The 189696-nt window shown below is 66.8% G+C and carries 184 protein-coding genes, 1 tRNA gene, 1 pseudogene and 1 riboswitch; of the genes and pseudogenes, 95 read left to right on the top strand and 91 right to left on the bottom strand.

Annotated features, from left to right (window positions below):
• On the top strand, positions 1-253 hold a 253-nt coding region (locus F622_RS0107355), incomplete at its 5' end, for a transposase (protein ID WP_026331550.1).
• A 13-nt stretch (positions 254-266) separates the two neighbouring features.
• Here the strand turns inward: F622_RS0107355 and F622_RS0107350 are convergent.
• From F622_RS0107350 to F622_RS0107340, 3 genes are read right to left on the bottom strand one after another with little or no spacing between them, the layout of a single operon-like run.
• Positions 267-1385: a PilT/PilU family type 4a pilus ATPase gene (locus tag F622_RS0107350; protein WP_019571599.1), complete on the bottom strand. Its 1119-nt coding sequence runs from the start codon at positions 1383-1385 to the stop codon at positions 267-269.
• A gap of 20 nt (positions 1386-1405) precedes the next feature.
• The gene (locus F622_RS0107345; protein WP_018145115.1) at positions 1406-2578 is read right to left on the bottom strand and encodes a PilT/PilU family type 4a pilus ATPase; all 1173 of its coding nucleotides are present in this window, start codon (positions 2576-2578) and stop codon (positions 1406-1408) included.
• 54 nt (positions 2579-2632) lie between these two features.
• A complete protein-coding gene (locus tag F622_RS0107340) occupies positions 2633-3667 on the bottom strand; it encodes a type IV pilus twitching motility protein PilT (protein ID WP_018145114.1) in 1035 nt (344 codons plus the stop codon).
• Positions 3668-3807: 140 nt separating this feature from the next.
• Here F622_RS0107340 and F622_RS0107335 point away from each other — a divergent pair, with 140 nt between their 5' ends.
• Positions 3808-4524, top strand: coding sequence for a YggS family pyridoxal phosphate-dependent enzyme (locus F622_RS0107335; protein ID WP_019571598.1), 717 nt, complete (start codon positions 3808-3810; stop codon positions 4522-4524).
• Complete coding sequence (gene proC, locus F622_RS0107330) at positions 4521-5339, top strand: pyrroline-5-carboxylate reductase (RefSeq protein WP_019571597.1); 819 nt, start codon at positions 4521-4523, stop codon at positions 5337-5339. Before F622_RS0107335 ends, proC begins: the two co-directional genes overlap by 4 nt.
• A gap of 64 nt (positions 5340-5403) precedes the next feature.
• Here the strand turns inward: proC and F622_RS0107325 are convergent, their stop codons facing one another.
• Positions 5404-6312 carry a fructosamine kinase family protein gene (locus F622_RS0107325; protein ID WP_019571596.1) on the bottom strand — a complete coding sequence of 303 codons (909 nt, stop codon included), beginning with the start codon at positions 6310-6312 and terminating at the stop codon, positions 5404-5406.
• A 68-nt stretch (positions 6313-6380) separates the two neighbouring features.
• Here F622_RS0107325 and F622_RS0107320 point away from each other — a divergent pair, with 68 nt between their 5' ends.
• Positions 6381-6764: a group III truncated hemoglobin gene (locus F622_RS0107320; RefSeq protein WP_019571595.1), complete on the top strand. Its 384-nt coding sequence runs from the start codon at positions 6381-6383 to the stop codon at positions 6762-6764.
• 322 nt (positions 6765-7086) lie between these two features.
• On the opposite strand, the gene F622_RS0107315 is transcribed toward F622_RS0107320, so the two are convergent.
• The 14 genes from F622_RS0107315 to F622_RS0107250 all read right to left on the bottom strand — a co-directional run bounded on the left by F622_RS0107315 (position 7087) and on the right by F622_RS0107250 (position 22034).
• The gene (locus tag F622_RS0107315; RefSeq protein WP_019571594.1) at positions 7087-9144 is read right to left on the bottom strand and encodes a transglycosylase SLT domain-containing protein; all 2058 of its coding nucleotides are present in this window, start codon (positions 9142-9144) and stop codon (positions 7087-7089) included.
• Between the two features lie 121 nt (positions 9145-9265).
• The gene (locus tag F622_RS0107310) at positions 9266-9808 is read right to left on the bottom strand and encodes a pseudouridine synthase (RefSeq protein ID WP_019563081.1); all 543 of its coding nucleotides are present in this window, start codon (positions 9806-9808) and stop codon (positions 9266-9268) included.
• 10 nt (positions 9809-9818) lie between these two features.
• On the bottom strand, positions 9819-10478 hold the full coding sequence (locus F622_RS0107305) for a DUF1007 family protein (protein ID WP_019571593.1): 660 nt from the start codon (positions 10476-10478) through the stop codon (positions 9819-9821).
• On the bottom strand, positions 10475-11431 hold the full coding sequence (locus F622_RS0107300) for a 5'-3' exonuclease H3TH domain-containing protein (protein ID WP_196799429.1): 957 nt from the start codon (positions 11429-11431) through the stop codon (positions 10475-10477). Before F622_RS0107300 ends, F622_RS0107305 begins: the two co-directional genes overlap by 4 nt.
• On the bottom strand, positions 11415-12338 hold the full coding sequence (gene mdh, locus F622_RS0107295; RefSeq protein WP_018950985.1) for a malate dehydrogenase: 924 nt from the start codon (positions 12336-12338) through the stop codon (positions 11415-11417). The genes F622_RS0107300 and mdh overlap by 17 nt, the downstream gene beginning before the upstream one ends.
• A gap of 26 nt (positions 12339-12364) precedes the next feature.
• On the bottom strand, positions 12365-13585 hold the full coding sequence (locus tag F622_RS0107290; RefSeq protein WP_018168921.1) for a malic enzyme-like NAD(P)-binding protein: 1221 nt from the start codon (positions 13583-13585) through the stop codon (positions 12365-12367).
• 81 nt (positions 13586-13666) lie between these two features.
• Entirely contained in the window at positions 13667-14533 is an 867-nt protein-coding gene (locus F622_RS0107285) for a M48 family metallopeptidase (RefSeq protein WP_018168920.1), read from the bottom strand.
• A complete protein-coding gene (locus tag F622_RS0107280; RefSeq protein ID WP_019571591.1) occupies positions 14533-15396 on the bottom strand; it encodes a hypothetical protein in 864 nt (287 codons plus the stop codon). The genes F622_RS0107285 and F622_RS0107280 overlap by 1 nt, the downstream gene beginning before the upstream one ends.
• Positions 15397-15412: 16 nt before the next feature.
• On the bottom strand, positions 15413-15616 hold the full coding sequence (gene rpmE / locus F622_RS0107275) for a 50S ribosomal protein L31 (RefSeq protein WP_018145101.1): 204 nt from the start codon (positions 15614-15616) through the stop codon (positions 15413-15415).
• 370 nt (positions 15617-15986) lie between these two features.
• Positions 15987-16868 (bottom strand): NAD(P)-dependent oxidoreductase, encoded by an 882-nt coding sequence (locus tag F622_RS0107270; RefSeq protein ID WP_081620976.1) that lies wholly within the window; start codon positions 16866-16868, stop codon positions 15987-15989.
• 9 nt (positions 16869-16877) lie between these two features.
• On the bottom strand, positions 16878-18500 hold the full coding sequence (locus F622_RS0107265) for a BCCT family transporter (protein WP_019571589.1): 1623 nt from the start codon (positions 18498-18500) through the stop codon (positions 16878-16880).
• Positions 18501-18704: 204 nt separating this feature from the next.
• Positions 18705-19316, bottom strand: coding sequence for a 16S rRNA (guanine(966)-N(2))-methyltransferase RsmD (gene rsmD, locus F622_RS0107260; protein ID WP_019571588.1), 612 nt, complete (start codon positions 19314-19316; stop codon positions 18705-18707).
• The gene (locus tag F622_RS0107255) at positions 19303-20607 is read right to left on the bottom strand and encodes a pitrilysin family protein (protein ID WP_019571587.1); all 1305 of its coding nucleotides are present in this window, start codon (positions 20605-20607) and stop codon (positions 19303-19305) included. Before F622_RS0107255 ends, rsmD begins: the two co-directional genes overlap by 14 nt.
• A gap of 14 nt (positions 20608-20621) precedes the next feature.
• On the bottom strand, positions 20622-22034 hold the full coding sequence (locus F622_RS0107250; protein WP_018937412.1) for a pitrilysin family protein: 1413 nt from the start codon (positions 22032-22034) through the stop codon (positions 20622-20624).
• Between the two features lie 55 nt (positions 22035-22089).
• Here F622_RS0107250 and ftsY point away from each other — a divergent pair, with 55 nt between their 5' ends.
• The 4 genes from ftsY to rpoH all read left to right on the top strand — a co-directional run bounded on the left by ftsY (position 22090) and on the right by rpoH (position 25682).
• The gene (ftsY, locus tag F622_RS0107245; RefSeq protein WP_019571586.1) at positions 22090-23097 is read left to right on the top strand and encodes a signal recognition particle-docking protein FtsY; all 1008 of its coding nucleotides are present in this window, start codon (positions 22090-22092) and stop codon (positions 23095-23097) included.
• 12 nt (positions 23098-23109) lie between these two features.
• Positions 23110-23787, top strand: a complete 678-nt coding sequence (gene ftsE / locus F622_RS0107240; protein ID WP_018145094.1) for a cell division ATP-binding protein FtsE — start codon at positions 23110-23112, stop codon at positions 23785-23787.
• Entirely contained in the window at positions 23784-24713 is a 930-nt protein-coding gene (locus tag F622_RS0107235; protein ID WP_019563093.1) for an ABC transporter permease, read from the top strand. The genes ftsE and F622_RS0107235 overlap by 4 nt, the downstream gene beginning before the upstream one ends.
• Before the next feature lie 102 nt (positions 24714-24815).
• The gene (gene rpoH, locus F622_RS0107230; protein WP_018145092.1) at positions 24816-25682 is read left to right on the top strand and encodes an RNA polymerase sigma factor RpoH; all 867 of its coding nucleotides are present in this window, start codon (positions 24816-24818) and stop codon (positions 25680-25682) included.
• Between the two features lie 301 nt (positions 25683-25983).
• Here rpoH and ccoS read toward each other — a convergent pair whose 3' ends face one another.
• The 10 genes from ccoS to F622_RS0107175 all read right to left on the bottom strand — a co-directional run bounded on the left by ccoS (position 25984) and on the right by F622_RS0107175 (position 36629).
• Positions 25984-26202 carry a cbb3-type cytochrome oxidase assembly protein CcoS gene (gene ccoS, locus F622_RS0107220; protein ID WP_018937415.1) on the bottom strand — a complete coding sequence of 73 codons (219 nt, stop codon included), beginning with the start codon at positions 26200-26202 and terminating at the stop codon, positions 25984-25986.
• A 30-nt stretch (positions 26203-26232) separates the two neighbouring features.
• Positions 26233-28788 carry a heavy metal translocating P-type ATPase gene (locus F622_RS0107215; protein ID WP_019567464.1) on the bottom strand — a complete coding sequence of 852 codons (2556 nt, stop codon included), beginning with the start codon at positions 28786-28788 and terminating at the stop codon, positions 26233-26235.
• Positions 28789-28805: 17 nt separating this feature from the next.
• A complete protein-coding gene (locus F622_RS0107210) occupies positions 28806-29639 on the bottom strand; it encodes a FixH family protein (RefSeq protein ID WP_018168910.1) in 834 nt (277 codons plus the stop codon).
• A gap of 110 nt (positions 29640-29749) precedes the next feature.
• Entirely contained in the window at positions 29750-31150 is a 1401-nt protein-coding gene (gene ccoG, locus F622_RS0107205) for a cytochrome c oxidase accessory protein CcoG (protein WP_018937417.1), read from the bottom strand.
• Positions 31151-31329: 179 nt separating this feature from the next.
• Positions 31330-32259: a cytochrome-c oxidase, cbb3-type subunit III gene (gene ccoP / locus F622_RS0107200; RefSeq protein ID WP_018937418.1), complete on the bottom strand. Its 930-nt coding sequence runs from the start codon at positions 32257-32259 to the stop codon at positions 31330-31332.
• Positions 32256-32474, bottom strand: coding sequence for a cbb3-type cytochrome c oxidase subunit 3 (locus tag F622_RS0107195; protein WP_018145085.1), 219 nt, complete (start codon positions 32472-32474; stop codon positions 32256-32258). The genes ccoP and F622_RS0107195 overlap by 4 nt, the downstream gene beginning before the upstream one ends.
• Positions 32475-32492: 18 nt before the next feature.
• On the bottom strand, positions 32493-33227 hold the full coding sequence (ccoO, locus tag F622_RS0107190) for a cytochrome-c oxidase, cbb3-type subunit II (protein WP_018937419.1): 735 nt from the start codon (positions 33225-33227) through the stop codon (positions 32493-32495).
• A gap of 19 nt (positions 33228-33246) precedes the next feature.
• A complete protein-coding gene (ccoN, locus tag F622_RS0107185; RefSeq protein WP_018168906.1) occupies positions 33247-34731 on the bottom strand; it encodes a cytochrome-c oxidase, cbb3-type subunit I in 1485 nt (494 codons plus the stop codon).
• A gap of 204 nt (positions 34732-34935) precedes the next feature.
• On the bottom strand, positions 34936-35808 hold the full coding sequence (gene bioC / locus F622_RS0107180) for a malonyl-ACP O-methyltransferase BioC (protein WP_018168905.1): 873 nt from the start codon (positions 35806-35808) through the stop codon (positions 34936-34938).
• Positions 35805-36629, bottom strand: a complete 825-nt coding sequence (locus F622_RS0107175) for an alpha/beta fold hydrolase (RefSeq protein ID WP_019571585.1) — start codon at positions 36627-36629, stop codon at positions 35805-35807. The genes bioC and F622_RS0107175 overlap by 4 nt, the downstream gene beginning before the upstream one ends.
• A gap of 47 nt (positions 36630-36676) precedes the next feature.
• Here F622_RS0107175 and plsY point away from each other — a divergent pair, with 47 nt between their 5' ends.
• Positions 36677-37294, top strand: coding sequence for a glycerol-3-phosphate 1-O-acyltransferase PlsY (plsY, locus tag F622_RS0107170; protein WP_018168903.1), 618 nt, complete (start codon positions 36677-36679; stop codon positions 37292-37294).
• A gap of 53 nt (positions 37295-37347) precedes the next feature.
• On the opposite strand, the gene tsaD is transcribed toward plsY, so the two are convergent.
• Positions 37348-38370: a tRNA (adenosine(37)-N6)-threonylcarbamoyltransferase complex transferase subunit TsaD gene (gene tsaD, locus F622_RS0107165; RefSeq protein WP_019571584.1), complete on the bottom strand. Its 1023-nt coding sequence runs from the start codon at positions 38368-38370 to the stop codon at positions 37348-37350.
• Positions 38371-38446: 76 nt separating this feature from the next.
• Positions 38447-39646, bottom strand: a complete 1200-nt coding sequence (locus F622_RS0107160) for a class I SAM-dependent methyltransferase (RefSeq protein WP_038039532.1) — start codon at positions 39644-39646, stop codon at positions 38447-38449.
• Positions 39647-39728: 82 nt separating this feature from the next.
• On the opposite strand from F622_RS0107160, the gene F622_RS0107155 reads away from it, so the two are divergent.
• The 3 genes from F622_RS0107155 to F622_RS0107145 all read left to right on the top strand — a co-directional run bounded on the left by F622_RS0107155 (position 39729) and on the right by F622_RS0107145 (position 42341).
• Positions 39729-40451: a pteridine reductase gene (locus F622_RS0107155; RefSeq protein ID WP_026331549.1), complete on the top strand. Its 723-nt coding sequence runs from the start codon at positions 39729-39731 to the stop codon at positions 40449-40451.
• A gap of 64 nt (positions 40452-40515) precedes the next feature.
• On the top strand, positions 40516-40776 hold the full coding sequence (locus tag F622_RS0107150; protein WP_018145076.1) for an accessory factor UbiK family protein: 261 nt from the start codon (positions 40516-40518) through the stop codon (positions 40774-40776).
• Positions 40777-40835: 59 nt separating this feature from the next.
• The gene (locus F622_RS0107145) at positions 40836-42341 is read left to right on the top strand and encodes a YifB family Mg chelatase-like AAA ATPase (RefSeq protein WP_019567466.1); all 1506 of its coding nucleotides are present in this window, start codon (positions 40836-40838) and stop codon (positions 42339-42341) included.
• Positions 42342-42414: 73 nt separating this feature from the next.
• Here F622_RS0107145 and F622_RS0107140 read toward each other — a convergent pair whose 3' ends face one another.
• Entirely contained in the window at positions 42415-43287 is an 873-nt protein-coding gene (locus F622_RS0107140) for a c-type cytochrome (RefSeq protein WP_019571582.1), read from the bottom strand.
• Positions 43288-43470: 183 nt separating this feature from the next.
• On the opposite strand from F622_RS0107140, the gene F622_RS0107135 reads away from it, so the two are divergent.
• Positions 43471-43547: transfer RNA gene (locus F622_RS0107135), tRNA-Arg, on the top strand.
• 178 nt (positions 43548-43725) lie between these two features.
• On the opposite strand, the gene rfaH is transcribed toward F622_RS0107135, so the two are convergent.
• Positions 43726-44277 (bottom strand): transcription/translation regulatory transformer protein RfaH, encoded by a 552-nt coding sequence (gene rfaH, locus F622_RS0107130; protein WP_019571581.1) that lies wholly within the window; start codon positions 44275-44277, stop codon positions 43726-43728.
• Positions 44278-44451: 174 nt separating this feature from the next.
• Between rfaH and F622_RS14255 the strand changes: the two genes are divergently transcribed.
• On the top strand, positions 44452-44586 hold the full coding sequence (locus tag F622_RS14255; RefSeq protein WP_018937428.1) for a hypothetical protein: 135 nt from the start codon (positions 44452-44454) through the stop codon (positions 44584-44586).
• Between the two features lie 94 nt (positions 44587-44680).
• Here the strand turns inward: F622_RS14255 and F622_RS0107120 are convergent, their stop codons facing one another.
• The 3 genes from F622_RS0107120 to F622_RS0107110 all read right to left on the bottom strand — a co-directional run bounded on the left by F622_RS0107120 (position 44681) and on the right by F622_RS0107110 (position 49326).
• Positions 44681-45619, bottom strand: coding sequence for a DmsC/YnfH family molybdoenzyme membrane anchor subunit (locus tag F622_RS0107120; protein ID WP_018937429.1), 939 nt, complete (start codon positions 45617-45619; stop codon positions 44681-44683).
• A gap of 26 nt (positions 45620-45645) precedes the next feature.
• A complete protein-coding gene (locus F622_RS0107115) occupies positions 45646-46341 on the bottom strand; it encodes a 4Fe-4S dicluster domain-containing protein (RefSeq protein WP_038032074.1) in 696 nt (231 codons plus the stop codon).
• A 75-nt stretch (positions 46342-46416) separates the two neighbouring features.
• The gene (locus F622_RS0107110; protein ID WP_018168893.1) at positions 46417-49326 is read right to left on the bottom strand and encodes a molybdopterin oxidoreductase family protein; all 2910 of its coding nucleotides are present in this window, start codon (positions 49324-49326) and stop codon (positions 46417-46419) included.
• A 235-nt stretch (positions 49327-49561) separates the two neighbouring features.
• Between F622_RS0107110 and moaA the strand changes: the two genes are divergently transcribed.
• On the top strand, positions 49562-50572 hold the full coding sequence (gene moaA / locus F622_RS0107105) for a GTP 3',8-cyclase MoaA (protein ID WP_018168892.1): 1011 nt from the start codon (positions 49562-49564) through the stop codon (positions 50570-50572).
• Between the two features lie 95 nt (positions 50573-50667).
• On the opposite strand, the gene F622_RS0107100 is transcribed toward moaA, so the two are convergent.
• On the bottom strand, positions 50668-51156 hold the full coding sequence (locus F622_RS0107100) for a universal stress protein (RefSeq protein WP_018145067.1): 489 nt from the start codon (positions 51154-51156) through the stop codon (positions 50668-50670).
• Positions 51157-51465: 309 nt separating this feature from the next.
• On the opposite strand from F622_RS0107100, the gene F622_RS0107095 reads away from it, so the two are divergent.
• A complete protein-coding gene (locus F622_RS0107095; protein ID WP_018950938.1) occupies positions 51466-52971 on the top strand; it encodes a SulP family inorganic anion transporter in 1506 nt (501 codons plus the stop codon).
• 265 nt (positions 52972-53236) lie between these two features.
• Entirely contained in the window at positions 53237-53965 is a 729-nt protein-coding gene (locus F622_RS0107090) for a rhomboid family intramembrane serine protease (protein ID WP_012981436.1), read from the top strand.
• Positions 53966-54081: 116 nt separating this feature from the next.
• Here the strand turns inward: F622_RS0107090 and F622_RS0107085 are convergent, their stop codons facing one another.
• Positions 54082-56145: a TonB-dependent receptor family protein gene (locus F622_RS0107085; protein WP_369773123.1), complete on the bottom strand. Its 2064-nt coding sequence runs from the start codon at positions 56143-56145 to the stop codon at positions 54082-54084.
• A 73-nt stretch (positions 56146-56218) separates the two neighbouring features.
• A complete protein-coding gene (locus F622_RS0107080) occupies positions 56219-57664 on the bottom strand; it encodes a hypothetical protein (protein ID WP_018950936.1) in 1446 nt (481 codons plus the stop codon).
• 210 nt (positions 57665-57874) lie between these two features.
• On the opposite strand from F622_RS0107080, the gene F622_RS0107075 reads away from it, so the two are divergent.
• A complete protein-coding gene (locus F622_RS0107075) occupies positions 57875-58900 on the top strand; it encodes a porin (protein ID WP_019571579.1) in 1026 nt (341 codons plus the stop codon).
• Positions 58901-59021: 121 nt separating this feature from the next.
• Here F622_RS0107075 and F622_RS0107070 read toward each other — a convergent pair whose 3' ends face one another.
• Together F622_RS0107070 and F622_RS0107065 are read right to left on the bottom strand one after the other, a co-directional pair.
• Positions 59022-59894, bottom strand: coding sequence for a dienelactone hydrolase family protein (locus F622_RS0107070; protein ID WP_018937434.1), 873 nt, complete (start codon positions 59892-59894; stop codon positions 59022-59024).
• Positions 59895-60012: 118 nt separating this feature from the next.
• Positions 60013-60477 carry a tRNA (cytidine(34)-2'-O)-methyltransferase gene (locus tag F622_RS0107065; protein ID WP_018937435.1) on the bottom strand — a complete coding sequence of 155 codons (465 nt, stop codon included), beginning with the start codon at positions 60475-60477 and terminating at the stop codon, positions 60013-60015.
• On the opposite strand from F622_RS0107065, the gene F622_RS0107060 reads away from it, so the two are divergent.
• Positions 60476-61468: a dihydroorotate dehydrogenase gene (locus F622_RS0107060; protein ID WP_018937436.1), complete on the top strand. Its 993-nt coding sequence runs from the start codon at positions 60476-60478 to the stop codon at positions 61466-61468. The two genes, F622_RS0107065 and F622_RS0107060, sit on opposite strands and share 2 nt — an antisense overlap.
• Before the next feature lie 198 nt (positions 61469-61666).
• On the opposite strand, the gene ntrC is transcribed toward F622_RS0107060, so the two are convergent.
• From ntrC to F622_RS0107030, 6 genes are all read right to left on the bottom strand, one after another.
• Positions 61667-63103 carry a nitrogen regulation protein NR(I) gene (gene ntrC, locus F622_RS0107055; protein WP_018145059.1) on the bottom strand — a complete coding sequence of 479 codons (1437 nt, stop codon included), beginning with the start codon at positions 63101-63103 and terminating at the stop codon, positions 61667-61669.
• Positions 63103-64200, bottom strand: coding sequence for a nitrogen regulation protein NR(II) (glnL, locus tag F622_RS0107050; RefSeq protein ID WP_018937437.1), 1098 nt, complete (start codon positions 64198-64200; stop codon positions 63103-63105). The genes ntrC and glnL overlap by 1 nt, the downstream gene beginning before the upstream one ends.
• Positions 64201-64388: 188 nt before the next feature.
• Positions 64389-65036, bottom strand: a complete 648-nt coding sequence (locus F622_RS0107045) for a DUF4124 domain-containing protein (protein ID WP_019571578.1) — start codon at positions 65034-65036, stop codon at positions 64389-64391.
• Between the two features lie 102 nt (positions 65037-65138).
• Entirely contained in the window at positions 65139-65993 is an 855-nt protein-coding gene (locus F622_RS0107040; RefSeq protein ID WP_019571577.1) for a hypothetical protein, read from the bottom strand.
• A complete protein-coding gene (locus F622_RS0107035; RefSeq protein WP_018168881.1) occupies positions 65993-66388 on the bottom strand; it encodes a DUF2782 domain-containing protein in 396 nt (131 codons plus the stop codon). The genes F622_RS0107040 and F622_RS0107035 overlap by 1 nt, the downstream gene beginning before the upstream one ends.
• The gene (locus F622_RS0107030) at positions 66388-67113 is read right to left on the bottom strand and encodes a TIGR00730 family Rossman fold protein (protein ID WP_018168880.1); all 726 of its coding nucleotides are present in this window, start codon (positions 67111-67113) and stop codon (positions 66388-66390) included. Before F622_RS0107030 ends, F622_RS0107035 begins: the two co-directional genes overlap by 1 nt.
• A 144-nt stretch (positions 67114-67257) precedes the next feature.
• Here F622_RS0107030 and polA point away from each other — a divergent pair, with 144 nt between their 5' ends.
• Genes polA through F622_RS0107015 form a run of 3 tightly spaced genes read left to right on the top strand, consistent with a single transcriptional unit; the run spans position 67258 to position 71138 of the window.
• A complete protein-coding gene (gene polA, locus F622_RS0107025) occupies positions 67258-69960 on the top strand; it encodes a DNA polymerase I (RefSeq protein ID WP_019571576.1) in 2703 nt (900 codons plus the stop codon).
• On the top strand, positions 69961-70479 hold the full coding sequence (locus F622_RS0107020) for a hypothetical protein (protein ID WP_018168878.1): 519 nt from the start codon (positions 69961-69963) through the stop codon (positions 70477-70479).
• An 11-nt stretch (positions 70480-70490) separates the two neighbouring features.
• A complete protein-coding gene (locus F622_RS0107015) occupies positions 70491-71138 on the top strand; it encodes an SCO family protein (protein ID WP_018950927.1) in 648 nt (215 codons plus the stop codon).
• 282 nt (positions 71139-71420) lie between these two features.
• On the opposite strand, the gene yihA is transcribed toward F622_RS0107015, so the two are convergent.
• The gene (gene yihA, locus F622_RS0107010; protein WP_018950926.1) at positions 71421-72035 is read right to left on the bottom strand and encodes a ribosome biogenesis GTP-binding protein YihA/YsxC; all 615 of its coding nucleotides are present in this window, start codon (positions 72033-72035) and stop codon (positions 71421-71423) included.
• Positions 72036-72195: 160 nt separating this feature from the next.
• On the opposite strand from yihA, the gene F622_RS0107005 reads away from it, so the two are divergent.
• The 12 genes from F622_RS0107005 to ubiB all read left to right on the top strand — a co-directional run bounded on the left by F622_RS0107005 (position 72196) and on the right by ubiB (position 85901).
• Positions 72196-72819, top strand: a complete 624-nt coding sequence (locus tag F622_RS0107005) for a cytochrome c (RefSeq protein WP_019571575.1) — start codon at positions 72196-72198, stop codon at positions 72817-72819.
• 266 nt (positions 72820-73085) lie between these two features.
• Positions 73086-75158 (top strand): cytochrome c biogenesis protein ResB, encoded by a 2073-nt coding sequence (locus F622_RS0107000; RefSeq protein ID WP_018950924.1) that lies wholly within the window; start codon positions 73086-73088, stop codon positions 75156-75158.
• A 26-nt stretch (positions 75159-75184) separates the two neighbouring features.
• Positions 75185-76357 carry a c-type cytochrome biogenesis protein CcsB gene (gene ccsB, locus F622_RS0106995; protein WP_018948216.1) on the top strand — a complete coding sequence of 391 codons (1173 nt, stop codon included), beginning with the start codon at positions 75185-75187 and terminating at the stop codon, positions 76355-76357.
• Positions 76358-76990, top strand: coding sequence for a thiol:disulfide interchange protein DsbA/DsbL (locus tag F622_RS0106990; RefSeq protein ID WP_018145046.1), 633 nt, complete (start codon positions 76358-76360; stop codon positions 76988-76990).
• A gap of 27 nt (positions 76991-77017) precedes the next feature.
• A complete protein-coding gene (locus F622_RS0106985) occupies positions 77018-78658 on the top strand; it encodes an acetolactate synthase large subunit (RefSeq protein ID WP_018168871.1) in 1641 nt (546 codons plus the stop codon).
• A gap of 37 nt (positions 78659-78695) precedes the next feature.
• A complete protein-coding gene (locus tag F622_RS0106980; RefSeq protein ID WP_019571574.1) occupies positions 78696-79577 on the top strand; it encodes an endonuclease/exonuclease/phosphatase family protein in 882 nt (293 codons plus the stop codon).
• A 117-nt stretch (positions 79578-79694) separates the two neighbouring features.
• Positions 79695-80981: a GGDEF domain-containing protein gene (locus F622_RS0106975; RefSeq protein ID WP_019571573.1), complete on the top strand. Its 1287-nt coding sequence runs from the start codon at positions 79695-79697 to the stop codon at positions 80979-80981.
• A 19-nt stretch (positions 80982-81000) separates the two neighbouring features.
• Positions 81001-81891 (top strand): PfkB family carbohydrate kinase, encoded by an 891-nt coding sequence (locus F622_RS0106970; RefSeq protein WP_019571572.1) that lies wholly within the window; start codon positions 81001-81003, stop codon positions 81889-81891.
• 568 nt (positions 81892-82459) lie between these two features.
• Entirely contained in the window at positions 82460-82825 is a 366-nt protein-coding gene (locus tag F622_RS0106965) for a gamma-butyrobetaine hydroxylase-like domain-containing protein (RefSeq protein ID WP_019567495.1), read from the top strand.
• 13 nt (positions 82826-82838) lie between these two features.
• Positions 82839-83588 carry a bifunctional demethylmenaquinone methyltransferase/2-methoxy-6-polyprenyl-1,4-benzoquinol methylase UbiE gene (gene ubiE, locus F622_RS0106960; protein WP_018950920.1) on the top strand — a complete coding sequence of 250 codons (750 nt, stop codon included), beginning with the start codon at positions 82839-82841 and terminating at the stop codon, positions 83586-83588.
• Positions 83589-83595: 7 nt separating this feature from the next.
• Entirely contained in the window at positions 83596-84216 is a 621-nt protein-coding gene (locus F622_RS0106955) for an SCP2 domain-containing protein (RefSeq protein ID WP_019571571.1), read from the top strand.
• Entirely contained in the window at positions 84216-85901 is a 1686-nt protein-coding gene (gene ubiB / locus F622_RS0106950; RefSeq protein ID WP_019571570.1) for a ubiquinone biosynthesis regulatory protein kinase UbiB, read from the top strand. The genes F622_RS0106955 and ubiB overlap by 1 nt, the downstream gene beginning before the upstream one ends.
• Positions 85902-85956: 55 nt before the next feature.
• Here the strand turns inward: ubiB and odhB are convergent, their stop codons facing one another.
• Positions 85957-87297, bottom strand: a complete 1341-nt coding sequence (odhB, locus tag F622_RS0106945) for a 2-oxoglutarate dehydrogenase complex dihydrolipoyllysine-residue succinyltransferase (RefSeq protein WP_019571569.1) — start codon at positions 87295-87297, stop codon at positions 85957-85959.
• A gap of 35 nt (positions 87298-87332) precedes the next feature.
• Positions 87333-90143 (bottom strand): 2-oxoglutarate dehydrogenase E1 component, encoded by a 2811-nt coding sequence (locus F622_RS0106940; RefSeq protein ID WP_019571568.1) that lies wholly within the window; start codon positions 90141-90143, stop codon positions 87333-87335.
• A gap of 189 nt (positions 90144-90332) precedes the next feature.
• Here F622_RS0106940 and uvrD point away from each other — a divergent pair, with 189 nt between their 5' ends.
• On the top strand, positions 90333-92537 hold the full coding sequence (gene uvrD, locus F622_RS0106935) for a DNA helicase II (RefSeq protein WP_038096196.1): 2205 nt from the start codon (positions 90333-90335) through the stop codon (positions 92535-92537).
• 207 nt (positions 92538-92744) lie between these two features.
• Here the strand turns inward: uvrD and F622_RS0106930 are convergent, their stop codons facing one another.
• Positions 92745-93275: a DsrE family protein gene (locus F622_RS0106930; RefSeq protein ID WP_018168859.1), complete on the bottom strand. Its 531-nt coding sequence runs from the start codon at positions 93273-93275 to the stop codon at positions 92745-92747.
• A 158-nt stretch (positions 93276-93433) separates the two neighbouring features.
• Here F622_RS0106930 and rpsT point away from each other — a divergent pair, with 158 nt between their 5' ends.
• The gene (rpsT, locus tag F622_RS0106925; RefSeq protein ID WP_019612252.1) at positions 93434-93703 is read left to right on the top strand and encodes a 30S ribosomal protein S20; all 270 of its coding nucleotides are present in this window, start codon (positions 93434-93436) and stop codon (positions 93701-93703) included.
• Between the two features lie 171 nt (positions 93704-93874).
• Here rpsT and ggt read toward each other — a convergent pair whose 3' ends face one another.
• The 3 genes from ggt to coaD are packed head-to-tail and all read right to left on the bottom strand — an operon-like array spanning position 93875 to position 96366.
• Positions 93875-95584 carry a gamma-glutamyltransferase gene (gene ggt, locus F622_RS0106920; protein ID WP_019571566.1) on the bottom strand — a complete coding sequence of 570 codons (1710 nt, stop codon included), beginning with the start codon at positions 95582-95584 and terminating at the stop codon, positions 93875-93877.
• 8 nt (positions 95585-95592) lie between these two features.
• On the bottom strand, positions 95593-95844 hold the full coding sequence (locus F622_RS0106915) for a YfhL family 4Fe-4S dicluster ferredoxin (protein WP_018168857.1): 252 nt from the start codon (positions 95842-95844) through the stop codon (positions 95593-95595).
• A gap of 33 nt (positions 95845-95877) precedes the next feature.
• Positions 95878-96366 carry a pantetheine-phosphate adenylyltransferase gene (gene coaD, locus F622_RS0106910; protein WP_018145020.1) on the bottom strand — a complete coding sequence of 163 codons (489 nt, stop codon included), beginning with the start codon at positions 96364-96366 and terminating at the stop codon, positions 95878-95880.
• Positions 96367-96470: 104 nt separating this feature from the next.
• Between coaD and F622_RS0106905 the strand changes: the two genes are divergently transcribed.
• On the top strand, positions 96471-96698 hold the full coding sequence (locus F622_RS0106905; RefSeq protein ID WP_018168855.1) for a hypothetical protein: 228 nt from the start codon (positions 96471-96473) through the stop codon (positions 96696-96698).
• Between the two features lie 96 nt (positions 96699-96794).
• Here the strand turns inward: F622_RS0106905 and F622_RS0106900 are convergent, their stop codons facing one another.
• From F622_RS0106900 to F622_RS0106890, 3 genes are all read right to left on the bottom strand, one after another.
• Entirely contained in the window at positions 96795-97805 is a 1011-nt protein-coding gene (locus F622_RS0106900; protein ID WP_018175957.1) for a PA2778 family cysteine peptidase, read from the bottom strand.
• A gap of 12 nt (positions 97806-97817) precedes the next feature.
• Positions 97818-98231 (bottom strand): PA2779 family protein, encoded by a 414-nt coding sequence (locus F622_RS0106895; RefSeq protein ID WP_018145017.1) that lies wholly within the window; start codon positions 98229-98231, stop codon positions 97818-97820.
• A gap of 104 nt (positions 98232-98335) precedes the next feature.
• The gene (locus F622_RS0106890; RefSeq protein ID WP_018145016.1) at positions 98336-98773 is read right to left on the bottom strand and encodes a hypothetical protein; all 438 of its coding nucleotides are present in this window, start codon (positions 98771-98773) and stop codon (positions 98336-98338) included.
• Positions 98774-98925: 152 nt separating this feature from the next.
• Here F622_RS0106890 and F622_RS0106885 point away from each other — a divergent pair, with 152 nt between their 5' ends.
• Positions 98926-99150, top strand: a complete 225-nt coding sequence (locus tag F622_RS0106885; RefSeq protein ID WP_018175956.1) for a GDCCVxC domain-containing (seleno)protein — start codon at positions 98926-98928, stop codon at positions 99148-99150.
• Positions 99147-99782 (top strand): organomercurial lyase, encoded by a 636-nt coding sequence (gene merB, locus F622_RS0106880; protein ID WP_018175955.1) that lies wholly within the window; start codon positions 99147-99149, stop codon positions 99780-99782. Before F622_RS0106885 ends, merB begins: the two co-directional genes overlap by 4 nt.
• On the opposite strand, the gene F622_RS0106875 is transcribed toward merB, so the two are convergent.
• Positions 99779-101044, bottom strand: a complete 1266-nt coding sequence (locus tag F622_RS0106875) for a 6-phosphofructokinase (RefSeq protein WP_018175954.1) — start codon at positions 101042-101044, stop codon at positions 99779-99781. The two genes, merB and F622_RS0106875, sit on opposite strands and share 4 nt — an antisense overlap.
• Positions 101045-101261: 217 nt before the next feature.
• Here F622_RS0106875 and F622_RS0106870 point away from each other — a divergent pair, with 217 nt between their 5' ends.
• The 4 genes from F622_RS0106870 to F622_RS0106855 all read left to right on the top strand — a co-directional run bounded on the left by F622_RS0106870 (position 101262) and on the right by F622_RS0106855 (position 105692).
• Positions 101262-102275 (top strand): class 1 fructose-bisphosphatase, encoded by a 1014-nt coding sequence (locus F622_RS0106870; RefSeq protein ID WP_018168849.1) that lies wholly within the window; start codon positions 101262-101264, stop codon positions 102273-102275.
• A gap of 125 nt (positions 102276-102400) precedes the next feature.
• Positions 102401-103372, top strand: a complete 972-nt coding sequence (locus tag F622_RS0106865; protein WP_018168848.1) for a chromate resistance protein ChrB domain-containing protein — start codon at positions 102401-102403, stop codon at positions 103370-103372.
• The gene (chrA, locus tag F622_RS0106860) at positions 103369-104721 is read left to right on the top strand and encodes a chromate efflux transporter (protein ID WP_018168847.1); all 1353 of its coding nucleotides are present in this window, start codon (positions 103369-103371) and stop codon (positions 104719-104721) included. Before F622_RS0106865 ends, chrA begins: the two co-directional genes overlap by 4 nt.
• Before the next feature lie 11 nt (positions 104722-104732).
• A complete protein-coding gene (locus F622_RS0106855) occupies positions 104733-105692 on the top strand; it encodes an MBL fold metallo-hydrolase (protein ID WP_018168846.1) in 960 nt (319 codons plus the stop codon).
• Positions 105693-105754: 62 nt separating this feature from the next.
• Here F622_RS0106855 and F622_RS0106850 read toward each other — a convergent pair whose 3' ends face one another.
• The 3 genes from F622_RS0106850 to F622_RS0106840 all read right to left on the bottom strand — a co-directional run bounded on the left by F622_RS0106850 (position 105755) and on the right by F622_RS0106840 (position 110336).
• The gene (locus tag F622_RS0106850; protein WP_019571565.1) at positions 105755-106750 is read right to left on the bottom strand and encodes a 2-hydroxyacid dehydrogenase; all 996 of its coding nucleotides are present in this window, start codon (positions 106748-106750) and stop codon (positions 105755-105757) included.
• Positions 106751-106989: 239 nt separating this feature from the next.
• Positions 106990-109017, bottom strand: a complete 2028-nt coding sequence (locus tag F622_RS0106845) for a CocE/NonD family hydrolase (RefSeq protein ID WP_018950909.1) — start codon at positions 109015-109017, stop codon at positions 106990-106992.
• A complete protein-coding gene (locus tag F622_RS0106840) occupies positions 109014-110336 on the bottom strand; it encodes an acetyl-CoA carboxylase biotin carboxylase subunit family protein (RefSeq protein ID WP_019571564.1) in 1323 nt (440 codons plus the stop codon). The genes F622_RS0106845 and F622_RS0106840 overlap by 4 nt, the downstream gene beginning before the upstream one ends.
• Before the next feature lie 186 nt (positions 110337-110522).
• On the opposite strand from F622_RS0106840, the gene F622_RS0106835 reads away from it, so the two are divergent.
• The 7 genes from F622_RS0106835 to F622_RS0106805 all read left to right on the top strand — a co-directional run bounded on the left by F622_RS0106835 (position 110523) and on the right by F622_RS0106805 (position 116990).
• Positions 110523-111635 carry a sulfite reductase subunit A gene (locus F622_RS0106835; RefSeq protein ID WP_019571563.1) on the top strand — a complete coding sequence of 371 codons (1113 nt, stop codon included), beginning with the start codon at positions 110523-110525 and terminating at the stop codon, positions 111633-111635.
• The gene (locus tag F622_RS0106830) at positions 111632-112105 is read left to right on the top strand and encodes a cyclic nucleotide-binding domain-containing protein (protein WP_018175948.1); all 474 of its coding nucleotides are present in this window, start codon (positions 111632-111634) and stop codon (positions 112103-112105) included. Before F622_RS0106835 ends, F622_RS0106830 begins: the two co-directional genes overlap by 4 nt.
• The gene (locus F622_RS0106825) at positions 112095-112955 is read left to right on the top strand and encodes an FAD/NAD(P)-binding protein (protein WP_019571562.1); all 861 of its coding nucleotides are present in this window, start codon (positions 112095-112097) and stop codon (positions 112953-112955) included. The genes F622_RS0106830 and F622_RS0106825 overlap by 11 nt, the downstream gene beginning before the upstream one ends.
• Positions 112952-113764 carry an oxidoreductase gene (locus F622_RS0106820; protein ID WP_019571561.1) on the top strand — a complete coding sequence of 271 codons (813 nt, stop codon included), beginning with the start codon at positions 112952-112954 and terminating at the stop codon, positions 113762-113764. Before F622_RS0106825 ends, F622_RS0106820 begins: the two co-directional genes overlap by 4 nt.
• The gene (locus F622_RS0106815; protein WP_019571560.1) at positions 113761-115059 is read left to right on the top strand and encodes a Ni/Fe hydrogenase subunit alpha; all 1299 of its coding nucleotides are present in this window, start codon (positions 113761-113763) and stop codon (positions 115057-115059) included. Before F622_RS0106820 ends, F622_RS0106815 begins: the two co-directional genes overlap by 4 nt.
• 40 nt (positions 115060-115099) lie before the next feature.
• Positions 115100-115750, top strand: a complete 651-nt coding sequence (locus F622_RS0106810) for a hydrogenase maturation protease (protein WP_019571559.1) — start codon at positions 115100-115102, stop codon at positions 115748-115750.
• Positions 115751-115982: 232 nt separating this feature from the next.
• Complete coding sequence (locus F622_RS0106805) at positions 115983-116990, top strand: chemotaxis protein CheB (protein ID WP_019571558.1); 1008 nt, start codon at positions 115983-115985, stop codon at positions 116988-116990.
• A 110-nt stretch (positions 116991-117100) separates the two neighbouring features.
• Here the strand turns inward: F622_RS0106805 and gdhA are convergent, their stop codons facing one another.
• Together gdhA and F622_RS14115 are read right to left on the bottom strand one after the other, a co-directional pair.
• Positions 117101-118450 (bottom strand): NADP-specific glutamate dehydrogenase, encoded by a 1350-nt coding sequence (gene gdhA / locus F622_RS0106800; protein WP_018175942.1) that lies wholly within the window; start codon positions 118448-118450, stop codon positions 117101-117103.
• A 235-nt stretch (positions 118451-118685) separates the two neighbouring features.
• Positions 118686-119007 (bottom strand): annotated as a pseudogene (locus F622_RS14115) (EamA family transporter); the annotation flags it as partial.
• A gap of 157 nt (positions 119008-119164) precedes the next feature.
• Between F622_RS14115 and F622_RS0106785 the strand changes: the two are divergent.
• A complete protein-coding gene (locus F622_RS0106785) occupies positions 119165-120298 on the top strand; it encodes an acyl-CoA desaturase (RefSeq protein ID WP_018168834.1) in 1134 nt (377 codons plus the stop codon).
• A 33-nt stretch (positions 120299-120331) separates the two neighbouring features.
• Here F622_RS0106785 and F622_RS0106780 read toward each other — a convergent pair whose 3' ends face one another.
• A complete protein-coding gene (locus tag F622_RS0106780; protein ID WP_018144999.1) occupies positions 120332-120649 on the bottom strand; it encodes a response regulator transcription factor in 318 nt (105 codons plus the stop codon).
• A 210-nt stretch (positions 120650-120859) separates the two neighbouring features.
• Between F622_RS0106780 and F622_RS0106775 the strand changes: the two genes are divergently transcribed.
• The 7 genes from F622_RS0106775 to F622_RS0106745 are packed head-to-tail and all read left to right on the top strand — an operon-like array spanning position 120860 to position 126387.
• Entirely contained in the window at positions 120860-121207 is a 348-nt protein-coding gene (locus F622_RS0106775; protein ID WP_018175939.1) for a DUF3024 domain-containing protein, read from the top strand.
• Positions 121208-121216: 9 nt separating this feature from the next.
• A complete protein-coding gene (locus tag F622_RS0106770) occupies positions 121217-121477 on the top strand; it encodes a hydrogenase maturation nickel metallochaperone HypA (RefSeq protein WP_018168831.1) in 261 nt (86 codons plus the stop codon).
• A complete protein-coding gene (gene hypF, locus F622_RS0106765) occupies positions 121474-123783 on the top strand; it encodes a carbamoyltransferase HypF (RefSeq protein ID WP_019571557.1) in 2310 nt (769 codons plus the stop codon). Before F622_RS0106770 ends, hypF begins: the two co-directional genes overlap by 4 nt.
• A 4-nt stretch (positions 123784-123787) precedes the next feature.
• Complete coding sequence (locus F622_RS0106760; protein WP_018649597.1) at positions 123788-124042, top strand: HypC/HybG/HupF family hydrogenase formation chaperone; 255 nt, start codon at positions 123788-123790, stop codon at positions 124040-124042.
• Positions 124039-125127 carry a hydrogenase formation protein HypD gene (hypD, locus tag F622_RS0106755; RefSeq protein ID WP_019571556.1) on the top strand — a complete coding sequence of 363 codons (1089 nt, stop codon included), beginning with the start codon at positions 124039-124041 and terminating at the stop codon, positions 125125-125127. The genes F622_RS0106760 and hypD overlap by 4 nt, the downstream gene beginning before the upstream one ends.
• On the top strand, positions 125124-126128 hold the full coding sequence (gene hypE, locus F622_RS0106750; protein ID WP_019571555.1) for a hydrogenase expression/formation protein HypE: 1005 nt from the start codon (positions 125124-125126) through the stop codon (positions 126126-126128). Before hypD ends, hypE begins: the two co-directional genes overlap by 4 nt.
• 52 nt (positions 126129-126180) lie before the next feature.
• A complete protein-coding gene (locus tag F622_RS0106745; protein WP_018168826.1) occupies positions 126181-126387 on the top strand; it encodes a hypothetical protein in 207 nt (68 codons plus the stop codon).
• Between the two features lie 2 nt (positions 126388-126389).
• On the opposite strand, the gene F622_RS0106740 is transcribed toward F622_RS0106745, so the two are convergent.
• Positions 126390-126893 (bottom strand): GNAT family N-acetyltransferase, encoded by a 504-nt coding sequence (locus F622_RS0106740; RefSeq protein WP_143592439.1) that lies wholly within the window; start codon positions 126891-126893, stop codon positions 126390-126392.
• Between the two features lie 170 nt (positions 126894-127063).
• Between F622_RS0106740 and F622_RS0106735 the strand changes: the two genes are divergently transcribed.
• The 3 genes from F622_RS0106735 (at position 127064) to F622_RS0106725 (ending at position 130048) form a co-directional block, all read left to right on the top strand.
• On the top strand, positions 127064-128014 hold the full coding sequence (locus tag F622_RS0106735) for a PDC sensor domain-containing protein (protein WP_018168824.1): 951 nt from the start codon (positions 127064-127066) through the stop codon (positions 128012-128014).
• Between the two features lie 94 nt (positions 128015-128108).
• Entirely contained in the window at positions 128109-128945 is an 837-nt protein-coding gene (locus F622_RS0106730) for a PP2C family serine/threonine-protein phosphatase (protein WP_026331548.1), read from the top strand.
• A 47-nt stretch (positions 128946-128992) separates the two neighbouring features.
• The gene (locus F622_RS0106725) at positions 128993-130048 is read left to right on the top strand and encodes a LysM domain-containing protein (protein WP_019571553.1); all 1056 of its coding nucleotides are present in this window, start codon (positions 128993-128995) and stop codon (positions 130046-130048) included.
• On the opposite strand, the gene F622_RS0106720 is transcribed toward F622_RS0106725, so the two are convergent.
• The gene (locus tag F622_RS0106720; RefSeq protein ID WP_019571552.1) at positions 130045-131766 is read right to left on the bottom strand and encodes a serine/threonine-protein kinase; all 1722 of its coding nucleotides are present in this window, start codon (positions 131764-131766) and stop codon (positions 130045-130047) included. The two genes, F622_RS0106725 and F622_RS0106720, sit on opposite strands and share 4 nt — an antisense overlap.
• A 19-nt stretch (positions 131767-131785) precedes the next feature.
• Positions 131786-132268, bottom strand: a complete 483-nt coding sequence (locus tag F622_RS0106715) for an FHA domain-containing protein (RefSeq protein WP_018937493.1) — start codon at positions 132266-132268, stop codon at positions 131786-131788.
• A 212-nt stretch (positions 132269-132480) separates the two neighbouring features.
• Here F622_RS0106715 and F622_RS0106710 point away from each other — a divergent pair, with 212 nt between their 5' ends.
• Positions 132481-132852, top strand: a complete 372-nt coding sequence (locus tag F622_RS0106710) for a DUF5362 family protein (protein WP_018937494.1) — start codon at positions 132481-132483, stop codon at positions 132850-132852.
• Positions 132853-133036: 184 nt separating this feature from the next.
• Here F622_RS0106710 and thiC read toward each other — a convergent pair whose 3' ends face one another.
• Positions 133037-134926, bottom strand: a complete 1890-nt coding sequence (thiC, locus tag F622_RS0106705; RefSeq protein WP_019563839.1) for a phosphomethylpyrimidine synthase ThiC — start codon at positions 134924-134926, stop codon at positions 133037-133039.
• An 81-nt stretch (positions 134927-135007) separates the two neighbouring features.
• Positions 135008-135105: riboswitch (TPP riboswitch) on the bottom strand.
• Positions 135106-135206: 101 nt separating this feature from the next.
• Here thiC and F622_RS0106700 point away from each other — a divergent pair.
• Complete coding sequence (locus F622_RS0106700) at positions 135207-135887, top strand: TIGR00153 family protein (protein ID WP_018144982.1); 681 nt, start codon at positions 135207-135209, stop codon at positions 135885-135887.
• Between the two features lie 34 nt (positions 135888-135921).
• A complete protein-coding gene (locus tag F622_RS0106695) occupies positions 135922-137181 on the top strand; it encodes an inorganic phosphate transporter (protein ID WP_018168816.1) in 1260 nt (419 codons plus the stop codon).
• A 52-nt stretch (positions 137182-137233) separates the two neighbouring features.
• Here F622_RS0106695 and F622_RS0106690 read toward each other — a convergent pair whose 3' ends face one another.
• The gene (locus F622_RS0106690) at positions 137234-138742 is read right to left on the bottom strand and encodes a YdiU family protein (protein WP_019571551.1); all 1509 of its coding nucleotides are present in this window, start codon (positions 138740-138742) and stop codon (positions 137234-137236) included.
• 144 nt (positions 138743-138886) lie between these two features.
• Between F622_RS0106690 and F622_RS0106685 the strand changes: the two genes are divergently transcribed.
• Entirely contained in the window at positions 138887-139390 is a 504-nt protein-coding gene (locus F622_RS0106685; protein ID WP_018649594.1) for a hypothetical protein, read from the top strand.
• Between the two features lie 64 nt (positions 139391-139454).
• Here the strand turns inward: F622_RS0106685 and argH are convergent, their stop codons facing one another.
• Positions 139455-140903: an argininosuccinate lyase gene (argH, locus tag F622_RS0106680; RefSeq protein WP_018937497.1), complete on the bottom strand. Its 1449-nt coding sequence runs from the start codon at positions 140901-140903 to the stop codon at positions 139455-139457.
• Positions 140904-141017: 114 nt separating this feature from the next.
• Between argH and F622_RS0106675 the strand changes: the two genes are divergently transcribed.
• The 4 genes from F622_RS0106675 (at position 141018) to F622_RS0106660 (ending at position 144651) form a co-directional block, all read left to right on the top strand.
• On the top strand, positions 141018-142049 hold the full coding sequence (locus tag F622_RS0106675) for a sensor histidine kinase (RefSeq protein WP_019571550.1): 1032 nt from the start codon (positions 141018-141020) through the stop codon (positions 142047-142049).
• Entirely contained in the window at positions 142046-142768 is a 723-nt protein-coding gene (locus F622_RS0106670) for a LytTR family DNA-binding domain-containing protein (RefSeq protein WP_019571549.1), read from the top strand. The genes F622_RS0106675 and F622_RS0106670 overlap by 4 nt, the downstream gene beginning before the upstream one ends.
• A 103-nt stretch (positions 142769-142871) precedes the next feature.
• Positions 142872-143816: a hydroxymethylbilane synthase gene (gene hemC / locus F622_RS0106665; protein ID WP_077276955.1), complete on the top strand. Its 945-nt coding sequence runs from the start codon at positions 142872-142874 to the stop codon at positions 143814-143816.
• Positions 143817-143820: 4 nt separating this feature from the next.
• Positions 143821-144651, top strand: a complete 831-nt coding sequence (locus F622_RS0106660; protein ID WP_018168809.1) for a uroporphyrinogen-III synthase — start codon at positions 143821-143823, stop codon at positions 144649-144651.
• A 260-nt stretch (positions 144652-144911) separates the two neighbouring features.
• Here the strand turns inward: F622_RS0106660 and F622_RS0106655 are convergent, their stop codons facing one another.
• The 10 genes from F622_RS0106655 to dnaA all read right to left on the bottom strand — a co-directional run bounded on the left by F622_RS0106655 (position 144912) and on the right by dnaA (position 158357).
• Positions 144912-145940, bottom strand: coding sequence for a CDP-6-deoxy-delta-3,4-glucoseen reductase (locus tag F622_RS0106655; protein ID WP_018168808.1), 1029 nt, complete (start codon positions 145938-145940; stop codon positions 144912-144914).
• Positions 145941-146030: 90 nt separating this feature from the next.
• On the bottom strand, positions 146031-147017 hold the full coding sequence (locus F622_RS0106650; RefSeq protein ID WP_018168807.1) for an alpha/beta fold hydrolase: 987 nt from the start codon (positions 147015-147017) through the stop codon (positions 146031-146033).
• Positions 147018-147020: 3 nt separating this feature from the next.
• The gene (ubiD, locus tag F622_RS0106645; protein ID WP_018168806.1) at positions 147021-148484 is read right to left on the bottom strand and encodes a 4-hydroxy-3-polyprenylbenzoate decarboxylase; all 1464 of its coding nucleotides are present in this window, start codon (positions 148482-148484) and stop codon (positions 147021-147023) included.
• Positions 148485-148529: 45 nt separating this feature from the next.
• A complete protein-coding gene (gene xth / locus F622_RS0106640) occupies positions 148530-149297 on the bottom strand; it encodes an exodeoxyribonuclease III (RefSeq protein WP_018168805.1) in 768 nt (255 codons plus the stop codon).
• Entirely contained in the window at positions 149294-151345 is a 2052-nt protein-coding gene (locus F622_RS0106635; protein ID WP_018168804.1) for a M3 family metallopeptidase, read from the bottom strand. Before F622_RS0106635 ends, xth begins: the two co-directional genes overlap by 4 nt.
• A 93-nt stretch (positions 151346-151438) precedes the next feature.
• Positions 151439-151957: a hypothetical protein gene (locus F622_RS0106630; protein WP_018168803.1), complete on the bottom strand. Its 519-nt coding sequence runs from the start codon at positions 151955-151957 to the stop codon at positions 151439-151441.
• 39 nt (positions 151958-151996) lie between these two features.
• Entirely contained in the window at positions 151997-154426 is a 2430-nt protein-coding gene (gene gyrB / locus F622_RS0106625; protein ID WP_018168802.1) for a DNA topoisomerase (ATP-hydrolyzing) subunit B, read from the bottom strand.
• A 115-nt stretch (positions 154427-154541) separates the two neighbouring features.
• Positions 154542-155624: a DNA replication/repair protein RecF gene (locus tag F622_RS0106620; protein WP_081620975.1), complete on the bottom strand. Its 1083-nt coding sequence runs from the start codon at positions 155622-155624 to the stop codon at positions 154542-154544.
• A 13-nt stretch (positions 155625-155637) separates the two neighbouring features.
• Positions 155638-156741, bottom strand: a complete 1104-nt coding sequence (dnaN, locus tag F622_RS0106615) for a DNA polymerase III subunit beta (RefSeq protein WP_018175925.1) — start codon at positions 156739-156741, stop codon at positions 155638-155640.
• A 242-nt stretch (positions 156742-156983) separates the two neighbouring features.
• Positions 156984-158357 (bottom strand): chromosomal replication initiator protein DnaA, encoded by a 1374-nt coding sequence (gene dnaA / locus F622_RS0106610; RefSeq protein ID WP_018168799.1) that lies wholly within the window; start codon positions 158355-158357, stop codon positions 156984-156986.
• Between the two features lie 155 nt (positions 158358-158512).
• Here dnaA and rpmH point away from each other — a divergent pair, with 155 nt between their 5' ends.
• From rpmH to F622_RS0106510, 21 genes are all read left to right on the top strand, one after another.
• Positions 158513-158647 carry a 50S ribosomal protein L34 gene (rpmH, locus tag F622_RS13790; RefSeq protein WP_018141118.1) on the top strand — a complete coding sequence of 45 codons (135 nt, stop codon included), beginning with the start codon at positions 158513-158515 and terminating at the stop codon, positions 158645-158647.
• Between the two features lie 22 nt (positions 158648-158669).
• Positions 158670-159023 carry a ribonuclease P protein component gene (rnpA, locus tag F622_RS0106600; protein WP_038084435.1) on the top strand — a complete coding sequence of 118 codons (354 nt, stop codon included), beginning with the start codon at positions 158670-158672 and terminating at the stop codon, positions 159021-159023.
• On the top strand, positions 159020-159277 hold the full coding sequence (yidD, locus tag F622_RS13785; protein ID WP_047251849.1) for a membrane protein insertion efficiency factor YidD: 258 nt from the start codon (positions 159020-159022) through the stop codon (positions 159275-159277). The genes rnpA and yidD overlap by 4 nt, the downstream gene beginning before the upstream one ends.
• 8 nt (positions 159278-159285) lie before the next feature.
• Entirely contained in the window at positions 159286-160986 is a 1701-nt protein-coding gene (gene yidC, locus F622_RS0106595) for a membrane protein insertase YidC (protein WP_038084433.1), read from the top strand.
• Between the two features lie 6 nt (positions 160987-160992).
• A complete protein-coding gene (mnmE, locus tag F622_RS0106590; protein ID WP_019571547.1) occupies positions 160993-162309 on the top strand; it encodes a tRNA uridine-5-carboxymethylaminomethyl(34) synthesis GTPase MnmE in 1317 nt (438 codons plus the stop codon).
• A gap of 338 nt (positions 162310-162647) precedes the next feature.
• On the top strand, positions 162648-164522 hold the full coding sequence (gene mnmG, locus F622_RS0106585; protein ID WP_018168795.1) for a tRNA uridine-5-carboxymethylaminomethyl(34) synthesis enzyme MnmG: 1875 nt from the start codon (positions 162648-162650) through the stop codon (positions 164520-164522).
• The gene (gene rsmG / locus F622_RS0106580) at positions 164512-165141 is read left to right on the top strand and encodes a 16S rRNA (guanine(527)-N(7))-methyltransferase RsmG (RefSeq protein ID WP_018168794.1); all 630 of its coding nucleotides are present in this window, start codon (positions 164512-164514) and stop codon (positions 165139-165141) included. Before mnmG ends, rsmG begins: the two co-directional genes overlap by 11 nt.
• A complete protein-coding gene (locus F622_RS0106575; RefSeq protein ID WP_018168793.1) occupies positions 165138-165893 on the top strand; it encodes a ParA family protein in 756 nt (251 codons plus the stop codon). Before rsmG ends, F622_RS0106575 begins: the two co-directional genes overlap by 4 nt.
• Before the next feature lie 47 nt (positions 165894-165940).
• Entirely contained in the window at positions 165941-166783 is an 843-nt protein-coding gene (locus tag F622_RS0106570) for a ParB/RepB/Spo0J family partition protein (protein WP_018168792.1), read from the top strand.
• 109 nt (positions 166784-166892) lie between these two features.
• Positions 166893-167279 (top strand): ATP synthase subunit I, encoded by a 387-nt coding sequence (locus F622_RS0106565; protein WP_018144955.1) that lies wholly within the window; start codon positions 166893-166895, stop codon positions 167277-167279.
• Positions 167280-167310: 31 nt separating this feature from the next.
• Positions 167311-168153: a F0F1 ATP synthase subunit A gene (gene atpB, locus F622_RS0106560; protein ID WP_026287973.1), complete on the top strand. Its 843-nt coding sequence runs from the start codon at positions 167311-167313 to the stop codon at positions 168151-168153.
• Between the two features lie 53 nt (positions 168154-168206).
• Positions 168207-168443, top strand: coding sequence for a F0F1 ATP synthase subunit C (gene atpE / locus F622_RS0106555; RefSeq protein WP_012983953.1), 237 nt, complete (start codon positions 168207-168209; stop codon positions 168441-168443).
• A 54-nt stretch (positions 168444-168497) separates the two neighbouring features.
• Positions 168498-168968, top strand: coding sequence for a F0F1 ATP synthase subunit B (locus tag F622_RS0106550; protein ID WP_018144953.1), 471 nt, complete (start codon positions 168498-168500; stop codon positions 168966-168968).
• Positions 168969-168977: 9 nt separating this feature from the next.
• The gene (locus F622_RS0106545; protein ID WP_018144952.1) at positions 168978-169514 is read left to right on the top strand and encodes a F0F1 ATP synthase subunit delta; all 537 of its coding nucleotides are present in this window, start codon (positions 168978-168980) and stop codon (positions 169512-169514) included.
• Positions 169515-169527: 13 nt separating this feature from the next.
• Entirely contained in the window at positions 169528-171069 is a 1542-nt protein-coding gene (atpA, locus tag F622_RS0106540) for a F0F1 ATP synthase subunit alpha (RefSeq protein ID WP_018168790.1), read from the top strand.
• A gap of 12 nt (positions 171070-171081) precedes the next feature.
• Positions 171082-171942, top strand: a complete 861-nt coding sequence (gene atpG / locus F622_RS0106535; protein WP_018168789.1) for a F0F1 ATP synthase subunit gamma — start codon at positions 171082-171084, stop codon at positions 171940-171942.
• Between the two features lie 58 nt (positions 171943-172000).
• Complete coding sequence (gene atpD, locus F622_RS0106530) at positions 172001-173377, top strand: F0F1 ATP synthase subunit beta (RefSeq protein ID WP_018144949.1); 1377 nt, start codon at positions 172001-172003, stop codon at positions 173375-173377.
• A 13-nt stretch (positions 173378-173390) separates the two neighbouring features.
• Entirely contained in the window at positions 173391-173810 is a 420-nt protein-coding gene (locus F622_RS0106525) for a F0F1 ATP synthase subunit epsilon (RefSeq protein WP_019571546.1), read from the top strand.
• A gap of 127 nt (positions 173811-173937) precedes the next feature.
• Positions 173938-175272 (top strand): bifunctional UDP-N-acetylglucosamine diphosphorylase/glucosamine-1-phosphate N-acetyltransferase GlmU, encoded by a 1335-nt coding sequence (glmU, locus tag F622_RS0106520; RefSeq protein WP_026331547.1) that lies wholly within the window; start codon positions 173938-173940, stop codon positions 175270-175272.
• Positions 175273-175275: 3 nt separating this feature from the next.
• Entirely contained in the window at positions 175276-177126 is a 1851-nt protein-coding gene (glmS, locus tag F622_RS0106515; protein WP_019571543.1) for a glutamine--fructose-6-phosphate transaminase (isomerizing), read from the top strand.
• Positions 177127-177229: 103 nt separating this feature from the next.
• Positions 177230-177526: a hypothetical protein gene (locus tag F622_RS0106510; RefSeq protein ID WP_018144945.1), complete on the top strand. Its 297-nt coding sequence runs from the start codon at positions 177230-177232 to the stop codon at positions 177524-177526.
• Positions 177527-177831: 305 nt separating this feature from the next.
• On the opposite strand, the gene dtd is transcribed toward F622_RS0106510, so the two are convergent.
• The 3 genes from dtd to F622_RS0106495 form a co-directional block, all read right to left on the bottom strand.
• Entirely contained in the window at positions 177832-178278 is a 447-nt protein-coding gene (gene dtd / locus F622_RS0106505) for a D-aminoacyl-tRNA deacylase (RefSeq protein WP_018144944.1), read from the bottom strand.
• Complete coding sequence (gene pip, locus F622_RS0106500) at positions 178275-179261, bottom strand: prolyl aminopeptidase (protein ID WP_019571542.1); 987 nt, start codon at positions 179259-179261, stop codon at positions 178275-178277. Before pip ends, dtd begins: the two co-directional genes overlap by 4 nt.
• Positions 179262-179349: 88 nt before the next feature.
• Entirely contained in the window at positions 179350-179661 is a 312-nt protein-coding gene (locus F622_RS0106495; RefSeq protein ID WP_019563050.1) for a hypothetical protein, read from the bottom strand.
• A 230-nt stretch (positions 179662-179891) separates the two neighbouring features.
• Between F622_RS0106495 and F622_RS0106490 the strand changes: the two genes are divergently transcribed.
• Together F622_RS0106490 and F622_RS0106485 are read left to right on the top strand one after the other, a co-directional pair.
• Complete coding sequence (locus F622_RS0106490) at positions 179892-180704, top strand: tRNA 2-thiocytidine(32) synthetase TtcA (protein ID WP_018938637.1); 813 nt, start codon at positions 179892-179894, stop codon at positions 180702-180704.
• Positions 180679-181590 carry a lysophospholipid acyltransferase family protein gene (locus tag F622_RS0106485; RefSeq protein WP_018938638.1) on the top strand — a complete coding sequence of 304 codons (912 nt, stop codon included), beginning with the start codon at positions 180679-180681 and terminating at the stop codon, positions 181588-181590. Before F622_RS0106490 ends, F622_RS0106485 begins: the two co-directional genes overlap by 26 nt.
• A 51-nt stretch (positions 181591-181641) precedes the next feature.
• Here the strand turns inward: F622_RS0106485 and hslU are convergent, their stop codons facing one another.
• The 8 genes from hslU to F622_RS13780 form a co-directional block, all read right to left on the bottom strand.
• Positions 181642-182976 (bottom strand): ATP-dependent protease ATPase subunit HslU, encoded by a 1335-nt coding sequence (gene hslU / locus F622_RS0106480; RefSeq protein ID WP_018144939.1) that lies wholly within the window; start codon positions 182974-182976, stop codon positions 181642-181644.
• A 41-nt stretch (positions 182977-183017) separates the two neighbouring features.
• Entirely contained in the window at positions 183018-183560 is a 543-nt protein-coding gene (hslV, locus tag F622_RS0106475) for an ATP-dependent protease subunit HslV (RefSeq protein ID WP_018168781.1), read from the bottom strand.
• Between the two features lie 93 nt (positions 183561-183653).
• The gene (xerC, locus tag F622_RS0106470) at positions 183654-184577 is read right to left on the bottom strand and encodes a tyrosine recombinase XerC (RefSeq protein WP_018938639.1); all 924 of its coding nucleotides are present in this window, start codon (positions 184575-184577) and stop codon (positions 183654-183656) included.
• Entirely contained in the window at positions 184549-185286 is a 738-nt protein-coding gene (locus F622_RS0106465) for a DUF484 family protein (protein WP_018144936.1), read from the bottom strand. Before F622_RS0106465 ends, xerC begins: the two co-directional genes overlap by 29 nt.
• Positions 185283-186119 (bottom strand): diaminopimelate epimerase, encoded by an 837-nt coding sequence (gene dapF, locus F622_RS0106460; protein ID WP_019571541.1) that lies wholly within the window; start codon positions 186117-186119, stop codon positions 185283-185285. Before dapF ends, F622_RS0106465 begins: the two co-directional genes overlap by 4 nt.
• Entirely contained in the window at positions 186119-186793 is a 675-nt protein-coding gene (locus F622_RS0106455; RefSeq protein ID WP_018168778.1) for a trans-aconitate 2-methyltransferase, read from the bottom strand. Before F622_RS0106455 ends, dapF begins: the two co-directional genes overlap by 1 nt.
• Complete coding sequence (gene lysA, locus F622_RS0106450; protein ID WP_018938642.1) at positions 186790-188079, bottom strand: diaminopimelate decarboxylase; 1290 nt, start codon at positions 188077-188079, stop codon at positions 186790-186792. The genes F622_RS0106455 and lysA overlap by 4 nt, the downstream gene beginning before the upstream one ends.
• On the bottom strand, positions 188080-188214 hold the full coding sequence (locus F622_RS13780) for a lipoprotein (protein ID WP_018144932.1): 135 nt from the start codon (positions 188212-188214) through the stop codon (positions 188080-188082).
• A gap of 79 nt (positions 188215-188293) precedes the next feature.
• On the opposite strand from F622_RS13780, the gene F622_RS14110 reads away from it, so the two are divergent.
• From F622_RS14110 to soxZ, 3 genes are read left to right on the top strand one after another with little or no spacing between them, the layout of a single operon-like run.
• Complete coding sequence (locus F622_RS14110) at positions 188294-188554, top strand: hypothetical protein (RefSeq protein ID WP_196799428.1); 261 nt, start codon at positions 188294-188296, stop codon at positions 188552-188554.
• Positions 188551-189021 carry a thiosulfate oxidation carrier protein SoxY gene (gene soxY / locus F622_RS0106440; protein ID WP_018938643.1) on the top strand — a complete coding sequence of 157 codons (471 nt, stop codon included), beginning with the start codon at positions 188551-188553 and terminating at the stop codon, positions 189019-189021. The genes F622_RS14110 and soxY overlap by 4 nt, the downstream gene beginning before the upstream one ends.
• A 46-nt stretch (positions 189022-189067) precedes the next feature.
• Positions 189068-189352 (top strand): thiosulfate oxidation carrier complex protein SoxZ, encoded by a 285-nt coding sequence (gene soxZ, locus F622_RS13390; protein ID WP_018168776.1) that lies wholly within the window; start codon positions 189068-189070, stop codon positions 189350-189352.
• A gap of 58 nt (positions 189353-189410) precedes the next feature.
• Here soxZ and F622_RS0106430 read toward each other — a convergent pair.
• Positions 189411-189696: transposase (locus tag F622_RS0106430; RefSeq protein WP_019571236.1), on the bottom strand; the 286-nt coding region annotated here is incomplete at its 5' end.

Below are 189696 nucleotides of genomic sequence, written 5' to 3'. Positions count from 1 at the left end.
CACGGTCCGGCGGCCCTCGCGGTTGGCGAAGATCGGTTCCAGCCGACTGCGCAAGGCGCTCTACATGGCGGCGGTGGTGGCGACCCGGTACAACCCGGACGTGCGACACCAGCATCAACGTCTGCTGACACGCGGCAAGGCCAAGATGTCGGCGATCGGGGCGGCCATGCGCAAACTCCTGCACATCGCCTTCGGTGTGCTCAAATCCCAAACCCCGTATCAAGCCCGCCATGAAACTCCTTGCACCCCGTAGGGCAAGACGGTATCTACCGGTCGGGGAGCTTCAACTCTTCTTCGGTCTCGTCGGCGGAGGCGACCCCGCCCCCGAAGTTCAGGCGCCACTCGAGATCGGCGCGCGAATCCGCCTTGTTCAGGGCCTCGTCCAGCATGACGTCGCCGGTCTTGAACAGCTTGACGATCGCCTGATCGAAGGTCTGCATGCCCACGGAGCTCCCCTTGGCCATGATCTCCTTGATCTCGCTGATCTTCTCGTCGCGGATCAGCTCGGAGATGTAAGGCGTGTTGACCAGGATTTCCAGCGCGGCAACGCGTCGCCCGTCCTTGGTCTGCAGCAGGCGCTGGGCGACGATCGCACGCAGGTTCAGTGACAGGTCCGACAGGATCTGCGGGCGGTTGTCCTCGGGGAACAGGTTGATCACTCGATCCAGGGCCTGGGTGGCATTGGTCGCGTGCAGGGTGGTCAGGACCAGGTGCCCGGTATCGGCATAGGTCAGCGCCGCGCGCATGGTCTCGCGCGAGCGGACCTCGCCGACCATGATCACGTCCGGGGCCTCGCGCATGCCCTCCTGCAGGGCGTGGTCGTAGCTGGGGGTATCGATCCCGACCTCGCGTTGACCGACGATAGAACGCTTGTGGCTGAACAGAAACTCGATCGGGTCCTCGACCGTCAGGATATGCCCACTCTGGTTCGTGTTGCGGTGATCGATCATCGACGCCAGGGTGGTCGACTTCCCGGTGCCGGTGGCCCCGACAATCAGGATCAGCCCGTCGTTGTAGGCCACAAACTGCTTGAGCACCTCGGGCAGCCCGAGCTGCTCGATGGTCGGGATGGAGACCCGGATGAAGCGGATCACCATCGCGACCTCGCCGCGCTGGCGATAGACGTTCACGCGAAAGCGCCCCAGGCCCTCCCGCGACAGGCCGAAGTTGACGGCCGTCTCGCGCTCGAAGATCTCCGCCTGATGCTCGCTCATCATCTCGCGCGCAATATTCTCGGCCTGACCGTGCGCCAGCGCCTTGCGCGAGATTGGCTGCAGCGCGCCGTCGACCTTGATACTGGCCGGCGCGCCGGTCAGAAAAAACAGGTCCGAGGCGGCCTTCTGGGCCATCAACTTCAGGTAGGGCTCGATCTGCAACTGGCTCATGTTTTCTGTTTCCCCAACGACTAGCGCAGGTTGAAGTCCTCGGCGCGCTCGTCCACGGACAGGCCTTCGCCCTCATCCGTTACGGCGGGGGCTCCGTCGTCCTGGGCTCGCTGGCTGTCGAGCTTGATGCGCAGGCGCAAGTCGTTCACCGAGTCGGCGTTGCGCAGGGCCTCGTCGTAACTGATGTGGCGATGCTCGTAGAGGTCGAACAGGGCCTGGTCGAAGGTCTGCATGCCCTGTTCGCGGGAACGGGACATCAGCTCCTTGATCTCGTGCACCTGGCCCTTCAGGATCAGGTCGGCCATCAGCGGGGTGTTGATCAGGATCTCCACCGCCGGCACCCGGCCCTCGCCGCCTTCCTTGCGTACCAGGCGTTGCGAAATCACGGCCTTCAGGTTCAGCGACAGGTCCATCAGCAGCTGTTCGCGCCGGTCCTCGGGGAAGAAGTTGATGATGCGGTCCAGTGCCTGGTTGGTGCTGTTCGCGTGCAGCGTGGACAGGCACAAATGACCGGTCTCCGCGAAGGCAACGCCGTAGTCCATGGTCTCGCGGTCGCGGATCTCGCCGATCAGGATCACGTCCGGCGCCTGGCGCAAGGTGTTCTTCAGCGCGATCTCGTAGCTCTCGGTGTCCACCCCGACTTCACGCTGAGTGATGATGCTCATCGCGTGCTCGTGAACGAACTCGATGGGGTCCTCGATGGTGACGATGTGGTCGGCTGTCGTGCGGTTGCGATAGCCGATCATGGCCGCCAGCGAGGTCGACTTGCCCGAGCCGGTGCCGCCGACAAAGATCACCAGGCCACGACGCTCCTGGGTGATCTTCTCCAGCTGCGGCGGCATCTGGATGTCCTCGAACTTCGGGATCACGGAATTGATGGTTCGCAGCACCATGCCCGGGCTGCCACGCTGGGTGAAGACGTTTACGCGAAAACGCGACACGCCCTGCAAGCCAATCGCGAAGTTGCACTCCTGGTGGCGCTCGAACTCGGCCGACTGCTTGTCGTTCATCATCGAGCGAACCAGCGCCTGGGTATGCGAGGCCGTCAGGTTCTGTTCGGTCATCCGCACCACGCGGCCGTCGATCTTCGCCGCCGGCGGCATGCCCACCGTGATGAACAGATCCGACCCGTCCCGGTCCACCAGGGCCCGTAGCAGGTCGTGCATGTACTTGATCGCCTTGTCACGATCCATGGCGTTCTCCCTTGGTACCCGGTCCGACGGTCAAGCGCATCGGCGGCATAGTGGTCAGATGGAATCCGGGTTGCTGGCCTTGCGGCGAGCGTCCTCGCGGCTGATCACGCCCTGTGCGAGCATGTCCTTCAGGCACTGGTCCAGCGTCTGCATGCCGGAGCCGGAACTGGTCTGGATGGTCGAGTACATCTGCGCGATCTTGTTTTCGCGGATGAGGTTCCGGATCGCCGGCGTGCCAAGCATGATCTCGTGCGCCGCGACGCGCCCGCCGCCTATCTTCTTCATCAGGGTCTGAGCGATGACCGCACGCAGCGACTCCGACAGCATGGCCCGCACCATATCCTTCTCGGCCGCCGGGAACACGTCGACGATGCGGTCGATCGTCTTGGCCGCCGAACTGGTGTGCAGGGTGCCGAACACCAGGTGGCCGGTTTCGGCCGCGGTCAGGGCCAGGCGAATGGTCTCGAGATCACGCAGTTCGCCGACCAGGATGGTGTCCGGGTCCTCGCGCAGGGCCGAGCGCAGGGCCTCACTGAAGCCGTGGGTGTCGCGGTGTACCTCGCGCTGGTTAATCAGGGACTTCTTCGATTCGTGCACGAACTCGATCGGGTCCTCGATGGTGAGAATATGCCCGTAGTCGTTTTCGTTGCGGTGGTTGACCATGCCCGCCAGCGTGGTGGACTTGCCCGAACCGGTCGGGCCGGTCACCAGCACGATGCCGCGCGGATAGTCCGAGATCTCCTCGAAGATGCGCGGGGCACCCAGCTCTTCCAGCGTCAGGACCTTGGAGGGGATGGTACGGAAGACCGCCGCTGCGCCACGGTCCTGGTTAAAGGCGTTGACACGAAAACGCGCCAGCCCCGAGATTTCGAACGAAAAGTCTGTCTCCAGGAACTCTTCGTAGTCCTTGCGCTGGCGGTCGTTCATGATGTCGTAGATCAGGCCCTGGACCTCCTTGTGGTCCATGACCGGCACGTTCACCCGGCGCATGTCGCCGTCGATACGTACCATCGGCGGCATGCCCGCGGAGATGTGCAGGTCCGAGGCCCCGTTCTTGACCGAAAAGGCCAGCAACTGCGTGATATCCATGCATCCCCCTGTTGTCGGGCGTAAGGCCGACCCGCGCCAACGCCCTGGTGGCAGCCACGACCACCACCCCCTGTCGCTTATGAAGGCCCGCGCGAAAATCCGCGGTGACCTTGTGTTCTTCCGGACTATATCATAGGGAAATGACCACACCAGACCATGCCCTGAGCACCGTTCGAGCCCGTATCGAGGCCGCCTGCCGCGAGGCCGGACGCGACCCGGATTCGGTCCGTCTATTGGCCGTCAGCAAGACCCGCGGTGCGGACGAGATCCGTGCCCTGCATGCGCTGGGACAGTCCGCCTTCGGCGAGAATTACGCCCCGGAGCTGGTGGACAAGTACGACACCCTGGAGGCCGCACCCGCGCCACTCGGCCTCGAGTGGCACTTCATCGGCGCGCTGCAAGGCAACAAGACCCGCGCGGTGGCCGAACGCGCCGCCTGGGTGCATACCGTCGACCGCGAGCGGATCGCCCGGCGCCTGTCGGATCAGCGTCCGGAGGGCATGCCGCCGCTGCAGGTATGCCTGCAGGTCAACATCAGCGAGGAACCGCAAAAGGCCGGCGTCGCACCCGGGGAGGTCGCCGCCCTGGCCGCCGCAGTGCAGGACCTGCCCGGTCTCGAACTGCGCGGACTGATGGCCATTCCGGCCACCGCCGACAACATCCCGCTACAGCGGGAACCCTTCGCGCGCCTGCGCGCCCTGCGCGATACCCTGAACACAGGGGGCCATTCGCTGGATACGCTGTCCATCGGGATGTCGGGCGATCTCGAGGCCGCCATTCTCGAGGGGGCAACCATCGTGCGCATCGGCACCGCCCTGTTCGGCCCGCGCCAACCCAAATCCAAGGAATCCACATGACGGAACACCGCTTCGAGGTCGGCTTCGTCGGGGCCGGCAACATGGGCGAGGCCCTGCTTCAGGGACTGGTCCAGTCCGGCCATGCCGCCGAACGCATCGCCATCGCCGACAAGGGCGCCGAGCGCGTACGCGATCTGCAGGCGCGATACCCGGGGCTCGCCAGTGGTAGCGCCACCGAACTGGCGGCCCAGAGCGCCACCCTGGTGCTTGCGGTGAAGCCACAGACCCTGCCGGAGCTCGCCCCGACGCTGCGCGATGCGGTGCAGCAGGGTCAGCCGCTAGTGATCTCGGTAGCCGCGGGCATCACCTCCACCCAGCTCGCCGGGTGGCTGGGCGACGCCACGCGCCTGGTCCGCGCGATGCCGAACACCCCGGCCCTGGTCGGCGCCGGGGTCACCGGACTCTACGCCGCCCCCACCGCAAGCCCCGAGGATCGCGCCACGGCCACCCGGCTGCTGGAGGCCGTGGGCCGCGCGATCTGGGTGGAGGACGAAGAGCAGATGCACGCCGTGACCGCCACCTCCGGCAGCGGACCGGCCTACGTGTTCCTGATGATCGAGGCGATGCAGGAGGCCGCGAAGTCACTGGGGCTGCCGGCGGATACCGCACTGGAACTGACCCTGGGCACCCTGGCCGGGGCCACCCGTCTGGCCGCAGAGGGCGACGAGAGCGCCGCGGAGCTGCGCCATCGCGTCACCTCCCCGGGCGGCACCACTGAACGCGCCCTGCAGGTCCTGGAAGACGGCGACCTGCGCGACCTGATGCGCCGCGCCATGACCGCAGCCGCCGAACGCTCGCGCGAACTCGGCCGCTGAAACCCTGAGTCACCACGAAACGCACGAAGGAGGGCCCGGTCAAGAGCGGTTGGTGGTGGGGCAATCAGCGCAGTTCGGCCAGCAGCTGGCGGATCATGCGCTCGGCCTGGGCGCCGTAGCCGCCGCCGAACAGGTGGTCGTGGTTGAGGATGTGGTAAAGGTTGTAGAGTGCGCGCCGCACGCCATAGCCGGGGTCGATGGGCAGGATCTCCTCGTAGGCGGCGACGAAGTCCTGGCCCGGGTGACCGAACAGTTCCATCATCGCCAGATCCGCCTCGCGGTCGCCGTAGTACACCGCCGGATCGAAGATCGTCACGCTGCCATCCGCCAGGAACCCCCAGTTGCCGCTCCACAGGTCGCCGTGCAGCAGGGAGGGTACCGGCTGATAGTCGCTAAAGAAGCCGCCCAGCGAGGACTCCAGCTCCTCCAGCGCCCCGAGTAGCGATCCCGCCGCCCCACGCTCCCGCGCCAGCCGACGCTGGAAGCCCAGACGTTCATCACGGTAGAACGCCGCCCAGTCGTCGTGCTCGGTATTCGGTTGCGGCGTACTACCAATGAAATTGTCGTGATCCAGCCCGAAGCGCGGACGGGTCTTCTGGTGCATGTCGGCAATCCCGTGCCCCAGAGCCACGCCGTCGCGGGGGCCGCCCAGCGCCAGGTTCTCCAGCACCAGAAAGTGCGTGCCGCCCGCCGATCCGGTGCCGACGACAGCGGGGATTTTCAGGCGTTCGCAGCGCGCGAGTTCTTCCAGGCCGCGCGCCTCGACCGCGAACATCGCAGCGCCGTCGCCCCCACTCAGCTTGACGAAGAACTCCCGCCCGTCGCTTCCGGTGAAACGCTGCGCCTGATTGATGGAGCCCCCGGAACAGGCCTGGCTTCCTGTTGGCTCGAAGGGCGTTCCGGTATGGTCGGCAATACACTGGGCCACCGCAGCCGTCACGGCATCGGGGCCCGTTGAATCGAATTGGTTCATCCTTGGCATCCGGGTTCCATGTCAGTGTGCAGGTTACCGGCTGTCGCAGGATCCGTCAGGAGACCCCCATGGCCTTTCGCAAGCTCGAACCTCTGTGCGACAAGATCGGCGCCGAGCGCATCCGCGCGGTGATCGACGACTTTTACCGCCGCCTGTCGGCCGACCCCCAAATCGGCCATCACTTCGAGCGCATCCAGGATTTTCCGGATCACGTGAAGCGCATCGCCGATTTCTGGTACATGAACCTGGGCGGGCGCCTGGAACAGCCGCCGACCATCGACATGGTCGGCAAGCACGCACCGCTGAACCTGACCGAGGCCGACCTCGCCGTCTGGATGCGCCACTTCAAGGCCACGACCGAGGATCACCTGGAGCCACCACTGGCGGCCGAATGGCAGCAATTGGCCGACGGCATCGCCAGTCGCATGCGCGAGGACATCATCCGCGGCTGACCCGCCTTTGCTTGCACCACGAAGCACACGAAGGCACGAAGAAGGGCCACGTCCAGGTCAAGCACGGTTCAGGGGAAGCCGGGAGCACTGTGGCGTGGCGACGGGCGAGCCCCTTGCCTGGAGCCTTTGCGATCGCCGTTGGCGATGCGCTGCGGCGAGGGCCCGTGGCGGATGTCCGTCACCAAATCGGCTCCTGACAGGCCGTCGCGCCAGGGGTCGGCAGAGGCCTCCGGGCGATCGACCGCCTGCTGCTCTTCAAGCCTTCCGGTTGCAAACCGCCCTTGGCCTTCTTTGTGGCTTTGAGCGCTTCGCGGCGGGCAGACTAGCAGGCGTTGTCGGTATAACCCGGGGCGTCGCAGAAGGCACGGCTGAGGGTGATGCCCGCCTCGCCAGGCAGTGTGGCCAGGTGGCGTTCGCGGCTCGCGGCGAGGCCATCCTGCGGCGTCACCGGATACAGCAGGGTGGCCAGCGACGGCGGCTCCTGCCCCAGGCGGACCGCGTACAGGATGCGGTAGGCAAACACACGGCGGATGTAGTCGCGGGTCTCGGAGAACGGGATCAGTTCGGCCCAGATATCCGGATCCATCGCGCGGTCCTCCGGCAGCCAGGAACTCACGCGGTGGGCGCCGGCATTGTAGGCCGCGGAGGACAGCATGCTGTGGCCTCCGAAACGATCGAGATTGCGCCGCAGGTAGTAGGTGCCAAGCCGGGCATTGGTCGCCGGGTCAAGGATGTCCCAGTCGGAGTTCACACGCACACCCGCGGCCGAGGCGATCGACCGACCCGTCGCGGGCATGACCTGCATGATACCCAGCGCCCCGGCACCGGAACGGACGTCGTAGAGGAAGGCACTCTCCTGGCGTGCGATCGCCATGGCCCAGGCCGGATCGATACCCTGTTCACGGGCGCCGGCCACGATCAGGTCATCAAAGGCGAGCGGGAAGCGCAGCTCGATGTCGTCCCAGTTGCGGGCGCGCGCCGCGGTGAAGATCGCGCGGTCGTGCCAGCCCCAGTCGGCGAAGGTGCGCGCCGCCGCCTCCAGCTCTGCGGTATCCATGTCGGCCACGGCGTGCGTCCATTCGCGGCGGGCCTCGGCGTTACGGTCCAGGCGGACCAGTTCGCGCATGCGCTGCATGCCGGCGTGCGTGCGCATGGCGGCACGCTGCCCGTCGTCCAGCACCAGGGGCTGATGCCCGATGCGATAGGGCTGCCCCAGGCGGTCGGCCGCCAGGAAGCCGTAGAAGTTGCGTTCGCGGGCCGCGCGCTCGTAGAAGCCGCGTGCGGCCTCCAACGATTCGATCTGTTCCAGGGCACGGGCATACCAGTACTGCCACGCCGCCTCGTCGCGCACGTCGCGATCCATGGCGCGGATCGCGTCCATCACCACCTCCCAGTCGCGCTCGTACAATGCCGCGCGCACCTGCCACTGGCGCAACTGGGTGTCGAACACCTCGGGCTCCAGGGCCGCCATGAAGTCCAGCGCCTCGGGGCGATAGCGCAGCGCGAGGCGCAGGGCCAGGGCATGCTGCACGCGCCCGGCCGATTCGGAAGACAGTCCGAGATCACGCCCGTCCTTCTCCCAGCCTTCCAGGGCGGCATCCAGGTCCTGGCGGATCCAGCGGGTGAAGGCCCGCTCCATCAGCGCCTCGGCCGAGCGGTGAGCACCGGCGTCGAAGTCGGCCTCCACAACCCGTGCGGGCTGGCTGGCCAGATCCAGCCAGCGCTCCGCCCACGGGCGGTCATCGCGGTCAAGGTAGCGGCGCAAGTAACGAGCCAGACCCGTCTGTCCCGCCTCGACGGCCAGCACGAAGCGATCCCAGGCGAGTTCACCGGTCAGCCCCCCGGCATCGCGCCAGGCCTTCAGGGCCGGATCGCAGGCCGAAGGGCGCGACTGGCCGTGCAGCCAGATGGACTCCACGTCCTCCAGGGCCGCATCGGGCTCCCCCGTCTCCAACAGCGCCTGGCGGCGATTGCAGTCCTGCTCGACGGACAGCGAACGGTCCGAATCGAGGAATTCGAGATACGCCCCCCACTGCTCTTCGCGCGCGAGATGCGTCAGATAGCTCCCGTGCAGCCGGGCTGCCAGCGGGGTGTCGTCATGCTCGCGTACAAAGCGGCGCACGGCATCCGGGTCGGCGCGATTGAGATTGCGCGCCAGATCGCGGTAATCCAGGTAAGGGGTCAGTGGGTAGCCGGTCAGGGTGCTGCGCGCGGCGCGGTAGGCCGTCATGTCGCCGCGGTTCAGGGCGCGCTCGGCGAGCAGGTACAGGCTGCGCTCGAAGACATAAAGGTCTTCTTCGGCAGCGGCCGCCGGCAGCGCCGCGGCCAGGACCAGCAACAGGCCGGCCAGCCCGGCGATTACGTTCCTGGAATGGCGCATGTCCTGCCCTCGTATCAATGGTTTCCTATCATCGGCCTGCACCGGGGCGCTTGCAATGAGGATCCTCCGGTTTCGCGCGACGCGGGCGGCAGTTCCGGCATTCCGGGGTTTCAAGAGCCCCCTAACCCGTCTCCAGGGTGCGAAACTCGCCCCGCGCGAGACCATCGAGGGTCCAGGAGGCGACCCGGTAGCGCACCAGGCGCAGGGTCGGGTGACCCACCGCCGCGGTCATTCGGCGAACCTGGCGGTTGCGCCCCTCGCGCAGGGTGAGCGCCAGCCAGCGGGTCGGGATATGGCGCCGAAAACGCACGGGTGGGTCGCGCTCCGGGATGTCCGGCGGGTCCATGCGTTCCACCTGCGCCGGTCGGGTCAGGCCATCCTTCAACTCGACACCCTCGCGCAGGGCATGCAACGCGGCATCGTCGGGTTCGCCCTCGACTTGAACCCAGTAGGTCTTGCTGGTCTTGTGCTGTGGCTGGGTCAGACGCGCGTTCAGACGCCCATCGTCGGTCAGGACCAGCAGGCCCTCGCTGTCACGGTCCAGACGACCGGCCGGATAGACCCCGGGGATCGCGATGTAGTCGGCCAGTGTCGGACGACCCTCGGGGTCGGTGAACTGGGGCAGGACACCCCAGGGCTTGTGGAACAATACGACCCGGGCCATAACCAGTGCCTCAGTCGCAGCGCAGGGTGACGCGTTCGGCAAAGTGCCGGCCGAGGTCGTAATCCGCGCTGGCGCCATAGTCCAGCGCCAGCGCGCGCGCCACCAGCGCCGGATCCGGGCGCGGCCGTTCGAGCCGGGCCTGACAGGTCGCATCCACCAGTCCGGACGCATCAAGAATCTCCGTGCCATGCGGGTCCTGATGCAGGATCTCGATGAAATACGTCGGGTCGTAGACCCGGTAGGCCAGCGGCTCGTCGGTCGGATCGACCGGTTGCTCCAGCTCCAGCCGGAAGCGGAAGTGCAGCAGCCCCGCGTCCATGGCCATCTGGGGATCGGCGGCGGCCGCGATCCCGAGATCCTCTCCAGCCACCTCCAGGTGGCTGTACCAGCGGTACTCGTCCAGATTGTCGAGGATCTCGGTGGCAAGCCCCTGCAGGCGCGCCTCCGGCGTATCGCCGGACTGATGCTCCTGGGCATCGTCGTACAGGTACTGCCCGTAGGTCGGGTCGAAGCGCCAGTGATGGAGCATATGGGTGATCTGCCCCTCGCCGTCGCGCTCGAAGCTGATCCGCAGGTCGATCCAGGCATGCGGGTGCGCCTGTACGACGGCCGGCAGAAGCACGAGCGCGGCCAGCACCACGCCGCCCAGGATGTGCAGGCGGCGCATCATGCCGTCTGCCTCGTATCCGTCAGGCCCCAGGCGCCGGCGGCGGCCAGGAGCCGGGCGTGGTAGGCGGGGGCAACACCCAGGTCGTGCAGCCAGGCGGACGCGTCCGGATCGGGGCCCGTCGGATGCAATTCTCCGGGCGCTGGCAGATCCGGGATACGGTCGGCGAGGCCGGTCAGCCGGCGCGAGCGGCGCAGCCGGTCGGCCTGCCCGGCGATGGCCGCGGCTACGGCGGGCGCGCGACGGATGTTGCAGCGGGTGACGGCCGGCGGGTCGGCCAGGACCGTGTCGAGGTCGCGCAACCGGCGCAGGATACGCGCGGCCGTCTTCGGTCCGACCCCGTCGATTCCGGGAATGTTGTCGCTGGCATCCCCGGCCAGGGCCAGCATGTCCGCGACTTGCTCGGGGCGGATGCGAAAGCGCTTCTCGATGGCGCGACGATCCATGTCGACCCCGCGTTCCGGGTCGTGCAGGCGGTCCTGCCCGCCCAGGATCACCTGGGTCAGATCCTTGTCGGCACTCTTCACGTCGATGCGATAGCCGGCCGCGCGCCCGGCGCGGGCCAGGCTCGCGATCAGGTCGTCGGCCTCGTACTCCGCGTCGGCCAGAGTCGCAAACCCCAGCCGGCCCAGCAGTTCGCGGATGCGCGCGAACTGCTCGCGCAGCTCCGGCGGGGCCGGCGGGCGATGGGCCTTGTAGGCAGGGTCAATGCGGTGACGAAAACCCCGGCGCAGGCCGGTGTCGAAACAAAAGGCCACCGGACCCGGCGCGCAGGCCGGCAACCACTGGCAGAGCGAGTGCACCAGGCCGTGCAGCGCACCGCCCGGCCGGCCCTGCGGATCCGGATCCAGGCCACGCGCGAACCAGGCGCGAAAGACAAAGATGCTGCTGTCGACCAGGGTCAGGGTCGGCAACCGCGCATCCGGCACTGGGCCGGCGTCAGGCGAGGCGTTCAAGGTCCTTCCGTACCCCGGCGATGGACTGGTCGAAGGCGGCGCGCTCCTCGGCATTCAGTTCCAGCTCGATGGCACGCTCCATCCCGCCCTGACCGAGGATGCAGGGCACGCCCATGGCCACGTCGCGCTCGCCGTATTCGCCGTCCAGCAGGGCCACGGTCGGCAGCACCCGCCGCCGATCCAGCGCGATCGCCTCGACCATCTCGGCGATGGCCGCCGCCGGGGCGCCGTAGGCGCTGGAGGTCTGCTTCAGGGCCAGGATCTCGGCACCGCCGTGCCGGGTTCGCTCGACGATGTTGTCCAGCGTGGCCTGATCCATGAAGTGATCCAGCGGCACACCGTTGATGGACGAATAGCGCAGCATCGGGACCATGGCATCGCCATGGCCGCCCAGCACCAGCGCCTGGATGTCGTGGGTGGACAAACCGGTCTCCAGCGCGATGAAGGCCGCCATGCGCGAGGTATCCAGCACCCCGGCCTGGCCGAAGATACGGTCGCGGCTCCAGCCGGTCTTCTGCCAGGCGCGGTAGGTCAGCACATCCACCGGGTTGGAGACCACCAGGATCCGGCTCTGCGGGGCATGAACCAGGATGTCCTGCAGGATCACGTCGAGGATTTCGACGTTCTTGTCCAGCACGTCGGAGCGCGACATGCCTGGCTTGCGCGGCAACCCGGCAGTGATGATCACCAGCTCCGCTCCAGCGATCACCGACGCCTCGTGGCTACCGGTCAGCCGGGTATCGAAACGCAGCAGTGGCGCGGTCTCCTGGATATCCAGGGCGGCACCGGCCGCCGCGCCCTCGCGCACGTCCAGCAGCGCGATCTCGCGGGCGATGTCGCGGCGGGCCAGAAACTGGGCGGTGGATTCGCCGACGCGTCCGGCGCCGACAATGGCGATCTTCTGCATGCGCTGCTCCTCCTACAGGACTGGGGTTACAGGCGGGCGACCCCGCTGTCGCGGGCGGCCTGACTGATCGCCTGCGGCACGGTGTCGATCAGACGCGGATCGAACGGGGTCGGCAGGATGTAGTTCGGGCCGAATTCGAGCGTCTCCAGCCCGTAGGCATCCAGCACCACCTGCGGCACCGGCTCGCGGGCCAGTCCGGCCAGGGCGTGCACCGCGGCCACCAGCATCTCGTCATTGATCGTCCGGGCGCGCACATCCAGCGCGCCGCGGAAGATGAACGGGAAGCCGAGCACGTTGTTCACCTGGTTCGGGTAGTCCGAGCGCCCGGTGGCCATGATCAGGTCGTCGCGGGTTGCGTGCGCCAGCTCCGGACGGATCTCCGGGTCCGGGTTGGACAGGGCGAAGACAATCGGCTTCGGCGCCATGGACCGCAGCATCTCCGCGGTCAGCAGGTCCGGGCCGGACAGCCCAATGAACACGTCGGCACCGGCACAGGCATCGGCCAGGCTGCGCGCGTCGGTGTCCACCGCGAAGATCTGCTTGTATTCGTTCAGGTCATCGCGCTGGCTGTGGATCACACCCTTGCGATCCACCATGAACAGATTCTTCTTCGCCGCGCCCAGGCGGACCAGCAGCTGCATGGACGCGATCCCCGCAGCCCCTGCGCCGACACAGACGATCTTCGCCTCGCTCAGCTTCTTGCCCTGGATCTCCAGCGCATTGACCAGGCCGGCCGCGGTGATGATCGCGGTGCCGTGCTGATCGTCGTGAAAGACCGGGATATCCAGGCGTTCGGACAGGCGGCGCTCGATCTCGAAGCAGTGCGGCGCAGCAATATCTTCCAGATTGATGCCACCAAAGCCGCCGGCAATGCGCGCGACCGTGTTGATGAAGTCCTCCGGCTGCGCGGCGTCCACCTCGATATCGAACACGTCGATATTGGCGAAGGCCTTGAACAGTACGCCCTTGCCCTCCATCACCGGTTTGGACGCGAGCGCACCCACGTTACCCAGCCCCAGCACCGCGGTGCCATCGGTAATCACTGCGACCAGGTTGCCCTTGCCGGTGTAGCGATAGGCCAGCTCCGGGTCCTCGGCAATCGCCCGCACCGGCGCGGCGACGCCCGGCGAGTAGGCCAGCGACAGATCATCCTGGGTGGCGGTGGGCTTGGTGATGTGGATCGCCAGCTTCCCGGCCGGCTGCTGCTCGTGGTATTCCAGCGCGCGCTGGTTGAAATCCTTGGACATGGTGTAGCGAGGCCTTTTGTCGGACGGTTGCTTCAGAAACAGGTGCAGGCCCGGTGCGGTAGGCCCGCACCGGAAACGAAATCAGTTGACCGGGTGGGTAGGGACAGACCCGCGCCGGGCCTCGTCATACAAAGGGCGGTACTGGTCGGCCAGACGGGTGAGTTCGCGCTGGCGCGAAGCCGGTGCCGGGTGAGTGCTCAGGAATTCCGGCTGACCGCCATTGGCCTGGGCAGCCATCTTGCGCCACAGGCTGGCTGCGGCATCCGGGTTGTACCCGGCACGCGCCGCCAGCTCGATACCGATGCGGTCGGCCTCGGATTCCATGCCCCGGCTGTGCGGGAGCTGCACGGCAAGCACGGCCCCCAGTGCCGCCCCGGTCAGGGCCACCTGCGAACGGTCGCCGGAGAGGGCGTAACCCGTCAGGGCCAGATTGCTGGCCAGCGCGACCGACATCTTTTCCGCCGTATGCGCCGACAGCGCGTGGGCAATCTCATGCCCGATGATCTGCGCGAGCTCGTCATCGGTCAGCTCCAGCTGTTCGATGATGCCCGAGTAGATCGCCATCTTGCCGCCCGCCATGGCGAAGGCGTTGACGGTATCCGGCGCCTCGATCACCGCGATCTCCCAGTCCCAGTCCGCGGTCTCGGGACGGTACTTGACCGCCTGCGCAACCACCTTTTCGGTGATGCCCTGCACCCGCGCGGTCATCGCAGGATCGGCATTGATGCGACCCTCCTCGCGCGCCGGAGCCAGCATCTCGACGTAGGCGCTGCGCGACGCATCGATCGCCTGATTCTCGGAAACCAGCATCAGCTGCGAGCGTCCGGTCACCGGATTGGTGGTACAACCGGGGATCGCCACGGCCAGGCCGGCGGCGACCAGAACCGTCAGGAACAGAGAGGCCAGACGACCGCGAGCGGTCCGCCAGGACTTGGAAAGAGCACGCATTATTCCGGTACCTCTAGATCGAGCGGATGGCGTATGCGCATCCGGAGTCGGTCTCTCCAAGGATACACCTGACCGCGCACAATCACCGCCTCGCCGTTCAAGGTATCGGGCTGGAGATCGGGCCAGTGATCGCGGTCACGCCCGCGAATCAGGACGTCCAGCGGCCCGTCCAGCTCCAGCACCCAGTGACGCGACGTCTCGCGCACGGCCACCACCTCGCCTCGCACCCGCAGCCGGCCCTGGCGCGGGGCACCGGAACGCGGGTCCAGCATCCGGACCGGCAGGGCGGCCGGGCGCTCCAACCACAAACCCCGCTCCCCTGCCCGTGCTTCGACCTCGGCCACGTAGAAGCAGGTATCCAGGGCGGCCGGCTGCGGCCCGGGGCGCGGCATCGCTTCGCCGGCGGCAATCAATTCGGCCGCCAGCAACGGCCCGCCGGGCAGCCAGGCATGCATGCGCAGGCGCCCTTCGGCGTCCCGGGCGGGACGGCCCGGGCGCAGGATCAGCCGCTGATCGACCGCGTCCAGCCGGGCGGCCAGTGCCTCGCGCAGCCCCTCGTGAAGATGCAGGGGTCGCATCGGGCCGGCCCTCTCCGGCAGCGGCGCGGCCGGGGCCAGACCAATCACCTGAACGGTCCGCCCATCGGTCAACCGCAGACTATCGAAGCCCTGGACGCGCTCCACCTCGACCTCCTGAAGCCCACGCGGATCCTGATCCGCCAGCCGGCACTCGGCCCGGGCCGCAGTGGCCAGCAGCACCAGGGCCAAGCCCACAACGCAGACGAGGGCGCCCCGCAGGACGCCCTCGTCGGGTCGGACAACGCCCGCCGCAGCAGTCACGTGTCCGTTCGCGTTGCGCGCCATCCGGCGCGCCGCAGCCTCAGAATGCGAAGCGGCGGTTGAACTTGTCGACCTGGCCGGCGGTATCAACGATCTTCTGCTTGCCGGTGTAGAACGGATGGCATTGCGAGCACACGTCCAGGTGCATCTCCTCGCCGGAGAGCGTGGAGCGGGTCTCGAACTGCGTACCGCAGCTGCAGATAACCTTGACGTTGTGGTAGTTCGGATGGATGTCGGCTTTCATGGTCGGCTCACGCAGGTTCTGGCGAAAAGTCCGATAGCATAGCGGTGCTACCCGCCCGAGCGCAAGACCAGGTTGCGACAGCAAGTGCAGAGCGCGTTTCAACTCCGGGTGACAACTGCCTGAATGGCCGGGTGGTTTTACCCGTCCGGACAACCTGTGGATAACTTTGTGGACGAATTGTCGCGCCCGGAACGGAATCCACCGGAAACGTCAAGGCGGCGGCGCCGGATCCCGGCAAAGATATCACGCAAGCAACTGGTTTTTAGGCCATTTAATACCGACCCATCAGTCCGGTGTGTTGCCACGGGCCACCCCCTTGAGCCTCGAGCACCATCGCCAGGTGCTGTGCATAAGGGCCGCCGTATCTTCCTCATTGCCCCGCGTTTTCCGGGGCAATCGTGGTGTAGATGGCCGAATAATCCGCATCGGCCAGGCCCTGCTCGCGCGCCCGATCCAGCAGATCCGCCAGCAGCGGCAGCCACGGCCCCACCAGGTGGGCATCCTCCACCGCGCGTTCGGTCAGACGCACATCCTTCAGCAAGTGCTTGACCGGAAAGTTGGCGGTACCGAAGTCACCGGAGACCATCTTGCCAAGCTTCTTGTCGAAGGTCGGGGCATACAGGGCACTGTCGCGCAGGATCTCCATGAAGGTATCGACCTCCACCCCCTCGCGCCGCACCAGCCCCAGGCTCAAGGAAAACGCCGCGGTGAGACTCGCGATCAACTGGTTGAAGGCCAGCTTCAGCGCCGCCCCCTGCCCGACCGAACCGACATGCCGGGGTGTCTCGCCCAGAGCCGCCAGTACCGACTGGGCCCGGGCGAAGTCGGCCTCGCGGTCGGCGCCCGCCATGATCAGCAGACGGCCATCCCGGGCCTCGGGGATGGAACCCAGCACCGGCGCCTCCAGGTAGCAGGCGCCGGCGCCCCGCACCCGTTCCGCCAGGGCCCGGCTCTCGGCCGGCAGGATGGTCGCCATCTGGATCACGCAGCGACCGTCCAGCGCGCCGGCCGGCAGGGCATCCAGCACGGCATGGATGGCCGCGGCATCACTGAGCATCAGCACCAGCACATCCGCCTCCGCGACAGCCGCGGCGGGTGAACTGTGAACGGTGACCCCCTCGGCCGCCAGATCGCTTGCGCGCGCGACCGTGCGGTTGTAGGCCACCACGGGAAATCCGGCCTGCAAAAGACGCAGGCCCATGGGTTGCCCCATGAGCCCGCATCCCAGCAGCGCCACTCGGGACGCAGCCATCGTTACCCCCTACTTGATCTTGTCGTCCAGATCTTCCGTATACCCCAACAGGGTATGCGGCGGCGGGGCCTCCTTCTGGTACTTGCTCGGGGTAACCGCTTCGGTCTGATGCAGGCTCTTCCACAGGCCGAACACCATGATCAGCATGATGACCGAGAACGGCAGCCCGACACTGATCGCGGCCGCCTGCAACGCGGCAAGCCCCCCCGCCAGCAACAGGATGGACGCGACAACCCCCTCGAGGATGGCCCAGTACACGCGCTGGGTGACGGTCGGGTTGCGCACGTCACCGGAGGCCAGGGTGTCGATCACCAGCGAGCCGGAGTCCGAGGAGGTCACGAAGAAGGTGACGATCAGCACCGTCGCCGCCGCCATCACGGCCACGGACAGCCAATCCCACAGCGGCATGGCCTGGAGGGTCACGAACAGCGCGGTGGACATGTTCTCCGACACGGCGCCAGTCAGGTCGACCACACCCTCGAGCTCGTAGCTCATCGCAGTGCCGCCGAACACGGCCAGCCAGACGAAGGCCGCGGCGGTCGGGGCCAGCAGCACGCCGGCGACGAACTCGCGAATGGTGCGGCCACGCGAGACCCGCGCAATGAACATACCGACATACGGGGCCCAGGAGATCCACCAGCCCCAGTAGAAGATGGTCCAGGAGGTCGCCCAGCCGGAATCCTCGATCGTGTCGGCCCACAGGCTCATCTCGGGCAGGAACTGAACGTAGACGCCGGTGCTCTCCACCAGGAGGCGCAGGATGAACAGGGTCGGGCCCATGACCAGCAGCAGCGCGATCAGGATCACCGCCAGACCGATATTGAAGTTCGACAGGCGCTTGATGCCCTTGTCGACGCCCAGCGCGACCGACCCGACGGCGATCAGGGTAATGATCGCGACCAGCACGATCTGCATGGAGGTGGATTCCTCGATCCCGAACACGAAGTTCAGGCCCGAGTTGATCTGCATGACGCCCAGGCCCAGCGAGGTCGCCACGCCAAACATGGTGCCGAACAGCGCCACCACGTCCACCAGATGCCCCCAGGGGCCATAGATCCGGTCACCGATGAAGGGGTACAGCGAGGAACGGATCAGCAGCGGGAGATTGTGGCGGTAGGCGTAATACGCCAGCGACAGGCCGACGACAATGTAGATCGCCCAGGCATGCAGCCCCCAGTGAAAGAAAGTATAGCGCATCGCCTCGACAGCCGCCGCGCCGGTCTCGCCCTCGACGTGCGGTGGGCTGAGATAGTGGTACATCGGTTCGGCGATGCTCCAGAACAACAGCCCGATCCCCATGCCCGCGGAGAACAGCATCGCGAACCACGCGGTGTAGCTAAAGCGCGGGGCCTCGAACTGATCACCCAGGCGCACCCCACCGTAACGGCTGAACATCAGGTACAGGGAGAAGACCAGGAACACGGTGACGACCAGCATGTAGTACCAGCCGAGATACTCCCCGATGCCGCTTTGCAGCTGGGCGAAGACCGCTTCGGCGGTGTCCGGGAAGATCGCCCCGAACAGGACGAACAGTGCGATCACGATACTCGAGGTGTAGAAGACCGGGCTGCAGATCACGCCAAAGCCGCCGAGGCGGGTTTGCGTCAGACCGGGGGTGGACTGCTCATCCATTCGGTTTCCCCTTGTATTCTTGTGGCGAACGCGGGCCGGCGCGGGCTTGCTCCGAACGTGCTCCGGGAGCCGCACAGGATCACGCCCGTTGGGCGTTGCCGCAGTAGGTGGGACAAAGCCACCGTAGCGAAAGACTACTCCGACTGCAAAAACGTGAAGGGCTTCGCACCCGGCGTCATATCCTGCGCCATATCCGAGGCCATATTACGCCGCCTCGGCGACTGGAGCACGGGCCAGCAACAGGGCACGGGCCTGCCCGCCCTGACGCTCGCGCTCGATCTCCCAGCCACCCGCAGCGAGGAAATCGAGGTCCGCCTCGGACTCGATTTCCACGTAGATCCGGCTGTCCGCGTGCAGCCAGTCGTGCGCGCGAAGGGCCTCCAGCACCGGCGCCACCCGGCCCTGGCCGAATGGCGGATCCACCAGCACCAGATCGAAGGGCAACCCGTCGGGCGGTTCCCCGGCCAGCAGGCGCAGGGCATCATCCCGGCGCACGCTCACCTGCTCGGCCCCCAGGGTCTCGCAGTTGGCCTGAAGCTGGGCCGCGGCACGGGCATCGCGCTCGACCAGCAGTACCGAGTCCGCCCCGCGCGAGGCCGCCTCCAGCCCCAACGCCCCGGTGCCGGCGAACAGGTCGAGCACGCGCGCGCCCGGGAGTCGCGGCTGCAGCCAGTTGAACAGGGTCTCGCGCAGGGCGTCCGCGGTCGGGCGCAACCCGCCGACCCCGAGCACCGGCAACCAGCGGCGGCGCCAGGCCCCGCCGATGATGCGGATGCGCGCGGGGCGTCCGGCGGGGGCGCGCCTACTCCTGGCCACCCACGATCACCGTGACCATCGCTTCCGGGTTGATGCGCTCGCGCAACCGCGCGTTCAGGTGATCCAGCTCGACCGCCTCCATGCGTTCGATGTAGCGCTCCAGATAATCCAGCGGCAGATCATAGAAGGCGATCATCCCGAGCAGACCGACGATGTCGCTGTTCGAGGCCAACGACAGCGGGAAGCTGTTGACCACGTTCTCGCGCGAGGCCTCCAGCTCGTCGGCATCGATACCCTCGGCATGCCAGCGCTCGAGTTCCTCGCGCAGCGCGGTCACCGCCTCGTCCGCCTGATCGACCCCGGTCTGCATCCCGATACGGAAGGGACCCTCGACCGCCATGGGCTGAAAGCGGCTGCTGACCGAATAGGCCAGCCCGCGCGCGCTGCGAATCTCCAGGAACAGGCGCGAGATAAAGCCGCCCCCGCCGAAGGCATGGTTGGCCAGGGTCAGGGCATAGTGGTCATCCTCGCCGCGGCGCAGGGTCGGGGCCCCCATGTGGATATGGGCCTGCTCGGAAGGGAAGTCGATACGCTCCTCGACCGGGTCCTCGCGCGGTTCCACCGCGGGCAGCGGTTCCACCGCAGGCCCCTGCGGCAGGGCGGCGGAGATGCGTGCCGCCGCAGCCTCGGCCTCACTGCGGCTCAACCCACCCGTGATCGCCAGGGCGCCGTTGGCCGTGGTGTAGTGGCGCTCGTAGAACGCTCGGGCATCCGCGGGCTGCAACGCCTCCAGGGTCTCGCGCTCGCCGCCCGGCCAGTTGGCGTAGGGGTGATCGCCATACATCAACGCGTAGAAACGCCGGGTGGCAACGCTCCCGGGATCCTGGCGCTCGCGCTGCAGCCCCTGCAGGGCCTGGCGCCGGGCTCGATCGAAATCGGCCTCCGGGAAGGCGGGCTCGGCCAGGACTGCGGACATAGTCTCCAGCGCCGCATCCATCCAGTCCGGCTCGGTCAGGCTACGCAGACTGACGATGGCCATGTCGCGCAGTGCGGTGGTGCTGAACTGCGCGCCCACCGACTCGAAACCCTCGGCCAGCGCGTCCGCATCCATCTCCGCCGTGCCATGCTGCAGGGCGCTGCTGGTCAACGAGGCCAGGCCATTCTGGTCGCCGTCGCGCGAGGCCCCGCCGTCGAAGGTCAAGCGCAGGTCGACCATCGGCAAATCCGGCGCCGCCACGTACAGCACGCGCAGCCCCTCGTCGGTCTCCCACTCCTCGATCTCGACCGCCTGGGCCGGCAGCGCCAGCGCCAGCAGCCCGACCATGGCTACCAGGAATCCCGTTCGCATCATGTTGCCTCCCGTCATTACATACCCCCCGCGGTATCGCCATAGGGTTCTACCGCACCCGGATCGGGCGGGTCGTCACCATCCAGGGGCTGCGGATCGAGAATGCCGACCGTGCGTCGTTCCGGCACCAGGTACTCGCGCACCACGCGCTGCACATCCTCGGCAGTCACCGCACGCACGCGCTCGACGAAGCGATCGCCTTCCTGCCAGCCGACGCCGATGATCTGCAGCATGCCCAGCTGGAAGGCCTGGGAGCGCACCGAGTCACGCTGATACACCTCGGAGGCGATCACCCGCGCTTGCACCCGTTCCAGTTCGCTGTCGCTGACCGGCTCGTCCTTCAGCCGCTCCACCTGCTCCAGCAGGGCCGCCTCAAGCGTCTCCACATCCGTGGCCGCCGTGGGCACCGCCGCAATCATGAACAGGTCATCCAGCCGGCTGAACGGGCTGTAGCGGGCCGAGGTCGCGCCGGCCAGTTCTTCGCCCCGTACGATCTCGCGGGCAAAGCGCGAGGCCTCACCGGAATCCAGGATCCCGGCCGCCACCATCAGTGCGTAGACATCCACCGGGTCGTCCACGGTATTCAGAACCGGCGCCTTCCAGCCCATCAGCAGGTAGGGCAGCTCTGCGGGGGCCTCGACGGTGATGCGGCGCTCGCCCTTTTGCGGCGTCTCGGCGCGCGGCTTCGTCTCCGGGAGATCACCCGCCGGGATGTCCCCAAAATGCTCCCGGGCCGCCTCGATGACCCGCTCGGCATCGACATCGCCGACCACCACGACCACCGCGTTGTTCGGGTGGTAATAGCGGTCATACCACGCCTGATTGTCTTCCAGGGTGTAGGCCTCGATATCGCTCATCCAGCCGATCACCGGATTGCCATACGGATGATTGAGGAAAGCCGTGGCCATCAGCTGCTCGCGTACCAGAGAGTTGGGCTGGTCCTCCACGCGCAGACGGCGCTCTTCCTTTACAACATTCAATTCCGGACGGAACTCGTCTTCCTGCAGCTTCAGGTGCTGCATGCGCTCCGCCTCCATCGCCATCATGGTCTCCCAGTGATCACGCCCGATGATCTGGAAGTAACCCGTGTAGTCACGGCCGGTAAAGGCATTCTCGCGCCCGCCCAGACGCGAAACGATGCGCGAGAACTCGCCGGGCTCATACTGCTCGGTCCCGCGAAACATCATGTGCTCCAGCATGTGCGAGATGCCGGTTACGCCGCTGTGCTCGTCGGCAGAGCCGACCCGGTACCAGACCATGTTGGCCACCACCGGGGCACGCCGGTCCTCCAGCACGAGGACCGTCAGGCCGTTGTCCAGCGTAGTCTCGACCACCTTCGATTCGATCTCGGGCGTCGCGGCCAGGACCCCGACGGGCCAGGCAAAGACAAACGCCGTAACGAGCACTGTGACCAGGTTTTTACCGCGCATGATTCATGAATCCTCGTGCTAGCATTGGCGAACTCTCTACTTGACCACATCGAGCATGTTCGGTTTCCGCAAAAAGAAGTCCGAAGACCCGGCCACCCCCGACGCGGAGGCACCTGGCAGCGAGCCGGAGAAGCCCGCCCGCGGCGGCTGGTTCCAGCGCCTGCGCAAGGGCCTGGCCAAGACCGGGCAGGTCCTGGGCGGCGACCTGGGGGCGCTGCTCCGGCGCAAGATCGACGACGAACTGTTCGAGGAGCTGGAAGAACGCCTGCTCCTCGCGGACGTGGGCCTGGATGCGACCCAGCGGATCATGGATCGTATCACCCGCGAGGTGAAACGCGGACAACTGGATGATGCCGAGGCCCTGATGGACGCCCTGGAGGCGGCCATGATCGAGATCCTCGAGCCGGTCTCGCGCCCCCTGGAGATCCCGGAGGCCGAACGCCCCTTCTCCATCCTCGTCGTCGGTATCAACGGCGCCGGCAAGACCACCACCATCGGCAAGCTGGCCCATCACCTGCAGGCGGACGATCGCTCGGTGCTGCTGGCGGCCGGCGACACCTTCCGCGCCGCGGCGGTGGAACAATTGCAGACCTGGGGCGAGCGCAATGGCGCTCCGGTGATCGCCCAGGGCACCGGGGCAGATTCCGCCTCGGTGGTCTACGACGGCCTGCAGGCCGCGCAGGCGCGCGGCATCGACGTGATGATTGCCGACACCGCCGGGCGCCTGCACACGCAGACCAACCTGATGGACGAGGTCCGCAAGGTGAAGCGCGTAATGGGCCGGCTGGACGAACACGCCCCGGACGAGGTCCTGCTGGTGGTCGACGGCGGCACCGGCCAGAACGCCCTGAACCAGGCCCGTCAGTTTCACGAGGCCCTGGGCCTGACCGGAATCGTCGTGACCAAGCTGGACGGCACGGCCAAGGGCGGCGTGCTGTTCGCGCTGGCCGAACAGCTGGGCATTCCGGTGCGCTTCATCGGGGTCGGGGAAAAGGCCGAGGATCTACAGGTCTTCGATGCCCGCGCCTTTGTGCGCGCCCTGCTCGGCCGCGATAGCGACTGACGAGCACACCGGATGATTCGTCTGCAACGCGTCACCAAGCGATTCGGCAGCGCGTCCGAGGCGCTCAGCAACGTCAGCCTGCGCGTGGACCCGGGTGCGATGGCCTTCATCACCGGGCCCTCCGGCGCCGGCAAGAGCACCCTGCTGCGCCTGATCGCCGGGCTTGAGCGCCCGACTCGCGGGCGCATCCGGGTCAACGGCCACGACCTCGACCGCCTCTCCAACCGCGCGATTCCGGGGTTTCGCCGCAGTATCGGGCTGGTGTTCCAGGATCATCGCCTGCTGTTCGACCGCCCGGTGTTCGACAACGTCGCCCTGCCGCTGGAGATCCTCGCCTACCGCCGCCCGGAGATGCGCAAACGCGTGCGCGCAGCGCTCGACAAGGTCGGGCTGCTGCACAAGGAGGGGGTCAACCCGCGCACCCTGTCGGCGGGCGAACAACAACGCGTGGGCATTGCCCGGGCCATCGTCCACCGGCCGGTCCTGCTGCTGGCAGACGAGCCCACCGGCAACCTCGATCCGGCGTTGTCGCGCGAGATCCTGCAACTGTTCGACGACTTCAACCGGGTCGGCATGACCGCCCTGATCGCCAGCCATGACCTCGGCCTGGTCGAGCGCATGGGCAAGCCGGTCCTGCACCTGGAAGACGGACGCATCGAGGCCCGTGCGGCCGCGGGGGCCCCGGCATGAAGCCGGGCCGTCGCCTGCAGGACACCGTGCCGGCCTGGCTGGAGGCCCATCGGGATGCCGCCCGGCGCAGCCTGCAGCGCCGCCTGCAGGCCCCGGTTCTGAGCCTGATCAGCATTGCCGTGCTGGGCTTCATCCTCGCCCTGCCGGCCTATCTCTGGGTCCTGCTGGACAACGCCCGCGCCCTGTCCGCCCACGTGGACCATGACCCACGCATCGCCCTCTACCTCGACGGCGTGGAGGCGGCCACGGTCGCGGATCTGGAACGCCACCTGGAGACCGATGCCCGGGTGGAACGCTGGATCTGGATCGATGCCGACGAGGCCCTGGCCCGCTATCGCGAGGGCCTGGCCGACCCCGGCCTGCTGGACTGGCTGGACGAAAACCCGCTGCCGGACGTGGTGGATGTGGTCCCCGCGACCGCGGATCCCGAGACGGTTGCGGCGCTACGCGAGGCGCTTGCGGCCACCGTGCCGGGTGCAACGGTGGTCAGCGACGACGACTGGGTGCGGCAGTTGAACAGCCTGCACCAGTTGGGGCTGCGCATCCTGTCGGTGGTGGGCGCCCTGCTGGGGCTGGGGGCGTTGCTGATCCTGGCCCTGGCGACCGCCTCGGAGCTGCGCGAACGCCGGGAAGAGATCGCCATCTCGCGGATCAGCGGGGCTACCCACCGGTTCCTGCGTCGACCCTCCCTCTACGGTGGCGTGATGACCGGCCTGGGTGGCGGCGTTTTCGCCGGCATCCTGCTGCTCATCGGGATCGGCCTGAGCCGGGCGCCACTGGAACAGGCCGCGGCCGCGTTCGATCTCGAATTCGGGCTGTCCCTGCCTGGGGCCACCCATCTCCTGGCCCTGCTCCTGGCCGGACTCCTCCTCGGCTGGCTGGGCGCCCGGCTGGGCAGCGGCCATGCCCTGCGGGATGCCCCTTAGGGAGACGCGTCCCGGACGAAACGTCCGGAACCTTTGCAGGGTTTAGCACTCTTATTCACAGACTGCTAATGTAGAGTCATGAATCGGGAGGAAACACCACGCATGAACCAGGCCCTGACCACTCCACGCATCGACATGCCCGTACCGGTGGGCAACCTCGATCACTACATGCAGGCCGTTGGCCGCATCGAGGTGCTGGACGCCGAGCACGAGCGTGAACTGGCCGTGGCGCTGCACGAGCGCCAGGACCTGGATGCGGCACGCCAGCTGATCCTGCACAACCTGCGGTTCGTGATCCACGTTGCGCGCGGCTACAAGGGGTACGGCCTGCCTCTGGGGGATCTGATCCAGGAAGGCAACGTGGGCCTGATGAAGGCCGTCCGCCGTTTCGACCCGAATCAGGGCGTGCGCCTGGTGTCCTTTGCCGTGCACTGGATTCGCGCCGAGATCCACGAGTTCATCCTGCGCAACTGGCGCATCGTGAAGGTCGCGACCACCAAGGCCCAGCGCAAGCTGTTCTTCAACCTGCGCAGTGCCAAGCAGCGTCTCGGCTGGCTGTCCAATGCCGAGGTCTCCGCCGTGGCGCAGGATCTGGGCGTCTCCGAAAAGGACGTCTGGGAGATGGAACGCCGCCTCTCGAGCCAGGATGCGAGTTTCGACCCGGGCCCCGAAGCCGACGATGAATACGGCTATCAGGCCCCGTCGGAACGCCTGAGCCTGGAGGACCTGAGCGACGACCCCGCCAATGTGACCGAGGACGAGGACTGGGACCGTCATTATCAGGAACGCCTTAGCGAGACCCTGGGCGAACTGGACGAGCGTTCGCGCACCATCCTGATGCGCCGCTACATGGCCGACCAGAAGGCGACACTGCACGAGCTGGCCGCGGAGTACGGCGTTTCGGCCGAGCGCATCCGCCAGATCGAGAACAGCGCGATCAAGCGCATCCGGGCCGCCTTCGACGACTGACGCTTTCGCACCCTCGCGAAACCAGGGCCCCGAACGAAAAAGGCCCCGGCATCAGCCGGGGCCTTTTTGTTGCCGGGTGCAGCGGGACCAAGCCCGGCACCCGGCACGGTTCCATGCCCGATCAGCCGAACAGGATCACCGAGAAGAAGCTAATCCAGGACCAGATGATCAGGCCGACCGTGAACGTCAGCGGAAAGTTGGGGAAAGTAAACCACTCGCGCATCTCGAAGTCCTCGGGAAATTTCAACCAGAATAAGCAAAGGGTAAGCGGGTCCGCAGCGCGGTGCAAGTTCGACCGAGGTCAGCGCTGGGACTTTTTCCGACCCCCACCGGTCGCGTCGGGAGGGGCCTCCTCGCCGGATCCGGTCGGGATACGCGGGTCATCATCGTCCATCAGGATGCGATGCGCCGGGCCCTGAAGATCGTCGTACTGCCCCGAGCGGATGGCCCAGAACAGCACCACGCCCACCACCAGGGCGAACAGCATGGCCAGCGGGATCAACAGGTAGAGGATTGACATGCTTCCAGTGTACCCAGGCGCGCGAACGGCTTAAACCGGGGGTGGCCGTGACGCCGGATCGCGCACGGCCTCTCCGGACGGCACCGACGACTCGGCGCCTGTGTCCATCACGTCGCGCCCCGGACGCAGGCGCAGCGCATTGCCAACCACCAGCAACGAGCTGAGCGACATGCCCAGCGCTGCCAGCCAGGGAGTCAGCAGCCCCGCCGCGGCCACCGGGAGGGCCACCAGGTTGTAGCCGATTGCCCAGGCGATGTTCTGCCGGATCACGCGCCGCGTGTGGCGCGCCTGGTCCAGCGCCTGCGGCAGGTGTTCCAGGCGATCCGAGAGCAGGACCAGGTCGGCCTGATTCTGCGCCAGCTGGGTGCCGCCACCCATCGCCAGCGATACGTCGGCCCCGGCCAGCACCGGGGCATCGTTGATGCCCTCGCCGGCCATCAGGACCACCCGGCCCTCTGCCTGGCGAGCGTGCACATAGGCGAGCTTCCCCTCCGGGGTCAGGCCACCCTCGGCTTCGGCGATGCCCATTTCCGCCGCGAAGGCCTGCGCGGCCTGCGGGCGGTCCCCGGTCAGCAAGACCACCCGCAACCCACGCCGCTGCAGATCGGCGATCACCTTCCGCGCCCCGGGACGCGGAGTGTCGGCCAGCCAGAACAGGGCGACCGGTTGGTCGTCGACCACTAGCCAGACCGGGGTGGCCAGCGGATAGCCCAGGGGTGGCTCCGGGCTGGGCGTACCGCGCTGCGGCAACATCGACGATCCACCAATGGCCACACGGTGGCCCTCTATGTGGCCAACCAGGCCACGCCCGGGGAGGTTGCGAACCTCGCTAGCGACCACCGATGAGGACTTGGCCGGAGCGACCAGGGCGCGTGCCAGGGGGTGCTCGGAATGGGCCTCGAGCGCGGCGGCCCAGTTCAGCCAGTCAGCCCCCTCGGGCGCGGGCTGCAGCTCGGATTGTGCCACCAGACGCGGCATGCCGACGGTCAGGGTTCCGGTCTTGTCGAGACAGACCATATCGACGCGCGGCAAGGTCTCCAGGGCACTGCCGCGCGTAACCAGCAGACCGAGGCGCGACAACGCGCCGGTGGTGGCTGTCAGCGCGACCGGCGTCGCGAGCGCCAGGGCACAGGGGCAGGTGGCGACCAGCATGGCGACCATGACCCAGAGGGCCCGCGTCGGATCGATCCACGCATACCAGACCAGACCCGCCAGCGCCGTCAGGACCAGGACGGCACCCACAAACCAGCCGGTACCGGCCTCGGCGATCCGGGCCATCCGCGGCTTCTCGGTCTGGGCGCGATCGAGCAGCCGCTGGATCGCCGCCAGGGTCGTCTCGGCACCGACGCGCTGGACCTCGATGGCGAGTGGGCCATCGACGTTCACGGTCCCGCCGGTCACGGGATCCCCGATGCGCACCGCGTGCGGCTCGGGCTCGCCGGTCAACAGGGCACGATTGACCGTCGACTCGCCTTCGCACACCACGCCGTCCGTGGGCATGGTCTCGCCCGGGCGAACACGTACCCGATCCCCCGGCACCAGCTCGCCGACCGGGACCGCCTCGACGCGCCCGGCTGCATCCAGACGATTGGCGATGGCGGGAACCAGGCGATCCAGGCGGTCAATGGCATGGCTGGCGTGCTGGCGCGCGATCAGCTCCAGATAGCGGCTGGTGAGCAGGAAGAAGACAAACATCACGACCGATTCGAAATAGACGTGCTCGCCGGTCCCGAGGATGACCGCGTACAGGCTGGCCAGGTAGGTCACGATGATCGCCAGACTCACGGGCACGTCCATCCCCAGCTGGCGATGGCGCAGGTCGCGCCAGGCGCTTTGATAGAACGGGATCGCGGAATACAGGACGACCGGCGTGGTCAGCGCCGCCGCCACCCAGCGCATGAACTGGAGCAGGTCTTCGTGCTCGGTGTCCTCGGCGCCCAGCCAGAGCGCCACGGCCAGCATCATCACCTGCATCATCCCCAGGGCGGCAACGGCGATCCGGCGCAAGGCGAGGCCCCGTTCGCGGGCGATCGCCTGCTCGCGGGTTCCGGGGTCGTAGGGATGGGCGTGGTACCCGATGTCGCGGATCGCCTTGAGGATATCCGACAGGGCAATCCGCTCGGGGTCCCAGACGGCCTGCGCGCGATGGGTGGAGTAATTCACGCGAAAGCTCTCCACGCCCGGAAGGGCCTGGACATGACGCTCGTTCAACCATACGCAGGCCGCACAGGTAATGCCCTCGAGCATCAGGGCGGCCTCACGGCGGTCGCCCTCTGCGCCGGCGGGCGCGACGAACTGTTGCTGGACGCCGGGGTGATCGAACAGTTCGAGCTCGCGGAGCTCGTCGGGGATCAGGGGGCTGCCGGTGTCCGCCGGGGGGGCATCACGGTGATGGTAATAGGCCCCCAGGCCACGCTCGATGATCGCGCTGGCCACGGCCTGGCAGCCGGGGCAGCAGGTGGGTTCCTCGCGGCCCTCGAACGTCACCGGGTAGCAGGCGCCTACCGGTACCTCCAGGCCGCAGTGGAAACAACGGGCCTCGGCCTCGGGCGTTGCCGGGCCCTGCGAGTCGGACGCGAGCGCCACGGCGGGAGCGCGGTGGGCTAACCGGGCTGGGCGCTACGCACGCGCGTGCGTGCCTGTTGCTCCAGAAGCTGCCCATCGTGCTGGACCTGGAAGCGCAGATCCCAGCGCCCCGGTGCCGGCAGCGCCACTTCGACCTGATACATGCCCTCGCCCATCGCCTGCATCTCGAAACCCTGGTCGCGCCGTTCGTCGGCCAGCCACATGAAGAGGCCGCGGATGCTGGCATCGTCGATCGGCTCGCCGTCCGCATCGCGCACCTCGACCTGCAGGGTAGCGGTCTCGCCCTCGGTGGGTCGGTCAACCCAGCCCTGACGCACCTGCCAGCCCTTCTGTCGCTGCTCCTGCAGCTCCGAGACGCGGTGCACGGCGAGCGCTTGCTTGCGGCTCTCCATTCCGGCCACAGTGCCTGGGAAAGCGGAGGTCACGCGCTCGGCCCGGTTCTCCGGCTCCGGCAGGATCGAGCCGATGAACTGCTGCGGCATCCCGTTATGGGCGAGTGTGATCAGGACCGCCTGCACCGAGGCGACCATGGTAAAGAAACCCACCAACACCAACGGGGCCCAGTGCAGGCGCCCAATCTTGGCCTTGCCACCACTTTCGACCTCGGCCTCCTTCTGGGTGAACACGATCCCCAGGCCGTAAGGCACGATGATGTAGAGTGCCAGATGAATGGCGAAGACGTCGGCCCCCTGCCAGGTCAGGATCGAATAGGGGATAAACACGAACAGCATGAGCGCGACCACCACGGCCGAGGTGCTGTAGGCCTTGAACCGCGTGAAGCGGTAGATCAGGGCGAACAGGATGGCCAGTGCCGCACTGCCGATGCCGAGGGTAATGACGAGATTGCTCATATGCTTTTCTTCGTTTCCTGCGTGAACGCAAGCTAGGCGCTTGCGGTGTGCCGCGCGAGTTCCGGCAGCTCGGTTACTGTTTCTTCGCCGGTGGCTGACGGCAACGCTTGCTAGCGGTGACTGAACTGCGAGGTCACCTCGAGCGGTTCGATATGGCCCTCGCGGTCGGTGATCACGAAGCGGAAAGGCTGCGGCGAGGGAGTACCGGCGGGCACGTCGTGGCGCACACGCGCCACGACGGTCAGCCGCTCACCGGGCTCCAGACGGATGCGTTCCACCTGGCCCAGATCCAGTTCGGCGCCCTCCAGCCCCGCCAGGCCGATCTCGAAGTCCAGCTCCCGATCCGCGGTGTTGTTCAGGCGGATCTCGTAGCCGTTCTGGGTGCGACCATCGGACATCTGGACGTAGAGCGGCTGGCGCACCTGGTTGACGTTGGCGTCCACCGGCGGGCGCCCGAGAATACTGCCGACCAGCGCCACGACCACGATCAGCACGGCGGCCCCGTAGCCAAGGGTCTTGCCCCGCAGGACATGGGTCTTCCCGCCCTCCTGCTCGCGCTCGGAGGTATAGGTGATCAGGCCGCGGGGCCAGCCCTGCTTGTCCATGATGGTGTCGCAGGCATCGATACAAAGTGCGCAGTGGATGCACTGGAACTGCAGCCCGTCGCGGATATCGATGCCCGTCGGGCACACCTGCACGCAGTAGCCGCAGTCGATGCAGTCACCCACCCCGGCGGCCTGGCGTTCCTCGCGGGTCTTCAGACCGGCCTTGACCTTGGAGCGCCCGGCGGTACCTTCCCCGCGCGCCTCTTCATACGACACGATCATGGTGTCGCGGTCGAACATCACGCTCTGGAACCGGGCGTAGGGGCACATGAAGGTGCAGACCTGTTCGCGCGCCAATCCGGCAAAGGTGTAGGTCGTGGCCGTCAGGATGCCCGCAGTCAGGTAGGCCGCGTAGACCGCCTGACCGGTAAAGAAGTCGCTCACGATCGAGGGGGCATTCCCCCAGTACAGGATGAAACCGAGGCCGGTGGCAAAGGCCACGAGCAGCCAGGACAGGTGGGTCAACCCATACTTGAACAGCTTTTCGCCAGTCCAGGGCTGCTTGGCCAGGCGCAGGCGGGCGGGCCGTTCACCCTGGATCTTGCGCTCCAGCCACATGAAGACGTCGGTCCACAGAGTCTGGAAGCAGAAATAGCCACAGAACACCCGTCCGGCGACGCCCGTGACGAAAAACAGCAGCAAGGCGGCCACAAGCAGGAAACCGGCCAGCCAGAAGATGTCCTGCGGGTAGACGACCAGATCGAAGATGTGAAACTGCCGGCCCGGGATGTCGAACAAGACCGCCTGATTGGGGCCGTATTCGCGCTCCCAACGAATCCAGGGCAGGCCGAAAAACACACCGTAGGCGAGCAACAGGATGCCGGTCTTCAGATTGCGGAAACGCCCCTTGACCGACCGCGGATGGATCGGGATGCGTGCCTCGTACAACGGCTGGGCCTGGGACATCAAAACCTCCCGGAGTTCAATCCGGCAGAGTGGGGCGGCCGCAAGGCGCGCCCTGGGATCGGGTTCCTTCCAAAAAAGCAGGGGCGCCCTCGGGCGTCAAACAACCCGGCGGGCACCCCTGTAGTTATCGCGGCGAGCGCCCGGCCCCGGGGCTCACCATACGGTCAACAGATTCGCGCTTACTGCCCGCCACCCAACGAATGCACGTAGGCCGTCAGCATCTTGATCTCGGCATCGGACAGACGGTCCCCGAACGCAGGCATCTCGCGCTGGGCGCCGTTGCGAATGAAGTTCGCCACCAGACGCTGGCGCTCGCTATCGCTTTCCGCACCGCGCACGTCCACCAGACCCCAGAGATCATTGGTCAGGTTGGGAGCCCCCTGGGACGCCAGACCCTGGCCATCCATGGCGTGACACTGGAAGCAGCCGCCGTCGGTACCGGTGAAAATGCGTTCGCCGGCGTCCGCTTCACCTTGGTCGACGCTGTAGCCGTTGAGCGACAGCACGTACGCTGCGACCTGGTTGAGCTGGTCGCCGTCGAGGGTGTCGCGGTAGCCCGGCATGTAGCCCAGGCGACCCTGGTGCAGGGTTTCCTCGATCTGCTCCACGGTGCCACCCCACTTCCAGTGGTCGTTGCGCAGGTTCGGGTACTGCCCGACCACGCCGGCACCGCCAACCTGATGGCAGGCGGCACACCAGGTGCCGAAGGAACCCTGGGCGTAGGCGTTGACGAAGCTCATGCTCTCGGCGTCCTGCAGGATGGTTTCGTAATCCTGGGCCGCCACCTGTTCAAGCATCTCGCGCTGACGCACCGCGTAGGTGCCGGTCTGCATGTCCTTGGCCAGCAGCGCACGGGTGTTCCAGTGCATCGTGCGCTCTTCGCCACCCTGCTCGAAGGTGATGGTGTTGAAGCCCTTGGTAAAGCTGTCACCGATCGGCCAGGCCGGGTAGATCAGCCAGTACACCACGGCAAACACGATCGTGGCGTAGAAACCCCACAGCCACCAGCGCGGGAGCGGGTTGTTGTATTCCTGGAGGTTCCCGTCCCAGACGTGCCCAGTGGTCTCGACCTGGTTCGGGTCCTTTTCGCGGTTGTCCTGTGTGCTCATTGCTCGTCACTCTTGGTTTTGTCACGCCGGGCCACGGGCTCCCGATGTGAATCATCGTCATCCAGAGGAATATAGCGATACGTCTCGAACTTCCGGGCGCGCTGACGGTTGGCGAACAGGAAGATCACGACCCCGATAAAGGTGCCCATGAAGAGCAACAGGGCGACCATCTTGCTATTGCCCATGTCCGTGATCCATTCCCACAGTCCCATCATGTTCGCACCCGCTCCTCCTTACCGGAACTCGGCAAAGTGTCCGTCGTCGTATTCGCTGAAGTCGACCATGGTCCCGAGCACCTGGAGATAGGCGACGATTGCATCCATCTCGGTGACCGTCCCGGGGTTGCCGTCGAAGTTCCCCGCCTGGGCCTGGCGAACCAGGTTGTCCTCGGCGTCACGGATATCGAACATCCGGGCGTGTTCTTCGCCGAAGCGCTCGACGTTGGCCTCGTATTCCTCTTCGGTGAGCGAGTACGGCACACCGACCCGCTTCAGCGCGACCATCCGGCGGTCGATATCGGAGTAGTCAAGCGGGGTTTCCGCCAGCCAGGGGTAGCCCGGCATGATCGACTCCGGTACCAGCGACTGCGGATTGATCAGGTGCTGAACCTGCCATTCGTTGGAGTACTTGCCGCCAACTCGGGCGAGGTCCGGACCGGTGCGCTTGGAGCCCCACTGGAACGGATGGTCGTACTGCGACTCGGCCGCCAGCGAGTAGTGGCCGTAGCGCAGCATCTCGTCACGGAACGGACGCACCATCTGCGAGTGGCAGGTGTAGCAGCCCTCGCGAACGTAGATGTCGCGACCACGCTGTTCCAGCGGGGTGTAGGGACGCACGCCGTCCACTTCCTCGATCGTGTCGTCGATGTAGAACAACGGCACGATCTCGACCAGGCCGCCGACGCTGATCACCGCAAGGGTGAGGATGATCAGCAGGCCGGCATTGGTTTCAACGCTTTCATGCTTCATGGATCTATTCTCTCCCTAATCAGGCCGTGCGGGCTTCGGTGGACGCAGCCTGGGCCTCGCGGGCCTCGGCCTTGATGCCCGAGCGAACGGTCATCGCGATGTTGAACGCCATGATCAGCATGCCGGCGAGGAAGAACCCGCCACCGATGGCGCGCACCACGTACGGCTTGTGCAGGAACACCACCGACTCGGTGAAGGTGTAGGCAAGGTTCCCGTACTGGTCGAAGGCACGCAGCATCAGACCCTGACCGATACCGGCCACCCACATCGCGGTGATGTACAGCACGATCCCGATGGTCGCCAGGAAGAAGTGCACGTACACCAGCTTCAGGCTGTACAGGTTCACGTTCCACAGACGCGGCATCAGGTGGTACAGGGAGCCGAAGGTGATCATCGCCACCCAGCCCAGCGCACCGGAATGCACGTGGCCCACGGTCCAGTCGGTGTAGTGCGACAGCGCGTTCACGCTCTTCAGCGACATCATCGGACCTTCGAAGGTCGACATGCCGTAGAACGCCAGCGCGGTGATCAGGAACAGCATGATCGGGTCGGTGCGCAGCTTATCCCAGGCGCCCGACAGGGTCATGATGCCGTTGATCATGCCACCCCAGGAAGGCAGCAGCAGCAGGATGGAGAAGGTCGCCGCCAGGGTGGAGACCCAGTCCGGCAGGGCCGTCCAGTGCAGGTGGTGCGCGCCCACCCACATGTACAGGAAGACCAGCGCCCAGAAATGGATGATGGACAGCTTGTACGAGTAGATCGGACGCCCGGCCTGCTTCGGCACGAAGTAGTACATCATCCCGAGGAAGGCCGCGGTCAGGAAGAAGCCCACCGCATTATGGCCGTACCACCACTGAGTCATCGCATCCTGCACCCCAGAGAAGATGGAGTAGGAATGCGGGTGGAACAGACCCACCGGCACCTGGATGTTGTTGAAGACGTGCAGCAGCGCGGTCGCCAGGATGAAGGCCATGAAGAACCAGTTCGCCACGTAGATGTGCGGCTGGTTCCGGCGCAGCAGGGTCATCAGGAAGACCATGAAGTAAGCCACCCAGACAACCAGGATGATGATGTCGATCTGCCAGTTGAATTCGGCGTACTCGCGGCCCTGGGTGATCCCCATCATGTAGGTGATCACGCCAAGGATCAGTGCCAGGTTCCACCCGTAGAAGGTGAAGCTCGCCATGGAATCACTCCACAAGCGGGTCTGACATGTCCGCTGAACCACGTAATACGAGGTGGCGAACAGCGCGTTACCCCCGAACCCGAAGATCACGGCCGTGGTATGGACCGGACGGAAACGCCCGAAGGTGATCTGCGCGATATCGAAATTCAGGAACGGGAACGCCAGTTGCGAGGCGATCCAGACGCCGGCGGCCATCCCGAACACGCCCCAGAGGACGGCGGCAATGGCAAACCGCTTGATAATCGCGTAGTTGTACTGCTCGGAAGTCGCGACTGACGCTGCGGGTGCGGCACCCGCCGTAGTGGCTGCTTGTGACATGACTTTTCCACCTTGCTGCGGGGAACACGGATGTCCCGATGGTTCGGGGGCGTGAACTCTACCCCATTCCGGGCCCACAAAAAACCAATACCGCCTGTGTCACTCGGATATTGAGTGCGATTGGCGGAACTTTTGACCGCTTCGATAATACATCGGTCATACACCTCCAGGCGAGAGGGCGCCGGGCCGATTCGTTGATCTGGATCAACGAATCGGCTGGACCGGGATCACCCGCCCCGCCGGGCGCGATGGCGGCGGGGCATCCGGCACCCAGGCATGGCCGTAGACCACCTCCCAGGTTGCCGGAAGGCGACCCTCCACGCCGAAGTCGCGCGCGTAGGCCTCGGCCACCGCAACCAGGCGGCGCGGACCGAACAGTCCCGGCGACCGGCCCGACAGGGCATTGCGCACCCCAACCCCGCGCAGGTCACGAATCAACCCGGTCAGATCCGGGTAGGTCAGGGTCAGGGCCTCCTGGTCCATCACCGGATCGGCAAACCCGGCGCGCACCAGGGCATCGCCAATGTCGTGCATATCCATGAAGGCGTTCACATGCGTCCCCGCCCCACCGTCCACCGTCGCGAAGGCGGCCCGCAGCTCACGCAGGGTGTCAGGACCGAAGGTGGTGAACATCCACAGCCCGCCCGGGCGCAGGATACGCCGCACCTCCATGAAGGCCTGATCCAGGCTGGCGCACCACTGCAGGGCGGAACTGGAAACCGCCAGATCGAAGGATTGCTCCGCCAGCGGCAGCGCCTCGAGATCGCCGCAGACCACCTGCGGCCGGCGCAGCCAGCGCCCGCGGCGGCGCGCCCGCGCGACCATCTCCGGGGCGAAATCGACCCCGGCCAGGCGGGCTTTGCGGTAGCGGCGGCTCAAGTGGTCCAGGGCCTCGCCGATGCCGCAGCCGAGATCCACAACCTGTTCCGGCTGCATGCGAACCCAGTCCAGCCGCCCCAGCATTCGCTCCTGCACCTCGCGCTGCAGGACTGCGTGCTCCTCGTAGGTGGAGGCCGCCCGCGCGAAGGCCTCGCGGACCCGCGCCTTGTCGAGATCGAAACTGTCGGGTCGGCTCATGCGGATTTCCCTGCGCTGCACTGATTCAAGAACTCGACGACCAAACCGGCCAAGGATTGCGGGCGCGCGAACCACTCCGCGTGGCCGCCCACGCCGCGGACGACCCGACTGGCGGGTCGCAGCCTGTGCAGGTCGTCCGCCACGGCGGCCGGCACCAGCGCATCGCCGGCCTCCAGCCAGGCCGCCGCCGGCACCTCCAGGCCCGCCCAGACGGACCGAAGATCCGCCGCCTCCAGTAGCGCGAGGCCGGCCTCCAGGCCCTCGGGCGAGGCTGGAGCGGCCTGTAACTGCAACACCAGCCGGCGGGCGAGCGAAGCGGCATCCTGGCTGCCACGTGCACAGAGCATCGCCAGGCGGCGCTCCAGCCGCCGGCGACCACCCCCGAGGGCTGCACGAAAATCTTCCAGCTCGGCCGGGGGCAGGGCCGCCGGCCAGTCGTCGGCCTTCGCAAAGCGCGGCGAGGCCCCGATCAGCAGCAGCCCCTGGGGCCCCGACCACTGGCGCGCGGCGGCCAGCGCGACCAGACCGCCCAGGGACCAGCCCGCCCACACCGGACACTCGACATCCGCTGGCAGCGAAGCGATCAACGCCGCCGCGGTGCGCTCGGCATCCGCCAGCATCTCGCCATCACCGGCGGCCCCGTGCCCGGGCAGGTCTGGCGCCAGCACTCGTGTCGCACCCGGGAGCGCGGCCCGCAGCGGCGCCCACACCGCGCCGGAGAAGCCCCAGCCATGCAGGAGCACCAGCGTCGGAGCACCGCCCTGCGATTGCGCGGCAGGCACGTCAGCGCCCTGAACGGCGGCCACCGGCTTGCGTATCATGTGCGGTCGAATCCTCTCGCCAATCCGCGCAGGCAGGCTGACCGCTCATGGGCATCACAATCGGCATCATCATCGCGTATCTACTGGGATCGCTTTCCACGGCCATTCTGGTCAGCAAGCTGCTGCGCCTGCCGGACCCGCGCACCACCGGCTCGAAGAACCCCGGCGCCACCAATGTACTGCGCTCGGGCGGCAAGACGGCGGCCATCATCACGCTCATCGGGGATGTCGGCAAGGGCTGGCTGCCGGTGTTCGTCGCCCTGCAACTGGACCTGTTCCCCGGCTGGGCGATCGGCCTGATCGGCCTGGCCGCCTTCCTCGGGCACGTGTTCCCGGTGTTCTACCGCTTCCAGGGCGGCAAGGGCGTGGCCACCGCACTGGGCGTGATGCTCGCCATCAGCCCGCTGGTCGGCGGCCTGGTCCTGCTCACCTGGCTGGTCGTTGCCGCCATCTGGCGCTATTCGTCGCTGGCTGCCCTGGTCGCCGCCGGCATGGCCCCGGTGTACATGGTCCTGCTGGGCATGGACCACTGGATCAGTGCCGCCGTGGCCCTGATGAGCGTGATCCTGTTCATCCGTCACGACAGCAACATCCGCCGCCTGATGCGCGGGGAGGAATCGCGGATCGGCCAGAAGGACAAGGCCCCGGCGGCACCAAAGGAGTAACCCTTCGGCCTGCGGACGGGTTTACAAGATCGCAGCCCCATCCGCAGACCCCTTCATGCCGCCGCGGGCGGCGCCAGCTCCGCCAGCGGCCAGCGCGCCCGCGCCGCCACCACCGGCGCCCCGGTTTCCGTCACCTGGCCGGCCTGCAGTCGCCGCAGCCCGGCCAGCGCGATCATCGCCCCGTTGTCGGTGCAGAATTCGGGCCGCGGGAAATACACTGGCACCCCCTGACGCTGCGCCATGGCCTTGAGCCCGGCGCGCAATGTCGTGTTGGCCGCCACGCCACCGGCGACCACCAGCGCCGGGGCCTCGGTTTGCTCCAGGCCGCGCCGGGTCTTCTCCACCAGGGTGTCGGTCACCGCTTCCTCGAAGGCGCGGGCGACATCCTCCGGCCGGTAGACCTGTTTCTTCAATGCGGTCAGCACCGCGGTCTTCAGACCGGAGAAGCTCATGTCCAGCCCCGGGCGGTCGAGCATCGGGCGCGGCAGGCGCAGGGCGTCCGAGCGCCCCTGCTCGGCCAGACGCGCGAGCGCCGGCCCACCCGGATAGCCCAGCCCCAGCAGCTTGGCGGTCTTGTCGAAGGCCTCGCCCGCCGCATCGTCGATGCTCTCGCCGATCAGGTCGTAGTCGCCCAGGGCACGCGCATGAATCAACTGGGTATGCCCGCCGGAGACCTGCAGCACCAGGAACGGGAAATCGAGCCCGGTATCCTCCAGAAACGGCGCCAGCAGGTGGCCCTCCAGGTGATGCACGGCCAGCGCCGGGATGCCCCAGCCCCAGGCCAGGGAGCGCGCTACCGAGGCCCCGGTCAGGAGCGCCCCCAGCAACCCCGGCCCACCGGTGTAGACCACCGCATCCAGGTCGTGGCCGTCCACGCCCGCCTCGTCCAGCACCGCGCGTACCAGCGGCAGCAACCGCTGGATATGATCGCGCGAGGCCAGCTCCGGCACCACGCCGCCGTAGACGGCGTGCAGGTCAGTCTGGCTGTACAGCCGGTGCGCAAGCAGGCCCCGGTCCGCGTCGATCAGCGCCACGCCCGTCTCGTCGCAGGAAGTCTCGATGCCCAGTACGATCATGGCGCAAGCATGCCGGGTTTCACGGGCCGCACCAAGCAGCCCCTGTGCGTCCGCGCCATTGCGTTGGGGCAAGCGCTCACAGTCGCCCCCGGCGATCCGGGATCCCGTCCAGCGGCAGATGTTCACAATCGCGGCCCAGGGCCATCACCTGAAAACGCTCGCCCATCTCCCCGGGCAGCGTCAGCATGCGCACGGCCTGAGCGGCCTGCATGGTCACACGGGCATCCTCGCCGCTGCCGACGCGCGCCTCGAAACGCCCTGGCAGCCCCGCCCCCAGCAGGAATTCGCCCTGTGCAGCATAGGCCAGCACGTCGAGACCCGCGGCGTCCGCCGCCTCTGCAACCCCGGTGAAATCTACGCTCGCGGTCAGATCCATCAGGCCCGGATGGGCCAGCGGGTCCTGGATCATCTGCTGGCGGTAATACCCCACCAGCGTCCCCTGGTGACGCTCCGGGGCGTAGTAGGCGCTGCGCGGAAAGCCATAGTCCACGATCACGGCGACCCCCTGTTCCAGGAAGTCGGCCAGCGCGGTCACCCACGCGGCCTGGGCCGGGCGCCATTCGGAGAGGTAGCCCTCGGGCCACGGGCCATGCTCTGCCTGGAGCCGCGCCACCGGCTCGGCGAGGCCGGGCGGGGCCGGGCGCTCGGCCAGGCTCAGGGTGCCGGCGGCATCGGTCGTGATCCCGACCTGCCAGACCCGGCCTTCACGCCAGCGGAAGAGCTCCACCGGCAGGGCATCCAGCACCTCGTTGGCCAGCACCACACCGCGCAACGGGGTCTCGGGCAGGGCATCCAGCCACGCCACCCGGGCGTACTCCGCGGGTTCAAGCGCAGCCTCCAGGTGGGCCTGCTGCCGCGCCCGCAGGTCCGGACTGACCTCGACGATCCAGTAGCGCTCCCACGCCACCCCGAGTTCGCGCAGCGTGGTGATCACATCCCCCGCGAGCCGCCCGCTGCCGGCGCCGAATTCGAGCAGTGTGCCGGTGCCGTTCAGATCGTCCCGCAACACCGGGGCCAGCCAGGTCGCGAGGGTCTCGCCGAACAGGGGCGACAGCTCCGGCGCGGTGACGAAATCGCCCCCCTCGCCCAGCTTGTGCGCCCCGTTCACGTAATAGCCAAGCCCCGGCGCATACAGCGCGGCCTGCATGTAATCGACGAACGGAAGGAACCCCTCGCCGGCGACGACACTCTGTTGCAGGGAGGCGTGCAGACGCCGGGCGATATCGGCGGCCACCGGATCGGCCGGGGCGTTTGTGCTAGGTTTCGGCGGCATCATGACGACGAATGGTACCAACCCGGGGGCAGGCGTGGCGCAGGTACAACCCGACAGCATGGACACGACGTCCGGGGAGGCACGGGTGGTGCTGGTCACCGGGGCCGCGCGGCGGGTCGGCGCAACCATCGCGCGCGGGTTGCACGCCGCCGGGTTGCGGGTACTGATCCACTACCGCGGCTCGCGCACGGATGCCGAAGACCTCGTCGCCGAACTGAACGCGGAGCGCCCGGACAGCGCCCGCGCCCTGCAGGCCGACCTCCTCGATCTGGTGGCCATCGAACGCCTGGCGCGCGAGGCCGAGGCGGCCTGGGGCCGCCTGGATTTCCTGGTCAACAACGCCTCGACCTTCTACGCCACCGCCGTGGGCGAGATCACCCCACAGAGCTGGGACGACCTGATCGGGTCCAACCTGAAGGCCCCGACTTTCCTCACCCAGGCCTGCAATCCGGCGTTGCAGCGTCAGCAGGGCGCGATCGTCAATATCGTCGATATCCATGCGCTGCGCCCGCTCAAGGGCTACCCGGTGTACTCGGCGGCCAAGGCCGGGCTGTGGGCCCTGACCCAGGCCTACGCCCGCGAGCTGGGGCCGGACGTGCGGGTCAACGGCGTCGCCCCCGGCGCGATCCTCGCCCCCGAGGAGGCCGAAAACACTGGCACCCACGAGGCAATGATTGAACGCACCGCACTCAAGCGCGAGGGCACCCCGGAGGACATCGCGCGTACCGTGCGCTTCCTGCTGCTGGACGCGCCCTACATCACCGGCCAGGTGGTCCCGGTGGACGGCGGCCGGTCGGCATCGCAGTAGCCGCGACCCCGTCCCGCCGCGCTACACTGGTCCCAACCGAGCATTTGCGCCAGGAGACTGCAGCATGATCGATTCCAAACGCTTCGACGACCTCGCCCGCCGCATCACCGAAAGCCTGCCGGAGTCGGTACGCCACATGCAGGAGGACGTGCAGCGCCAGGTCCGCTCGTCGCTGCAAAGCGGCTTCGAACGCATGGACCTGGTGACGCGCGAGGACTTCGACATCCAGGTGGCCCTGCTGGAACGCACCCGCGAACGCCTGGCGGAGCTGGAGGCGCGGGTCGCCGCGCTGGAAGCCCGCCCGAGCGACGAGACCGGGCAGTAACCACCATCTGAAACCACCCGCCGGGCACGGAAGCCGGGCGGCAGAACGGAGGGGCACGGATGCCCGTCACCATCGCCTACGCCCGCGCCATCGACGGCATTCACGCCCCGCTGGTCACCATCGAGACCCACCTGGCCAACGGGCTACCCGCCTTCCAGATCGTCGGCCTGCCCGAGGCCGCGGTACGCGAGAGCCGCGACCGCGTGCGCGCGGCGATCCAGACCAGCGGCTTCGAATTCCCTCGGCGCCGCATCACCGTCAACCTGGCCCCCGCCGACCTGCCCAAGGACGGCGGTCGCTTCGATCTCGGCATTGCGCTGGGCATCCTGGCCGCCAGCCAGCAGATCCCGGTGGCAGGGCTGGCCCGGCACGAGTTCCTTGGCGAGCTGGGACTGGACGGCACCTTGCGCCCGGTGGGTGGCACCCTGGCTGCCGGACTTGCGGCAGCCGACGCCGAGCGGGCGCTGGTGGTGAACCCGGAGGATGGGGCGGAGGCGGCCCTCGCCAGCCGCGCCCGGGTCCTCACCGGCTCGCACCTGAGCGCCGTCTGCGCCGCGCTGGCGGGGCGCGAGGCCCTGGTGCCGGCACAACCGCCCGAGCCGTCCGCACCCGCGCACCCCGACCTCGCCGACGTGCGCGGCCAGCACCAGGCGCGCCGGGCTCTGGAGATCGCCGCCGCCGGCGGGCATCACCTGCTGATGGTCGGCCCACCCGGGAGCGGCAAATCCATGCTGGCCGCGCGCATCCCCGGCATCCTGCCGCCAATGGACGAGGCCGAAGCCCTGGAGACCGCGGCCATCCACAGCCTGCGCGGCAGTTCGCACCTGCGCCAGGACTGGCGCGCGCGTCCGTTTCGGTCCCCGCACCACACCGCCTCGGGCGTCGCGCTGGTCGGTGGCGGCAGTACACCACGCCCCGGCGAGATCTCACTCGCGCACCAGGGCGTATTGTTCCTCGACGAACTCACCGAATTCAGCCGCTCGGTGCTCGACGTACTGCGCGAACCGCTGGAGAGTGGCGTCATCCACATCTCGCGCGCGGCCCGCCAGGCCGAGTTTCCGGCCCGCTTCCAGCTGGTCGGTGCGATGAACCCCTGCCCACAGGGCTTCGATTGCGACCTCGCCGAACGCTGCGAATGCACCCCGGAGCAGCGGGCCCGCCACCGCAAGCGCCTTTCCGCACCGTTACTCGACCGGATTGACCTGGCCATCGAGGTCCCGCGCATCCCACCCGGGGACCTGGCCGGATCGGCCGACGCATCCGAAGACTCGGCCTCCGTGGCGAAACGCGTCGCGCGGGCCCGCAAGGTGCAGCGCGAGCGCCAGAACGGACTGAACAGCGCACTCGATGGCTCAGCCCTGGACCGGTACGCCGTCCTCGGCACGGCTGACCGGGAGCTGCTGGACAAGGCTGCGGAACGCTTCCGCCTCTCCGCGCGGGCCTACCACCGGATCCTGCGGGTGGCGCGCTCCATTGCCGATCTCAACGACGCCAAGGCGATCGCGACCCAGCACCTGACCGAGGCTCTGAGCTATCGCGCCCTGGACCACTGGCGCACGCAATAGGAGGCACCAAAAGAGAAACCCCGCCCAGGCGATACCTGGGCGGGGTTTTGTACTGCCGTTCCTACGGGGACGATCAGTCTTCGAAGGTCGCCACGTAGACGGCCAGGTCGGCGATGTCCTCGTCCGACAGGTTGGCCGCATTCGGCGTCATCAGCGCGGTCTGGTCGCCAACGGTCTCGCCGGCGCGGTAACGCACCAGCTTGTCGGCAATGTAGTCGGCATCACGACCGGCCAGCTTCGGGAACACCGGGGTACCCTGACCCTGGGCACCGTGGCAGGCAACACAGGTGTTGTAACGCGACTGACCGCGCTCCGCATCACCATCTTCAACCGCGATGGCGGCAACCGCTTCGGCCTCTTCTTCGGCCGCCGCTTCGCCAGTCTCGGTAGTGGCGACCGGCTCTTCGCCCCCGGCAGCGTCTTCGGCGGCGGAATCGCCATTGCCGTTATCACTGCCTTCGTAGTCGTGATCGACCCCGGCCTCGTCCAGCATGTAGGCGACCACGTCGCGCATCTGCTCGTCGCTCAGGCTGGGATCGCCACCGCGCGCCGGCATGGCGCCGATGCCGTTGATCGAGTTGGCGAACAGGGTGTCCAGGCCCTTGTCGTTCAGGCGATTGCTCCACTCGTCGGTGTCGTCTTTGAACGGGGCGCCGGAAACACCAGTGTCATGGCAGGCCGCGCAGACGTTCGAGTAGAGGTCGCCCGGGGTCAGGTCCGCGGCTTCCTCGGCGCTATCCACCTGGCCGGACACCACCTGACCGATCGGCGCGATGCGCTGGGCGACGCGCTCGTCACTCACGGTGTCGGGCTGGGACACCTGCATGCCGGCAAGCCAGCCGGCCAGGTGCGACACCAGGAAAAGGACCGTACCCAGCAAGGCCAGGGACGCAATAAACAGCAACACCTTGTTCCCGGTGTCCATCTTGATCGGTTGATTTCCCACTTCTCTCCCTCCGAGATCCCGGCCTTGAGCGGCCATGTGGTGTGCTATTCGAAAGCCCTCGCGCATCAAGCGCAAATCGGGCGCAGAGTATAGGGCATCATGCAAACCACGACCACAAACCGAGTGTGGCGGTCAAATATGGCTGGACGCGTCAAAGCTCGCGCCCGTATCATTGCAGATCTTGCGCCCGTAGCTCAGCTGGATAGAGTACTGCCCTCCGAAGGCAGGGGTCGCAGGTTCGAATCCTGCCGGGCGCGCCATCATGACGACGAAGAAGGGCCCATTGTATGGGCCCTTCTTCGTTATGCGGATGGATCCCGGGGCCGGACGCCCCTTCTCCAGCCGAGGCCCGCTGAACGGGACAACCGATCCGTCCCACCCGGACAATCCCCAGTCTCTGCACATCGCAGACGACCGCCTTGCCCTCGCACAGCCCGATCAGACAACAGGCCCCACGGCCGCAGCCGGCAGCTCGACCTGCTGACACTGGCTCATGATCTGCATGAGAACGATCACGCGCTCTTCTCCGGTACGGGCGAGAAACAAGGCCTCGCGCCCCTGGAACGGCCCATCCGTGATGGTGACCGGCTGCTTCGGGGCGAAGTCACTGTCACGGGTAAGATCGAGACAGCCGCTCTCGGGGTCCAGGCGCAGGCGGATCCCCTCGATGACCGGCTCGGGAACCGGCACCGGGCTGGAGCCAAAGCGCACCAAACCAAGCACGCCGCGCGTGGAGCGAATTGGGGCCCAGTTTTCTGCGACCTCGCAAAGCTGTGCGAAGAGGTAGCGCGGAAACAGGGACTCGGTGACGGCGGTGCGACGCCCCCCGCGGCGAATGGGCCGGCGGATCAGCGGCCGGAACGTGCGATACCCCTGGCGGTCGAGATTCGCCTCGGCGCGGGCTTCTTCCCGGGGTTTGCATTGAATGGTGTACCAGTGTTTCAAAGGGACCTCGTCGCAGCAGTGCACCGGCAATGGCGCACCACCCATAGCATCAGCTCGCTCTAATGATAGGCCGACTGGCAGCAAACGTGCGTAGTTGCATCACGAAACTGGATGCACAGGGTTGCCGGGGCGATCGGCTACTGCCTTGATCTGGATCAAATTCGACAGCCCGGGGCAGCGCTAGCTTCAGAGGTGCAACGAGACCTCAGGAGAACCCTCATGCTGACCGAAATCATGTTCCAGTCGCCCATCGGCATTCTGACCATCATCACCCTGCTGGGGATCGTGGCCTTCTTTGGCTACGTGGGCTATTACATCATCCACGGCATGCGCCAGGACAAGCAGCGCGAGTAAGACATCCGCGCCCGCCGGCCAGCGGCCACGACGGCCGCCCATGAAAACGCCCGCGCAAGGCGGGCGTTCGATGTGCCACTTCAGCCAGCGGGGCTCAGGTGTGCTGGTCCCCGTGGTACAAGCGCACGACGTGCCGGGCCTCGGCGAAGAACAGCCAGCGCTCCATGATCACACCCGCCAGGGCCGCGACCAGGCCGAGCCAGGCCACGATGGCCGGCACGCCGGACAGGATCGCGGCGAACACCAGGATCGGGGTACCGAACGCGAGCAGGAACACGCCCATCTTCAGGGTGTCGGTGGTGTTCTTGCCTGCATCGTAGCCAAACTCGTCGGTCAGGAAGGTACCGGCGGTATGCCCGGTATCCAGCAAGCGCACGGTCGCGCGGTTGAAGGTGGTGGCGGTGTTGATGGTCGGGCCGGTCACGCGGGAGATCCAGAAGTAGTAGATCCCCTTGAGGACGCCGGCGATCAGCAGCAGCACGATGGCCACGCCCGCATGCATCGCGGTGGCGTTGCCGAACACACTGGCAATGGCGGCGAAGGCGACGGCACCGGTGGCCACGCCCAGCATGATGTAGTTCGCCGGGGTCAGCGCGGTGTTCCACTGGCGGATGGTCTTCAGGCAGCCGTAGATCATCCCGGTGGAGAACAGCGTGACCACCGCCAGCACGGCGGCGATGGCGCCAGCCACTGCGGCCAACGGACCGACTTCGTGGCCCTGCAGCAGCACGCCGAGGCCATAGATCGCGGCGAACGGGTAGAACAGCACGGCAAATACCGCCTCGCGCGAGAGCCAGGAGGTCTTGAAGCGCATGAAGGAACGCCAGGCGTTCTTCTTGTTCGCCAGGTGGCCCGTGGACAGCATGAGCCCGACGGTGATCATGCCCAGGGCCGCAACCCCGTGCGCGATCAGCTCGCCATGGCTCATGACCGGACCGATGCCCGCGAGATGGAAGGCCACCAGCAACAGGAACAGGCCGTAGCCCGCACCGGAGATGACAGTAAACAGAATGACGGAAAACGCCGGATGCATGGTTTTCTCTCCCCGATCGGGCGCGCTTAGCGCGCCACCATCTTGTTGACCCAGTCCTTCACCGAGGTGATCAGCGTGTTGGCACGCACGTCGTCGGTGGGGATGGAACGGGTGATCCGCGGCGGCAGATAGGTGTTGACCGGCTTGTAGCCAAGCTCGGGCATCTGCTTCACGCCGCCACGCTCGCGGACCAGGCGGCTCACCTCGGAGGCGTCGTCATCGAAGTCGCCGAAGAAACGCGCGTGCGCCGGGCAGGTGATGACGCAGGCGGGCTGACGCTCTTCCGGCGGCAGCTGCTCGTCGTAGATGCGGTCCACGCAAAGCGTGCACTTCTTCATCACGCCGTCTTCGCGGTCGAGCTCGCGAGCGCCGTACGGGCAGGCCCAGGCGCAGTAGTTGCAGCCCATGCACTTGTCCTGATCGACCAGCACGATGCCGTCTTCCGGACGCTTGTAGGAGGCGCCGGTCGGGCAGACATTCACGCAGTCGGCATGCTCGCAGTGCATGCAGGACATCGGGATGTTGACGGTCTTGTTGTTGGGGTAGTCCCCGACCTCGTAGTGGCGGATGCGGTTGAACCACACGCCGCTCGGGTCCTCGCCGTAGGGGCGATAGTCGGTCAGCGGACCCGTGGTGCCGCTGGTGTTCCACTGCTTGCAGGCCACCGCGCAGGCATGGCAGCCCACGCAGGTGTCCATGTCGATTACGAGTCCAAGTCGCATGGTTGGTACTCCCTCAAATCGTTCGTGCGGGCAAGCCCCGCGATGGCCTTGAGGCCGTCGCGGAACCGGGCCGGATCAGTTTTTCTCGTCGTCCAGCGAACCGCGAGTGAGCACGTCGCGGATGTCGCGGTTCAGGTGCACGGGCTTGTGCGCGTGGTAGCGCAGCTGGTCCGGCGATTCGGACATGCCCGGCGTGGCCTTCACCTCGTCGAACTGCGGCCAGGCGCTCTGCTCGTCGGGACCGGCCGGGGTGATCTTGACCTTGAGGTCGTACCACGCGGCCTGCCCGGTGACCGGGTCGGAGTTGGTGATGTTGTCGATCGGGTCGCCCTTCTTCGGGAGCAGCTCGCTGATCAGGTGATTCATCAGGAAGCCCTTCTGCGACTCGTTCGCCTCCGGCTTCAGGCCCCAGGCGCCCTTCTGCTTGCCGATGGCGTTCCAGGTCCAGACGGTGCTGGGCTCGCAGCCCTCGATCAGCTTGACCTGCACGCGAATCTTGCCGTTGTGCGACTCCAGCCACACCCAGGACAGATCCTCGATGCCCATGGACTCCGCCTTCTGACGGTTCATGTACAGGTAGTTCTGGGCGCAGATCTGGCGCAGCCAGGCGTTCTGCGAATCCCAGGAGTGGTACATGAACATCGGACGCTGGTTGACCGCGTAGAACGGGTACTCGTCCTCGTCGATCCGGGTCTGCTCCAGCGGCTTGTGCCAGATGGGCAGCGGATCGAAGTACTGGGTCAGCCGGTCCTTGTGCTCCTGCTTGGTCGGTTGCGGGCCGTCGTACAGGCCCTGGCCGGCCAGCTTGAAGCGCTGCTGGGTCTCGGAGTAGATCTCGATCGTGATCGGATCGGTCTTGCCTACCCAGCCGGCGTGCTTGGCCAGCTCCAGGTAGTCCTTGTTGGCGTAGCGGTAGAACTGCTGATTCGGCGCCAGGTGGTACAGGAAGAACCCCTGGTTCTCGATGTACGCCTCCCACTGCTTCGGGTTCGGCTCGCCGCGCAGGTGGCTCTGGCCGTCCTTGCCGCGATAGCCGGACAGGAAGCCGATACCCGGCTCCTTCTCGAAGTTGACGATGAAGTCCTTGTAGTCCGAGAACTTGCGGCTGCCATCGTCCTTGGTGAACGCCGGGAACTTCAGGCGCCCGGCCAGCTCGACCATGACCTCCTGCCACGGCCGCACGTTGCGATCGGGCTCGAGGATCGGGTGACGGATGGAATCCGCCGCCGCGGCCGGCTCGGAGATCGGGCGGTCGAGCATGGAGATGGTGTCGTAGCGTTCCAGATAGGTGGTATCCGGCAGCACCAGGTCGGCGAAGCTGACCATCTCGGAATTGAACGCATCCGAGACCACCAGGAACGGGATCTTGTACTCGCCGTTCTCGTCCTTGGACCGCAGCATGTCCATCACTTCGGCGGTGTTCATCGTGGAGTTCCACGACATGTTCGCCATGAAGAAGATCAGGGTGTCGATCGGGTACGGGTCGGCGTTGACCGCGTTGGTCACCACCATGTGCATCATGCCGTGGTTGGACACCGGCGCATCCCAGGAGAAGGCCTTGTCGATGCGCAGCGGGTTGCCGTCGTCATCGATGACCAGATCCTCCGGCGCGGTCGGGAAACCGAGCGGCGGGCTCTTCAGCGGGGTGTTCGGGGCGCATTCCTTGGCCGGCTTGATGCCCGGCGGGATGTGCTTCGGATATGGCGGCTTGGCCAGGTGACCGCCGGGGCAGTCCACCGAGCCCAGCATGATCTGCAGCAGGTGGATCGCGCGGCAGGTCTGGAATCCATTGGAGTGCGCGGAGATGCCGCGCATCGCGTGCATGGACACCGGACGCCCGAACACCTTGTCGTGCTTGCGGCCCCAGGAGTCGGTCCACTCGATGTCGAGCTCGATGGTCTCCTTGAACGCGACGTGGGCCATCTCCAGCGCCAGGCGCTCGGTCTGCTCGGCCGGGATGCCGGTCACCGCGGCGGTATTCTCCGGGGAATACTCGTCCGCCAGGTAACGTTCGGCCAGCAGGGTCATCACGGTCTTGACCGGGCGGCCGTCCGGGGCGGTGTACTCACCGAACAGGGCCGGCTTGATGTCGACCTGGCTGCCGTCGACGAAGGCCTCCTTCTCCAGTTCCCAGACCTGCGGGTTGCCGGCCTCGTCACGCAGGATCAGGCCGTCGCCCTTCTGGCCCGGGGTCTGTACCACCAGCTGGGTGGCGTTGGTGTAGCGCACCAGGAAGTCCCAGTCGAACTGGTCGTTCTTCAGCAGCACGTGCAGCATCGACAGCGCGAACAGGCCGTCGGTGCCGGGCTTGATGCCCACCCACTCGTCGGCGATCGCCTGGTAGCCGGTGCGCACCGGGTTGATCGCGACGAACTTGCCGCCGCTGCGCTTGAGCTTTTCCAGCCCGATCTTGATCGGGTTGGAGGCATGGTCTTCCGCCACACCCCAGAGCATGTGGTACTTGGTGCGATCCCAGTCGGGGTCGCCGAATTCCCAGAAGGCGAAGCCAGTGGTATACAGGCCGCCGGCGGCCATGTTCACCGAGCAGAAGCCACCGTGGGCCGCCCAGTTGTAGGTACCGAACTGGGTTGCCCACAGGCCGGTCAGGGCCTGCATCTGGTCACGGCCGGTGAAGAACGCCAGCTTGCGCGGGTCGGTCTCGCGGATCTTCTGCAGGCGCGCGGACAGGGTGTCCAGCGCCTCGTCCCAGGAGATCGGCTCGAACTCGCCAGCACCGCGCTCGGTGCCCGGCTTGCGGCGCATCGGCTGGTGCAGGCGCGCCGGGGACTGCTGCTTCATGATCCCCGCGTTGCCCTTGGCGCAGAGCACACCCTTGTTGATCGGGTGGTGCCGATTCCCCTGGATGTAGCGGACCTTGTTGTCCTGGACGGTAACCTTGATACCGCAACGACAGGCGCACATGTAGCAGGTGGTGTACTTGATCTCCTGCTCGCCGTGCTTTTCGAATTCGGGCAACGCGCTCATGGGGGCGACCTCGTGATCTCGGTTCAGTTATGCATCGCGCATTGTGGACGGAGCGGACACATTCTGCCAACGAGTCTTTTCTATTTGCGGATAAGCCAGAATTATCGGGTGAAGATTTTTTTTATTGTGACCCGAATCCACAGATGATTTGCACGTTCGGGTGGCAAAGGCCGCAAAATGATCTACGATGTGTACCACAGAACATATCGCCCCACTCGACGTCACAGGCCCGCCAATGGAACACGCCGACACCCCCACGGAAGGAAACGCCCTGATCGACGCCTTCGGTCGCCGCATCGAATACGTGCGCCTCTCGGTCACCGATCGCTGCGATCTGCGCTGTTTCTACTGCATGCCCAAGGGCTTTCGCGACTTCGAGGAGCCGGAACACTGGCTCAGCTTCGAGGAGATCGAGCGCGTGATGGGCGCCTTCGGTCGCCTCGGCACCCGTCGCGTGCGCCTGACCGGCGGCGAGCCCCTGGTGCGCAAGAACCTCCCGGATCTGGCCGCGCGCCTGAATGCCCTGCCCGGCATCGACGATATCTCGCTGTCCACCAACGCCACGCGCATGGCGCGCCATGCGCAGGAGCTGAAGGATGCTGGCGTCGACCGGATCAACGTCAGCCTCGATTCGCTCAAGCCCGAGGTCTTCAAGGAGATCACCGGCGGCAAGCTGGAGAAGGTGCTGGACGGGCTGATGGCCTCCAAGGCCGCGGGCCTCGCCCCAATCAAGATCAACATGGTCGTGATGGGCGGGATCAACGAGCCGGAGGTCGAGGACATGGTCGACTTCTGCATCGAGCACGGCTTCACCCTGCGCTTCATCGAGACCATGCCGATGGGCGACACGGGCCGCCAGGCGAAAGAGGGCCATTACGTGAACCTGCAGGATGTGCGTGCCCGCCTGGAGCCGCGTTACAACCTGGTGCCCGGCGTGATGCCCGGGGGTGGCCCGGCGCGCTACATGCAGATCCCGGATACCGATGTGCGCATCGGCTTCATCACCCCGATCTCGCAGCACTTCTGCGATACCTGCAACCGCGTGCGCCTGTCGGTGGACGGCACCATCTACACCTGCCTCGGCAACGACCACAGCCTGAACCTGCGCCCCTACCTGCGCGAGGGCTGCACCGATTCGGAACTGGAGGACCTGGTGGTACAGGCCATCAACCTGAAGCCGGAACGCCACGAATTCTCCGAGCGCCCGGAGAAAGTCCTGCGCTTCATGTCCATGACCGGGGGCTGACGCCCGACCAGCCGTCATCGCGAGAGCATGCCGCAGGAACGAGAAAGGCCCGCTGAAAGCGGGCCTTCTGCATGCCGGGAGGGCTGCGAGCCGCTTCAGTCGACGGCGCCTTCCGGCGGCAGCTTTTCCTTCATCGAGTCGGACAGCGGCACGTCGTGCACCACCAGCACCGGCAGGCGCGCATTGCGCACCAGCCACTCGGTGGCAGAACCGGAGAGCATGTTGGAGATCTGGCTGCGCCCACGGGTCCCCATCACGATCATGTCCGCACCCCACTCCTCGGCGTGGCGCGAGATTTCCTCGGGGGCGCTGCCCACGGCGATGGCGACGTCGTCGTCTGCCTCGGCCCACTCCTGCATCTGGGCACGCACCTTCTCCTCCGCAGCATTGCGCATGTCCTTCGCGTTCAGCGGCGACGAGCCCGCACCACTGAACGCACCGGCAGAGCTGGGACCGGCCACGTCCGACGGCTTCATCACATAGAGCAACCGCTTCTTCGCCCCCGGGCAGTGCTGGCGGGCAATCGCCAGGGCCGAGGCCGAAGCGGGCGAGAAGTCGATGGCGATGATGACGCGCTGCAGCATGGGGATCCCCTTTGTGATCGCATGAAACCGACCCGGCGTACGCGCCCGGGGTCATGAAAACTTCAGAACCGACTAATAGAGTGGTACAATTTCGCGCCTTTCCTGAGCGGTTCTCAGTCTGTACTGGCACCGAACCGCTTGCAACCGCGCCATCCACTGGTGGCAACCGGGCCCGGCTACTTCCCGGGGAAACGCCGATCCAACCCTTCGCGTGGATCCGCGCCTCCCAAAGTCTCTGGTACCTGTTCGTTCACCCGTTGATCCCGACCCTGGTCGGCTTCGGCGCGCACCGGTATTGGGGAACGCAACGTGCAGCAGACCATACAAGACTTCCTGTCCCGCCAGCGCAAGGTCTGGTTCTTCAACGTCCGCGGCGACCTGATCGCCGGGATCGTGGTCGCGCTGGCTCTGATCCCCGAGGCCATTGCCTTCTCCATCATCGCCGGCGTGGACCCGAGCGTGGGCCTGTACGCCTCGTTCACCATGGCGGTGGTGATCGCCTTCGCCGGCGGGCGGCCCGGAATGATCTCGGCGGCAACCGGGGCGATGGCCCTGCTCACGGTCACGCTGGTGGCCGAGCACGGGCTGCAGTACCTGCTGGCGGCCACCATCCTGACCGGGCTCATCCAGCTCCTGTTCTCGTGGGCCAAGCTCGCGCGCTACATGATGTTCATACCGCGCACCGTGCTGGTCGGCTTCGTCAACGCGCTGGCGATCCTGATCTTTCTCTCCCAGGTGCCCTACCTGGTCGACGGCGACACCACCATGTGGGCGCTGGTCGCCGCCGGCCTGATCATCCTTTACGGCCTGCCGATGATCCCGGGCTACCCGAAACTGCTGCCGCCACCGCTGGTCGCCATCATCGCGCTGACCGCCGTCGTCTACTACATGGGCATGCCCACGCTGGAAGTCGGTGACATGGGCGACCTGCCCTCCGGCCTGCCGGTGTTCCTGTTCCCGGACATCCCGTGGAACCTGGAGACCCTGCAGATCATCTTCCCGACCGCCTTCGCGCTGGCGATCGTTGGTCTGCTGGAGTCGCTGCTGACGGCCTCGATCCTCGATGACCTGACCGACACCCCCTCCGGCAAGAACCGCGAAGCCCAGGGCCAGGGCATCGCCAACATCGTCACCGGCTTCTTCGGCGGCATGGCCGGCTGCGCGATGATTGGCCAGTCGGTCATCAACATCAAGTCCGGCGGTCTCGGTCGGCTGTCGACCCTGTCGGCCGGCCTGTTCCTGCTGTTCTTCATCCTGGTGCTGGGCGATCTGGTCTCCATCATCCCGATGGCCGCGCTGGTCGCGGTGATGATCATGGTCTCCATCGCCACCTTCGACTGGGGCTCGCTGACCACGCTGCACAAGCTGCCGCGCACCGATGCCGTGGTGCTGATCGTGACCGTCGCGGTCACCGTGATCACCCACGACCTGTCGATGGGCGTGTTCGCCGGCGTGCTGCTCGCCGCGATCTTCTTCGCACGCAAGATGGTCAAGGCGGTGGAAGTGAAGAGTGACCTGTCGGAGGACGGCAAGACCCGCATCTACACCGTGCGCGGCCAGCTCTTTTTCGTCGCCGTGGACAAGTTCATCGACAGCTTTGACTACCGCGAAGGCATCCATAACGTCGAGATCGACCTGACCCGCGCCTCGCTGTGGGACAGCTCGGCCGTGGCCGCGATCGACAAGGTGGTCGGCAAGTTCCGCCGCAACGGCATGGAAGTCGACGTGAAAGCCCCGCACGGCGAGAGCGGCGAACTCCACGACAAGCTCGCCCTGCACGACAAGGGCGCCGACCTGGGGCCGGGCGGGCACTAATCCCGCCTTTCGCCTTCGGCACCGTCATTGCGAGGAGCCGAAGGCGACGCGGCACAAAAGCAGCGGAGCTGGGTTGAACGGCCGCAGGCCGGCCCGAAGGGCGTGCGGAGCGAGTAACCGCCATCCGGAACCACCGGCTCCCGACTCGGTGCCAGCTTTGGGAGGTTGCCACGGCCCCTGCGGGGCCTCGCAATGACGGTGCCAGGGGCTGCGCCCGGGAGCCAGAGAGATTGGACCTCGTGCCCGAGCGTGGCAGGCTAGGCGCATGATGAATCTGCGCCGGCCGGCACCCCCGACCGATCCCAGGGCCGAACGCGAGCGCATTCGGCGCGCCCTGATGTGGCCCATGCTCGGGGCCGGCATCCTGATCGCGATCCACGCGCTGCAGGAGCTGACCGGCGGTGACTGGTCACGCCTGGGCATCCTCCCGCGCGACGCGGTCGGGGTGCTGGGCATCATCACCTCGCCGCTGATCCACGGCTCCTGGGGCCACCTGCTGGCCAATGTCCCGACCCTCTGGGTGCTAGGCATGCTGACCCTCTACGGCTTTCCCCAGGCCACGCGCACGGCGGTGCCGCTGATCTGGCTGATGGGTGGACTGGGCGTGTGGCTGTTTGCCCGCGAGGGGCTGCACATCGGGGCGTCCGGCCTTACCCACGGTCTGATGTTCTTCGCGGTCGTGATCGGGATTCGCCGCCGCGATGCGCTGTCCATCGCGCTCGCCATCATCATCCTGTTCCTTTACGGAAGCATGCTGTGGGGCGTGTTCCCCAGTGGTCCCAAGGTGTCGTTCGAGGCACACCTGTTCGGCGCGGTGGTGGGCGCGGTCTGTGGCGGGCTCCTGTACCGGCGTGACCCGTTACCTCCGGCGCGCCGATCCTCCTGGGAGGACGACGACGAGACCGACCCGGAGACCCTGCGCAAGATCGAGCAGGGGCGGTTGGACGAGATCGAGCCAAGACAGCCGCCGGAGGAACCGGGGCGACGTGATTAGTCGGACACGTGTGTTGATGCGGTTCGCTACGCTCAGCGCATCCTACGATGATGCTTCCGGACCCGCAGATCGTAGGGTGCCGTGAGCGCAGCGAACCGCACCGCCCCCCTCCCCGCTCATTGCCCGAAGTACATCCGCACCCCCGCCATCAGCGTCAGGCCCGGCGCGGGTTCGTAATAGCGTCCAAAGTTTGCATTGATCCGGATGTTGTCGACGTGGCCCCCATCCAGCAGGTTATTGGCAGCGACGAAGGCCTCGGCGCGGGTATCGCCTTGCTGCCAGAACCGGCCGGCGCGCAGGTTCAGCGTCGTCTGCGGCCCCACCTTCTCCGTGTTCGCGTTGTCCGCGTAACGCGACCCCACATGCAGCGCGTCCACGGTCACGAACCAGGGGCCGTCGCGCCAGTCGGCCTCGACGAACAACTGCTCGCGCGGCAGCCCCGGCATCCGGTTGCCGTCATGGCGAACACCCTCGGCATCCTCGAACTCGCGAAAACGGAAACGATTGAGGCTTGCAGCGGCGCTCAGGGTCCACTGTGGGTTCAACGGCCAGTCTGCGCTTAGCTCAACGCCATCGCGGGCCGTGCGCCCGGCGTTGGTATAGAACGTCCGGTCGCCCTGACCTTCAAGCTGGTACGGCGACAGCTCGTCGCGCACCCGGGTAGCGTAGACCGAGGCCTCCCAGGAGAGCTGCGGATTCTCGCGCCGGATACCGACCTCGATACTGCGCGCCCGTTGTGGGTCGACCTCGGGATTAAAGCCGCCTCCGCCCTCCGGATTGGCAAACTCGGTGAAGGTCGGGGTCTCGAAGTTGGTCGCCACATTCACGTAGGCGCGATACTCGGGCCGGAAGTGCCAGATCAGCCCGGCCATGCCGCTGGTCTCGTCAAAGGTCCGCCGGCCTGATCGGTCCGTGACGTCATTACCGTCGTCAAACCGCTCGACGAAGTGATCGTCGATGGACATGCGAATACGATCGTGACGGGCGCCGGCCACCAGGTTCCAGTCCGACCCGAGTGCGGTATCGGTCTGGACAAATACCCCGCGAGAGCGCGCCTGTTCACGCTGATCCAACGTCAGGTCGCCGATCGAAGGCGTGCCACCCGGGCAGTTCGCGGCTCCCTGAATGTCGGTACAGCGCCGGGTCCGGTCGTCGCGCTGCTCCTCCAGATCAACACCGGTCAGCACGCGGGTCGGCCCGATATCGCGCTCGTACTGGGCATTGACTCCAAAGAAATCGCGCTCGTAGGCGACGCGGGAATCCCCGGGGAAGGGCAACTGCTGCGCATAGTCGCGCTGGGTCCAGAAGCCACCCAGACGCAGCTCACCCCCGGCCAGGGGCTGTTCCCATTGCAGGCCCGTGGTCAGCTGTTCGGCGGACTGGGTGCTGTCCAGCGCCGTGGACAGCGGCGCGGCGGCACGCCGGTTCGTCTCCATCTCCTCGCGGGTCAGACCGCCGGGGTCGTCGGTACGCGGCGCGTCCAGATAGCGTAGATGGAAATTGAGCGTACCCGCGTCCAGCTCCGAGGTGGTGTGCAGGCGCAGATAGCGCTTCTCGGCGGTGGACTGTTCGCGGTAGCCGTCGATGGTGAAATCATGTGCGGTCAGGGAATAGCGGTGGGTCCCATGGTTCTGCTCCGCCACCGCTTCGGCGCGCCGATAACCGTAGCTGCCCAGCAGCACCCCGCCGCCGAAGCCGCGCGGATCCCGCCCGTCGCGGGTGCGCGCAGCGATCACGCCGCCGGAGGCATTGCCGTACAACGCCGCGCTGGGCCCGCGCAGAACCTCGATGTCGCGCAGATTCAGCAGGTCGATCGCATCCACCTGCGACTGCCCGTCCGGCGTGGTCTCGGGGATCCCGTCCTGCAGGATGCGCAGTCCACGCACCCCGAACGGGGCGCGTGAACCGAACCCGCGGATCGAGATTCGCGCATCCTGGGCAAAGTTGTAGCGGTTCTGCGCGAACAGCCCCGGCACACGGTTGAGCGCCTCGTCCAGCTGCAGGCCCTGGCGCCCCTCGGTGGCCTGGCGCTCGTCGACCCGGCTGACCGCCGCCGGCAGATCCGCCAGCGGGGTCGCCAGGCGCGGCGCCGTCACCGTGATCTCGACCGGATCGAGCCTCGGCGGCGCCTCATCCTCCGCCCATGCCGGGGCGAGCCCCAAGCCTGCCAGGGGAAGCACCAGGACGGCCCCGCTGAATGCGCCACGGGCATCCCGGCCACTCGCACTGAGCAACCGCTTCGGCACGCTGCCGTTACTCCCGGAGAATCAGCCGTTCGGTCAGGAGCTCGCCATGGCCGAGGAAGGCGTCATACAACGCGCGGCTGCGCTCCGCCAGAGGAGAACCCTCTTCCCAGGCGCCGGGCCGATCGAACGCTTCCCCGATGCGGTAGCCATTGCCAACGGCCTGCACGAAGGCCGCGACCGACCGTGTGGTCACCCGGGGGTCGATGACGCGCCCATCGGCGTAACTGAGGGCCGCGGGGATCGTCCCGTCCTCCAGCTGGTAGTCCAGCGCACCCAACAACAACCGGTCGATCGCACGTCCCACCTGGCCTTCCAGCTCCGGGGTGCGCTCGCCGATCAGGCCCGCGGTGCCCTCACGCTCGCGCAGTAGCGAGAAGCCGCCAGTCAGCTGATGCACGAAACGCCACTGCGCCGCGGTATCCACGTAATCGGCGGCTGCTCGGGCATTGCCGTCCTCGAATTTCAGCCGGGCCGGAAGGCCCCAGTCGCGCATCGGGCCATGGCCCGCCATTACCGCACCGGCAATGGCTGCGGCGCGATCCGCCAGGGTCGCGGCGCGTTCGGCATCCGCCGAGTCACCGTACAGGTACAGCATCTCGTAGAGCGCCTTGTGGCCGCGCAACATCGCTCCGATCTGGTCCAGCGACCACTCCGCGCCCTGGTCAAGCTGATAGATGCCGGCCTCCGCGTCCCATGCCGCCTCCGCAGCCTCGGCCATGGCCCGGGCGACCTCCACCAGATCCTCGCGCGAGTGGCCCAGCCAGCCCTCCAGCGCGGCACGCTCCATCTTACCCATATCCTCTGCGCCACCCGGTTTGTCCTGGCGCACCCAGGCGTACGTCGCGGCATGCAGCGCGTCCAGCCCGTAGGCGAAGCCGTCGGCTTCGGAATCATTCGCCGCATGCATGACCCCGTCGGCGTGGCGCTCGTTGACGACATGGCTGGTGAGGATAGAGATCAATGGCGAGGGCGTATGCGTCAGCTCGTCGTACAGACCGAGATGCTCGAAACGCCCGGCGCTGTGATGCATGTGATAGAGGTAGGCCGCATCGGCATAGACCGCCGGGGCCGCCTCGTCATCACCCCCTGCATGCGCCCGGATGCGGCCGTCGTCGACCAGCCGGCCGTGCACGGTATCCAGCAGCTCCAGCCAGGTCTGGCCGACGGACTGCATGGGATCCTCCGACAGATCCGGCCGGTAGCCCTCATGGCCAAGCTCGCTGTCGCGCATCAAGCGGCCCTTGACGGTCAGCGCCCCCAACACCATGAACGCATCCTCGGCGGCCATGCCCTTGGCATGCACCAGGACCCGCTCGTCCGCATCCAGCCCCTGCGCCACACCCACCGGGGTGGCCTGGGCGTTCGCCATACCCGCCAGTGTGAACGCCACGACCGTGGCCAGCGCCTTTACGGATGTCGTCATGATCTTCTTCCCCTGACGTGTGTTCGACATTCGGGCAGATCGTGTCGCCCTTGCCTGAGCAGACCGGGCACGCTTCGACCGGTTCCCCCGGATAGCCGTTGCGTCTACACAACAGTGTTGCCTTTTAACGCGATCTTCATCGCAGCTTAACCGGGGCGTCACCCGGCCTCCCCATGCTTGCGCCCTGTCGAGAGGCACTCGCGTCTCGCCAACGTTCAAACGCAAATAGGGGAGAAATCCATGAACCGCAAGCACCTGCTGACCAGCCTGATCGCCGCCGGCCTGGTCGTCCCGGCCCTGGCCACCGCCGACTGGACGCTGTACGGCCGCGCCCACCTGTCCGCCGACATCCTGGATGACGGCGCCGAATACAACGAATTCAACGTCTCGAGCAATTCCAGCCGCCTGGGCTTCAAGGGCAAGCGCGAATTCCGCGAACAGCTGGTCGGCATGTTCCAGATCGAGCAGCAGATCGATTTCGACACCAACGGCACAAACTTCGCGACCCGCGACACCTTTGTGGGCCTGAAGGGTTCAGAGTGGGGCATGCTGCGGATCGGCAAGTTCGACACCCCGCTCAAGCGCGCCCGTGGCCCGGCCAACTTCTTCGGCGATCAGGTCGGCGATATGCGCAACCTGACTCGCTCACGCGCCCAGACCGGACGTTTCGACGAGCGCTTCAACAACAGCATCCACTACCAGACCCCCAGCTTCGGCGGCCTGACCTGGAACATCCAGTACTCCAACGAGACCGGCGATGCCTCCACCGTGGACGGTGCGACCAACAAGGCCTACTCCACCTCGCTGAATCTCAACATGGGCGACCTGACCGGTGCCCTGGCCTACGAAAAACAGGAAGACGGCGCGATGGATCCGGATGCCTGGCGCCTGGCCGTTGGCTACCGCATCACGCCGGCCTTCCGCATGGGTGCCTTCTACCAGAACTCGGAAACTACCAATGGCGACGAAGCAGATGTGTACGGCCTGGGCGGGCAGTTCCGCCTGACATCGAACATGTACCTGAACGGCCACGCCTTCCAGCTGGATTCCGATCTGGACGATGCCGACGCCACCATGTATGCGCTTGGCCTCGAATACCGTGTCGACAGTGACCTGCGTTTCTACGGCAACGTCGCAATGGTCGACAACGACGCGAACTCCGCCTTGAGCCCCTGGAGTGCGGCCCGCAGTGCCAACCCCGACGATGCCAATCCCCTCGGCCAGACGGCCACGGCACTGTCGATCGGCATGCGCTACGACTTCTAACGCCGTAGCACGGACACCCCGACGGCCAGGACCGCCGGGGTGTCTACCACCCCAGGCCCTGCCGGATTACGCGCCGGCGGGGCCTTTTTCGTTGGTGCCCAGCTCGCGGACGGCAGCGAGGTCAGTCGCGCAGGTGCTGATTGACGAAGCGGGTGACGCGGATCATGGCGTCGCGCGATGCGAGGTCGTCGGCGAAGGTGCGGTTGTTGCCGTTGCGGAAGTCGAAGCCGCGGCCCACGCCCGGGTATTCGATCCAGTGCACTTCGCCCCCGCGGCTTGCGAGGCCGTCGGCGGCCATGCGCGCGGTGCGGTGGCGCTGGTACTGCTCCTCGTCCCCGATCAGGATCATCATCGGGATCTCGAGCTCGTTGACCTCGTTGGCGTAGCGATACACCTGGTGCGGCTCGCCCAGGTTCGGGTCCTGCAGGTGCGGGTAGTAGCCGGCCCAGCAGGCGACATCCTCGACCTGGCGCTCGAAGGTGACGGCGACCTTGAGCGCCTTGTAGCCGCCACGGGTGATGGAGAGCAGGCAGGCGCGATTGCCAATGATGTCCTCGCGCTCCAACAGCACGTCCAGGCCCTGGTTCAGGTCACCTTCCAGCTCGTAGTCATGGTCCAACGGATGACTCTCCATAAAGCGGCCGGTGTACAGATCCGGCGCCAGCACGACGAAGCCGCGCGCGGCCAGGCGCTTCACGTGCAGTTCGGCCAGATCGTCCAGGCCGCGCCGGCCATGGGTCCAGAGGATTGCGGGATAGTCCTCACCGTCCGCCGGACGGGCGACCATCGCCGGAATGCCGATGCCATCGCGCTCGTATTCGATGCGTTCGATCGCCACCTCGTGGTTTTCGAGATCGGCGTACATGACCCCGTCCTCCCACCAGTCGTCGTCCCACCACCAGTTGTCGGAACCGGTGGGTTCATCGGCCGCCAGCGGGGCCGAGATCAGGGCCGTGGCGGCCAGCAGACAGAAAGAACGCAGCACTGGAAACATCGGAAACCTCTCGTGGTGGACGTACGGACGCGATCGCCCTCGAAAGACGGACGGCGCGGGTGCTTTCTTCCGAGGGTAGTGCAATCCCGCAGGCCGTGCCCATCCCGCCAGGTTGGGATCATGCGCCGCCGGGAAACCCCAGCTGGCGCCAGGCCTCGTAGACCACCACCGCGACGGCATTGGAGAGGTTGAGGCTGCGGCTGCCCTCGCGCATCGGGAGACGCAGGCGATGCTCCGGCGGCAGGGTCTCCAGGACCGACTCCGGCAGACCGCGCGTCTCCGGGCCGAACAACAAGGCATCGCCATCGCGGAAGGTCGGGGCGTCGTAGCGGGCCTGCCCGCGCGTGGTCATGGCGAACACCCGGCCAGGCTGCACCGATTCCCGCCACTGGTCGAGGCTGTCATACTCTTGCACCCGGGCCAGCTCGTGATAGTCGAGCCCGGCGCGGCGCGCCCGCGCACTGTCCAGCTCGAAGCCGAGCGGGTGGATCAGGTGCAGCGCCGCCCCGGTATTGGCCGCCAGACGAATGATATTGCCCGTGTTCGGCGGGATCTCCGGTTCATAGAGGACGATGTGAAGCATGAGTGATTCGCGCACCGATCCGCGGCTGGCCCTGGAATTCTGCGGCCTGCATTTGAACACGCCGCTGGTGCTGCTGTCCGGCTGTGTCGGCTTTGGCGAGGAATACACCCGCGTGGCGGGTTTCTCCAACCGCGATGCCGGGGCCATCTGCCTGAAGGGCACCACGGGCGCCGCACGCCTGGGCAACGCCCCGCATCGCGTCTACGAAACCCCGGACGGCATGCTGAACGCCATCGGCCTGCAGAATCCCGGGGTCGACCACGTGGTGGACCACACCCTGCCGCAGCTGGATTTCGACGAGACGCGCTTCTTCGCCAACGTCTCGGGCTCCACCCTCGAGGAGTACATCGAGGTCACCCGACGCTTCGACGACTCGCCGATCGACGCCATCGAGATCAACATCTCCTGCCCCAATGTGAAGGAAGGCGGCGTCGCCTTCGGCAATGACCCGGACATGTCCGCCCGGGTGGTCGAGGCCTGCCGCAAGGTCACCTCCAAGCCGCTGATCACCAAGCTCTCGCCCAACCAGACCGACATCGCCGAGAACGCCCGGCGCTGCATCGAGGCCGGCACCGACGCCTTTGCGGTCATCAACACCCTGATGGGGATGGCAGTGGACGTGGAAAACCGACGCGCGGTCATCGGCAACAACCAGGGCGGCCTGTCCGGCCCGGCGATCAAGCCGATCGCGCTGCTGAAGGTGCAGCAGGTCTATCAGGTGGCCGCGCCGCACAACGTGCCGATCATCGGCCAGGGCGGCGTGATGAATGCCACCGACGCGCTGGAATTCCTGATCGCCGGCGCCAGCACCGTGGGCGTGGGCACGGGCCTGTTCTACGACGCACTGTGCCTGCCGAAGATCCTGCACGGCATCAGCGACTACATGGACCGCCACGGCTACACGCACGTGCGCGACCTGACCGGCACCCTGCAACTGAACGGTGCCGTTTCCGCCTGCGCCCCGCCCGCTCCGCAGGATCCCACCACCTGAAAGGCCGGTTCACTAAAGAGCCTGTTGACCACGAAGGACACGGAGAAAGGCGCCAATTTTTCAGAGGGGTAGGATGCGTTTCGCATGGCTCAACGCATCCTACCCGTAACAAAACGATCCCTGGTTTTCTCCGTGTCCTCCGTGATCTCTGGGGTTAAATCGCCCTTGCCCTTCTTCGTGCCTTCGCGGTGAAAAGACCTACTCGTCGTCGAGGCCGAGCTCCTGGATCTTGCGAGTGAGGGTGTTGCGGCCCCACCCAAGCAGGGCGGCCGCCTGCTGGCGGTGACCACCGGTCGCGTTCAGGGCCTCGCGGATCACCGTGCGTTCCATCTGCGGCAGGACCGAGCCCAGCAGGTCGTGATCACCGCGCTGCCAGTGCTGACGGGCGACCTGGGCGAGTTCGGCGGTCCAGTCCCGCGGACCGGCAGCGACACGGACCGGGGCACTCCCGGGCTCGGCACGGCTCTCGGTCGGCTGGTGCAACTCGGCCGGCAGGTCATCCAGGTGCACCTCGCGGCCCGACGCCATCACGGTGAGCCAGCGGCAGGTGTTTTCCAGCTGGCGGACGTTGCCCGGCCACGGCAGGCGCTGCAGCTCCGCGACCACCTCGGGGCGCATGGTCTTGGCCTCCACCCCCAGTTCCTGAGCGACCTCGGCCATGAAGTGCTGTACCAGCAACGGGATATCCTCCGGCCGCTCGCGCAGGGAGGGCACGTGGATGCGGATCACGTTCAGGCGGTGGAACAAATCCTCGCGGAACAAGCCCGCGCGGACGCGTTCTTCGAGGTCCTGGTGGGTCGCGGCGATGATGCGCACGTCCACCCGGATCGGGGTATGCCCGCCCACACGGTAGAACGTGCCATCGGACAGCACCCGCAACAGACGCGTCTGCAGGTCGAACGGCATATCGCCGATCTCGTCGAGGAACAGGGTGCCGCCATCGGCCTGCTCGAAGCGGCCCTTGCGACTCTGGTTGGCCCCGGTGAACGCGCCGCGTTCGTGACCGAACAGTTCGCTTTCCAGCAGATCCTTGGGGATGGCCGCGGTGTTCAGCGCGATCAACGGCTGGTCGGCGCGCGGGCTGTGCTGGTGCAGGGCCCGCGCGACCAGCTCCTTGCCGGTACCGGATTCGCCATTGATCAGCACGGTGATATTGCTGCGCGAGAGCCGTCCGATGGCACGGAACATCTCCTGCATGGCCGGGGCCTCGCCGATGATCGGGGTCTCCTCGATCTCGGGACCGGCGGGGCCGTTCTCCTGCCCGGCACGGCGCGCCTCCAGCGCGCGTTGCACCAGGGCCACGGCCTCGTCCACGTCGAACGGCTTGGGCAGGTACTCGAAGGCCCCGGTCTGGTAAGCGCCCACCGCGCTCTCCAGATCGGAGAAGGCGGTCATGATGATGACCGGCGGCGGATCCGGGCGGGTCTGCATGCGGGCGAGGAAATCCAGCCCGTTCAGGCCCGGCATGCGGATGTCGGCGACGATGGTGTCCGGGACCGGATCCCGCTCGAGCGCCGCCCAGGCAGCGTCCGCGGTCTCGAAGCCGCGCACGGCAATCGCGTGACGCTGGAGGGCGCGTTCCAGCACCCAGCGAATCGAGTCGTCGTCGTCAATGATCCAGACGATGGGTTCCATCAGTGCGTCTCCTCCCGGCCCTGGGGGGAATCAATAGGAAGCAGGATGTCGAATGAGGTCGCCCCCGGGCGCGAATGGCATTCGATCAAGCCGTCATGCAGCTGGATCAGGCTCTGGGCAATCGGCAGCCCCAGCCCGGTGCCCTCGGCGCGCCCGGTGACCATCGGGAAAAAGATGCGTTCGCGGATCTCCTCCGGGATGCCGGGACCGTTGTCGCGCACACTCAGTTTGGCCACCAGCCGGTGGCGCTTCCCGGAGATCGTGTACTGGCGCAGGATCCGCGAGCTCAGGGTGATCTGCCCCCCGTCTTCCAGTGCATGCACCGCGTTCTGCACCAGGTTGAGGATGGCCTGCACCAGCATGTCGCGATCCGCCTGCACGTCGGGAATACTGGGGTCGTAGTCGCCGCGGATCTTCAGCCCCAGCGGCAATTGCACGCTGACCAGGCCCCGGACGTGCTCCAGGACCTCGTGCAGATTGACGGCCTCGCGCCGCGGCATGTTGTTCGGCCCCAGCATGCGGTCGACCAGGCTGCGCAGCCGGTCCGCCTCGCGAATGATGATCTGGGTGTATTCCTTGAGGCCCGAGTCGTCCAGCTCGCTGGCGAGCAACTGCGCCGCGCCGCGCAGCCCGCCCAGCGGGTTCTTGATCTCGTGCGCCAGCCCGCGCGTCACTGCACGGGTGATCGCCTGCTGCTTCTGCAACTGTTCCTCGCGGCTGATGCGCTCGTGGCGGTCGATGGCGTTCAGTTCGAACAGCAGCTGGCCCGGCCGCTCGCCGGCGGCGTGCAGTGGCGTGATGATCACGTCGGCCAGGAAGCTGTCGGCTCGGAGGGGCTCCATCTGACGGGCACGCAGCGTGATCGGCTGATCCAGGGTCAGCGCCGAACGCAGGCGGTTGGCCAGATTCCGGTCCAGCTTGAGCCATTGCCCCAGTCCGTGACCGACGATGCGTTCGCGGCTAAGCCCGAGCAGGACCTCGGCCGCACTGTTCAGGCTGAGCAGGCGCAGTTCCGCATCGGTCACCAGCACGGCCGTGGAGAGGTCGTCCCACCAGGGCGGGGTGGTCATACCGGGATTGGCAGCGGGCGTAGTCATCGAAAGGCCTCAAGCAGGAATCGCGCCAAGCGAAAATCGCCGGGCGGGACGCTGAAGCCGAGGGCTGCGTCACACCAGAAGCCTGGCCGCCGACACCCTTGAAACCGAAACGCCCCAGAGTGGTGCAATAATAGCACCACTCTGGGGCGTCAACCGCACCACTTCGGTGCGCTATGCGAGTGCCGGCGTCAATTCGGGCCAGGCGTCACCGGCTGCGGCGCCCGGGGAGCCTGCGGTGCCTGCGGTGCTCCGCCCGACGGAAACTGCTGGGGCCGTTGCTGCTGTTGCTGACTGCGCGGGATGGCCATGCGCAGCACGTTGAACTCGATGGTATCGCTGGCGCCCAGTTCCTGACCCGACTCGTCCACGACCCGCGCCTGCAGGGTATAGGCACCGCGGTTCAGGCCCTGGAAGGTCGCGCTCGTCGAGGCCCCCTCGCCGGCGGCCTCCCCGTCCAGCAACCAGACCACGCGGTGGCCGGCATCGGCGTCAAGCGCCGGTTCAATCTCGAGCTCCGCGGTCACATTGCCATCGTTCGCCCGCACGCCCTCGCCATCCCCCGGCCGCGCGATGGCGACCCGCTGGTAGGCACCCTCCGCTTCGGGCTGACCGCGCGGGCGCACGGGGCGCTCGAGGATCTCGCGCGCGCCCTCCAGCGGCACGCCCCGCATCGGCTCACGCACATCGACCGATTCGCTACGGCTCCCCTCGGGGGGGCGGTCGCCGAAGTGGACATTGCCTTGATCGTCGGTCCAGCGATAGACGTCGGCACTCAGGAGCGCAGGGGCGAGAAGGGCGGCCAGGGGCAACGCCAGCCAGACAGCGATTCGGAACATGGGCTTTCCTCCTTGGAAGGCACGGATCCACGACCCCGCCTCGTTGTGTTTGCGAACGACTGGCCCAGGCGCCCCACACGTCAGTGCGGGCCGACTGGGCCCTCAAGCCGCGGCGCGAACCCAGATACCCTGCAAGCGAGCCGCTTCTGCCTGAAGGGCTGCCAGCCGTTCGCGCTCGGTGCGCCCATCGGCCCCGGCCTCCAGTGCGGCAAGCCAGTCGTCCAGCGCAGCCAGGCGCAGCAGGGTTGGCGCCGCCCCTCGCTCGATGGCGGTCAACGGCCGCCGTCCGTTATATCCGGACAGCAACGCCCGGTAGCCCTCGGCATCCGGCCGCCCCGCGTCATCCACGGCGACCGCCAGGGCGAGCCGTGCGACCTGCCAGAAGGCCGGCACCGGCGCGGGCGGGAGGACCAGATCGGCCAGGCCGGCGCCCTCCGGATAGATGCGGACCGTCTGCCAGACGCTTCCCGCCAGCGGCAGGTCCTCGAAACGGTACAGCCCCTGATGGTGCAGTTCGGCATCCAGGATCGTCCGCGATTCGGCATCCAGCGAAGACGTGATTGTGTCCGCACGCTCGCGCATCCTCTGCTGCAGCACGCCGCGGCGGTAGCCGTCTCCAGCGGGCAGGGCGCCGGCCGTGTGGCGGCCCTGCCAGTCGGCCGCGCGCTCGCCCAGGGCCTCCAGGCTGCCAGGCCCCTCGGCCGCGACCGTGCCCTGAATGGCCTGGCCACGCTCGAGCACCAGGATCACCTGCCCGGCCGCATCATCCGTACCCCGGCCGATCACACGGCCACAGCCAGCAGGGACCTCGCCGAGTGCCTGCTCAAGAGACGGCGCCGCAGCAGCCGGCAGGCGCAGGCACTGCACCGGCCGGCCGTCGAGTTCCGGCCCCTCGGGACCGACCGTCAGTGCCAGATCGGCAAGCTCGCCGCAGCGCTGAATTTCGGATTCATTCATTACCATCGGAAAATCACCCAGGACGGGGGTACAAAGTCGGGATCCAGCTCGTTGCGGCGACCATCCAGCGTGCCATCGCCGGTGGTATCGATGAGGTAGTAGGTCGGGCCGACCGCAGGCGTAACCTCGACCATCACCAGCTGGCCGCCCATGCGGTATTCGCGCCGCGTCTCGCCATCGCGCTCGATAATGATGATGTCGGCCTCTTCCAGGGAGCGCTGCTCGCGGGCGCGCTCGTCCAGCACCGGGGGCGGCGGATCGGCAGCCTCGTCCAGTTCCGGCGGCGGCGGGGCATCCCCCCACTCGCGGTCTTCCTGCGCCAGCGCCGAACCGGGCACCAGCAGCAGGGCCGCCAGCAGCGACAGGGGCAGGCTCAGGCGGGTCGGGGTCATCATCACAGCTCCATCAGTCGTTTCTTTTCTTCCGCGGACGGCTCGAAGCTGCGCGTCTCGTAGTGCTCGAAGATCGCGCTCACCACATCCTCCGGCGAATCTACCAACGAGTATAGCTGCAGGTCCTCCTGGTCGATGGTGCCCTGTTCCACCAGGGTGTCCTGGAACCAGTCGAGCAGCCCCTTCCAGAACTCGCTGCCCACGAGGACCACGGGAATACGCCGAGTCTTGCCGGTCTGCACCAGCGTCAGGATCTCCGCCAGCTCGTCCAGCGTGCCAAAGCCGCCCGGCAGGACCACGTAGGCGGATGCATACTTCACGAACATCACCTTGCGCGAAAAGAAGTGGCGAAAGCCCAGTCCCACGTCTTGGTAATCATTCGCACTCTGCTCGTGGGGTAGCTGGATGTTCAGGCCGATGCTGGGCGAGCGCCCGCCGAAGGCCCCCTTGTTGGCCGCCTCCATGATGCCCGGACCGCCGCCGCTGACCACCGCAAAGCCGGCATCCGACAGCTGGCGCGCGGTCGTCTCGCCCAGCTGGTAATAGCGATGCTCCGGGGGGAAGCGGGCAGAACCAAAGATGCTGACCGAGGGCTTGATGTGCGCCAGGCGCTCGAAGCCCTCCACGAACTCCGCCATGATCTGGAAGATCTTCCAGCTTTCGCGGGTCAGGGCAGAGTCATCAATCGGACGCAGGCCCGGGTGTTCGGCACGTTCACGGTTGTTCATGCGGCGGGTTCCTCGGATGGAGACTCAAGCGTAACGGGCGCCCCGCGTCCATACAAACGTATCCATACAAATGGCCCGCACGAATGGGCGCCTCACGGCCAGCCCTGTAGAATGGCGCGCGTTCCCTGTCCGGATTCCGCCTGCATGTCGCAACCGCCCCTCGTCCTGGTCGACGGCTCGTCCTACCTGTTCCGCGCGTTCCACGCCCTGCCGCCACTGACCGCGCCGGATGGCGCCCCGACCGGCGCGATGATCGGTGTGGCCAACATGCTGCGCAAGCTGCGCGCGGACTACGGGCCGGAGCACATGGCGGTGGTGTTCGACGCCAAGGGCAAGACCTTCCGCGACGACATCTACCCCGAATACAAGGCCACCCGCCCCCCGATGCCGGATGAGCTGGCGGCCCAGATCGAGCCCCTGCACGAGCTGGTCCGGGCGATGGGCTTGCCGCTGCTGTGCGTCGGGGGCGTCGAGGCCGACGACGTGATCGCGACCCTGGCCGACCAGGCGGCGCGCGCCGGCCACGCGGTGGTGATCTCCACCGGCGACAAGGATCTCGCCCAGCTGGTGGATGACCGCATCACGCTGGTGAACACCATGAGCGGCGTCACCCTGGACCCGGACGGCGTGCAGGAGAAGTTCGGCGTCGCCCCGGAGCAGATCGTCGATTATCTCGCGCTCATGGGCGACAGCGTCGACAACATCCCGGGCGTCGACAAGGTCGGCCCGAAGACCGCGGCCAAGTGGATCGCGAAGTACGGCGACCTCGATACCATCCTCGAACAGGCCAACGCCATCGGCGGCAAGATCGGCGAGAACCTGCGCGCGGCCACCGACCGGTTGCCGACCTCGCGCGAGCTGATCACGGTCAAGCGCGATGTCCCGCTGGATGTCGGCCCCGACGACCTCGCGATCCAGGAGCCGGACCATGACCGCCTGCTGGAGATGGTGCGCCGCTACGGCTTCACTCGCTGGCGTGCGGAACTGGAGGGCGGCAACGGCGAGGCCGCAGGCGACAACCCCGGGCCAGCGAAGGCACAGGGGAGCTACCAGACCGTTCGCGAAGAGGCCGATTTCGCTGGGCTACTGGAGCGTCTGGACAAGGCCGAGCGCGTGGCCTTCGACACCGAGACCACCAGCCTGGATGCGATGCGTGCCGAACTGGTAGGCATGTCGTTCGCGTTCGATCCGGGTACCGCGTACTACCTGCCGCTCGCCCATACCGGGCCGGATGCGGACCCGCAGCTACCGTTCGACGCGACGCTGGAGCGCCTGAAGCCGTGGCTGGAGTCCACGGACCACGGCAAGCTCGGACATCACCTGAAGTACGACCGCAACGTACTGGGGAATCACGGCATCACCCTGCGGGGCATCGTCGATGACACGCTGCTGGAGTCCTTCTGCCTGGACGCCGGCGCCAACCGCCACGACCTGGACTCCCTGGCCGAGCGCCACCTGGACTACAAGACCACGCACTACGAGGACGTGGCGGGCAAGGGCGCGAAGCAGATTCCGTTCGCCGAGGTGGATATCGGGATCGCGACCGACTACGCGGGCGAGGACGCCGACATCTGCCTGCAACTGGACGCGGTGTTCCAGCCGCGCCTGAAGGAAGCGGAAGGGCCGGCGTTCGTCTATCGCGAGATCGAGATGCCGCTGGTCCCGGTACTGGCGGATATCGAGCGTGCAGGCGTGAAGGTCGACCCGGACCAGCTCGGCGCGCAGAGCCAGGCGCTGCTGACCGAGATGGAGCGTATCGAGCGCGAGGCCTTCGAGGAGGCCGGTGGCGAGTTCAACCTCGGCTCGCCCAAGCAGATCCAGGAGATCCTGTTCGAACGCCTGGGGCTGCCGGTGCTGCGGCGCACGCCCAAGGGCCAGCCCTCGACCGCCGAGGACGTGCTGGAACAGATGGCGGGTGACTACGCCCTGCCACGCCTGATCCTGGAACACCGCGGGCTGTCCAAGCTGCGCAGCACCTACACCGAGACCCTGCCCCGGCGCATCCACCCCAAGACCGGGCGGGTGCATACGTCCTATCACCAGTCGGGCGCGGCCACCGGACGCCTGTCGTCGTCGGAACCGAACCTGCAGAACATCCCGGTGCGCACCGAGGCCGGGCGGCGCATCCGCCAGGCCTTCATCGCCGAACCGGGCCACCAGCTGCTGGCGGCCGACTACTCGCAGATCGAGCTGCGCATCATGGCCCACCTGTCGCAGGACGCGGGCCTGCTGCGCGCCTTCGCCGAGGGGCAGGACATCCACCGCGCGACCGCCGCCGAGGTCTTTGGCACAGAGCCGGACCAGGTCTCGAACGACCAGCGCCGGGCGGCCAAGGCGATCAACTTCGGCTTGATCTACGGCATGTCCGCCTGGGGGCTGGCGCGCAACCTCGGCATCGAGCAGGGCGAGGCGCGCGAATACATCGACCGCTACTTCAATCGCTATCCCGGCGTGCACGACTATATGGAGAAGGCCCGCGCCAGCGGGCGCGAGAACGGCTATGTCGAGACGCTCTTCGGCCGCCGCCTGTACCTGCCGGAGATCAACAGCCGCAACGGTGCCCGGCGCCAGCAGTCCGAGCGCGTCGCAATCAACGCCCCGATGCAGGGCACGGCCGCCGACATCATCAAGCGCGCGATGGTACGGGTCGCGAACGACCTGGCCGAGTCAGCAATCGAGGCCCGCATGATCATGCAGGTACACGATGAACTCGTATTCGAAGTCGCCGACGACGCACTGGATGCATTGACCGACCTCGTGCGCCAGGCCATGAGCGGCGCCGCCGATCTCGACGTGGAGCTGGTGGTGGATATCGGCGTCGGCGCCAACTGGGACGATGCGCACTAAATGACGGACGCGCCCGCCATGCGCTTCGATCGGGTCGCCCCCTGGCTGGTCGCGATCCTGTTGCTGGCTACGGCATGGGTGCTGGCTGATCGCTATCTGGACACCGGCGGTTCGGGCGACGTCACGATTCTCCAGCCAGGCGAGTGCGATCTGAACGTCGCCCCCTGCACCGCCACCCATCCGGCAGGCGGCACGCTCACCCTCGAGATCGCGCCGCGCCCGGTGCCGATGCTGCAACCCCTGGCCCTGACCCTGGATCTGGATGCGACCGCGCGGACCCACTTGGGCGACCCGGAGGCCCTGGAACTGGACCTGGCCGGGGTGGAGATGTACATGGGCTTCCAGCGCCCGCGACTGGAACATACCGGTGACGGGCGCTACACCGGCGAGACCACCCTGCCCATCTGCACCACCGAGGCCATGACCTGGGCCGCCACCGTAATGCCCGCGGGCGACCCCGATGCGGCCCGGGTCCAGTTCCGCTTCGTCACCCGCCGCAGCCACAGCGACACACCCTGAGGGAGATCGACATGCAGCGCATTCCGCTGAGCAGCCTGTTATGGGCGCTGGCCGTGCTGGCGGCCGGTGCCCTGCTCGTCTTCGTGATGCTCCGCCCGGCACCGCCGCCCGTGCCCCAGGGGGCCGACCACGAACGCCTGCCGGTGGCGGATGCGGTATCCGGCGGGCCGATCGAACTGCCGGTATCCACCGAGGGCAACCGGTTCCGGCTCGCGGACCTGGAAGGGCAATACGTCTGGGTGTACTTCGGCTACACCGCCTGCCCGGATGCCTGCCCCACCAGCCTGGGCTGGATCAGCGCCGCGCTGGATCGCCTGCCCCCGGAACTGGAGGACAAGGTGGCCGCGGTACTGGTGAGCGTCGACCCGGAACGCGACGACGCCCAGCGCCTGGAAACCTACGTCGGCCACTTCCACCCGGCCATCCAGGCCGCCACGGGTTCCCACGAGGAGCTACGCCCCATCACCGAACGCTACGGGGTGTTCTACGAACGCACCGAGATCGACTCGGCCATGGGGTATGTGGTGGATCACAGCTCGTCCACCTACCTGATCGGGCCCGAAGGCGAACTCCTGGAGATCCACCCGCACGGGACATCGGCAAGCGAGCTGGTGGCTACCTTGCAGGCCCGAATAGAGGGCCATGAGGGCCGCGAATAAGTTCGCCCCTTTCACGCAGGACGCCTGTGTGAGGCCGGGGCAATCGATTCTGTGAAAAAATTCGCAATCCAGACGGATCCGGCCGGAACTTTGCCCGGACGACGCTTTCTCACTTCATAAGCGCTCTAGCCCAGCGCGGCCCGCTTCTCTCCCTGAGCGGGCACTAGGCCTCTCCACCCCCTGTAGAGGCCGAAATTAGCCCCGGTCCCACCCCAAGGCCGGGGCTTCTTTTTGTCCAAGCCTCCTGACCCAACGCCTGACACCCGGCCCCATGCCCGTGGCTCAACCGGACTCGTGGTCAACCAGCCAGTCGCCGAGCAGGCCGCGCAAATCGTCCACGCCCTGGTTTTTCAGGGAAGAAAAGGTCTGCAGCGTCGCCTCCACGCCCATGACCTCGAGCTCGCCATGGGCCTTGCGCAGCTGCCGATCGGCCTCCTGGCGCGAGAGCTTGTCCGCCTTGGTCAACACACAGTGCAGGCGGCAGCGCTCCAGCGGGACCCACTCCAGCAGCTGGCGATCCAGGTCCGTCAGCGGGCGGCGGATATCCATGATCAGCACCAGCCCGATCAGGTTTTGGCGCGTCCGCAGATATGCCCCCAGCAACTGGTCCCACTCGGCCCGCTTGCCGGCCGAGACCTTGGCAAAGCCGTAACCCGGCAAGTCCACCAGCCGCCAGTGCTCGGCCGGCGGCAGGCTGAACAGGTTGATCTCCTGGGTGCGTCCCGGTGTGCGCCCGACCCGCGCCAGTGCCTTGCGCCCGCACAGGGCATTCAGGGCACTCGACTTACCGGCATTGGAACGCCCGGCAAAGGCGATCTCGACGCCGGCATCCTCGGGGAGCTGGGATAGCTGAGCCACCCCGCGCATGAAGGCGGTCTCGCGGAATCGGGGTTGCATGGGGGGATACAGTCCTTGGCCGAGTGCGGGGCTCGGTTTATTTTTGAGTACAAATTAGCATTGTGCTATAAACTGCGCCCCTTATGTTGATCGCCCTACCATGGGGCACAAGGAACGGGTCGAGACCCGGCACGCATTTACAAGCAGGAGATTCTCCATCATGAACCACAAGCTTTCCGCTCTCTTTGCTGCCCTGTCCGTATCCCTGCTGCTCCCGCTGTCGGCGGCCCAGGCGGGCGATCCTCAGCGCGGCCAGGAACTCTCCCAGTCCTGCGCGGCTTGCCACCAGGCTGACGGCAACAGCGTCAACCCGGAATGGCCCAAGCTCGCCGGCCAGCACCCGAAGTACACCACCAAGCAGCTGCAGGATTACAAGTCCGAGCGCCGCGTGAACAGCCTGATGCTGGGCCAAGTCGCCAACCTGGACGAGCAGGACATGCGCGACCTTGCGGCGTTCTACGCCGAACAGAGCATCAGCAGCGGCACCGCCGACGAAGAAGTCGTCGAGCGCGGCGAACAGATCTACCGCGGCGGCATCCCGTCGCAGAATGTCGCCGCCTGCATCGCCTGCCACGGCCCCAACGGCAACGGCAATCCGGAAGCGATGTTCCCGGCCGTCGCCGGCCAGCACGCGCAATACAGCGCCGATCAGATGCGCCAGTTCCGCAGTGGCGACCGCGCCAACGACAACGGTCGCATGATGCGCAATGTCGCGCGCAACATGTCGGATTCCGACATCGAGGCCGTGTCCCAGTACATGGCCGGCCTGCAGACCGGTAACTGATCCGGTCCGCAGTTGCGCCGCGCAGGATCGGCGGCGAAGCGACCCAGGGAAGGGGCGGCCTCGGCCGCCCCTTTTTGTTGGGCGCAAGAAAAACACGCTTTGCGGGAATGCCTTCGTAGCCGCTTGCGTCATGGTGGGGCACGACCGAACTCCTCGGCACGCCATCGGTCCACCCAGTGCTCGCGGAACGCCCGTGCAGTTTGTCTTGGAAATTGAACCCCCTCGGGTTGCTTCGCATAGTCGCCAGGGTTAAAGCAGGTTTCAGAATGTCGAATATCGATCAGGCCGCAGACGCCAGCCCGTCCTCCGCATCTCGCCAGAAAGCCGCCCGCAAGCCGCGGCGTAGCCGCATCCTTGTGGATTTCATGGGCTCGATGACCCTCGCGATCACCTTGTTGGTGGCGCTCGCGATTGCGTCGGTCATCGGCACTGTCCTGGTACAGAACGAACCCTATACCGAGTACCTGATGGACTACGGTCCGTTCTGGCACGAGATCTTTGCCGGCATGGGGCTGTACCAGGTCTATTCGGCCACCTGGTTCCTCCTGGTCGTCGCCTTCCTGGTGATCTCCACGTCATTCTGCGTCTACCGCCAGACCCCTGGATTGATCAAGGATCTGCGTCGCTACAACACACAGGTCAAGGAAAAGTCGCTGCGCTCGTTCAATGCCAGCGCCGAGGCGGACCTGGATCAACCGCAGGATGAATTCCTGCAGCATACCCACCGCGTACTCAAGGCCCAGGGGTTCCGGGCCCGCGAGAAGAGCACCGACGGCCAGACCGTCATTGCCGCGATGCGCGGGCGCTGGAATCGCCTGGGCTACCTGCTGACCCATGTCGGTATTGTCGTCATCTGTGTCGGTGCCCTGGCCGATGGCACGACCCTGCTCAAGATCAACGAATGGCTGGGGAACCTGGAGATCGAGACCCGCAGCGTGCCGATCTCCGAGGTCCCCCGCTCAGCCTGGATCCCGGACTGGAACCCGTCCTTCCGCGGTTCGGTGGAGATCCCCGAGGGCGCCTCGGCCAACGTGGTCTTCCTGCCGATGCGGGAGGGCTATTTCGTCCAGGAACTGCCGTTCCGCATCGAACTGGAGGAGTTCCGCATTGAGCGCTTTTCCACCGGCGCCGAGAGCTCCTACGAATCGGACCTGATCATCCACGATCCGAACCGCGACGAGCCGCTGCGGCATACGATCTCGGTCAACTATCCGCTGATCTACAACGGCTACGCCATCTTCCAGGCCAGTTTTGCCGACGGCGGCACCCGCCTGGACATCGACGCCATCCCGCTGGGTCCCGAGGCGCTGCAAGCGCTCGAAGTCCCCGGCCGCGTGTTCCAGGAGATGGACATCCCGACCCCGGATGGCGATACCCGTACCATCGAGTTCACCAACTTCCAGCTGGAGAACGTGGTCCCGCTCCTGAATGAAGAAGGCGTGCGCGAAAACCGGCACATGGGCCCGAGCTTCGACTTCCGCCTGATGGATCGCACCGGCCATGGCCTGTACTACCGCAACTACCAGCGCCCGGCCCTGCAGGAAGGAGCGATGTATTTCCTGAGCGGCGTGCGCGAGAGCCCGGCCGACGAGTTCCATTACCTGTTCCTGCCGGCCGATGCCGACAACTCGCTGGAACGTTTCCGCACCTATCTGGCCATGCTGCACAACCCCGAGGTGCGCAACGAGATCGCCCGCCAGGTCGCCCGTGACGACGACACCGTCGAGGGGTCGCAGAACCAGGCGATTGCGCAAACCGCGGCCGAGTTGATGGGGCTGTTTGCCCAGGGCGGCTACATGGCCGTGCACAACGAGATCGAACGCCGCGTCCCGGCCGATCGCATCGAGGAAGTACGTGACCTGATGGTCCGCATCCTTCACGCCGGCCTCCAGGGGCTTTACATGGAGGTCCTGCAGGACGAGGGTGTGGTCTCGATCCAGGAAGAAGAACAGCGCTTCCTGGAGGACACAATCTCGGCGATCAACGCGATCAGCCTGTATCAGTCGCCGTTCTTCTTCCACCTGAAGGACTTCGAGCACCGCGAGGCCTCGGGCCTGCAGATCGCCCGCGCCCCGGGCCAGAGCACGGTGTACGTCGGCAGCACCATGCTGATTGTCGGGATCTTCCTGCTGTTCTACGTGTCCTATCAGCGCCTGTGGATCATGGCGCGGCGGCGCGAGGACGGCGAAGGCACCCACGTGGTGATGGCCGGCACCAGCAACCGCCATCAAGTGGAATTCGAGGAACGTTTCGCGCATCTTAAGCGCTGGATCATCGATCAGAAGCCAGTCGGCAACGCCGATGACAGCACCCGTGAATCAAACAACAAGAACGACTAGAAGTTAATCAGTCGGAGGAGCGATCCATGTCAGTACCCCACGAGGCCCTGGATTTCGAACGGCCCGGCATCTTCCGGCGCATTCAGCTGCGCGACTGGGCGTATATCGCCCTGACCATCGCGGTCGGCGTAATTGCCTTCTGGCAGTACGGCCACATGATGGACCGCTACGACACCGGCGGCCTGATCCTGGCCGTGGGTCTCAGCGCCTGGATGGGCTGGTTCTGGCGACCATGGCAGGCCTTCTCGATCATCGTGGGCGTACTCGCACTGTTCGGGATCTGGTTATACGCCGATGACCTCGCCCGCGGCAGCACCAACTTCTGGCTGAACTACGTCGGTTCCGGTCAGGCCGGTGTCATGTGGATGAGCGTCTTCCTGTACCTGTCCACAGTCGCCTACGTCACGGGCCTGTTCAGCCGCTCCGACTTCCCCACCCGCGTCGGCGGGGCTTTTGCCTGGATCGGCGCCGGCGCCGGCTTGATGGCCCTGCTCGTGCGCTGGCGCGAGATCTACCTGACCGACCCGACCTGGGGCTACATCCCGGTGGCCAACCTCTACGAGGTGTTCATCCTGCTGGCCGCCATGACCACCCTGATGTACCTGTACTACGAGAGCCGCACCGGCCAGCGCACCATGGGTGCGTTCGTGATGCTGGTTATCGCCGCGTCGGTCACCTTCCTGCTGTGGTACATGTTCAGCCGCGGCGCGCAGGAGATCGAACCCCTGGTCCCGGCGCTTAACAGCTGGTGGATGAAGATCCACGTGCCCACCAACTTCGTTGGTTACGGCGGCTTTGCCATCGCCGCCATGCTGGGCGTGGCCTACCTGATCAAGCACCGTCTGGAACGGACCCGCCCGGACGCCGCCATCACCCAGCGCATTCCCAGCAAGGAAGCGCTGGATAGCGTGATGTACAAGGCCATCGCAATCGGCTTCGCCTTCTTCACCATCGCCACCGTGCTCGGCGCGATGTGGGCCGCCGAGGCCTGGGGCGGCTACTGGACCTGGGATCCGAAGGAGACCTGGAGCCTGATCCTGTGGCTGACCTACGCGGCCTGGCTGCACATGCGCTTTACCAAGGGCTGGCGCGGTCCGGTCATGGCCTGGTGGGCGATCATCGGCCTGTTCGTCACCACCTTCACCTTCCTGGGTGTGAACATGTTCCTGTCCGGCCTGCATTCCTACGGAGAACTGTAAATGAAGCGTCGTGAATTCATGGGCGCCCTGGGCGGCGCCGGCCTGCTGCTCGCCACCGGTACCAGCCTCGCGGCCGAATACCGCGAAGGCCAGCACTACCGGGCCATCCAGCCGCCGCTCGACACCGGCCTGGAGGACGGCAAGATCCAGGTCGTCGAGATCTTCTGGTATGGCTGCCCGCACTGCTACGAATTCGAGCCCAAGGTCCAGGCGTGGAAGCCCGGCCTGGCCGACGACGTACAGTTCGAATACCTGCCAGCACCGATGAACGATGTCTGGGCGCTGCATGCCCGGGTGTACTACACCGCAGAAAAGCTGGGCGTGCTCGACGAGGTGCATCAGGCGTTCTACGACGCGATCCACGATCAGGGCCGCCAGCTGCGCTCGGAAAGCGCCATCCTGCGCTTCATCAACCAGCGCGGACTCGACGCCGACGAATTCCGCGAAACCATGCGCTCCGACGCGATTCGCCAGCGGATCGTCGAGGCCACCGAGGCGGTGCAGGACTACGCCGTGAGCGGCGTGCCCACCCTGGTCATCAATGGCGAGGCCAGCGTCTCCGCCAGCATGGCCGGCGGGCACGACGAAATGCTGGAGGTTGCCGACTACCTGATCGAACGTGCCCGCGGCTAACGCGGGCCCGCTCCGACGGGTTCGGCCATGAGCGATCCGACCACCGCCCAGCGTCTGGTCGAGTGCCTCGAACAGGAGGGCGTTGAACGCATCTTCGGCCTCCCCGGCGAAGAGAACATGGCCGTTCTCGACGCCCTGGCCGATTCCCCCATCGAGTTCGTCACCACCCGTCACGAGCAGGGCGCTGCCTTCATGGCCGACGTCCACGGGCGGCTGTCCGGCAAGGCGGGCGTCTGTCTGGCGACCCTGGGACCCGGCGCCACCAACCTGATCACCGGCGTCGCCGACGCCAACATGGATCACGCCCCCCTGGTCGCAATTGCCGGCCAGGCCAGCACCCATCGGCTGCACAAGGAATCGCACCAGGTCCTCGACCTGAAGGGCCTGTTCCAGCCGATCACCAAGTACAGCTCACAGGTGCTGGAACCCGAGATCCTGCCCGAGGTGATCCGCAAGGCCTTCAAGTGGGCCGAAGGCGGCAAACCCGGTGCCAGCTTCATCGAGCTGCCAGAGAACATCGCCTCACTGCCGTGCCCGAATCCACCCTTGCCGGTACATGCCGGCCCGGCCGCCGTACCGGCCGAAGCCTCCCTGGAGGCGGCCGCACGCCTGCTGAACGAGGCCCGGCACCCGCTGATCCTGGCCGGGAACGGCGTGATCCGTTCCGGCGCCAGCGGCGCCCTGGCCATGCTCGCCAGCGCCCTGAACATTCCGGTCGCCAACACCTTCATGGCCAAGGGCGTACTGCCGTTCCGCCACCCGCTGGCGCTGGGCTCGGTCGGCCTGCAAAGCCAGGACTTCGTGAATTTTGGCTTCCACAAGGCCGATGTGATCGTCTGCATCGGCTACGACCTGGTCGAATACCCGCCCAGCTTCTGGCATCCGGACGCCGACCGGACCCTGATCCATATCGACTCCGCGCCGGCCGAGATCGACGGTCACTACAATGTGACCGCCGAGGTACTGGGCGATCTGACGACCTGCCTGCACCGCCTGGCGGAACAGGTGAGCCCCCGCGAAGAGACCATCCTGCGCCCGCTACGCCAGAGCCTGATCGACGACATGAACGAGCACCGCAACGACACCCAGGTGCCGCTCAAGCCGCAAAAGCTGATCTGGGATCTGCGCACCGCCGCCGACCTCGACGCGATCATGATCACCGATGTGGGCGCGCACAAGCTCTGGATGGCGCGCATGTTCCGCTGCGAGCTGCCCAATACCTGCCTGATCTCCAATGGCTTTGCCAGCATGGGGATCGCGCTCCCGGGCGCCATTGCTGCCGCCAAGCTCCACCCCGAACGCCAGGTGGTCGCGGTCACCGGCGATGCCGGCTTCCTGATGAACGTGCAGGAACTGGAAACGGCGGTTCGCCTGGGCCTCAACTTCGTTGTGCTGATCTGGAACGACAACGCCTACGGCCTGATCGAGTGGAAGCAGGTGCGCGAATATGGCCGCAAGGCTTTCGTCGAGTTCGGCAATCCGGACTTCGTGCAGCTGGCGCAGTCGTTTGGGGCGCAAGGCGTGCGCATCGAACCCGGCGACAGCCTGGAGATGGCGCTGCGCGAGGCCCTGGTAACACCCGGGGTCACGATCATCGACTGCCCAGTGGACTACAGCGAGAACATGAAGCTGACGGAACGTTTGGGCGAACTGGTTTGTCCATTCTGACAACGCGGACTTCCCCGCCAGCAGGAGACGACCCGCGATGACCTCGATCGCGTCCGGCCATGATCGCACCGCGCCCACCGGGCCCGAGGGCGCGACACAACCGGAAGCCTCCACCCCGGAACGCCTGGGATATCACCACGAGCAGGGCAGCCAGCGCCTGCGGCTCTTGAGCTTCAACGCCCAGGTCGGCATCCACTCCTCCCGGTTGCATCACTACCTGACCAACAGCTGGAAGCACGTGCTCCCCTACGGTGGGCGCATGGACAACCTCGACCGGGTGGCACGCTTTATCTCGGAGTTCGACATCGTCGGTGTGCAGGAACTGGACGGGGGTAGCCTGCGCAGCAACTTCGTCGATCTGGCCTCCTATCTCTCCGAACGTGCGCAGTTCCCGTATACCTACAACCGGATCAACCGCGATCTGGGGCAGTTCGCCAAGCACTCCCTCGCCCTGTTCTCGCGCTTGGAGCCGGACCGGGTGGAGATGCACCGTCTGCCCGGAGCGCTGCCCGGCCGCGGCGCGATCGAGGCCCGCTACGCCATGGGCGACGGCGAGGAGCTGGTGCTGTTCCTGCTGCACCTGGCCCTGGGCAAGCGCACGCGGAAATCCCAGCTGGCCTACGTCGCGGAGCGCATCCAGGATTTTCCGCATGCCATCGTGATGGGCGACCTCAACTGCCAGCAGGACAGCGAGGAACTGCGGCAACTGATCGCGCGTACCGGGTTGATGGAGCCGATGGCCTGCCCGGCCACCTATCCCGCCTGGGACCCGCGCCTAGTGTTCGACCACATCCTGCTGACCCCCGACCTGCACGTCAGCGACGTGCGTGTCTACAACGTGGCGCTCTCCGACCACCTGCCGGTGGGTATCGAGATCGAACTGCCGCAGCGCCAGGCCCTTCATGATCCAACGCACTAAACCGATGTCGAAAGACGGGTACGGTTCGAGCGCCAGTGTGTACATTAGTCCGTGTTTCCCTGGCATCCACCCCATTTCCGCGTTTAAATAGGCGCGCCTACTATCCGGGATTTCCCGATGTCCGACAGCGATCTGCGCAAGACCATTATCGAGCTCGAGCGCTCGCTGGATCGGGAGCGCGCCCTGCAGGACGTGATCCGCCGCGTCGCCCTGCGATCGCTCGCGGTGGTCTCCGCGAAGGTGCCGGCACTGGAAGGCGCCGTGCGCGACCTGACCCGCGCCATCGAATCCGACCCCGGCGACACCGCCTGGCTGGATCGCCTGAGCGGCCAGCTGGCCGACGCCGTGCGCTCCAGCGATCAGCGAGAGGACCTGGCCGACGGCATCCTCGCGGTCGTCCAGCGTGGCCTGCTCGGCTTCGAATTCCTCGACCCCGAGCGGGAGGCCCTCACCCGGGCCGCCGATCGGCGCGACAAGGCAGAGATCGAACGCACCCTCACACGCCTGTTTTCGGCGATGCACGACAAGTGCGAGCAGGCAATGACGGAGCGCGAAGAACTCACCGAGGTCGTCGGCGAGATCTGGCACCGACTGGAGGACGTGGATACCGCCCTGTCCGAAGACGAGGCGCGCGGCCAGCGCGCCCGGGAATCGGTCTCCGAGCTGCACGCGGGGATCTCCGGGGATGTCGAGCACATCAAAGGCCGGGTGGTCGACGTCGAGGACCTCGCGACGCTGCGCACCGAGGTGACCCGCGGTCTCGACCGCATGGTGGAGCGCGTCACCACGTTTCGGAACGAGCAGGAAGACGAACTGCAGGTGGTGCAGGAACGGAACCGCCTCCTGCGCTCCAAGGGCCGCAGCCTGGAGGGTCAGGTGCAAGCACTGCGCAACCGGCTGGAGCAGGCGCGCGCCGAAGCCAGTCGCGACAGCCTCACCGGCCTGCCCAATCGAATGGCCTTCGAACAGCGGCTGGAGCAACTCCCCGCGGAGCTCGAGAAATCGGGCGCTGCCTCGCTTCTGGTCTGGGACATCGACCACTTCAAGACCATCAATGACGAGTACGGCCACACAGCCGGCGACAAGGTCCTGCGGGCGGTCGCCGAGATCCTGGCCGAGGGCGTGCGCGAGCCGGATTTCGTCGCTCGCTACGGCGGGGAGGAATTCGTGATGATCATCCATCGCGAGCCTGACGCTGCATACAGCCAGGCCGATACCATCCGCGACGCCGTGGACCGTCTGATCGTGCGCTCCGGAAAAACGCGTCTGAAGGTCACCATCTCCGCCGGGCTGGCCGGAATCGATCCCGCCGCCGCCCCGGAGGCGATATTCGATGCCGCCGACCACGCGCTGCTACAAGCGAAAAAGCGAGGCCGTGACCGCATCGAGCGGGCCGGCGACTGATCCACTGCCGAGGGAACCCATGAACGGCACGGCTCAACCCCACCTGATTTTCGGCGAAGTTCTGTTCGATTGCTTCCCCGACGGTACGCGCGTCCTCGGCGGCGCGCCCTTCAACGTCGCCTGGAACCTGCACCAGCTGGGCGAGGCCGCCTGTTTCGTGGGCGGAGTCGGGGACGACGCGGACGGCCGCAGCATCCGCGAGCGCATGAACCGCATCGGGATGGACACCCGCGGCCTGTACAGCCACCCCGCGGCCCCCACCGGCCAGGTCCGCATCGCCCTGGAAGACGGCGAACCGACCTACACCATCGTCCCTGACCAGGCCTATGACACCGTTCCGGCGGAATGGGCGGACCAGCTGCCGGACACCGCGGGCCTCCTCTATCACGGCACGCTCGCCCTGCGCGCGGACAACCGCGAGCTACTGGAACGGTTACAGGCCCGCGCACAACATCGTTTCGTCGACGTGAACCTGCGCGCACCGTGGTACCAGCCTGACGACGTCCTCGCGCTGATGCGCGGCGCCGACGTGGTCAAGCTGAACACCGACGAGGCGGCCACGCTGGCCCCCGACGTCGCCGCACCGGAACGCTCGGCGGCGCTCCTGGAACGCGCCGCGATCCGCTCCGCCCTGATCATCACCCACGGCGCCGACGGCGCAGCCATCCACACCACCGATGGCCAGCACTGGCAGGCCCCGGCCCCCGCGGTCGACGGCTTCCGCGACGCCGTAGGCGCCGGCGACGCCTTCGCCAGTGTCGCCATCATCGGCCAGCAACACGGTTGGCCCTGGGCGACCACGCTGGAGCGCGCGCTCGGGTTCGCAGCCGCCGTCTGCTCCCTGCAGGGCGCCACCAGCGCGGATGCCACCTTCTATCGCGAGGCTTCGCGCGACTGGCGCTCGGCCTGACAGCGCCGGGACGCCCGGACTCAAAGATCGCACCCCGCGACATATCCCGCGCAAGCCTCCCTCTCTACGTTAGAAGCGGATGGGACGATCCGTAACCGATCTCTCGTTCTTCATCCATCGTGGACGGACTCTCCGTTACCGCTGCACGATCAATCCGCCCCCCCTGCCAGCTTCTGCACACTACTCTCCGGAAAAAGCGTTCACTCGCGCGGCGGGACCAGATGGGCTTGACCTCTGGCGCCCGATCTAGAAGTCCACTGCCTTTAATATGGGTGCATATGGCGCTCGTATGAAAGGCAGCATTTAATAAAACTGGAATAGCGCTGTGTCGGCGCAAATTTGGTGACGGCCACAACGAAGAGGACGGCAGCACGCTCCAAGCGACGCGAAGGCACATATTCAGGAAGACTTGCGCGATAAACTTTAGCGAGCCGGCAGGCCTGCGGCGCGAGGGGAGATGCCACGCTGGCCCGCAGGGCTGGTATCCTCGCAGTCCATTGATGGCCGCCGTTTGGCGGTCCGCTGATTCGGTTCGGGCGGCGCCCGGACCGTGGATTCTGGAGGCCGCATGAGCAGTACCCACCGACCCACCGATATCCAGCTGCATCAGAAGTCGCGCATCCTGGAGCTGGCGTATTCGGACGGCTCGCATTTCGAGTTGCCCTGCGAGTTCCTGCGCGTGTATTCGCCCTCGGCCGAGGTGCGCGGGCACGGCAAGGGCCAGGAGGTGCTGCAGGTCGGCAAGGAAGACGTGAACATCACCGGGATCGAGCCGGTCGGAAACTATGCGGTGAAGCTCGTGTTCTCCGACGGGCACGACACCGGCATCTATGACTGGGACTACCTGCACGAACTCGGCACGAACCAGGAGCGACTGTGGCAGGATTACCTGGATCGGCTGAAAGAGGCCGGACACGAGCGCAAGACGCACTGACAACGGCACTTTGATGAAAGAAGAATCCGGCAAGACCCACTTCGGCTACCAGAGCGTCCCCGAGTCCGAGAAGGCCTCGCGGGTCGGCGAGGTGTTCCATTCGGTCGCCTCGCGCTACGACGTCATGAACGACCTGATGTCCATGGGCGTCCATCGCATCTGGAAGCGCTACACCCTGGAGCGCACGGGCGTGCGCCCAGGCATGAAGATCCTGGACCTGGCCGGCGGCACCGGGGACCTCGCCGGGGCCTTTGCCCCACGGGTCGGACCGAAGGGTCAGATCGTGGTCTGCGACATCAATGCCTCGATGCTGGAGGCCGGGCGCGACCGCATGCTGGACGAGGGCCATGTGGGTAACCTCGACTTCGTGCAGGCGGACGCCGAACAGCTCCCCTATCCGGACGACTACTTCGACCGCGTGACCATCGCCTTCGGCCTGCGCAACGTGACCCGCAAGGAGCGCGCGCTGGCCGAGATGCGCCGGGTGATCAAGCCGGGCGGGCGCGTGCTGGTGCTGGAGTTCTCGCAACCGATGGCGCCGCTGCGCCCAATGTACGACGTCTACTCCTTCAAGGTGTTGCCGCTGATGGGCAAGCTGGTCGCGAACGACGCCGACAGCTACCGCTATCTGGCCGAATCCATCCGCATGCACCCGGACCAGGAAACCCTGGCCGGCATGATGCGCGACGCCGGACTGGAGCGGGTCGAATACGACAACCTGACCGGCGGCATCGTCGCCCTGCACCGCGGCACCAAGCTCTAGCGTTCTCATGGCCGAACCCTTCGCCCTGCCCAGTCCGTTCGCGGCCCTGATCGAGGCCACGCTGAACGAACACCTGGCCAGCGCCCCGGAGAAGGACCGGGCGCGGCTGGCCGGGCGTGCGATCGCGATTGTGATCGAGCCGGCGGGGCTCGCGCTGTCGCTGGTCGGGGCAGCCGACCGGCTGCAGGTTACAGGCGGCGTCGAGGAGCCAGTGGACGTGCAGCTGAAGGGCTCGCCGCTGTCACTGGCCGCGGCGATGGCACGTGACGACCGCTCCGGGTTGACGATCACGGGTGATGCAACCGTGCTCTCCGACCTGCAACATGCACTGCGCGATGCCGGCATCAACTGGGAAGATCTGTTCGAACGCTTTGCCGGCGCCGGAGCGGCCGGACCGCTGCGCCACCTGCTGGACCAGGCGCGCGACAGCCTGCGGCACCTGGGCCGGCGCTCCGCCGAGGACACGGCCGACTACCTGCGCGACGAGCTCGAATGGCTACCGGCCGGCGGTGCGTTCGAGGCCTTCGCCGAAGACGTCGCCACGCTGCGCGACGACGTCGCCCGGCTGGATGCGCGGCTGCGTCGTCTGGAGGCACCGGCCTCCGCACCTGACGACCGGCAGGCCTGATGCGCCGCGCGCTGTACCGGGGCCTGCGGCTGTGGACCATTGCGCGAGTCCTGGTGCGCTATCGCCTGGACGTCATCCTGTTCACGCTGAAGCCGCTGCGCCCGCTCAGCTTCCTGCTCTATCTCGCGCCCTGGAACTGGTTCCGCCGCACTGAAGGCACCCGCGGCGAGCGCATCCGCAAGGCGCTGGAGGACCTGGGCCCGATCTTCATCAAGTTCGGGCAGATGCTCTCCACCCGGCGCGACCTGCTGCCGGACGACATCGCGATCGAGCTTGCGCGCCTGCAGGACCGGGTGCCGCCGTTCCCCAGTGACCAGGCGCGCGCCGTGATCGAGGCCGAGCTGGAACGCCCGATCGAGATCGCCTTCGCCGCCTTCGAGGACACGCCAATCGCCTCGGCCTCCATCGCCCAAGTGCACGCGGCCACGCTGCAGGACGGGCGCGAGGTGGTCGTGAAGGTGGTGCGCCCCGGCATCCTCAAGACCATCCGCGCGGACCTCGAGGTCATGCACCTGATCGCGGACCTGGCGGACCGCTACTGGTCCGAGGCCAAGCGCCTGCGCCCGCGCGAGGTGGTGGACGAATACGAAAAGACCGTCACCGACGAACTGGACCTGATCCGCGAGGGCGCGAACGCCGCCGCGATCCACCGCAACTTCGAGGACAGCCACCTCCTCTACATCCCGGAGATCATCTGGGATTACACCCGCCGCAGCGTACTGGTGATGGAGCGCATCGGCGGCCTCCCGGTGGCCGATGTCGCCGCCCTGCGCGAACGCAACGTGGACCTCAAGCTGCTGGCCGAACGCGGCGTGGAGATCTTCTTCACCCAGGTGTTCCAGCACAACTTCTTCCACGCCGACATGCACCCGGGCAACATCTTCGTCGATGCCACCCACCCGGACGACCCGACCTACCTGGCCGTGGACTTCGGCATCGTCGGCTCGCTGCTGGACTCCGACCAGCGCTATCTGGCCGAGAACTTCCACGCCTTCTTCAACCGCGACTACCGCCGCGTCGCCGAGCTGCACGTGGAATCCGGCTGGGTCCCGAAGGACACCCGCGTCGACGAGTTCGAGGCGGCGATCCGCACCGTGTGCGAACCCATCTTCCAGCGCCCGCTGGACGAGATCTCCTTCGGCCAGGTCCTGCTGCGCCTGTTCCAGACCGCGCGGCGATTCAACATGGAGGTCCAGCCGCAGCTGGTGCTGTTGCAGAAGACCCTGCTGAACATCGAGGGCCTGGGCCGCCAGCTCTACCCCCAGCTGGACCTGTGGACCACGGCCAAGCCGTTCATCGAGAAATGGATGCACGAACGCATGGGCGTGCGCGCATTCATCCGCAACGCGCAGCAACACCTGCCGCGCCTGCTGGCGCACCTGCCGGAACTGCCGATACACCTGGAGAAGGCCCTGACCGTGGAGGAACAGCGGGCCGAGCGCGACGCCGCGCTACGCCGCCAGATCCTCGAGCTGGAAAACGGGCTGAGGCGCCAGTCCCGCCGCCGCAACGAAGGCTGGGCGGGTGTGGCCCTGCTGGCCCTCGCGGGGCTGGCCACGCAGCTGGAGGTCACCGCCTGGCAGGGGCTTGCCTGGCCGGTCTGGCCGCTCGCCCTGTTCGGCGCCGGCGTGCTGCTGTTCAGCTTGCGCCCCGGCCCCCGGCGCCGTCCCGTCACGGACGACTGAGCCAGCCATCACGTGGGATGCGGCTTGAGTCGTAGCCTGACGCCACCTCACAGGGTCAAACGTCGAGCAGCAACCGCGCCGGGTCCTCGATGGCGTCCTTGATGGCGACCAGGAACTGCACCGCCTCGGCACCGTCGACCAGGCGGTGGTCGTAGGACAGGGCGACGTACATCATCGGCCGGACGACGACCTCGCCGTCCACCGCGACCGGGCGTTCCTTGATCGCGTGCATGCCGAGGATCGCGCTCTGCGGCGGATTCAGGATCGGCGTGGAGAACAACGAACCGAACACGCCCCCGTTGGTGATTGTGAAGGTGCCACCGCGCAGCTCGTCGATATCCAGCTTGCCGTCACGCGCGCGCTCGGCGTAGTCGCGGATGCGCCGCTCGATCTCGGCAATGGAGGCGTTGCCGGTATCGCGCAGGACCGGCACCACCAGTCCGCGCGAGGAGGAGACTGCGATGCCGATGTCGCTGTAGTGGTGATAGACGATCTCTTCGCCATCCAGTGCGGCATTGACGACCGGGAAGCGCTCGAGCGCGCGGCTGGCCGCGGCCACGAACAGACCCATGAAGCCGAGCTTGATGGAATGGCGCTTCTCGAAGGGCTCCTTGTAGCGGCTACGCAGGGCCATCGCCGCGGACATGTCGACCTCGTTGAAGGTGGTCAGCATCGCGGTGGTCTGCTTCGCTTCCAGCAGCCGTTCCGCGATGCGCGCCCGCAGGCGGGTCATCGGCACACGCTCGATGCGCTCGGCTCGGTCTCCGGGGTCGGCCGGATGCGCCTGGGGTCGCGCCGCCCCGACGGAACCCGATGGCGTCGAAGAAGCCGCGGGCGCGCTGCGATCGCTGCGCGCCCGCTCCACGTCGGCACGCTGGATGCGCCCGTCGTCGCCGGTGCCCTCGACATCCTCCGGACGCAGGCCGGCTTCCTGCAGCAGGCGCCGCACGGCCGGCGTGGGCGGCGGGCTACCGGCCGCTCCGTTCCCGGCCCCGGACGGCGCGGGCTCGGGTGATGAGGCAGCGGCCGGTTTCTCTTCTCGATCCCCCGTTGCAACAGACGCCGGCTTGCCGCCCTCCGTGGCTGTCGATGCCCTGGAAGGCGCTGCCTCATCCTCGGTCTCTTCGTCCGGGTCCTCCGGGGCGGCTTCGGCGGGCCCCAGATAACCCAGGATCGCGTCGGCCTTGACCACATCGCCCTCGTTGGCGGAGAGCTCCACCAGGGTACCCGCACTGGGGGCCGACACCTCAAGGACCACCTTGTCGGTCTCCAGCTCGGCGATCAGCTCGTCGCGCTTGACGGCGTCACCAGCCTTTTTGTGCAGGGCGATCACGGTCGCATCGGCGACCGACTCGGGGAGTTCCGGGACCTGGATCGGGGTGCGATCGGATGCCATCTCGCTTCCTTGTTCTGTGCGTCTTTATCGAATGTTCAGGGCGTGGGGTGCGGCGTGTCACGCGAGCTGATCGGCCCGAACGCGCGCTCGAGCAGATCTTTCAGCTGCGCCTTGTGCACCTCGGGGTAACCGACGGCGGGCGCGGCGGCCGGGGGTCTCGCGACGGCGTGCAGGGTCTGGCCACGCACTGCCAGCAGCGGGTTGATACGCGGGGCGACAAACTCCAAGTAACCCTGGTTCTCCGGTTCATCCTGGACCCAGACGAATTCATCCGCCTCCGGATAACGCCCCAGCAATTCGGTCAGACGTGCCTCGGGGAAGGGGTAACACTGCTCCAGGCGCAGGATCGCCGTATCCGCGTGCTCGCCCTCGGCCTGGCGCGCAGCCAGATCGTAGAAGATGCGCCCACTGGTCATCAGCACGCGCTTCACCTTGCCGGGATCCTCGATACGGGCGTCGTCGATGACCGTCTGGTACTGGCCCGTCGCCAGCGCATCGAGGTCGGAGACCGCGTCCTTGTGGCGCAAAAGGCTCTTCGGGGTCATCACGATCAGTGGCTTGCGATAGGGCCGCAGCATCTGCCGGCGCAGCAGGTGAAACATCTGCGCCGGCGTAGTGGGCACGCAGACCTGCATGTTCTCCTGCGCCGCCAGTTGCAGGAAGCGCTCCGGGCGGGCCGAGGAGTGCTCCGGCCCCTGCCCCTCGTAGCCGTGGGGCAGCAACAGGGTCAGGCCGGACAGGCGCCCCCACTTCTGCTCGCCGGAGGAGATGAACTGGTCGATCACCACCTGGGCGCCGTTCACGAAGTCGCCGAACTGCGCCTCCCAGACCACCAGAGCCTCGGGCGCGGCGGTGGCATAGCCGTATTCGAAGGCGAGCACGCCCTCCTCGGACAACAGCGAATCGATCACCAGGAAACGCGGGTGGTCCGGATCCAGGCGCCGCAACGGGACGATGGCCTTGCCGGTCTCCTGGTCGTGCAGGACCGCATGGCGGTGGAAGAAGGTGCCCCGGCTGGAGTCCTGCCCGGACAGGCGAATGCGGTAGCCGTCCTGGATCAGCGCGCCGTAGGCCAGGGTCTCGGCCGCACCCCAGTCCAGCGGCTGCTCGCCGCGCGCCATGGCCACGCGGGCATCCAGGATCTTCTGCACGCGGTCGTTCAGTCGGAAACCCTCCGGCGGGGTGGAAAGCTGCTCGAGGGTGCGCGCCAGACGGTCGGCGGGGGCGCCGGTGTCCACATCCTGGTCCCAGGTCTGGTTCAGATAGGGGCCCCAGTTGGTCGAGGATCCGGCATGGCTGTTGCGCTCGCGCAGCAACGACAGCGCCACCGGCTGGCCGGCATCCAGTCGGCCGCGATAGTCCTCCAGCGCTTGTTCCTGTGCGTCCTCGGTCGTCAGGCCCTCGCGGATCAGGCGTCTGGCGTAACGCTCGCGGGTGGTCGGCAGGTCGCGGATACGACGATACATATGCGGCTGCGTGGCGGCCGGCTCGTCGGCCTCGTTGTGGCCCTGGCGGCGGTAGCAGACGAGATCGATGACCACGTCCTTGCCGAAGCGCATGCGGTAGTCCAGCGCGATCTGGGTGATGAACACCACGGCCTCGGGATCATCGCCATTCACATGCAGGATGGGCGCGTTCACCATCTTGGCGACATCCGTGGCGTAATGCGTCGAACGAGCGTCCTTCAGGGTCGAAGTCGTGAAACCGATCTGGTTGTTCACCACCACATGCACGGTGCCCTTGGTGGAGAAGCCCCGGGTCTGGGACATGTTCAGGGTCTCCATGACCACGCCCTGCCCGGCAAAGGCGGCATCGCCATGGATCACCACCGGCATCACCCGGTTGCCCTTGCGATCGCCGATACGCACCTGGCGCGCCCGCACCGAACCCTCCACCACCGGGGTGACGATCTCCAGGTGCGAGGGATTGAAGGCCAGCGCCAGATGCACCCGACCGCCCGGGGTATCCAGGTCCGAGGAGAAACCCATGTGGTATTTCACGTCGCCGGTGCCACGGTCGTCGCGCGGACGCCCCTCGAATTCGTTAGCCAGCTCCTCCGGGGACTTGCCGAACAGGTTGACCAGCACGTTGAGGCGTCCGCGGTGTGCCATGCCGACCACGAACTCCTGCAGCCCGCGCGCGCCGCCCCGCTGGATCAGGGCATTCAGCAGCGGGATCAGGCTCTCCGCGCCTTCCAGCGAGAAGCGCTTCTGCCCGACATAGCGCCGATGCAGATAGCGCTCCAGACCCTCGGCCGCGGTCAGACGCTCGAGGATCGCCAGGCGGGTGTCGTCATCGAAACCGAAGTGGCCATGGGCCGATTCCAGACGCTCCTGCAGCCAGCGCTTCTCGTCGGTGGCCATCAGATGCATGTATTCCGCGCCGATACCGGCGCAGTAGGTCTCCTTCAGCACCCGCTCGATCGTATCCAGCGAGACCCGCCCGTCGATGAACAGCGAGCCCGGATCAAAGGTGACATCGGGGCCGACCTGGTCGAGGCCGTGATGCTCGCGGCTCAACTCGCGCGGTGGCTCCGGCGGTTCGCGCTCCAGAGGATCCAGACGGGCGCCAAAGTGACCGAGGTAGCGGTAGGCATTGATGAACTGCAGCACGCGGATCTGCAGCTGTTCATGGGCCAGATCGGGCCGGTCGGTGGAGCGCCGGCGGCGTTCCAGGCGCGGCGCCCCTTCCAGCGAGCGGAAGTAATCGGCCCAGGCCGGCGGGACGGAATCGGGGTCGTCCTGGTAGCGCTCCAGCAGATCCTCGGCGAAAGCGAGGTTATCCGGGTGCAGTTCCTGCCCGGATACGGGGCTGTCCAGCCGGTGCCGGGATGGCATCTCGTTCATTCGCGGTCTCTTCCCATTCCTGATGCGTCGGCCTTTGGGACCTGATCGGCGCGCGAGGTTCCCGCGCGGAGTCGATGAATCAGCGTCTTCTTGAAGGCTGCCTCCGAGGGTAGCGCGTTTGCGCGGGCGAAGGCACACGGCCCGCATGCGGAACGTGCGATTCCGGCCGGGTTTCCCTACCATTCGCGCATGGATGTCTCCCCCCTGCTCGATTCCCTCAACCCGGCCCAGCGCGAGGCCGTGGCCGCCCCGCCGCATCCGGTGCTGGTCCTGGCCGGCGCCGGCTCCGGCAAGACCCGCGTGCTGGTGCACCGCATCGCCTGGCTGATTGGCGTCGAGGGCGTGGCCCCGCACAGCCTGCTGGCGGTCACTTTCACCAACAAGGCGGCGGCCGAGATGCGCGGGCGCATCGAGTCGCTGCTGGGGCACCCGGCCACCGGGCTGTGGGTCGGGACCTTCCATGGCCTCGCCCACCGCCTGCTGCGCCAGCACTGGCAGGAGGCGAAGCTGCCGCAGGCCTTCCAGATCCTCGACTCCGATGACCAGCTGCGCATGGTCAAGCGCGTGCTGCGCGCCCTGGAGCTGGACGAGTCGCGCTGGCCGCCCAAGCAGGCGCAGTGGTACATCAACGCGCGCAAGGACGAGGGCTCGCGCCCGGAACACCTGCCGGATACCGGCGACCCGGTCGCCCGCCAGTGGGTACGCGTCTACACCACCTACCAGCAGGCCTGCGAGCGCGCCGGTGTGGTGGACTTCGCCGAGCTGATGCTGCGCTCGCTGGAATTGCTGCGCGACAACAAGGCCCTGCTGGAGCACTACCGCACGCGCTTTCGCCACGTGCTGGTCGACGAATTCCAGGACACCAACGACATCCAGTACGGCTGGCTGCGCCTGCTCGCCGGGGACAGCCCGGTATTCGCCGTGGGCGACGACGACCAGTCGATCTACGGCTGGCGCGGCGCGAAGATCGAGAACATCCAGCACTTCCAGAAGGACTACCCGGGCACCCAGGTCGTGCGCCTGGAGCAGAACTACCGCTCCAGCGCCAACATCCTGAACGCGGCCAACGCCCTGATCCGGCACAACTCCGGCCGCCTGGGCAAGGAGCTGTGGACCGAGGGCCACGAAGGCGCACCGGTCCGCCTGTACACCGCGCTGAACGAGCAGGAAGAGGCGCGCTTCATCGCCGAGACCATCGCCCGCCACGTGGACCAGGGCGGGCTGTACCGCGAGTGCGCGGTGCTGTATCGCTCCAATGCCCAGTCACGCGTGCTGGAAGAGACCTTCATCGGCCGGCGCATGCCCTACCGGGTCTACGGCGGCCTGCGCTTCTTCGAGCGCCAGGAGATCCGCGATGCCCTGGCCTACCTGCGCCTGGCCGGCAACGGCGATGACGATGCCGCCTTCCTGCGCGTGGTCAACCAGCCCCCGCGCGGGATCGGCGAGAAGACCCTGGAGGGCCTGCGCCAGGCCGCCCAGGCAGCCGACACCAGCCTGCTGCAGGCCGCCACTCACGCGGTGGACGCCGACGCCCTGCCCGGACGCGCGCGCACCGCGGTCGCCGGGTTCGTGCAGCTGGTCCGCACCCTGCAGCACGAGCTCCCGCGCCAGCCGCTGGCCGATCAGGTGGAACAGGCAATCGAGCGCGCGCAATTGCGCGAGCACTACAAAAAGGAAAAGGGCGAGCGTGGCGAGGCTCGGCTGGAAAACTTGGACGAGCTGGTGGGGGCCGCGCGCGCCTTCGACATGAGTAGCACCGCCGAGAGCGAGGAAGGCGAGGGCAATCGCCTGACCGAATTCCTCGCCCACGCGGCACTGGAGGCCGGCGAGGGTGCGGCCGACCCGCACGAGGACGCGGTGCAGATGATGACCCTGCACTCGGCCAAGGGCCTGGAGTTTCCGCTGGTCTTCCTGACCGGCATGGAAGAGGGGCTGTTCCCCAACGCCCGCTCGCTGGAGGAGCCGGGGCGACTGGAGGAGGAGCGCCGCCTGGCCTATGTCGGCATGACCCGCGCCGAACAGGAGCTGTACCTGATCCATGCCGAGACGCGGCGGCTGTATGGACGCGAGTCCTACAACGTCGCCTCGCGCTTCATCAACGAGATCCCCGAGGGCGCGCTGGAAGTGCTGCGCCCGCAGGCCTCGCCGTATGGCGCGGGCCGCTTTGCCGCGGCCCGGAACAAGACGGCGGGCTTCGGGGCCATGGATGCGCAGGCCGCCGAGGCCTCCGCGGCGGGCCTGGCGATCGGCGCACGGGTGCACCACGCGAAGTTCGGCGAGGGGCTGATCACCCAGTTCGAGGGTTCCGGCAACTCGGCCCGGGTCCAGGTGAACTTCGCCCACGCCGGCTCCAAGTGGCTGGTGCTGAGCTTCGCCAAGCTCGAAGTGCTGTAATCCACGACTGAACGGCACGCCCGAAGCGGCCTTCCTGCACCACGAAGGGCACGGAGCAAAAGGACTCGAGGGGGTATTGCGCAAGGCCAGCGCACCCTGCCCGCGATGCCCCAGTATCGCACCCACCCCTGGCCGTCTCCGGACCTTCGTGGAGACACGAAAAAGCCCCGCCGAGGCGGGGCTTCGGGTCAAGCATGCGGAAGACCCTTACTCGATCTTGATGTAGGCGAAGCCTTCCTCGTTCTGCAGCTCGGCCACGCGCACCACACCCGAGGGCACGAAGGTGACGTGGTCATAGATCAGGTCCTCGTCCAGTCCGATCTGCGAACGGGTGATCTCGCACAGCTCGAGCTTCACGCCGTGGGTGCTGGCGAGGCTCATCAGGCGCCCACGCAGGGTGTCGCGCTCTTCCTTGAGCTCCTCGTCGGCCTCGAACGGGGTATCAGCCAGGTCGTCATCGGTCAGGAAGCGGATGCCGTGCGCCACGAACACGATGCGCACGTCGGCATCGATAAACTCGTTCTGGTAATGCGTCATCATATTGTTGATGCTGGTCAGCATCGCGGAGAAGCGGCGCGGGTCGGCAAAGTCGGCGTGATAGACGACCTTGGCCTCCGGCTCGAAGGCCTTGGCCTGCGGCATGAAGGCAATGCTGGCCAGCAGGAGCGCCACGAACAGCAGGGCCATGCCCGATGCTGTCGCCGGTGCGGCCCGAAGGGTCTGGTTGAATCGATTCATCCTGTTCTCCTTTGAATGGCTTTCTTTCTTCTACAGTAGACGCATGGACGGCCCCAAGCCATCCCCATCACGCGCACGACCCGGTTGACGCTGGAGTGCTCCGGGGGTATGCTCTGCCGCCTTTCCAGAACCTAGCGATTTAACGCGAGGGAAGTACTTTGGCAAATATTGCTTCTGCCCGTAAGCGGGCCCGTCAGGCGGTCAAGAACCGCGCCCACAACATGGGGCTGCGCTCCCGTTTCCGCACGGCCATGAAGGCCGTGCTGAAGCCGCTGCACAAGGGCGATGCCCAGGCGGCCGCCGAGGCCTACAAAGAGGCCGTTCCGGTGATCGACAAGACCGTGAGCAAGGGCCTGATTCACCGCAACAAGGCGGCTCGCCACAAGAGCCGCCTGAACGCCCGCATCCGCGATCTGGCCCAGGGCTAAGCCCCCGGGTTCCGGGCCGGCACTGCCGGCCCGGCGGTTGCAGTGAATCGAAAAAAGCCGCCCCCCCCGATCTCGGGGCGCGGCTTTTTGTGTGGGCGCAATTCGTGAAGGCCAGGGATACTCTGACCCATTCTTCGCGCGCCCCCTGCGCGCGCGTCCACCAGCGCGCCTTCAGGGCTGGAACACCCGCGCTTCGCCCTCTCCGCGCGGATCGGAAGCCGCCTCCAGGCGACCCGCCCCGCGCTCCCACAGGATGGCGTGCATGTCACCGAACGGACGCACCTGCGGCACCAGCTGATGCCCACGCGAGACCAGCTGGCCACGCAGTTCGGCATCGAACGCCCCGGTCTCGTGTTCCACCCGATCGGGCAAATACTGGTGGTGGTAGCGAGGCGCCGCGACGACCTCCTCGATGGATTGCCCCTCGAGCACGCCGAACACGCCGTGCAGGACCATGGTAATGATGCGGCTGCCACCCGGCGTGCCCAGGATCGCCACGCGATCCTGGGTCTCGACGAAGGTCGGGCTCATGCTCGATAGCGGGCGGCGCTGCGGCGCGATGGCATTGGCCTCGAAACCGACCAGGCCATAGGCGTTGGGCTCGCCCGGCTTGGCCGAGAAGTCGTCCATCTCATTATTCAGTAGCACGCCCGTCCCGGGCACCACGTAGCCGGATCCGAACGGATAGTTCAGCGTCAGCGTGGCCGCGACCCGGTTGCCCTCGGCGTCGATCACGGAAAAGTGCGTCGTCTCGCGACTTTCGGTCGACACCGACTCCGGAAGCTCGGCCTGCGGCTCGACCGACAGCGGCAGGTAGCGGCTGGGGGTGGCCGTGTCGGGATGGATGGTAGCGCGCAGACCGGCCGCGTATTCGCGCGACAGCAGCCGCTTCAGCGGCATATCCACATGGTCCGGATCGCCCAGGTACTCGGCGCGATCACGATAGGCGCGGCGCATCGCCTCGATGGTCAGGTGGACGCGCATGTCCGGCGCCAGTGCCTCGAGGTCGTAGAACGCCAGGATGTTCAGGATCTGGCCGAGCGCGACCCCGCCGGAAGATGGCGGCGAGGCGGTGGTGATCGTGGCGCCAAGATAGTCCAGACGCACGGGGTCGCGCTCGACGACCGCGTACCCCGCCAGGTCGTCCAGAGTCCAGATACCGCCGGCCTCGCGCACGCCGGCGACCAGGCGCTCGGCCAGATCACCGGTATAGAAACCATCACGGCCTTCGTCCGCCAGGCGCCGAAGGGTCACGGCCAAGTCCGGCTGGCGCAGGGTCGTGCCTTCGTCCGGCAGGCGACCCGCCTCAAGGTAAATGTCTCGTGCGTCAGCCCCGTCGCGCAGGGCCTGATGGCGAAAGCCCGCCATCTGCAGGTAGCGGCCGCTGACCGGAACACCGTCCTCGGCCAGACGGATCGCCGGGGCCAGGCTGTCGGCCAGCGAAAGGCGTCCGTATTCCCGCGCCAGGTGATCCATGCCAGCGGGCATGCCGGGGATGCCGGCGCCAAGCACGCCATCCAGCGACAAGCCGTCGATCACCTCGCCGTCGGCATCCAGATACATGTCGCGGTCGGCCGCGGCCGGGGCGATCTCGCGGGCATCGAGCATCACGCTGCGGTCGGAGGATGCCTCGTACAGCAGGAAGAACCCGCCGCCCCCGAGCCCGGAGCCGTAGGGCTCGGCTACACCCAGGGCAGCGGTAATCGCGATGGCGGCATCGAAGGCATTGCCGCCGTCGCGCAGTACGGCCTCGCCCGCCTCGGTGGCGGCCGGATGAGCGCTCGCCACCGCGTGCTGCCCCGGCCCGGCCAGCGCCAGCGGCGCCGCCAGCGACAGGGTGACGAGGACCGTGCAGTGCAGGAGCGGGCGACGCCAATCCATGTCGCGGCCTACTTCGCGGCCATCAGGGCGTCGTACTTGGCCGTCAGCTGCTCGCGGGTCTCCTTGTGATCGGGATCCAGCGGGATGCAGTCCACCGGGCAGACCTGCTGGCACTGCGGCTCGTCGAAATGGCCGACACATTCGGTGCACAGGGCGGGGTCGATCTCGTAGATCTCGTCCCCCGGGTAGATGGCCTCATTCGGGCACTCGGGCTCGCAGACATCGCAGTTGATGCATTCGTCGGTGATCATCAGGGCCATGGGCCGTTCCTCGTATCCAGTGGCGGGGCCCGGCTAGCGTGCTGCGCCGTTTTGTTCGGCCAGCATGCGCGCCACACCGGGGCTAACGAATTTTGAGACGTCGCCGCCCAATCGGGCGATTTCCCGTACCAGACTGGAGGAGACGAAGCTGTACTCCTCCGCTGGCGTCAGAAACAGCGTTTCGACCTCCGGCGCAAGCTGTCGGTTCATCGCTGCGAGCTGGAATTCATGTTCAAAGTCGGACACCGCCCGCAATCCGCGCAGGATCACGTTGGCCTGCTGCGCATGAACAAAGTGCGCGAGCAGGACATCGAAGCCCTGCACCTCCACGCCGGGGATGTCACCTACCGCCTGCTCGGCCAGGGCCACGCGGGTCTCCAGCGGGAAGGCCGGGCCCTTGTTGGGACTGGCGGCCACCGCGACTACCACGCGATCGAACAACCGTGCCGCACGCCGCACGATGTCCGTGTGACCGTGGGTGATCGGGTCGAAGGTGCCAGGATAGATGGCAGTAACGGACATGGGCGAAAGGCCGGTCAGGAAAGCCCCCATTAGACCGCAAGCACCGCGAACAGACAAAATGCCTTTCGCGCACGCCGCGCCCGCACCAAACTAAGGACAGCCCGATGAGTGACGACTACCGCCCCCCGCTTGCCGACTACTGGGACCAGCTCGAGTCCCGCTACGGCGGCGGCTTCAACTTCCATCAGATCTCGCGCGACGAACTGGCGCAATTGGTGGAACACCTGCGTCAAGCGGTAAAGAATGACCCGCAGGTCACGGACGTGGAGAAGCAGAACCTGGGCCTGGTGCTCAAGCACGCCGAACAGGCCCTGGAAAAACGCTCGACCTAACGCAACAGGGACTGTCCCTGCGAGCGGTGCGCGGTCATCCACACCCTGCCGATCGCCGCGGGCTTCGCGACTCGCGATGACGGAAGCCGTGCGGTCTTACCGCGCGCGTGCCTCGGTCGCCACGGCACAGGGCGGCAGGGCTCGACACTCGGCGCCGCCGTCCGGAGCCTCCGCCGCAGCGCCCAGGGTGCGCGCATACGCTCCCGGTCCCGCCAGATCGGCCGCACAGCTCGCGGCCTCGCGTGCCTGCTCGCCGCACTCGCGAGCGATCAGCACGTGCGCGAGGTTGTTCCAGCCCTCGTGGCGGGCCGGATCGCGCTCGACCAGCGCCCGCAGGGCATTCTCCGCCGCCGGCAGATCGCCCTGGGCAAAGGCCACGTTGGCGCGACCCACGTAGGGGATCGGTTCATCGGGCCAGCGGTCCATGGCGGTTTCGTAGCCCGTGGCCGCCGCCGCAAAGCGCCCGGTCTGTTCCAGTTCGTTGACCGCACGCAGCCAGCGCAGCGGCTGGGCGGTGGCCGGCAGGGTATCGGGGGACATCACAAGGAAGGCCCAGCGCTCACCCCGCGCCCAGGTGCGCTCGAAGCGGGCGAAGGAATTCACGTGGCGCTGGATCGGGCCGCTGCGCAGGAAGATCTCCCGATCCTCCAGGTCGTATCCGATAACCACCGCAAAGTGCCATTCCGGGATCAGGGCCACCCCGAGGTTCTGAAACACCACTACCGGGTTGCCCGCCGCCACCTCGCGCAGGATCGCCTCCAGTTGGGGCTCGATACGGTAGGCCACCTGGTCGCGCGCGCGCACCGCCGCGCGCATCTCGGTCTGCAGGCTGCCCGCGCGGGCGGGGATGTAAACCTCCTCGATCAGATCATCCAGCGCGGCGTCGATCCCCCGGGCATTCAACGCCGTGGCCAGCGCGGCGGGGCCGCACTGGTATTGCTCCTGGGGAAAGAACGGCGTGTCAGCCAGTTCGACGCGCGCCGGCAGGTCCGTCGGACGCTCGCTCGCCAGACCCGCGCTCTGCGGCGCGGTGGCACAACCGGTCAGCCAGAGAAGCGCGGCGAGCGCGAGAAACCCCGTAACTCGCCGCGTCGAGATGGACCCCATGCAGGGCGTGGCTTAGCGGGACGGTCCGACAAACGAGAAGATGTCGGTCACACCCACCGCATCCAGGATCACGAACACCACGAACACGATGGCGACCACACCCAGGACGCTGGCCGCGCCGGCCGGGTCGGTCTCCATGTGCGCCTCCAGCTGCGCCAGTTCGTCGTCGGTCAGGCGGGCCACACGCTGCTCGGCGCGCTCGGGATCAACCCCCATCTCGATCAGCTGCGCGCGAACCTCGGCGTCATTGAGCTGTTCCAGCAACTGGGCGCGGGTGTCGTCCGCGCTGGCCTGCTGGATCATGCTGCCGGTATCCAGCATGCCGACATCGGCGAATGCCGGGGTGGCGGGCAGCAGGGTCAGGGCCAGCGCGACCAGCAGTGCCGCGGGTGCGGACAGAACTCGACGGAACGAATGAACGCTCATGGGCAGACTCCTTGAAATCGGTGAACGGTTGTTAGAAGTGTAGCCCGCCAGAACCGCGAATTGACCGGCCGCAAACGAAAATCGCGGCCGGTTTCACACGTCTGTCAGCTTTCGTCGGGGGCGTCGACCACCTTGATCTCGTACTCCAGGACCTCGACACCACGCGCCCAGGCCCCGCCGCACACGGAGTTGTCGCGCGTGCGCTCCTGGGTCTCGCCCGGACCCAGCGTGCGCCACAGGCGGGTCGTCGTGCGCACGTCGTCTTCCAGCTCTCCGGGGCAGTTGTAGGCGGTCTTGGTGACCCGGACTTCCAGCCAGTCATCCGTGTTGTTGGTCGCGCGCCACTGTCCGCGCACATTGGCGCAGCCGTATTCGTGCATGCGGTATTCGAAGGCGACCTCGTCCGGCGAACCGTCCGCCGGGGCAAAGTAGGCGCCCTGGGCCGCGACCTGGCCGGGCGCGACAAACGCGGCGGCCAGCACACTGGCAGCGGTCAGGGCGAGGGTGCGATTGAGAATGCGCGAGTACATGATTTCCTCCATCCGGGATCCGGTTGTGGGCCCGTCTTGCGCGGGCTTGGCAGAGAATAGACGCTGGCCAGACGGCGTTTGTGCCGATTCCGGTTGTCTGGCGGGGTTTTTCCCGCCAGCCCCGGTCGTTGGCTCCCATCCTCGCAAACCGAGCTGAAACGCATATGAACGAGATCGTGCCCGATTCGACCCTGACCTGCCCGGAATGCGGGCACCAGAAGACGGAAACGATGCCCACCGACGCCTGCCAGTGGTTCTACGAATGCACCGGCTGCGGGGCCCTGCTCCGGCCGATTCCAGGAGACTGCTGCGTGTTCTGCTCCTACGGCACCGTGCCCTGTCCGCCCATTCAGCAGGAGGGCCCGGGCGGCTGCTGCGCCTCGTCATGAGGCCGGCGCACGTGACCGCCGCCCTGGGACGCCTGCGCGGCGACTTCCCGCTGGAACAGCGCCTGCGGGATGCCCCCGAAGCCGTGCGCGCCGCCTATCTCGAAGTCCTGGAACACTGGCGCCAGCGCGGACGGCCACCAGAGGCCCGGGAGCTGGATATCCGCGCGCTGGAGCGACTGGCCGCGCTGGATGCCGTGGCCCATCAGGCCCAGGGTCTGGGCTGCTACCCGTACAGCGCCGCACCGGGGCGGATCACGGTCAGCGTCGCCGGGCGCGGTCCAGTCGCCGCGATGTGCGCCGTCGACGCGCTGGCCATCCCGATGCTGAGCGGCGCGCATAGCCGGCTCGAGGCGGCTTGCAGCCACTGCGGTGCGGCGCTCAGCCTGGAATCCGGGCCCACCGCGGTTGCGGATACGGCCTCCGTGTGGGTGCATTACCGGCCGCGCCGCACGGACAACACCCCGTGCTGCACCAGCCTTTGTGAGGGCATCACCTTCGTCTGTGCGCGTTGTGCATCGGCCGAACACGCGGACTATCTGCGCGTCGACGAGGCGGACAGAGTCGCCCGGCAGTTTTTCGCCTTCCAGCGGGCCTGGCTGGACGCCGACGCCCACTCGCCCGGAAACGACTAGTCGGTCTTGACCTCGAACGGAGGGCAACGCTTGGGCAGCAATTCGCCCCGGATGCGCGGGTAGCAGGGCAGGCCCTGGTCGAACGGCGGGGCGTCCTCGCCCTGGATCAGCGGGCGCAGGTAATCGCGCGCGGCCTGGGTGATGCCGTAGCCGTCCGGGGTGATGTACTCGCGCGGCATGCCCTGCTCGACGTCGGCCACGGTCTCCAGCGGGGTAAAACCGATACTCCAGCGGTAGGGATCGTTGGAATCGCGGCGGATGATCGGCATGAAGGCATCCTCGCCGGCCACCACGCCCTCCACCGCCGCACGGCCACAGGCATAGGCCTGCTCCACGTCCACCTTCGACGCGATATGCCGCGCGGAGCGCTGGATATAGTCGACCACCGCCCAGTGCAGCTTGTGTCCGGTCTGTTCGCGGATCAGCTCGGCCAGGCGCGGGGCGGCGCCGCCCAGCTGGGTGTAGGCATACACATCATGGCTTTGTGCCACCGAGAACAGGGTGCCATCCGGATTCTTCAGACCCTCGGAGACCACCACCACACAGTAGCCGTGACGCTCGATGGTCCGGTTCAGGTGCTCGAGAAAGTCGTCCTGGTCAAACGGGGTCTCGGCGAACAGGATCAGCATCGGCGGCTGGCCGTCGAACTCCTGTGCCAGCGCGGCGGCGGCCGCCAGCCAGCCCGCATGCCGACCCATTACCTCGAGCACGAACACCTTGGTGGAACTGGTGTGCATGGACTCGACATCCAGACTGGCCTCGCGCACGACCGTGGCGATGAACTTGGCGGCGGAGCCGAACCCGGGGCTGGAGTCGGTCACGGCGAGATCGTTGTCGATCGTCTTGGGCACGCCGATCGCCTTGATCGGGAAGCCCATGCGATCCCCCATCCTGGCGATCTTCAGCGCGGTATCCATGGAACCGCCGCCGCCGTTGTAGAAGAAGGTGCCGATGTCATGGGCGCGGAAGACCTCGACCAGGCGTTCGTACTGTTCCGGATCCTTGTCGGGATCGCCCAGGTCGAAACGGCAGGAGCCGAACGCCCCGCCGGGGGTATGACGCAGGGCCGCGAGGGTCAGCGGGTCCTCCTGATCCAGATCGATGATCTCCTCGCGCAGGACACCGAGGATGCCGTCGCGCGCCGCATAGATCTTGCCGAAATGGGCCGGATGGGCGCGCACCGCCTCGATCACCCCCCAGGCGCTGGCGTTGATGACGGCGGTAACCCCGCCGGACTGGGCGTACAGCGCGTTTTGCGGCATGCGAATCTCCCTTGTGGATACAGCCCCGGATGCCATGCACGACAAGTGCCAGCCCGCTCAAGCCATGAACTACCCGTCGGATCGGCCCATCCGGGTGCTTTTGCTACACTATGCCGGTTAAGACACTCGGCGCACCGGGGCCGTTCGCCCCGTCATGGTGCTCACGCACCTCGATTGCGCGGTGTCACCCGATTCACAACACCATCAGGATTGCATCATGCATATCGGCACGACTTTGACCAACTACATTATCGAGACCCAGCGCGGTATCCAGGGCGCGACCGGCGAATTCACCGGCCTGCTGAACGATATCTCGGTGGCCTGCAAGAAGATCTCCGACCTCGTCGACAAGGGTGACCTGGTCGGCGTTCTCGGCTCCGCCGGCTCCGAGAACGTGCAGGGCGAGACGCAGAAGAAGCTCGACATCATCACCAACGAGGTGTTCATCGAGGCCCTGGGCCACAACGGCCACGCCGCCGGCCTCGCCTCCGAGGAGATGGACGAGATCTGCGAGATGCCGGCCGGCGCCCCGCGCGGTCATTACCTGGTCCTGTTCGACCCGCTGGACGGCTCCTCCAACATCGACGTGAACGTCTCCGTCGGCACGATCTTCTCCATCCTGAAGGCGCCGGAAGGCGTCTCCGATCCGAAGACCGAGGACTTCCTGCAGCCGGGCACCAAGCAGATCGCCGCCGGCTACTGCCTGTACGGCCCGTCCACCATGATGGTGCTGACCACCGGCAAGGGCGTGCAGATGTTCACCCTGGACAAGGACTTCGGCGAGTTCCTGCTGACCAAGGACAGCGTGCAGATCCCGGAAGACACCGAGGAATTCGCGATCAACATGTCCAACAGCCGCTTCTGGGAGGCCCCGGTCAAGCGCTACATCGACGAATGCCTGGCCGGCAAGGAAGGCGCCCGCGACAAGGACTTCAACATGCGCTGGGTGGCCTCCATGGTCGCCGAGGTGCACCGCATCCTGTCGCGCGGCGGCGTGTTCATGTACCCGATGGACTCCAAGATGCAGGCCAAGGGCACCGCCGGCAAGCTGCGCCTGATGTACGAGGCCAACCCGATGAGCTTCATCATCGAGCAGGCCGGCGGCGCCTCCACCACCGGTCGCGAGCGCATCATGGATATCAGCCCCACGGGCATTCACCAGCGCGTGCCGGTAGTCCTGGGCGCGAAGAACGAAGTGGAGCGGATCACCCGCTACCACAACGAGGGCTAAGAACCCCTCGCGCCTCGGGCACCCCGATGCGCTCCCCAAGGCCCGGCCCCGCAAGGCGCCGGGCCTTTTTGTGCGCGCACCCCCTGAATTTGTAACGGACGTTACATTGCTGATATACATGTGACATGAATTTTCGGGATACCGATTGGCAACTCCTGATCTTCGCCTTTCAGAGCGGGCAGGACTCGACCCGGGTCCGGCTATGGCGGGCGCTGAAGGCACTTGGCGCAGCCACCCTCCGCGATGGGGTCTACCTGCTGCCCAACCGCTCGGACCTGCGCGACGCCCTGCTGGAGCTGGCCGAGTCGGCGCGCGCGGCGGGCAACCAGGCCTACCACCTGCCGGTGGCCGCCAACCCCGAGGAGCAGGCGCATTACCACAGCCTGTTCGACCGGGACACGGAATACCGGGCACTGCAAGGCAACGCGGAAACCCTGCTGGGACAGCTGCCCGGACTGGGCGAATCCGAGCTCCTCAAGCGCCTGCGCCAGATCCACCGCGAGGCCGACCAGTTGCGCCGCACCGACTACTTCCCGGGCCCCGGTCGCGCACCGCTGGAGGCGCAGCTGGCCCGCCTGGATTCCGCCGCGCAGGCAGTCCTGTCGCCTGACGAACCCTCGCCCGAGCCGGACGCGGGCATTGCCAGGCTGGAGCGGGCGGACTACCGGGGCCGACTGTGGGCGACGCGCGCGGCAATGTGGGTAGACCGGGTCGCCAGTGCCTGGCTGATCCGCGAATTCATCGACCCCGACGCGCGCTTCGTCTGGCTCGCAACCCCGGCCGATTGCCCGGCCGAGGCCCTTGGTTTCGACTTCGACGGCGCCACGTTCACCCACGTCGGCGACCGCGTCACCTTCGAAGTGCTGCTGGCGGCATTCAGTCTGGAACGCGACAGCGGGCTCGCCGGCCTGGCGGAGATGGTGCATTTCCTGGACGTGGGCGGGCGCCCCGTCGCCGAGGCCGCGGGCTTCGAGAGCATCCTGACCGGGGCGAAGCAGCAGTGCGCAGATGACGATGCCCTGCTGGCCCGCGTAACGCCCGTACTGCACGACCTGCGCCAGGCCTTTGAACAACAATCCGGACGCGACCCCGCATGACCGACCCCGATCCCTCGACCACGCAACGTCCGAGCCCGCCCACCCGGGCCGAGGCCTTTCGCTACTGGCTGAAGCTCGGCTTCATCTCGTTCGGTGGGGCCGCCGGGCAGATCGGGATGATGCACGAGGAGCTGGTGGAACGGCGGCGCTGGGTCTCCGAGAACCGCTTCCTGCACGCGCTGAACTACGCGATGGTCCTGCCGGGGCCGGAGGCGCAGCAGCTCGCCACGTATCTCGGCTGGCTGCTGCACGGCACTTTCGGCGGCGTGATGGCCGGGCTGCTGTTCATCCTGCCTTCGCTGGTCCTGATCACCGGGCTGTCCTGGGTGTACCTGGCCTTTGGCGACGTGCCCGCGGTGGAGGCCGTGTTCTACGGCATCAAGCCAGCGGTGATCGCGATCATCGTCTATGCCGGCTGGCGCATCGGCGGACGTGTCCTGAACAACGGCCTGCTATGGCTGATGGCCGTAGCGGCGTTCCTGGCGATCTTCGCGCTCAACATCCCGTTCCCGTACATCATCATCGCCGCGGGGCTGCTCGGCTGGCTGGGCAGCCGGATCTGGCCGGAGCGCTTCCGCAGCGGCGAATCGCACAGCGCTGGCGGCCGCAAGGCCACGGGGCCGGCCGTGGTGGACGACGACACCCCACCCGCACCCTGGATGCAGTTTCGCTGGGCGCGCGTGATCCGCTTCCTCGCCGTCGGCCTCGGCCTGTGGGCTGCCGTCTTCGGCATGCTGCTCGCGGTATTCGGGTGGGACACCACGCTGACCCGCATGGGGCAGTTCTTTACCCAGACCGCCCTGGTGACCTTCGGCGGCGCTTACGCGGTGCTGCCATACGTCTACCAGGGCGGGGTGGAGACCTACGGCTGGCTGAGCCCGACCCAGATGATCGACGGGCTGGCGCTTGGCGAGTCCACGCCAGGCCCGCTGATCATGGTGGTCACCTTCGTCGGCTTCATCGGCGGCTGGACCCAGGCCTTCCTCGGCCCCGATCAGGTGTTGCTCGCCGCCTTGCTCGGCGCGCTGGTCGCGACCTTCTTCACCTTCCTGCCGTCGTTCCTGTTCATCCTGGTGGGCGCGCCCCTGGTCGAGCGCACCCGGGGCGACCTGCACTTCACCGGACCGCTGACCGGCATTACCGCCGCCGTGGTCGGCGTGATCGCGAACCTGGCCGTGTTCTTCACCTGGCACGTCCTGTGGCCCGCGGGCTTCGAGGGAACCTTCGAATGGTTCTCCGCCCTGCTCGGCATCGCCGCCTTTATCGCCCTGGCCCGTTTCCGGGTGGGCATCATCCCGCTGATCCTCGTCTGCGCCGTGCTCGGCGCCGGGTATCGGCTCCTGCTGTAGGAGTCCGCACCATGCTGAACCCCACCCGCACCTGGGCCCTGGCCGGAATGGCCCTCCTGATCCTGGCGCCCGGCGTCAGCCTGGGTGCCGACGACGCCCCGATCCTGCCCGAACCGCGGGCGATCTCCGATCACGCCCATACCTGGATCGGCCCTTACGGCGGACCCGATGCGGAGAACCAGGGCTTTCGCATGAACCTGGGCTACGTGGTCGGCGACGACGCCGTGGCCGTCATCGATTCCGGCTACACGCCGGAGATGGCGCAGGCGATGCTGGAGCATATCGGCGCCACCACCGACAAGCCGGTGCGCTACGTGATCAACACCAATTCGCAACCACACCGCTTCATGGGCAACGACGTGTTCCGCGAGGCCGGCGCCGACATCCTGGCCGCGCCCGAGGCCGTCGAGCGCATGCAGGGCAGCGCCTCGATGTTCGCCATGCAGCTCGAGAATGCCCTGGACTGGCCGGAAGGGTCCACCGAGCACCCCAAGCGACCCAATGTGATGGTCGAGGATGACAAAAAGCTGGATCTGGGCGGCGTGAGTGTGACCATCCGTCACGTGGGCAGCACCCATACGCACGGCAGCCTGATCGCGGTGGTCGAACCGGACAATGTCGTGTTCGCGGGCGACGTGCTCTACAGCGGGCGCCTGCTGGCCATCCTGGCCGACGGCAGCATGGAGGGCTGGCTCCAGGCCTATGAGCATCTACAAGAGGAGTACGCGGACGCGAAGTTCATCCCGGGCCACGGTGAGCCGGGTGCGCTGTCGACCTTCGAACATCCCACCCACGACTACCTGCGGTCGTTATGGGACCACATGTACGAGGCAGCGGACATGGGTACGGACATGCAATCCGCCATCCGGGCCTTCGACGACGCGCCCTGGCAGGACCTTGCCGACTTCGACGACCTGGCCCCGCGCAACACGAATATCGCCTACCAGGAGGCCGAACTGGCCTTGTTCTAGCGAGGCACTGATTGATCCCGACGTCCGGGGCCACGCGCCCCGGACGTTCGAGGCAGCGTCTCCTAGACAACACGGCCCTCCGGCCGGGCCTCGGGGTCGTCAAGCAGGGTCTGGATACTGGCAACCGTGGTCGCGGCGATGTTGGTCAGCGCCTCGCGAGTCAGGAAAGCCTGGTGGCCGGTGACCAGCACGTCGTCGCGCTGCATCAGCCGCGCCAGGCGGCGATCGGGCAGCCCGGCCAGCGACCAGTCGCGGAAGAACAGCGAGGCCTCGTTCTCGTACACATCCATCGCCAGCCCGCCGAGCTGACCGGACTCCAGCGCGGCCTCGGCCGCATCCGTATCAACCAGCGCCCCGCGGGCGGTGTTGATCAGGAAGGCCCCGCGCGGGAGCCGCGCCAGACTGTCACTATTGATCAGGTGGCGGTTTTCGCGAGTCAGCGGACAGCTGAGGCTGAGCACCTCGGACTGCGCCAGCAGCGCATCCAGCTCGAGGTACTGGACGCCCGCGGCCTGCAGCTCGGCGTTGGGATACGGGTCGTGCGCCGCCACCCGGCAGCCGAAGCCCAGCATGATGCGCGCAAAGGCCTGGCCGATGCGGCCGGTGCCGACGATGCCCACCGAGCGGCCAACGAGATCGAATCCGGTCAGGTGATCGAGGCGAAAATCACCTCGCCGCGTGCGGTCCCAGGCGAGGTGAACGCGCCGGTTCAGCGTCATCAGCAGGGCGACGGCGTGCTCCGCAATCGCGTTCGGGGAATAGGCCGGCACCCGCGCCACGCGCACGCCACGCTCGCGGGCGCGGTCGATATCCAGGTTGTCGTAGCCGGAACAGCGCAGCGCCACCACATGCACCCCGTGATCGGCGAGCCCGTCGATCACGCGCCGGTGCAAGTCATCGTTGGTAAAGACGCAGACCGCATCCGACCCTGTGGCAAGGTGCACCGTCTCTGCGGTCAGGCGTTCGGCATGCAGGAGCGGCTTCATGTCCGCCGCTTGAAAAGCAGGGAGCAGAAACTCGCGATCGTGTTGCTGAACACTGAATACGGTGACCCGCATAACGTTCTCTCTAATCCATAGGTTGAATAAGGGCTCGCGTAGTACCTGCGCACGCTAGGTCCCCAAGGGGTTTCCCAACGATGCCTCGTTCCGGTGTTTGCGCATGAGGGAGGAACCGGCCCTGGGCAGCGACGATGCGCGTGCCCCCATGGAACCGCCCCCGAGACCGGACGATGGCACCAGCATAACGCAGGATCGGGCGCTGTCACGGGCAGACTCCAACCACCCTGGTGGCTTTGTCAGACGAGGTCGCGGGGGATCTTCACGTCCCAGTTGCGGGCATAGACGCGACGCTCGCCCTCGTACGCATCCAGCTGGGCGTGGATCTCGAAATCGGTGGGGCTCGAGGTAAGCACCGTTCGGGTTACCGTGCGCACCGCCCAGTCGCCGCGTCGGAAGCCGCGTTCCCATAGGGTCTCCCCACGCACCGAGTTGAAGTCATCACCCTGGTAGCTGTACCACTCCAGCGCCTTCCGCTGCATCTCCAGGTTCAGGTCGTCCAGCCGTACCGTCCCCGCATCGTTGGTCACCGCGAGAGTCGACTCGTCCTCCGCCAGGTCGCGAATGACCCGCCAGTTGTGCAGCTGCGGCGTTAGCTGATGGGTTTCCGTCGAGGGAGGCCCGCCCTCGGGGAGCGGGAAGGCGATTCGGGCATCCATGTCTTCGCGCGGCGCGCGACGGGGCAGAAGCAGACGGCTCGCGCCCGTCATGAGCCGCAGCCGGACCGGCCGCGGCGCCGGCCATGCCAGCGGGAAATACGAAGTCGACAGCGATAGCCGGATGCGATGTTCTACCGGGAAGCGCTGGGCCACGTCGTTGAACTTGACCCGGACGCGGTAGGTTTTCCCGGGCTCCAGGGGTTGCGGGGTCTCGGCGTCTTCGCGGTGGGTCAAGTTGAGCAGCCCGTAGGTGACGCGGGTCGCCTTGTCGTCAGCGGCAACATCGGACAACCGCGCCGCAACCATTGCGACGGGCTGGTCGACACTCAAATCCAGCTCCAGCATCGCGGCGCCGAGGACCTCCAGGGGCTCTTCCAGCGGGGCGCTGGTGAACACCAGGGCACCCCCATCCTCTTCGCGCTGGTCATGGGGCAGGTCCGGGGTCGCGGCATACGAGCACCACTTGCCAGCAAACAGGCCCACACTCAGCGGCGACTGCAGGGTCATTTCGCGTTCCGGCGCGACAGCCGATGCCCTCTCCAGCCGCCCCGGCCAGGCCAGGGTCAACGGTTCGAACTCCACGTTCGCCGAGGGCCAGTGTGGTTCGCCTACCCAGCGCCCAGGGCGCTCCTCGTAGCGGGTGGTCGGCGGGACGCTGTCCTGCATCCAGACCCTCAGCATGGGTTCGTCCATGATCCCGTTCTGCTCACCCTTCAGCCAGCGGTCCCACCAGCGCAGACATTCCTGCAGGAAACCGATGGCCGGGCCCGGTACACCCTGATGCGGATACTTGTGGCTCCAGGGGCCGACCAGACCCAGCCGCGGCCCCTGGAGGTTGGCCAGCAGGCGAAAGACCGCATTGGAGTAGCCGTCGGCCCAGCCACTGACCGCCATCACCGGGGCTCGCACCGCGGACCAGTCTTCGCAGATCGAGCCATGCTTCCAGTAGTCGTCGCGGCGCTGGTGGCGCAACCACTTCTCCAGCCACAGCCCGCTGCCCTCCAGGCGCTGGAACCACATCTCGCGCCAGCGTTCGCCCACGATCTCCGGATCCGGCGGCAGGGAGTTGTAGGCAAACATGGTCGAGGCCCAGGACAGGTTGTCCCCCAGCAGGCAGCCGCCCATGTGATGGACGTCGTCGGCATAGCGGTCATCGGTGGAACACACACTGACCACCGCCTTCAGCTCCGGCGGTTGCAATGCCGCGATCTGCAGGCCGTTGAAGCCGCCCCAGGAGATGCCGATCATGCCCACATTGCCGTTGCACCAGGGCTGTTCACCCATCCAGCGCAGAACCTCCACGCCGTCGTCCAGCTCCTGCTGCAGGTATTCGTCCTCCAGCACCCCCTCGGAGTCACCGGACCCGCGTAGGTCCACCCGCAAACAGGCGTAACCGTGACCGGCAAAGTAGTGATGCATCGCGTCGTCGCGCAGCCGGGTGGAATCACGGCGGCGGTACGGGATGTATTCCAGGATCGCGGGTACCGGCTGCTGTTCGGCGCCTTCGGGGCGCCACAGTCGGGCGGCGAGACGCGTGCCGTCAGCAAGCGGGATCGGGATGTATTCCTCGACCTCCACCGCGCAGGGAAAGTCGTGGACAACGTTCATGACTGTACCTCGCCCGGGGGTGTGGCGGGCTCGAACTCCATGGGTAGCCGCTCCATCACGCGTGTGTAGATCCGCTCCAGTTCGGTGTTGTCCGCGGCCCCGATAAACAGGGTTGCGACCTCGTAGGAGTAGCTGTCCTGATAACAAAGCTGCGACAGCAGCATGCCCTCCTCGACTTCGATCTGTACGACCACACCGGGGAACTCGGCCTCGACGGCCGCGATGTCCGCCGGCGTGGGCATCCGCACGACCCGTGCATCCTGGTACCGGCGAACCATGAACTTGGCCGCACATCGGAAGGCCCCCTGGCGATGGGGCATCGTCGGCGCGCGCCCCAAGCCCAAATCAATCATCACCTGATGGTGATAGCAGCCATCCACCATCCGGAACAGCGGGGCATGAGACTTGGAGATGCGGGTGTTGATCTCCAGCAGCCAGATCCGGTCTGTGGCCTCATCCCAGTAGAACTCCACGTTGAACGGGGCGCAGTCATAGCCCACCTGCCGGATCACGCGGTCCGCTATCTCCTCCATCCGTGCCTGTACCGTCTGCGGAAGGATGGACGGGTACTGGTAGCGGGAGAATGAGGAGCCGGCCGCACCCTCGCGCAGGGAATCGACAGCACCGTAAATCCGGACCGTGCCCTGCCAGGCATACCCCTCCAGGGTGCACTGACGCCCCTCCGATATCAGCGCCTCGGCAATGCAGTGATTGCCATCGACCCCGGCCACCTCCGGAGGCAGTGTCGCGTGCCCCAGGACATGGTTGAAGGGCTCGCCGAAGCGGTCGATCTCCCTGCGGATCCGCTCCATGGCACGCCGGAAGTCGTCCACATCGTCGATGCGAAAGCCGAGGTAGGAGAGCACCGATTTCACCGGTTTGATCCAGAACGGAAAATCCAGGGTGACCTCGCGCAGGGGATCGTCGGCAAACGGGTTGACCGCGCAGAAGGCCGGGATGTGTTCGGGTGCAACGCGGGCCTGTTCAAGCCGGCTCCAGTACTTGTGCTCGCACTTCAGCACGCTTTCCAGGGTCGGCCCCGGCAGGTCCCTGGCCTGGCGCAGGAGGGGCAGGATCGTGCTGACCGGAAAGTCCCAGAAACCGACCACGGCATCCGCCGTGCCGGGAAACTGGCTCAACCGTTCGCGACCCTCGATCAGGATCCGACGCACCGGAAACCGGGTGCAGGGCTTGACCTCCTCGCGTGTGAACAGTGCGTGGAAGGCATAACCCTCCGCCCCGGGCAGGGTCTGGAGCTGGCCCAGATGGAAGTCGTCCAGACCGACCACGAAGATATTGTGCCTCGCCGGCGCATTCATAACTGGCATCGTTTTCCCCGGACAACGGGTCGCCAGGGCCGCACACCGCCCTCCATGGAGTGTGGCAGGTATCCGGGTGATTACCAGCCCGGGAGGTCGCTGGATCGCGCCACGCTCTTGCCGCACTATGGACGGGTGTGGGGCCTTGCCGTACCGAGCGGCTCGCCCGAGGCCCAGGAGCCGTCTGTGGAAGTGATCGCACCGCAAGCCGTGGACACGCTGATCCGCCTGCTGGCCGGGGAGGGCTACGAGGTCGTGGGGCCGACACGGCGCGATGGCGCGATCGTCTACGACCGAGTGGGCGGTCTCGAGGACCTGCCGGTGGGCTGGACCGACGAGCAGGCCCCCGGACACTACCGCCTGCGCGAACGCGACGACGACGCGCTGTTCGGCTATGTGGTCGGGCCGCATTCCTGGAAGAAGTACCTGTTCCCGCCCGAGGAGACCCTGTTCCGGCTGACCCGCCAGCCGGACGGCAGCTTCGTGACCGAGCCCGGCACCTCCGACGCGCCGCGCCGTGCCTTCATCGGCATGCGCGCCTGCGAGCTGGCGGCGATCGACGTGCAGGACCGGGTATTCCTCGGCCAGGCGGTGCAGGACCGCGGCTATGCCGCCCGCCGGCGGGACCTGTTCATGGTCGCGGTCAGCTGCGCCGAGCCGGGCGGAACCTGCTTCTGCGCTTCCATGGATACCGGCCCGCGCGCCCGCGAGGGATTCGACCTGGCGCTGACCGAGGTGATCGACGCCACCCAGCACTTTCTGGTCGCCGAGGCCGGGTCCGAGGCCGGGCGCGCGATGCTCGACCGGCTCGATCCGCGCCCGGCCAGCGATGCCGAGCAGGCCGCCACCGAGCGGGTGTGGGCCGAGGCACCGGAAAAGATGGGCCGGCAGATGCCGGCGGATGCCCGCGAGGTGCTCAACCGGGCCTTCGAGCACCCGCGCTGGGAGGAAACCGCCGAGCGCTGCCTGTCCTGCTCCAACTGCACCCTGGTCTGCCCTACCTGCTTCTGCTCGCAGGTCGAGGAGGTGCCGGACCTGGAAGGCCAGCGCACCGAACGCGTGCGGCGCTGGGATTCCTGCTTCAACCAGGAACACTCGCACCTGGTCGGCGGGCCACACCGCGAGTCCGTGGCCGCGCGCTATCGCCAGTGGATCACCCACAAGCTGGCCACCTGGCATGACCAGTTCGGCACCTCCGGCTGTGTCGGCTGCGGGCGCTGCATCACCTGGTGCCCAGTGGGGATCGACATCACCGAGGAAGTCACCGCGGTGCGCCGCGATCCGGAGGGCCGGGGATGAACGAGCTGCTGGCCATCATCGAGAAAGAGCCCTTCTTCGAGGATATGGCGCCGGAGCACCGGCGCCTGCTGGCGGCCTGCGCGGCGAAGTGCAGCTATACGGCCGGCACCCGGCTGATGAGCGACCACGAGCCGACCGAGACCTTCTGGCTGATCCGCGAGGGCCAGGTCGCGCTGGAGAGCCCGCTGCGGGAAGGCAGCGTGGCATTCCAGACCCTCGGGACGGGAGACATCCTCGGCTGGTCCTGGCTGCTGCCGCCGTACCGCGCCAGCTACGATGCGCGGGCGGTGACCGACATCCATACCCTGCGCTTCGATGCCGGCGTGCTGCGCGAACGTATGGAGGCCGACCCGGCGTTCGGCTACGTACTGATGAAGCACTTCGCCGCGCTGATCGTCCAGCGCCTGCAGGCGGCGCGGTTGCAGGCGCTGGATATCTACAGCCACGGAGGGCCCGGCCATGGCGCCTGACGCGGTTGCAACCCTGCCGGATCAGGCGATGGCGCCAGAGCCCTGGCGCATCCACTCGGTGCGCCGCGACGTGGCCAGCAACGAGGTCTTCAGCTGGACGCTGTACCCCGAGCCGGGGGTGGAGCCCGGCGCCGCGCCGGCACCCGGGCAGTTCAACATGCTTTACCTGTTCGGCGTGGGCGAGGTGCCGATCTCGGTCTCCGCGATCACCGACGACGGCGGTATCGTGCACACCATCCGTGCGGTGGGCAGCGTGACCCGCGCGATGCAGGATCTGGAGGCCGGCACGGTGGTCGGCCTGCGCGGGCCGTTCGGCACGGCCTGGCCGCTGGAACAGGCGCGCGGGCGCGACCTGGTGCTGGTCGCCGGCGGCATCGGCCTGGCGCCGCTGCGGCCGGTGATCCACGCGGCGCTCCAGAGGCGTTCGGAGTTCGGGCGCGTGGTGGTCTGTTACGGCGCGCGCTCGCCCGGCGACATGATCTTTCGCGACGAGCTGGACGCCTGGGCCGAGCGGGATGATGTGGATCTGCGCATCACCGTGGACCGCGGCACCGCCGCCTGGCGCGGCGATGTCGGCGTGGTCACCCAGCTGGTCGATCGTGGCGGCTTCGACCGGCGCAACACCCTGGCGATGACCTGCGGCCCGGAGGTGATGATGCGCTTCACCGCGTCCGCGCTGGAGCGCCGCGGCCTGAAGCCGAAGGACATCTATGTCTCCATGGAGCGCAACATGCGCTGCGCGGTGGGCTTTTGCGGCCACTGCCAGATCGGGGCGCATTTCGTCTGCCGCGACGGCCCCGTGTTCCCCTACCCGGTGATGGAACCGGCCTTCCGGATACGCGAGCTATGAGTCGGGAAAAGCCTACCCTCGCGGTGTTCAAGTTTGCCTCCTGCGACGGCTGCCAGTTGAGCCTGCTGGACTGCGAGGACGAGCTCCTGGCGGTCACCGACCGCATCCGGATCGCGCACTTCCCCGAGGCCACGCGCACCCGCATCGACGGGCCGTGGGACCTGACACTGGTGGAGGGCTCGATCACCACGCCACAGGCGGCGGAGGAGATCCGCGAGATCCGCCGCGCATCGAAGTTCCTCGTGACCATCGGCGCCTGCGCGACCACCGGCGGCATCCAGGCCCTGCGCAACTTCGCGGATGTCGAGGCGTTCACCCGCCAGGTCTACGCCCACCCGGAATACATCGAGACCCTGGCCACCTCGGATGCCATCAGCCAGCACGTGCCGGTGGACTTCGAGCTGCGCGGCTGCCCGATCGACAAGTACCAGTTGCTGGAGGTCGTCAGCGCCTTCCTCTACGGCCGGCGCCCGCAGGTCTCCAGCGCCAGCGTCTGCGAGGAGTGCAAGCGGGCGGGACAGGTCTGCGTGATGGTCGCCCATGGCACGCCCTGTCTCGGCCCGGTCACCCACGCCGGCTGCGGCGCGTTGTGCCCCGGGTGCAACCGCGGCTGCTATGGCTGCTTCGGGCCCAAGGAGACGCCCAACGCGCCGGGCCTGTCCGGCCAGCTGGAGACCCTGGGGATGGATCGCGCCACGCGCGTGCGCTTCTACCGCACCTTCAACGCCGGCGCCGACGCCTTCCGCGAGGAGAGCGAACGTCAGGAGAGCGGCGCGGCACCGCCCGAAGAATCAGGAAACCGGCCATGAGCGAGACCCGCACCATCGAAGTCGACTACCTCGCCCGCGTGGAGGGCGAGGGCGCGATGTACGTGCGCACTGAGGGCGACCGCGTGGAGGAGGTGAAGCTGTCGATCTTCGAGGCGCCGCGCTTCTTCGAGGGCTTCCTGCGCGGGCGCGACTTCCGCGAGGCCCCGGACATCACCGCGCGCATCTGCGGCATCTGCCCGATCGCCTACCAGATGGGGGCCTCGCTGGCGATGGAGGACATCTGTGGCATCACCGTGGACGGCGTGCTGCAGCACCTGCGGCGGCTGGCCTACTGCGGCGAGTGGATCGAGAGCCACGCCCTGCATGTATTCATGCTCCACCTGCCGGACTTCCTCGGCTATCCGGATGCGGTCACCGCCGCGAAGGACCACCCGGATATGGTGCGCAACGGCCTGCGCATCAAGAAGATCGGCAACTCCATCCTGCGCCTGCTGGGCGGGCGCGAGATCCACCCGGTGAACCTGCGCGTCGGCGGCTTCTACCGCGCGCCGTCGCCGGCCGAGGTCGCGGGGCTGGGCGAGGACCTGTCCTGGGGCCTGGAGGCCTCCTGCGAGGTCGCCGAATTCCTCGCCACCCTCGACTACCCGAACCTCGAACGCGACTACGAGTTCGTGTCGCTCGTCCACCCGGACGAATACCCGATCACCCACGGGCGCCTCGGCTCCAGCAGCGGCCTGGACGCGGCCATCCGCGACTACGACGACATCTTCACCGAGGAACACGTCGCCCACTCCAACGCCCTGCACAGCCACCGCTCGGACTCCGGCGAACCGGTGTTCATGGGCCCGCTGGCGCGCTTCGCCCTGAACCGCGAACGCCTCACCCCGCGCGCCGCCGAGCTGGCCGAGCGCGCCGGGCTGGGCGCGGCCTGTCGCAACCCCTTCCGCAGTATCCAGGTGCGCATGATCGAGATCGTCCTCGCCTTCGAGGAGGCCCTGCGCCTGGTCGAAGGTTACCGGCAGACACCGGCCGAACCCGCGCTGCCGGTCACCCCGCGCGCCGGCACCGGCTTTGGCGCCACCGAGGCCCCGCGCGGCATCTGCTACCACCGCTACAGCATCGACGACGCGGGTCTGATCAGCGATGCAAAGATCGTCCCGCCCACCTCCGTCAACCAGCCCACCATCGAGGCCGACCTGCGCGAACTGGTACAGAACAACCTCGACCTGCCGGACGACGAACTACGCCACCACTGCGAAGTCGCCATCCGCAACTACGACCCCTGCATCTCCTGCGCCACCCACTTCCTCGACCTGACCGTCGACCGAAAATGAACAGCGCCCAAAAGAAAGATGCGAGTTTCGGAAGGAACGCATGCGGAAGCCCACCAAACTGAATCAGGAAGAGCAGGAACTGCTCGATCCCTTTGAAGCAGGCGAGTTCGAATCGGACATGGACAACGAACGCAGGGCATCCATTGTCGAGGCCGCGGAAAATGGATCCCGCAAGACCCCTGAACAAACCCAAGAGGCCTCGGCCGACGATGGAAGATCGGCAGGCAAGGGGCCACTCGTCATCGGCATCGGGAACCCCTGGCGCGGCGACGACGGCATCGGCCACGCCGTGGTCGACGCACTCGCCGGCACGCCGGGCCTCACAACCGCCACCTGCAGCGGCGAGCCCGCCGAGCTCATGGACCTGTTGCAGGGCCACCACCCCGTCATCCTGGTCGACGCCATCGTCACCGGCGCCGCGCCCGGTACCCTCCATCGTCTTGACGCCCGCGAGCCCCTGCCGCGCGGCACCCGCTACTCCTCGCACGGCATCGGCCTCGCCGAGGCCGTCGAACTCGCCCGCGCGCTCGACGCCTTTCCGCCCACCCTTATCGTCCACGGAATCGAGCCCGCACACCTGGAAGACGGTACCGGACTCTCGCCGCAAGCCATCGACGCCATCCCAAAAGCCGCCCGCCGAATCCTCGACGACCTCACACTCGCGATGCCCCCGGACCGCTGTGCCCGGTAACGGCTTCCTCACATTCGCAGATTCGGGGCCGTAGCTCGCCTTTTCCGTTCAGCGAGGGGAGACGACGAAGGTAAAAGCTGACCCCGTTCGCGCTTCGCATGCCCCTTTTTGCGATTGCCGATGGTCAGGTCTATATATTCCGAATAACCCATTTATTTATCGGCGTCACCGATCTCGGTGACGCGATGCCACACTCGGCTGTTCGAACCTGCTCCATCGATGGATGGTCGTGATGACTAAAAAAAGCAACTCGATGGTCATTGTTGTTGGGGCATCCGCTGGGGGGATGGCTGCATTAAAGACTCTGGTCGCGCAACTTCCGAAGGGTTTTGCGGCACCCATTTTCATAGTCAACCACATGAGCGCGGACAACTCCGGAGAAGCGCTGGTCAAAGCCCTGAGTGAAAGCAGCCCCCTTGCCTGTGTCCAGGCGCATGACGAACACGCTTTCAAACCTGGGGGGATTTATCTGGCACCCCCCGACCAACACATGTTGATTGAGAAGGGAAAGATCCTCATTACCAAAGGTGCCAGGGAAAACCGTTCACGGCCCGCTATTGATCCCTTGTTTCGCTCCGCAGCAGTGGCCTATGGCAACCGGGTGATAGGCATCATCCTGACGGGGTATCTGGATGATGGCACCAGCGGAATGATGGCCATCAAAAGATGCGGTGGAGTCTGCATCGCACAAGATCCCGAGGATGCGTCTTATCCGGATATGCCGCAATCGGTAATCGCGAATGTTGGGGCCGATCACTGTTTGCCGGTATCCGGGATGGGGGCGCTACTATCCGATCTTTTGAGGAGGGAGCTACCGGAAAGCAAGGAGGTTCCGGAAGACATCATGATCGAGGCAGAGATCGCAAAGCGGGTACTGAGCGATTTGCCTTCGGTCGAGGCGCTCGGCGAGCAGGTGCCCTACAACTGTCCCGACTGTGGTGGGGTGTTATGGCAAATAGAGGAAGGAAGCATCCTGCGCTATCGCTGTCATACAGGCCATGCGTTTACCTCTTCGGTGCTGCTTGCACAACAAAATGAAAAGATTGAGGAAACGCTCTGGGTTGCGCTCAGAATGTTCGAGGAGCGCCAGAATCTGCTCGTAACTATGAGCAAGAATGAAAACAAAACGGCCGCTTCATCGGTCTGCCAGCGGGCAAAGGACTCTCAAGTCCACATTGACCGCATTCGTGCCATGTTGAAGGCGACCGACCATGATTCTCACGGCAAAGAGGCGAGATGAACGTTTCCGTCAATCTCGCCGCACGCACCTCGGGCCGGGTGTTGCCCCTCGCCTCGCCATAGTGGCAAATGGCAAACCGCTGATCCATTTGCACGTCCGCGTTGAGCGTCTCAGATGTGGCCCATCGCCTCCATGGCACGTGCGACCTTCACGAAGCCGGCGATGTTGGCGCCGACCGTGTAATTGCCAGGCGAGCCGTATTCCTCGGCCGTTTCGTGGCAGGTGCGATGGATGATGGCCATGATCTCCTGCAGGCGCGCCTCGGTGTATTCGAAGGTCCAGGAGTCCCGGCTCGCATTCTGCTGCATCTCCAACGCGCTGGTAGCCACGCCGCCGGCGTTGGCGGCCTTGCCGGGACCGAAGGCGGTGCCGGCATCGCGGAAGGTCCGGATGCCTTCCGGGGTCACGGGCATGTTGGCGCCCTCGGCGACCGCGATGCAGCCGTTCTCGACCAGCGCCTTGGCGTCCTTGCCGGTCAATTCGTTCTGCGTGGCACACGGCAGGGCGACGTCGCAGGGGATTTCCCAGATGCAGCCGTTTTCGCTGTATTTCGCCCCCTTCTTGCGCTCAGCGTAGGCGCTGATCGGGCCGCGCTCACGTTCCTTGATCTGGCGCACCAGGTCCAGGTCGAGACCGCCTTCATCGAGAATGACGCCGCGCGAGTCGGAGCAGGCGATCACCCGGGCGCCCAGTTGCTGGGCCTTCTGGGTGGCATAGATGGCGACGTTGCCGGCCCCGGAGACCACCACGCGCTTGCCCTCCAGCGAATCGTTGCGGGCCTTGAGCATCTCCTGGGTAAAGAAGACCGCGCCGTAGCCGGTGGCCTCGGTGCGTGCACGACTGCCGCCCCAGTCCAGCCCCTTGCCCGTGAACACGCCGGATTCGAAGCGGTTGGTCAGGCGCTTGTACTGGCCGAACAGGTAGCCGACCTCGCGCTGGCCCACGCCGATGTCGCCCGCGGGCACGTCAGTGTACTCGCCGATGTGGCGGTACATCTCGGTCATCAGGCTCTGGCAGAAGCGCATGATTTCGGAATCGGAGCGCCCCTTCGGGTCAAAGTCGCTACCGCCCTTGCCGCCCCCGATCGGCAGGCCGGTGAGGGCGTTCTTGAACACCTGCGAGAAGCCGAGGAACTTGATGATGCCCAGGTACACCGAGGGGTGAAAACGCATGCCCCCCTTGTAGGGGCCCAGCGCACTGTTGAACTGGACGCGGAAGGCCCGGTTGATGTGCAGCTCGCCCCTGTCGTCCTGCCAGGGGACGCGAAAGATGATCTGACGCTCGGGCTCGCAGATGCGCTGGATGATCTTGAGCTCGGCGAGCTCCGGGTACTTCACCAGCACCGGTCCCAGCGTCTCCAGCACGCCATGGACAGACTGATGGAATTCCGTCTCCCCGGCGTTGCGGTGCAGGACTTCCTGATAAATGGGTTCGAGCTTCTCGTCGAGGCTTCCGTTCATGGATCGCATCCTGATGGTCTGATTCGGACGCATTTAGGCATGCGGGTGCCGAGAAGACAATCCCGACCGCCCCATGATGGTGCATTCCGTCACCGACTTCGCAGCGCAGGAAGGGGGCCGGGTGCGGCGTCAGATCGCGCTATTGGCCGCGATCTATCGAAGGCGACAAAGACCTGGCCTGACGCCGAGAACCTGCGCGGCCGGCCGGTCCATCGGTCGCGGCTTCGGGGTCATGGACAGCCTGCGGGCTTCCGTGCGAACCGGCGTACTTGAGAAGCCGAAGATGAAGATGGCGCAGGACATACCCGCCAGCAGGCCCTCACCGGCGCCAATAAGGATCACGCCGCTCGCGCCAGTGTCATACGTCTGGGTCAGCATCACGATCCCGACCATTATCAGCGCGATCGCCACCAGCTTGAGCGTGTCGGGGCTTTCCAGCTTCAGGGCGAAGGAGACGATTAGACGAACACCGGAGCGGTGTACCTCAGTGTGCCCGCCACGGCCACGCTAGCGTTCGCGATACTCAGGAAGTAGAACGCGAAGTGGCCCGCCACACCCGGCGCGAAGCGGCGCCTCCGAAGGAATTACCATCATCCGGCAACGCTCTGGGCCCAAGCGTCCGGAACGAGGGCACTTTTACTCGCCGGTCGCGGTCTCATCTGCTATGAATAGGTGAGCATCTTCGCTCGCCCCGGTCGCCTGCAGGTCTCCACCATGTCCGAACGTGCCCCCCCGATTGCCTGGACGCCGGCAGTTTTCTTTGCACTGACCAACCTGGCCGCGGTCACGCTGGTGCCATGGTGGTGGCTCACCCAGGGCTTCAGCGGCGCGGCCTGGCTGTTTTTTGGCCTGTTCCTGGTGCTGAGCGGGCTGGGCATCACGGTGGGTTATCACCGGCTCTGGGCGCACCGCACCTTCAAGGCGCGGGGGCCATTGCGCGTCCTGCTGGCGCTGAGCGGTGCCCTGGCGCTGCAGAACAGCATCTACAACTGGGGCGCGCGGCATCGCGTGCATCATCGCTACGTGGATGATGTGGAACGCGACCCGCATTCCATCAAGCGCGGTTTCTGGCATGCCCACATGGGCTGGATGCTGCGCAACTGGCCCACCAGCGAGCCCGACTATTCGCGGGTGAAGGACCTGGCGAAGGACCCGGTGGTAATGTGGCAGCATCGGCATTACTGGACCCTGGCCTGGGGACTGAACCTGGGCCTGCCTCTGCTGCTGGGGCTGGCATTCGGGGATGTGATCGGCATGCTGCTGCTGGCCGGCATTCTGCGCATGGTGCTCAGCCACCACTTCACGTTCTTCATCAACTCCCTGGCGCATTGGTGGGGCCGTCGTCCCTACAGTGACGACAGCACCGCCGTGGACAACGGACTGGTCGCCCTGCTCACCTGGGGCGAGGGGTACCACAACTTCCACCACGCCTTTCAGGCGGACTACCGCAACGGGGTGCGCTGGTGGCAGTACGACCCCTCGAAGTGGCTGATCAACCTTTTTGCCTGGACCGGACTGGTGTATGACCGCCGCTGGACACCGCGCTTCAAGATCATGCGCGCACGGCTGCACACCGAGTTTCGCCGGCTGCTCAATGCCGACCAGGCCGAGCCGGCGCACGACTCCTGGCGCGCAACCGTGGAGCGGGAGTATCAGCGTTTCCGCGATACCGTGAACCAGTGGCAGGAGGTGCAGGCGCGCAAGATGCGGGCCGGGCGCGAGGCCATGAACGATCGCTGGGTGCGCACGGAACTGCGCACCCAGTTCAAGGAACTGGAGTATCGCCTCAAGATGCAGCGCCGCCGCCTGCGCGCCCTGTCGGCCTCTCGTCGCGCGACCACGGCGTGAACGCGGGCCCCGGATTGCGGGGCCGGAGCGCCTTCAGGCGCGATCACCCCCCAGCTTGGCTGCGACCCGGTCGGCCACCTTGCCACGGACCACGACCTCGTCGGCGCCCGCCTGGCGCGCCGCCTTGAGCATCGCCCCTTCCACGTGCGGGCCAAAGGCGAGGATCTTCGCGTCTGGGTAGCGCTCGCGCCAGGTCGACACCGCTTCCACGCCACGGCTGCCGAGGTCGACTACCACCAGGTCGGGCTGCTCCGGCGCCTGACTGCTGGTAACCGATGCGCCGGCCGAACGCCAACGCGACTCCAGCCGCACGCGGGTCATCAGGTCCGGGGTGTCCAGGTGGATCTGCATGAGCGCTCCTGATTGGGCCGGGCGATTGAAGGGGTGGCGCGCAGCGCGGCGACCTGACCGGATCGTGGGCAACCGTGCCCGGGCGGGTCGATTCCGCGCCTGCACGTAGTACAAACTCTAGACTACCGGGTACCGCCGGCATCATCGCGTTCGCGAAGGCCGGCTGGGAAGCCCCTCCTTGGCCCGGCTACAACCAGAGAACGGATAACAATGGCCCTGAGCGAACTCGAGCGCAAACGGATCGAAAAGCTGATGGAGGCGTTCGTGGAACGGCGGCGGCCGCCCGCCCATGTTCGAGACCGTCTGGACTTTGTCTGGCGCCTGGAGGGTCAAAGCGTGTCGCTGTACGAGGTGCGCCCGCTGATGGATGACGCTTCGAGGATCGTGGAAAACCCGGTATTCAAGGCCACGTTCGTGCGCAAGTCGGGCCGATGGAAACTCTACTGGCAACGGGCAGACCTGAAGTGGCATGGCTACGACCCACACCCGGAACTCGCCTCGCTGGAGGATGTGCTACAGGTGGTGGAGAAAGACGAATACGCCTGTTTTTTCGGATAGGGAACACGGATGCACGAGTTTTCGCTGATGGCCGATCTGATGCGCAAGATCGAGCAGGTGGCGGCCGACAACAACGCCCGGCGCGTGACCCGCGTACGGGTATGGCTGGGCGCGTTGTCGCATATCACGCCGGAGCATTTCCGCGAGCACTTCGAGGACGGCACCCGCGGCACCGTCGCCGAGGGGGCCGAGCTGGAGGTGGAGACCTCGGACGACGAGACCCACCCCGAGGCCCAGCAGATCCTGCTGCGGAGCCTGGACGTGGCGTGAGCGTCGCCGCGACACGCGCCCCGTCGCCTGCGCGCTGGCACCTGGTGGTCACCGGCCGGGTTCAGGGCGTTGGCTTCCGGCCGTTTGTCGCGGAGCGGGCCCGGCGGCTCGGCATCACCGGCTCGGTGGGCAACACGCCGTCCGGCGTGGTGATCCAGGCCGAGGGACGAGAGGCCGCGCTCGTCGCGCTGCGGGCTGCCCTGGAGCAGGAGGCCCCGCCGGCCGCGCGGGTCGATGCGATCACCGTGACGGCATCTCGCCCCGTCGGCGATACCACCTTCCGCGTGGTTCAGGGCCCCGGGCAGGGCGGTGCGCCGGCCCTGGCACCGGACCGTGCACCCTGCCCCGACTGCCTCGCCGAGATCCGTGACCCCGCGGCGCGGCGCCACCGCTACCCGTTTACCGCCTGTACGGCCTGCGGGCCGCGCTGGAGTATAGCGACGGCCCTGCCCTGGGACCGTTCGCAGACCACCCTGGACGGATTCCCGCTGTGCGCGGCCTGCCGGGCGGAGTTCGAGGCCCCGGGGGACCGGCGCTTTCACGCGGAGGCCATGGCCTGCCCGGACTGCGGGCCGCAGGTAACGCTGCGCGGCCCGGACGGAAGCGAACACACCACCGGCGATGCGGCCCTGCACGCGGCAGTCAACGCCCTGCGCGAGGGGCAGATCCTGGCGCTGAAGGGTCTGGGCGGGTTCCAGCTCCTGGTGGACGCGACCCGCCAGGATGCGGTGGCCCGCCTGCGCGCGCGCAAGCAGCGCCCGGACAAGCCGCTGGCGGTCATGCTGCCGGATGGCGACTGGCTGGACCAAGTGGCACGTGCCACCGGCGCCGAACGTACGCTGCTGGATGCGCCGGAGGCCCCGATCGTGCTGGTGGACCGCCGGCCCGGCGCCCCGCTGGCAGAGGGCGTGGCGCCGGGGTTCAACCGTCTGGGACTGATGCGGCCGGCGACGCCACTGCATCACCTGCTGCTGGAGGGCTTCGCCGGCCCGCTGGTCTGCACCTCGGGCAACCGCGGCGGCGAGCCCCTTTGTATCGACACCGCGGAGGCGGTGACCCGACTGGGCATGATCGCGGACGGGATCCTGGACCACGACCGGCCGATCGCGCGGGCACTGGACGATTCGGTGTTCCAGATCGCCGCGGGCCGGCCGCAATGCCTGCGCCTCGGCCGCGGGTATGCGCCGCTGCGAGTGCCCCTGCCAGACGCCGGGCCCGTCACCCTCGCACTGGGGGGCCACCTGAAGGCCGCCCCGGCCCTGGCCCTGGAGGACGAGGTGGTCGTCGGCGCCCACGTCGGCGACCTGGACAGCGATGCGGCCCTGCACCGGCTGGCTGGCGAGGCCCGCGCACTGGGCGAGCTCTGTGGCGTGGACATCGCGCGCGTCGCCTGCGACCGGCATCCCGACTACGCCTCCACGCCGCTGGCCGGGGCCTGGGGGCCTCCGGTCGTCGCCGTACAGCACCATCACGCCCATGCGGCGGCCTGCCTGGCGGAGCACGGGGTACGCGAACCGGCCGTGGCGCTGGTCTGGGACGGCATGGGACTCGGCGAGGACGGCATGCTGTGGGGCGGCGAATGCCTGGCAGTGGACGCCGACGGGGGCTTTCAACGGCGGGGTCATCTGCGGCCCTTCCGCCTGCCCGGGGCCGAGGCCGCGATACGCGAACCCCGGCGCGCCCTGCTGGGCCTGCTGCATGCCCACTTCGACGGCGATCCGGCCGCGCTGGAGGCGAGCCCCGCGCGGGCCTTGTTTACCGCTGCGGAATGGCACCCGCTGCTCGCGGCACTGGAGCGAGGGATCCACGCCCCCTGGACGTCCAGCGTCGGGCGGCTGTTCGACGCGGTCGCGGCGCTGGGCGGGCTACGCACCGGTGCCGGCTTCGAGGGGCAGGCGGCCATGCTCGTGCAGCAGGCGGCGGAGGCCACGGGATACGGACTCGGCACCGCCGGCATTGCGCTGGATACAGCAACGGCACCCTGGCAGGCCGACTGGGGCCCGCTGGTCGCGACCCTGCTAGCCGACCATGCCGACGGCGCCGGGGCCAGCCGTATGGCCGTCCGCCTGCACGGGGCGCTGGCCGGGTTCGCCGTGGAGGCCGCCCGGGCCGGGCGCGAGGAAACCGTGGCGCTGACCGGCGGATGCTTCCAGAATCGGTGGTTGCTGCAACAATGCGTGGACGCGCTGCAGGCCGCCGGCTTCCGTCCGCTGTGGCCGCAACGCATCCCGCCCAATGACGGCGGGCTGGCGCTGGGCCAGGCGCTGATCGGGCGCCGGGCCGCGGTGCCCCCGAACGGAGACTGAGCCCATGTGCCTTGCCATCCCCGGTCGTATCGACAGCGTGGACGGTGTCGACCCGCTGTTCCGCCAGGCGCGCGTAGCCTTCGGTGGCGTCACGCGCATGGTCTCGCTGGCCTGCACCCCCGAGGCCGGGCCCGGCGACTACGTGCTGGTCCACGCCGGCATCGCGATCGCCACCCTCGACGAGGCCGCTGCCGAACGCACCCTGGCGGCCCTGCGCGAAATCCCCGCGCACGACCCGCCCGCCCCGGAGGGCCCGTGAAGCACCTGGACGAATACCGCGACCCGGCGCTGATCCTGCGCCAGGTGGAAGCGATCCGCGCCACCTGCACCCGGCGCTGGACGCTGATGGAGGTCTGCGGCGGCCAGACCCACGCGATCCTGCGCCATGGCCTGGATGAACTGCTGGCGGACGCCGTCGAGCTGATCCACGGGCCCGGCTGCCCGGTCTGCGTGACCCCGGCCGAGACCCTGGACCAGGCGGTACTGCTGACCCGACGCCCGGAGGTAATGCTTTGCACCTTCGGCGACATGCTGCGCGTGCCCGGGGCGCTGGGCGACCTGAACGCGGCGCGCGCGGCCGGGGGCGAGGTGCGCGTGATCTACTCGCCGCTGGATGCGGTGGCGCTGGCGCGCGAACACCCGGAGCGCGAGGTCGTGCTGCTGGCGGTGGGCTTCGAGACCACCGCCCCGGCCGCCGCAATCGCCGTGCTGCAGGCCGAGGCCCTGGGCCTGGCCAACCTGTCGCTGCTGGTCTCGCACTCGCTGGTACCGCCGGCGATGGAGGCCCTGCTGGCCGACCCGGACAACCGCATCCAGGGCTTCCTGGCCGCCGGCCATGTCTGCACGGTGGAGGGGGCGGCCGCCTATCACGCGATCGCCGAACGCTTCCGGGTCCCGATCGTGGTGACCGGCTTCGAGCCGGTGGACCTGCTGGCCGGGATCCACGCCTGCGTGGAGCAACTGGAACGCGGCGCGGCCCGGGTGGAGAACCGCTACGACCGGGCCGCGCCGGACGACGGCAACGCAGCCGCGCGCGCTGCGGTCTCTCGCGTCTTCGAGCCGGTCGAGCGCGAATGGCGTGGCATGGGACGCCTGCCCACCAGCGGCCTCGGGCTGCGCCCGGAATACGCCCGGTTCGACGCCGTGGCCCGTTTCGGGCTCGTCCCACCCGAGGCGATCGGGGATGGCCCCTGCATCGCCGGCCAGGTGCTGCGCGGGCTGCGCCGCCCCACCGACTGCCCGGCCTTCGGCCGCGATTGCACGCCGGATACCCCGCTGGGCGCGCCCATGGTCTCCTCCGAGGGGGCCTGCGCGGCCTACCTGCACTATCGGGGCGAGGCATGACCACCGACGTCGTACGCCTCGCGCATGGCGGCGGGGGGCGGATGCAGGCGAAGCTGCTGGACGAGGTGATCCTGCCAGCGCTGGGCATCCCGGCCCTCGCCGCCCCCGATGCTGCCGTGCTCGACGCCCCGGGCGGGCGCCTGGCAATGACGACGGACAGCTTCGTGGTGCGGCCGCTGTTCTTCCCGGGTGGCGACATCGGCCGGCTCGCGGTGCACGGTACGATCAACGACCTCGCGATGGCCGGGGCGCGCCCCCTGTGGCTGACCCTGGGCCTGATCCTGGAGGAGGGGCTGCCGCTGGACGACCTGCGGCGCGTCCTCACCTCGGTGCAGGCGGCCGCAGAGGAATGCGGCGTGCGGGTGGTCGCCGGCGACACCAAGGTGGTGGAGGCCGGGCGCGGCGACGGGGTCTACATCAACACCAGCGGGGTGGGCGTCGTGCCCGAAGGCGTGCAGATCACGCCGGGCGCGATCCGGCCCGGTGATGTACTGCTCGCCAGTGGCGATCTTGGCCGCCATGGTGTCGCAATCCTCGCCGCCCGCGAAAACCTGGGCCTGGACCCGCCGATCCCCAGTGACAGCGCATCGGTCGCCGGGGCCGTGGCCGCACTGCTGGCCGCCGGCGTGCCAGTCCGCGCGCTGCGCGACCCGACCCGCGGCGGTGCGATCGCCGCCCTGCAGGAGCTGGCCGATGCCTCCGCCTGCCGCCTGGTGCTGGAGGACGTCGCAATCCCCGTGCGCAACGACGTGCGCGGGGCCTGCGAGATCCTCGGTCTGGACCCGTTGCACTCCGCCTGCGAGGGCCGCTTCCTGGCCGCCGTTCCGGAACACGCGGCCGCTCAGGCCCTGAGGATTCTCCGGACCCGCGCGGAGACAGCCGGGGCCGTTGCCATCGGACGGGCGGAGGCGGGCGAACCGGCCGTCATCCGGCGCCTGGCGACCGGCGTGGAGCGCCGCGTCATCCTGCCGGCCGGCGAGCAACTGCCACGTATTTGCTGAAGCGGCCTGCGTGTCGCGCTATGGTGGGTCAGAACGACAGGAGGACCCCGAGATGAACTTGCGCACCCTCATGGGAACCGCTCTAGCATTGGCCACCACGCCCGTCCTGGCCCACCCCGGCCACGGACACGGGGACGCCTTCTCGCTGCTCCACTTCCTGAGTTCACCCGAGCATCTCTGGCCCCTCGGGCTGCTGATGCTGGCCATTGTCGGGGGCCTGTTCGGTGCCCGCTGGTGCCGCCACCGGGCGCGACGCTGACGTCAGCCGGCGACGGGCGAACCTTCCACCGCCCACCAGTAGCGCTGTTCGTAGTCACGGTCGCGATCGCGCACCGGTACCGGGACGAAACCCATCGCCGCGAAGAAGCTGGCCGCCGAGGCCTGGGCCTTGACCAGCACCCCGGCCACCCCGGCCTCGTGCGCGGCGCTCCGGCAGGCCTCGACCAGTTGCCGGCCCACACCCTGCCCGCGGGCGGCTCGCCCCACGTAGAGGCCATGCAGCAACAGCCCATCGGCGGCACCCTCCGGCAGCTCGCGGGTCTCCGCCGTCTCCCAGGCGGCGGCGCCGACCACCTCGCCCGCACGCTCCAGCACCGTCACCTCGAGGAACATCAGATCGGCCTCGGTATAGCGGTAGGCCGGCAGGGCGAGCCGGCGCACGCGCTCGGGCAAGGGCCAGTCCTCGACCGCCTCGGCCACCAGCCCATTGATAGCGTCGAGATCGCCGGGGCGGGCCGGGCGGAGGGATTCGGTAGATTTCGTCATGGGCATGTTCGCAGTATCGGGCACAGGCTGGCTCGTCGTCGGCATGGTTCCTGCTCGGACCTGTTCGACAGGCCGAAGTGCCGGGACAAACGGCGCGCGCGGGCCGTCACGACAACGCCATCCCCGATCAGGGATAATCGTGGCGCACCGAAAGGAGACGACACCGCACCATGACGGAACTGAAAAAGGCGATCGAGCACCAGCGCGACTACCTCGAGGACAAACTGCATGAACCCCTGGCGGAGATCGCCAGCCGGCTGAGTGCCGCCTGGCCGCGCCGCGAGGCGCTGGACTCGATCCTGGAGGAGGCGATCCGCCAGATCCCGGAAGCGACCTTCGTGTATGCACTGAACACCGAGGGGGTCCAGCTTTCGGACAACATCTCGCGCACTGGTGTACTGCCGGAACACTTCGGGCGCGATCGCTCGCAGCGCCCGTACATGAAGGAGGCCGTGCCCGCGGACGGCTTCCTGCTGTCGGATGCCTACATCAGCCTGCTCGGACGCCGGCCATCCCTGACCTCATTGCAGCTGGTGCGCGACGACCAGGGCAATGCGCTGGGCTTTCTCGGCGCGGACTTTGATCTGCGCAACCTGCCCGACTTTTCCGAGGACCTGTACGAGGAGCCCAGCGAGTGGCGCCAGATCAAGGGCGATCCGTCGATTCGCGGGACACTGTTCCTGCAGAGCCGCACCGAGAGCCTGATGGACCAGAACATGGACACCGCCCTGGCCATTCTGGAAGAACTGTTCACCGAGCGCGGCGTGTTCCAGGGCGTGTTCCACTTCTCCAGTTCGCGCGCCACGCTGTGGACCACCGAGGACCCGTACCGCTACCGCATCCTGACCCACGAATCCCTGGGCGACCCGGACGTCTGCCTGGCGTTTCCGCACGAACCGTACCCCGCGGAGGCGCTGATCCCAAGGGAGGACGTCGGCCGCGTCCTGGAGGCACTGCGCGCGCTGCGCTATGCCGACGAGACCGTGTACCTGCGTTCCGCCTCGATCAACCTGTTCAACGGCATGATCAGCCTGACCTTCTCGTGCGACGGCTCGCATTACATGACCTGGGACGACTTCCTCGGCCGCTCCATCCAGTTCTGGATCGGCGCCACCGGCTAGGGAGACGCGGATCGATGCGCGGCTCCCCCCCGGGGCTGTCGCGCGCCGATCAACTCGGTCATCATGGTCACGGGATCAGCGGGGCCACACGCACATGGAAACCGGATACGCCAGGGAGATGGGTGGCCGCGCCGAGCAACAGGACGCGGTGACCGTACTACAAAACGCGGACGGGCAGAGCGCCCTGCTGCTGGTCGCGGACGGAATGGGCGGCCACGAGGGCGGGGCACGCGCCTCGCACGCCGCGATCGCGACCGCCGAACGCCTGTGGACCCGCTACGCGGGGCAGGCTGCCGATGCCCGTGCCCTGCTCCACGCTCTCTTCCACGAGACCCATGCAGCCTTGCTGGAGGCCGGGGGTACCGATCCGTCACAACGCCCCGGCACCACGCTGGTGGCACTGTATGTGACCCCGAACTCCGCCTGCTGGGCCCATTGCGGCGACAGCCGGCTGTACCACTTCGAGGGCGACACCCTTCAGCGGCGCACGCGCGATCACACCCGGGTCCAGCAGCTGGTCGACGAGGGGGTAATAAGCGAGGCGCAAATGGCAACGCACCCGGAGCAGAACCGGCTATTGCGAGGCCTCGGCGTGGTCGACCCGATCGAGGTGGACTACGCCGAGGCCCCCGTCACCCGTCACACGCGCTTCTTGTTGTGCTCGGACGGCTTCTGGGAACAGATCGGACCGATCGAGATCGCGGAACTGCTGGACAGCCCGGACCTCGACACGGCCACCGCGAGCGCAGCCGTCGAAGCGGCGCGACGCGGCGGAGCCAAGGGTGACAACGTGGCCCTGGCAGCATGGCGGACCGGGCCGCCGCGCGGGCGTTTCTGGCGCCGGCACCTGAAGGCGCGCATCGGGCCCACGCTGGGCCTTCTGGCGCTACTGGCTGCGGCCCTTGCGATCCTGCTGTGGCCGCTGGACTGATGCCGACCGTATACTCGCGGACTCGCCGAGCCGCACCAGTCCTTGCCATGATGCCAGCCCACACCACGCTGCTTCGCCTCGTCCTGCTCGCCGTACTGACAGCGTTCCTGTCCGGCTGTGCGCAGCTACAGGGCTTGTTCGACCCCGAGGCGGAGGCCACCGAGGACGTGGTCGCCGCGACCGACGAGGCCCCGTCCGACCCGCTCGCCCGTGAGGAGCAGGACGAGCGCCTCAAGATCGCCGAGATCGTGCAGCTCTTGCAGGGCGGCGAGATGGACCGGGCACGCTCGGCACTGGACCGGATCCTCGCAGATGATCCGGGCAACCGCGCCGCCCGCGGCCTGCGTGAACAGCTCTCCGGGGATCCGCAGGCGACCCTGGGCGAGGCCTATTTCGTTCACACGGTGGAGCCGGGCGACAGCCTGGGCGGGCTGGCGCGTGAGCACCTCGGCGATGCCACCCGCTTTGTGATCCTTGCACGCTACAACGACATCGAACGCCCGGACCGGCTGCTCGTCGGGCAACGGCTGCGCATCCCGCGGGATGTAGGGGGGCCGCAGCGTGGCGAGACAGATCTGGACGAACAGCTGATGGCTCTGGACCCCGACGCCGCGCCCGGCGTCAGCGAGGACGGTTTGCGCCGCGCCATCGAGGCCGACCTGGCAGCCGGGCGTTATGGCGCGGCGCTGGAGGTCGTGGAGCTGGCCCGCGAGCACCCCGAGGCGCAGAACGAATGGGCCAGCTGGCTGGACCCGCTGGCGCGCGACGCGACGATCGGCTACTGGCACCGGCGGGGCGTGGAGGCGCGCGCGGCAGGCGCGACCGAAAACGCGCTGGAGGCCTTCGGCCGGGTGCTCGAACAGGACCCGCAACACGCGACCGCACGCCAGCACCTTGACGATCTGGAGCAACAGCGCAAGGAGGCCCTGCACGCGGAGGCCATCGTGCGCTACCGCAACCAGGACCTGGAGACCGCCATCGCATTGTGGGACGAGGCCCTGGCGATCGACCCCGGGTTCGAGGCGGCGCGCGGCTATCGCCTGCGAGCCCTGGAACTGCAGCGTCGCCTGGATGCCCTGGACCGCGAGAACGGCCGGAGTTAATCCGTAGCGGTGCGCCTTGAAGTGGCTTCGGTCGGCAACTCGTCGGATGCAAGCTCCTGGGTGCGGTCGCCGTCAGCAACCAGCCCGGCAGCGCTGCGCTCGGGCGTCCCGGCGACCCGGCGCTTCATGCGCGCCTCCAGCGAGTCGGCCATCGCGTTGTAAGCACTGAAGACCCGCTCGAAGTCATCGTGTCGACGGGCACGGATCCGGGTATCGAGCCGCCCCTGACCGATCTGGTCCAGCGCCCCGCGCAGGCGGTCCAGCGGTGCCTGAAGGCGCCGGGCAAGCACGTAGGCCCCCAGAAGCACCGCGAGGAGGGTGACCAGCGTGAGCATCAGCAAGGCCATGAAGGTGGCCTCGTTCGCCGCACGCAGCGATCCCGTGGACAGCCCGACCTGAAGTTGCCCGATGTGATGATCCTGGTAGCGAACCGGGGCCTCGAACATGAACAGCTCTGCGCCATCCCGCCCGGTGATGGACCACACGGCCCGGCCGTCGCGACGCTGAAGCAGGCGGTCCTCGGAAGGCGGCTCGTAGGGCTGGCCCAGGGCCTCCGGGTCGCTGCTGGCCACCACCTCGCCGCGGTGGTCCACGACGCTCAGCAGGGCAATCTCCCGGTTCGCCTGCATGTCGCGCAGGCGGCCCTGGACCGCGATGGTGTCCTCCAGCAACAGGTCCTCGGCACTCTCCACCGAGATGATCTGCGCCAGCGTGGCCCCATAGTCAAACGCCAGATCGGTCATCACCTCGTTCTGCTTCTGGTGTACCAGCGTACCGCCGACAACCAGGGTGACCGCCACCAGTGCCCCCATGACCGCGGCCCAGCGCAGACGCAGCGGGATGATCCGACGCCCGGCACCTGCCCGTTCGCGCTCGGCGCGTTGCTCGTCGATACGCTCGAGGTCCACCAGTAGCTCGCCGGCCGACTGGTAGCGCTCGTCCGGCTCCTTCGCCAGCAGGCGCAGCACCAGCTCGATCAGTTCCTGCGGACAGTCGCGCACGATGACCCGCGGTGCGGGGACCGAATCCTTGACCACCCGGGTCAGCAGGGTCTCGACATCATGCCCGCGAAACGGGGTGGCCCCCGTCAGGAGCTCGTACAGCACCACGCCCACGGAATAGAGATCGGCACGAGCGTCGGTATCGCGGCCACGGACCTGCTCCGGCGCCATATAGTGCGGCGATCCTGCGATATAGCCGTCGTCGTCCTCGGCAAGCCAGTCGTCGTCGGCGCGCCAGTCGGGGTCCCTGAGGGTGCGGGCAATGCCGAAGTCCATCACCTTGATGTTCGCCGTGGCGCTGGTGACGATGATGTTCTCGGGCTTGATGTCGCGGTGCACGACGCCATGCCGGTGCGCATAGTCCAGGGCCTCCACCAGCTGGATGGCGATCTTCAGGACATTGCGCAGCAGCAGCGGGCGGAACTGTTCCGCGAACTCCGCGAGGGTGATGCCGTCCAGCAGCTCCATCGCGATGAACGGCTGCTGATCCGACTCGCCGACATCGAAGATGGTGACGATGCCCGGGTGGGTCAGGGTGCCGGCGGCGCGCGCCTCGGCCAGGAAGCGCCGGCGGTACTCGGGCCGTCGGGCGTAGTCCGGCTGCAGGCACTTGATCGCCAGCGGACGCCGGATATCCGGGTCGTAGCCGCGATGGATTACGGCCATCGCACCGCGCCCGATCTCCTCGCCGACCCCGTAGCGTCCGATCCGCTGCATGCTCCGGCGACCCTGAGCCTCAAACCGTCTCGAGCAGGATGCGCGCGACGACCGCCAGTACCAGGACCGCCACCGCGATGCCCAGCCAGCGCCAGCGTGACCGAGGCCCACGGCCAGGCCGGGCATCGGAACCGTCGTCGCGGCGGCGGAACACGAACTCGGCCCGCCCGAAACGGACGTGGTCGCCGTCCTTCAGCGCAGCCTCGTGCACCTTCTCGTCGTTCACCCAGGTGCCGTTGGTGGACAAGAGATTGACCACCCGGCATTCGCCGCCGTCGTTGACCAGCCAGGCATGCTGCGAGGAGACGCTGCCCTCCTGCAGAACGATGTCATTGGTCGCCTGACGGCCCACCGAGCGCTTGCCCGGTTTCAAGGTCAGGCGCTGCTGGCCGAAGGGCTCGGAGATCCCCACCAGCACCGGGTGGCCGCCGGGGGGTGCCCCCTCGCTGGCGGTGTCCGCGGCACTTTCCTGCTCGGGCAAGGCCTGTCCCTGAAACAGCATTGTCCCCTGCGGCCCGCTGCGGCCGGCATCCCTGCGTCGTCCCTGATCGCTCATACATCCCCCTGCTTCACGAGCCTTGCGTGGCCCTGTTTTTCGGGTTGGCACTTGCTCGAGTATGCACGGGCGGCGCGCACCAAAACAACGAATGCGTCACACCATGAAAGGGCCTGCTATGCTCCGGCCATCCGCCCATCACGACAAGGAGTCTGAACATGGAACAGGACACCACCAACGGGGCCGACCTCCGTGGACTGATCGAGCCGCTCGTTCGCGGAAAATTCTGGATGCAGTTGATCGGGGTGATGATGATCATCTCGGGCGTGCTGACCGCCCTGTCGATCATCGGCATCATCATTGCCTGGATCCCGATCTGGGCCGGCGTGGTGCTGATGCAGGCCGCCGGCGCCTCCCAGCGCGCCTACGAAAGTGCCGATCCGGAAGCGATCAAGTACGCCCTCGGCCGCCTGCGCATCTACTTCACCATCTTTGGCGTGCTGCTGCTGATCTACCTGATCCTGATGGTCCTGGGCATGCTCTTCGGCATCGGCGCCGGTCTGATGGGCGGCTTCGGCCACATGCAGTAGAGTGCCCCCCGGCCGCGTCATGGCGAGCCCCCGGAAGGGGGCGTGGCAGACGAACACGAACACACCCGACGGCCGCCGTTGGGGCCGCAAGCGGCCTACCGATAGCCAGGTCGGACGCAACGTCCGGTGGGGCCAGAGGCAGATTGCTTCGTCGCTGCGCTCCTCGCAATGACGAGGATGTCGCTCAGACCTCGCGGTAGATCTGTGCGCCCTTGTTGACGAACTCGACCGCCTTCTCCTGCATCCCCTTCTTCAGGGCCTCGTCTTCGGAAACGCCCTGGGCCGCGGCGTAGTCGCGCACGTCCTGGGTAATCTTCATGGAGCAGAAGTTGGGACCGCACATGGAGCAGAAGTGGGCGACCTTGTGCGCGTCCTTGGGCAGGGTCTCGTCGTGGAATTCGCGCGCGCGTTCCGGGTCCAGCGCCAGGTTGAACTGGTCCTCCCAGCGGAACTCGAAGCGCGCCTTGGACAGCGCGTTGTCCTGCAGCTGCGCGCCGGGAAAGCCCTTGGCGAGATCGGCCGCATGGGCCGCAATCTTGTAGGTGATAATGCCGTCGCGCACGTCCTGCTTGTTGGGCAGGCCCAGATGCTCCTTCGGCGTCACGTAGCAGAGCATCGCGGTGCCGTACCAGCCGATGTTGGCCGCGCCGATACCGGAGGTGATGTGGTCGTAGGCCGGGGCGATGTCGGTCACCAGCGGGCCGAGGGTGTAGAACGGCGCCTCGAAGCAGTCTTCCAGCTCCTTGTCGACGTTCTCCTTCACCTTCTGCAGCGGGACGTGACCGGGGCCCTCGATCATCACCTGCACGTCGTGCGCCCAGGCCTTCTGCGTCAGCTCGCCCAGGGTCTCCAGCTCGCCGAACTGCGCGGCGTCGTTGGCGTCGGCCAGGCAGCCGGGGCGCAGCCCGTCACCGAGGGAGAACGAGACGTCGAACGCCTTCATGATCTCGCAGATCTCGTCGAAACGGGTGTAGAGGAAGTTCTCCTCGTGATGCGCCAGGCACCACTTGGCCATGATCGAGCCGCCGCGCGAGACGATGCCGGTCACCCGATCCGCGGTCAGCGGCACGTACTGCAGGCGCACGCCGGCGTGGATGGTGAAGTAGTCCACGCCCTGTTCGGCCTGCTCGATCAGGGTGTCGCGGAACAGCTCCCAGGTCAGGTCCTCGGGCTTGCCGTCGACCTTCTCCAGCGCCTGGTAGATCGGCACGGTGCCGATCGGCACCGGCGAGTTGCGCAGGATCCACTCGCGGGTCTCGTGGATGTTCTTGCCGGTAGACAGGTCCATCAGGGTGTCGCCACCCCAGCGCGCGGACCATACGAGCTTCTCGACCTCCTCCTCGATCGAGGAGGAGACCGCGGAGTTGCCGATGTTGGTGTTGACCTTCACGCGGAAGTTGCGGCCGATGATCATCGGCTCCAGTTCCGGGTGGTTGATGTTGGCCGGGATGATCGCACGGCCACGGGCGATCTCGTCGCGCACGAACTCGGGCGTGATCGCCTCGGGGATGGACGCCCCGAAGGACTCGCCGGCGTGCTGGCGCAGCAGCTTCTTGTAGCGCGGGTCGGCGCGCAGCTCCTGCAGGCGGTTGTTCTCGCGGATGGCGACGAATTCCATCTCCGGGGTGATGGTCCCCTGGCGGGCGTAGTGCATCTGGGAGACGTTCGCCCCGGCCTGCGCGCGGCGCGGCGGGCGGATGTGCTCGAAGCGCAGGCTGGCCAGTTCCGGGTCGGCGGCGCGGGCGCGGCCGTATTCGGAGCTCGGGCCATCCTGCCATTCGGTGTCGCCGCGCTCGTCAATCCAGCCGCCGCGCAGATCCGTCAGGCCCTGGCGCAGATCGATGGTCGCGTCCGGATCCGTGTACGGGCCCGAGGTGTCGTAGACCGGGATCGGCGGGTTCTCTTCCGGGGTGCCGGAGGTCAGCGTGGGGCTTTGTGCGACCTGGCGGAACGGCACGCGGATATCCGGGCGCGAACCCTGCACGAAGACCTTCTCGGAATTGGGAAACGGGCGCGTGACGTCGGCGGAGACCTGGGCGGTCTTGCGGGCGAAGGACTCGGGAATGGCGCTCATACGGTGACCTCTGCGATGCGGATGTGGCAGCAGAGGGAACAGAACGGGCCGGACAGACTGCGAACGGGGCGCGCGCGGACTGGATCGAGCACCGAGCTTCCCTCCGCCAGCGTTAACTGGTTCAGGTTCAAGGGGACTCTCTCAGCTCGCATCGATCGCGGGCACCCCCAGCTCTGACGGATGAGTGTACCGCACAGAGGGCGGCGGCGGGACCAACAAGACAGCGCGCGCTCCGGTGTTTTGCGTTAGATTATCGCTTTGTGACAACCTTCGCGCCGCCATGTCCCCCAAGAACTTCGTCTTCGAGCTGTTTGGCCGTTCCCCGGTACGCCCGCTACAGGCGCACATGGAAAAGGTGCGCGCCTGCATCGCCGAGCTCCCGCCGTTCATGGAGGCCATGGCCCGCGACGACTGGGAGACCGCGCGGGTACAGCAGAAGAAGATTTCGAAGCTGGAACGCGAGGCGGACCGCCTGAAGAAGGACCTGCGCCTGCACCTGCCCAAGGGCATGATGCTGGCCATGTCGCGCCGCGACGTGCTCGACACCCTGCTGATCCAGGACCGCATCGCCAACATGGCGAAAGACATCGCCGGGCTGATGCTGGGCCGGCAGATGCAGTTCCCCGACAACATGGGCGAGCCGCTGAAGCGCTTCCTCGATCGCAGCGTGGATGCGGTCGACCAGGCCGGCCGGGCAATCAACGAGCTGGACGAACTGGTGGAGGCGGGCTTCCGCGGCCACGAGGTCGAGGTCGTCAACGGCATCCTCACTGAGCTGGACCAGATCGAGCACGAGTCCGACGAGGCCCAGCGCGAGGTGCGCGAGATCCTGTTCGCGCAGGAGGCCGAACTACCCCCGGTCAACGTGATGTTCATGTATCGCGTGATCGACTCCATCGGCGAGCTGGCCGACCTGGCCCAGCGTGTAGGCAGCCGCCTGCAGCTGATGCTCGCCAAGTAACCACCGGCACCCAGGCACAGGCACCGAGGACGGCATGGAATACAGCACCCTGTTGCTCGGCCTTGCAGTGATCTTCGGCCTGTTCATGGCCTGGGGCATCGGCGCCAACGACGTTGCCAATGCCATGGGCACCTCGGTGGGCTCACGCGCGCTGACGATTCGCCAGGCGGTGTTTGTAGCCGCGATCTTCGTGTTCTCCGGGGCCTGGCTGGCCGGCGGCGAGGTCACCCAGACCATTCGAAGCGGGATGGTCGACTCCAGCCTGATGGCCGACAACCCCGAATTGCTCGTTTACGGGATGCTGGCGGCCCTGGCAGCCGCCGGGACCTGGCTGATGGTCGCCTCCTATTTTGGCTGGCCGGTCTCCACGACCCACTCCATCATTGGCGCCATCGTCGGCTTTGCCGTGGTCGGCCTCGGCTTCGAGGTGGTTCGCTGGGAACGTGTCGGCACCATCGCGATGTCCTGGGTGGTCTCGCCGCTCGTCGGCGGGATGATCGCCTTTGCCCTGTTCCGCAGTGTGCAGATCCTGATCCTCGATACCGTCGATCCGCTGAAGAACGCCAAGCGCTGGGCGCCGCTCTATATCTTCCTCACGGCCTTTGTCACGGCACTGGTAACGATGTTCAAGGGCCTGACCCACGTCGGCCTGGACCTCACGCCCGTGCAGGCCTATGGCTTCGCGATCCTGATCAGCGCCATCGTGGTCGTGCTCGGGATGATGGCAATCCGGCGCCTGCGCTTTGACGATCCCACCGGCGTGGGCGAGGAAGGCTCCCATTTCGCCAATGTCGAGAAGGTGTTCGGCATCCAGATGGTGGTGACCGGGTGCGCGATGGCCTTTGCCCTGGGCTCCAACGACGTCGCCAATGCCGTCGGCCCGCTGGCTGCAGTCGTGGACGTGATCCAGACCGGCGATGTGAGCACCGAGACCGTCGTGCCCATGTGGGTGCTGCTGCTGGGTGGGGTCGGGATCGTGTTCGGCCTGTTCACCTACGGCCACAAGGTGATCGCGACCGTGGGCACCGGGATCACCCAGCTCACCCCCAGCCGCGGCTATGCCGCCACCGCCGCGGCGGCGGCCACCGTGGTCCTGGCCTCCGGCACCGGCCTGCCGATCTCCACTACCCATACCCTAGTGGGCGCGATCCTCGGCGTGGGCCTGGCACGCGGGATTGCCGCGATCAATCTGGGCCTGGTGCGGATGATCTTCCTGTCCTGGATCGTGACCCTGCCGGCCGGCGCGATCCTCGCGGTGGTCTACTTCTACATCCTGCGCGGCATCCTCGGATAAGTTGGCCCCGGTCTCCGGACGTTCCAGCCCGGGGTCCGGCCTGCACGCCCTCTCAGGACGAACAGCTTAGCTGGATCCCGCTCGCCCACTCCGGCGGCAGGTCCGCATAGGCCTCGTACTCCGGCTGTTCAGCGAACGGACGCGCCAGGATCTGCTGCAGACGCAGCACCTCGGATGCATCCCCTGCCTCGGCTTGCTCGATCGCGGCCTGGGCCAGATGGTTGCGCAGGATGTACTTGGGATTGACGGCATTCATCGCCGCGCGCCGCTCTTCAGGGGGCAGCCCCTCCCCCGCCAGCCGCGCCTGATAGCGCGACCACCAGGCCTGCCATGCGGCCCCATCCTCCAGTTCCGATTCCAGTTGCGCCCGGATCTCCGCCTGCTCGAGATCCGGCAGCTGGCGGAAGAAGCGGGTGTAATCCACACCCTCGGCTGCCATGCGCGCGAGCAGATCCTGGATCAATGCCTCGTCGTCCTCCTGTTCCACCTGCAGCCCGAGCTTCGCGCGCATACGCGCCAACCAGGCCTGCCGGTACTGCGGCTGGAAGCCCTGCAGCAGCGCCTTGGCGCGCTCGATCGCCGCCTCGCGAGTGGCGTCGGCGAAATGGATCACCAGGGTCTCGGCCAGGCGGATCAGGTTCCACTGCGCGATCTGCGGCTGCTGGTCGAAGGCATAGCGCCCGCCCTGGTCGGTGTGGTTGCAGATGTAGCCGGGGTCGAAGGCATCCATGAACGCGAACGGGCCGTAGTCGATGGTCAGGCCGGCCAGGCTCATGTTGTCGGTGTTCATCACGCCGTGACAGAAGCCGATGGCCTGCCAGTCGGCGACCATCTCCGCGGTGCGGGCGATCACCGCCTCCAGCATCGCGGCAACGGGATCATCGGCACCCTGGAGTTCCGGGTAGTCATGCGCCAGGGCGTAGTCGATCAGCTCCTGCAGGCGGGCGCTGTAGCCGTTGTAGTGGAAGTATTCGAAATGGCCGAAGCGCAGGAAGCTGGGCGCGGCGCGCAGCACGATGGCCGCCGGCTCGACGCGCTCGCGGTACACCGGCAGGCTGGAGCCAAACAACGCCACCGCGCGGGTAGTCGGCACGCCCAACGCGGCCATCGCCTCCGAGACCAGGTACTCGCGCACCGAGGAACGCATGACCGCACGACCGTCCGCGCCGCGCGAGAAGCGCGTCGGGCCGGCACCCTTGACCTGCAACTCCCAGGTCTCGCCCGTTGGCGTGCGAACCTCGCCCAGGAGCTTCGCGCGACCATCGCCCAGTTGCGGCACGAAGACGCCGAACTGGTGTCCCGCGTACACCGAGGCCCGCGGCTCGGCCCCCGCCAGCTCGCTACCGTGAGTGCAGGCCCCGAGCCACGGGTCGCGGCCCAGGGCCGCAGTCTCCAGGCCCAGACGCTCGCACATGGCCGGGCTGCTCGCCAGGCAGGTCGCATCCGGAAACGGGGCGGGCGCCGGGCTCTCGTGAAAGGCCTCCGGCAGCCGGGCAAAGTGGTTGATCCACTCCAGCTGGCTCTCGGATGCGGTGGCGTTGACGGGGTCGGGGACCGACATGGGGCATTCTCGGCAGGTTGCGGTGTCAGGGGTTATCATGCGCGTCGCATCGACCCGGGTTCAGGAACCCACGGCGGTCGCGCGTTCATTTTCCGGCCGGATGCCCCACGGCAAACGGCACCCTGCATTCCGGAGGCAAACCCCGTGTCCGAACAAGACAACCCCAAGCCGCAGAACCTGAAGACCAACGAACGCCTGGTCTGGCTCGGCTTCATGCTGTTTTTCGTGGTCGTGCTGGCGATCTACATCGCCCGCGGCAACGGGCTCGAACAGGATCTTTCGGAGGCCAACCGCGATCTGCTGCAGGCGCAGATGCAGCTGCAGCAATACACCCGCCACGAGATCCCGCGTCCGGTGGAACTGGGCCTGACCAATGCCCATCTCCAGGACCTGCAGCGTCGCGGCATGGTGCGCCCGAACGAGCGTCTCGCCGATGACCTGATGCAGCAGACCGGCCTGATCCCGCACGAGGCGCCGGAAGGCGACGCATACGCGTTCCGCCGCGACGGCATCCACGTCCTGAACCACCAGTGGGTCCTGGCGAACTTCGAGGGCGACTCGGCGCACGGCCAGCTACTGCTGGCCTACGAGGTCGTCCACGGCAACGTCCACTGGGAAGTGCTGGAGTCCACGCTGGACCGGATCTGAAGGCGGGCCAGGCGGCACACAGACGCGCCCCGCCCCCGGGAACCGGAGTGCGGGGTGAACTAACTCAGCGGTCGGCGCGGGCCAGCGCGGCCAGGTGCTCGCGGGCGGCCGCAGCCTGGCGGCGCACCTGTTCCGGGGCGGTCCCCCCCGTGAGGTTACGCGCGGCGGCCGAGCCCTCGGGCGTCAGCACCGTGAACACGTCCTCGCCCACCGCCGGGCTGATCGCCTGCAGGTCCGCCAGCGGCAGCTCCGCCAGGTCCACCCCGCGCTCCTGCGCAATACGCACCGCGCGCCCGACGACCTCGTGGGCATCGCGAAAGGCCACACCGCGCCCGACCAGGTAGTCGGCCAGATCGGTCGCCGTGGCGAAGCCCTTGCGGGTTGCCGCCAGGGTGTTCTCCCGCCGCACCTCAAGGTTCGGCACCATGTCGCCGAACGCGCGCAGCGAGCCCAGCAGGGTGTCGACGGTGTCGAACAGCGGTTCCTTGTCTTCCTGATTATCCTTGTTGTACGCCAGCGGCTGGCTCTTCATCAGGGTCAGCAGCGACATCAGGTGGCCGTAGACCCGGCCGGTCTTGCCCCGCACCAGTTCGGGTACGTCCGGGTTCTTCTTTTGCGGCATGATCGAGGAGCCGGTGCAGTAGCGATCCGGCAGCTCGATGAAGGCGAACTGGGCGCTGGTCCACAGCACCAGCTCCTCGGCCTGACGCGACAGGTGCATCATCAGGGTCGCGGCGGCCGCGGTGAATTCGATGGCGAAATCACGATCGGAGACGGCGTCCAGGGAGTTGCGGGTGACACTGTCGAAACCCAGCAGTTCGGCGGTGTATTCACGATCCAGCGGATACGGCGTACCAGCCAGCGCGGCTGCGCCCAGCGGCAGGATGTTCACCCGGCGCCGCGTATCACGCAGACGCTCGGCATCGCGCTCCAGCATCTCGTACCAGGCCAGCATGTGATGGCCAAAGGTGACCGGCTGGGCGGTCTGCAGATGGGTGAAGCCGGGCATCACGGTATCCGCCTCACGCTCGGCCAGGGCCACCAGGCCATCCTGATAGCCGCGGATCAGGCGCAGGACATCGTCGATGGCCGCGCGCAGCCACAGGCGGATGTCGGTCGCGATCTGGTCGTTGCGCGAACGCCCGGTATGCAGCTTCTTGCCGACGTCGCCGATGCGCTCGATCAGCCGCGCCTCGATGTTCATGTGCACGTCCTCGCGCCCGACCTGCCAGTCGAACTCGCCGGCGGCAATCTCATCGCGGATCGCGTCCAGCCCCGCGAGGATCTCCCCGGCCTCGGCCTCTGTCAGCACCCCGACCTTGGCCAGCATGCGCGCATGCGCCTGCGAGCCCTGGATGTCCTCGCGGTACAGACGCCGGTCGAAATCCACCGACGCGGTGAAGCGCTCGACGAAGGCATCGGTCGGCTCGGAAAAGCGCCCGCCCCACAGCTTGGCCTCACCGGAGGCGGCAGGCGTGGCGGCTGGCTTGTCGTGCGGGGAATCCTGCGTCATGGTGCATCCTGAAGCGGGTGGGGAAAGACACGGAAGTATACGGGCACAGCCGGGGAGTGAACATGGCGCGGTCCTGCGCCCGTTTGTGCACGGCAACAGGGGAGAGTGTTACGCATGGCCCAGGGGGAAACCACCAGGGACACCACCGGGGAGCTCTCGCCGCTGCCCGATTTCTGCAGTGCGGAGACGTTGCTGCGCGTGCTCATGGTGGCCGTGCTGCTGGCACTGGCCGTAGCCCTGTTGCGCGGCGGCGGCCAGGACTGGCTGTCGGCCCTGGCGCTGCACGCGCTGTTCATCTTCTGGGTGGCGCTGACCAGCCTGTTGATCCTGTGCGGGCTCAAGAGATCGCTGCACCGACTGCCGCTGACCGCGCAGATCGTGCTGCCGCCCCTGGTTCCCATCGCCAACACCGCCATCGTCTATCGCCTCGCGGAGGAACTGGTGCTGGCCGACCCGGCGCTGCGCTGGCCGGTGATCGGCGTCGCCACCATCCTCAGCCTGATGGCCATGCACTACCTGTACCTGCAGGCGGCCTGGCAACGCGAAACCCGGGCCGTGGCAGCGGCCCGGGAACAGGCCATGCGCGCCCGCCTGCGCCCGCATTTTCTCTACAACAGCATGAACACCATCGCCGGGCTGTGTCGCAGTGATCCTGCGCGTGCGGAACAGGTCACCCTGGATCTGGCGGATCTGTTCCGTGCGACCTTCGCCACCGGGGATCGCCACTCGCTGCGCGAGGAGCTGGACCTGGTCCGCGCGTTCCTCGAGATCGAACAGACCCGTTTCGGCGAACGCCTGGTACTCGACTGGGACTGCCCCGACCATCCGGGCCTGGATCTCGATGTGCCCACGCTGATCCTGCAACCGCTGGCGGAGAACGCGATCCAGCACGGGATCGCACCCGCACGCGGCGCAGGGCGCATATGGGTGCGCTGCCGCATGGATTCCGGACGGGTCACGGTGACCATCGGCAACACCGTGGATCCACACGCACGCGGCGAGGGGACCGGCACCGCCACCGATGCGGTACGCCTGCGGCTGCAGCACGCCTTCGGCGGGCAGGTACACTTCGAGGCCGAGTCCGAGGTCGAGCGGTTCGAGGTCCGGATCCGTTTGCCGCTCGCGAACCGGGGGGAAACCACATGAACACCGCTCGACTGGAGTTATTGATTGCCGACGACGAGCCGATTGCCCGTCAACGGCTGACCGCGCTCGCGCAGGAGTTGGGGCATCGGGTGGTGGCGCAAGCTGCGCATGCCGGCGAGGTCGAGATGCAATTGCAGGACCACGCGCCGGATGCCCTGCTGCTGGATATCGACATGCCCGGGGAAACCGGGCTGGAACTCGCGCGGCGTCTGCATGCAGAAGATCCCGCGCTGACGGTGATCCTGGTCACCGCCCACGACCGCTTTCCGCTGGAGGCATTCGAGGCCGGGGTGCGCGACTACGTGCTGAAGCCGGTGCGCCGCGAACGGCTGGAACAGGCGTTGCAGCGTGCGGTGCAGCAAAAACAGGACCGGCCCGAGACCTTCCCGAACGAGGTCCACATCACCGTCGGCCGGCGCGAGGAACGCGTACCGCTGGAACAGGTGGACATCTTCATCGCGGAGGGCGGTTACGTCATGGCGCGCTCGGCACGCCTGGCCGGCTTCGTCGACGCCCGCCTGCGCGAACTGGAGGGCCTGTACGGCCCCGCCCTGTTGCGGGTGCACCGCGGCTGCCTGGCGGTGAAGGCCTCGGTCAAGGGCGTCGAAAGCCTCGGCCAGACCGACCACCGCCTGCTGTTCCACGACGGCCTGGACCCCATCCCCATCAGCCGCCGCCAGCTGCCACGAGTGCGTGATTACCTGCGCAACGGGACCTGAGAGGGCCGCACACCCCTGCGGGATTCGGGGCGCGAAGCATTCGCCGTTATACTAGGCCGTTTGAACGCCCGGCCGCTCGCGCCGTGGCTCGCCCGGACAATCCATGAAGCCTGTACGCATCGCCACCCGAAAGAGCCCGCTTGCCATGTGGCAGGCCGAACACGTCGCCGCCCGTCTGCGCGCCCGTGAGCCGGAGCGCCCGGTTGAACTGGTGGGCATGACCACCCAGGGCGACCGTGTCCTGGACTCCCCGCTGGCGCGGATCGGCGGCAAGGGCCTGTTCGTGAAGGAGCTGGAGATCGCGCTGCTGGAGGACCGCGCCGACATCGCGGTGCACTCGGTGAAGGACGTGCCGATGGAGCTGCCCGAGCAGCTCGAACTGCCGGTGATCCTCGACCGCGAGGATCCACTGGACGCGTTCGTGTCCAACCAATACGCACATGTCGACGAACTGCCGCAGGGGGCCCGGGTTGGCTCCTCCAGCCTGCGCCGGCAGTGCCAGCTGCGCGCGCGGCGACCGGACCTGGAGGTCCGTGACCTGCGCGGCAACGTGAATACCCGCCTGGGCAAGCTGGATGCCGGCGAATACGACGCCATCCTGCTCGCTGCAGCCGGGCTCAAACGCCTCGGGTTCCATGAGCGGATTCGCAGCTGCCTGGAGCCGGACGTCAGCCTGCCGGCGGTTGGTCAGGGTGCCATCGCCATCGAGTGTCGCGCCGGCGATACCGCCATCGGCGCGCTGATCGCACCATTGAACGATACGGATACCGCCGACCGCGTGCGCGCCGAGCGGGCCTTCAACCGTCGCCTGGAAGGCGGCTGCCAGGTCCCACTGGCAGCCCATGCGACCCTGGTCGGGGATCAGCTGCACCTGGACGGCCTGGTCGGCGCAGTGGATGGCAGTCGCCTGTTGCGCCGCCAGGTCGAGGGGCCGCGCAGCGACGCCCAGGCCCTGGGGATCCGCCTGGCGGACATGCTGCTGGAACTCGGGGCAGGCGAACTGCTCGCGGCCGCACATCGGGAACACGGCCAGGACACGAAGGGGTAGACGCATGACCGCATCCGCAGACGACAACACGGTGGTCGACGAGGCCCAAGGCCCGCTCGCCGGCCTTGGCATCCTGGTCACCCGGCCGGCCGCCCAGGCGGAGCCGTTCTGTACCGCCTTGACGGCCGAGGGCGCGAGCGTGATCCGCTTTCCCGTGCTGGAGATCCTGGCCCCCAGTGATCCCACCAACCTGCGCGAGGTCCTGGACCGGCTGGCGGACTTCGATATCGCCGTGTTCATCAGCCCGAACGCCGTCCAGCGCGTGCTCAATCTGGCCCTGGCGGAACATTCATGGCCCACCACCACAAAGATCGCGGCGATCGGCAACCGCACGGCGCAGGAACTGAAGGGCTTCGGGCGCCCGGCGGACATCCTGCCGCCGCGACGCTTCGACAGCGAGGCCCTGCTGGCGCAGGAGGCGATGCAGGACGTGGCCGGCAAGCGCGTGGTGATCTTCCGCGGCGATGGCGGCCGCGAATTGCTGGGCGACACCCTGAAGGCCCGCGGCGCCGAGGTGACCTTTGCCGAGGCCTACCGCCGCGGGCGCCCCGAGGGCGATACCGGCGAGCTGATGTACGCCTTCTCGCGCGGGCAGATCGGCGTGATCACCATCACCAGTGGCGAGGGGCTGCGCAACTTGTACGAGATGGTCGGCAAGCTGGGGCGCATGTGGCTGCGCAAGACCCCGCTGGTGGTCGGCAGCGAACGCATCGCGGAGATCGCGCAGGAGCTGGGCTTCAAGGCCGCCGTCGAGACCGCCGAGGACCCGACCGACGCCGCCATGCTGGCCGCCGTCCACCGCCTGGCGAATCAGCTACGCGCGGATCGCGCCTAGTCATCGACCACGAAGCGCACGAAGGCTCGAAGAAATTCCAGGGCGACTGAACCCACGGAGGACACAGAGTCCACAGAGGAACGCAAAGACCCTCCAGGGCCACGACGAACGGCTATTGATTAGGCGGGGCTGGCCGATGGTCTGAGCCGCCGCGTCCAGAACCTAAGTACCGCCCTGCGCTTTTCTCCGTGTCCTCTGTGGTGCAATCCGCCCTACTTCGTGCGCTTCGCGGTGAACAAACAACGCGGGCGCCGGCGCTGTTACTCGGCCGGGGTGGCCGGTTCGAAGCTGTCGTAGTACAGCTGCTCCGGCGGCAGACCGGCCGCCTGGAAGGCCTCGCGCGCGGCGTGGATCATCGCCGGTGGCCCGGCCATGTAGACATCAAAGCCGGACAGGTCCGGGTACTCCGACAGCACCGCATCGTGAGGCCAGCCGCTGACGGCCGCAAAGCCGGCGGCGGTCTCGGCCGGCGTATCCGACAGCACCGGCGTGAAACGGAACTGTCCGGCGTGCTCGGCGGTCATCTGCTGCAGCCAGTCCGGGGCATAGATGCCATCGGCGCCGCGGGCGCCCCAGAACAGGTGGTGCGGTCGATCCAGTCCCTCGGCGGCCAGATGGTCCAGCATGCCTTTCAACGGACCAAAACCGGTGCCCCCTCCAACGAACAGGCGCGGGCGCGGGGATTCCTCGTCGACGAAAAAGCTGCCCAGCGGCCCCTCGATACGCAGCAGCGCCTTGGGCTTGAGCTCCTCGAACACCATGGTGGAGAAACGCCCGCCCGGCATGTGCCGGACATGCAGGGACAGCTGGGCATCGTCGTGCGGGGCGTTGGCCAGGGAGTAGCTGCGGCGCTCACCCCCCTTGAGCAGGATGTCCAGATACTGCCCGGCGAGAAACTGGAGGCGCTCGGCGGCCGGGAGCTGCAGACGCAGCTCCATCACGTCGTCGGCCAGGCGGTTCAGGGCCGCCACGCGACACGGCAGGGTCTTGACCACGATGTCCCTGGCCGCGCCGATCTCTTTCACCTCGATCTCGAGGTCGTCCACCGGGACCGCCTGGCAGAACAAGGCCATGCCGTCGGCCAGTTCCGCCTCGCTGATGCCCGGTGGCTTGTTCGGCCCGTGATCGACCTCGCCCTGCAGCACCCGCCCCTTGCAGGAGCCACAGGCGCCATTGCGGCAGCCGTAGGGAAAGGCGAAGCCCTGGCGCAGGCCGGCTTCGAGGACGGTCTCGTCGTCTTCGACCTCGAATACATGGCCACTGGGCTGAATGGTGACATCGAACGCCATCGGAAACCCTCGGTCGCGGAAAGGCCGTTATTCTCGCCGCTGCCGCCCCGAACGCAAGCAACCGCAGTCCGACCGGGTCGGCGGCCTCGGCTACGGGTCGTGGCGGGGGTTGGGAGCCAATACCGCAGGCGAGCCCGCCGGATCGGTCGTAACCCGCTGCATCCAGTCGACTAGGCGGGTGGCCGTGGTCTGCCAGTCGGGGGCGTGCAGAATGAGATGCGGCCAGTCGGCGTCGGTCCAGACCTCGGCCTGGCCCTGTGGATGGGCACGGGCGGCCATGTAGACCGACTCGCGCTGGATCGTCCCGTCCTGCTCGCCCCACAGGTACACCACCGGGGCTGTGACGTGGCCGATATGATCCGTGGCGTACTGGGCCAGCCAGACCACGCCGGCATAGGTATCCATGCGCACGCGGCGAATGATGCGCGGATCCGTGGAGAAGCGTTCGACCGCGGCGGGCGCGAGGCTGTCGGAGTAGTCGGGGTCGATGGTCAGCGTGAGCCCGCCGGCGAGGACCTCGCTGGTACGCACGGCGGCATCCCAGAAACCCCGAGCGGGGATCCCGCCACGCAGGCCCGGGGCAATGGCCATAACCCCGGCGACCTCCAGTTCCGGATGAGTGGCGAGGCTCGCTAGCGCGGCGGATCCGCCCATACTCTCGCCCAGCAGGAAAACCGGCCGCCCGGGGTACTCCGCTTGCACCGCGCGGACCATTGTAGCCACGTCGCTGATCAGGGGTTCGGCACCCGGCCAGCGGCCGTGCGGCTCGCTCGTGCCATGGCCGCGCTGATCCAGCGCCTGGACACTGTAGCCGCGATCGGCCAGCCAGGGGCCCAGGGCTTCATAGGCACCGGCGTGATCGCGGAAGCTGTGCAGGGCGATCACCACGGCGACGGGTTCTGCGGCCGACCAGCGGCGGACGCGATCGGGGGCAATCGCTGCGTGCGCAGGGGCTTCCTTCACTGGGGTCCCCGCCGCGCGCACGGTTTCACGCTCCGGGGCGGCCGCACAGGCGGTCAAGGCCAGCAGCAGTACAGCCAGGAGCCCGACCGCGCCCGGGATTCGGCGGCGCGTCACGCCTCATATCCCCAGTTCATCCCAGATCTCGTCCACGCGGCGCTTGACCGCCTCGTCCATGGCGATCGGCCGGCCCCACTCGCGATCGGTCTCGCCCGGCCATTTGGAGGTCGCGTCCATGCCCATCTTCGAGCCCAGTCCGGAGACTGGGGAAGCGAAATCGAGATAGTCGATGGGGGTGTTTTCCACCAGGGTGGTGTCGCGGGCCGGGTCCATGCGGGTGGTGATGGCCCAGATCACGTCTTTCCAGTCGCGGGTATCCACGTCGTCGTCGACCACGATCACGAACTTGGTATACATGAACTGACGCAGGAAGGACCACACCCCCATCATCACGCGCTTGGCGTGCCCCGGATACTGCTTGCGCATGGAGACGACGGCCAGACGGTAGGAACAACCCTCGGGCGGCAGGTAGAAGTCCACGATCTCCGGGAACTGCTTCTGCAGGATGGGAATGAACACCTCGTTCAGGGCCACCCCGAGCACGGCGGGCTCGTCCGGCGGGCGCCCGGTGTAGGTGGAATGGTAGATCGGCTGATCGCGATGGGTGATGCGGTCGATGGTGAAGACCGGGAAGTCGTCCACCTCGTTGTAGTAACCCGTGTGGTCCCCGAACGGGCCTTCCGGCGCAGTATCCCCCGGGTGGATGTGCCCCTCGAGCACGAACTCGGCGGAGGCCGGGACCTCCAGGTCGGAACCGATGCAGCGGGTGACCTCGGTTCGACTGCCACGCAGCAGCCCGGCGAAGGCATATTCGGACAGGGTGTCCGGCACCGGGGTCACTGCGCCGAGGATGGTGGCCGGATCGGCACCCAGGGCGACCGCGATGGGAAACGGCTCGCCGGGGTGGGCCTGGCACCAGTCGCGAAAATCGAGGGCCCCGCCGCGATGGGACAGCCAGCGCATGATCACGCGATTGCGCCCAATCACCTGCTGGCGATAGATCCCGAGGTTCTGACGCGACTTCTCCGGGCCACGGGTGACCACCAGGCCCCAGGTAATCAGGGGGCCGGCGTCTTCCGGCCAGCAGGTCTGGACCGGGAGTTGGTCGAGATCAACCGCATCGCCTTCTATTACATGGCGCTGACAGGGCGCCCCGCGGATCTTCTTGGGCGCCATGTCCAGCACCTTGCGAAAGATCGGCAGCTGTTCCCAGGCCGCCTTGAGCCCCTTGGGCGGATCCGGCTGCTTCAGGAAGGCAAGCAGGCGCCCGACCTCGCGCAGGGCTTCGACAGAGTCCTCGCCCATGCCCATGGCCACCCGCTCCGGAGTACCAAACAGGTTGGCGAGCACCGGGATGTCGGAGCCGGTAGGGTTTTCGAACAACAGGGCCGGGCCGCCGGCGCGCAGGACGCGGTCGGCGATCTCGGTCATCTCCAGGTTCGGGTCCACCTCGCGGGTGATGCGGCGCAGCTCGCCGCGCTGTTCGAGGCCATCAATGAAATCGCGCAGATCCTTGTACTTCACGGGGTCTCCCTCGGGAATGGCCGGTTGGTGCGACCCGGGCCAGGGTTAGGCGGAGAATTCCGCCCAGACCGGGGCATGGTCGGACGGACGCTCCCAGGCACGCGGTTCGCGGTCGATGCCCGCGGCCTGCAGACGGGCCTGCAAGGGAGCGCTGGCGAGGACCAGGTCGATGCGCAGACCCCGATTGCGACGGAAGGACGCAGCTCGATAATCGAACCAGGAATACTCCTCCGCGGGCTGCTCGAAGGCGCGGAAGGTATCCGTGAGGCCGAGATCGGTAAGCGCGGCCAGGGCCTCGCGTTCCGGCGTGGAGCAAAGGATGCGCTCGTGCCAGGCCTCGGGGTCGTGCACGTCGCGATCATCCGGGGCGATGTTGAAGTCACCGAGGACCACGAGATTCGGGTGCTGCGCAATCTCGTCGGCCAGCCAGGCGTGCAGCCGCGCCAGCCAGTCCAGCTTGTAGGCGTATTTCTCGGTACCGACGTTCTCGCCGTTCACTACATACAGGTTGACCACGCGAACCTCGCCGATGGTGGCGGCGAGGATACGGCGCTGGGCGTCCTCGAGCCCGGCCGGGTCGGTGACCACGTCGGTGGCCTCGGTGCGGGAGATGATGGCCACGCCGTTGTAGGTCTTCTGCCCGGAGAACACGACCTGATAGCCCGCATCACGGATGGCCGCGGCCGGAAAGTTCTCGTCGGTCAGCTTGGTCTCCTGCAGGGCCAGGACGTCGGTCCGCGAGCTCCCCAGCCAATCGAGGACCTGCGGCAGACGCACCTTGAGCGAATTGACGTTCCAGCTGGCGATCTTCACGCGGCTTTCTCCTCCAGGCCGCTATGACGCAACAGGGCGTCGATCTGCGGATCGCGCCCGCGGAAGGCACGGAAGGAATCCGCGGCCGGGCGCGAGGCTCCGGCCTCGAGAATCTCGCGCAGGTAGGCCGCCCCCACTTCGGACGAAAACAGACCTTCCTCTTCGAAGCGCCCGAATGCGTCAGCCGACAGGACCTCGGCCCACTTGTAGCTGTAGTACCCCGCGGCATAGCCGCCAGCGAAGATGTGGCCGAAGCCGTGGGCGAAGCGATTGAACGCCGGCGGATGGACCACCGCGATCTCCTGACGCACGGTCTCCAGGAGCCGCTGGATGTCCGCGGCCTGCGCAGGGGCGGGCCCGGCATGCAAGCGCATGTCGAAGAGGGAGAACTCGACCTGGCGCAATAGCTGTAACGCCGCGTGGAAATGGCGCGTCCCCTGCAGGCGCTGGAACAGGTCCTCGGGCATCGCCTCGCCGGTCTCGTGGTGGCGCGCGAACAGATCCAGCGCCTCGCGTTCCCAGCACCAGTTCTCCATGAACTGGCTGGGCAGTTCGACCGCATCCCATTCCACGCCGTTGATGCCGGCGATGTCGGGTTCGTCCACCCGGGTCAGCATGTGATGCAGGCCGTGACCGAACTCATGGAACAGCGTAATCACTTCGTCATGAGTGAAAAGGGCCGCCTTGCCGTCCACCGGCGGGGTGGAGTTGCAGGTCATGTAGGCGACCGGCAGCTGGGCGCGGTCCTCGGAGATGAAACGGTTGCGGCAGACATCCATCCAGGCGCCGCCGCGCTTGTTCTTGCGGGCGTAGAGATCGAAGTAAAAGCCAGCGCGTTCGGTGCCATTCGCGTCAAAGATGCGATAAAACCGGACGTCGTCGTGCCAGGTCTCGATGCTGTCGTCGGGCTCGAAGCGGACCTGGAACAGACGCTGGACCAGGCCGAACAAGCCGCTGACCGCGCGGTCAGCGGGGAAGTAGGGCTTCAACATCTCCTGGCTGAGACCCAGGCGCCGCTCGCGCATCTTCTCGGCCGCGAAGGCCATGTCCCAGGCCTCCAGGGTTCCGAGGTCGAGCTCGTCGCGGGCAAAGGCGCGCAACTCGTCCAGGTCGCGCTGGGCCTGGGGGCGCGCGCGGTGCGCCAGATCCTGGAGGAAGCCTTCGACCTGCTCGGCGCTATCGGCCATCTTGGTCGCGAGCGAGCGCTCGGCGTAGTGGCGAAAGCCCGTTAGATGCGCCTTCTCCTCCCGCAACTGGAGGATCTCGACCATGATCTCGCTGTTGTCGTGATTGCCGGCGCCGGGCCCGAGGTCAGACGCACGCGTCGTGAAGGCCTCGTAGACACGGTAACGCAGGTCGCGATCCTCGGCGTGGGTCATGACTGCGAGGTAACTGGGGATATCCAGGGTCACGACAAAGCCCGTCTGGTCGTGATCGCGAGCGTTCTGCGCGAGCATGGCCCGATCGGACTCGGAGATGCCGGCGAGCGCGGCCGCATCATCGGTCTGCCAGGTCCAGGCCTGAGTGGCGTCCAGCACGTTCTCTTCGAAACGTGCAGTCAGCTCCGAAAGGCGGGCGTTGATGGCGCGCAGGCGTTCGCGCTCGGCCTCGGGGAGATCGACGCCGCTCAGATGGAAATCACGCAGCATGTCATCCAGCACCTTGCGCCGCTGGGGCGAAAGCTGCGCGTACTCTTCACTGTCTGCCAGGCGACGGACCGCCCGGTACAGGCCCTGATGCTGCGAGACCCAACTGCCGTAATCCGACAACAGGGGAAGGCTGGCGTTGTATGCCTCGCGAATCTCGGGACCGTTCATGACCGCATTGAGGTGACCCACCGGAGACCAGACGGCATCCAGGCGCGTGTCCAGCGCCTGCAACGGCTGGATCAGCGTAGCCCAGGTTGGTTGATCCCCGGCGGCCGCGACCAGCCGATCAATCTCCGCGCGATTCTCCACCAGGACGGTTTCCACCGCGGGCAGGACATGTTGGGGCTCGATGGCACGAAAGGCGGGCAGCCGGTCGGTCTGCAGCAAGGGGTTGGACACGGTATCTCCAGGGGTCGGGCCAGCAGTGGATTATGCCATTCGGACAGAAAGCCCGGCAGGGTGTTCCCGGCAACGGGGTCGTCGGGGCGAAGCTTACGGGCTCGGCGGGCGAACGGGGTGAAAGACGGCATGGCCAGCGAGGCGGGCGAGGAGTCCGTAGGCCCACTGGCAGCGCAGCCCGGCATAGGCATCCACAGCAGCATTGTAGCGGCCGAGGGCCTCCGTAATTGCTTGGTCCAGTGCCGCTACGCGAGGGGGCAGTCGATCGGGCGAAACCGACAAATTGTTATATTTATCAAGGATTTGTGTTCGTATATGGTCCCATTCGGCGCGGATGGCGCGTTCGCCCCGGGCCAGACCAGGAAGATCACCGCAGCGTCGCGCTCGCTCCTGTTCCTGGACCAGCTGTTGGAGCGCCCGCAGGTCCAGGGGCGGATCAGCCCGGGTCGCGGAACAAGCCCGCTCCAGCAGGCCATTGCGCTGGGTGAGCAGGGTATCGAGTCGATCCCAGGCCGCGACGACGCGGCGTTCATGGACCGCAAGATGGGTGTACAGGCGAAACGCGACCAGCGCCAGAATCACCAGGACCAGGAGTGCGGCCAGGACCTGCATGGTGCCGGCGGGATTCGTCGTACCGTGGCAGCGAGTACGTCAGATATCGACGTTCTCGGCACTGAGGGCTCGCGACTCGATAAATTCGCGACGCGGCTCGACCTGATCGCCCATCAGGGTGGTGAAGATTTCGTCGGCACGGATGGCATCTTCGACCCGGACCTGGAGCAGGCGGCGGGATTCGGGGTTCATCGTGGTGTCCCAAAGCTGGTCGGGATTCATCTCGCCTAGGCCCTTGTAGCGCTGGGTTGCCAGCCCGCGGCGCCCCTCCTGCAGGAGCCATTCCATGGCTTCGGAAAAGCCCTCGATCACGTGGACGCGTTCCCCGCGCTTCATGTACGCACCTTCGTCGAGAAGGGCGTTAAGACGGGCGGACAGGTCGAGTACTGCCTGAAAATCACGCGATGCCAGGGTGTCATCGGTGATGTACTGCGACAGGGCGGCGCCGTGTTCGATGCGGTCCAGGCTCAGCTGTGCCGTGCCTTCATGCTGGGTCACCGGCCCCAGGCTGTAGCGGGTTGCACCCGCCTTGTCGCTGGATAGATTCTCCAGGATGCGGGCAAACCACGCCTGAACCGCAGCGTTAGTCACGCTTCGGGGCTCGGGGATCGCATCAGCCTCGAGCATCGCCCAAAGGATGCGCGAGTCGTACATCCGGCCCAGGCGCTGCACGGCGCGCGCGGCCTTTTGATAGCCCTTCACCAGGTCCTCGAAGGCCTCGCCGGTAATCGGAGGTGCATCCGGGCTGGGATAGAGCGCGGCGCCGTCCAGTGCGAGGGAGATCACGATCTCGCCCATTTCGGCCTCGTCGCGCACGTACTGCTCGCGCTTGCCACGCTTGATCTTGTACAGCGGCGGCTGCGCGATATATACGTGGCCGCGCTCGATCAGTTCCGGCATCTGGCGGAAGAAGAAGGTCAGAAGCAGGGTACGGATATGGGAGCCGTCCACGTCCGCGTCAGTCATGATGATAATGCGGTGATAACGCAGCTTGTCCGGATCGTACTCTTCCTTGCCAATACCGCAGCCCAGCGCCGTGATGAGCGTGCCCACCTCGGCTGAACCCAGCATACGGTCAAAGCGCGCGCGCTCGACATTCAGGATCTTGCCCTTGAGCGGCAGGATCGCCTGGAAATGGCGGTCACGACCCTGCTTGGCCGAACCGCCGGCGGAGTCACCCTCGACCAGGTAGAGCTCGGACTGAGCCGGGTCCTTCTCCTGACAGTCGGCCAGCTTGCCCGGCAGACCGGCAATATCCAGCGCTCCCTTGCGGCGGGTGACCTCACGCGCCTTGCGGGCGGCCTCGCGCGCTCGCGCGGCATCCAGCACCTTCTCGGTGATGGCCTTGGCTTCCTGCGGGTGTTCCAGCAGGAAATTGTTGAGGGCGTCCGACAGCACGCTTTCAACGATCGGCTTGACCTCGGAGGAAACCAGCTTGTCCTTGGTCTGCGACGAGAACTTGGGGTCCGGCACCTTGACCGAGAGCACGGCCGTGAGGCCTTCGCGCATGTCGTCGCCCGCCGTGGCGACCTTGGCCTTCTTGATCAGGCCCTCGTTCTCCAGGTACTGATTGATCGTGCGCGTCAGCGCGGCGCGAAAGCCCGCCATGTGCGAGCCACCGTCGCGCTGCGGAATGTTGTTGGTGTAGCAGAAGATGTTCTCCTGGTAGGAGTCATTCCACTGCAGGGCAATTTCGACTGCGTAGTCCTCGCGCATCTGGTCGGCGTAGACGACCGTGGGATGCAGCGCGGTTTTCTTCTGGTTCAGGTGTTCGACGAAGGCACGGATACCGCCTTCGAAGACAAAGGTCTCCTCGCGGTTGTCCCGGTGGTCGCGCAGCGTGATGCGCACGCCCGAGTTGAGGAACGACAGCTCCCGCAGGCGCTTGGCGAGGATCTCGTAGTGAAAATTGATGTCGGTGAAGATGGTCGGGCTGGGGCGAAACCAGATCTTCGTTCCGTTGCGCTCCGTGGTGCCGGTCACCGCCAGCGGCGCATCCGGGACGCCGAGGTGATAGATCTGTTCGTGGCGCTGACCATCCCGGTGGATCTCCAGGCGGAGCTCTTCCGACAGGGCATTCACCACCGAGACACCCACGCCGTGCAGGCCGCCGGAGACCTTGTAGGAGTTGTTGTCGAACTTCCCGCCTGCATGCAGGACAGTGAGGATGACCTCTGCGGCCGACATACCCTCTTCTTCGTGGATATCCACGGGAATGCCGCGACCGTTGTCCGTGACGGAGACCGCATTGTCCTCGTGGATCGTGACCTCAATACTGTCGCAGTGACCTGCCAGCGCCTCGTCGATCGAGTTATCGACCACCTCGAAGACCATGTGGTGCAGGCCTGTGCCGTCATCGGTGTCACCGATGTACATGCCCGGTCGCTTGCGAACGGCATCCAGGCCCTTGAGGACGCGGATCTGAGAGGAATCGTAGACGGAGGGATCTTGGGCTTCAGTTTCGGACATTCGGGTCAGTCATCCGGCCAGTTGCAGACACGCCAGTATAGCGCAAAGGCGGGGGGCACCGGTGAGGTCACGTACTGGGGTCCAGGAGGGCGACGAGACCCAAGGCCCGGGCGCATCAGGCTGGGGGTTCGGGGGTTACGCGACCATGTTTCACGTGGAACAATTGCCCTGCGGTATCCCCTGCCAGCCCAGGGATATCATCCCCCACAGCGGTCACCAGGATCTGCCAGCCCGACGCACACAACCCGGACATCAACCCCTCCACTGCCTCGCGATCCAGCTCCGACACTACATCGTCCAGCAACATCACCGGCGCCCGCCCGGTCTCGGCCTCGAGCATCCATGCCTGCCCGCCCACGAGAGCCGTAACCAATCGCTTTTGTTCGCCCCGGGAGGCCTCGGCGGCGAGACGACCCGATAGCCGCAAATCAATGTCGGCCCGCTGCGGCCCCGCCTGCGCGAAGCCCCGTTCTTCGTCGCCCTCCCGACTACGCTCCAGCGCCTCGCTCAGGCTCCTTTCCCGGTCCCAGCCCATCCGCGGATTCAAGTTCAAATCGGCTAACCGCTCGCCGAATCCGAACTGCCGGGCGGCCTCCATAGTCGCCGCCTGCCAGGACTCCACGTAACGACGCCGCGCGTCACTGATCGCCTCGCCGAATTCCAGCCAGGGTCGCTCAAACTCGCGAGCCCCCGCGCGGTCCCCCACGCGCAAGGCGGCATTACGTTGGTCATGGGCCCGCTTCCAGCGCTGCCACTGGCCCCGGTACCCCGGGATCGCATGGAAGCACCCCCAGTCCAGCAAGCGCCTGCGCCCTTCCGGTCCACCCGTCAACAATTCGAAGGAGCCCGCATGCAGCGTACGCGCCGGCAACCACTCGGCCACCGCCGCGTGGCCTTCCATCCAGCGGCCATCAAGCCGCGACCGGCGAGTACCATCCCAGCTAATCCCCAGCCGATGGGAGCCCCCGGCCGGATCCTTCACCACTGCCCCAATCCACAACCCTTCGGCTCCGCTCCGCCCAACACGACGTAATTGCTGAGTACGGAACGAGCGCCCAGCCGCGAGGATATGCACTGCTTCGAGAATGGAGGTTTTCCCTGCACCATTCGGCCCGACCAGCCGGTTGATTCCCGGCCCCAACGTCAAGGCCTGTTCCTCAAGGTTGCGGACCCCCTGCCACCACAGCGACTCCAGCACGCAGACCCCGGAACTACAGGCGCATCGGCATCACCACGTAGCGCGCCCCGCCCGGTGGTTCCGCCTGAATCAGGATCGACGAGTTCCCGTCACGCAGCCCGATGCGAACCTGCTCGGTCTCCAGGACATTCAGCACGTCCGCCAGGTACCCAAGGTTGAACCCGATCTCCATTGGCCCCCCGTCGTACTCCGCCTCGACCGACTCCTGGGCCTCTTCACGATCGGCGTTGTGGGTCATCACCTGGCAACCGTTCTTCCCCAGGGCCATGCGTACGCCGCGATACTTGTCACTCGCCACAATCGCCACCCGGCCCAACGCCTGTTTCAGAACTTCCCGGTCGACCCGCAACGTGGAGGGAAGATCCGAGGGGATGACCCGTTCGTAGTCCGGGAAGCGCCCCTCGATCACCTTGCTGCGCAGGACCGCTTTGCCCAGTTCGAATACGACCTGGTCTTCCCCGAAGCCGATCCGGACCGTCGATTCGTCGTCGGCCAGATTTCGTCGCAACTCCGCCACGGCCTTGCGCGGGACAATGCGTTCAACCCGGCCCTCGACCGGGTGCTCGAGTTCCACCTCGGCCAGCGCCAAGCGATGCCCGTCCGTCGCGACCGCCCGCAGACTGGTCCCGCTGGCTACCAGGAGCAAACCCTGGAGGTAGTAACGCACGTCCTGCTGCGCCATCGAAAACATCGTCGCTTCCAGCAGACGCCGCAGCCGGTTCTGGGGCACATCGAGCACAACCTCCGACCCTCGCGCCTCCCAGTCGGGGAAGTCCGCGCCGGGCAGGGTCGCCAGGCTGAAGCGTGAACCGGCGAATCCCACGGTCATGCGTTCGCCTTCCACCCGAGCCCGAATCTCGCTGTCCCCTGGGGCCGCCTTCACGACGTCCAACAGCTTGCGCACCGATACGGTGACATCGCATTCGCCCGGGATGGTGCCTTCCGCACCCGCCTGCCAGGCGAGTTCGAGATCGGTGGTATCCATCCGGATCGCGCCGTTGTCATCCGGTCGCAGACGCACATTTCCGAGGATCGGCATCGTCAATCGTTTTTCGGCCGCGCCCACAATCCGTTGCAGCGCTTCGGTCATCGTCTCGCGATTGAAAGACAGTTCCATGGCGATGTCCTGTATCTAGTGTTTAGATATTTAAATAGTAGTAATAAGGGGCAGGTCGACCTGTGCAGGAAACCCAGATTTCTTTTTAAATTCAGTTATTTGTCGACACTTTTTGGCTCTCGCGAACCTCTGTGAAGCCTGTTCCCAACCTGTGGACAGTTTCGCGGTCCGCGTTTTCCACCTTTCCATACCGCAGTTGCACCCAGCTTATCCACAGCTTTGCCGACCATTGGACAGCCACTTCAGCTACTGAGAGTCCGCAGAAGATTCGAGTAGTCCTCGTCCAGGCTGGCGTCCGCCTCGCGGAGTTCGGCGACCTTCCGGCAGGCATGGATTACCGTGGTGTGATCGCGACCGCCGAAGGCCTGTCCGATCTCCGGTAGGCTGTGCTGGGTCAGTTCCTTTGCCAGGGCCATCGCGATCTGCCGCGGACGGGCAATCGATCGGCTGCGCCGGCTCGACAGCAGATCGGCCACCTTCACGCGATAGTAGTCCGCGACCGTCTTCTGGATATTCTCCAGTGTAATCAGTTTGTTCTGTACCGCGAGAAGGTCGCGCAGAGCGTCCTTGGCAAACTCGACGGTGATCGGTTTCCCGGTAAAGTGCGCGTTGGCGATCACCCGCCGCAGCGAGCCTTCCAGTTCGCGGATGTTGGAACGGATCCGCTTGCCCATGAAGAATGCGACCTCGGACGGGAGCTCGATCCCCGCCTGCTCCGCCTTGCGCTGGAGGATGGCCACCCGGGTCTCCAGTTCTGGCGGCTCGATCGCGATCGTCAGCCCCCAGCCGAAGCGTGACTTCAGGCGTTCCTCCAGCCCCTCGACCTCTTTCGGGTAGCGATCCGAGGTCAGGATGATCTGCTGCTGGCCCTCCAGCAGCGCGTTGAAGGTGTGGAAGAACTCCTCCTGGGAACGCTCCTTGCCGGCAAAGAACTGAATGTCGTCGATCAGCAGTGCGTCGGCGGAGCGGTAGTGCTGCTTGAACTCGTCGATCGCGTTGTGCTGCAGCGCCTTGATCATGTCCGCCACGAAGCGCTCGGAGTGCAGATAGATGATCCGCCCTTCGGGGTGCCGGGCCAGGATGCTGTGCCCGATGGCATGCATCAAGTGGGTCTTGCCGAGCCCGACCCCGCCATAGATGAACAACGGGTTGTAGGCCACCCCGGGGTTTTCCGCGACCTGGAGGCTGGCTGCGCGCGCGAGCTGGTTCGACTTGCCCTCGACGAAGCTGTCGAAGGTGAAGGCCGGGTTCAGGTTACTCACGGGCCCTTGGGGGCGTGGCGCAGTGCTGGCGCTCTTGTCTGCAGCACCGCGTTCGTGGCGGGACTCGCGACCACTGGGGGTCGGCGGGACCGGAATCTGCGCACCGCCAATCCCGAGTCGCACGCGGCGCCCGTCCTGCTCGCCCACCGGCTGCAGCTCGCCCACGGTCTGCTCGATCGATTCCAGCAGGTGATCGCGCACGTGCTCGAACACAAACTGGTTCGGCGCGAGCAGTCGCAGCCCGCCTTCGGACTCTTCGGCATGAAGCGGCCGCAGCCAGGTGTTGAGTTGCTGTTCGCTGACCTTCCCCTGCAGGCGATCCAGACAGGCTGTCCACAGGGCATTGGCTGACACGCGTTCGTCTCCGGGGCGACGGGGGAATTGGAAGCCACCGAGTCTACGCCGATGGGGGTACCCGGTGCCAGCGACTTGCCGACCCTCGAGATTGACTTTGCGTCCGGATGGCGCTAGTTTTCACCGCCCTTTAACCAAGCGTCACGGGAACTCTCATGAAGCGCACTTTTCAACCCAGCCGGCTCGTTCGCGCCCGCACGCATGGCTTCCGGGCCCGCATGGCCACCCGTGGTGGTCGCAAGGTCCTGAACGCCCGTCGCGCCAAGGGCCGCAAGCGCCTTTGCCCGTAGTCCGGGCGGCGCGCCGGCTCCCGTGACCGCGGCGCCAGCTAGCGAGACCTTTCCGCGCCGCGTCCGTCTGTTGACCGGTGCGGATTATCAGCGCGTCTTCAAGGACGCCCGGCGCCAGCGCGGTCGCGATCTGACCCTGCTCTATCGCCATTCGGAATCTGGCGAGGCACGCCTGGGCCTTGCGATTGGCAAGCGGCATGTCCGCCAGGCATCGGACCGCAACCGGATCAAGCGCATCGTGCGCGAGGCCTTCCGCCGGCGGCGGGCCCACCTGCCACCGGTCGACATGATCGTGCTGGCCCGAGGCGGCGCGGCGACCATGGACCGCCGCGCCCTGCGCGCCGAGATCGACAGCCTGCTGGAACGTCTGCAATGACTCTGCCACGCAAGATTGCCCTGTTGCCCGTCCGGGCCTACCAGTACGGCATCTCGCCGTTCATGGCGCCCCATTGTCGGCATTACCCGACGTGCTCGGCCTATACCGTCGAGGCGGTCGAGACTCACGGGGTCCTGCGGGGCTTTTGGCTCGGTTTGCGCCGCATCCTGCGCTGCCATCCCTGGTCGCCCGGTGGCTATGACCCGGTCCCGCACCCGCGTTCCGATACTCCCAGCACTCGACCCTCAAAGTAGTCGCGCTCATGGATAACCTTCGCCCCCTTTTGTGGCTGACCCTGGCCTTTGTCCTGTTCCTGATGTGGCAGGCCTGGAACCAGGATTACGGCAGCACATCCCAGCCGGACACCGCCGCCGAGCGCGCCGCGGAGGACCCCGATGCCCGTCCGGAGGACGTGCCGGATGCGCCGCAATTCGAGTCGGAACCGGACACGCGGGCGGCAGACGCCCCGCAAGTGAGCACCCTGCAGGAGCCGGACCGTCAGCAGATCACCGTGCGTACCGATACCCACGAGATCCTGATTGACACCCGCGGGGGCACGCTGCTGCGCGCCGACCTGCTGCAGTATCCACGGGACCTGCAGGACGATCCGCTGGTGCCGGTCCGCCTGTTCGACCATCGCGTGCGCGGCTATGTCGCCCAGAGTGGTCTGACCCACGACCGGGTGAACGACCAGTCGATGGAGGGGCGCGCACCGTCGCACCACGCCAATTTCCAGGTCGACCAGGACCGCTTCGAGCTCGCCGACGGGCAGGAACAGCTCGAGGTCCCGCTGCGCTGGGTCTCCGACGATGGCGAAATCGAGGTCACCAAGACCTACACCTTTACCCGTGGCTCGCATCTGATCGAGCTGGACTACGAGGTCCACAACCGGTCCGATTCCACCTGGAGCGGTCGCCAGTACCGACAGCTCCGCCACGGGCCGACGCCGGATCGGGAGTCCTGGTGGCTGTACACCTTTACCGGAGCGGCCTATTTCGATGGCAGCTACCAACGCGAAAGCTTCGAATCGTTCCGCGACGACCCCATTCAGGCACGCATCCAGGGCGGCTGGATCGCGATGATTCAGCACTACTTCGTTTCCACCTGGGTCCCGGGTGAGGACGAGGTCAATGCGCTGTACGCCCGTGCCGTGCCCAGCGATCTGGGTGACGAGTATCTGATTGGCCTGCACTCCGAATCGCGCCAGATCGCAGCGGGGAGCAGCGGCGAGTTCTCCACCCGCTTGTGGGTCGGACCCAAGCTCCAGGCAGAGCTCTCCGAGATCGCCCAGGGCCTGGAGCTTACGGCCGACTACGGGATCTTCACGTTCCTGTCCAAGCCGTTGTTCTGGCTGCTGGACAAGATCCACGCCTTCGTGGGCAATTGGGGTTGGTCGATCGTCATCCTGACCATCCTGATCAAGCTGGCCTTCTTCAAGCTCTCCGCCACCAGCTACCGTTCCATGGCGCGCATGCGCAAGGTCGCGCCCAAGCTGCAGGCACTGAAGGAACGCTACAAGGACGACAAGCAGCGCATGAACCAGGCGCTGATGGACCTGTACAAGAAGGAGAAGATCAACCCGCTGGGTGGCTGTCTCCCGATCCTGGTGCAAATCCCGGTGTTCATCGCCCTGTACTGGGTGCTGCTGGAGAGTGTCGAACTGCGCCAGGCGCCCTGGTGGCTGTGGGTGCAGGATCTGTCCTCGCGCGATCCGTACTTCATTCTGCCGATCCTGATGGGCGTGTCGATGTTCGTGCAGTACAAGCTGAACCCGCCGCCGATGGACCCGGTGCAGCAGAAGATCTTCATGGCGCTGCCGTTCGTGTTCACCGTGTTCTTCGCCTTCTTCCCGGCGGGTCTGGTGCTGTACTGGTTCACCAACAACCTGTTCTCCATCGCCCAGCAGTGGTACATCACGCGCAAGATCGAGAGCGGCGAGGACCCGGACAAGCAGAAGAGCTGACGCTCCGTGACCGTGACGGACACCATCGTCGCGGTCGCCACCCCGCCGGGGGTGGGCGGTATCGGTGTGGTCCGTCTGTCGGGTCCGCAGGCCCTGCCCATCGCCCAGCGCCTGACCCGACGCGCGCAGCTCCTTCCACGCCACGCCCACTACGGCAGCTTCATTGATCCGGCGACTGGCGAGCCGCTGGACGACGGTCTGATCCTGTCCTTCCCGGGCCCGCACTCCTACACCGGTGAGGACGTGATCGAGCTGCAGGGCCACGGCAGCCCGGTCTTGCTGGAGGCGATCGTCGCCGCCGCGGTGGATCTCGGCGCGCGTCGTGCCCGACCGGGGGAGTTCACCGAGCAGGCCTTCCTCAACGGCCGACTCGACCTGGCGCAGGCGGAGGCGGTGGCCGATCTGATCCACGCCCAGACCGAGCAGGCCGCCAGGCTTGCGCGATCCAGCCTGGACGGCGCCCTGGCGACCGAACTCGAACCGGTCTCGCGCGCCATCCGCGACCTGCGTGTGGTCATCGAGGCGGAGATCGACTTCGGCGAGACCGATCTCGAGTCGGAGGCTGCCGCCGATATCGCACGCCGTGCCGACACCCTCCACACGACCATCCGCGAACTCCTCGAACGACTGCGTCCGGCGCGTTACTTTGCCCAGGGCTTGCGCCTGGCCCTGGTCGGCGCCCCGAATGTCGGCAAGTCCAGCTTGATGAACCGTTTGGCCGAGAGCGAGGTCGCGATTGTCACCGATCGCCCCGGGACCACTCGCGACGTCCTGCGTTCGCCGATTGCGATCCACGGGATACCGGTCGAACTGATCGACACCGCCGGGCTGCACGCGAGTGAGGATCCGGTGGAGAAGATCGGCATGGAGCGGGCGCGGGAGGCGGCCACCGGGGCTGACTTGATCCTGGCGCTGCGCGATCTCACGCGTCCGGATGCGGCCCCCGACTTGGCGGCCCCGGCGGAAATCCCGCGACTGACCGTCTGGAACAAGATGGACTGCGCCGCCGACTCCACCCGAGCGGACCACGGGCTCAGGATCTCTGCACGGACCGGGGCAGGGGTCGACGCGCTCAAACAGGCGATCGTCGAGCGCCTGGGCGTGAGCGAGGGTGGCCAGCAACGCTTCAGCGTGCGCGCGCGCCATCTGGACGGCCTGCGTACGACGGCCACGCATCTCGCCGCGATCGACGCCGCCGCGCCCCCGGACCTGATCGCCGAAGAGCTGCGTCTGGCCGAGCGCGCCCTGGACGCGCTCCTCGGTCGCCAGGACCACGAGGCCCTGCTGGGCGAGATCTTCGCCGGCTTCTGCATCGGCAAGTAGTCCCCGTCATTGCGAGGCCCCGAAAGGGGTCGCGGCAATCGCCCGCCGCGACCACCGGATTTCGCGGCCCGACGTCATGCCAGCTTCCGGAGATTGCTTCGCTTTGCTCGCAATGACGGGGGGCGCTGGATGCGGCCTCTGCTGCCCATCACGGCCGAAGCCGCCGCGGCGCAACGAACCAGGCGAACAGGCCGCCGCGGCACGCCCGGAAAACCATTTGGCCCGGGGGCCGCTTCGCGCTCGCGTAACTCCCTGCTAGAATTCCGATTTTCGTGCCCGGACCATAAGCGGCGCGAATTGCACTCACAGGCCGGACCGTCGGCCGGGATAGCAGGACCATGGCGAACTCCTTTGATGTCATCGTGATTGGCGGCGGGCACGCCGGCACCGAGGCTGCCTTGGCCGCGGCGCGCGGCGGTGCGCGCACACTGCTGCTGACCCACAACATCGAGACCATCGGCCAGATGAGCTGCAACCCGGCCATCGGCGGGATCGGCAAGGGCCACCTGGTCAAGGAGATCGATGCCCTGGGGGGCGTCATGGGCCGCGCAGCGGACGCCGCCGGCATCCATTTCCGCATCCTCAATCGACGCAAGGGCCCGGCCGTGCGCGCGACCCGCGCCCAGTCGGACCGGCAGCTCTACCGCCAGGCCATCCGCCAGTTCGTCGAGGCCGAGCCGAACCTGCAGATCTTTCAGCAGCCGGTGGCCGATATCACCCTGGACGGCGACCGGGTCACCGGCGTGGTCACCGAGGGCGGCATTGCATTCGACGCCCGCGCCGTGGTGCTGACCGTGGGTACCTTCCTCAATGGCCAGATGCACACCGGGCTCACCCAGCAGCCCGGCGGGCGCGCGGGCGATCCGCCGAGCACCCGCCTGGCGGCGCGCCTGCGCGAGATGGCCTTTGCCGTCGGGCGGCTCAAGACCGGCACGCCGCCGCGCATCGACGGGCGCAGCGTGGATTTCTCGCGGCTCGAGCCGCAGCCGGGCGATGACCCGCGCCCGGTCTTTTCCTTCATCGGCTCGACCGACGACCACCCGGCCCAGCGCCCCTGCCATATCGCGCGCACCAGCGAGAAGACCCACGACCTGATCCGGGCGAACCTCGACCAGGCGCCGATGTACTCCGGCCAGATCGACAGCACTGGCCCGCGCTATTGCCCCTCGATCGAGGACAAGGTGGTGCGCTTTGCCGACAAGACCAGTCACCAGGTCTTTGTCGAGCCGGAAGGCCTCACCACCCACGAGCTGTACCCCAACGGGATCTCCACCTCGTTGCCGTATGCGATCCAGGTCCCCCTGGTGCAGAGCATTGCCGGCTTCGAGAACGCGCGCATCACACGCCCCGGCTACGCGATCGAATACGACTACTTCGATCCCCGCGGCCTGCGCCCGACGCTGGCCACGCGCGAGCTCGGAAACCTGTTCTTTGCCGGCCAGATCAACGGCACCACCGGCTACGAGGAGGCCGCTGCCCAGGGTCTGGTCGCCGGGCTCAATGCCGCGCGGCTGGTGCAGGACGCCGCGCCGTGGATCCCGCAGCGCTCCGAGGCCTACATCGGTGTGCTGATCGACGACCTGGTGACCCGCGGCACCCAGGAGCCCTACCGCATGTTCACCTCGCGCGCCGAGTACCGGCTGTTGCTGCGCGAGGACAATGCCGATCTGCGCCTGACCCCGGTCGGGCGCGAGTACGGGCTGGTCGACGACGCCCGCTGGACGCGCTTCGAGACCCGTGCCGCGGCCATCGAGACCGAGATGACCCGACTCGGACAAACCCGCCCGGACCGCGACCAGCGAACCCGCCCGGCCCTGATCGACTTGCTGGGCAAGGCGCCGGATCCGGATGCCACGCTGCTCGACCTGCTGCGCCGCCCCGAGGCCGATTACGATGGCTTGATGCATGCGCTGCCCGACCTGGATGTCGGCTGCACGCCCGACGTGCGCGAGCAGGCGGAGATCCAGGCCAAGTACGCCGGCTACATCGAGCGTCAGCAGGCCGAGATCGACCGCCAGGCGAAGGCCGAGCAGACCGCCCTCCCGGACAGCCTCGACTATGCCCGGGTCCACGGGCTGTCGAACGAGATCCGGCAGAAGCTGGCGGAATTCCGCCCCCATACCCTGGCCCAGGCGCAGCGCATCCCGGGCGTGACCCCGGCCGCGCTGTCGGCGTTGGCCGTGCACCTGAAGCAGCGCGCCAGTGGCGAGTAACGACTGGCGCGCGGCCCTGGCCGCCGTGGCCGGGGACTGGGCGCTGGACCCACCGGCCATCGAGGCCCTGGCGATTTATTTGGAACAGCTCGGGCGCTGGAACCGCGTGCACAACCTGACCGCGGTGCGTGACCCCGCGCAGTGGATTCGCCGGCATATCCTCGACAGCCTGACGTTGCGCCCGTATCTTCACGGGGACCGGGTGCTGGATGTCGGGACCGGCGCCGGGCTGCCTGGTTTCGTGCTCGCGGCCACCGAGCGCGAACGCGAATTCTGCCTGCTCGACAGCGCGGCCAAGCGCATCCGCTTCCTGCGGAACGTGATCGGACTCGCCCGGCTGTCCGGGGTCGAGGCCGTGCATGTACGGATCGAGGATTTCCAGCCCTCCGCGCCCTATACCACGGTGCTGGCGCGGGCGTTCAAGGCCCCGGCCGACATGGTCTCGCGGGTCGCGCCACAGGTGGCCGAGGGGGGCCGCGTGCTGGCCATGCTGGGTCAGCGCTCGGTCGTCGCCGAACCGCTCCCGGCCCCGTGGTCGTACCGAAGCGTGGACCCGGTTACCATTCCCGGCGAGACCGCCGAGCGGCACATCGCCATTATCGAGAGAGCCGACCCGTGACCGATACGCTGGCCATCACCAATCAGAAGGGCGGAGTGGGCAAGACCACTACCTGCGTGAACCTTGCCGCCTCGCTCGCCCGCCTGGGCAAGCGCGTGCTGGTGGTGGACATGGACCCGCAGGGCAACGCGACCACCGGTTCGGGCGTCGACAAGCACGCCGATGACCCAACCTCCTGCGAGGTCCTGCTGGGCCAGGCCACGGTGGCCGAGGCCGCCCACCGAGTGGAGGCCGGCTATGACCTGGTCCCGGCCAACGGCGACCTGACCGTGGCCGAGGTGCGGCTGATGGAGGCCGAGCGCCGTGAATACCGGTTGCAGGAGGCGCTGGCACCGGCCCGGGCAAACTACGACCACATCCTGGTCGATTGCCCGCCGTCGCTGAACCTTTTGACCGTCAACGGCCTGGTCGCGGCCGATGGTGTGGTGATCCCGATGCAGTGCGAGTACTACGCACTGGAGGGGTTGACCGCCCTGATGCGCACCATCGAGAGCATCCAGCGCGGTCCCAACCCCAAGCTGCGTATCTCGGGCCTGCTGCGCACGATGTTCGATCCACGCAATCGTCTTTCCGGGGATGTCTCGGCACAGCTCACCGGCCACTTCGGCGATCGCGTGTTCCGAACCGTGATCCCGCGCAACATCCGCCTGGCCGAGGCACCCAGTTTTGGCCAGCCGGCCTTGTTGTATGATGCCTCCTCGCGCGGGGCCGTGGCGTACCTGGCCCTGGCCGGCGAGATGTTGCGGCGCTGAACGCCGCCTGTTACCCCCTTACCGACTGCCTGCAGGAACGATCAACCATGGCGAAACGAGGACTGGGCCGAGGCCTGGATGCCCTGCTCTCCGGCGCCCAGGCCGGTGGTGACGACAGCGACAGTTTGGAGCAGCTCCCGATCGAGCAGATCCGGCGTGGCAAGTATCAGCCCCGGGTCCACATGGCGGAGGCGGCGCTGGCCGAGCTGGCAGACTCGATCCGAGCCCAGGGCATCGTGCAGCCCGTCGTCGTGCGGCGCCTGGACGAGGGCTATGAGCTGATCGCCGGCGAGCGCCGCTGGCGTGCCGCCCAGATCGCGGGCCTGGAGACCGTCCCGGCGGTGGTCCGCGACATCCCCGATCAGGCCGCCGCGGCGATGGCACTGATCGAGAACATCCAGCGCGAGGATCTGAACCCGCTGGAAGAGGCGCAGGCCATCCGCCGCCTGATCGGCGAATTCGAGATGACTCACCAGGCAGCGGCCGACGCGGTCGGCCGCTCGCGCACTGCGGTCACCAACCTGCTGCGCCTGCTGGAACTCCACGACACGGTGAAGGACCACGTCAACGAGGGGCGCCTGGAGATGGGCCACGCCCGCTGCCTGCTGGCGGTGCCCCTGGACGACCAGCCCGGGGTGGCCGCGACCGTGGTCAAGCGCGGGCTCTCGGTGCGCGCGACCGAGCAGCTGGTCAAGAAGATCCTCGCCGCGACCCCGGAGCCGAAGAAGGATGCCGGACCCTCGCCCGAGGTGCGGCAACTGGAGAGCCGTCTCTCCGACCAGCTGGGCGCCGCGGTCCAGGTTCGCTACAACCGCCAGGGCAAAGGCCGTCTGGTCATCGAATACAACAGCCTCGACGAGCTCGATGGCATCCTCGCCCACATCCAGTAACTCTCTGAGCGGCCTGGCCGATGGCCCCGAACGCCGTTTGACGCAGTAGAAGGGCGCTCTTATACTACGCGCACTTTTTGGGAGAGGGGTGGGTGTGCCCATCCGCTGAATGACACCGCGACGCTTCAGACACGCCTTACAATCGCTAGGTCTGCAGCTCGCCTTAACGCTGATACTGTCGGGCCTGCTTCTGGCCCTGTTCCCCCCGATCGTGGCGATCTCGGCTGCGGTGGGCGGCATCACCGCGACGCTCGGCAACGCCGTGGCCGCGGTTGTTGTGTTTCGGGCCTACCGTTCCGATCAGGTGGGCTCGCTGACCGCCCGCATGATGGGCGCCCAGATGGGACGACTGGCAATCATCGCGGTGGCATTCGGGGTGGCGTTCGCTTACCTGGACGAGCCGGACTTACTGGCGTTGTTCGGCATCTTCCTCCTGGTGCACTTGGCCCCCTTGTGGTGGCTGCACCGGGTTTCTGATCAAGCAATGACGAGATAACTGCATGGCTTCAGAAAGCGGACTGCCCACGATGGAAGAGCACATTGCTCACCATCTGACGAATCTTACCTTCGGACTCCACCCCGAGAAGGGGATGAGCTTCGCCACCACCAGCACCGAAGCCGCCGAAATGGGCTTCTGGGCGATCCACGTCGACTCCATGCTGTGGTCGATCGCACTCGGGCTGCTGTTCATCCTCACGTTCCGTGCCGCGGCCAAGAAGGTCACCGCCGGCGTCCCGGGCGGCTGGCAGAATTTCGTCGAAATGATGATGGACTTTGTGAACGACAACGTCCGTGGCTCGTTCAAGCACAAGAACGACATGGTCGCGCCGCTCGCGCTGACCATCTTCGTCTGGATATTCCTGCTCAACCTGATGGACCTCGTGCCGGTCGACCTGATCCCGCACATCGCCTATCTTCTGGGTATCCCGTACTTCAAGATCGTGCCGACTACGGATATCAACGTGACCGCGGGCCTGGCGCTCGGTGTGTTCATCCTGATCATCTACTACTCGCTCAAGATCAAGGGCCCAGTGGGTTTCATCAAGGAACTGACGGGCATCCCGTTCCAGACCAACATCGTGTACATCAAGCCGTTTTTCTGGGTGATCAACTTCGTCCTGGAGTTTATCAACCTGCTGGCCAAGCCGGCCTCGCTCGCCCTGCGACTGTTCGGCAACCTGTACGCCGCGGAGATGATCTTCATCCTGATCGGTGTCATGTACTCTGCGGGCCTGATCCTGGGTCTGGCCGGCGGTGTACTGCACGTGGGCTGGGCGATCTTCCACATCCTCGTGGTGCCGCTGCAGGCCTTCATCTTCATGGTGCTGACCGTCGTCTACATCGACATGGCGTACAGCGAAGACCACTGATTTCGACTTCCCTACTCAACTGACTGTTTCAACACTCGACTGGAGATACAAAAATGGAAATGGCTAACGCTCTGATCGTCCTGGCTGGCTCGCTGCTTCTGGGTCTGGCCGCTGTCGGCGCCGCCATCGGCGTGGGTACCCTCGGTGGTCGCTTCCTGGAAGGCGCCGCGCGTCAGCCGGAACTGATCCCGATGCTGCGCACCCAGTTCTTCATCGTGATGGGTCTGACCGACGCCGTGCCGATGATCGGCGTGGGTATCGGCCTGTACGTCCTGTTCGCCCTGGGTTAATAAGGCTGAGCGAGTCCCGAGGTCCCCTCCACTCGTCCAACCTGAGGTAGCAGGATGAATATCAATCTGACCATCATTGGCCAGCTGCTCGCGTTCAGCGTCTTCGTGTGGTTCACGATGCGCTACGTCTGGCCGCCCATGTCCGCCGCCCTGGAAGAACGTCGCAAGAAAATTGCCGACGGCCTGGCAGCCGCGGAACGTGGCGAGAAAGAGCAGGAGCTCGCCCAGGAGCGTGCGACCGAGGTCCTCAAGGAGGCCAAGCAGCAGGCCAACGAGATCGTGGCCTCTGCGCAGAAGCGCGCCAACGACGTGGTTGAGGAAAGCAAGTCCACGGCCCACGAAGAAGGCGAACGCATCAAGCAGGCGGCGCACGCCGAGATCGAGCAGGAGATCAACCGCGCGAAGGAAGAGCTGCGCAAGCAGGTCTCCGAGCTGGCGGTTGCCGGTGCCGAGCAGATCCTGGCCAAGGAAATCGACGCCAAGGCGCACGGCGATCTGCTCAAGAAGCTCTCGGCCAAGCTGTAAGGAGACGTTATGTCAGACCTGATTTCGGTCGCCCGACCCTACGCTCGCGCAGCTTTCGAGCGGGCCCGCGAGGCCAAGGATCTCGCCGGCTGGGCCGAGCAGCTCGAATTGCTGGCGGCGATCGCCCGCGATTCGCAGATGCACAGTCTCCTCTCCAACCCGCGGGTCCCGCGGCCGGACCGGGCACAGCTCGTGCTCGACGTGGCCGGTGACAAGGTGGGGCCCGAGGCGGGGAACCTCGTTCGCCTGCTGGCCGAAAACGGCCGGCTGCCCGCCCTCCCCGCCGTGAGCGATGCCTTTGCCGAATTGAAGGCCGCGGCCGAGCACCGCGTCCATGCCGACGTGATTGCCTTTCGCAAGCTCACCCAGGCGCAGGAGAAAGAGATCCACGACGCCCTGGCCCAGGGCCTGGGCTGCGAAGTCGATCTCGAGCATTCGGTCGACAGCGCCCTTCTTGGAGGGGCCATCATCCGCGCCGGCGACCTGGTAATCGACGGCTCCGTGCGAGGCCAGCTGAACCGCCTGGCTGCCAATTTGAGTCGCTAAGAGGATATTTAACATGCAACTGAATCCCTCCGAGATCAGTGATCTGATCAAACAGCGCATCGAGAAATTCGATGCCTCGTCCGAGGCCTCCAACGAGGGCACCGTGGTCAGCGTGACCGACGGTATCGCCCGCGTCCACGGTCTCGGTGACGTCATGCAGGGCGAGATGCTCGAGTTCCCGGGCGACACCTTCGGTATGGCGCTTAACCTTGAACGCGACTCTGTGGGTGTCGTGATCCTGGGCGACTACAAGCACATCTCCGAGGGCCAGACGGTCAAGTGCACCGGCCGCATCCTCGAAGTGCCGGTTGGCGAGGCGCTGCTGGGTCGGGTAGTCGATTCCCTGGGTCGTCCGATCGACGGCAAGGGCCCGATCGAAAGCGACATCACCAGCCCGATCGAAAAGATCGCGCCCGGTGTTATCGAGCGGAAGTCGGTCGACCAGCCGCTGCAGTCCGGTATCAAGGCGATCGACGCCATGGTCCCGGTCGGTCGCGGCCAGCGCGAGCTGATCATCGGCGACCGCCAGACCGGCAAGACCGCCGTCGCGATCGATGCGATCATTAACCAGAAGGACTCCGGCGTTAAGTGCGTCTACGTCGCGGTTGGCCAGAAGGCCTCCTCGGTCGCCTCCGTGGTGTCCAAGCTGGAAGAAGCGGGCGCGATGCAGAACACCATCATCGTGGCCGCCAATGCGTCGGAGTCGGCGGCGATGCAGTTCATCGCCCCGTACGCCGGCTGCGCGATGGGCGAATACTTCCGCGATCGCGGCGAAGACGCGCTGATCGTCTACGATGACCTCACCAAACAGGCCTGGGCCTACCGTCAGGTCTCCCTGCTCCTGCGTCGTCCGCCGGGTCGTGAGGCCTACCCGGGTGATGTCTTCTACCTGCATTCGCGTCTGCTGGAGCGTGCCTCGCGTGTGAACGCCGAGTACGTTGAAGAGAAGACCAACGGTGAAGTGAAGGGCAAGACCGGTTCTCTGACCGCGTTGCCGATCATCGAGACCCAGGCGGGTGACGTCTCCGCGTTCGTTCCGACCAACGTGATCTCGATCACCGACGGTCAGATCTTCCTCGAGACCGACCTGTTCAACTCCGGTATTCGCCCGGCGATCAACGCCGGTCTGTCGGTGTCCCGAGTCGGTGGTGCCGCCCAGACCAAGATCATCAAGAAGCTGGGTGGCGGCGTGCGTCTGGCGCTGGCGCAATATCGTGAGCTGGCGGCGTTCTCGCAGTTTGCCTCCGATCTGGACGAACTGACCCGCAAGCAGCTGGATCGCGGTAAGCGCGTGACCGAGCTGATGAAGCAGGGTCAGTACCAGCCGATGTCCATCGGCGAGATGGCCTTTTCGCTGTACGCCGCGAACGAGGGCTTCCTCGACGACGTCGAGGCCGACAAGATCGTGAGCTTCGAGAAGGAACTGATCGCCTACGCGCGTTCCTCCCAGAAGGAGCTCCTGGACGAAATCAACAGCACTGGCGACTACAACGACTCCATTCAGGAAAAGCTGAAAAGCGCCCTGGAAGAGTTCAAGGCCAAGCACAGCTGGTAACGGGAGCACGCAATGGCGGGCACTAAGGAGATCCGGACGCAGATCAAGAGTATCAAGAATACTCAGAAGATCACCAAGGCGATGGAAATGGTCGCCGCGTCCAAGATGCGCAAGGCCCAGGACCGCATGCAGGAGTCCCGGCCTTACGCACAGAAGATCCACGACGTGATCGGTCACGTCGCGATGGCGAATGCGGAGTACAAGCATCCGTTCATGGTGGAACGCGAGGTCAAGCGCGTCGCGCTGATCATCGTGTCGACCGACCGTGGTCTTTGCGGCGGGTTGAACACCAACCTGTTCAAGAAGGCCGTGATCGAGATGCGTCGCTACCGCGACGAGGGCGTCGAGGTCGATCTGTGCGTGATCGGGAGCAAGGCGCTGCAGTTCTTCAAGCGCCTGGGCGGCAACATCGTGGCCGAGTCCAAGGATCTCGGGGACCGTCCGCACATCAATGACCTGATCGGTTCGATCAAGGTCGTGCTGGACAACTTCCGCGACGGCAAGGTCGATCGCGTGGTGCTGCTCGAGAACAAGTTCGTCAACACCATGACGCAGCAGGCCCAGGCCACGCAGTTGCTGCCGACGGCGCCTAGCCGCGACGAATCGCTCAAGCACCACTGGGATTACATCTACGAGCCCGACACGCATCCGGTGATGGATACGCTGCTCGAGCGCTATGTCGAGTCCCTGATCTATCAGGCGGTGGTCGAGAACGTGGCCTGCGAGATGGCCGCACGGATGGTCGCGATGAAGTCGGCCTCCGACAACGCCGGCACGATGATCAAGGACCTGCAGCTCGTCTACAACAAGGCGCGCCAGGCTGCGATCACCCAGGAGATCTCCGAGATCGTCGGCGGCGCGGCTGCGGTCTAGCGCCCACCGGCACGAATCGGTCGATTCGGCACGAATTACGACTTACGAGGATGAACAAATGAGTTCTGGAAAGATTGTCGAAATCATCGGCGCCGTCGTGGACGTGGAATTCCCCCACGGCGAAGTGCCCAAGATCTACGACGCGCTGACCCTGGAAAACGGTCTGACCCTGGAAGTCCAGCAGCAGCTGGGCGACGGCGTGGTACGTACCATTGCCATGGGCACGACCGAGGGCGTGAAGCGTCAGACCGCGGTTACCGCCACGGGCAAGCCGATCTCCGTGCCGGTCGGCAAGGGCACCCTGGGTCGGGTGATGGATGTCCTCGGTCGTCCGGTGGACAACGCCGGTGATGTGGAGGCCCAGGAGACCTGGTCGATCCACCGCGCCGCCCCGACCTTTGACGAGCAGGCGGGCTCGACCGAGCTGCTGGAAACCGGCATCAAGGTCATCGACCTGCTGTGCCCCTTCGCGAAGGGCGGCAAGGTCGGCCTGTTTGGTGGGGCCGGCGTGGGCAAGACCGTTAACATGATGGAGCTGATCCGTAATATCGCGATCGAGCACTCCGGTTATTCGGTGTTTGCGGGTGTCGGGGAGCGTACTCGTGAGGGCAACGACTTCTACCACGAGATGAAGGACTCCAACGTCCTCGACAAGGTGGCCCTGGTCTATGGCCAGATGAACGAGCCGCCGGGTAACCGTCTGCGCGTAGCGCTGACCGGTCTGACCATGGCCGAGTTCTTCCGTGACGAAGGCCGTGACGTGCTGATGTTCATTGACAACATCTACCGTTACACCCTGGCCGGTACCGAGGTCTCGGCGCTGCTGGGTCGTATGCCCTCCGCGGTGGGTTACCAGCCGACCCTGGCGGAAGAGATGGGTGTGCTGCAGGAGCGCATCACCTCGACCAAGAAAGGCTCGATCACTTCTATCCAGGCCGTCTACGTGCCAGCGGATGACTTGACCGACCCGTCCCCCGCCACCACCTTCGCGCACCTGGATGCCACGGTCGTGCTGTCCCGCCAGATCGCCGAGCTGGGCATCTACCCGGCCGTGGACCCGCTGGACTCGACCTCGCGTCAGCTGGATCCGCAGATCATCGGACAGGAACACTACGACACCGCGCGCGCCGTGCAGGGTACCCTGCAGCGCTACAAGGAGCTGAAGGACATCATCGCGATCCTCGGCATGGACGAGCTGTCTGAAGATGACAAGCTGGCTGTGGCCCGTGCGCGAAAGATCCAGCGCTACCTGTCGCAGCCGTTCTTCGTTGCGGAAGTCTTCACCGGAGCCCCGGGCAAGTACGTCTCCCTGAAGGACACCATCCGGGCGTTCAAGGCCATCGTGGACGGCGAATACGATCACCTGCCGGAGCAGGCCTTCTACATGGTCGGCACGATCGAAGAAGCTGTCGAGAAGGCCGAGAAGCTCGGCTAAGGAGCAAGGCGTTATGCCCATGAATATGCATGTGGATGTGGTCAGTGCGGAGGAGTCGATCTACTCCGGGACGGCCCTGATGATCGCCGCACCCGCCGAAGGGGGCGAGGTCGGCGTGTATGCCGGGCATACGCAGATGCTCGCCCGGTTGAATCCGGGTGAACTGCGCATCCTGGAAAAGGAAGGCGCGGAGCCGCAGCCGGTGTTCGTGTCCGGCGGCATCCTCGAGGTGCAGCCGTACCATGTGACCGTCCTGGCGGACACTGCGGTGCGCGCGAAGGATCTTGACGAGGCCGAGGCCATCGAGGCGAAAAAGCGTGCGGAGGAGGCCCTGGCCAATTCCAAGGCCGATTTCGACTACGCCAAGGCCCAGGCCGAGCTGGTCGAGGCGGCGGCACGGCTGCAGGTGATCCAGAAGCTGCGCCGGAAATAATCCGGCAACGTTCCACGGATGACTTACGCTAAGGGCCAACCAACTCGGTTGGCCCTTTATCATTGTGCCCATGCCTGAATCGAAGCCCCTTCATATCGCGGTACTTGCAGCCGGCAAGGGCACGCGCATGCGCTCGCGCCATCCGAAAGTCCTGCAAGCCCTCGCCGGCCGTCCGCTGCTGGCTCATGTCCTGGAAAGAGTAGCGGCGCTGGACGCCGCTGCCTGCCACGTGGTGGTCGGTCACGAACAGGAGCGGGTGCGGGCAGCATTCGCCGACTCCCGGCAAGGCTTGACCTGGGTCGACCAGGGGGAGCCCCGCGGGACCGGCCATGCGGTGTTTCGAGCCCTTGAAGCCATCCCGGATTCCGCACGGGTGCTGGTGACCTATGGCGATGTGCCGCGCATTCCGATTGCCGACCTGGTGGCCTGTGCGGACGGCGACGGTGTCACCGTGCTTGCCGCCCGGGTCGTGGATCCGAGCGGCTATGGGCGCTTGGTTCTGGATTCGTCGGGGCAACTTGAGCGGATTGTCGAGGACAAGGAGGCCAGTGCACGGGAACGTGCCGTGGACCTGATCAATACCGGTGTCCTGGCTGCCCCCGCGGGTGAGCTGCGCCGGTGGCTGGCCGCCTGTGAGCCACGGGTGACCGGACCCCGCGAGTGGTACCTTACCGATGTCGTAGCGGCAGCCCGCGCCGACGGATGTGCCGTCAGCGTTGTGGAAAGCGGCGACGCCGCGGCAGTCCTCGGGGTAAACGACCGCGAGCAACTGGCGGTTCAGGAACGGCTGTACCAGGCGGCGCTGGGTGCTGGAATGATGCGCGAGGGTCTGGGCCTTGCCGACCCCGCGCGCCTGGATGTGCGCGGGGTTCTCACCTTCGGACGCGACTGCCAGATCGATGTGAACGTCGTGATCGAGGGCACGGTGACGCTCTCGGACGATGTTTATATTGGACCCGGTTGCGTGCTGCGGGACTGCGACATCGGTTCCGGCACGCAGATCGCGGCGCATAGTGTCCTCGAGGGGGTGCGGGTTCATGCCGATGCGCGGATTGGACCGTTCGCCCGCCTGCGGCCCGGCACCGAACTGGGGACCGGGGCGCGCGTCGGCAACTTCGTCGAGATCAAGAATTCCACCCTGGGTGCCGGGGCCAAGGCGAACCACCTGACCTACGTCGGCGACGCCCAGATTGGCGCTGGCGCCAATCTGGGCGCGGGCACCATTACGTGCAACTATGACGGCGCCAACAAGCATCGCACCGAGATCGGCGAGCGCGCCTTTATCGGCTCCAATACGGCCTTGGTGGCTCCGATACGCATCGGGGACGACGCGACCGTGGGCGCAGGGTCAACCCTGTCCGACGACGTCGAGGCGGGCGCTCTCGCGCTGACTCGCGCCCGAGCCCGCACGATTCGCGACTGGCCGCGCCCGAAAAAGAGCGGTAACGACAAGGAGAAGTAATCGATGTGCGGTCTGGTTGCAGGCATTGGCGAACGAAACCTGGTCCCCGTCCTGGTCGAGGGTCTGCATCGCCTGGAATACCGGGGGTATGACTCCGCTGGCGTGGCCGTGGTCAACGACTGTGGCCTCTCGGACCTGCGTGCCATCGGCAAGGTTGCGGCCCTGGAGCAACGGATCGACGCCGCTGGGCTGGAGGGGCCGGTGGGCATCGCTCACACCCGCTGGGCGACGCACGGGGCTCCCACCGAAGAGAATGCCCATCCCCACCGTTCGCGCGACGGCCGCGTGGCCATCGTGCACAACGGCATCATCGAGAATCACGGCGACCTGCGTTCCCGGCTCGACGCCGCCGGCTGGCCCTGCGTATCCGCGACTGACAGCGAGGTGATCGCCCATCGTCTCGAGCAGGCCCTGGCACTGGGTTCGTCGCCGCTGGATGCGATGCGCAGCGCCTGTGCCGAGCTTCAAGGTGCCTACGCGATCGCGGCGGTCTTTGCGGACTTCCCCGACGAATTGATTGTTGCCCGCTCCGGGAGCCCGGTCCTGCTGGGCCTGGGCATTGGCGAGACCTTCGCCGCTTCCGACGTGCAGGCGCTGCTTCCGGTCACCCAGCGTTTCGTCGACCTGGAAGATGGCGACATTGCCCGGCTCACGCGCGACGGCGTCGAGATCCACGACGCCGCCGGAGAACGGGTCGAGCGCGGTATCCGCGAGAGTCGCTGCCAGGCGAGCATCGCGGACCGGGGCGAGTACCGCCATTTCATGCTCAAGGAGATCTACGAGCAACCCCACGCCCTGGAAGAAACCCTGTCGGGGCGCCTGGGCGAAGCCGGCATCCTCGAGAACATCCTCGGACCGGGCAGCGACGAGCGCTTGGCCGATGTCGCCGCCGTGCAGATCGTTGCCTGCGGAACGAGTTATCACGCCGGCATGGTCGCGGCCCACTGGATCGAGGAACACCTGGGCCTTCCGGCGCGGGTCGAAGTCGCCAGTGAATATCGCTACCGGCGCCACGTCCTCGCCCCGGGAACCCTGCTGGTCGTGATCTCCCAGTCCGGCGAGACCGCCGATACCCTGGCGGTCCTGCGTCAGTCCCAGGACGAGCCGTTCCTGGCGCGGCTGGCGATCTGCAATGTCCCCGAAAGCACCATGGCACGGGCGGCCGACCTGGTCCTGATGACCCATGCCGGCCCCGAGATCGGCGTCGCCTCCACCAAGGCGTTTACCACCCAGCTGGCGGCCCTGGCCATCCTGGTCCTGCTGCTGGGTCAGGTCGCCAGCGCCGCCCGTATGCCCGCCGCCGCGCGGGCCGATGCGGTCGCGGCCCTGCGCAGTCTCCCCGATCAGGTGGCCCGTATCCTCGCGCTCGATACGCCTATTGCGCGGATCGCCGAGGATCTCATGGAGCGCCAGCATGCGCTGTTTCTCGGGCGTGGAGCCTATTTCCCGATTGCCCTGGAAGGCGCGCTGAAGCTGAAGGAAATCTCCTATATCCACGCCGAGGCCTACCCCTCCGGCGAGCTGAAACACGGTCCGTTGGCACTCGTGGATACCGAGATGCCGGTCGTGGCCGTTGCCCCGGACGATGCCCAGCTGGAGAAACTTTCCAGCAACCTCCAGGAAGTACGGGCCCGGGGCGGGCAGCTGATCGTCATTGGCGAATCCAACGCCGCGCGCGCGCTGGAACCCGAGGACACCTGGGTCGGTCTGCCGCAGAACGAGGCCGTCAGCCCCTGGCTGGCTCCGGTTCTGTTCACGGTCCCGCTACAGTTGCTGGCTTACCATACGGCCGTGCTGAAGGGCACCGATGTGGATCAGCCGCGCAACCTCGCCAAATCGGTGACCGTCGAATAGTGGGCGGCGCCCCAACCGTTCAGTCCATCAGGAGACGCTTGTATTCGTGCCCCGGGTTCGCTAGATTTTGGTGCGCTTGAATAACCTGTCACAGGAGCACCTTATGGATCAGCAAGAGCTCAACAACCGCTGCGTCACCCTGTTCCAGTCCCCGCGAATCCAGACCAAGCTTTGGAACCCCCGCATGTTCTGGGAAGTCGGCCGCAAGCTGAACACGAACCCGGACGAACTGACAGAGCCGAAGGTCGACCTGTGCGAGCTGGAAGTCATGCTCTCCGCCGCAGCCTACGAGCCGTCGAAATGCGCCGACAACCTGAACCAGCGCGAGGCCGGCCGCGCCGACTTCATCCGTCGCGCGGTCCAGTCCGGCCAGCGTCCGTTCCTGCGCCGCGCGGCCTGATCCACTCCCGGATCATCGCCCGCCAGGACCCGGCCTCGCGCCGGGTCTTTTCGTTTGGGGCCGCGAAACTGCTTGTTCGTCACCGAGGACACGGGGCAGACAGACATCCACTGAGGTGCACGTCATGGCAGTGGCAATGCCCGGCAATCAAATGACCGGCAAGTAGCGGTGCATCCGGCCCCGGCCAGTTCCGTGGGTCGGTCCCAAATAGAGGGTCAGGCCATGTGCGTCACCATGGCCTTTGTCCGTGTCCTTTGTGCTTCGCCCGTCTTGAGCCTCATCGTGGGTGTCCACGAGATCGTCCCTTACTGGCCCCTGGCCTCCAGCCAGAAGGTCACCGGGCCGTCGTTGGTCAGACTGACCTGCATGTCCGCCCCGAAACGCCCGCTGGCCACGGGTTCATGGCGTTGGCCTGCCCGCCGTACCAGCCAATCGAACAGCGCTGCGCCATGCTCGGGGCTCGCCGATCCGGAAAAGCTCGGTCGCATCCCCTTGCGCGTATCGGCTGCCAGGGTGAACTGGGGCACCAGCAGCAGCCCGCCACCGGTCTCGCCCAGGCTCCGGTTCATTCGGCCCGCCGAGTCCGCGAATACCCGGTAGCCCAATAGCCGGTCGAGCATCCGTTCCGCGCTCGCCTCGGTATCGTTCGGCTCCACGGCCACCAGAGCCACCAGGCCGCTCCCGATCGCCCCGACGTCCTCCCCGTCGATGGTGACCCGCGCCGCGCTTGCGCGCTGGATCAGTGCGATCACGCCTGCCCCCGTCCAGTGCCGGGCTCGATGTGCCCGGACAGTTCCCCTGCCAGTCGGTCCGTGGCTGCGACCAGTCGGCGCACGATGCCCGGCTCCGCCGCCGAGTGGCCGGCGTCCGGTACGATCTCCAGCTGCGCCTGCGGCCAGGCCTCGTGCAGGGCCACCGCCTGATTCACCGGACACACCACGTCGTAGCGGCCGTGCACAATGGTGCCGGGAATCCCCTGCAGCCGGCCGGCATCGCGCAGCAGCTGGTCGGGTTCCAGGAACGTCTCGTGAACGAAGTAGTGGCACTCCAGCCGGGCCAGGCTCACGGCCACATCCGGCTCCTCGAAGTGCGCGATCACGTCGTGGTTCGGGATCAGACAGGAGGTGCGCCCTTCCCAGCTGGACCAGGCCCGGGCCGCGGCCTCGCGCACTGCACGGTCGTTGGCGGTCAGCCGCCGGTAGTAGGCACCTACCATGTCCGCCCGCTCGCCATCCGGGATCTGTGCCTCGTAGTCGGCCCAGGCCTCAGGAAACAACCGGTCCGCGCCCGACTGGTAAAACCATTGGATATCCTGCGGGCGGCACAGGAAGATCCCCCGTAGCACCAGGCCCAGGACCCGCTCCGGGTGTTTCTGGGCATACGCCAGCCCGAGGGTCGAGCCCCAGGACCCGCCAAATACCACCCAGCGTTCAACCCCCAGGTGCTCGCGCAGGCGCTCGATGTCCGCGACCGCGTGCCAGGTCGTGTTCGCCTCGAGGCTTGCGTGCGGGGTCGAGCGTCCGCAGCCGCGCTGGTCGAACAGCACGATGCGGTAGCGTTCCGGATCGTAGAAGCGGCGGTGCCAGCTTTCGCAACCCGAGCCGGGCCCGCCATGCAGAAACACGACGGGTATCCCCTCCGGATTGCCGCATTCCTCGAAGTACAGCTCGTGGCCGTCGCCAACCTGCAGGCGCCCCATACCGTGGGGCTCGATCTCGGGATACAGCGCGTCCATGGAAGCCCTCCGGGCAAAACCCCGAGTTTCGCCAAAACGCAGCCTGGGCGAAACCCTTCGGGCTCTTCCCGCAACCGCCGATCCGGCCCTACTCCGGGTCCTCGATTACCCGCCCGCGATAGACACGCCGCTTGTGCGCAGGCCGGTGTTCTCCCTGCGCCCCGTCTTCTGGTTGCGTCTTCGCGGGTGAGGGTGTTCGCAGATACCCCGTTCCCTCCAGCTGACTGCGCAGGGTCAGCGCCGCCGCCTCGACCATGCTCGACTGCGAGCGCGCAGCGTAATCAAGGATGGCCTCCATGAAATCCGGGTCGCTGACCGACAGCCGTGCTACCGAGGGGAATTCGGCGCGCAGGTTTCGCCGAAGTTCGGCGGCCAGGCTGAGGCTCTTGCGGTCGTGCATCGGATCCCCCGGGTGGGCGTAGCTTTCTCCGTCTTCATGCAAGCGGGGTGCCACGGCGAGACGCCCGCCATTCGCCGCTCCGGTGCCCCCACGGTCGAAAGCCCTGCCCTGTGCGAGAGCGACGCGTGTTCATCTCTGGTGCACGGGAGGCGCGGTGTGCACCGAAATCCTGCGCCACCATTGCGGGTTGGGCTTGCGTGCAGCCGACCGCCGGCCTATGTTGCGGGCCCATGGAGACACCCGCCGTTCCCGCCTCGATCCGCCGCCTCGCCGGGCGCGCCATCGCCGACTTCGACATGGTCCGCGAGGGCGACCGCATCCTGGTGGGCCTGTCCGGTGGCAAGGATTCGCTGACCCTGCTGTGGCTGCTGCACAACCTCGCTCGGCGGGCCCCGGTGCGCTTCGAGGTGGGGGCGGTCACGATCAACCCCGAGATCGAGGGATTCGAGCCGCAGCGGCTGATGGATTACCTGGGCAGCTACGGCATCCCCTATCACTTCGTGTCCGAGCCCATCGCCGAGCTGGCCGATGCGCACATGGACAACGACTCGTTCTGCTCCTTCTGCTCGCGCATGAAGCGCGGCTTGATGTATCGCACGGCGCGCGAACACGGCTACAACGTACTGGCGCTGGGCCAGCACCTCGATGATCTCGCGGAGAGCTTCATGATGAGCGCCTTCCATGGCGGCCAGCTGCGCACCATGAAGGCCCACTACGCGATCGACGCCGGCGACCTGCGGGTCATTCGCCCGCTGGTCTACGTGCGTGAACGCCAGACCCGCGACTTTGCCGACGCCGCGGGGCTCCCGGTGATCCTCGACAACTGCCCCGCCTGCTTCGCCATGCCCACCCAGCGCGAGCATATGAAACAGCTGCTGGCGCAGGAGGAGGCGCAGCACCCGCGACTGTTCCGCAACCTGCGCACCACACTCAAGCCCCTGATGACCGAGGGTGGCATTCCTCCGCGCGATCCACCGCCGAGCGCGTCCGCAACCACCGACCCCGCAGTGTCCGAACATGGCCCGACGTCGGCATCTGCGTGATCGCCTGATCGGGGTGGGCCTGCGCCTGCTGGCGCGCCTCCCGCTGTGCGTGAACCACGCCCTGGGCGGCGCGGTCGGGGCGCTGGTGTGGTACCTGCCCACCCGCGCGGCCCGTATCACCCGCATCAATCTGGCGCTGTGCTTTCCGGAAAAGGACCCGGCGTGGCGGCGGCGGGTGGGGCGGCGCTCCCTGATGGCGATGGGCCGCGCCCTGACCGAGTCCCCCTGGCTGTGGCAGTCGCCTCCGGAGAGCCTCGAGACCCTGGCCGTCCAGCCGCCGCAGTACGCGCGCCTGCGCGAGCGCTCCGCCGGTCGGGCGTTGTTCCTGTGCGCCCCGCATCTCGGTTCCTGGGAATTCGCCGGACTGCATGCCGCTTGCCACGGGCCGATGGCCACGCTGTACAGCCCGTTCAAGACCCCGGAGGTGGACCGCTGGGTGCGCGAGGCCCGTGCCTCCACCGGGGCTGAGCTGGCCCCGGCCGATCGCAGTGGCCTGCGCATCCTGCAACAGGCCCGCGACCGCGGCGAGATCATCGGCATCCTGCCGGACCAGAGCCCCAAGGGCGCCTCGGGCCAGCACGCCTCGTTTTTCGGGCGTCCGGCCCTGACCATGACCCTGCTCCCGCGCCTGCTGCGCGGGCGCGCGGATCACGTGGTATTCCTGTTTGCCGAGCGTCTGCCCGGGGGCCGGGGCTATCGCTATCACGAGGTCGTGGCCGGCCCGGAGGTGGCCGATCGCGATTTTGCCCGGGCGGCCGCGGCAATCAACCTCCACGTGGAGACCCTGGTCCGGCGCTGTCCCGAGCAGTACAACTGGGCCTACAAGCGCTTCAACCCACCGCCCGCGGGCTGGCCCGATCCCTATCGCCGGGGGGCGCTCGAGTAACCTCCCGCGCGGTACCTCCCCGCGCATGGCTGACCCGCTGAGCGGGTCGCGTCAGAGGATGTAGCGGGACAGGTCCTCGTCTTCCGCCAGGTCGCCGAGGCGTTCGTCGACGAAGGCGCGGTCCACGATCACCGGGCCTTCGACATCCGGGGCGCGGTAGGCGACGTCCTGCAGCAGGCGCTCCAGCACGGTATGCAGACGGCGGGCGCCGATATTCTCGGTGCGTGCGTTCACGTCAAAGGCGATTTCGGCCAGACGGCGCACGCCCTCTTCCTCGAAGCGCAGCTCCACACCCTCGGTCTTCATCAGCGCGGTGTACTGCTCGGTCAGCGAGGCGGTGGGCTCGGTCAGGATGCGCACGAAGGCATCGGCCGACAGGGCGTCCAGCTCCACACGGATGGGCAGCCGGCCCTGCAGCTCCGGCACCAGGTCGGACGGCTTGGACAGGTGGAAGGCGCCGGAGGCGATGAACAGGATGTGGTCGGTGCGCACCATGCCCAGCTTGGTGGAGACGGTGGTGCCCTCGATCAGCGGCAGCAGGTCGCGCTGCACGCCCTCGCGGGAGACCTCGCCACCGCCGGTCTTCTCGCTGCCCTTGGCGACCTTGTCGATCTCGTCGAGGAACACGATGCCGCTTTGTTCCACGCGCTCGATCGCCTTCAGCTTCAGCTCTTCTTCATTGACCAGGCGCGCGGCCTCTTCCTCGATCAGCAGCTTGCGGGCCTCGGCGATCTTCAGCCGCCGCGAGCGGGTCTTCTGCCCGCCGAGGTTCTGGAACATCGACTGCAGCTGGCTGGCCATCTCTTCCATGCCCGGGGGCGTCATGATCTCCACGCCCTGCGGGTTCTGCGAGACCTCGATGTCGATCTCGCGTTCGTCCATGTCCCCCTCGCGCAGGCGCTTGCGCAGCTTCTGGCGGGTCTCGCTGTTGCCGTGGTCCGGCTCGGACTCGGTGAAGCCGGCATTGCGTGGGCTTGGCAGCAGGGCATCCAGGATGCGCTCCTCGGCGGCGTCCTCGGCCTTCAGGCGGTTTTCCTTGATCGCCTCGTCGCGCAGCTGCTTCACCGCGGCCTCGGCAAGATCGCGGATGATCGACTCGACATCGCGCCCGACATAACCGACTTCGGTGAACTTGGTCGCCTCGATCTTGATGAACGGGGCGTGGGCCAGCTTCGCCAGACGCCGGGCGATCTCGGTCTTGCCCACACCGGTCGGGCCGATCATCAGGATGTTCTTGGGTGTGACCTCCGGTTGCAGCTCCGGCGGCAGCTGGCGGCGGCGCCAGCGGTTGCGCAGGGCAACGGCGACGGAGCGCTTGGCGTCGTCCTGGCCGATGATGTAGCGGTCCAGTTCCTGGACGATCTCGCGGGGGGTCATGTCGGTCATGGCAAATGGGCCTTGGTCGAATCGCTTGGCGCCGGGTCGCGTTACTCCGCGTCCAGGCTCTCCAGGGTGATGTTGTGATTGGTGTACACGCAGATATCGGCAGCGATGTTCAGGGACTTCTCCACGATATCGCGGGCTGGCAGATCCGTGTTCTGCAGCAGGGCCTGGGCGGAGGCCTGGGCGTAGGGGCCGCCGGACCCGATTGCGATCAGTGCATGCTCGGGCTCGATCACGTCGCCATTGCCGGAGATCACGAAGGAGTTCTCGCGGTCGGAGACCGCCAGCAATGCCTCCAGCTTGCGCAGGGCGCGGTCGGTACGCCAGTCCTTGGCCAGCTCGACGGCGGCGCGGGTAATGTTGCCGGAGTGTTTCTCCAGCATCCCTTCGAAGCGTTCGAACAGGGTGAAGGCATCGGCGGTGCCGCCGGCAAAACCGGCGAGGATGCGATCATGGTAGACGCGGCGCACCTTGCGCGCGTTGCCCTTCATCACGGTGTTGCCAAGGGAAACCTGGCCGTCGCCCCCGAGGGTGACGGCGCCGCCCTTGCGGACGCATACGATGGTGGTGCCGCGAAACTGTTCCACGGATCTCTCCTGTTACGGCTGAGTGTCATGGGGCACGGTGTTGGGTTGCGATGGCCCGGGATCGTTCACCTGGTGGGTGCGATCGTCGCCGAATCAGTCTCTCCGGCGGGCCCGCGGATGGGCGGCATCATACACCTGTGCCAGGTGCTGATAGTCGAGATGGGTATAGATCTGGGTGGTTTCAAGGTTGGCGTGGCCGAGAAGTTCCTGGATCGCCCGCAGATCGCCACTCGACTCCAGCAGGTGACTGGCGAAGGCATGGCGCAGACGGTGCGGGTGCAGGCGCACATCCAGCCCGGCGCGACGGCCGGCCTCGGCGACCCGGCGTTGCACCGCGCGGTTGCCCAGGCGCTGGCCTCGTCGGCTGACGAACACGGCGCGCTCGTCCGCTGTGGCCCAGTCGCCCCGGCGTTTCAGCCAGGTGTGCAGCGCATCGCGCGCCACACGCCCCACCGGGACGCTGCGCTCGCGCCGGCCCTTGCCGAGCACGCGCACCAGCCCGGAATCCAGGTCAAGGTCGGTCAGATCCAGTCCGGTCAGTTCCGACAGGCGCAGCCCGGACGAATACAGCAGCTCCAGCATCGCCTGGTCGCGTGCCGCCAGATTCGGCTCGATGCCCTCCGCCGGGGTCAGCGCCCGCTGGGTCTGATCGACATCGAGATCGCGCGGCAGGGGGCGCCCGGCACGCGGGCCGCGCATGCCGGCGGCCGGATTGGCCGGCATGCGCCGCTGTTCGACCTGATAGGCGAAGAAGCCGCGCACGGCGGACAGGAAGCGCTGGATCGAGCGGGGGTGGCGGCCCTGGCGGGCCAGCTGTCCGGCGATGCGCCGCATGTCGGCTGCCTTGAGGGCATCCCAGGGGCCGTTATGCAGCCCGCGCAGGCGGGCCAAGTCGCGCCGATAGGCCTGTACGGTATGCGGCGAATGACCGCGAACATCGCTCAAATGGGCCAGAAAGGCCGCGATATCCGCATCCTGCTCGGGTGCGTCAGGCAGCGGCGTGGGCCCGCTCGACATGGCAGCGGATCGATTCGGCCAGCAGGTCGCCGATGTGGGTGACGAAGTAGGTGCCCATGTCGGGCTCGAAGCGGTCCGCGGATTCGCTGGCCAGGCCAAGTACCCCGATATGGTCGGATTCATTGCCCAACGGCATCAGGATGGCCGAGCCGATCTCCTCGGCGTCATCGAACAGCACGTCCAGCATCTCGGCCGGGACGCGACCGCATTGGGCCTTGCCGCGGCTGAACAGCGGGTCGAAGGTGGCCAGCTCGCTGGTGGTTAGCGCATGCAGGTCGTCGACCTCGCGGTGGGCCAGGCGGATGCTGACGCGTTCCGCGCCCAGCTCGTTGCGCAGGGCGTCCTGGGTCAGCGCCAGCACGGCGTCCAGGTTCTCGGCGCGCATCAGGGTCTTGGCCAGTTCGTGCAGGTGCTGGCCCATGCGCTCGTTGTCGCGGGCACGCTCGACCAGCTCGCCCATGTGCTGTTCCATGGCGCGGTGCTTCTCGCGCAGCAGGGCGACCTGGCGTTCCAGCAGGGACACCGCGCCACCGGTCGGGTGCGGCAGGCGCAGGATGTCCAGCAGAGGCAGGTGGTCCTGGAAGAAGTCGGGATGCTCGCGCAGGTAGGCCTCGACGTCCGCCGCGCTGATCGTGCGGTCTTCCGGGGCCCGGGTCTTGGGGGTCTTGGTTTTTGCCGCAGAGGCGTTGGAGGATTGCTGCCCAGTCATAGATCGATCCAGCCGTTGAATACCGTGGTGGCCGGCCCGGTCAGCCAAACCGGAGCCTCGGCCTGTCCGGCCCAGCTTAGCACAAGGGTCCCGCCCGGCAGGGTCACTTCTAGGTTGTCGTCGACCAGTCCGCGGCGGCGCAATATGGCCATCGCGGCGGCCGCGCCGCTGCCACAGGCGAGTGTCTCGCCGACCCCGCGTTCGAACACCCGCAGGTCGACATGCCCGCGGTCGCGCAGTGCGGCGAACCCGACATTGACGCGGCGCGGGAAGCTTGCGTGGCGTTCAATGATCGGGCCGATCTCGTGGACCGGTGCGCTGGCCACGTCGTCGACCAGGATCACCGCATGCGGGTTGCCCATGGAGACCGCGCCCAGGGTGATCGAGTGGCCCTGCACATCCAGCGTGTAGGCATCGGCCTCGGCCTCGGCGAGCAGCGGGATGCGCGCCGGTGCGAACTTCGGCCGCCCCATATCCACGCGCACCTGCTCGTCGTCCTCGACATGCAGCACGATGCGCCCGCCGAGGGTCTCGACCGGGATCTCGCGGGCCTCGGTCAGGCCCTGCTCGCGGACGAAGCGGGCGAAGCAGCGCGCGCCGTTGCCGCACTGCTCCACCTCGGAGCCATCGGCATTGAAGATGCGGTAGCGGAACAGCGCCTGCGCCGGATCGCCCGGTGGCTCCACCAGCAGGATCTGATCGCAGCCGATGCCGAAGTGGCGATCGGCCAGGTGACGCAGCGTTGGCTCGTCGAGCCGCACGTTCTGACGTATGCCGTCGATGACCACGAAGTCATTGCCCAGGCCGTGCATCTTGGTGAAGTCCAGGCGCATCAGGCGGTCTCCGGCAGGTGGCCGACAATGGTCATGTGGCGATCCGAGGTGATGGTCACCGTGAAGCCCTCGATCCCGGCCGCTGCCAGCTGTTCGCGTACCTCGTCGGGCGTGAAGGCGGCATGCAGGGAGTGCTCGAAGTCGTGGCGCAGCACCGGCGGCGCGTCGGCGGCGTACTCCGCGACCAGGGCCCGGACCGTCTCGGTCGTATCCGGCCGTCGCAGGTCCATGATGAACACCGCCGCGCCGGGCGCGCCGTCACGCGCAATGGTTTGCCACAGAGCGGCCGGGTCATGCAGGTGATGCAGCAGGGAGTTGCTGATGATCGTGGCATATGGCGCGCGCGGTCCGCGCGCCTCTGGCAGGCAGCCTTCGGCCAGATGCACACGGTCCGCGGCTGGGTGCCCGGCCATCAGCGCGTCGCCGGCCGCCAGCATCGCCGGGGCGCCGTCGAGGCCGTCGACCTCGCAGTCGGGGTAGCGCGTGGCGAAGCGCAGCGAGACATCGCCCGGGCCGCAGCCCAAGTCCAGCACCGGCCCGGTTACGGGCCCGGGAAAGGCCTCGGCGAAGGCGTCGACGAAACCCTCGTGCGGGGCGGCGAAGTCGGCCTCGGCATAGGCACGGGCCTGCTCCGGCTCCAGCATCAACTCCGGCTCCGGGCGCCGCGGGATCACGGCTCGATGCTCCCTGACGGGTCCTGGTCCTCCGGATCCCGGGGCAGCATGCTTTCGCGCATCATCAGGTGATCGACCTGCTCGCGGCGGTTGATGATCTGGAAGTGGTCGCCGTCGACCATTACCTCCGGCGGGCGCGGGCGCGAGTTGTAGTTGCCGGACATCACGTAGCCGTAGGCGCCGGCCGAGCGCACCGCGAGCAGGTCGCCGGCGGCCAGCGCCAGCTCGCGTTCGCGGCCGAGGAAGTCGCCGGTCTCGCAGACCGGGCCGACGATGTCGTAGGTGCGGGTCTCGGTGTCGCTGCGCGGTACCACCGGGACGATTTCCTGCCAGGCGCCGTACAGGGCCGGGCGCAGCAGGTCGTTCATCGCGCCGTCGACGATCGCGAAGTCATGGGCCTCGGTGTGTTTCAGGTATTCCACCCGGGTCAGGAACACGCCGGCATTCGCGGCGATTGCGCGCCCCGGTTCCAGCAGGACCTTCAGCGGGCGATCGCCCAGGACCTCGCGCAGGGCGCTGGCCCAGGCATCCGGTTCCGGTGGGGTCTCGTCGCGGTAGCGCACGCCCAGCCCGCCGCCGACATCGATATGTTCCAGCTCGACGCCGTCCGCGGCCAGTTCGTCGACCAGTGCCAGTACGCGCTTGAGCGCGTCGGTGAACGGGTCGATGCGGGTCAGCTGCGAGCCGATGTGGAAGTCGACGCCGGTTGCTTCCAGGTGCTGGCTGTCGCGCACCCGGGCATACAGCGCCGGTGCCTCCTCGATGGCGACGCCGAACTTGTTCTCGCGCAGCCCGGTGGCGATATAGGGATGGGTCTCGGCGTCGACGTCCGGGTTTACCCGGATCGACACCGGGGCCTGGACACCCATCTCCATGGCGACGGCCTCCAGCCGGTCCAGCTCCGGGGCGGATTCGACATTGAAACAGTGGATGCCGACCTCCAGCGCCCGGCGCATCTCGGCGGCGGTCTTGCCGACCCCGGAGAACACGACCTTCGCCGGATCGCCCCCGGCGCGCAGCACGCGCTCCAGTTCGCCGCCGGAGACGATGTCGAAACCGGCGCCCATGCGCGCCAGCACATTCAGTACGCCCAGCGCGGAGTTCGCCTTCACGGCGAAGCAGACCTGGTGCGGGGTGCCGATCAGGGCCTCGCTGAACGCGCGGAAGTGGCGCTCCAGCGTGGCGCGGGAATACACGTACGCGGGGGTGCCGACCAGCTCGGCAAGGCGGTCCAGTGCTACGCCTTCGCAGAACAGGGTGCCGCGGTGGTAATCGAAGTAGTCCATTCAGCGCCGCTCCTCGGTTTCGTCGTCATCGGGCAGATAGAGATCGCCCTTCTGACCACAGGCGGAGAGCATCTGCATCGTGCCGAGCACGACGATCACGGCAATCAGGAGCCACTGGGCCTTGCAGGAGAACATGGGTCGGATCCGGGGTTCGTTGCATCAAGAGGCGATAGTGTGCCATTGATACGCCCCTGGCTTCAGGTGCTAGCGGTAGATGCTGCGGTATCTGCCCGCCGAAATTTGCCCGATCGTGAACGGCGATGATTCGTTCATCAATGATTCAGCCAGGTTTGGGACGATGCATCTGCGAGACCAGCAAAAGACCACTGAAGCTGGTCAGGGGGCGGAACCCGAACCGCAGGGAATAGAGACCTGCAGCTCGCCGTCCAAAGCAACAGGCGTCACCGCGGTTCGCCGCCAAGACGTCCCGGATAATCCGGATCTGACCCACAAGATGAGAGGAGATCATCCATGATTAGCACCAAGCGCCGTGTCTTCCTGAAAGGCACTCTCGCCGCCGGTACTGTCGGTGTCGCCGTCGGGGCCGGTCTGCTCGCCCCGAGCAAGCTGCTCGCCGCCTGGCCGTCCGAGGCCTTTGGCGCCGAAGGCCTTGAAGCCGCCTTTGAAGCCGTTACCGGTTCCAGCGACATTGCCGATGGCGACGTCACCCTGAGCGCCCCGGAAATCGCCGAGAACGGCGCCGTGGTTCCGGTGTCGGTCGAATCCAGCCTGGACAACGTGACCGAAATGGCCGTGTTCGTCGAGCTGAACAACCAGCCGCTGACCGCCCACTATGTCCTGGCCGATGGCGCACACGCCAACATCTCGGGCCGTATCCGCATGGGCGAGTCCTCCAACGTGATCGCCGCCGTGAAGTCCGGCGACACCTGGTACAAGACGGTTCAAGAAGTGAAGGTCACGGTCGGTGGCTGCGGCGGCTAACGCCGACCCCCAACCGCTGATCCGAACACTACTGGAGGTTTAAGATATGTCTATCCGAGTTCGCGCCCAAGAAAGCAACGGCGTTATCAACATCCGTGCGCTGATGAGCCACGACATGCTCGTCCCCGACGACGACGGTGGCCCGCACTTCATCGAAACCGTGGAAATTGCGCGCAATGGCGACACCGCCATTACCGCCAACTGGAACTACACGGTTTCCCGCAACCCGTTCCTGCAGTGCGAGATCGACGGCGCCGCCGGTGACACCGTGACCGTCTCCTGGACGGACAACAAGGGTGAATCCGACTCGACCGACGTCGAAGTGCGGTAACAAAGAGGGTTCCACTCTCTTTGAAGAAGCCGGGGCTGGTCCCCGGCTTTTTTGTGGTTCATCGAGCATTACCGGGGAAGGCTGCGCGGATTTTGAGGAAGAAGTATTCCTGGTCGCGATAGCCATAGGCCCGACGCTTGATGACCTTGATCGTGTTGTTAATGCCCTCGACGACGCTGGTGTTCAGCCGGTGGCGGCAGCGCGAGACGATGCCGGGCAGGTAGGGCTCCAGCAGGCGTGCGAAGCGCTGCAGGGCCTGGATTCCGCTCTCGTGCGCTTGCTGCACCCATTGCCGCCACGCCTGGTGCGTCCGCTCGGGGCTGCGCTGGAACCACAGTCTCTTG

Origin of the sequence: Thioalkalivibrio sp. ALMg3 (assembly GCF_000381225.1) — a bacterium.
In the GTDB taxonomy this organism is placed as follows: Bacteria; Pseudomonadota; Gammaproteobacteria; order Ectothiorhodospirales; family Ectothiorhodospiraceae; genus Thioalkalivibrio; species Thioalkalivibrio versutus.
Note: the sequence above shows the minus strand (reverse complement) of the source record. Positions and strands in the feature narration are given on the sequence as shown.

Coding starts and splice junctions, on each gene's coding strand:
- F622_RS0107350 (WP_019571599.1), bottom strand. CDS start 1,385: ATGAGCCAGTTGCAGATCGAGCCCTACCTGAAGTTGATGGCCCAGAAG.
- F622_RS0107345 (WP_018145115.1), bottom strand. CDS start 2,578: ATGGATCGTGACAAGGCGATCAAGTACATGCACGACCTGCTACGGGCC.
- F622_RS0107340 (WP_018145114.1), bottom strand. CDS start 3,667: ATGGATATCACGCAGTTGCTGGCCTTTTCGGTCAAGAACGGGGCCTCG.
- F622_RS0107335 (WP_019571598.1), top strand. CDS start 3,808: ATGACCACACCAGACCATGCCCTGAGCACCGTTCGAGCCCGTATCGAG.
- proC (WP_019571597.1), top strand. CDS start 4,521: ATGACGGAACACCGCTTCGAGGTCGGCTTCGTCGGGGCCGGCAACATG.
- F622_RS0107325 (WP_019571596.1), bottom strand. CDS start 6,312: ATGAACCAATTCGATTCAACGGGCCCCGATGCCGTGACGGCTGCGGTG.
- F622_RS0107320 (WP_019571595.1), top strand. CDS start 6,381: ATGGCCTTTCGCAAGCTCGAACCTCTGTGCGACAAGATCGGCGCCGAG.
- F622_RS0107315 (WP_019571594.1), bottom strand. CDS start 9,144: ATGCGCCATTCCAGGAACGTAATCGCCGGGCTGGCCGGCCTGTTGCTG.
- F622_RS0107310 (WP_019563081.1), bottom strand. CDS start 9,808: ATGGCCCGGGTCGTATTGTTCCACAAGCCCTGGGGTGTCCTGCCCCAG.
- F622_RS0107305 (WP_019571593.1), bottom strand. CDS start 10,478: ATGATGCGCCGCCTGCACATCCTGGGCGGCGTGGTGCTGGCCGCGCTC.
- mdh (WP_018950985.1), bottom strand. CDS start 12,338: ATGCAGAAGATCGCCATTGTCGGCGCCGGACGCGTCGGCGAATCCACC.
- F622_RS0107290 (WP_018168921.1), bottom strand. CDS start 13,585: ATGTCCAAGGATTTCAACCAGCGCGCGCTGGAATACCACGAGCAGCAG.
- F622_RS0107285 (WP_018168920.1), bottom strand. CDS start 14,533: ATGCGTGCTCTTTCCAAGTCCTGGCGGACCGCTCGCGGTCGTCTGGCC.
- F622_RS0107280 (WP_019571591.1), bottom strand. CDS start 15,396: ATGGCGCGCAACGCGAACGGACACGTGACTGCTGCGGCGGGCGTTGTC.
- rpmE (WP_018145101.1), bottom strand. CDS start 15,616: ATGAAAGCCGACATCCATCCGAACTACCACAACGTCAAGGTTATCTGC.
- F622_RS0107270 (WP_081620976.1), bottom strand. CDS start 16,868: ATGGCTGCGTCCCGAGTGGCGCTGCTGGGATGCGGGCTCATGGGGCAA.
- F622_RS0107265 (WP_019571589.1), bottom strand. CDS start 18,500: ATGGATGAGCAGTCCACCCCCGGTCTGACGCAAACCCGCCTCGGCGGC.
- F622_RS0107255 (WP_019571587.1), bottom strand. CDS start 20,607: ATGATGCGAACGGGATTCCTGGTAGCCATGGTCGGGCTGCTGGCGCTG.
- F622_RS0107250 (WP_018937412.1), bottom strand. CDS start 22,034: ATGCGCGGTAAAAACCTGGTCACAGTGCTCGTTACGGCGTTTGTCTTT.
- ftsY (WP_019571586.1), top strand. CDS start 22,090: ATGTTCGGTTTCCGCAAAAAGAAGTCCGAAGACCCGGCCACCCCCGAC.
- ftsE (WP_018145094.1), top strand. CDS start 23,110: ATGATTCGTCTGCAACGCGTCACCAAGCGATTCGGCAGCGCGTCCGAG.
- F622_RS0107235 (WP_019563093.1), top strand. CDS start 23,784: ATGAAGCCGGGCCGTCGCCTGCAGGACACCGTGCCGGCCTGGCTGGAG.
- rpoH (WP_018145092.1), top strand. CDS start 24,816: ATGAACCAGGCCCTGACCACTCCACGCATCGACATGCCCGTACCGGTG.
- ccoS (WP_018937415.1), bottom strand. CDS start 26,202: ATGTCAATCCTCTACCTGTTGATCCCGCTGGCCATGCTGTTCGCCCTG.
- F622_RS0107210 (WP_018168910.1), bottom strand. CDS start 29,639: ATGAGCAATCTCGTCATTACCCTCGGCATCGGCAGTGCGGCACTGGCC.
- ccoG (WP_018937417.1), bottom strand. CDS start 31,150: ATGTCCCAGGCCCAGCCGTTGTACGAGGCACGCATCCCGATCCATCCG.
- ccoP (WP_018937418.1), bottom strand. CDS start 32,259: ATGAGCACACAGGACAACCGCGAAAAGGACCCGAACCAGGTCGAGACC.
- F622_RS0107195 (WP_018145085.1), bottom strand. CDS start 32,474: ATGATGGGACTGTGGGAATGGATCACGGACATGGGCAATAGCAAGATG.
- ccoO (WP_018937419.1), bottom strand. CDS start 33,227: ATGAAGCATGAAAGCGTTGAAACCAATGCCGGCCTGCTGATCATCCTC.
- ccoN (WP_018168906.1), bottom strand. CDS start 34,731: ATGTCACAAGCAGCCACTACGGCGGGTGCCGCACCCGCAGCGTCAGTC.
- bioC (WP_018168905.1), bottom strand. CDS start 35,808: ATGAGCCGACCCGACAGTTTCGATCTCGACAAGGCGCGGGTCCGCGAG.
- F622_RS0107175 (WP_019571585.1), bottom strand. CDS start 36,629: ATGATACGCAAGCCGGTGGCCGCCGTTCAGGGCGCTGACGTGCCTGCC.
- plsY (WP_018168903.1), top strand. CDS start 36,677: ATGGGCATCACAATCGGCATCATCATCGCGTATCTACTGGGATCGCTT.
- tsaD (WP_019571584.1), bottom strand. CDS start 38,370: ATGATCGTACTGGGCATCGAGACTTCCTGCGACGAGACGGGCGTGGCG.
- F622_RS0107160 (WP_038039532.1), bottom strand. CDS start 39,646: ATGATGCCGCCGAAACCTAGCACAAACGCCCCGGCCGATCCGGTGGCC.
- F622_RS0107150 (WP_018145076.1), top strand. CDS start 40,516: ATGATCGATTCCAAACGCTTCGACGACCTCGCCCGCCGCATCACCGAA.
- F622_RS0107145 (WP_019567466.1), top strand. CDS start 40,836: ATGCCCGTCACCATCGCCTACGCCCGCGCCATCGACGGCATTCACGCC.
- rfaH (WP_019571581.1), bottom strand. CDS start 44,277: ATGGGTGGTGCGCCATTGCCGGTGCACTGCTGCGACGAGGTCCCTTTG.
- F622_RS14255 (WP_018937428.1), top strand. CDS start 44,452: ATGCTGACCGAAATCATGTTCCAGTCGCCCATCGGCATTCTGACCATC.
- F622_RS0107120 (WP_018937429.1), bottom strand. CDS start 45,619: ATGCATCCGGCGTTTTCCGTCATTCTGTTTACTGTCATCTCCGGTGCG.
- F622_RS0107115 (WP_038032074.1), bottom strand. CDS start 46,341: ATGCGACTTGGACTCGTAATCGACATGGACACCTGCGTGGGCTGCCAT.
- F622_RS0107110 (WP_018168893.1), bottom strand. CDS start 49,326: ATGAGCGCGTTGCCCGAATTCGAAAAGCACGGCGAGCAGGAGATCAAG.
- moaA (WP_018168892.1), top strand. CDS start 49,562: ATGGAACACGCCGACACCCCCACGGAAGGAAACGCCCTGATCGACGCC.
- F622_RS0107100 (WP_018145067.1), bottom strand. CDS start 51,156: ATGCTGCAGCGCGTCATCATCGCCATCGACTTCTCGCCCGCTTCGGCC.
- F622_RS0107090 (WP_012981436.1), top strand. CDS start 53,237: ATGATGAATCTGCGCCGGCCGGCACCCCCGACCGATCCCAGGGCCGAA.
- F622_RS0107080 (WP_018950936.1), bottom strand. CDS start 57,664: ATGTCGAACACACGTCAGGGGAAGAAGATCATGACGACATCCGTAAAG.
- F622_RS0107075 (WP_019571579.1), top strand. CDS start 57,875: ATGAACCGCAAGCACCTGCTGACCAGCCTGATCGCCGCCGGCCTGGTC.
- F622_RS0107070 (WP_018937434.1), bottom strand. CDS start 59,894: ATGTTTCCAGTGCTGCGTTCTTTCTGTCTGCTGGCCGCCACGGCCCTG.
- F622_RS0107060 (WP_018937436.1), top strand. CDS start 60,476: ATGAGTGATTCGCGCACCGATCCGCGGCTGGCCCTGGAATTCTGCGGC.
- F622_RS0107065 (WP_018937435.1), bottom strand. CDS start 60,477: ATGCTTCACATCGTCCTCTATGAACCGGAGATCCCGCCGAACACGGGC.
- ntrC (WP_018145059.1), bottom strand. CDS start 63,103: ATGGAACCCATCGTCTGGATCATTGACGACGACGACTCGATTCGCTGG.
- glnL (WP_018937437.1), bottom strand. CDS start 64,200: ATGACTACGCCCGCTGCCAATCCCGGTATGACCACCCCGCCCTGGTGG.
- F622_RS0107045 (WP_019571578.1), bottom strand. CDS start 65,036: ATGTTCCGAATCGCTGTCTGGCTGGCGTTGCCCCTGGCCGCCCTTCTC.
- F622_RS0107040 (WP_019571577.1), bottom strand. CDS start 65,993: ATGAATGAATCCGAAATTCAGCGCTGCGGCGAGCTTGCCGATCTGGCA.
- F622_RS0107035 (WP_018168881.1), bottom strand. CDS start 66,388: ATGATGACCCCGACCCGCCTGAGCCTGCCCCTGTCGCTGCTGGCGGCC.
- F622_RS0107030 (WP_018168880.1), bottom strand. CDS start 67,113: ATGAACAACCGTGAACGTGCCGAACACCCGGGCCTGCGTCCGATTGAT.
- polA (WP_019571576.1), top strand. CDS start 67,258: ATGTCGCAACCGCCCCTCGTCCTGGTCGACGGCTCGTCCTACCTGTTC.
- F622_RS0107020 (WP_018168878.1), top strand. CDS start 69,961: ATGACGGACGCGCCCGCCATGCGCTTCGATCGGGTCGCCCCCTGGCTG.
- F622_RS0107015 (WP_018950927.1), top strand. CDS start 70,491: ATGCAGCGCATTCCGCTGAGCAGCCTGTTATGGGCGCTGGCCGTGCTG.
- yihA (WP_018950926.1), bottom strand. CDS start 72,035: ATGCAACCCCGATTCCGCGAGACCGCCTTCATGCGCGGGGTGGCTCAG.
- F622_RS0107005 (WP_019571575.1), top strand. CDS start 72,196: ATGAACCACAAGCTTTCCGCTCTCTTTGCTGCCCTGTCCGTATCCCTG.
- F622_RS0107000 (WP_018950924.1), top strand. CDS start 73,086: ATGTCGAATATCGATCAGGCCGCAGACGCCAGCCCGTCCTCCGCATCT.
- ccsB (WP_018948216.1), top strand. CDS start 75,185: ATGTCAGTACCCCACGAGGCCCTGGATTTCGAACGGCCCGGCATCTTC.
- F622_RS0106990 (WP_018145046.1), top strand. CDS start 76,358: ATGAAGCGTCGTGAATTCATGGGCGCCCTGGGCGGCGCCGGCCTGCTG.
- F622_RS0106985 (WP_018168871.1), top strand. CDS start 77,018: ATGAGCGATCCGACCACCGCCCAGCGTCTGGTCGAGTGCCTCGAACAG.
- F622_RS0106980 (WP_019571574.1), top strand. CDS start 78,696: ATGACCTCGATCGCGTCCGGCCATGATCGCACCGCGCCCACCGGGCCC.
- F622_RS0106975 (WP_019571573.1), top strand. CDS start 79,695: ATGTCCGACAGCGATCTGCGCAAGACCATTATCGAGCTCGAGCGCTCG.
- F622_RS0106970 (WP_019571572.1), top strand. CDS start 81,001: ATGAACGGCACGGCTCAACCCCACCTGATTTTCGGCGAAGTTCTGTTC.
- F622_RS0106965 (WP_019567495.1), top strand. CDS start 82,460: ATGAGCAGTACCCACCGACCCACCGATATCCAGCTGCATCAGAAGTCG.
- ubiE (WP_018950920.1), top strand. CDS start 82,839: ATGAAAGAAGAATCCGGCAAGACCCACTTCGGCTACCAGAGCGTCCCC.
- F622_RS0106955 (WP_019571571.1), top strand. CDS start 83,596: ATGGCCGAACCCTTCGCCCTGCCCAGTCCGTTCGCGGCCCTGATCGAG.
- ubiB (WP_019571570.1), top strand. CDS start 84,216: ATGCGCCGCGCGCTGTACCGGGGCCTGCGGCTGTGGACCATTGCGCGA.
- odhB (WP_019571569.1), bottom strand. CDS start 87,297: ATGGCATCCGATCGCACCCCGATCCAGGTCCCGGAACTCCCCGAGTCG.
- F622_RS0106940 (WP_019571568.1), bottom strand. CDS start 90,143: ATGAACGAGATGCCATCCCGGCACCGGCTGGACAGCCCCGTATCCGGG.
- uvrD (WP_038096196.1), top strand. CDS start 90,333: ATGGATGTCTCCCCCCTGCTCGATTCCCTCAACCCGGCCCAGCGCGAG.
- F622_RS0106930 (WP_018168859.1), bottom strand. CDS start 93,275: ATGAATCGATTCAACCAGACCCTTCGGGCCGCACCGGCGACAGCATCG.
- ggt (WP_019571566.1), bottom strand. CDS start 95,584: ATGGATTGGCGTCGCCCGCTCCTGCACTGCACGGTCCTCGTCACCCTG.
- F622_RS0106915 (WP_018168857.1), bottom strand. CDS start 95,844: ATGGCCCTGATGATCACCGACGAATGCATCAACTGCGATGTCTGCGAG.
- coaD (WP_018145020.1), bottom strand. CDS start 96,366: ATGTCCGTTACTGCCATCTATCCTGGCACCTTCGACCCGATCACCCAC.
- F622_RS0106905 (WP_018168855.1), top strand. CDS start 96,471: ATGAGTGACGACTACCGCCCCCCGCTTGCCGACTACTGGGACCAGCTC.
- F622_RS0106900 (WP_018175957.1), bottom strand. CDS start 97,805: ATGGGGTCCATCTCGACGCGGCGAGTTACGGGGTTTCTCGCGCTCGCC.
- F622_RS0106895 (WP_018145017.1), bottom strand. CDS start 98,231: ATGAGCGTTCATTCGTTCCGTCGAGTTCTGTCCGCACCCGCGGCACTG.
- F622_RS0106890 (WP_018145016.1), bottom strand. CDS start 98,773: ATGGAGGAAATCATGTACTCGCGCATTCTCAATCGCACCCTCGCCCTG.
- F622_RS0106885 (WP_018175956.1), top strand. CDS start 98,926: ATGAACGAGATCGTGCCCGATTCGACCCTGACCTGCCCGGAATGCGGG.
- merB (WP_018175955.1), top strand. CDS start 99,147: ATGAGGCCGGCGCACGTGACCGCCGCCCTGGGACGCCTGCGCGGCGAC.
- F622_RS0106875 (WP_018175954.1), bottom strand. CDS start 101,044: ATGCCGCAAAACGCGCTGTACGCCCAGTCCGGCGGGGTTACCGCCGTC.
- F622_RS0106870 (WP_018168849.1), top strand. CDS start 101,262: ATGCATATCGGCACGACTTTGACCAACTACATTATCGAGACCCAGCGC.
- F622_RS0106865 (WP_018168848.1), top strand. CDS start 102,401: ATGAATTTTCGGGATACCGATTGGCAACTCCTGATCTTCGCCTTTCAG.
- chrA (WP_018168847.1), top strand. CDS start 103,369: ATGACCGACCCCGATCCCTCGACCACGCAACGTCCGAGCCCGCCCACC.
- F622_RS0106855 (WP_018168846.1), top strand. CDS start 104,733: ATGCTGAACCCCACCCGCACCTGGGCCCTGGCCGGAATGGCCCTCCTG.
- F622_RS0106850 (WP_019571565.1), bottom strand. CDS start 106,750: ATGCGGGTCACCGTATTCAGTGTTCAGCAACACGATCGCGAGTTTCTG.
- F622_RS0106845 (WP_018950909.1), bottom strand. CDS start 109,017: ATGAACGTTGTCCACGACTTTCCCTGCGCGGTGGAGGTCGAGGAATAC.
- F622_RS0106840 (WP_019571564.1), bottom strand. CDS start 110,336: ATGAATGCGCCGGCGAGGCACAATATCTTCGTGGTCGGTCTGGACGAC.
- F622_RS0106830 (WP_018175948.1), top strand. CDS start 111,632: ATGAACGAGCTGCTGGCCATCATCGAGAAAGAGCCCTTCTTCGAGGAT.
- F622_RS0106825 (WP_019571562.1), top strand. CDS start 112,095: ATGGCGCCTGACGCGGTTGCAACCCTGCCGGATCAGGCGATGGCGCCA.
- F622_RS0106820 (WP_019571561.1), top strand. CDS start 112,952: ATGAGTCGGGAAAAGCCTACCCTCGCGGTGTTCAAGTTTGCCTCCTGC.
- F622_RS0106815 (WP_019571560.1), top strand. CDS start 113,761: ATGAGCGAGACCCGCACCATCGAAGTCGACTACCTCGCCCGCGTGGAG.
- F622_RS0106810 (WP_019571559.1), top strand. CDS start 115,100: ATGCGGAAGCCCACCAAACTGAATCAGGAAGAGCAGGAACTGCTCGAT.
- F622_RS0106805 (WP_019571558.1), top strand. CDS start 115,983: ATGACTAAAAAAAGCAACTCGATGGTCATTGTTGTTGGGGCATCCGCT.
- gdhA (WP_018175942.1), bottom strand. CDS start 118,450: ATGAACGGAAGCCTCGACGAGAAGCTCGAACCCATTTATCAGGAAGTC.
- F622_RS0106785 (WP_018168834.1), top strand. CDS start 119,165: ATGTCCGAACGTGCCCCCCCGATTGCCTGGACGCCGGCAGTTTTCTTT.
- F622_RS0106780 (WP_018144999.1), bottom strand. CDS start 120,649: ATGCAGATCCACCTGGACACCCCGGACCTGATGACCCGCGTGCGGCTG.
- F622_RS0106775 (WP_018175939.1), top strand. CDS start 120,860: ATGGCCCTGAGCGAACTCGAGCGCAAACGGATCGAAAAGCTGATGGAG.
- F622_RS0106770 (WP_018168831.1), top strand. CDS start 121,217: ATGCACGAGTTTTCGCTGATGGCCGATCTGATGCGCAAGATCGAGCAG.
- F622_RS0106760 (WP_018649597.1), top strand. CDS start 123,788: ATGTGCCTTGCCATCCCCGGTCGTATCGACAGCGTGGACGGTGTCGAC.
- hypE (WP_019571555.1), top strand. CDS start 125,124: ATGACCACCGACGTCGTACGCCTCGCGCATGGCGGCGGGGGGCGGATG.
- F622_RS0106745 (WP_018168826.1), top strand. CDS start 126,181: ATGAACTTGCGCACCCTCATGGGAACCGCTCTAGCATTGGCCACCACG.
- F622_RS0106740 (WP_143592439.1), bottom strand. CDS start 126,893: ATGACGAAATCTACCGAATCCCTCCGCCCGGCCCGCCCCGGCGATCTC.
- F622_RS0106735 (WP_018168824.1), top strand. CDS start 127,064: ATGACGGAACTGAAAAAGGCGATCGAGCACCAGCGCGACTACCTCGAG.
- F622_RS0106730 (WP_026331548.1), top strand. CDS start 128,109: ATGGAAACCGGATACGCCAGGGAGATGGGTGGCCGCGCCGAGCAACAG.
- F622_RS0106725 (WP_019571553.1), top strand. CDS start 128,993: ATGATGCCAGCCCACACCACGCTGCTTCGCCTCGTCCTGCTCGCCGTA.
- F622_RS0106720 (WP_019571552.1), bottom strand. CDS start 131,766: ATGCAGCGGATCGGACGCTACGGGGTCGGCGAGGAGATCGGGCGCGGT.
- F622_RS0106715 (WP_018937493.1), bottom strand. CDS start 132,268: ATGCTGTTTCAGGGACAGGCCTTGCCCGAGCAGGAAAGTGCCGCGGAC.
- F622_RS0106710 (WP_018937494.1), top strand. CDS start 132,481: ATGGAACAGGACACCACCAACGGGGCCGACCTCCGTGGACTGATCGAG.
- thiC (WP_019563839.1), bottom strand. CDS start 134,926: ATGAGCGCCATTCCCGAGTCCTTCGCCCGCAAGACCGCCCAGGTCTCC.
- F622_RS0106700 (WP_018144982.1), top strand. CDS start 135,207: ATGTCCCCCAAGAACTTCGTCTTCGAGCTGTTTGGCCGTTCCCCGGTA.
- F622_RS0106695 (WP_018168816.1), top strand. CDS start 135,922: ATGGAATACAGCACCCTGTTGCTCGGCCTTGCAGTGATCTTCGGCCTG.
- F622_RS0106690 (WP_019571551.1), bottom strand. CDS start 138,742: ATGTCGGTCCCCGACCCCGTCAACGCCACCGCATCCGAGAGCCAGCTG.
- argH (WP_018937497.1), bottom strand. CDS start 140,903: ATGACGCAGGATTCCCCGCACGACAAGCCAGCCGCCACGCCTGCCGCC.
- F622_RS0106675 (WP_019571550.1), top strand. CDS start 141,018: ATGGCCCAGGGGGAAACCACCAGGGACACCACCGGGGAGCTCTCGCCG.
- F622_RS0106670 (WP_019571549.1), top strand. CDS start 142,046: ATGAACACCGCTCGACTGGAGTTATTGATTGCCGACGACGAGCCGATT.
- hemC (WP_077276955.1), top strand. CDS start 142,872: ATGAAGCCTGTACGCATCGCCACCCGAAAGAGCCCGCTTGCCATGTGG.
- F622_RS0106660 (WP_018168809.1), top strand. CDS start 143,821: ATGACCGCATCCGCAGACGACAACACGGTGGTCGACGAGGCCCAAGGC.
- F622_RS0106655 (WP_018168808.1), bottom strand. CDS start 145,940: ATGGCGTTCGATGTCACCATTCAGCCCAGTGGCCATGTATTCGAGGTC.
- F622_RS0106630 (WP_018168803.1), bottom strand. CDS start 151,957: ATGCAGGTCCTGGCCGCACTCCTGGTCCTGGTGATTCTGGCGCTGGTC.
- gyrB (WP_018168802.1), bottom strand. CDS start 154,426: ATGTCCGAAACTGAAGCCCAAGATCCCTCCGTCTACGATTCCTCTCAG.
- dnaN (WP_018175925.1), bottom strand. CDS start 156,741: ATGGAACTGTCTTTCAATCGCGAGACGATGACCGAAGCGCTGCAACGG.
- rpmH (WP_018141118.1), top strand. CDS start 158,513: ATGAAGCGCACTTTTCAACCCAGCCGGCTCGTTCGCGCCCGCACGCAT.
- yidD (WP_047251849.1), top strand. CDS start 159,020: ATGACTCTGCCACGCAAGATTGCCCTGTTGCCCGTCCGGGCCTACCAG.
- yidC (WP_038084433.1), top strand. CDS start 159,286: ATGGATAACCTTCGCCCCCTTTTGTGGCTGACCCTGGCCTTTGTCCTG.
- mnmG (WP_018168795.1), top strand. CDS start 162,648: ATGGCGAACTCCTTTGATGTCATCGTGATTGGCGGCGGGCACGCCGGC.
- F622_RS0106570 (WP_018168792.1), top strand. CDS start 165,941: ATGGCGAAACGAGGACTGGGCCGAGGCCTGGATGCCCTGCTCTCCGGC.
- F622_RS0106565 (WP_018144955.1), top strand. CDS start 166,893: ATGACACCGCGACGCTTCAGACACGCCTTACAATCGCTAGGTCTGCAG.
- atpB (WP_026287973.1), top strand. CDS start 167,311: ATGGAAGAGCACATTGCTCACCATCTGACGAATCTTACCTTCGGACTC.
- atpE (WP_012983953.1), top strand. CDS start 168,207: ATGGAAATGGCTAACGCTCTGATCGTCCTGGCTGGCTCGCTGCTTCTG.
- F622_RS0106550 (WP_018144953.1), top strand. CDS start 168,498: ATGAATATCAATCTGACCATCATTGGCCAGCTGCTCGCGTTCAGCGTC.
- F622_RS0106545 (WP_018144952.1), top strand. CDS start 168,978: ATGTCAGACCTGATTTCGGTCGCCCGACCCTACGCTCGCGCAGCTTTC.
- atpA (WP_018168790.1), top strand. CDS start 169,528: ATGCAACTGAATCCCTCCGAGATCAGTGATCTGATCAAACAGCGCATC.
- atpG (WP_018168789.1), top strand. CDS start 171,082: ATGGCGGGCACTAAGGAGATCCGGACGCAGATCAAGAGTATCAAGAAT.
- atpD (WP_018144949.1), top strand. CDS start 172,001: ATGAGTTCTGGAAAGATTGTCGAAATCATCGGCGCCGTCGTGGACGTG.
- F622_RS0106525 (WP_019571546.1), top strand. CDS start 173,391: ATGCCCATGAATATGCATGTGGATGTGGTCAGTGCGGAGGAGTCGATC.
- glmU (WP_026331547.1), top strand. CDS start 173,938: ATGCGCTCGCGCCATCCGAAAGTCCTGCAAGCCCTCGCCGGCCGTCCG.
- glmS (WP_019571543.1), top strand. CDS start 175,276: ATGTGCGGTCTGGTTGCAGGCATTGGCGAACGAAACCTGGTCCCCGTC.
- F622_RS0106510 (WP_018144945.1), top strand. CDS start 177,230: ATGGATCAGCAAGAGCTCAACAACCGCTGCGTCACCCTGTTCCAGTCC.
- pip (WP_019571542.1), bottom strand. CDS start 179,261: ATGGACGCGCTGTATCCCGAGATCGAGCCCCACGGTATGGGGCGCCTG.
- F622_RS0106495 (WP_019563050.1), bottom strand. CDS start 179,661: ATGCACGACCGCAAGAGCCTCAGCCTGGCCGCCGAACTTCGGCGAAAC.
- F622_RS0106490 (WP_018938637.1), top strand. CDS start 179,892: ATGGAGACACCCGCCGTTCCCGCCTCGATCCGCCGCCTCGCCGGGCGC.
- F622_RS0106485 (WP_018938638.1), top strand. CDS start 180,679: ATGGCCCGACGTCGGCATCTGCGTGATCGCCTGATCGGGGTGGGCCTG.
- hslU (WP_018144939.1), bottom strand. CDS start 182,976: ATGACCGACATGACCCCCCGCGAGATCGTCCAGGAACTGGACCGCTAC.
- xerC (WP_018938639.1), bottom strand. CDS start 184,577: ATGTCGAGCGGGCCCACGCCGCTGCCTGACGCACCCGAGCAGGATGCG.
- F622_RS0106465 (WP_018144936.1), bottom strand. CDS start 185,286: ATGACTGGGCAGCAATCCTCCAACGCCTCTGCGGCAAAAACCAAGACC.
- dapF (WP_019571541.1), bottom strand. CDS start 186,119: ATGCGCCTGGACTTCACCAAGATGCACGGCCTGGGCAATGACTTCGTG.
- lysA (WP_018938642.1), bottom strand. CDS start 188,079: ATGGACTACTTCGATTACCACCGCGGCACCCTGTTCTGCGAAGGCGTA.
- F622_RS13780 (WP_018144932.1), bottom strand. CDS start 188,214: ATGTTCTCCTGCAAGGCCCAGTGGCTCCTGATTGCCGTGATCGTCGTG.
- F622_RS14110 (WP_196799428.1), top strand. CDS start 188,294: ATGCTGCGGTATCTGCCCGCCGAAATTTGCCCGATCGTGAACGGCGAT.
- soxY (WP_018938643.1), top strand. CDS start 188,551: ATGATTAGCACCAAGCGCCGTGTCTTCCTGAAAGGCACTCTCGCCGCC.
- soxZ (WP_018168776.1), top strand. CDS start 189,068: ATGTCTATCCGAGTTCGCGCCCAAGAAAGCAACGGCGTTATCAACATC.